This is a genomic window from Stappia sp. TSB10P1A, assembly GCF_900185725.1.
Classification (GTDB): Bacteria; Pseudomonadota; Alphaproteobacteria; order Rhizobiales; family Stappiaceae; genus Stappia.
This window is the reverse complement of the sequence record NZ_FYAU01000024.1, coordinates 1-223,102: the sequence shown is the minus strand read 5'-3', so window position 1 is coordinate 223,102 and position 223,102 is coordinate 1. Positions and strand designations below refer to the sequence as shown.

The window sequence follows — 223,102 nt, the reverse complement described above, 5'->3', positions numbered from 1 at the left end:
TGAAGGAACAGGCCCGCTCGCTCGGCCTCGAGACCCGCTGGCACGAGGTGGCGCAGGCCTATCACGACGTCAACATGATGTTTGGCGACATTGTCAAGGTGACCCCCTCGTCCAAGGTGGTCGGCGACATGGCGCTGATGATGGTGGCGCAGGGACTGACGGTCGCCGACGTGCTGTCGCCGACCAAGGAGGTCGCCTTTCCCGAAAGCGTCGTGCAGATGATGCGCGGCGATCTCGGCCAGTCTCCCGGCGGGTGGCCGACGGACATTCAGACAAAGGTGCTGAAGGGCGAGGCGCCGATCACCGTGCGTCCCGGCTCGCTGCTGGCGGCCGACGATCTCGCCGCCCGGCGCAAGGAACTGGAAGAAAAGACGGGCGACGTCTCCGACACGGACCTTGCCTCCTATCTCATGTATCCGAAGGTCTTCACCGACTTTGCCGTGGCGCGCGATCGCTACGGTCCGGTCGATGTGCTGCCGACGCCGGTCTATTTCTACGGGTTGCCGGCGGGCGAGGAGATGATGATCGACCTGGAGCCCGGCAAGACGCTGGTCGTGCGAACCCAGGCGGTCGGCGAGACCGACGAGACCGGCGAGCGCAAGGTGTTCTTCGAACTCAACGGCCAGCCCCGCATCATCAAGGTGCCGGATCGGGCGCATGGGGCCGCCGGCGCGGCGGTGCGGCGCAAGGTCGAGGCCGGCAATGCGGCGCATGTCGGCGCGCCGATGCCGGGCGTCATCTCCACCGTCGCGGTGAAGCCGGGTCAGAGCGTGTCGCCGGGCGATGTGCTTGTTTCCATCGAAGCCATGAAGATGGAAACGGCGCTGCACGCCGACCGCGCCGGTACGGTGGCGGAGGTGCTGGCGAGCCCCGGTCAGCAGGTGGATGCGAAGGACCTGCTGGTGGTCTTCGAGGCGGAGGGCTGACGGGTCGATGGTGCTGAGGATCGCCGCCGCCGACCTGCGCCGCGTGTTCCTGCACCTGCAGGGTCTGTCCGATGTGCCGTCGCGGCGCTTCGGGCAGGCGGAGCTGTGCGACATCATCGACCGCCTCGGCTTCGTCCAGGTCGACAGCATCAACACGGTGACGCGGGCCCATCATCAGATCCTGTTCTCGCGCAACCAGACCTATCGCGAGACGCAACTGACGGGTCTGCTGGAGCGCGACCGGGCGGTGTTCGAGAACTGGACCCATGACGCGGCGGTGATCCCCTCCAGCGCCTATCCCTACTGGCGCCATCGCTTCGCCCGCCAGAGGGACCGGCTCAAGGCGCGCTGGACGAACTGGCACGGGCACGACTTCCACGGCGAGATCGACCGGGTGCGCGAGCATGTGCGGGCCAATGGCCCGTCGCGCGGCCGCGATTTCGACGGCGAACGTGCCCGCAAGGAACCGGGCTGGTGGAACTGGCAGCCGGGCAAGACGGCGCTGGAGTATCTGTGGCGAACCGGCGAGATCGCCGTGACCGCGCGGGACAATTTCGCCAAGGTTTACGATCTCTCCGAGCGGGTGATCCCGCGCGAGCACTTCGAGCAGGACGTCAGCCACGAGGCCTTTGTCGACTGGACCTGCCGCGAGGCGTTGCAGCGGCTGGGCGTTGCGACATCGGGCGAGATCGCGGCCTTCTACGATCTTGTTTCGCCGGAGGAGGCGAAAGCCTGGTGCTCGGAGCAGGTGGGCGTGACCATCCTGCCGGTGGAGATCGACTTCGGGCCGGGTCAGCCGAAGCGCGCCAGCGTTGCGCGACCGGATATCGAGACCTTGTTGAGCGAGGCGCCTGAGGCGCCGGCGCGGGTGCGGACGTTGAGCCCGTTCGATCCGGTGCTGCGCGACCGCAAGCGGGCGGAGCGCCTGTTCGGTTTCTCCTATCGCATCGAGGTCTTCGTGCCAGCGGAGAAACGCAGCTACGGCTACTATGTCTATCCGATCATGGAAAAGGACCGGATGATCGGCCGGGCCGACATGATCTGCCGGCGGGCCGAGGGTGAGCTGCTCGTCACCGCCTTCTGGCCGGAGCGCGGCGTGCGGCTCGGCGAAGGCCGGTTGGCGCGACTGGAGGCCGAATTCGCCCGCATGGCCCGGTTCACCGGCATGGAACGGGTCGTGTTCGCGGAGGGCTGGCGGCGCGAGCCCGTCGGCTGACGCGCCGCGCCGGATAACCCGACGGACCTGCGAGAACGGATCGGCTTTCAGTCCTTCGTCGCGAGGATGCGTTCGATCTGGCTCGGCGGATGCCCGGTCAGCGTCTTGTCGACCTCGGCGACGATACGGCTCGCCACCTCCTTGTGAAAGGCCTTGCGCAGGTCGCCCAGCGTCATCGGCGGAGCGACGACGACGAGTTTCGAAAAACGGCCCTTGTGGGCTTCGCGGTAGAGCGTTTCGGCGATGAGCTTGGCAAAGCGATGCTTTTCGATCATGTGCCAGTCGGTCGGCTCCATGGCGCTGCGGTGCGGACCGGGGCCATCGTTGCGCCGACCGGGGGCGTCTGTGCCTTGTTGCGACGTCGGCGGATTGTCCTGTTGCAACACCTGCAGGACCTCGAAATTCGGGTAGTCGGCATCTCCCTGATTGCGGAAGAACAGCGCTTTCTCGCCGTCTCCGACCAGAATCCAGCTATCGTGCTCGATGCGCAGCCCGCTCATGTGAGGTCTCCCTTCTTACGTGCCGAGCCCGCTCGTGACCGGTTCCGCCGGCCTGGAGCAGGCATCCAGACCTGAAGGACACGTAGGTACGATCGCAGCCCGTTTGAATGGCCTGCGTCAGAGTTTCGCCGTCTCCCGGGCAATGAGGTCGTGGCATCCCTGGTCGAGCATGCGGAAGACCGCGTCGAAGCCGTTCGGACCGCCATAATAGGGATCGGGCACATCGTGAGGGAGAAAGCGCCGGATTTCGGCACGGCAGCCGGTCGGTGCGCGGGCCTGAAGATCGGCGAGATTGTCGGAATCCATCGCCAGGATGAGGTTGAATCGCGTGTAGTCCGCGTCACTCACCTGGCGGGCGCGCAGGCACGACAGATCGATGCCGTTGCGGGCGGCGACCGCCACCGAGCGCGGATCGGGTGCCTTGCCGACATGCCAAGAGGCGGTGCCGGCGCTGTCGACGGTGACGGAGCCGCCGAGACCGGCGGCTTCGATCCGCTGCCGCAGGATGCCCTCTGCCAGCGGCGAGCGGCAGATATTGCCAAGACAGACGAACAGGATTGCGGTCACGAAGCCCTCGCTGGTTGGTTGGTCTGGTCGCGCCCGGCCACGCCGAGGCCCGACATCGCGATGGGGTTGCAGCCCTTGTCAGGCCGCGCCTGTCGTGGTCCGCTTTCCGGGTTGGGTCGCCGCCGTCGGCGTCCGTTTCCAGGAGGAGGTCGCCATGACCGAAAAGCTGTCGCCCGCCGCCCGCTCCGACGCGCTTGCTTCCCTGCCCGGCTGGCGGGAGGTGGAGGGACGCGACGCGATCACCCGGACATTCACGTTCAAGGACTTCAACGCGGCCTTCGGTTTCATGACGCGGGTGGCGCTCGTTGCCGAGAAAATGAACCACCATCCCGAATGGTTCAATGTCTATCGGACCGTCGAGGTTGTTCTGACGACCCACGATGCCGGAGGGCTGAGCGAACTGGACATCCGGCTGGCCCAGAAAATGGATATGCTGGCGGACAACTGATGGCGCGCCGAGGTCAGCCTCGTTCGAGGAGGAAGATGTGGACGTCGTTCTCCCCGGTCTGTCGCGACACCAGCCTGTGTCCCGCCTCCTGGCAGAAATGCGGGATGTCGATCACCGACATCGGGTCGGTCGAAAGCACGCGGATCAGGGCTCCCGTCTCGAGGCGAGTCATGGCCTTGCGAGTCTTGAGAACCGGGAGAGGGCATTTCAGGCCCTTCAGATCCAGCTCCAGATCGACCTTGTCCACTGCGCGCTCTCCACCGATATGAGAGGCAGTCCGGCCCCTCGGATCGACCTCCGCCAGCCGTTCCGGCTGGGCACTCCCGACCCTGAAGACAAGACAGGAGAATATGTCCGTGACCAGCAGTGGCAAGCCCGATGCGTTCGACATACTGGATTTCTGGTGGACGGCCGGACCGCAGAGGTGGTTCGTCCGCAACGAGGCCTTCGATGCGCAGATCCAGGCGCGGTTTGGGGATCTTGTCGAGCCGGCGCGGGACGGGGCCCTGGATGCCTGGGCGGACACTCCGCATGGGGCGCTCGCCCTGCTGCTGCTGCTCGACCAGTTCCCGCGCAATCTGTTCCGCGGCAATGCGCTTGCCTTCGCTTCCGACGAGCGCGCGCGCCGTATTGCCGGAGGGGCTCTTGCCGCCGGGTTCGACCGGGCGTTTCCGAAGGAGGCGCGCCCCTTCTTCTATCTGCCCTTCGAACATTCCGAGGACATGGCGGATCAGGAGCGAAGCGTGGATCTGTTCCGCCGCCATGGCGATGAACAGGGATATCTCTATGCCCTGATCCATCTCGACGTGATCCGCCGGTTCGGCCGTTTCCCCCACCGCAATGCCGCGCTGGGAAGGGAGACGACGCCGGCTGAGGCGGCCTATCTTGCCGATGGTGGCTTCAGCGCCTGAGTGGAGCGCACAAAATTTGTGCACATAATTTAGCCGCATCCACCTGTCGGATGTGGCTATTTTTTGTGCAGACGAAGGTGCTTCGAGAGGGCGGCCCCGAAGCCGGAAAGGTGACCTGCAGACTTTTCATATCTTATTGTTTTACATTTGTTTTTCTTCACGATCTGCCCGTCTGTCCGGCCATATTTTGCGCCGCAGCACGAACTGGCACGCTCCTTGATAATTGAGAACCGGCGTCAAACGGATCGCCCGGCTACCAGGCTGTGGTGGCGGCCGCGATCCGCCAGATCAAGCCGAGACGCGCCTGCCGCAATGGGCCGGGGAAGCGAAGCAGGGAAAGGAACGGAAGCAAGCATGAAAATCGTGATGGCCATCATCAAGCCGTTCAAGCTCGACGAGGTGCGCGACGCCCTCACGAGCATCGGCGTTCAGGGACTGACGGTGACCGAGGTCAAGGGCTACGGACGGCAGAAGGGGCACACGGAGATCTATCGCGGTACGGAATATGCCGTGAGCTTCCTGCCCAAGCTGAAGATCGAGGTCGCGGTGACCTCCGAGCTTGCCGACAAGGTCGTCGAGGCAATCGCCAGCGCCGCCAAGACCGGCCAGATCGGCGACGGCAAGATCTTCGTCTACGCGCTCGACCAGGTTCAGCGCATCCGCACCGGCGAAACCGACGCCACCGCGCTTTGACCCATCCGAGCAGGGGAATTTCAATGAAAACAACCTTCAAGACCGCCGGGCTGGCTTCGCTTGCGCTTCTTGCGGCGACCGGCGCCGTTCTCGCCCAGGACGCGACCGTTGCCACCGAGGCAGTCGAGGCCGCAGCCGAGGCGCCGCAATACGCGCTCGCCAGCGAGACCGCGTATATCTTCAACACGCTGCTGTTCCTTCTCGGCGGCTTCCTGGTCATGTGGATGGCGGCCGGCTTCGCCATGCTCGAGGCCGGCATGGTGCGCGCCAAGAACGTCTCCATGCAGTGCCTGAAGAACATCACCCTCTATTCGATTGCCGGCCTGATGTTCTGGATCACCGGCTACAACCTCATGTATACGGGCGTCGATGGCGGCTATATCGGCTCCTTCGGTCCGTATGCCTTCGATCCGGTCGGCGGTAACGATCTCGGGACGGGCTATTCCGTCGCCTCCGACTGGTTCTTCCAGATGGTGTTCTGCGCCACCACCGCCTCGATCGTTTCCGGCACGCTGGCCGAGCGCATCAAGCTGTGGCCCTTCCTGGCCTTCACCGTGCTGCTGACCGGCTTCATCTATCCGATCGCCGGCTCGTGGCAGTGGGGTGCCGGCTGGCTCGACGGCATGGGCTTCTCGGACTTCGCCGGCTCGACGCTCGTCCACTCGGTCGGTGGCTGGGCCGCGCTCGCCGGCGCCCTGGTGCTCGGCGCCCGCACTGGCAAGTACACCGCCAACGGGGTGCACCCGATGCCGGGCTCGTCCATGCCGCTGGCAACGCTTGGCACCTTCATCCTGTGGCTCGGCTGGTTCGGCTTCAACGGCGCCTCGCAGCTTGCCATGGGCACGATCGCCGATGTCACCGACATCTCCCGGATCTTCGCCAACACCAACATGGCGGCGGCTGCCGGCGTGGTTGTGGCGGTGATCCTGACCCAGGTCCTGTACAAGAAGGTCGACGTCACCATGGCCCTGAACGGCGCGCTCGCCGGTCTGGTGTCGATCACCGCCGAGCCGCTGGCTCCGTCCGTTTGGCAGGCCGTGTTCATCGGCGGCGTCGGCGGCGTGATCGTCGTCTTCACCGTGCCGCTGCTCGACAAGCTGAAGATCGATGACGTGGTCGGCGCCATCCCGGTGCACCTCGTTGCCGGCATCTGGGGCACGCTGATCGTACCGCTGTCCAACGGCGATGCCTCCTACTCGGTCCAGCTCATCGGAATTGTCGCCTATGGCGTGTTCACCTTCGGCGCCAGCCTGATCATCTGGCTGGCTCTCAAGGGCACCATCGGCATCCGCGCCTCGGCCGAGGAAGAGGCGCTCGGTCTCGACAAGATCGAGGTCGGTGTCGAGGCCTATCCGGAATTCGGTCAGGGCAGCCAGCGCGTCTGAGCCCAGCCGGTTCTTCTCCCGAAGCAACCGGCGTGACCGGCGGTTGCACCTTGAAGCCCGGGGCTCCGTGCCCCGGGCTTTTTTCGTCTGGCTGCGGTTGCTGCGGGCCGGAAGGCCGATCATCCTGAGCCGTGCCGCGGCCTTGCGATTCGCAAGACACCGGTTTTGGCTGCAACGAGGACCCGCCATGCCGCTCCTGGCTTCCATCCCGCTTACCGTGGTGCCGCTGATTGTCTACAACCTGCTCGCCTTCGGCCTGCTCGGCGATGGCGGCGGCCCTTGGCTCTCCTCGGTTCTGACGCTCGATCTGGTTTCCGGTGCGAGCTTTTCGCTGCTGGTTGCGGATCTGACGATCCTGTGCGCGCTGGCGATGCTGTTCATCGAATTGCTCAAGGCCACCCGTACCGGTGCGGTGGCGCTTGTCGACCACATCCTCTCGACCCTGGTTCTGGTCGCCTATCTGGTCGAGTTCCTGACCGTCCGCGAAGCTGCAACGTCGGTGTTTTTCATTCTGACCTGCGTTGCGCTGGTCGATGTGCTGGCGGGGTTTTCCATCACCATAACCGGCGCTCGCCGCGATTTCGGAGTTCCCAGCGGCGACCAGTTCCGCTGAGCGGTCGCCGGAGTTTCGCCGCCGCTCTCATGCTCCGGAGCGCTGAAAAGCGGGGACAAGGCTTCGCCGACAGAAGCCGCTACGTCAAAAGTTAACAAAACATTATCGCCTGGCATGGCATTTGCGCTAAATTCCTCGGTAACAACGCCAATGTCTCAAATTGGCACGCCGGGGAGGCGGAAATGCGGATCGAGCAGGGCGGACGTCCAGCAACAGCACCAGGCGTGGGCCGGCGTGCCGCCGAGACGGCGGCGTCGACGTCCGTCGGCGGGGCTACGTTCGCCTCTGCGGCGCGCTCGGTCGTGCCGGTCGCGCCGGTCAGCGAGCCGCGTGGCGACCGCTTTTCCCGCCTCTATCGCCCCAGTGCGGCTTTCCTTGCCCAACTGATCGCCATGCGGGAGCATGTGCCGCAGATGCGGGCAAGGCGGAGGGCCGCTCCCGAACAGGCGGTCGAGGCCTACCGGTTGGCGGAGCGCCAGCCGCGCGTGTCTTCGCCCGGCCGGATTCTGGCCGTCAGCCGCTGACGGGCTGCGCCTCGGCAGCTCAGTAGCCCCGGTGTCTCAGTAGCCGATGGCGCAGCCGTCCTTGCGGGGATCGGAACCACCGACAAGCACGCCGCGCGCGCGGTCGATCAGGATCGCCTGGCCGCCGCCGATGGGCTCCGCGACGATCTCCACCTGGTGACCGAGGTCGCGCAGGCCGACGAGGGTCTCATGCGGCACATGGCGCTCGGCCTGCAGCACATGGGTCGTCTCGTCGAAGAACATGCGCGGGGCATCGATCGCCTCCTGCGGATCCATGCCGAAGTCGACGATGTTGCTCAGCACATGGGCATGGCCACAAGGCTGGTAGCCGCCCCCCATTACTCCGAAGGAGAGATACGGCCGGCCATCCTTCAGTGCCATTGCGGGAATGATCGTGTGCAGCGGGCGCTTGCCGCCATCGATGCAGTTCGGGTGCCCCGGCTCCAGCCGGAAACAGGCGCCGCGGTTCTGCAGCATGACGCCGCTCTTCGGGGCGCAGATGCCGGAGCCGAAGCTCTTGTAGACGGAGTTGATGAAGGAGACGGCCATGCCTTCGCGGTCGACCACCGTGAGGTAGATCGTGTCCGACGAGGGGCCGAGCAGGGCAGGGGGGATCTCCGAAATGCGGGTTGTCGGGGAGATCCGGGCCGCCAGCTTGTCGAGATAGTCGGATGACAGGAAGGCATCCGGCCCGTGCCGCATGTGGTCCGGATCGGCGAGGAACAGGTCGCGCACCGAATAGGCGAGGCGGCCGGCCTCGAGCTCAAGATGGAAGCGAGTGGTGCCGAGCGGATCGAGCGAGGCGAGATCGAAGCGCTCCAGCAGCCCGAGCATGACGAGGGCGATGAAGCCCTGGCCGTTGGGCGGAAGCTCTGCAACATCGATGCCGCGATAGGACCGGATCACCGGCGGCATCGGCAGAGTGGTCATGCCGGCGAGATCGTCGAGGCTCATCAGCCCGCCGCGCGCAGCCAGCGTATCGACGATGTCGCGGGCGACCTCGCCCTCATAGAAGCCGGACGGCCCCTCGGCGGCGATCTTCTGCAGCGTGCGTGCGAGCGCGGGATGGCGGACGACATCGCCCGCTTTCGGGGCCGCTCCACCGAAGAGATAGCTGTCGCGCGCGCCCGGATCGGCAGCAAGCTTGGGCACCGCCAGCGCCCAGTCATGGGCGACACGGGGTGCGACCGGATAGCCGTCCCTGGCGTAGGAAATAGCGCGCTTGAGCAGTTCGGCGAAGCCGCGGCGACCGTGGGCGGCCAGGAGATCGTGCCAGGCACGAACGGCACCGGGAGCGGTGACCGAATGAGGGCCCTGCGCGTCGATATTCGTTACGCCGAGTTCGGCAAGCCGTGCCGGCGTTGCCGCCTTCGGTGCCGGGCCGGACCCGTTGATGCCGTGGATCGAGCCATCGGGCCGGGCGACGATGGCGAAACAGTCACCGCCGATGCCGGTCATCTGCGGCTCGACGACGGCCAGCACGGCTGAGGCGGCCACTGCAGCATCGACCGCATTGCCTCCGGCCTGCAGGACTTCCAGTGCGGCCGCGCTCGCCAGCGGATGCGAGGTCGCCGCCATCGCGGTGGTGGCATGGACGCTCGAGCGTCCCGGGGCATGGAAATCGCGCATGACGATCCTTGTTCTGCTGTGTTTTGCTGGATCCGGAGCGGGGGCTGTCGCGCCCGCCGAGCCACCGGGGGAGGAGGGTATTTTCACCTTCAGGGAATGAGTGCTTGTCGTTCTTATCCGTTGGTGGCAGGCAGTTGCCCTGTTAGCCATGGATCGGTGAAGACTATCGGATGCCGGCACGGAGGCCATAGGAAATGAGCAAACTGACCCTTTCCAGTGCGGAAAAGATCATCGATACAGCCCTTGCCAAGGGAGCCGAACTCGGCTTGAAGCCGCTGACCGTTGCCGTTCTGGATGCAGGCGGCCATCTGGTTGCGCTCAAGCGGCAGGACGGCGCCTCGATCCTGCGGCCGCAAGTGGCCAGCGGCAAGGCCTACGGGGCGATCGCTGTAGGGGCCGGCTCGCGCTGGCTCGACGAGAACGCCCGGACGCGACCGCATTTCGTGCAGGCATTGAATGGGGTGGCGGGCGGCGCCATCGTGCCTGTGCCGGGCGGCGTGCTGATTCGCGATGGCAAGGGCGGGGCGATCCTTGGTGCGGTCGGCATCAGCGGCGATACATCGGACAACGACGAGATCTGTGCGGTCGCCGGGATTGAGGCGACCGCCTTCTCCGCAGACTGCGGCTGAAGCAGGCCGGACGGATCGTCCGGCCACATGTCTGCCAGGTGTGGTCGGGCGGCCGCGATCTACTCGCGGCTGCCCCCGGCGAGGGAATCGATCTTCTTCTGCATGTCGGAGAGCTGCTTCTTCAGCGCGTCGAGATCGTCGGCGCTGGCCGGGCTCCGGGGGGCCTCGGCTGGCCGGGTCGCCTGTCCTTCCGCCTCCTTGCCCGGACCGAAGGGCAGGAACATCCGCATGGCCCGGTCGAAGATCTCGGCATTGCGCTTCACCTGGTCCTCGATTGCGTCGAAAGCGGTGGAGCCGAAGGCATTCGCCATCTGCTCGCGCAACCGGTCCTGCTCCCTGGTGAGCGAGGACATGGAGAAGTCGAGATAGGACGGCACCACGTTCTGCATGCTGTCGCCGTAGAAGCGGATCAGTTGTCGCAGGAACGTGATGGGCAGCAGATTCTGGCCCTTGTTCTCCTGTTCGAAGATGATCTGGGTCAGAACGGAACGGGTGATGTCATCGCCCGTCTTGGCGTCGTAGACGACAAAATCCTCCTCGTCCTTCACCATCAGGGCGAGGTCTTCGAGCGTCACATAGGTGCTGGTGCCTGTGTTGTAGAGACGTCGGTTGGCGTATTTCTTGATGATTGTCGGATCGGTGGTCTTTGTAGCCATGTCGGTTTTCGGATCCCGGCTTCGCGCCCCGGCCCGCAAGCCGTTGCGGCATTCCTCCCTGGTCCACGGTCGTCGGATCACCCTGCACGTCCGCGACTTCGTCCTGACGCACGATAAGCCAATCGTGGGCGGGCGCACCACCGTTTTGTCATATCATGCGGATCGGCGCCGGTTGCGCCGAAAGGATGACGCGACGAAGGCGGAAATCGCCAACAGCTAAGGGGTGTTCCGGTTGACACTTGGCGGGCGGGCGTCTCTAGTTTGCGGGAAACGCGCAGGCAGCCGGACAACAACCAGGGGAATGCCCGCGCCATGGGAGGTCCGGTTTTCGGGAGATCATGAAATGAGTGCATCCACCGACGTCGTCATCGTCAGCGCCGCACGCACCGCCGTCGGCTCCTTTAACGGCGCCTTTGCCAACACGCCGGCCCATGAGCTCGGAGCGGTGGCGATCCGCTCGGCGCTTGAGCGCGCCTCCGTTGCGGCCGCCGATGTCGATGAGGTCGTGTTCGGCCAGGTTCTGACCGCGGGCCAGGGCCAGAACCCGGCGCGCCAGGCAGCCATCCTTGCCGGCATTCCCGACAGCGCGACGGCCTGGGTGCTCAACCAGGTCTGCGGCTCGGGCCTGCGCACCGTCGCCATCGCCATGCAGCAGATCGCGGCCGGCGATGCCTCCATCATCGTCGCCGGAGGCCAGGAGAACATGTCGCTGTCGCCGCACTGCGCCCATATGCGCGCCGGCTACAAGATGGGCGACTACAAGATGATCGATACGATGATCAAGGACGGCCTGTGGGATGCCTTCAACGGCTACCACATGGGCCAGACGGCCGAAAACGTCGCGCAGAAGTGGCAGATCTCCCGCGAACAGCAGGACGAGTTTGCCGTCGCCTCGCAGAACAAGGCGGAAGCGGCCCAGAAGGCCGGCCGGTTCAAGGACGAGATCACGCCGGTGACGATCAAGGAGCGCAAGGGCGACCGGATCGTCGAGGAGGACGAGTATATCCGCCACGGTGCCAGCCTCGACAGCATGACCAAGCTGCGTCCGGCCTTCACGAAGGATGGGTCGGTGACCGCGGGCAACGCCTCCGGCATCAACGATGGCGCCGCCGCTCTCGTGGTGATGAGCGCTGCCGAGGCGGCGCGCCGCGGCCTGACCCCGCTCGCCCGCGTGGCCTCCTGGGCGACCGCCGGCGTCGATCCGACGATCATGGGCTCCGGCCCGATCCCGGCTTCCCGCAAGGCGCTGGCCAAGGCCGGCTGGAAGGTCGAGGATCTCGACTTCGTCGAGGCCAACGAGGCCTTTGCCGCCCAGGCCTGCGCGGTGAACAAGGACATGGGCTGGAACCCGGACATCGTCAACGTCAATGGCGGGGCGATCGCCATCGGTCATCCGATCGGTGCTTCGGGTGCCCGTGTGCTGGTGACGCTGCTGCACGAGATGGCGCGCCGGGACGCGAAGAAGGGTCTGGCGACGCTGTGCATCGGCGGCGGCATGGGCGTGGCGCTCTGCGTGGAGCGTTGATCGAAGCTCGATGGCGGGCGCTTGATGCCGGTCAAGGCACGGGCGGCCGCCATCGGCTGGAATGCGGGTGAAAGCCGGATGGCCTTCTGCCCGCAACCGGCAGACCGGGCCAGTCAGCGGCGGCAGGCACGGCAGCGCAAGCTGAACGGGAGGACGTGAATGAGCAATGTGGCAATCGTGACGGGCGGGACGCGGGGCATCGGCGCCGCCATCTCCAAGGGACTTAAGGCGGCCGGCTACACGGTGGCGGCGACCTATGCCGGCAACACCGAAAAGGCGGAAGCCTTCAAGGCGGAGACCGGCATCCATGTCTACAAATGGGATGTGGCCGATGCCGAGGCCTGCAACGAGGGCGTCGGGCAGGTGGTCTCCGACCTGGGGGCGGTGGAAGTCCTCGTCAACAATGCCGGCATTACCCGTGACGGCTGGTTCCACAAGATGGATTTCGAGCAGTGGTCGGCGGTGATCCGCACCAATCTCGATTCCATGTTCACGATGACCCGCCCGGTCATCGACGGCATGCGCGAGCGCGGCCACGGCCGCATCATCAACATCTCGTCCATAAACGGACAGAAGGGTCAGCTCGGCCAGACCAACTACTCGGCCGCCAAGGCCGGCGTGATCGGGTTCACCAAGGCGCTCGCTGCGGAAAACGCCCGCAAGGGCATCACCGTCAACGCCATCTGCCCCGGCTATATCGACACCGACATGGTGGCGGCGGTGCCGGAAAAGGTTCTGGAAGGAATCATCGCCGGCATTCCGGTCGGCCGGCTCGGCCAGGCGGAGGAGATCGCCGCGGCGGTCGCCTATCTCGCTTCCAAGGAGGCGGCCTTCATGACCGGTGCCGTGCTGACCATCAACGGCGGCCAGTACTACGCCAACGGCTGACGCCGGCGCATGACAACCACGGCCGCACCGGTGCGGGCTTCGGGGCTTCCGGCATGCCGGAAGCCCTTTTCATGTGCCAGCGGTCACAGACAAAGTCGGCGTTCCGCCTTGAAAGCCCGCCGGCACGGGGCCCACGTTCTCAGGGAAGCGATTTTTCCCAGCGTTCGAGTTGCCGGGCCACGGGCAACGGTCCGAGCGTAAGCCGGTAGAAGTCAAAGAGGTCCGCTCGCTCGGAGGCGAGGAAATAGCAGAAATGCAGCTTGAAGAAGCGGAACCGAAGATGGCGATAGAGCTCGGCGGTCATCCGGTCCGGCACCCTCACGCTGAAACGTCTCGGCTCCTGGACATGTCGCGCCAGCCAAGGCGCATAGGTCGCTACCGGCGTGGTCTTTCCGCAGCAAAGGATATCGTGGGGGGCATAGACATCGGTCCAGTCGAGATGCCGTGCCTGGGCAAGGCTCGCGACAGCGGCGCCGAAGCCTCTCTGCGCGCCGAAGCCGCCGGCATAGGCGAATGCCGACCCCATCGTCAGAACGGTGAACCGGCCCTGCGCCGCGCCGAAATCCGGCACGCGCTTCAGCACCTCCCGCAGCGTGTAGAGCAGAACAAAGGTTCCGGAACTGTGGGCGACAAGGACAAACTCCTCGTCCGACTCGCATTCGGTGGCCATCCCGATGATCCGTTCGGCGAACTCGGCGATGCGCGCCGTCATCCGCGGGTCTTCATTGCGCGCCAGACGTCCGATGGAATACCAGTCATGGATCAGGTACCAGACATAGGTCCAGCGTTCCAAGAGACGGGTCACCTGGTAAAGCGAGATCATCCAGGCCAGGCCTGCCGCAACGCTCAAGGCCGCATGGACAGGACCGGTTCCGGGGAGAATGAAGGGAAAAAGCAGCGCCGGCACGATCGAGGCGACCAGAAACACGAGAATCGCAAGCATCGGGTAGAGAAAGAAAAGGCCGTTCATCCAGTTGGCACGCAGGCGCTCGCTGTAGCCGCCGGCCATCGCGAATAGGACGAATGTGCGCACAGCCCCCGCAATGACCGCCCAGAGGGGGCGTCGAAAGTCGCGTTTGCTCAGATCCCGCCAACCCAGCAGGGAGAATCGCGTCGTCACCACGCCTTCCGGCCAGGCGATTTCACCGGTCCAGTCGACAGAAGATCCCCCGGATCCGGCGCCTGGCCTCAAACCGGAGAACGACCCCGACACCGACCGGAGTCTCAGGAAATGGGCCAATTCTTCCGTGAGCTGGCTGAAGACTGTCTCGGGCCGGCGCAGGTCGTAGCCCGGTATGTAGATGACCCGTCGTTTCCGGACCTTAGACGTCCCGCTGTTGTCGTTCATGCGGCCCCGGCAAACTGCGCTGATCGTGCCTTTGCGCACCGCCCCTGCGCGTATAGCCGCCTTGGTAACCGGAGTTGCGTTTCTCCTGCAAGGTTGCCTCGCCACGGTCCTGGAACAACCCTGCACAGGGTTTCCATGTTACGGATGCGGGACCCGGCGGATCAGCCGGTGGAGACGGCCTCGCAAACCTGAGACGGCAGGCACAACGCAAAAAAGGATCGAAGCACGGGCTTCGATCCTTTTCTAAAACGCGCAAACCCCGGCCGGTTGGCCGGGGTGAAGGTCTTACCGATACGACGCGACGACGGACGCCGCGCCTGCCGGAAGCTCCGATCACACGTCTTCCTTCACCGCCAGGATCTGGCGGCCCCGGTACATGCCCGTCTTCAGGTCGACGTGATGCGGGCGGCGAAGTTCGCCCGAATCCTTGTCCTCGACATAGGTCGGCTGCTTCAGGGCGTCCGCGGAGCGACGCGCGCCGCGCTTCATGCGCGTGGTTTTTCTCTTCGGAACGGCCATTGTCGTACTCTCCGTCGTGCAATATCCCGCGAAACCCGGACCGGGTCAGCCCGGGGCGTGGGTCTACACGGTGTGCAGGAATGGCGGGCTTATACCGGACCTTTTGCCGCTTTGCCAGCCCGAATCTCGAGAATTTTCGCCCTGCGGCGATTCTTTGCGCAGCGCTCAGCGACCGAAGCCGAGTAGGCATTCCAGGTGCGGGTCGATCGCCGTTGCGCGGCGCTGATTGATGCGCGCCAGACGGTCGTGGCCGGGGCGCGGGCGGGCCGGATTTCGCGCCAGCGGATTGGGCAGTGCGGTGGCGAGCCGGGCCGCCTCGGTGCGACTGAGATCCGCCGCGGGTTTGCCGAACCACGCCTGGGCTGCCGCCTCGGCACCGAATACGCCTTCTCCCCATTCGGCGATGTTGAGATAAATCTCCAGGATCCTCCGCTTGCTCAGCATGGCATCGATCATGAGAGCGAGCGGCAGTTCCATCATCTTGCGGACATAGCTGCGGTCGTTCCAGAGGAACAGGTTCTTGGCGACCTGCATGGTGATGGTCGAGGCGCCGCGCGCCGAGCCTCCTTCGTTGAAGGTCGTGATCTGGCTCTGCAGCGCCTCCCAGTCGATGCCCCCATGCTGGCAGAACCGGGCATCCTCGGAGGCGACCACCGATCGCACAAGATGCGGAGAGATCTGATCGAGCGGGACATAGTCGCGGGCCACCCAAAGGCCCTGCACGTAGCGGCTCAGCATCAAGGTGCTGACGGGGGGCACGACGGCGTAGAGCAGCGTCAGGAACGGCGGCAGGAGCAGCAGCGCAATGAGCGTGCGCAGCAGGATGCGGCGCAAGCGCCACCGGCGCGGCTGTCGCGTCTGGCTGCTGACCTCTTCCTCGCTCATCCGTTCCGCTGCTCGCCCCGCCCGTCTCAACCGACCTATCGATCCGCACGGTGCCACACCGCGCTGCCGGAATACAGGCTGGCGGCGCTCCAGACAACAAACGCCTGCGCGGACCGGCATGGCGCCATGCAGGCTGTTGACCTCGGCCCGGATTTTCGACACTGAGGCAGGATGCTGGCGGTCGGTCGCCAGCCGCTGTCCCTCAAGGCCATCAGGAGCCGTTTCGTGACCGCCGATGCCGCAGATCAGCTTGCCGCCGACGCCGGGCGGTTCGAAGCCATGCTGGATCGTCTGCTCCTCGGCCAGACGGAAGAGGGAGAGTTGGCGCGCCCGCCGCGTCTCGTTGAAGCCATGCGCTATGCGGCGCTCAGCGGCGGCAAGCGGCTGCGCCCGGGTCTGATGCTTGCCGCCGCGCGGCTGTTCGGCCGCGATGACGATGGCGTCCTGGTCGCGGCCGCGGCCCTCGAATGCATCCACTGCTATTCGCTGGTCCATGACGACCTGCCGGCAATGGACGACGACGACCTGCGGCGCGGCCGGCCGACCGTGCATCGCGCCTTCGACGAGGCGACGGCGATTCTCGCCGGCGATGCGCTGCTGACGCTGGCCTTCGATCTCGTGGCGGATCCGCGCGTGCATGCGGAGGCGGGCGTGCGGCTCGCGGCCTCGCGCGAGCTGGCGCGCGCCGCCGGCATCGGCGGGATGGCAGGCGGGCAGATGCTGGATCTGGCGGCCGAGCACAGCAGCCTCGGCGAGACCGAGATTCGGCTGCTGCAGTCGATGAAGACGGGGGCGCTGATCCGCTATGCGGCCCGTACGGGTGCCCGGCTCGCCGATGCCTCAGTCGAGGATATCGAGCGGCTGACCCGGTTCGGAGAAGTGATCGGTCTGGCATTCCAACTCGCCGACGACCTGCTCGATGTCGAGGGTGATGCGGCGGCGCTCGGCAAGGCGGCCGGCAAGGACGCGGCGGCCGGCAAGGCCACTCTGGTCGCGCTGAAGGGGACGGCGTGGACGCGCGCGGAGCTCGGCCGGCTGGTGGCGGAAGCGGAAACGCTGCTTGCCGCTTTTGGCGAGCGGGCGGCATCGCTTGCCGCTCTTGCCCGGTTCGTTGCCGCCAGAGACCGCTGAAGCCGCTGCCTGCCGGATTTCACCCGACAAAGCTGCGCATGTGAAAGCTGCCTGCCTCGGCCGACTGTGCATGAGGCCGGCCGAAGGGGCAGGCATGCCGTGCCAGGCAGCCGTCATGGCAGGGTGCAGCAGGATCTGCCCGCAGATAGGCCAGACAGCGCGGCACGTCGTAGCCGGCCTGTGACAGGGCGCCGGCCGGGCAGGCGGAGAGACAGGGTTTTTCAAGACAGGTCGGGCAGGGGCCATCCGCTCCCGCATCCGAGGATGCGGTCAGTGGCTCTGCCGACAGCAGGGCCCCGCGCAGACCCGCCCAGGGGCCGAACGCGCGATGCGCCAGAACGCCCATCGGCGAGCGCGAGAAGCTGCCTGCCCTCAGCGTCCAGCGCTGGAACGGGTGGTAGGGAGGCCCCTCGAAGGGGAAGACGATGCCAAGACCCTCGCTCGCCGCCAAATCGCTCAGGATCCGGCGCGTGAAGCGGTCCAGCGGATCCGGCTGGTCGTCGGCCGCCTCAGGGCTCGTTGCGAAGATCTTAAAGAGCGCGTTGGAGAGACTACCGACGACAAGGACCGCGCGCGTCTCGCGGCCCGGCCGGATGTCCGGCACCGCGTCGTCGGAGACGGGTTCGAAGCGGCCGAGCAGGCAAAACCCGGCGCGAGCGAGCCTGTCGCCGACAAGGGCGATCCAGGCCGCATCCCGCGCCGGGTGCGAGTTCACTTCAGCCGGTCGCGCTTGGCCAGGGTGCGCAGGCGCAGGGCGTTCAGACGGATGAAGCCGGCTGCGTCCTTCTGGTCATAGGCGCCGCGATCGTCCTCGAAGGTCACCAGTTCCTCGGAATAGAGCGAGTAGGGCGACTGGCGGCCGACGACGATGACGTTGCCCTTGTAGAGTTTGAGGCGGACCTCGCCGGCGACCTTCTCCTGGCTCTTGTCGATGGCGGCCTGCAGCATTTCGCGCTCGGGCGAGAACCAGAAGCCGTTGTAGATGAGCTCCGCGTAACGCGGCATCAGCTCGTCCTTCAGGTGGCCGGCGCCGCGGTCGAGGGTGATCGACTCGATCGCCCGGTGGGCGGTGAGAAGGATGGTACCGCCCGGCGTCTCGTAGACACCGCGCGACTTCATGCCGACGAAGCGGTTCTCGACGAGGTCGATGCGGCCGATGCCGTTCTCGCGGCCGTACTCGTTCAGCTTGGCGAACAGCGTGGCCGGCGACAGCGTCTCACCGTTGAGCGACACGGCATCGCCCTTCTCGAAGCCGATGGTGATCTCGGTCGGGACGTCCGGCGCCTCCATCGGGTCGACGGTGCGCTGGTAGACATATGCCGGCGGCTCCTCCCACGGGTCCTCAAGGACCTTCCCCTCGGACGAGGAGTGCAGCATGTTGGCGTCGACCGAGAACGGCGCCTCGCCGCGCTTGTCCTTCGGCACCGGGATCTGGTGCTGTTCGGCGAATTCGATGAGATCGGTCCGGGACTTGAAGGTCCAGTCGCGCCAGGGGGCGATGACCTTGATATCCGGGTCGAGCGCATAGGCGGACAGCTCGAAGCGGACCTGGTCGTTGCCCTTGCCGGTGGCGCCGTGGGCGATCGCGTCGGCGCCGGTCTCGTGGGCGATCTCGATCAGCCGCTTGGAGATCAGCGGACGGGCGATGGAGGTGCCGAGCAGGTAGACACCCTCGTAGAGCGCATTGGCACGGAACATCGGGAAGACGAAGTCGCGGATGAACTCCTCGCGCAAATCGTCGATGTGGATTTCCTTGATGCCGAGCATCTCGGCTTTCTTGCGCGCCGGCTCCAGTTCCTCGCCCTGGCCGAGATCGGCGGTGAAGGTCACCACCTCGCAGCCATATTCGGTCTGCAGCCATTTCAGGATGATCGAGGTATCGAGGCCGCCGGAATAGGCGAGCACCACCTTCTTGATGTCTTTCTGTGCCATGGGGTCGGTAGTCCAGTCCTGGGCAGGTGAGGCGGGTTGCGGCGATCCGCGCGCCGGGTTGGTCCGGCGACGCACGCCGACCGGTGAAATTCGCGCGCACTGTAGCCTTTGGGCGCCGGAGCGCAAGCCGGGAAACCCGGCGGTCCCGCGGTTCCGCGCCGAAATTCAGCGGCGCGGAACGGGTCGCCAGCCGGGAGGTGCCATCTCGAAGCCGGCAAACTCGAAACCCGGCGCGACGGTGCAGCCGACCAGCGTCCAGCGACCGAGGCTTTCCGCCGTCTGCCAGGCGCCGGCCGGCACGATCCCCTGCGGTCGCTGACCTGCTGCGAGATCGTGGCCCAGATGCATGGCGCGGACGTCGTGGCCGTTCTCCGAGATGGTGAGGGCGAGCGGCCCGCCGGCATGCCAGTGCCAGATCTCGACCGCGTCGACCCGGTGCCAGGCCGACAGTTCGCCTGCCTCCAGCAGGTAGTAGATGGCGGTGGAGCGGGCCCGGCCGGCGGCATCCGTCCTGCTGTCGCGGAAGGTTTCGCAGTAGTGTCCGCCCTCGGGATGCGGCACCAGGTCGAGCATCGAAATGATCTCGGCGGCGGTCAGGTCGGCAGCGAACATCGAGCAGGCTCTCCGGCGGGGTCAGAATGTGTCCTTGCGGCGGCGGATCTCGGCGAAGACCTCAGCGTCGCTTGCATCCTCAAGATGGAGACGCGAGCGGATCGCGGCGTCGCCGGCGCGCAGGAACGGGTTGGTGGCGCGCTCCCTCGCCATCGTCGTCGGCAGCGTCGGCAACCCCTGCTCCCGCAGGCGCTCGACCTCGGCAACGCGTTCTTTCAGAGCGGCGTTGTCCGGGTCGACGGTCCGCGCGAAACGGGCATTGGACAGCGTGTATTCGTGGCCGCAATAGATGTCCGTTGCCGGTGGCAGCAGGCGCATGAGCTTTTCAAGCGAGGTCCACATCATGGTCGGGTCGCCCTCGAAGATGCGGCCGCAGCCGAGCGAGAACAGCGTGTCGCCGGTATGGGCGAAGGACAATTCCGGCGCCCACCACGAGATCTGGTCGAGCGTGTGGCCGGGTGTGCCGATCGCCTTGAACGGGATCCCCGCGGCGGTGACCTCGTCACCGTCCTCGACGACAGCGTCGAGCCCGGCGATCCTGTCGCGCGAGAGGGCGGGGCCGGTGACGCGGGCGCCGGTGTCGGCCTTGAGCTTTTCCAGCCCCTGGACGTGGTCCCAATGGTGATGCGTGATGAGGATGTCCGTCAGCGTCCAGCCGGTCTCCTTCAGCACCTGCCTGTAGGGATCCGCGTCGGGGACATCGAAGGCGATGGTTCCGCCGGGCCCGGATGTGCTTTCCGGCACATGGACAAGGACGCCGAAATTGTCGTCGAGACAGGGGAACTGGCGGATCACCGCCGGCCGTGTGTCAGCGCTCATGATGTCGTCCTCCGTATGGTGAAACATGCTTCCGCCGAGGCGTGGTCTCTGCAGGTAGCATCTTTCCGCCTTCGGCGGCAGACCCGGCCGGCCGGGACGGCGGGCTGACGGGTCAACGCGTCGGTGTCGTCGAGCGTTCCACGAAGATGGCGTCCAACCTCAGGGTAGAGGGCGGCGCCTCCGGGTCGGCCAGGCGGCGTTCCAGATGGCCGACGGCGCCCTCGGCCATCTTTTCGGGATCCTGCCGGAAGGTGCTGAGCCGGTAGGCGTCCCAGGAGGCTTCGGGAATATCGTCGAAGCCGATCACCGCCAGGTCGCGTGGGATGTCGAGACCGAAGCGACCGCGTGCCCGGTCCATCAGACCGATGGCGACGAGATCGTTGACGCAGAAGACCGCTTCGGGCCGCCCGTCCGGGCGATTTCCGGCAAACAGCGCGTCGGCTGCGTCCTGACCGCCGGCATAGTCCGCCTCCTGGCCATGCGCGCGGATAACGCTGGCGCCGAGGCTCCGTGCCTCGTTGGTGAAGGCGTTCTCGCGTTCCACCAGGCTTGGCGTGGCGGAGGTGACGCCAGCCAGCGCCAGCCGGGTGAAGCCGCGCTCGACGAAGAGCCGGGCAGCCGTGCAGGCGGCTCCGGAATTGTCGATGCGGACATGATCGCAGTCCGGCTCGGAGCGGCCGATCATGATCAGCGGCTGGCCGTTGCGCCGGGCAAGGTCGACGAAAGATGCGGGCGGCGAGCCCGACAGGATGATGGTCGCGGCCGCGCGATAGCCGAAGAGGGCGTTCTGGGCTGCCTGCAATTCCTGCTCCAGACTGCCGGTGTTGATGATCAACGGCACGCTGCCGCGCAGGATCAGCGCCCGGGTGAGGGCGGAAACGAGGTGGGCACGAAAGCCCACTTCGGGCCGGGTGACGATCAGCCCGACGAGGCGGCTGCGGTTGGCGAGCAGGCCGCGGGCCAGATCGTTGACCTGGTAGCCGAGTTCGGCCGCCGCCTGCATGACCTTTTCTCGGGTCTCGGGTGCGATGCTGGCGCCGGGCGTGAACGCGCGAGAGACGGCCGAGCGGGAGACGCCGGCCTTCTCTGCCACCTGCTGCGCGCTGATAAAGCGCCGCGCGGGGGTCTTGTCACCCTGATCCTGTTTCAATGGCCAACCTTCGACAGCACGTCGGATCTGAGGAATCGCTCGACGACGAGCATGAAAGCAATGGACGGGATCAGGAGCAACAGCGCCGTGATCGATGCCACCTGATAGTTGCCGCCGGCCCCGGCAGTGTACAGCAGCAGGGGCAGCAGATTGACGTCGGGAGCGCCGACGAAATAGCTGCCGGTGAACTCGTCGAGCGATTCCAGGAACACGAAGATCGCGCTGGCCAGCAGCCCGGGGGCGGCGAGCGGCAGGGTCACGTCCCGAAACGCGCGGAAGGCGCCGGCGCCGAGCGAGCGGGCCGCCTGTTCCAATTCCTGGTCTACGGCGGAGAAGGCGGCAGTGGCGATCCACACCGCATAGACCAGCCCATGGGTGACATGCACCAGCACAACGCCGGCGACCGTACCGTTGAGGCCGATCTGGTAGAAGAGCCGGGCGATGTTGACGTAGACCGGCAGGTTGGGAAAGGCCTGCGGAATCAGGAAGGCGAGCAGGATCAGGGCCCGGAAGGGCAGGCGCAGACGGGCCAGCGCATAACCGGCAGGCACTGCCAGCGCGAGGGCCAGCACCACGGTGAGGCTTGCCACCAGCACGCTGTTGGCGAGCGACTCCATGGCGTTGCCGCGCGGCGAGAACACCCGTTGCCAGTAGCTGAAGCCGTATTCCAGCGGCAGCGCATGCGGGAAGTACCAGCGTTCGGCGACGGTCCACAGGACGAGGTTGGTCAGCGGACCGAAGATGATGAAGGCCAGCAGGCCGAGCACGACGGCGCGCGGCACCCACCACAGATCGAGGCGGATACCCGCGGGGCGGAGCGGCGCACGGGGTGTGGTCGACGGGGCGGTCATCCGCGCTCCCTCATGCTCTGGCGCAGATAGAACCAGGCGACGCAGGCCGTCGCGGCGAGCGAGATCAGGCCGAGCGCATTGGCCACGCCATAGTCGCCATAGGCATTGATGCGGAAGGCAATGTCGGCGGTCAGCATGGTCGGCGACTGGGCGTTGATCATCAGCGGCACGGAGAGCACGGACATCATGGTGACGAAGGACAGGACCAGTCCGACCATCAAGGTGGTGGCGACCTGCGGCACGAGAATCTCGATCAGGATGCGGAGCCGCGATGCGCCGAGATTGCGAGCCGCCTCGATGGTGCCGCGGTCGACCGAGGCCATGGCCCCGGCGAGCAGCAGGGTCACGAAGGGCGTCTGCTTCCAGACGAAGGCGATGACGATGCCGCGCCAGTCGAGGAAGCTCACCGCCTGCAGCGGCGTGATGAGGCCAGCACCGACGAGAATATTGTTCATCAACCCGTTCTTGGCGAGGAAGGTGCGCAGCACCTGACCGACGACGATGAAAGGAATGAACAGCGGCCAGCGATACAGCCAGCGCAGGATCGCGACGGCGCGCGGATTCTCGCCGAGCGTCAGGTAGCCGCCAATGGCGATGGAGAAGAGCCCGATCAGACAGGTGGACAGGCTGACGATCACCACCGTGAAGAGGATGTCGGAACTGTAGAGCGCGAAGGACTTCGTGAAATTGCCCAGCCCGTAGCCTGCTTCGGTCTCGAAGGCGCCGACCACCGAGAGGGTGAGCGGCAGCACGAACAGGAACAGGATCACCGTCAGGGCGGGCAGGACGAGAAGCAGTCCGAGCAGGCGTCTTGGCATGGCGGCGTCGGTCCGGTGGCGGCCGTCCGGAGGGTCCGGACGGCCTTTGCGGTCAGGTCGGTATCAGTTCGCGGCCTTGGCCTCGTAGGCTTCCAGGATCGCGTTGTTGTAGGGCGCGATCGGGAAGGGCTTGCCATAGCTGGCGAGGTCTTCCGGCGTCACATCGGTGAACAGCTTGTTCCAGGTTTCGGCGTCGAGTTCGGCCTGCACATGCTGGGCGTCGATGCCCGGATACCAGTTGAAGCGCTTGACGATGCCTTCGGCCTGGACCTTGGGGCTGGTGGCGAGTTCGACGAACTTCTCCGCCAGTTCCTTGTTCGGGGCCTTGGCCGGGATCACGTAGTGCATCGGCTGGCCGGGCATGCCGGGCGCCGGCAGGAGCAGCTTGAACTCGGGCGGCAACTGGCCGTTGGCCTGCCAGGAGTAGAACATGTCGACCCAGACCGGACCGATGGCGATCTCGCCGCGCGACAGCAGGTCGAGAGTTCCGGCATTGCCCGGGGTCAGCGTGGCGTTCTGGGTGAACGCCTTCAGGCTGTCGAAGGCGGCATCCCACTTCTTGGTCTCCGCCTCCTCGAACGGGCCGTTCATCAGCTTGCTGGCATCGCCGTCGCCGAAGGCGTAGATCCAGCCCATGACGAAGCTGACGCCCGAGGCGCCGCCCTTGATGCCGTTATAGCCGAACTGCTTGGGATTCTCCTTCACCCAAGCCGCGAGTTCCTCGTAGCTCTTCGGCGGATTGGGCAGCAGCGCGGGGTTGTAGGCAAGCGCGGTCTGGCTGTTGAACATCGGCATGACATAGCCCTTGACGCTCGCGCCGAGCGCCATATCGGCGTTCGTCCGCGTCACCAGCTTGCCGGTGGAGATGGTGTCGCGATAGGCCTCGAGATAGCCGCCGGAGACCATCGGGCCCGCGAACTTCTCGTGCACGACGGCAACATCCGTGTCCCAGACCGTGCTGCCGGCCTGCTTCTGGGCTTCAAAGCGCTCCAGAATCTTCTGCGAGCCGGCGTCGCCGGGTCCGGTGCCGACGGCGCGTACGGTGTGGCCCGGGTTCTGCTCCTCGAAGAGCGGCCCGAGATACTCGTTGATGTAGTCGACCATGTTCTGGTCGCCGGCCGTGATCACGGTGAGCTCGGCCGCCGTCACCGGCGTGGACGCAAGGCCCAGCACCAGCGTCGCCGAAAGAAGTTTCCTCATGTCGCTACTCCGCTTTCTAGACATCATGGACGTTCAAGTCTCGGATGCTTCCAGGACGCGGCCCGTGGTGCCGTCGCTCAAGGAGCCTTCGGGGTCGGCAGGATTGCTCTGCCGGACGAAGAGGAAGAGCGCTTCGGCCGGGATGCGGATGCGCACCGCTGCGCCGAGCGCGAAGGGGGTCGGGCTGTCGACGAGCAGCACTTCGTCGCCGACCCGTACGGAGTGGCGCCAGGCGCCGCCGGGATAGCTTGCCGCCTCGATCCTGCCGGGCAGGTCCAGCGCGTCTCGGGCCGGGTTGCCGTCGCTCTCGCCCGCCACGATGGCTGCGGCTTCGGCGCGGAACCGCGCTTCCAGAGGGCCATCGGCGAGCGGGCGCCCATCCCGTGGCAGATCGGCTGGTGCATTGTTCGGGCCGGCCGCGATCTCCACCCGGTCGGCGATGATCCGCCCGGTCAGGTCGATCCGGTTTTCCGCGCCCATGAAGGCGGCGACGAAGGGTGAGGCGGGGCGGTTGTAGAGCGCCTGCGGGGTGCCCTGCTGGGCGATGCGGCCACGGTCGAGAATGACGATGCGGTCGGCCATCACCATGGCCTCCTCGCGGTCGTGGGTGACATGCACTGCGGTGATGCCGAGACGCTTCTGCAGCGCGCTGATGTCGTGGCGCACCTTGAGGCGGATGCGGGCGTCGAGATTGGACAGCGGCTCGTCGAGCAGCAGGATCTGCGGGTCGATCGCCAGCGCCCGGCCGAGCGCAACGCGCTGGCGCTGGCCGCCCGACAGGGCTCCGGGCTTGCGCTGGCCCAGGCCCGCCAGACCAAGAAGGTCTTCCAGCTCGCCGACCCGCCGGGCGATCTCGGCCTTCGACCGACCGCGCAGCTTGAGCCCATAGCCGATGTTCTGCGCCACGGTCATATGCGGCCACAAGGCATAGGACTGGAAGACCAGCGCCATGCCGCGCTTGTCCGGCGGCTGGCGCGTCACGTCCGTACCGTTGACGGAAATGCTGCCGGCGGAGGGCTTCACGAAGCCGGCGATGGCGCGCAGCAATGTGGTCTTGCCACATCCCGACGAGCCGAGCAGCGCGACGAACTCGCCCTTGACGATCGCCAGGTCGAGGCGGTCGAGCACGCGCGTGGTGCCATAGCCCGCGGAGAGGTCGGTGATGGTCAGAAACCCCTGCGGCGTCATTTTCTGCTCATTGCACAGGTGTGCAACGTAGGGCGCGAGCCGGGTGCTGTTGTCCGCTGGAACGGGTTTCGCATTTTCTAGCCTCGGGTCGTGGGCCGCGTGACGCTGCAACGCGCATCGGCGTTTGCAAGGCGACTGATACGGGGGCTGTGTAACGGCGAGATGACGCTCAGCGATCGATCGGGGTTGATCGCGGGCTCGACGGCACCAGGTTCGGATCTGCGCGGTCGCGATGTCAGTTGAGGCTTTGAGAATCCGCGACGTCATGCAACCTTCGAACGGGAGCGATTCGCAGCATGGGTTGCCGCGCCGGAACGGCTGGCGGGCCTTGGCGGTGGGGGTCGAGAGCGTGGTTGTGCCGGGGAGGGCTTTCCGCGAGGCCGGCCCGCAGGGTTGATCTGAGGCGAAGGCCCGTTTCGGTTGCCCTCGCTGGACGGAACGGGTGATGGATCGGAGCAGCTCCTCTTCCGATCCGGCCTCGTTGAGAGAGGCCGGGATCCTTGACAGCACGCGCGGTCTGACCGCCGTGCTCGACTGTCTTCCTCATCCGGCATGGATCTTCGATCGCAGCGGGCGTTACATCTTCCAGAACCGGATCGATCGGGAGACCCATGGGGTCGCCATCGGCCTGCTGCCGAGCGAGGCCGGGCTCGGCCCCGAAGAAGGCAAGGCCTGGACCGAACTCCACCTGAAGGTGATCGCCGGCGAACGCATCCATTACAGCCGCGAGATGCAGACCCCGTTGGGCCGCATCGCCTCCGAGACCTCCATCGAGCCGGTTCTGGTCGACGGGGTGATCGTCGGCGGTGTCGGCGTGTCGGTGGACCAGACCGCCCGCACGGATGCGGTGCGCCGGCTCAACGAGGCGCACGAACGGCTGGCGGAATTCGTTGCCGTGTCCTCGGACTGGGTCTGGGAGACCGATGAGGAGCATCGCTTCACCAGCGTGATGGGGGACGGCGGCAGGCTCGGCCTCGACTTCCAGGACTGGATCGGCCGCACCCGTTGGGAGGTCGCCGACGCGGATCCCGCCACCGATGCTCTCTGGCGCAGCTATGTCGAAACGGTCGCGCGCCGCGAACCGATCGCCAGTTTCGTGTTCCGCACCTTTCGTGGCGACGGGCGGCCTCTCTGGGCCGAGGTCAGCGGCCGGCCGAGATTTCTGCCCGACGGCCGGTTCCTCGGTTATCGCGGTGTCACGCGCGACGTCACCCGGCGCGAGCGGCTGGCGGAGCAGTTGCGGCGCTCGGACATCGTGATCAAGGCGACCAACAACGCCGTGGTGGTGTGTGACCGGTTCGGCCGGGTTCTGTGGGTCAATCCGGCCTTCGAGCGGCTCACTGGATATACCGAGGCGGAGGTTCTGGGGCGCAAGCCCGGAGAGCTTCTGCACTGCCCCGAGACCGACCCTGCGACCGTGCGCGAGATGGGCGCGGCGGTTCGAGAAGGGCGTGCCGTGCGCGTGCAGGTGCTCAACCAGGCGAAAACCGGGCGTCGCTACTGGCTCGACCTCGACATCCGCCCGATCAATGGGCAGGGAGCCGAGCCGGAGGGCTTTGTCGGGGTTCAGACGGATGTGACCGAACTGGTCGAGGCGCGGGCGCTGCTGCACGATGTCATCGAGACCATTCCCGACGCCATTGCCGCCTTCGATGCGGATGACCGGCTGATCCTGTTCAATCGGTCCTATCGCGACTACTACGCGATGTCGGCGAAGCTGATCCGGGAGGGGACGCGGTTCGAGGACATCCTGCGCCACGGCGTCATGGCCGGCCAGTATATGGATCCGGGGGCGACAGAGGAGCAGCGGGAAGCGTGGATCCGCAACCGCATCGCCCTGCATCGCGATCCGCCCAGCGAGCCGAGCATCCAGCTGCTGTCGGACGGGCGTTGGCTGCAGGTGAGCGAGCGGCGCTCGTCGAGCGGCGCCATCGTCGGGGTACGCACCGACATCACCGCCCTGAAGCAGGCGGAGCTGGCAATCCGTCGTACGGCCGAAACCGACGGGCTGACCCAGCTCGCCAATCGCTCGGTGATGATGCGCGAGCTCGACACGGCCCTGCAGGGCAATCGGCCGCGCGATCGGGTTGGTGCCTTCATCATCATCGATCTCGACCATTTCAAGTCGGTCAACGACACGCTCGGCCATGATGCGGGCGATGCCCTGCTGCGGGCGGTGGCGCAGCGGCTGCGGCGTCATGTGCGGCGCGGCGATGTTGTCGCGAGGCTTGGCGGCGACGAATTCGCCGTGTTGCTGACGGGGCTTGCGGACGAGCTTGCCGCCGAGCGCATGGCGCAGAAGCTGCACAAGGCGCTGACCGCTCGGGTCCGGCTCGGGGAGCGGATGATGCGGCCGGGCATCTCGATGGGCGTAACGCTGTTTCCGGCCGATGGCCGCACTCCGGCCGATATCGTCAAGAACGCGGATATCGCACTTTACCAATCCAAGGCACAGGGACGGAACGGCTGGACCTTGTTCAATCCGCAATTGCGCCGACGGCTGGAGCGGCGGCACGAGTTGGGCGAGGCGCTGCGCGGAGCCATTGCGGCGGATGAGATCGAGGTGGCGTTCCAGCCGCAGCTCGACCTTGGCAGCCGCAGCATCGTCGGCTTCGAAGTGCTGGCGCGCTGGCGGCATGCCGGCCAGGCGGTCAGCCCGCTGGAGTTCATCGGCATTGCCGAGGATTTCGGCCTCGGCGGCGTGCTTGGCCGGGCGATCATGGAGCGGGCCTTTGCCGTTTTCGCCGCGGTTGCCAGCACGCGACCGGAGCCGGGTCACCTCGCTGTCAACCTGGCGACATCCCAGCTCAAGGATCCGCATTTTCCGGACTATGTCGCCGAGGCGCTGACGCGTCACGGGCTAAGCCCGCACCAACTGGAATTCGAGGTGACGGAGACCGTCCTGCTCGACCGCTCGGTGGAGAGGATCGCCGAGACCCTGGCCGAGCTCAGGCGCGTCGGTGTCAGCCTGGCGCTCGATGATTTCGGGACCGGCTACGCCTCGCTCACGCATCTCAAGCGGTTTCCGGTATCGCGGCTCAAGATCGATCAGTCCTTCGTGCGAAATATCGGCCTGTCGGAGGACGATGCGACCATCGTGCGCACCATCGCCAGCCTTGCCCACAGCCTCGGAATGACCACTGTCGCGGAGGGCGTCGAGACACTGGCTCAATTGCAGTTTCTCGAGGATCTCGGCTGCGACATCGTGCAGGGCTATCTCATCGGTCGCCCTGCACCGCGTCCATCCTGGACGCTGGAACTCGCCGCGCCAGCACAACGGGGCAGCCAGTTGCCGTAAGCGGCGTTCTGGCGAAGGCCCGTCCGGCATGAGGTCGTGGCCGGGGTTCCAGGTCTGCCGGATGCTGCGACAGATCGCGCTGGGCCGAGGCGCCGGGAGATGAGCCGGCGCTGTCGTGTCGTGGGCTTTCTGCCCTCTCGGCGTCGCACCCGAAGTGCCGCAGTTCCTGGGAAAGGAACGAGCTGTCCGGCCCTGCGCTGCGCTGCAATCAGTTCTTCTTACGCAATGCCCCTGGACAAAAACTGAGCAGCCGGTCGCGCCAGGCGCAGAATTAAATGCCTGTCCTGTTCGGAACAACAGTTGATCGTGCTGTCGGATCATCGGGTTTCGGCAATTCTCCTGCTCGCGACAGGTCAGACTTACTGAAGCGGTGGCGTGGGCTGGGTTTCCTGGTCCACGCCGGAGGGGGATCCAACGACATGTGCACGGTTCGTGAACAGAAGGCAGCGACGGACATCAGCCCACTCGCCGCGCATTGCTGTTTGAGCTTCGACATTGCCGGCGGATCTGCCGCGCCCCGCACCGCTGCGCCAGAAACCGGGGCGAGCCGATGAGCGCACATATCCACGCCGTATCCGCGCCCGAGGTGGCGCTGTCGGTGCGCGGGCTGACGATCAGCCTGCCGAAGGGCATGGAACGTGCGCATGCGGTCGAGAACATCTCCTTCGATCTGCCCCGCGGTCAGATCCTGTGCGTCATCGGGGAATCCGGCTCCGGCAAGTCGGTAACGGCCAACACCATCATGGGGCTTCTGCCGAAAGCGATCGGAATCACCGCCGGGTCGATCCAGTTGGACGGACGAGAGATCGTCGGTATGGGGCCCGAGGCCTTGCGCAGTCTGCGCGGCCGGGTGGTGTCGATGATCTTTCAGGATCCGTTATCGGCGCTGAACCCGCTGATGACCGTCGGGGCGCAGATCGACGAGGCGATGCTGGCCCATGGCGTCGGCACCCCGACCTCCCGGCGCGAGCGTGCCATCGAGCTGCTGACCGAGGTCGGCCTGCCCGATCCGGAAGTGATGTATCACCAGTATCCGTTCCGGCTGTCGGGCGGCCAGCGGCAGCGGGTGATGATCGCCATGGCCCTGGCGCTCGAACCCGCCATGCTGATTGCCGACGAGCCGACAACGGCGCTCGACGTGACCACCCAGGCGCAGATCCTGAAACTGATCCGCGACATCCAGCATCGCAAGGGGATGAGCGTGATGTTCATCACCCATGATTTCGGTGTCGTCGCAGAGATCGCCGACAGCGTCGTGGTCATGGAGAAGGGACGGGTCGTCGAACAAGGCAGCGCCAGCAAGGTTCTGAGGACGCCGGAGCACCCCTATACCAAGCGGCTGATCGCCGCGGTCCCGCATTTGACCGGCGAGGACCGCAAGCCGATACCGGCCAAGGATGCCGGGCCGATCCTGAAGGTGGAAAATCTGGTCAAGACCTATCGCAGCGGCAGCGCATTGTTTCGAACATTGCGCGTTGTGCCCGCTGTGAAGGGTGTCTCCTTCGAGGTCGCGGCGGGCCGCACCCTGGGTGTCGTCGGCGAGAGCGGCTCCGGCAAGTCGTCCCTGGGCCGGCTGCTGATCAAGCTGATGGACTGCGACGGCGGGCGCATCCTGTTCGACGGGGTCGATATAGCACCCCTGTCGGAACCCGCGTTCCGCAGCTCGCGGCAGAAGATCCAGATGATCTTTCAGGATCCGTTTGCCTCGCTCAATCCCCGCACAACGATCGGCCGCATCCTGACGGTCGGACCGCTGGCGCATGGCATGGCCTATGCCAAGGCACGGGAAGAGGCGCGGGCGCTTCTCGATCATGTCGGGCTCGATGCCGGGGCGTTCGATCGCTACCCGCACGAGTTCTCGGGCGGCCAGCGGCAGCGCATCGGCATCGCGCGGGCGCTGATGTTCAAACCGAAGCTGTTGATCGCGGATGAAGCTGTCTCGGCGCTCGATGTGTCGATCCAGGCGCAGATCCTGCAACTGCTGGACCGGGTCCAGCGCGAGACCGGGGTCTCGATGATCTTCATCACCCACGACCTGCGCGTCGCCAGCCAGATCTGCGACGAGATCGCGGTGATGCAGAAGGGGGAGATCGTGGAGCAGGGGCCCCCCTCCCAGATCTTCCTCAACCCGCAGTCCGACTACACGCGCGAACTGGTTGCCGCCATTCCGGGCGAGCGCCCGCAAGGGCAGAAACCGGAAGCGGCCGAGAGTTAATCGCAAGGACCAACCGTCAAAAAGAGAGGGTGCCACATGACCAAGAACGAATTCCTCAAGTCCGGCTATTCACGGCGCGCCGCCCTTCGCCTGTTTGCGGCAGGTGGCGCGGCGGGGCTTTTTGCGCCCCATCTCCTGGGCAGGCCCGCCTTTGCCCAGACCCCGCCGGCTGCCCCGACCGGCCGGATCATCGTCGGCATCTCGCAGGAGCCGACGGTGTTCAATCCGCTGATGGCGCATATCGAGGTGGACGACGGCGTGCACTTCTCGATGTTCGATGCCTTGTTCCGCATTGATCCGCAGGGTGTCATCGTGCCCAATCTGGCGGCGGAGGTGCCGACCCAGGCCAATGGCGGGATCTCGGAAGACGGATTGAGCTGGCGTATCCGCCTGCGTGACGACGTCCGCTGGCATGACGGCGAAGCCTTCACCGCCGAAGACGTGAAATTCACCCTCGAGCTCATCACCAAGCCCGATTTCCGCGCCTGGCGCACCACCGGCCATGCGCTGCTCCGCGATATCGCCGTGGTGTCGCCGACCGAGATCACGTGGCGGATGGAACGGGCATTCGCTCCCTATCTGTCGTTCCTGACCGAGACCTTCATCGTGCCCAGGCACATTCTGGAGAAGGAGGCGGATCCCAATACGGCCGCCTTCAACCAGGCGCCCATCGGCACCGGCGCATTCAAATGGGGCAAGCGCATTGCCGGCGATCATCTGGAGCTTGTCGCGAATCCCGACTATTTCGGCGAGGGGCCCTACATCGAGCAGTTGATCTTCAAGTACATCCCGGACATGACCGTGCTGTACACCCAGTTCCGCAGCGGCGACATCGATCTGGTCGGCCAAGCCTACATCACCCCGGACAATTACGAGGAGGCCCGCAACCTTCCCGGCCGCGTCGTGACGCTGGTCCCCAAAGGGTCGGTGGAATCGATCTATCTCAATCTTGAGCGTCCGCAGTTCAAGGACCGGGCCGTTCGCGAGGCCCTCTATCTTGCGATCGACCGCCACGCGATCATCGATGGGCTGAACTACGGTGTTCCGGGCATGACCGAGACCTTCATGCCGCTGCAGTCCTACTATCACAATCCGGACCTTCCCAAGCACGAGTTCAATCTCGACCGCGCGCGTCAGCTTCTGGACGAGGCCGGCTGGGTTCCGGGGGCGGACGGCATCCGCGTCAAGGACGGCGTGCGGCTGTCGTTCAAGAATTCCACCACCTCGGGGGCCCATCTGCGGGAGCAGGCGCAGCAGTTCATCCAGCAGACCTTTGCCGAGATCGGCGTGGAAATGACGATCGAGAACCTTCCTTCGGCGGTGATGTGGGGAGACTTCTGGTCTCAGTCGCAATTCGACACCGCCATGGTGGGCATCACCTATCTGATCGGTGCCGATCCCGACGTGACCAACCGGTTCCATACCAAGGCCATCGTCGCCAAGGGTGGCAGCGGATCGAACAACGCGCAGTATTCCGACGCCGAGGTCGACGCCCTGCTCGAGGAGGGCAGCCGCACCTTCGATCCCGAAGCGCGCAGGAAGATCTATTTCCGGGTGCAGGAACTCATTCGCCGGGACCTGCCCTTCCTGCCGCTGTTCGCCAACACCCTGGTCTACGGACACAAGGAGGGCATCGAAGGCTACGTGCCCAATGGCAACACGCGCACGGAATCCTGGCATGCGGCAGGCTGGTTCCGAGCCTGAATGCACTTTCCGCCGCCCGCGATGAGGTCGTTGCGGGCGGCGGACATGCCGTGAGGCGCCTGTCTTGAAGGGAGGGGGCCATGCCCGCTTTTCTGCTCAAACGCCTGATGCAGAGCGTGATGCTGCTGGTGATCGTGTCGATCGTCGGTTTTGTCGTGCTGAACCTCATTCCCGGCGGGCCAATGGCGCAATATGCCCTCGACCCCGGCATGACCCAGGAGGACATGAACCGGCTGGCCGAGCAGCTTGGGCTGAACCGCCCGCTCTGGGTCCAGTATCTCGACTGGATCTGGCGGCTTGTGCAAGGCGACTGGGGGACATCGTTTCGCGACGGCAGCCCGGTGCTGGACGTGATCGGCCGGCATGTCTTCGCGACCTTGCTGCTGATGGGATCCTCGACGGTGATCGCCGTCGCCGTCGGCACGTGGATCGGCATACGCGGCGCCACGCATCGCTACTCTACTTTTGATTATCTGGCGACCGTCGGTGCGATGATCGCCCTCTCGATCCCGACCTTCTGGTTCGGGCTGATCGGAATCTATGTGTTCTCACTGAAGCTCGGATGGCTGCCTGCGGGCAACATGTATACGATCGGCGACGGCTCGGTCCTGAACTACCTGCACCACCTCATCATGCCTTCGACGGTTCTCGCGCTCGTCCACATTGCGATCTGGAGCCGTTTCATGCGTGCAGCGACGCTCGATGCCATCAGCCAGGAGTTCGTGAAGACCGCCCGGGCCAAGGGCGTCGGCGAGCGCCGGGTCATCCTGAAACATGTCGTCGGCAACGCCCTGCTGCCCATGATCACCCTGGCCGGAGTGCAGCTTCCTTCGCTCCTGACCGGGGCGCTGGTGACGGAAACCGTCTTCACCTGGCCGGGAATGGGACGGCTGTTCCTCGATAGCCTTGGCTATAGCGACTATCCGGTCGTGATGGGTCTGCTGATCTTCTCGGCCATTCTCACCATTGCCGGCAATCTCATCGCCGATATCGTCGTCGCGCTGGTCGATCCGCGCATTCGTCTGGCCTGATCCAGGTCCACAGGAACGGGATGATCGCGAAATGACTACGTTTTCCGCTGTTCACACGCCAAGCCGCTGGTGGCAAAGCCGCGTCATGCGCCGGTTCATGGAGCATCGGCTGGCGCTGCTGGGGCTGTCGATGATCACCTTGCTGACGCTTGCCTGCATCGTCGGCCCCTCTCTCCTGCCCTATGACTCGCTCTCCATCGACCTGCGGGCGCGTTTCGCTCCGCCCCTGTCCGGCGGCCATTATCTGGGCACCGATCCTCTTGGCCGAGACGTCGCGGCCAGGCTGCTGATGGCGGGGCGGATCTCGCTGCTCGTCGGGTTCACGGCCATGCTGCTCTCGATCGTGGTCGGCACGGTGGTTGGCGTGATTGCAGGGTACCAGGGCGGTTGGATCAACGCGGTGCTGATGCGCACGGTGGACGGTTTCCTGTCCTATCCGTCGATCTTCCTGCTGCTGGCGCTCGCGGCCGCCTTGAAGCCCAGCCCGGTCATGATCACGGTTATCATTGCCGTGACAAGCTGGATGGAGGTTGCCCGCATCGTCGAGGCCGAGGTGCGGTCGCTCAAGGAGCGCGAGTTCGTCCTCGCGGGGCGGATGCTGGGTCTGGGCCGGGCCCATATCATGTTCCGCGAGATCCTTCCGAACGCCATGGGGCCGATCATCGTCGCCGCCACGCTCACCGTGGCCCGGGCAATCCTGCTCGAAGCCTATGTCAGCTTCCTCGGCTTCGGAATCCAGCCGCCGCTGCCGAGCTGGGGCAACATGCTGAACGGTGCGCAGCAATATCTCGGCAGTGCGCCCTGGCTCGCCATCATACCCGGTGCCGCGATCACCATTGCCGTTACCAGTTTCAACTTCATCGGCGACGGGCTGCGGGACGCCCTCGATGTGCGCCATGACACCATCTGAAGAGGCGCCGATGCGCAATCACTCCAAACTGGCCGAAAAATCCACCCCCTATTGGTGGGAGGCCGCCCCCGTCCAACCCTTGCCCCGCCAGCCGCTGCACACACGTCAGGATGTGGTGATTGTCGGCGCGGGCTATACCGGGCTGGCCGCCGCACTCCCCCTGGCGCGAGCAGGACGCTCGGTCGCGGTCTTCGACGCGCTGAACCCGGGCGAGGGCGCCTCGTCGCGCAATGGCGGGATCACCAGCGGCTCGATCCGCCCGGGATTTGCGACGCTTGTCCGGCATTTTGGCGAGCAGACCGCGCTCGCCATCGAGGCAGAGGGCAAGACCGCCCGAGCGTTTTTCTACGACTTCATCCGCACCGAAGGGCTTGACTGCGATTTCGCGCTGACCGGTCTGTTCAAGGGCGCGCTGGGGTTTGACCAGTACGACGAGATGGCCCGCGGTGCCGAGGCGCTGGCGAAAAGGCTAGGTATCGAATCCTATGCCGTGCCGTATGCGGACCAGCGGGACTACATCGGTACCGGGTTCTATCGCGGGGGCACGGTCCGCATGGATATCGGCGGCCTTCACCCGGCCAAGTTTCATGCCGAACTCCTGCGCATCGCGCTGGCTGCGGGCGTGGTCGTTCATGCGCACACGCCGGTGACGGCGATGGAGCGGGACGGCCGGGTGTTCCGCATCGCAACCGCAGCCGGGACCGTCGAGGCGGGGCAGGTTCTTGTCTGCACCAACGGCTATACGGACGGAGCGGCGCCCTACCTGCGACGGCGCCTGGTTCCGGTGCGCAGCCGGATGATCGCCACCGAGGAGCTGCCGCCCGCCGTGATGGCGCATTTGATGCCGCGCCGGATGATGATGGGAGAGAACAGGCAACTGGGCTTTTATTACCGGCCTTCTCCCGATGGCAGGCGTATCCTGCTGGGCGGGCGCGACAGTTCGCGCGTCGGCGACCCGGCTGCGCCGACGCTGCGCCTGCGTGCCGGGTTGGTGGAGCTCTTCCCCGAACTGGAGGGAGTCCGCCTGACGCATAGCTGGTTCGGCAATGTGGCGATGAACCGCGACATGCTGCCCCGCCTGTTCGAGCGCGACGGCGTCGTCTACGCCACCGGGTTTTGCGGGTCTGGCGTCGTCTGGGCACCCTGGCTGGGGATGCGGGCGGCCCACAGGCTGCTGGGGCGAGAGGCGGAGGCTCGCACCGCTTTCGACTTCCGGCCGCCTGCCGCCGTGCCGTTCTACCGGGGCAATCCATGGTTCATGCCCGCGATCATCCGCGGTTACGCCCTGCAGGATCGACTTGCGATGTGGCGTGCGCACCGATAACGGCCCGTCCTTTCAAGAATGCGAGCGCCTTCGGCTCCAGAGTGCCGGCGCAGCCGTTCTCGCGCTCCGGAACAAGGTGTCTGCAATGAAAACGCTTCTTCTGAAGAAAGATGAAGTCAGAAGGCTGATTTCCACAAAGGATGTCATTGACGCAGTTGAGGAGGCCTACAGGGCCTTCAACAGCGGTCTGGTGGAGCAACCAGGCTACACGGGCATACACCTGCCGCCCCACGGCGAGATCGACTTCAAGATCGGCTATCACAAGGCCGGCAAACTGATCTCGATGAAGGCCTCGTCGGGCGGGTTCACCGAAAATCCCGCCCTCTACGGCGTGCCCAACGGCATGGGCACGATCCTGCTGTTCGATGCCAGAAGCTGTGCGCTGATCTGCATCATGGACGGCAGCTTGATCACCGGTCTCAGGACCGGGGCGGCGGGGGCGGTTTCGGTCAAGCTGCTTGCGCGGAAGGATGCCCGCCGCCTCGCCTCGATCGGGACGGGCAACCAGGCGCGGATGCAGATCCGGGCGATCAGCGAAGTCATGAAGATCGAGGCGGTCCATGCCGCGAATCGCAGCCCGGACGCGCTGGCCGCCTTCAAGGCGGATATCGAACGGGAGTTCGGCATCCCGGTGATGCCGGAGCAATCCGCTCGCGACGCCGTCGAGAAGGCCGACATCCTGATCACCACGACCCGCGGGAGCGGGCCGGTGGTCGAAGCCGACTGGGTCAGGCCCGGCACGCATATCATTGCGATCGGAACCGATCAGCGCGGCAAGCAGGAACTGGATCCGGAGATTTTCCGGGATGCCAAGGTGGTTGTCGATTCCCTGTCGCAATGCGTCGAGAAGGGCGAGACATGGCACCCGTTGAACCGGGGTATCATTGCCCGATCCGACATCCATGCCGAGATCGGGGAGATCTTGCTGGGGAGGAAGCCGGGCCGGGAAAGCGATGCGGAGGTGACCATCTTCGATTCCACCGGAATGGCCATCCAGGACAACACGACCGCCGCAGCGATCTACAGGAACGCATTGGCGGGAAACCTCGGGATGCCCTTCGATTTCCTCGAACCGGGGCCGCGTCTCAAGGACGGGAAGGACAAAGACAATGCACAACCATCCGACCATTGAGGATATTCTCGAGGCCCGCGAACGGCTGAAGCCCCATATCCGCCATACGCCATTGTTGCGGGCCGACAGGATCGAGAGCGCGGCCGGGTGTCAGGTGTACCTGAAGCCCGAAACACTCCAGATCACCGGCGCCTTCAAGATCCGCGGCGCCCTGAACAAGACCTTGTCGCTGTCGCGGGAAGAGATTGCCAACGGCCTGATATCGTCCTCCTCGGGAAATCACGCGCAAGGCCTGTCCTACGCAGCGCGGATGCTGGGCGTGAAAGTGGTGCTGGTGCTTCCGGTGACCACGCCAAGGATCAAGATTGCCAACACCAGGGCTTTGGGCGCGGAGGTCATTCTTTTCGACGGTGACAATGCCGCCAGGTGGAAGAAGGTCTACGAGATCGCCGAACAGAACGGCTATGCGGTCGTTCACGGCTTTGAAGATCCGCTGGTGATGGCCGGTCAGGGGACGATCGGCTGCGAAATCCTCGAAGATCTGGAAGATGTGGACACGGTTGTTGTGCCGCTGGGCGGCGGAGGCCTGATCTCGGGAATCGCTACCGCAATCAAGGAAACGAACCCTTCCGTCCGCGTCATCGGCGCGGAACCGTCCCTGACACCGAAATATCATCGCAGCCGGCTCAACAAGGAGCGCACGTCGCTGCCGCTGAAAGACACCATCGCCGATGGGTTGAGGATCAGCGTGCCAGGCCAGAACCCGTTTCCGATCATCGAGAAATACGTCGATGAGATCGTTCTGGTCGAGGATGAGCATATCGTCGCGGGCATGCGTGCTCTGGCGAGGGATGCGAAACTGATCGCGGAACCGGCGGCCGCGATCGGGATCGGCGCCCTGCTGGCGGGATCGCTTACGGTGAGGTCCGACGAGAAGGTCTGTGTCGTGCTCACCGGCGGCAACTGGGATTTGCGCGATCTCGCCGAAGTCTACGGAGCGGCCGAACAGGCCCTGGAAGATTAGCGGGGTCGCAGGATGGCACCTGCAAGGGGATGAGCTGGTGATGGGGCCGGGCCGCCTGCCGGGTGGCTTCCCTATGACCGCAGCAACACCTCCCGCTGCGACAGATTCTTCCGTTGCCTTGTCCGAAACGGAAGAATCTGTTGGCCGATTTGCCCTATATAGAGGGAGAGGTCGGTTCCGACCGCCATGTCGCTGACGGTTCACCTGGCGGCTTCGGAGGGGAGTTGCGGATGAACCAGGACATTGGAGATCGAGTTGCAGAGCCTCCGCGCGGTGCGCATTCGGCTGGCGGCGACGCGAGAGACGATCTGGACGCGACGCTGCGGGTCGATGCCTATTCCGCCAAGATCGTTCCCGTGACCCCGCAGCAGCGGGATCTCCTGTATGAGCTGACGGTCAGCGTGTTCTGGCCGCACCGCAACGACGACCTCGATCTGTTCATCTCTCTGGGTCACGGCTACATCGCCCTGGATGAAATCGGCCGCCCGCTCGGTTCCGCCATGTATTTCTCGATGGGCGACGATTTTGCCATGCTCGGCATGATGGTGACGCCGCCGCGTCTGCAGGCGCAGGGGGCGGGACGCTGGCTGTTGCGGCGGATCATGCGCGACTGCGGGACGCGCGACCTGCGGCTCAGTGCAACGCGCTCCGGTTATCGGCTCTACGAAAGCGCCGGGTTCATTCCGGTCGGGCCGATCCGGCAGCACCAGGGCATCGTCCGACCGGTTTCATCGCCGGACCCGGTCTCGGGCATCGCGTTGGCGGCGGTGTCGCAAGCTGACAGCGAGGCGATCAAGGCGCTCGACGCCCACGCCTTTGGGGCCGATCGCGGCGGGATGCTCGACGCCTTGCTCGACCTCTCCAGCGGCGTGATCGCCACCCGCGCGGGCAAGGCCTGCGGCTTTGCCCTGATGCGCCGCTTCGGCAAGGGGCAGGTGATCGGCCCGGTGGTCGCCGAGACCGAGCAGATGGCACTGCAGATCGTCGCTCCCCTGATCGCCAAGGCAGAGGGCACATTCGTGCGGATGGACGTCCCGGCACCGGGGCCCGCCTTGAGCAGCTTTCTGACGGCGTCCGGGATGGCGCTGTTCGACACGGTCACCGAGATGCGCATCGGTCCGCAACGCCGGGCGAGCGAGGGTGCCGTGACCTTCGGCCTCGCCGCCCATTCGCTGGGCTGAGCGTCAGGACAGGCGGTCCTTCACCTTGAACCACAGCCCCGCCAGGGGCAGGAACCAAGGCTTGCCGTCAAGAGCCGGAACGGGCGGCCAGTTCAGCCCGTCGAGCGGATTGGTGTCCTTGCGCCCCATGGCCAGATCGGCCAGCACCTGCCCCAGAAGCGTGGAAAGCTGGGCGCCGTGACCGGAATAGCCCATAGCATAGAGCATGCCGTCTGCTTCGCCCGCCCGGGGGAAGCGGTCCTTGGTCATGCCGACCAGTCCCCCCCAGCAATAGTCGATTTCGACATCGGCAAGCTGCGGGAAGATCTGCGCCATTGCCTGGCGCAGCATCTTGCCGGACTTGGCGTCCGAGCGCTGGTCCGAAACCGCCGAGAAACGGGCGCGGCCGCCGAAGATCAGGCGGTTGTCCGGCGAAAGGCGGAAATAGTTGCCGATGTTCATCGAGGTGACGCAAGTGCGGTTGCCCGGCATCGTTGCCGCGACCTCCTCGCTGGTGAGAGGGCGGGTGGCGATGAGGAACGAGCCCATCGAGATGATACGCCGGCGGAAATATCCCAGCGGGGCCTGTGGCACGTGGGCGGAATAGGCGCCGGTCGCCGCGATGACGGTGGTGGCCTGAAGCCGCCCGCGCGGCGTGACCAGTTCCCAGCCATCGCGCGTCCGGTCGCGACCGGTCACCGGTGCGGTTTCCCAGATGGTTGCACCGTGTCGAACCGAGGCCTCGGCAAGACCGGTCAGGTAACGCCCCATGTGCATCATGGCCGATTTCTCGAACAATGCGGCGCCGTGGAACGCGTCGGAGCCGATTTCGCCGGCCAGATCCGCCCGGTCCAGCCAGCGGGTCTCGGGATCGACTTCACGCGAGACCAGATCGTAATTCGTGCGCAAGGCCGCCACATGCGAGGGCTTCGAGGCCAGTTTCAGCTTGCCCGCCCGGCGGAAATCGCAGGCGATGCCCTCCTCGGCGATGAGGTCCTCGATCATGTCGATCGAGCGGTCATAGGCGCGGTACAAGGCGCGGGCACGGTCCGGGCCCAGATGCGCCTTGGCATCGGCATAGCCATGGGCGATGCCATTGTTCAGATGCCCGCCGTTGCGTCCCGACCCGCCGGCACCGACGGGCCCCGCGTCCAGGACAGCGACCCTCGCCCCCGCGCGCGCCAGCTTGCGGGCCGCGTTCAGTCCGGTGAAACCGGCGCCGATCACGGCCACGTCAAAGCGGCCGTCGACGGGACCTGTCTGCCCGCCGGCAAAGGCGGGGGCCGTATCGTGCCAGTAGGACAGGTATCTCATCGCCACCCTCGCTTCACAGTCCCAGGGCGGCCGGAAGCGCCGACACGGTGGGGACCTCGGTATAACCGTAATAGGGATTGGCGGGTTCGTGGCCGCGATTGACCCAGACCTTGTTGGTGATGCCGAGGTCATGGGCGGTCATCAGATCGTAGCGGAAACTGGACGAGACATGCACGATGTCCTGCGGTCCGCAGCCCAGGGTGTCGAACATGTATTCGAAAGCCTGCATCCGCGGCTTGTAGGCTCCCGCGCTTTCTGCGGTCAGGACATGGGTGATGGGCGCGCCCAGCCGGGCAATATTATGCGGGATCTGGGCATTCATCGAATTGGTCAACGCGACCAGCGGGATCTCCTTGGCGACCTTTGCGAGGCCCTCGGGCACGTCCGCATGCGGGCCCCAGGTGGGGACCCGGTTGTAGATCTCGACAGCCACCGCCGGGTCGAAGGCGATCCCGTGGCGCTTGCAGGTCCGCTCCACCGCGTTGTGAACCACGTCGGCATACGGCTTCCAGGGGCCCATCACCTCGTCCAGCCGATAGGCCGAGAAATCGCGGATGAAGGCCTCCATCTGCTCCGGCGACAGCAGATGCTGGAAGTGGTCGCGGGCGGCGCCAGCCATGTTGAAGAAGATCATGGTGCCATGGCAGTCGAAGGTGACGAACTTGGGACGGAAGGTCATGATGGTCTCCGATGAGGTGTGATGACCCAGCATCCTCGGTTTCTGGCGACAGACCTTGCCGCGTTTGCCGGTGCAAGCGCAGGAAATTGCGTTTGTTCGGTGAAGAGCGGCACAGCCTGCCGTGACGCCCGCGCATTCGGCGACGATGGCGGCCGGGGTCAGGGCAAAGTTGCCCGGTCAGATCGCGCCAGGAGCCAAAGACCATGACCACCATCGTTCCGATTGCCTCCATGCCCGGCTTTGCCCCGCGCACGAGCGTGCCGGCCGAGGACCGGCTGATCGCCGGCGCTCCGGCCTTCAGCACCTGGGAATTCGACAGCGCGCTGTCCGGGCCGGCCCGATGGGGACAGGTCCGTACCGGCATATGGCAGGCAACGCCCGGCGAGACGCGCTCGATCAAGGGCGACACGCTCGAGTTCTGTCACATCCTCGAGGGGCGGGTGGAGATCGTCTCGGACGATGGAGAGGCCTGGACCTTCGGGGCCGGCGACAGTTTCGTGATGAAGCCGGGCTTCGTCGGACGCTGGCGCACGGTCGAGACGGTCCGCAAGATCTATGTTTTCATCGAAGAGTGACGGCACAGATGGCAAAGGAGGCAATGTCAGCCGAAGACATGCTGGCCCGTCTGGTCGCGTTCCCGAGCGTGGCGGGCCGTCCGAACGGTCAAATCGTCGGGTTCATCCGGGATTGGCTGGGCGCGCAGGGCGTGGTCTGCCACGTCCTTCCCGGCCCCGAAGGCGACCGGGCGAACCTGTTCGCGACCATCGGCCCACCAGATCGACCGGGCTATGTCCTGTCCGGGCATCTCGATGTGGTGCCGGCCAGCGAACCGGGTTGGCAGGCAGACCCCTTCGTCCTGCGTGCAGATGGAGAGCGGCTGATCGGGCGGGGGGCTTGCGACATGAAGGGCTTTGTCGCAGCCGCCCTTGCCATGGTGCCCGATCTCGTCGATCTGCCGTTGACCGCTCCCATCCATCTGGCGCTGTCCTATGACGAGGAGATCGGCTGTCGCGGTGTGCCGCATCTTCTGGCGGCGATGCCGGGACTTTGCGCACCGCCCGCAGGGGCAATCATCGGGGAGCCGTCCGACCTGACACCCGTTCTGGCCCACAAGGGCAAGGCCGCGATCCGGTTGAGCGCGGAGGGCGTGGCCGGGCATTCCTCCCGCCCGGATCAGGGGATCAACGCGATCCACGCGTTGGTTCCGGTGCTGGACGCGGCGGTGCGGCAGGCGGCGGCACTGCAGAGCGGACCACAGGATCCGCGCTTCGAGCCACCCTGGTCCAGCCTGCAGATCGGTACCCTCGCCGGCGGACTGGCGGTGAACGTCATTCCCGATACGGCCGTGGCCGAGCTGGAAGCCAGGGCGATCGCGGGAGTGGATCCTGCCGGGCTGCTGGCACCGGTGACCGCCGCAGCCGAGGCCGCGGGGGTTGAGGTGGAGACGCTGTCAGCCTATCCCGCCCTTGCCCTGCCACCCGATCACCCGCTGGCCGGACTGATCGCGCGGCTTGCGGGACAGGCTCCGTTGGGGGCGGTCAGCTACGGCACCGAGGCCGGATTGTTTCAGGCAGCCGGCATACCGGCGGTGATCTGTGGCCCGGGCACTATCGCGCGTGCGCACAAGCCGGAGGAATATCTGACGCGGGACGAGTTGCAGGGCGCCAGCGCGATGATCCGCCGGCTTGGGGCGAGCTTGTGTGGTTGACGGCATTTTATGCGGCTCCGTGCGGTGGCGCTTGGCGCAAACTGCCGCCGGTGCGCGGGAACAGGACAATCATGCTGTGCAGGCCCGTCTAGTTTGGGAACCAAGGCTTGCATGGAAAAGACAGGTAACCCAACGATGATCCGACTTGACCGACCTGCACTGCCGGCTCTCGATTTCGTGCCGCTGACACCGGAGCACCTGCCTGCTGCTCTCCTGCTCTCGCAGGCCGCCGGCTGGCTGCACCGGACCGAGGACTGGGAGCTGACCCTGTCCGTCTCAAAAGGCGTGGCGGCGATGGACGGCGAGCGGCTCGTCGGCACGGCATTGTGTTCGGCCTTCGGGCCTGTCGCGACGCTGAACATGATCATCGTCGCCGAGAGCATGCGCGGCCGGGGGGTCGGCCGCCAGTTGATGCAGCGTGTCATGGCTTTGGCTGGCGACCGTGAGATGCGGCTTGTCGGCACACAGGAGGGCCTGCCGCTCTATCGCAAGCTCGGTTTCGTGGAGCGGGGACGGATCCTGCAGCACCAGGGGCTGGCCCGGGCCCTGCCGCCTGAGCGCCCTGTTCGGATCGGGCCCGAAAATCTCGAGACCCTGGCCGCGCTCGATACGGCAGCCAGCGGGATGGAGCGGACGGCCTTGCTTGCGCGTATCGCGGCTCTCGGGGAGACCCTGCGCACCGATGGCGGATTTGCCTTCTTGCGCAGCTTCGGCCGTGGTCATGTCGTCGGCCCGGTCGTGGCACGGGATGCTGGCGCGGCGCGCGCGTTGATCTCGGCGGCGGCGGAACGGATGGCGGGACGCCTCCTGCGGGTCGACCTGATCGAGGAGCACGGCCTTGCCCCGCATGTCGAGGCGCTTGGCCTTGCCTCTGTTGGCGACGGCACGGCGATGGTGCATTCGCCGCGTTCTCACCCCTCGTCGGACTATCAAACCTATGCCCTTGTCTCTCAGGCACTGGGCTGAGCCCACGGAGCGCACATGCCGTCCAAGCCCTCTCTAGCCAATTCGCTTGTCGAGCTGGATCGACAGCATCTGGTTCATCCTGTCTCGTCGTTTCATGGCCATGCGGCGCGCGGTGTGCGGGTCCTGGCTTCGGCCAAAGGGGCCACGGTCACCGACGCCGAAGGGCGCGAGTTGATCGACGGCTTCGCAGGCCTGTGGTGCGTCAACGCCGGCTACGGGCAGGAAAGCGTGGTCGCCGCGGCGATGCGTCAGATGCGCGAGCTGCCCTATGCGACCGGCTATTTCGATCTTGGCGCGGAAGCGCCGATCCGCTTGGCCGCGGCTCTGGCTGAGCGGGCGCCCGGCGATCTGAACCACGTCTATTTCACCCTTGGCGGATCGGACGCGGTGGACAGCACGATCCGTTTCATCCGCTATTACTGGCATGCAAAGGGGCAACCCGAGCGGGACCAGTTCATCTCGGTCGCGCAGGGCTATCACGGCTCCAGCAGCGCGGGAGCCGGGCTGACGGCGTTGCCGCTGTTCCATGACGGTTTCGGCATTCCCTACAGTTGGCAGCACAAGATCAGCTCGCATGACCTCTACCGCAATCCGCTCGCTCGTGATCCGCAAGCGGTGATTGAGGCTTCGGTCGCCGAACTGCGCGCCAAGGTCGAGGCGATCGGCCCGGATCGGGTCGCGGCTTTCTATGTGGAGCCGATCCAGGGCTCGGGCGGGGTGCTGGTGCCGCCGGACGGCTGGGTTCGGGCGCTGCGCGAGACCTGCGCCGAGCTTGGCATTCTGTTTGTCGCGGACGAGGTCATCACCGGCTTCGGCCGCACCGGTCCGCTGTTCGCCTGCGAGGACGAAGGCATCGTGCCCGACCTGATGACGGTCGCGAAGGGCCTGACCTCCGGCTATGTTCCCATGGGGGCGGTGCTGATGTCGGATCACGTCTATCAGACCATCGCCGACGGCGCGGGGGCCAAGGCCGTGGGCCATGGCTTCACCTATTCGGCGCATCCGGTTTCGGCTGCAGTGGGGGTTGAGGTGCTTGCCCTTTACGAGGGCGGGCTGCTGGAGAACGGCCGCCGGATGGGCGCGCGGCTGCAGGCGGGGCTGCGCGGACTGTCCGACCATCCGCTGGTCGGCGATGTGCGGGGCAGGGGAATGCTGGCGGCGGTGGAGCTCGTGACCGACAAGGCGGCGAAGACCCCGCTGCCCGCAGCGCTTCAGGCTGCCACCCGGCTTTTCGATCGGGCCTGGGAGCAGGGACTGATCGTTCGTTCCTTCGCGCAGGGCGTGTTCGGCTATGCGCCGCCGCTGTGTTGCACCGAAAGTGAGATCGACGCCATCGTCGAGCGGACCCGCAAGGTGCTGGACCTGACGCTGGACGATCCCGAGATCCGGAGCGTGCTGAGCTGATGGCGCTGCTGTTTCTCTCCACGCCCAATCGGGCGCCGGTCTGGCGGGCGATCCTGTCGGAGGCAGGCGAAACGATATTCGAAGGGGAAGAAGCCGTCACCGACCCGGCGCTCGTGACCGAGATCGCCTGCTGGGTGCCGCCCAAGGACCTCGGCCGCTACCCCAATCTGCGCGCCGTCATCTCGGTGGGCGCGGGGGTCGATCACCTGCCGCCGATGCCGCCGGGGGTCGCGCTGTCGCGCACTCTGGCGCCGGGCATCGAGGCGATGGTGCGCGACTGGGTGGTGATGGCGACGCTCTTGCTGCACCGGGATCTGCCGCTGTATATCGACCAGGCGCGGCAGGGGCTGTGGCGCCCCCATCCGGTGCAGCCCGCTACGGCGCGGCGGGTCGGCATCCTGGGCATGGGACGTATCGGCAGGCTGGCTGCGCACAGCCTTCAGGCTCTGGACTTCGACGTCGCGGGCCTGTCGCGCTCGGGGGGCGGACGTGATGCGGAACCGGGGAGCGTGCCGGTTTTCGCCGAGGGAGACGTCGAGGCGTTTCTGGCCCGCAGCGACCTGCTGGTCTGCCTCCTGCCGCTGACGAGCGAAACGCGGGGTGTTCTCGGTGCCGGCACTTTCGCGGCGCTTCCGGCAGGAGCGGGCCTGATCCATGCCGGGCGGGGAGGGCATCTGGACATGCCCGCCTTGCGCGAGGCTCTGGACACCGGCCGGCTGTCGGGCGCGGTGCTGGACGTGACCGATCCCGAGCCCCTGCCGGCCGATCATTGGCTGTGGCGCGATCCGCGGGTCATCGTCACTCCGCATGTCGCGGCGCAGACAGACCCGGCCGAGGGCGCGCGACATGCTTTGGCGGTCATCCGGGCGCTGCGTCTTGGTACCACTGTTCCGGGCCTTGTCGATCAGCAGAAAGGGTATTGAAACGACCCGGGCCGGCGTTCCTTTCCCGCAGCGGTGGTCATTCGCGGTCGACGAACAGGCGGGTGAGGGGGATCTGCTGTTTCACGAAAGGGGTCTTCAGAACGACGAAGCTGAAATATTTGTCGATCCCGATGTCCCGGTCGATCAGCCCTTCCAGGATCGTCTGGTAGTCGGCGATGCCCGACGTGACGAACTTGACCAGATAGTCGTAGCCGCCGGAGACAAGATGGCACTCGACGCAACTGTCGATCTTCTCCAGCGCCTCCTGAAAGCGGGCGAAGTCGATCTGGCGGTGGTTCTTGAGGGTGAATTCGGTGAAGACTGTCAGCGTCTCGCCAAGGCGGGCGAGATCGATCTGCGCCGTGTAGCCGGTGATATAGCCCGCCTGCTGCAGCTTCTTCACCCGCATCAGGCAAGGGGACGGTGACAGGTGCACCTCCTCGGCCAGTTCGACATTGGTGATTCTGCCGTTGCGTTGCAGCACGGCCAGAATCCTGATGTCGATCCTGTCGAGTTTATACGGTGTCGTCATACCCATGCCCCGCAAGCGCGCCGCTCCCAACTCCCTGCGGAGCGTAAGGCGCTATCCTGATCTAGAGCATTCTATTTCCTACGTCCGTTCAACAGGAAATGCCGTCCGGTCCGGATATTCCGGAACATTGCACTGTGTCGCCCCGGCTAGGGTGTGCGAGATCAAGGGAGCCCGACATGTCCGCGCCGCTGCTGCTCATCGACACGCCGAACATTCTGCCGCCGGTTGCGGATTGCGTGGTGATCGGTGGCGGCATCGTCGGGGTGTCGGCGGCGTATTGGCTTGCGAGGGCCGGGCAGACCGTCGTTCTCCTGGAAAAGGGGGCCGTGGGAGCCGAGCAGTCCAGCCGCAACTGGGGCTGGTGCCGCCAGCAGAACCGCGATGCTCGCGAACTGCCGCTGTCCACCCGCAGTCTCGACTTGTGGGAGGCTATGGCCGCGGACATCGGCGACAGTCTGGGTTTTTCCCGTTGCGGCCTTCTGTATCTGTCCAACGATCCGGTGGAGCTCGAGGGCTGGGCGAAGTGGAGCCGGTTCGCGCGCGGGGTCGGCGTGGACACGCGGATGTTGACCGCCGAGGAGGCGACGGCCCGCGGCGCAGCGACCGGGCGACCCTGGCTCGGGGGTGTCTGGTCGCCAACCGATGGCATCGCGGATCCGGCGCGCGCTGCGCCGATGATCGCGCGCGGCATCGAGAAACACGGCGGACATGTGGTTCAGGCCTGTGCGGCGCGAGGGATCGAACTGGCGGCCGGCCGCGTCTGCGGTGTGATCACCGAGGCTGGGAGGATCCGCACGGCGTCGGTCGTGGTGGCAGGTGGTGCCTGGTCGGCAAGTTTCCTGCACCAGTTGGGGATCGTCTTTCCTCAGGCTTCGGTGCGCAGCTCGATCCTTGCTCTGGCACCCGGAGTTGACGGACTGCCCGATGCCTTGCACACCGCTGCCGTCTCGGTAACGCGGCGCGGCGACGGCGGCCGTACGCTGGCCATTTCCGGGTATGCCAGCCTGGATCCGACTCCCGGGGCGCTCGCCGGGATGCGGCATTTCCTGCCGATGTTCGCCCGGCGCTGGCGGTCGCTGCGCCCCGGCGGCTGGCAAGGCTGGGCCGCCGGGTTCGAGACGCGCCGGAGATGGGCTCTGGACCGGCCGACGCCGATGGAGCGGACACGCATTCTCGATCCCCGGCCGTCCTCCCGGGTGATTGCGGAAACCCTGGGCCGGGCACAGGCGCTGTTGCCGGCCCTGCGCGCGGCTTCGGTCCAGGCCGCCTGGGCCGGCTATATCGACAGCACCCCGGACGGGGTCCCGGTGATCGACGCCGACATCGGAATTCCCGGTCTTGTTCTTGCGGCAGGATTGTCGGGCCACGGCTTCGGCATCGGGCCGGGAGTGGGCCATCTGATCGCCGACCTGATCCTGGGCCGGACCCCGATTACCGAGACGGCACAGTATCGGCTGGCCCGGTTCGGCCACAGCCAATGGGGCAGGGTCGCCGAGTTCTGACGCCGTCCATGCCGGCGGGGTCCGAACCGCGCCGGACACCCGGCCGCGCCCCGCGCAATCTTCTGTCGGACAGGAAGCGACAACGGCGGAATCTGCTGCGACTTGGACCCATACGACAGCATTCGCTGCTTTGCGGGCGGCACCTTCTTCCAGTCACGCTGCGTGCCCGAAGAGGTCCCGAAATGAGTCTCGCCTTCGACCCGTCCGACTTGTCCCTCACGTCCGCCCATTTCATCGATGGGCGGTATGTCGCGGGAGCAGAGGAGATCGGCGTGACGGCCCCCTCGGACGGCCGTCTTCTGCAGGGCGTGCCGCGCGGCGATGCCGATGTCGTCCACCATGCCGTGACTGCGGCCGGCGCCGCGCTGCGGCGCACAGGGTGGGGAAACTGTCCCCCGCGAGACCGGCTGCGCGCGCTGCACCGGTGGGCCGACCTGATCGAAGCCGAGGCGGTGACCCTCGCCCGGCTGGAGGCGATCTGTTCGTCGCGACCCTATGCGGACGTCATCGCCGGCGACATTCCCGTTTCGGCCGAGCAGATCCGCTTCTTCGCGGAGTTCGCCGACAAGGAAGGGGGCGACCTCGTGCCGACATCGGATCGGCAGGTCGGTTGGATCTCGGATGAGCCCTTTGGCGTAGTCGCGGCGATCACGCCTTGGAACTTTCCGATATCGATGGCGGCGTGGAAGCTGGCGCCGGCCCTGGCGGCGGGCAATGCGGTCGTCCTGAAGCCGTCGGAATTGACGAGCTGGTCCGCCCTCTACATGGCCGAGCTCTCGGTTCGGGCCGGGATCCCGCCGGGGCTTGTCAATGTGGTGCTGGGGGACGGAGAGGTCACGGGCAAGGCGCTGACCGTTCATCCCGAGGTTGCCAAGATCTCCTTTACCGGCTCGACGCGGGCCGGCGCCCTGATCATGCGGAACGTGGCGCAGGCGGGTATCCGGCCGATGACACTGGAACTGGGCGGCAAAAGCCCGATGGTCGTCTTCGACGATGCGGACCTCGATCTTGCGGCTGACTGTCTTGCGCGCGGCATCCTTCCCAATGCGGGGCAGTTCTGCGTCGCCGGATCGCGGATGATCGTGCACCGGTCGATTGCCGAAGATCTGGCGGCCCGGCTGGTCGCAAGGTTCGCGGCCGAGCGCCCGGCCGCCACCTGGCTCGAAACGCCTGGCTTCTCGCCCATTATCTCGCAGACCCAGCTCCAGCGTATCGACGGCATCGTGCAGGCGGCCTGCCGTGCCGGCGCGGACCTCGTTTGCGGCGGCGACAGGTTCGAGGGGGAGGGGAGCTACTACCGGCCCACGCTTCTGGCCGGCGTGGAGGTATCCAACCCGGCGGTGACGGAGGAGATCTTCGGTCCGGTGGCGACCTTCCAGACCTTCGAGACCGAGGACGAGGCGATGCAGTTGGCCGCGCATCCGACCTATGGCCTCTGTGCCGGCCTGTTCACCCGGGACCTGTCGCGCGGGTTGCGGCTGACGCGGCAACTCCAGGCCGGAACGGTCTGGGTCAATCGCTACAACCGCTCGCGCGACCACATCCTGCCCACAGGCGGATGGAAGGCCAGCGGGCTTGGCAAGGATCTGGGCCGCGAGGCCTATCGCGCGAACCGACGTTCGAAGTCCGTGCTGATCGCCCTGTGACGGCCCTGACACTGCACTGCGACTGCAGCGGCACTCCCTGCCGCGCTGGAGGAGACATGATGAAGCTGCAAGACCCTGACTTGTTCCGCAACGCCGCGCTGATCGACGGTCAGTGGCTGACCCGTCCCGAGATGGATGTGAACGATCCTGCCACCGGTGCGGTGCTGGGGCGATTGCCGGACTGCACGGCGGATGAAACCCATGCCGCCATCGCCGCCGCTGAACGGGCGATGGCTGACTGGCGCGCCCGGACCCATGAACAGCGCGCCGACATCCTGATGCGCTGGTATCACCTGATGCTGGAAAGCACGGAGGATCTGGCGCAGATCCTGACCGCCGAACAGGGCAAGCCGCTTTCGGAAGCCCGCACCGAGGTCGCTTATGGCGCCAGCTTCGTGCGCTGGTTCGCGGAAGAGGCGCGGCGGATCAACGGCAAGCTCATCCCTTCGCCAGTGGCCGGCAAGAAGATCCTGGCGCTGAAGGAGCCGGTCGGCGTCTGTGCCATTATCACGCCCTGGAACTTCCCGATCGCGATGATCACCCGCAAGGTGGCTCCCGGACTTGCGGCAGGTTGCACGATGGTGGTCAAGCCGTCCGACCTTACCCCCTATTCGGCGTTGGCACTGGCGGTTCTGGCCGACCGCGCGGGGGTCCCAGCGGGTGTGCTGAACATCCTGACCGGCAGACCCGAGGCGATTGGCGCGGCCCTGACCGGGAGCCCGGTCGTCCGCAAGCTGAGCTTTACGGGGTCAACCCGCGTCGGCGCGCTTCTGGCCGGGCAATGCGCCCCGACATTGAAGCGGCTGAGCCTGGAGCTGGGTGGAAATGCGCCCTTCGTCGTCTTCGACGACGCCGATCTGGAGGCGGCGGTCGAAGGCGCGATGGTGTCGAAGTTCCGAAACGGCGGGCAGACCTGCGTCTGCGCCAATCGGATCATGGTGCAGGCGGGCATCCATGATGCTTTTGCCGAAAGACTGGCCGCGCGCGTTGATGCCCTGCAGGTCGGGCCGGGAACAGAGACCGGTGTCGCCATCGGGCCGATGATCAACGTCGCAGCCATCGACAAGATCAACGCCCATGTGGCTGATGCGCTGGACAAGGGTGCCACGCGCCTCACGAGGGCCCGAAACCTGCCCTCGAACTATGCAGATCCGGTGGTTCTGGCCGGCGCGCGGCCCGATATGCGGCTGGCGGGCGAGGAGACGTTCGGGCCGGTCGCGCCGATCTTCCGCTTCGAGACCGAGGCCGAAGCGCTGGCGCTGGCCAACGGCACGCCCTTCGGCCTTGCCGCCTATTTCTACACCCGCGACATGGCGCGGGCGTTCCGGTTCGGCGAGGCGCTGGAATTCGGCATCGTCGGGCTGAACACCGGGGCGCTGAGCCATGAAGTCTCGCCCTTTGGCGGCGTGAAAGCCTCGGGCCTTGGACGCGAGGGTGCACAGGAGGGGATCGAGGAATATCTGGAGACGAAGGCGTTCCACTTCGGCGGGCTCTAGTCACCTGAATCTGAAGTTCGTCACATGTTTCGGCATGCTCTGAACGAACTTCAGATTCAAAAGGGTGACTAGCAAGTCTATGTTTCTAGTGTGGTTTTCGAATTTGAAATACGCTCACCGGCACGCTGCAAAAATGAGGCGTATTTCAAATTCACCACACTAGGCTGTAACCTCATAATTCCGGCGAGAAACGGTCTGCGCGAACCTCCTGGCATATAATTGCCGGGGCAGGCTCCGGTTTCGGCAAAAGCATGAGGCCACGACCTAAGTCAGGCCCGCTGCCGGCGGTGCTTTTGTGCTGGCGAAAGTTCATGGTATGTTCTAGTATCCTTGCATGATCGAACCTGTCGCGACCCTGCCTCCAGGCATCCCCGCAGATGTCGATGACAGCGGGACTGCCGGGACGGAACATTCCTTCACCGCTCCGCCGGCGGCGGGGCCGGTTGCGCATTGCGCACCTCCGGAGGCGGAGCGGATCGGGAGGCAGGTCGCAGCGCCGGCCGGGGCGGAGGCGGAACCGCGGGCCGAACAACCGGCAGGGGCTCAGGCCAGTTCTCCAAGGGCGGCCGAAGAACTCGGCCTTGGCGACCGCTATCGCTACCTTGCGGGGGCCTCCGGCCGGCGCTACCTGTTTTCCCGTCTGGGCCTCGATGCCCTAGAGGATTGCCGCAACGCTGTGGTGGTGGTCGGCCTTGGCGCGGCATCGGCCGTCGGCTCCGTGCGGCGCGTGTGGATCGGCGAGGTCGACCGCGAGGGCATCCGGCGCGGTCCGGCCCTGCCTCGCGCCCTTGCCCTTGCAGCAGAGGGGGATCGGGACGCTGTGCTGGTGCATCTGCTGGCGGGCGACGCGGCTGAGCGGCGCAAGGTCCTGGAGGATCTTGCTGCCGGTCTTGAGCGGGCCGGGCTGGAAACTCTGGTCGCCTGAAGCGACCGTAACGGAAGGACGGGTTCGGCTGATGATGTTCGACGGTATCGATCTCGTTGCCGTGTTGGCGGCAGCGGTTGCCTCTTTCGCCGCCGGGGCTGTGTGGTACGGCCTTTTCGGCAAACTCTGGGCCCGCGCCGCGCGCCTGACAGAGACCGAACTTCGCCTTCGACCCTTGCTTCTGGTCACCAGCTTCCTGTGCCAGTTGCTGATGGCACTGATCTTCGCCGGCATCATCTATCACGCCGGGCCGATGAGCGTCGGCAACGGAGTGCTCTCCGCCGTGCTGGTCTGGACAGGCTTCTTTGCCACCAGCCTGACCGTCAATCACCGTTTCCAGGGGGCCTCATGGGGATTGACCCTGATCGACGGCGGCCACTGGCTTGCGGTACTGCTGGTGCAGGGGGTGATCCTCGGGTTGATGAGCTGACGCAACGTCCTTCCCTGCCTACGAAAGAACGATTGCTGCGAAGTGGACGGCCCGAGCCGCGATCCTCATAATGCGCGGCGACAACGAGGGGGCGCTCCCTGTTGCGCGCGCACCTTGAGATACTGGGAGGTTCCGTATGTCCGAAAATCTCTATCCGGTTCCGTCGGCGATCGCCGCGTCGGCCCTGGTCGACGAGGCGAAGTACAACGAGATGTACGCCGCTTCGGTCGACGATCCGGAAGCGTTCTGGGGCGAGCATGGCAAGCGGATCGACTGGATCAAGCCCTATACGAAGGTCAAGAACACCTCCTACGACCCGCACAATGTCTCGATCAAGTGGTTCGAGGACGGCACGCTGAACGTCTCGGCCAACTGTGTCGACCGGCATCTTGCCACCCGTGCCGACAAGCCGGCGATCATCTGGGAGGGTGACGACCCGTCCGAGCACCGGGTGATCACCTATCGGGAGCTCGCCGGCGAGGTGAACCGCTTCGCCAACGTGCTGAAGGATCTCGGTGTTTCCAGGGGCGACCGGGTCACGATCTATCTGCCGATGATCCCCGAGGCCGCCTATGCGATGCTGGCCTGCGCCCGGCTGGGCGCCATCCATTCGATCGTCTTCGGCGGCTTCTCGCCCGACAGCCTGTCGCAGCGCATCTCGGGCTGCGAGAGCAAGGTCGTGATCACCGCCGACGAGGGATTGCGCGGCGGACGCAAGGTGCCGCTCAAGGCCAATGTCGACAAGGCGGTGGAGAAGGCTCCGGTCGACAAGGTGCTGGTGGTGCGGCGCACCGGCGGCAGTGTCGCCATGAAGGACGGCCGGGATGTCTGGTATCACGAGGCGCGCGAGGGCGTATCCGACGTCTGTCCGCCGGTCGAGATGAACGCCGAGGACCCGCTCTTCATCCTCTACACCTCCGGCTCGACCGGTCAGCCCAAGGGCGTGCTGCACACCTCCGGCGGCTACCTCGTCTATGCCTCGATGACTCACCAGTATGTCTTCGACTGCAAGGACGATGACATCTACTGGTGCACGGCGGATGTCGGCTGGGTGACCGGTCACAGCTACATCGTCTACGGTCCGCTGGCCAACGGCGCGACCACGCTGATGTTCGAAGGCATTCCGACCTATCCCTCGCCGGCGCGGTTCTGGGAGGTGGTCGACAAGCACAAGGTGACGATCTTCTACACCGCGCCGACGGCGATCCGCTCGCTCATGGGGGCCGGCACCGAGCATGTGACGAAGACCTCGCGCGCGTCGCTCAGGATTCTTGGCTCGGTCGGCGAGCCGATCAATCCGGAAGCCTGGATCTGGTATCACGAGAATGTCGGCGACGGCCGCTGCCCGATCGTCGACACCTGGTGGCAGACGGAGACGGGTGGCATCCTGATTACGCCGCTGCCGGGAGCTACCGCGTTGAAGCCGGGCTCCGCCACGCGGCCCTTCTTCGGCGTGCAGCCGGCGCTGGTGGATGCGGAAGGTTCGATCCTGGAAGGAGCGGCAGAAGGTAACCTGGTGATCATCGATAGCTGGCCGGGGCAGATGCGCACGGTCTATGGCGACCACGAGCGCTTCGTGCAGACCTATTTCTCGACCTACAAGGGAATGTACTTCACCGGCGATGGCTGCCGGCGGGACGCGGATGGCTACTACTGGATCACCGGCCGCGTCGACGACGTCATCAATGTCTCTGGTCATCGTATGGGTACCGCCGAGGTCGAATCGGCGCTGGTCGCTCATCCCAAGGTCTCGGAAGCTGCCGTCGTCGGCTACCCGCACGATCTCAAGGGCCAGGGCATCTATGTCTATGTGACGCTGATGGCCGGCGAGGAGCCGACCGAGGAGCTTGCCAAGGAACTGCGCGCCTGGGTGCGTCAGGAGATCGGCCCGATCGCCTCGCCGGACCTGATCCAGTTCGCTCCCGGCCTGCCGAAGACCCGATCTGGCAAGATCATGCGCCGCATCCTGCGCAAGATCGCCGAGGACAGTTTCGAGAATCTCGGCGACACCTCGACCCTGGCCGATCCGGCGGTGGTCGACGACCTGATCGAGAACCGCCAGAACCGCGGCGCCTGAAGCACGGTCACCGGGTACGGGACCTCCCGAACGACTTGGAAAATGCCAAAAGCAGAAAGGGGCGCGGGTGTTATCCGCGCCCCTTTCCGTTCTCGTCCTCGACCCCGTGGCCGGATGGACCTGCGCACGCGGCGGCGGGCAGGTCCGGGGATCGCCGTCAGTTGAAGAAGCGGTAGCCGGGCTTCTTTGCCGGCTCAACATCCTCGCCGGCATCCGGGCCGGGATCGTCGGGCATATGCTTCAACGGAAACTCGATCGGTCGCGCCAGATCCGGCTCCCTGCTCGCGGCGCCCTTCGCATCGGAGCCGCTTGTGTTGCTCGGCGGGGCGACGGTCGCCGCCGGCAGGGGCGCGGCGCTGCTGGTTGAAACAGCCGCTGCCTTGCCGCCGGGGGCCTCCGGCTTGGAAGCGCCCGGCTTGAGGGCATCCGGTTCAGGAGTGGGTGCGGCCGGTGCAGGCTCTGCGGAAACCGCGTCCGGCGCTAGCGCCGCCGGTTCGGCTGCGGCGGGCTTCGCCTCCTCTGCCGTGGACTTGGGTGCTTTCGGTTCACTGACCGACACGGAATCGGCCGGCAGGACCTCGACTGCCGGGCCGGCGTTCAGGGCGGCGACCTCCTCCGGTGTCGCGGGGATCGAGGCGACGACTGCAGGCAGCGCCTCGAACATCGCCTCATCCAGCGCTTCAAGCGAGGTGTCGTGATGGTCGAGCATGGCGGGGGGCGAGGTCCAGACAAAGGCGTCGAGCCGGCCATCTACCGGGGAGACCGGAGCCCAGGTCTCGCTGACCACGCCATCCGCGACCCAGGCCGGATCGGCGGGCGCGCGCACCGCGCGGGCGAGCCACTCGCGCACGCGGCCTCGGTCTCCGTGCTGGCTTTCCTCCAGTTCCGCCATCAGCAGGAACACGCGGCGGGTCGGCTCCAGCGTCATCGCCGCCTTGAGCTGGGCGCGGGCGAGGCCGTAGTCCGAGGCTTCCAGCGCGGCGCGCGCCAAGGCCAATGCGCCTTCCGCATTGTGGGCGCGCAGCGCCGCCAGCGCCTTGACGCGCTTCAGCCGGTCGAGCGCAGAATCGCCCGTGCGCGCATGGGCATAGGCATCGGCCAGGTCCGGATGCGGAGAGAGCTTCCAGGTGGCCTCGACCACCTTCATCGCCTTGCGAATGTCGCCGCGCCGGGTGGCAAGCCTTGCCGCGACGACGGAGGCTGGCACCAGGTCCGGCGCGAGCCCATGCGCCTCGGAGGCCAGCCCCTTGGCCTGGTCGGGATCGCGGTCCTCCAGTTCCAGCGCCTGGGCGGTGAGCAACACCGCCTTGTGGCGCCGGAAGGTCTTCTTGTCGACCAGTTTGGCGGCGTAGTTGCGCTCCAGCGAGCGGATTGCCTCGGCCCAGTCGCCGGCGACGGCCTGGTAGCCGAGCACCGCGCGGCCGGCCCAGGCAAGGCCCGGCACCAGCTTCGCCGCCTCTTCGGCATAGTGACGGGCGGCGACCGGCTCGCCGACGCGCTCCGCCTCGACATAGAGCCCGTGCAGTCCGACCGGTCTGAGGCTCGGGTCCTCCAGCATTGCCTCGAAGCGGCCGCGCGCCTCTTCGTGGCGGCCGGCGAGCTGGGCGCTCTGGGCGAGCAGCAACGCGGCTGCCGGCTCGTGGCCGAGCAGTTTTGCCGCCTCGCCGCCATGGCGTGAGGCGCTGGCAGCATCGCCGACGCCGAGTGCCAGCATGCCCTTCGACAGGGCATCATATCCGCGATCACGGCGGCGGCGGCGGAAGAAGCGGCCGACAAGGCCGGGGGAGCGCATCAGCAACAGCGCCAGGTTCCACAGGAAGATGCCGATGGCGAGCAAAGCCAGCAGCGCCACGGCCGCGGTCATCAGCCCGGTCTCGATCCGATAGCCCTGCCAGTCCAGTGTGACGAGGCCTGGCCGGTCGGCGATCCAGGCCATGCCAAGTGCGGCTGCGAAGATCAGGGCGATGAAAATCAGCAAGCGGATCATGTCGTCTCTACTCCCGGCGGCTCGTTGCCCGGCGGTTGGCGCGTACCTGTCGCGGCGCTTGTCAGTTCGATGCGGCGGGCGCGGCCGATCCGCCCATCGATTTCAGCACGTCGCCGGTTACCCGGTCCATCAACGCGTCGACGGCAAGCCGTGCCCGCGCATCTGCGACCCAGTCCGCGCCGGCGGCGCGCACCGTCTGCGGCAGTTCCTCGTAGGCAGTCAGCGCTCCGGCGAGATCACCGCTGTCGACGCGCGCCTCCATGCGGCCTAGTGCTGCCTGCGGCGTTGCCGCATCGCTCTCGCCCGGTTGGCGGATCGAGACGAGCGCCCGGGCATTGGCGAGCAGCCCGCCGACAAGGTCGCCATCGGCGGGGGCGTCGATCTCCGCGGCCATGGTGCGGGCAACGGCCGGGAAATTCGCTTTCAGCACTGAGCGCGTGGGAACGCCGCGGTCCGCCCGCGCCGTCAGTGCGGACAGGTCGGTGCCCTCGGGCAAGGCCGAGGCGACCGCGGCAAGCTCGGTGGCATAGGGTTCACCCCGGTCCATCGCCGCGCGCAAGGACGAGACGGCGACGGCCCGGGCTGCGGTCTCCCGCGCGCTGACATCGCCCATGCGGGCCTCCAACGGCGACAGCCGGTCGTCCAGCGCCGTCAGGCGTGCGGTCAGGCTGGCGACGCCTTCCTCCACCCGCGCGGCCAGCGAGGTCTGGCCGTTCGAGAGCGTGTCGAGCTCCTGCCTGAGACCGGTGAGCGACCCTTTCAAGTCCTCCAGGTCCTGGCCGAGGGTGGTGGCGCGATCGCGCAGCTCGGCAAGGCCGCCCGAGAGGTCCGACGTGTCGGGAAGCTTGGCGGCAAGTTCGCCGAGGCGGGCGGTCAGCGCCTGCTGATCGTCGGAGACCTGCTTGAGAGCGGCATCCAGCGTACCTTGGGCTTCCTGCAGGCTGGCCAGACCGGCGCTCTCGCCAGCCCCGCCGGAGGAGACGAAACGGCGCAACTCGGCGAGGCCCGTCTCGATCTCGGCAATGCGGGCCGTGGCTTCCTCGGGCAAGGCGCCCGTAACCGCGTCCGGGGCAGCACCGATGTCTCGCAACGCGGCCTCCAGGTCGGAGATGCGGCTTTCTGCGGCCTTCAGGCCCGCCTCGACCGCAGCCGATGGCGTTTCCCGCTCGGCCAGGCCGGCAAGTTGCGTCTCGAGGCCGGAAATGCGGCTCTGCGCTGCAGTCAATGCCGATTGAAACTCGGTCGAGATAGCGCCGGAGGACAGAAGCCCGGCCTGATTGGCGCCCCAGACGCCACCAAGGGCCACGGCCCCGCCGATCAACGAGGCGGCGAGCAGGCCGCCGAAGCCGGTCGAGGACTTTGCGTCACCGGCCGCCGCCGGCTTGTCGCGTGGAGGCTTCGACGCCGCGCTCGCAGCCGAGGGCGTTGCCGAGGAGGTCGGCCTTGCCGTCTCCGTGGTTGCGGTCCCGGCGCTTGCGGCAGGGCCACTCCCACCGGCAGATGCCGAGGATGCGGTCGGGGACGATGCAGAAGATGTGGCGGCCGCCGACTGCGAGGATCCGGAAGTTGTCGCCGCCGAGGCCGGCTTCGCGCCGGTGGTCGAGGAGGAGACGGAAGAGGGACCCGAAGACCCGGACGGGACCTGCGAACTGCCGGGGGGCGTGCTGCCCGAGCCGGATGCGGTCGAGGCTGTTGCCGGCGAGGGGGGGGCGCTCGAGGGCTTCGCGCTGCCGGCGGACGGGGAGGAGGTTGCGCCGCTTGCCGGCTTTGCGGAGGAACTGGCACCCGCTGAAGATGCGGATGGCGCGGCGGCGGCAGATGAAGCGGAAGAGCTGGCGGAGGACGCGGACGATGTCGAACCGGCCTTCGCTGCGCCGACCTCCTTTGCCTGCAGATCGATGGTCACCGGCTTGCGGCCCGCCCCAGTGGCCGCGGCCGCCTTGGTGTCGGTCGCCGGCTTCGGGTTGCCCGCTTTTGGATCAGCGGTCTTCGAAGCGGTGCTGCTGGGGTCCGGCTTCTTGCTGTCGGCAGCCATGAACGGTCTCTCCCTTCGATCCTTCACCGGGGCCGGTTCTCGGCACGTGGCCAGTATAGCGCGTCCGGCGGCGTCCTTGCCCCTCACCCCTTTGTCTATGTTCGCCGCTCTTGCGGTGCAAAACAAATTTGCCCCGAAGGGAGTTTCGCCGCAGCTTCGAAAGAGGCGTCAGCCGGGTGGCGTCACCCCGGCAGCAGCGCCAGCAGCCCCGCTTCGTCCGGGGTTTTCGCCACCTCCACCGGTCCGAGATCGGCCAGCGGTTCGCCCGCTTCCGTTGAAATGGCGAGAAAGCGGAACGGCGGTCGATCGGCCCATGCGGCAAGGGCCGTGGCCAGCGCCTGGGCGGAGCGGCGGGAATAGACGGGCGCGAGCACCGGCTCCGTTTGCGCTGACAGGGCCGTACGGATCTCCTGCGGCAAGCTGCCTATCGGTTCCATCGCATAGAGCTCGACCAGCCGACAGGCGAGTCCGGCTGGTGCGAGCAGCCCGGCAAGGTCGCCCGAACGGTCACGCCCGGCAAGATGCAGAACCACGCCGCCGGCCGGAATACCTGCCTTCAGCGCTGTGGCGAGCGCCGGAAGGTCGCCGTCCGCCGCGTGGGCCTCGGCAAAGCCGGCGACCCGCGCTGCCTGAGCGGTTGCCTCTCCCACCGCGTGAAGCGGCAGGGCATAGTGGGCAGGCGACAGAAGCGGCAGGGCCGCCTCGACGCCTCTCGCGCTGGTCGCTGCAATCGCTGCCAGCCCCTCTGCCGGCGGCAGGGCATCCGGCCCGGGATCGAGCAGGGCGAACGCCAGGAGCGGCGCCACATGCACCTGGTGACCGGCCGCGCGGTAGCGGGCGGCACTGCGGTCGGCGGCGGGCGCCGGGCGGGTCACCAGAACATGGGCCATGGCTCAATACGCGAAAAAGTCCGGGCCGCCGCGGCGCTTCAGCTCGGCGCCGGCATCGCGGCCCATCGCTTCGGCCTCGGCCGCCGTCCCCTCCCGCCGGGTCTCGTGCAGCGTGCGCCCGTCCGGCGTCAGGATCAGCCCTTCCAGCACCAGTCGGTCGCCGGAAAGGCGCGCCAGCCCGCCGATCGGCGTGCGGCAGGAGCCGTCGAGCTCGCGCAGGAAGGCGCGCTCGGCCACAAGGCAGGTCTCGGTCTCTCCGTCATGGATGGCGGCGATCATCTCGCGCGTCTTTGCGTCGTCGGCGCGCGCCTCGATGCAGATCGCCCCTTGGCCGACCGCCGGCAGGAATTCCTCCACCTCCAGCAAGGAGGTGATGACATGGGCAAGGCCGAGCCGGCGCAGGCCGGCATTGGCGAGCAGCGTCGCGTCGACGACGCCGTCGGCGAGCTTCTGCAACCGGCTCTGGACATTGCCGCGATAGGTCACCACTTCGATGTCCGGCCGCAGGCGCTTGATCATCGCCTGGCGGCGCAGGCTCGAGGAGCCGACCACTGCACCCTGCGGCAGGTCGGCCAGCCGCGCGGCCTTCGGTGAAATGAAAGCGTCGCGCACATCCTCGCGCGGCAGGAAGGCGATGATTTCGAGCCCGTCGGGCAGCACCGTCGGCATGTCTTTGGAGGAATGCACGGCGATGTCGATCTCCCCCTCCAGCATCGCCGTTTCCAGCTCCTTGGTGAAAAGGCCCTTGCCGCCGACCTCGGAGAGCGGCCGGTCGAGAATGCGGTCGCCGGAGGTCTTGATGACGAGGATCTCGAAGGCTTCCTGCGGCAGGCCGTGGGCAGCCATCAGCCGGTCGCGGGTCTCATGCGCCTGGGCGAGCGCCAGGGCGCTGCCGCGCGTGCCGATGCGCAAGGGGAGGCCGGAATGTTTTGTTTGCAAGAAACTTGTCCCTGGTGTTAGGCGGGGTGCGTCCGTTAGGCAGAACCGCGATGATAAGACCTGAAAGCGCATCGGCCAATGCGGCCGGCTCAAGTTTCCCCCTTGCTAGCGCTCCTGCGGGGCCGCTGACGGTGCTGGGCATCGAGACCAGTTGCGACGAGACCGCCGCCGCCGTGGTGCGCCTTGCGCCGGACGGCGGCCGCGAGATCCTGTCCGACGTGATCCGCTCGCAGACCGGCGAGCACGAGGCCTTCGGCGGCGTTGTACCCGAGATTGCCGCGCGCGCCCATATCCGCATCCTCGATGGGCTGGTGAGGGCGGCGCTGAAGGACGCCGGCGTCGGCTTCGACGATCTCGACGCGGTGGCGGCGACCGCCGGTCCCGGTCTGATCGGCGGCGTCATCGTCGGCCTGACGACGGCCAAGGCCATCGCCCTGGCCGCCGGCAAGCCGCTCGTCGCCATCAATCACCTGGAAGGCCATGCGCTAACGGCACGGCTGACCGACGGCCTGCCGTTTCCCTACCTCTTGCTGCTGGTCTCCGGCGGCCACACCCAGTTCCTGCTGGTGGAGGGTGTTGGCCGCTACCGGCGGCTCGGCTCGACCATCGACGACGCGCTGGGCGAGGCCTTCGACAAGACGGCGAAGCTCCTGCAGCTCGGCTTTCCCGGCGGGCCGGCGGTGGAACGGGCCGCAAGGAGTGGCGATCCGTCGCGTTTCCCCTTGCCCCGGCCGATGCTCGACCGGCCTGGCATCGATTTCTCCTTCGCGGGGCTGAAGACAGCTCTTCGAACCACCGCCGAGGCGAATGCGCCGCTGTCGCCGACCGATGTCGCGGACCTGTGCGCCTCGTTCCAGCAGGCGGTGACCGATGTGGTCGGCGAAAAGAGCCGGCGGGCGCTCGCCCTTTTCGCCGAGAGTCATCCGAATGCGGAGCCGGTGCTGGTGATCGCCGGTGGTGTTGCCGCCAATGCGGCGATCCGGACACGGTTGGAAGGTGAGGCGGCCAAGGCCGGCGCGCGTCTCGTCGCCCCGCCAGGCCGCCTGTGCACCGACAATGCCGCAATGATCGCCTGGGCCGGCATCGAAAGGCTTGCGCAGGCGCATGCCGCCGGCGAGGTTCTGGATGAACGTGATGCACCCGCACGGCCGCGCTGGCCGCTGGACGCGGAGGCCGCCGCCGTGATCGGATCGGGACGCAAGGGAGCCAAGGCGTGACCGCTGACCCCCGCTTTTTCGAGGGCGTCCTGTGCGACGCCGTGCCGGAGCGCTTCGATCGGCTGAAACACAAGGCCTATATCTACCTGACGGCCGGGCGCGAGGTGCTGGTCTTCCGCCAGCCCGACCAGCCGGAGGTCGGGCTGCAGGTGCCCGGCGGCACGGTCGATCCGGGCGAAAGCCATCTGGCCGCCGCCTGCCGCGAGTTTCGCGAGGAAACCGGGCTTGAGGTCGCCCGCGCCCTTGATGCGCTGTGCGAGCAGACCGTGCTGTTCGACAATGCCCAGGGCCGGGATATCCATGCGCGCCGGCTCTACCATGGCCGGCTGCGGGGCAACGAGACGCGCCAGGCTCGCTGGGAGCACTATGAGATGACGCCGTCGGCCGGCGGCGATCCGATCCGCTTCGAACTGTTCTGGATGGATGTCGGCGAGGCGCTGCGGCTGACCCCCGACCGCTTCTTTACCGGCTTTCATGCCCCGCTCGCCGAACTGGCGCGCCGGCTGGGGATCGCCCGGTGAGCGCGACGGCGGACAGGGCGCCGGAGATCCGCCGCATCGCGGTGCTCGGCGGCGGAGCCTGGGGCAGTGCGCTGGCGCTCACCGCCGCGCGGGCCGGACGCGAGGCTATTGTCTGGGCGCGGGATGCCGACATCGTGGCGGCAATCGCCGAAGGTCGGGGAAACCCGACCTATCTGCCGGGCATCGCTTTTGACGCGAAGGTGGCGGCGACCACCGACCTTGCTTTCGCGCTCGCGGACGTCGATGCGGCGCTGCTGGTAACCCCGGCCCAGACCACGCGCGCCATGGGGGCGGCGATCGCCCCGCTCGCCCAACCTGGCCTGCCGGTGGTGCTGTGCGCCAAGGGCATCGAGCGCGACACCGGGCTGCTGCCGACGCAGGTGCTGGCCGAGGCCGCCCCCCGCTGCCGGGCGGCGATCCTGTCGGGTCCGAGCTTTGCCGCCGACGTCGCCCGCGGCCTGCCGACGGCGGTGACGCTGGCCGCCGAAGACGGCGAGTTGGCCGATGCGCTGGCACTGGCGCTCGCCAGCCGCCAGTTCCGTCCCTATGCCTCGACTGATCCGCTCGGCGCGCAGATCGGCGGCGCCTTGAAGAACGTGCTGGCGATTGCCTGTGGCGCGGTGGCGGGCAAGGGCTGGGGCGCCAGCGCGCTGGCGGCACTAACCGCCCGCGGCTTTGCCGAACTCAGCCGGCTCGGCCTGACGCTGGGCGCAAGGCCGGAGACGCTGACGGGCCTGTCCGGCCTCGGCGATCTCGTCCTGACCTGCTCCTCCGCCCAGTCGCGCAACTTCGCCTTCGGCATGGCGCTCGGCGAGGGCCGCACGGTGGCCGAGCTCGCGGCGACTGGCAAGCTGGCGGAGGGCGTGCACTCCGCCGCCGTCTCTGTCGACCTGGCTGTCCGGCACGGCGTCGAGATGCCGATCGCGGCGGCGGTCGCGCAGGTGCTGGCCGGCCGCATCGGCGTCGATGACGCGCTCGAACAGTTGATGGCCCGGCCGCTGCGCCGGGAAAGCTGAGGCGGCAGCGCCGCCCACGCTTGCGGAGCTGTGCGAACCGGGTATCTATGCCGCATGACCCTCCGGCGCCCGTGCGGCGCCGGCTCACCGCGAACCGAACCGGGAGGCCCCGCCGATGCTCTATGCCCTAATCTGCACCGACAAGCCGGGCGCGCTGCAGACGCGCCTCGACAACCGCGCCGACCACCTCGCCTTCCTCAAGGCGATGGGCGACAAGCTGAAGGCGGCTGGCCCGTTCCTCAACGACGACGGCGGCATGACCGGCTCGCTGGTGGTGATCGAGGCCGCGAACCGGGACGAGGCGCTGGCTGTCGCCTCCGAGGACCCGTACGCCCGCGCGGGCCTCTTCGAGAGCGTCGAGATCCGGCCCTGGAACTGGGTCATCAAGAACCCGGAGGCGTGAAGCATGCGCTACTGGCTGTTCAAGTCCGAGCCGGACGCGTGGTCCTGGGAGATGCAGAAGGCGAAGGGCGACGCCGGTCAGCAGTGGGACGGCGTGCGCAATTACCAGGCCCGCAACAATATGCGTGAGATGAAGCTCGGCGATCGCGGCTTCTTCTACCATTCCAACATCGGCAAGGAGGTCGTCGGCATTGTCGAGGTCTGCGCGCTTGCCCATCCCGACAGCACTACCGACGATCCGCGCTGGGAGTGCGTCGATATCCGCGCGGTCCGCGACATGCCGAAGCCGGTGACGCTGGCCGACGTCAAGGCGGAGCCGCGGCTGGCCGGCATGGCGCTGGTCACGTCCATGCGCCTGTCGGTGCAGCCGGTGACGGAAGAGGAGTGGAAGATCGTCTGCGAGATGGGCGGCCTGACGGACGCATGAGCGCGACCGTCGATCCGCGCGCCTTCGTGCTGGCGAACACGCGGATCCATCCGGTCCCGCACGCGCCGGAGATCCGCCTGCACCTGGCCGACGAGGCGGTAGCGCTGTGGCAGAAGACCGAGGACGATCTCGGCGCCATCGGCCTGCCGCCGCCGTTCTGGGCCTTTGCCTGGGCCGGCGGCCAGGCGCTTGCGCGCCACATCCTCGACGAACCGGCGCTGGTCGCCGGCCGCAGCGTCTACGACTTCGCCACCGGCTCGGGACTGGCGGCGATCGCGGCGATGCGCTCGGGCGCGGCGCGGGCGACGGCCTGCGACATCGATCGTTTCGCGCTCGCCGCCGCGCAGTTGAACATGGAGTTGAACGGGGTCTGCTTCGCCCTTGAAGGCGAGGATCCGCTCGACCTTGCCCCGCCCGATGCCGAGGTGATCCTGACCGGCGACGTCTTCTACGAAAAGCCGATGGCAAGCCGGGTGCTGGCCTGGGCCGACCGGGCGCTTGCCCGTGGCTCCCGCGTCCTCGTCGGCGATCCGGGCCGCGCCTATCTGCCGAAGGACCGGATGCAGCATCTTGCCACCTTCGATGTGCCGGTGAACCGCTCGCTGGAGGATTACGAGGTCAAGCGCACCAGCGTCTACGAGCTGCTGCCGCCGGAAACCTGACGCAGCGGCGAGGCGGGATGGGGGAAAGTCGGCCGGCATAATGGCCCCGGGACTTGCGCAAGCCCCCGTTTTCGGCGTCAGATACGCGCCTCTTCGCGGCCGCGCCGCAGTCTCATATGCCTCCCGACAAGACCAGAGGACCATCATGCCGATCATCAACCGCTTCGCCGATCTCGCCGAGGAGATCACCGAGTGGCGCCGTGACATCCATGCCCATCCTGAGCTGCTCTACGACACGCATCGCACCTCCGAGCTGGTCGCCGACAAGCTGAAGGCCTTCGGGGTCGATGAGGTGGCGACCGGCATCGGTCGCACTGGCGTGGTCGGCGTCATCAAGGGCAGGTCGAACGGCTCCGGCAAGGTGATCGGCCTGCGCGCCGACATGGACGCGCTGCCGCTCGACGAGATCACCGGCAAGCCTTACGCCTCCACCGTTCCGGGCAAGATGCATGCCTGCGGCCATGACGGCCACACCGCCATGCTGCTCGGCGCCGCCAAGTATCTCTCCGAGACCCGTAATTTCGACGGCACCGTGGTGGTCATTTTCCAGCCGGCCGAAGAGGGCGGAGCCGGCGCCAAGGCGATGGTCGACGACGGGCTGATGGACCGGTTCGGCATCCAGGAAGTCTACGGCATGCACAACATGCCGGGCGAGCCGCTCGGCAGTTTCCACATTCGCCCGGGCGCGATGATGGCCGCCGCCGACCGCATCCAGATCGATATCGAGGGCGTCGGCGGCCACGCCGCCAAGCCGCACGAGGTGGTCGACACGCTGCTGGTCGGCGCTCACATCATCCAGGCGGTGCAGTCGATCGCCAGCCGCAATGTCGATCCGCTGAAGTCGGTCGTCGTGTCGATCACCGCCTTCAACGGCGGCTTCACCGACAACGTCATCCCGCAGACGGCACGCCTGCGCGGCACCGTGCGCACGCTCGATCCGGAAATCCGCGACCTTGCCGAGAGGCGGCTGAAGGAGATCGTGCCGACCATCGCCGCCGCCTTCGGCGCCAAGGCCGAGGTCAACTACAAGCGCGACTACCCGATCACCATCAACCACGCGAAGCAGACCGAGTTTGCTGCCGGCATTGCCCGCAAGATCTCCGGCGACGACAATGTGGTGACGGACGTTGCCCCGACCATGGGCGGCGAGGACTTCTCCTTCATGCTGCTGGAGCGTCCGGGCGCCTTCATCTTCGTCGGTAACGGCGACAGCGCCAACCTCCACCACCCGGCCTATGACTTCAACGACGAACTGATCCCGGTGGGCTGCTCCTACTGGGTCAAGCTGGTCGAGACGGCGATGCCGTCGACCTGACGCAGGAGCGGATGCGGGAAGGTGCCTTCCCGCATCCGCTTCCGGACCGCCCTTCGCCGCGCAGGAGCGCGCCGCACCGCAGATCGTCTCGACCGGGTTCATCTTCCGCGGGGTGAAGCGCGGCTGTTGCACGGCGCGCCGAAAGGTTGCTGGCAGGGGCCGCGCTGTGCCGCCGGCCTGCCCGACTTGCCCGCCCAATCATGTTCTCACGGAGCCATGTCATGACCGATCCGGCTGCAACGCGTCTTTCCGTCACCGCCGCCGACATTGAGGCCGCTGCCCTACGGATCGCCGGCCGGGTGCGCCGCACGCCGGTGGTCGAGAGCGGCGCCGGCAGCTTCGGTATCGACGCCTCGCTGTCGATGAAGCTGGAGCTTGTCCAGCACACCGGCTCCTTCAAGGCACGCGGCGCCTTCAACACGCTGCTGTCGTCCAAGGTTCCGCAGGCGGGCGTTGCCGCGGCGTCCGGCGGCAATCACGGCGCGGCCGTCGCCTATGCGGCCGGCGTCCTCGGCCACCCCGCCGACATCTTCGTCCCCGAGACCTCCGCGCCCGCCAAGATCGCCCGCATTCGCGCGTCCGGCGCAAGGCTGCATGTGGGCGGCATGCGCTATGCCGATGCGGCCGAAGCCTGCGCCCGCCACCGGGAAGAGACCGGCGCGATGGACATTCACGCCTATGATGCGCCCGGCACGATTGCCGGCCAGGGTACGGTGGCGCTGGAGTGGCTGGAGCAGGTGCCCGATCTCGACACGGTGCTGATCGCGGTCGGCGGCGGCGGGCTGATTTCCGGCTGCGCGCTGTGGCTGGCCGGCAAGGTGCGGGTCGTTGCGGTCGAGCCGGAAGGTTCGCGCGCGCTCAACGCTGCGCTGGAGGCGGGCCGGCCGGTCGACGTGCCGGTCGACAGCCTCGCCGCCGACAGTCTCGGTGCCCGGCGCTGCGGCGATCTGGTGCACAAGATCTGCTCGGGTCATGTGGATGAGAGCCTGCTGGTGACCGACGAGGCGATCCGCGAGGCGCAGACGCGGCTATGGGCCGAGTTGCAGGTGGCGGCCGAGCCTGGCGGGGCGACCGCGCTTGCGGCGCTGACCTCGGGCGCCTACCGGCCGGCGCCGGGAGAACGGGTCGGCGTGCTCGTCTGCGGCGGCAATGTCGAACTGGGCAGCATCGCTGCCTGGTGAGGCGCATGCTTGCCAAGCGGCGCGCGACGTTCTAGCAAAAACCTGAAAGATCATCTCTTCCGCCCTTCCCGGAAAATCCACGAGGATACGCTTTCCATGACGACCTACAAACTGCTGCTCCTGCCCGGCGATGGCATCGGCCCCGAGACCATGGGCGAGGTGAAGAAGGTGCTCGGCTGGTTCAACGCGCGCGGCACCGCCAGCTTCGAGACCGAGGAAGACCTCGTCGGCGGCTGCGCCTATGACGCGCATGGCAAGGCGATTTCGGAAGAGGCGATGGGCCGTGCCATGGCGTCGGACGCGGTGCTGTTCGGCGCGGTCGGCGGCCCGAAGTGGGACGGCGTTCCCTATGACGTGCGCCCGGAAGCCGGCCTGCTGCGGCTGCGCAAGGACATGGAGCTCTTCGCCAACCTGCGCCCGGCGATCTGCTATCCGGCGCTGGCCGATGCCTCGTCGCTGAAGCGCGAGGTGATCGAGGGCCTCGACATCCTGATCCTGCGCGAGCTGACCGGCGGCGTCTATTTCGGCGAGCCGAAGGAGATCACCGATCTCGGCAACGGCCAGAAGCGCGCCGTCGACACCCAGGTCTACGAGACCTACGAGATCGACCGCATCGCCCGCGCCGCTTTCGAGCTGGCCCGCACCCGCCGCGGCAAGGTCACCTCGATGGAAAAGCGCAACGTCATGAAGTCGGGCGTGTTGTGGAACGAGGTGGTGACCCAGGCCCACGCGGACGGCTACCAGGACGTTGAACTGGAGCACATGCTGGCCGATGCCGGCGGCATGCAACTGGTCCGCTGGCCGAAGCAGTTCGACGTCATCGTCACCGACAACCTGTTCGGCGACATGCTGTCCGACGTTGCGGCCATGCTGACCGGCTCGCTCGGCATGCTGCCCTCGGCCTCGCTCGGTGCGCCGGATCCGGAAACCGGCAAGCGCAAGGCGCTCTACGAGCCGGTGCACGGCTCGGCGCCGGACATTGCCGGCAAGGGCGCGGCCAATCCGATCGCGATGATCGCCAGCTTTGCCATGTGCCTGCGCTATTCCTTCGGCCTCGTCGAGGAAGCGGACCTGCTGGAGAAGGCCATCTCGGCGACGCTCGACAAGGGCCTGCGCACCCGCGACATCGCCGGCAAGGGCGACAGCGCCATCGGCACCGCGGCCATGGGCGATGCCATCGTCGCCGAACTGGATGCACTGAGCGCCTGACCAAGGCGGAATTCTGCAATACGACTGCGAAGGGCCGGCTCCTGCGGGAGACCGGCCCTTTGTCGTTTCAGCCTGCCGCGTGCGACCCGGTCAGGCCGTGTCGCTATCGTCAAGCGGGCGCGCCTCGTCCGGCAGCATGATCGGGATGCCGTCGCGGATCGGATAGGCGAGCTTTGCGACACGCGAGATCAACTCCTGTTTCTGCGCGTCGTATTCCAGCGTTGTCTTGGTCAGCGGACAGACCAGCAGCTCCAGGAGCTTGCGGTCGAGTGTGTGGACAGGTTCGCTCGCCATCTCGTCTTGTCTCCAGTGCGGGCCTTGCAGCCCGGCTGCTGCGCCGATTGCTGCCACGACACCCGCGGCAATGCAACAGGCTGGGGGAACCATCAGGCCAAGCGTAGCGAGCCAGGGGCGGCCCGCGCTATTGCAGCGTCACCCCGCCGTCGTCGCGGCTGCGGCGCGCCAGGTCGACCTCGGTCAGCGCCACCAGGGTCTCGGCACGGGTACGCAGGTCCGGCGCCTCCAGCAGCGCCTGCTTCTCCGCCGGGCCATAGGGGCTCATCATCGCGAGCGCGTTGACCAGCACCTCGGTGGAGGCGCGGTCGATGCTGTCCCAATCCGCTTCCAGATCGTTCGCGTCGAGATAGGCGCGCAGCGTCTTCACCAGCCCGTCGCGGTCGACCTTGTCCTCGCCGAGGCCGGTGGCGAAATCCTCGGCGAAGCCGGCGCTGGCGATGCGCCCGATCCGATAGGGCGTCAGCGTTGCCAGTTCCTCCGCCAGGCGGAAGCGGGCGATCCCGGTGAGTGTCACCAGGTAGCGGCCATCGCCGGTTTCCTGAAAGGCGATGACGCGCCCCAGGCAGCCGATGCCGACCAGCGGCGGCACGGCCTCCTCGCTCCGCCCGGAGGCGAAATCCGGCTGGATCATGCCGATCACCCGCTCGCCGCTCAGTGCCGCGTCGATCATCGCCACATAGCGCGGTTCGAAGATGTTGAGCGGCATCTGCGCCTTCGGCAGCAGGACCGCGCCGGCGAGCGGGAACAGCGGCACCGTCGCCGGGAGGTCGGAGAAATTGGAATAGATCGCGTTTCCGGCGCGCATGTCGGATCACCCGTTGGAAAGCGTTGCGGCGGGCAGCGGCCCGCCTTCTCTCTTCCTATATGGGCGCGCAGGCGCCTCGCGGCCAGTGACGGGGGTCGCGAGGCGGAAACGGGCGCCACGTTCCGGACGGTCGTATCGGCCGGAAGTCCGGGGCGCGGGGATCAGCGAAACAGCACGGCGGACAGGCGGCGCCGTCCATAGGCGGTGGCCGGATCCTTGGGGCCCCAGGCCTCGAAGAATTGCAGCAATTGCTTGCGCGCCCCGTCCTCGTTCCATTCCCGGTCACGGCGCACGATCTCGATCAACTGGTCCACCGCCTCCTGGCGCCGCGCGGCGCTGGAGCCGAGCGCCACGGCCAGATCGAAGCGGGCCTGGTGGTCGGACGGGTCTTCGGCGATGCGTGCCTCGAGACCGGCGAGATCGCCGAGGCTGCTGGCCTGTTCGGCCAGCTCCAGCGCCGCACGGGCGGCCGAAATCGCCGGATCGGACGCGGCCGCCTCCGGCGCCATCGCCAGCACCTCGCGCGCCTTGTCGAGCGCCTCGGCGGCAACATAGCATTGGGCCAGGCCGCCGATCGCCACAGTGTTTTCCGGCTCCATCGACAGGGCGGCGGCGTAGAGCTGTGCGGCCTGCGCCAGATCGCCGGCCGCGCGCGCGGCTTCGGCCTGGGTCAGCACCTGCTCCAGCTCGCTCGGCCCGATCGGGCCGGCGACCCGCTCGATGAACGCCTTCACCTGGCTTTCCTGCTGTGCGCCCATGAAGCCGTCGACCGGCTGGCCGTTCTTGAAGGTGATCACCGCCGGGATCGACTGAATGCCGAGCTGGCCAGCCACTTCCGGATGGTCGTCGATGTTCATCTTGGCAAGGATGACGGCGCCGCGCGCATCGCGCACCGCCTTTTCCAGCACCGGCGTCAACTGCTTGCAGGGACCGCACCACGGTGCCCAGAAATCGACGAGCACTGGCTGCTTGCGCGAGGCGTCGATGACGTCGGCCATGAAGGTCTGGGTGGTGACGTCGCGAATGACGTCGGCCGCCGGGGCGGGTGCCACGGGGCCGGCGCCGCCCGTCGGGGCGGGACGGGATCCGTAGCCGCCCCCGCCGAAGGAGCCGCCGAAGCTGCCTCCGACCGAAAAACCGTCGTTGCTCATACCCTGTCGTCCCCGGTTGCGCGGACGGCCTGCATGAGCCTGTCCGCGGCGTGATTCGTCTGGATCCCTTCGGCCCGCCGCGATGGGATCGGGGCGATCGGGAGGGCTCCCGCCTGTTGCGCCTAACATGGGCGCATCGGCGGCAAAATTCAAACCGCGCCTTGCTTGTCCGATACGGCGATGATCAGCGGCTCATGACCGCAGGCGCGCGCAAACGCCAGCAGCCCCTGGCGCGAGATCGTCGTGGTCGCGGTGTTCTCCAGCGGGTGGAAGTTGAGCGGCTCGACCTCCATCATTGTCGCATCGAAGATCGGCGTGACGCGCTGCGCGTCGCGGTCGTTGATCAGGGCGAGCGGCGTCACCGATCCGGGTGGTACGCCAAGCACCTCCATCAAGAGGTCGGGCTTGCCGAAGGAGACCCGTCCTTGCGCGCCGATGCGCTGGTGGATCGACTTCAGGTCGATCTCCGCGTCATGCAGCGCCACAACGAGGAAGATGCGGCCCTTCTTGTCCTTCAGGAACAGGTTCTTGGTATGGCCGCCGGGAATTTCGTCGTGGATTTCGGTGGATTCGGCGACCGTGAAGACGGCCGGATGATCGCGCGTCGTGACGTCGATGGCGAGGCCGTCGAGAAAGGCGAGAAGGTCCTGGCGGCTGGCCGGCATGGGCTCCTGTCCTGATCCTGGGAACCGGATTTCCGGCGGGAAGGCTCGATTTCGCCTCGCGAACCGAGGCTCCAACGATCTAGCCGAGGCGGCGGGTTCCGCACAAGCCGGGGCTCGCGCAAAGCTTGCAAGGGCCCGGAAATCCACTGATCATCCACAGCCCGCGACGCGCGAAAAACACTGTTGCAATCCGTAGCGCCTTGGTTCATATACAGCCCACCTCAGGCGCCGGTCGCGGCCGGCAGCCACAAACTGATGCGGGCGTAGCTCAGGGGTAGAGCACAACCTTGCCAAGGTTGGGGTCGTGGGTTCGAATCCCATCGCCCGCTCCAGTTTTCCAAAAGAAAGTAAGAGCTTAAAAGGCGCCTTGAGAGGCGCCTTTTGCTTGCACGCTCCTCAGCGCTCGGCATGTAAGCAGATGAAATCGCATTGCTGAATGCGGTAGCGCGCCATTGGAATTGGTATGGCGCAGCGCAGTCTCCTGCCTCCCGGAGCTTCCGGCGGCATCTGAAGCGCTGGATTGTCCCGACTCTAATTATACCCCCTGTAGTTGACCCGCCTCATGCTTATGGTGCGGGTAGCGGCTGGACACCCGCCAAAACCCTCGATATGGACCGGCGCTTCTTCGGAGTGGCGCACGCTCTTCCCTCGTCACCTAAAATGGAGAAGAGACGAGCACTAGCGGTTCATTCCTCTTCCGCAGGTCATTTGTTACTTAAGCCTCTTATAACAAAACGCGATGTAAGGCGTCCAACATCGCATAAACGTCCATGTCCTCATGCGCTACGGTTATGAGACGGGAGGAAGGACGGATGGATGGAAATCCATACGCTGAAGCGAAGTCACGTGCGCCATCGGTGGCCAGGGGGCAACCCGCGTTTCGACTCTCGCGATCGGTGCCGGCGTTGCGGATCAGGGCGGTGACGGTCGCCGCGCCAAGTTCCTTCACAACAAATATGCCTTTCGACAGCGCGTTCCATCCGGAGGAGGGCGGGCTGACGGCGGGCGTGCGTAACGTCGTTACGGTGCCAATGAGGGATTGTCCGGCCGGATTTTCGGCGTTGCGCAAGCCCGCATCCACCAAGTCGCATATCCAGGGAGGATTTCATTTTGGCTCAGATCAGCGGCTATCACCACCTGACGCTTTCCACGGACGGGGCACAAGAGGATTTCGATTTCTATACGAAGACGTTGGGTCTCTATTCCGTTAAGCGCACGGTGCTCTTCGACGGCGTGATCCCGGTCTATCACCTCTATTACGGGTCGCCCGATGGCGACGCTTCGACCATCATCACCACATTTCCCTTCCGCAAGCCGGGCGTATACGGGCGTCGGGGAACCAACCAATCCCGCGCAATCCTGCAGGCCATCCCCAAGGGAGCGGCCGACTTCTGGGTCGAGCGGCTGAACAGCCGGGGCGTCAAGGCGGACAAGATCACCCGTTTCGGGGTGGATCGCGTCATCTTTGCCCACCCGTGCGGCATCCCACACGAACTGGTCGAGAGCGACGGCGACAACCGAACTCCCATTGCCAACGAGGCACGGGGCATCAGCGCGGACCACGGTATCAAGGGCATCTACGGCGCGGTCGTCGCCTGTTTCGACCGAACCTCCATGGACGACTTCATGACCGTCGCGCTGCCGCTGGAAAAGGAGGCGGATTCGGACGAAGGCACCGTCTATCGTGTGCCCGACGCAAGTGGTGTCATCCAGCGCGTGGAGGTCATCACCGACCGCGAGAGCCCTCAAGGTACATGGACCCTTTCCGGCGGTACGATTCACCATCTGGCACTCAACACCGGCGACGAGGAAAACCAACTCAAGCTGCGCGCCCATATCGAGGGGCTCGGCTTTACCGATATCTCCGAGCAAAAGGACCGAAATTACTTCAAGTCCTGCTACGTCCGTTCGCCAGGCGGCGCACTCTTCGAGCTCGCCTGGACGACTCCGGAGGGCTGGGCGCGTGACGAACCTCCCGGGCAGATCGGCAAGACGCTGGTCTTCCCGCCCTGGTTCAAGGACCGTGAGGACGAATTGCGTCAGGGCCTGGAAGCGGCCGAGTTCACCTGATGAGGGCAGAGGCTCTGCACCTGCGGGCCCGCGGCCGAGCCAGGGGGCTTTGCGTTCTGGTTCACGGCCGCGGCCAGTCGCCCGAGGAAATGCAGTCGCATATCGTGGAAAGGCTCGACCTGCCGGACGTTACCTTCGTGCTGCCGCGCGCAGAGGGCGGGGTCTGGTACGCGGCCCGGGCGGTTGATCCGCTGACGGTGGGCGCCCGCGCGGCGCTCGCTGCGTCCTTGGACCACCTCGCGGAGGATATCGCAGACGCGCGGGCGATCCACGGGAAAGACCTGCCACTGGTTTTGGCGGGGTTTTCGCAGGGCGCCTGTCTCGCGCTTGAATATGCGTTTGCCGGCTATGCCGCCCCGGATGCGCTCGTGGCGTTCACAGGATGCCGGGTCGGCGTTGCGGCGGATGATCGTCCGCACAAGCTTCGCACCGGATTGCCAGTCTATCTGACCGGATCGGATGCCGATCCCTGGATTCCCATCGGCGCCTTTTGCGAGGCGGTACGCGAGCTTGGAGAAGGTGGCGCGCAACTCAGGACCGATACGATCCCAGGGCGCGCTCATGAAGTTTGTGATGCGGAAATCGCGATGCTGCAATCGATCCTGACAGAACTCGCCGCGGGCGGCCGGGTCACCATGGCGGCGCCGCGCTAAAAAGCTCCGAATCCTGGTGGTGAGGGAGCGGATGAACACCAAGACGACATACAAAGGGAGGGAGACATGATGCTCGACAGACGGACGTTTCTGAAAACCACCGTCGCCACCGGGCTGACGCTTGCTGCTTCGGGTCTTTCCGCGCCGGCGATCGCGCAGGGCAGGAAGATCAAGCTCGGTTACGTCTCGCCGCAGACCGGCCCGCTGGCCGGTTTCGCCGAAAGCGACGCATACAATATCGCCAAATTCCTTACTTCACCGCACGGCGGGAACTTCGAGGTCGTCGTCAAGGACAGCCAGTCCAATCCGAACCGCGCCGCCGATGTCGCCAAGGAGCTCATCCTCAGCGACAAGGTGAACATGATGCTGGTCGCATCGACGCCCGAGACGACAAATCCGGTCGCCGGCGTGTGCGAATCCGAAGGCGTGCCGGTCGTGTCCACCGTGGCGCCCTGGCAGCCCTGGTTCATCGGGCAGCAGGGCAATCCGCGTGATCCGTCGACCTGGCAGCCCTTCGACTACGCCTATCATTATTTCTGGGGCATGGAAGATGTGATCCGGGTCTTCACCGCCATGTGGAACCAGCTCGATACCAACAGGCAAGTCGGTGGACTGTTTCCCAACGATGCGGACGGCAATGCCTGGGGCGACCCCGTGAACGGTTTGAAGCCGGGGCTGGCGGAGCGCGGCTACGACCTGACCAATCCGGGCAGCTTCCAGAACCTGTCCGATGACTTCTCGGCGCAGATCAACGCCTTCAAGTCTGCCAGGACCGACATCATCACCGGCGTTCTCATCCCGCCGGATTTCACGACCTTCTGGAACCAGTTGCGCCAGCAGGGGATCACGCCGAAGGCAGTCACCGTCGCCAAGGCGCTGTTGTTCCCGCAGTCGGTGGAAGCGCTTGGCGACGCCGGGCACAACCTTTCGTCCGAGGTCTGGTGGACGCCGTCCCATCCGTTCAGGTCCTCGCTGACCGGACAGAGCTCTGCAGACTTGGCGGCGGACTTCACCTCGCAATCCAAGCGCCCCTGGACCCAGCCGATCGGCTTCGTTCATTCGCTGTTCGAGGTGGCGGCGGACGTGATGGGCCGCGTGGAAGATCCGACCGACGGCGACCTTGTCGCCGAAGCGCTGGCGACCACGCAGTTGGACACGGTCGTCGGAAAGGTCGCCTGGAATGGCGAGGGTGTCCCCGAGTTCGCGGCCAAGAACGTCTGCAAAACGCCGCTGACCGGTGGTCAATGGCGGATCAAGGAGGATGGCGGCTACGACCTCGTCGTCGTTGAGAATGGGGCTGCGCCCGAAATCCCGACTGGCGGACAGATGGAAGCGCTCACCTGAACTGGCGGTATGGCCTGTTTGCAGGATTGTTGAAGATCGCGAGATCGCGCCGGCATTCCTGGCGCGATCCTTGCCATTGTATCATTTTTCCAAGACTTTCGGGGTCTTATCATAACTCATAGCTATATTAATCGGCGTTTTGTGCATTTGACTTGAGCGGGGTAGAGGCCTCGTTATGGGGCGAGGAGACGCTCTTTGCCTATCGGGGGAGGTGGGCAAGGCATACTGACAAGTGGAGGATCCGGGCGAACCCACAGCGCCCGCAGCACCGGCTGCGACGCGGCCGGGCGTCCTTCCTGTCTGCCTGCATATGGGAGGGGAGGATAAGCCATGTCCCGGCTGGAACAGATGTTCGATGTGCGCGACCAGTCCGTGATTGTGACCGGGGGGGCGAGCGGGATTGGCCGGGCCTATGCGGAGATCATGGCCGCCGGGGGCGCGCGGGTCTGCATCTTCGATGTCGACGGCGAGGGAATTGCGCGGACCATCGACGAGATCTCCTCGACCGGCGGGGGTGTTTGGGGGATCGAGGTCGACGTGGCCGACCGCCCCGCGATGGCCGAAGCCTTCGACAAGGTGGCGGACAAACATGGCGGGATCGACACGGTCTACGCCAATGCGGGTATCGACCCGGGGCCGGGCTTCTTGACGCCGCTCGGCGAACGCAATCCCGATGGCGCGATCGAGAACATTCCCGATGCGCAATGGGACCGCGGAATCGAAATCAACCTGACCTCGGTCTACACGACCGTCAAGAACGCGGTGCGCCACATGAAGCCGCGGGGCGCGGGAAAGATCATCGTCACGTCCTCGATCGCGAGCGAGATCAACGAGAGCATCGTCGGCACGTCCTACATGCCTGCCAAGGCGGCGGTGAACCATTTCGTCCGCCACATGGCGATGGAACTGGGTGCCTACGGAATTCGCGTCAATGCGATCCTGCCCGGGCCTTTCATCACCAACATTGCCGGGGGACGTCTGCGCAACAAGGAAGACCGCGCCGCATTCGAGGCGCAGTCGCTGATCGGCCGCATCGGCGATGTGGAGGACATCAAGGGACTGGCACTGCTGCTGGCATCGCCAGCCGGATCCTACATGACCGGATCCCTGGTGGTGATCGATGGCGGTTCACTGATCCGCATGACCTGACAGGCGAAAGGACGGCGCGTTTGAGGAGGTGCCCGTAACAGGGCAAGCGCCGGCCGATTTGGAGAGGAGAAACCAAAAATGGCCTTTATCAACAAACTCATCCGCCCCAGCCGGCGAACCGTGCTCAAGGGGCTCGGAGCGTCGGTGGCGGCAAGTTCGCTCGCCATGCCGACGGTTCTGCGCGCACAGACCGCGGGCAGGATCAAGATGGGCTATATTTCGCCGGCCACCGGTCCGCTCGGGCTGTTTGGCGAGACCGACGGCTTCACCGTGCAGAAGATCCGCGAAGCGCTCGGAGGGCAGATCCGGTCAGCCAACGGAGATCTGTACGACATCGAAATTCTCGAGCGCGACAGCCAGTCCAATCCGAACAAGGCGGCGGAAATCGCCGGCAATCTGATCCTCAACGACGAGGTGAACATCCTCGTTCCCGCCTCGACCACGGACACGATCCTGCCGTCCATGGAGCAGGCTGAACTTTACGAGACGCCCTGCATCTCGGCCGGCGCTCCCTGGCAGGCGGTGATCATGCCTCGCGGCGGCGGCGAATTCGACTGGACCTACCACTTCTTCTGGGGTCTCGACGAAGCGTTGAACACTTTCGTGGGTCTTTGGAACGGACTGGATACCAACCGCAAGGTCGGTATGCTGTTTCCGCAGAACATCGACGGCGAGACCTGGGGCAATGAGGACTATGGTCTGCCCAGGCCGACGCGGGAAGCCGGATACGACGTCACGATACCTGGCTATTTCCAGCCCCGGACAAACGATTTTTCGGCGCAGATCTCCGCGTTCAAGGCGGCCGGTTGCGAGATCATCGGCGGCATTACCTATCCCGACGACCTGAAGACCTTCGTCACCCAGTGCAACCAGCAGGGCTACAAGCCCAAGGCCGTGACCGTTGCTGCGGCGCTGTTGTTCCCCAGCGGGGTCGAGGCCATGGGACCACTCGGCAACGGTATGACCAGCGAAGTCTGGTGGACGCCGGCTTTTCCGTTCAAGTCCTCCATCACCGCCCAGTCCGGCCAGCAGATCGCCGATCAGTGGGAAGCGGAACAGAAGCGGCAATGGACGCAGCCCCTCGGCTACTCCCACGCGGTTCTCGAGATCGCCATCGACGTTCTCAGGCGCTCCAGCAATCCCCTCGATCGCGAAGCCAACCGCGATGCGCTTGCCGCCACGGATCTGCAGACTGTCGTCGGGCAGATCCGCTTCTCCGGGCAGCCGCACAAGAACATCTGCACGACCCCGATCTTCGGCGGCCAGTGGGTCAAGGGCGAGACATGGCCTTATGACCTGAAGATCGTCGACAACACCGTCAACCAGTTGTTCCCGCCGGAGCAGAAGATCGTGGCGCTGACCTGGTAACATGTACGGGCAGCAGGAAAACAATCCGCGGGAATGTCTTCTCCAGGCCCGGAACGTGTCGAAGAGTTTCGGCGCTGTCCGGGTGCTGCACGACGTCGGATTCGATGTCTATCGCGGCGAGGTACTCGGCATTCTCGGCCCGAACGGCGCGGGGAAGACGACGCTTTTCAACCTGATCAGCGGCGATCTCAAGCCGTCAGGCGGCGAGATCCGGCTCGGCGAGGTCAGGCTCCGGGGCGAGCCGCCACATCGCCGCTGCCGGATGGGGATCGGGCGGACCTATCAGATACCGCGACCCTATTCAGGCATGACGACCTTCGAGAACCTGCTCGTCGCTTCCGTCTTCGGCGGCGGCCGCTCGGAGGCGGAAAGTTACGACTTCTGTGCGCAGGTGCTCCGTGACTGCGAGTTGTTCGAAAAGGCCAACACGCTGGCCGGGTCGTTGACGCTCCTCGACCGCAAGCGGCTCGAACTGGCACGCGCGCTTGCCTCCTCGCCGCAGCTTCTGCTGCTCGACGAGATCGCCGGCGGATTGACCGACGAGGAATCGAAAGACCTCGTGGCGCTGATTTCCCGCATCCGGGACCGCGGCGTCACCATCGTCTGGATCGAGCACGTCCTGCATGCGCTGATGGCGGTGGCCGACCGGCTGCTGGTCCTCAATTTTGGCGAGAAGATCGCAGAAGGCGAACCGAAGACGGTCATCGCCGATCCCGAAGTCATGCGTGTCTACATGGGGATCGAGGCATGACGGAAGTTCTCTCAACGCACGGTCTCGTGGCCGGTTACGGCGACTTCCAGGCGCTCTACGATGTCGATGTGGAGGTGCACGAGGGCGAAGCCGTGGCGCTCATCGGGGCAAACGGAGCGGGAAAGTCCACCTTCCTTCGCGCGGTCATGGGATTGTTGCCCGTCGCTCCGGACATGGTCCATTTCGATGGTGCGCCCGTCGGCGGTACGCCCACCGATCGGATGGTGCAGAAGGGCGTGGCGATCGTTCCCGAGGGGCGGCGCCTGTTCACCGGGATGTCGGTGAGCGACAACCTCCGCGTCGCGATCGATCAATCAAGCCGTTTCGAGCGCAAGGGTTGCTGGACGTTGTCGCGGCTCTACCAGCTCTTCCCGATCCTCGAGGAAAAGGCCAGAACCCCGGTGGAGAGCCTGTCCGGCGGGCAGCAGCAAATGGTCTCGATCGGCCGCGCGCTGCTGTGTCAGCCGCGCCTTCTGCTGTGCGATGAAATCAGCCTCGGCCTCGCCCCAAGGGTCGTTCGAGAGATCTATGCCGCGCTTCCGGAGGTCCGGGCGCAAGGCACCTCGGTCGTTCTGGTCGAGCAGGACGTCGGTCTGGCGAAGTCGGCGTCGGATCGCCTCTATTGCATGCTCGAGGGCCGGGTAACGCTGAGCGGCCGCTCCGAGGAGATCACCCGCGAACAGATCGGTGAAGCCTATTTCGGAGGTGGCCATGCAGTGGGTTGACGCATTGGTCCAGGGTATCCTCCTGGGCGGCATGTACGCGCAATATGCGCTCGGAATGGCCTTGATGTTCGGCGTGATGCGGATCGTCAATGTCAGCCACGGGGACCTGGTCATCCTTCTGTCCCTGATCGGCATATCGCTGGCATCATCGTTCGGATTAGGACCCTTTGCCGTCATGGCCGCGCTGGTGCCGCTGGCCCTGGCATTCGGCTGGATCCTGCAGCGCGCCGTACTCAACCGCGTTGTCGGCGAGGATCCTCTGCCGTCGCTGATTGCGACCTTCGGTCTTTCGCTGGCGTTGCAGAACCTGATGCTGCAGATCTGGTCGGCCAACAGCCGTTCGCTACCCGGCGGCGGACTGGAGAGCCGTTCGATCGAGATCGGCGGAATCTACATCGGCCTCCTGCCGGTGATCGTGCTTCTTGTCGCCGCCGGGCTGACCCTGGGGCTGGACCTCATGCTCAAGCGCATGCGTTTCGGCCGGGCGTTGCGCGCGGCCTCCGCGGATGTCGAGGCGGCCGCCATGACTGGCGTCAATCCGAAGTCCGTCTACGCCATGGCCACGGCCATCGCGGTCGGCATTCTCGGCTTTGCGGCCGTCTTCCAGTCCCTCCGTTCGACTGTCGCGCCGGCCGATGGCGGAGCGCAGCTCATCTATGCATTCGAGGCCGTGATCATCGGCGGCATGGGCTCCGTATGGGGCGCGTTCGCCGGCTCGATGGTGCTCGGTGTCGCACAGGCCGTCGGGTTCCGCATCGATCCCGGCTTCGGAGTGCTGTCCGGCCACATCGTCTTCCTGCTGGTGCTTGCCCTGCGCCCGCAAGGCCTCTTTGGGAGAGCGTGAACATGACCTCGATCTCGACCTCCGCCGATGCCGTTGCCGCACCGCCGGCGATCAGGGTGCGCCGTCAGACTGTTTCCGGTGTTATCGCGCTCAGCCTCTTCGTTCTCGTGATCGTCGCCCTTTCCACCATGCCGTGGTGGGCGAAAACCGGGACGATCCGGATGGTCCTCGAACTGTGCTGCTACATCGTGGCTGCGCAAATGTGGAACATGCTGGCCGGTTACGCAGGACTTGTCTCGGTGGGACAGCAGGCCTTCATCGGCGTGACCGGCTATGCGGTCTTCGTTCTGGCGCAGACGTTCGGCATAAACCCGTTCCTCGCCATCCCCTTGGCGCTGGTGGTGCCGGCTCTGGTCGCTGTTCCTTGCTATCTGCTGCTCCACAGGCTCGACGGACCCTATTTTGCCATCGGGACCTGGGTCGTGGCCGAAGTGTTCCGCCTGGTGGCGTCCAATCTCGGATGGGTCAATGCAGGGGCCGGCATGTCGCTCGCCGTGATGCGCGAGTATTCCGGCTTCGAGCGGAACGTCGCCATGTCGGTGCTTTGCGCGCTGATGATCCTCGTCTCCATCGGCGGCAGCTACCTGTTCCTGAGCTCGCGCTACGGTCTTGCTCTGATCGCCATGCGCGACAATCCGGTCGCCGCCTCCAGTCAGGGCATCAACGTGGGCCGTCTGCGCTTCATGATCTATGTCGCGGCCGCGGTCGGCTGCGGTTTTGCGGGTGCGGTTTATTTCATGGCGCAGTTGCGCATCAACCCGCCGTCCGCCTTCGATCCGATGTGGTCGAACGTGGCGATCTTCATCGTCATGATCGGCGGGATCGGCACGATCGAGGGCGTGCTGATCGGAGCCCTCATCTACTTCGTCGCCGACCGGTTCTTCGGCGAGTATGGCGCGAGCTATTTCGTCGTCCTCGGCGTGATGACTGTTCTCGTGGCGCTTTACGCGCGCACCGGCATCTGGGGGATGATTTCCAAATACTGGGATGCACCCTGGTTTCCGATCAGACGGCACCTCCTTGTCGAAAGGAAGGACAGGGCATGAAGGCGGCGATCTTCGACCAAGTCGGCCGACCCTTACGGATCGGCGAGGTGCCCGACCCGACGCCGGGAGGCGACGAGGTGGTGCTACGGGTGGAGGCCTGCGGCATCTGCGGCAGCGATCTTCATATCACGGAGGATCCGGCACCGTTCGGGATCGGTGAAGGGTTCGTCCTCGGTCACGAGATTGCCGGTGAGGTCGTGGCGGTTGGCAAATCGGTGACGACCCTGAAAGCCGGAGACATGGTGGCCGTCGTTCCGATGCGTGGCTGTGGTCATTGCGAACGTTGCAGGTCGGGCGACCCGGCGCGCTGCGTGGAGATGAGACTGATCGGCGGCGGATATGCCGAGTATGTGGCGGTCGCGGCGCGGCAGTGCCACATTCTTCCCGATGGCGTGAGGGTGAGCGATGCCGCCCTTGCGGAGCCGCTTGCCGTGGCACTTCACTGTGTCGTGCGCTCTGGGATGAAAGTCGGAGACAGGGTCGCTGTTCTCGGCGCGGGCCCGATCGGTCTTCTCATTGCCTTCTGGGCGCGGCGTCTGGGCGCTTCGCACGTTGTTATGGCCGATCTCCACGACCATCAGGCAGAACGCGCTTATGCCCTCGGCGCGACCGGCTTTGCCTTATCGAACGATAAGCTGGCAGACCATCTTGCCGATCTGTGTGGCGGGCCGCCCGACATCGTTTTTGAATGCGTGGGTAAGCCGGGGCTGCTGCAGGCGGCGACCGAGGCGGTCCGGTTGCAGGGCAAGGTGATCGGAGTTGGGCTTTGCGTCGGTGGGGATTCCTGGGATCCGTTTGTCGCGCTGTCCAAGGAGATCGATCTGATCTTCTCCGTCTTTTTCCATCAACACCACGAATTCGGCATCGCACTCGATGTCCTGGGCGAGGGCGCGAGGTTTGCGCCGCAGACCATTATCACCGACCGGATCGGTCTATCGCCGGTGCCTCAGATCTTCGAGGGCCTGCGCCGGCGGACCACACAATGCAAGGTGCTGATCCAGCCCGAGATCGCCTGAGGAGGCAAAAATGACTGTTCAGTTCGAGACATTGGAATACGACATTGGCGGGATCCGCACGGTGGTCAAGGCGGTCGGCAAGGGGAAGCCGGTTCTGTTCCTGCACGGCGCTGCGACACTCGAAGGCTTCGACTTCGCGGAAGGACTGGCTGACCGGTTCCGGGTCTATTGCCCGAGCCATCCGGGGATGGGGTATTCCGCCGACGCGCCGGCCGTTTCCGGAATGGCCGACGCCATCATTCACTATCTCGACCTTCTCGACGCGATGGACCTGCCCGAAAAGCCGCATCTGATGGGCTTTTCGATGGGCGGTTGGATGGCGACGGAACTCGCGGCCGTCGCTCGCGAGACGTTCGACCGCGTCGTCCTCGTCGCACCGGCCGGCCTGAACGATCCGGCCCATCCGGCGACCGATCTCGGCGCGATCGCGCCGCAGGACCTTCCGGGATACCTGGCCCACGATGCTTCGGTGGCGCTGCGCTACTTCCCGGACGGCTCCGATCCGGCCTTTGCGGAACAATTCGGCGCCGATCGGGCGCGGGAAGGGGAGGCGGTAGGCCGGCTTTGCGCGCCGTTTGGCATGGGGCACCCGAACCTGCGCCGGATGATGGCGCGGATTACCAATCCAACCCTGATCGTCTGGGGGGAGAAGGACACGCTCCTTCCCGCCAGTCAGGCGTCGCTCTGGGCGGCGGCGCTGCCGGACGCGCAGACCCTTCTGATCGCGGATGCCGGCCACCTGGTGCTCCAGGAGAAACCCGAGAGCCTGAAGACTATCGGCGATTTTCTCGCCGCCTGAATAAATCGAGAGGAGATGCCATGAACAAGCCCATGAAGCACAGATACTGGGGCGACAGTATCGATTATCGTGAGGTCCTGAAGAAGATCGAGGAGATCGGCCCGACCCTGGAAGCCAACGCCCCAGCGGACGAGGAGGCCGGGGAACTGACGAGAGACACTTTCGAGGCGCTGAAACCGCTGCGGTTCTCTCACCTTCTGGCGACGGAAAAACTCGGGGGCGCGCAGATGCGTCCGACCGAGGTTCTGCAACTGCTCGAGGCCGTGAGCTGGTGGTCCGGATCGGCTGGCTGGGTGTCGATGGTGCATTGCTGCATCGGGGCCATGTCGGCGGCTTTCCTCCCCGACAGCGCCGTAGAGCGTCTGTTTGCGCCGGGGACCGACAACCGTTTTTCAGGACAGGGCGCACCGCTTGGCATGCTCAAGAAGGTCGAGGGCGGCTATCGCCTGACCGGCAAATGGAGCTACGGCTCGGGTTTCAGCCACGCCACGTGGTCGCACTCTGCCTGCTTCATTGACGACGGGGAGGGGAAGCCGGCCAAGGATGAGGACGGCAACGTCATCGTGATGTGCGCGCATGCGCCCATCGGTGAGCACAAGCAGCTTGGCAACTGGGACGTGCTTGGGCTCAAGGGTACAGGCTCGATCGACTATTCCGCCGAAGATGTGTTCATTGCCGAGGATCTGGTCTTCCCGATCCTGACGGCGCCGCCGCAGCGTCTCGAGGAGCTCTTCAGCCTCGGGATCGTCGGCCTCGCCGCGATCGGCCATACCGGCTGGGCAATGGGTGCGGGTCGACGCATGCTCGATGAGATCGCGAAATTCGCGCGATCCAAGTCCGGCCGCGCCGGCATGCTGGGTGAAAGCGAGAAGTTCTGGCATGACTACGGTCGCGCCGAGGCCAGCTATCGCGCCGCTCGCGCCTTCGTGATGGAAGTCTGGGGCGATATCGAGGCGAGCGCCGAGGCGGGCAAGCAGATGACGACGCGTCAGATCAGTCTCGTGCATCTCGCCAAGGCGCAGGTTCACGAAGTCGGCGTCGACATATGCAACTTCGCCTATCGCGCTTCCGGCGGCGCCGGCCTGCGCGCCGGGGTCCTCCAGCGCACCTTCCGAGACATGATGGTGGCGGCGAACCACTTTACGATCGCGCCGTCGATCGTCACCTCCGCCGGCCGCGAGATCGGCGGGCTCTGGTCCGACCGGGTCTGGCAGTTCTACGACCTGATCGAGAAGTGACGCATATGCAGGGCGGCGCCATGTCCGCGCCGCTCTGCGACGGAAGCAGCCAAGGCATCCCATGATGAAGACAGACACCATCGCGGAAGCGTTCCGCGAAGCTTTCAGGTTCCATCCCGCCGGAGTCGCGGTGATTACCGCCGATCCCGGCGGGAGACCCGTCGCCATGACCGTGTCGTCGCTGATCTCGGTCAGCGCCACGCCTCCGACCGTGGCGTTCTCGTTGTCGGCGCGGTCCGGCTCGACCGCCACGGTCCTCCAGTCGGAAACGGTGATCATCCACCTGTTGCGCTATCCGGATCTGGAACTGGCGCGGCTTGGTGCGACCCCCGGCGTCGACCGTTTCGGAGGCGGCGTCGCATGGGAAAGGCTGCCGACCGGCGAGCCTCTCTATACCAGCGTGTCCACGTGGTTCCGCGCACGCATCACCGGCACATTGCCGGTCGAAGGGGCGACACTCGTGGCGGCTGAACTCCTTGAAGGCGCAGCCGCAGGTCTCGACGCGCCTGAGAGGGAATCGCTCGTCTACATGGACAGACGCTGGCATCGATTGCGTGAAAACAGCGAGGGCGTGGCGAGTATCGTTTCGCTCGAGGAGGAATACCGCGACGTCTTCCGCTGAGTGTCGTCCGAGGCGTGCGCCGACCGCGGGGACTTATGCCAAAGGGTGATATTTTCGCGCAGTCATCCGATCTTGCCGTCAGCGTGTCGGGGGTACGGTGATGATATCGAGGAGGTTGCAGCGACAGCGCGATCGGGTGATCGAGGGGGAGGGCCATGGCTATCCTGGCAGTACAGGGGATGTCGAAGAGTTTCGGCGCGCTCAAGGTCACCGATGATGTCAGTTTCGAGCTCGCCCCGGGCGAGGCGATGGGCATCATCGGTCCCAATGGAGCGGGGAAATCGACGCTCTTCAACCTGATCTCGGGCAACCTGCGACCCGACAGCGGCCGCGTTGTTCTCGACGGGCGCGACGTCACCTACGAGAGCGCGATGCAGCGCTGCAGCAGTGGCATCGGCCGGTCTTTCCAGATCCCGCAACCTTTCGATCATCTCTCGGTTTATGAAAATCTGCTGGTCGCGGCGCGCTTCGGCGGATCTGTGAGCGCCGCAGAGGCACCGGGTTTCTGCATGGATATTCTCGAGCGGGCAGGGCTTGCACATCTGGCGACCCACAAGGCCGGGGCTCTGCCGCTCCTCAATCGGAAGCGTCTGGAACTGGCGCGCGCGCTCGCCACCCGCCCGCGCGTCATCATGCTCGACGAGATCGCGGGCGGCCTGACCGACGCCGAGTGCGGCGAACTGATCTCGACCATACGCGCCATTCACGCCCAAGGCACCGCGATCCTGTGGATCGAGCATGTCCTGCACGCGCTCAATGCCGTCGTCAGCCGGCTCATGGTTCTGAACTTCGGGCGCATGCTGATGGTTGGCAAACCCGACGAGGTCATGGCTGCCCCGGCAGTGCGCGAAATCTATCTGGGGATCGAGGCATGAGCGTGCTTCTCGAGGTCAAGGATCTGACAGCTCACTATGGCGACTTCCAAGCGCTGTTCGGCGTCGACCTTGCGCTCAAGCAGCGCGAAACCCTCGCCATTATTGGCGCCAACGGTGCCGGTAAGACAACGCTGATGCGTGCCATCACTGGGATCGCGCGTGTCACCGCCGGAACCGTGACACTCGATGGCGGCCGCATCGATCAGTTGAACGCGCCCGACATTCTGAGGGCCGGAATCAGCATGGTTCCCGAGGGTCGGCGGTTGTTCCCCAGTCTGTCGGTCGAGGAGAACCTGCTGATCGGAGCACATGCCCGCAAGGGCAGTGGTTTCTGGAACAAGGGCCGCGTGTGCGAACTGTTCCCGGTCCTTTCGGAGCGCAGGCATCAGCCCTCCACCTCGCTCTCCGGCGGACAGCAACAGATGGTCGCGATCGGGCGGGCGCTGATGTCGAACCCCTCGGTCCTTTTATGCGACGAACTCAGCCTCGGCCTGGCCCCGGTCGTCATCCGCGAAATCTATGCGGCCTTTCCGACCATCCGTGAAAGCGGGACGGCGATCATCGTCGTCGAGCAGGACATCGGCCAGGCGTTGCAAGTCGCCGATACGGTCCACTGCATGATGGAGGGACGTATCACCCTGTCGGGACGGCCGGACGAGCTGTCGCGCGAGGCCATCCACGACGCCTATTTCGGGATAACGCATTCATGATCTGGCTGGACACGCTCATCCAGGGACTGCTGCTCGGCGGGCTCTATGCCCTTTTTGCCGCCGGCCTCAGCCTCGTGTTTGGCATTATGCGGCTGGTCAATCTCGCCCACGGCGACCTGATCGTGCTCGGCGCCTATCTTATACTGGGGATCGGTACCGCTCTTGGCCTCAATCCCTTCGTGGCGGCGCTGATCGCCTTGCCACTGATGTTCCTGCTGGGCTGGCTGTTGCAGACGGTTCTTCTGAACAGGGTGCTGGGCGACGACATCCTGCCACCGCTTCTCGTCACTTTCGGATTGTCGGTGGTCATCCAGAACGCATTGCTCGAACAGTTCACCGCCGACAGTCGCAGACTGCCTGTCGGCCCCATCGAGGCCAAGTCGCTTGCCTTCGGCTCGGTCAGCGTCGGGGTGATGCCGCTGATCACCTTCGCCTCGGCCATTCTCGTGATCCTGTGCCTTAACTGGATCTTCTATCGCACAGCGATCGGACGCGCCTTCCGGGCGACATCGGACGACTCCGTCACCGCGCAGCTCATGGGCATCCGTCCACGCCGGGTCTTTGCGCTCGCCACCGGCATTGCGCTGGTCGTCGCCACGATCGCGGCGCTCTATCTCGGCGCACGGGCGAATTTCGATCCATCGATCGGCCCGGCACGCCTCCTCTATGCATTCGAAGCGGTGATCATCGGCGGCCTTGGCAGCCTATGGGGGACGCTGATCGGTGGGCTCATCATCGGCGTGGCCCAGGCGTTCGGTGCGGCATTGAAGCTCGAATGGCAGATCCTGGCAGGCCACGTCGCCTTCGTTCTGATTCTGCTCGTGCGGCCGCGGGGGCTCTTTCCCCGCGCCCATGATTGAGGATCACAGATGAAGAACGCCCTAGGCCTCCTGTCGCTCCTCGTCATCGTCGCCGCTCTGGCCGTCGTCCCACTGTTCGGTCTGCGCGCGCTTGTCCAGGATCTCTTCATGGTCCTGTGCCTCCTGGTTCTGGCGCTCAATTGGAACATGCTGGCCGGCTTTGCCGGGCTTGTTTCCGTCGGCCAACAACTCTTCGTCGGCGTCGGCGCCTACGTGATGTTCGCCGCGGCCATTTTGTGGGGGCTCGACCCGCTCACCGGCGGTCTGATCGGTGGCCTCGTCGCCATGGTGCTTTCGGTGCCCGTCGCCTTCTTCGTTTTTCGCCTGAACGGCGCCTATTTCGCCATCGGCACCTGGGCGGTGGCGGATATCGCGCGTCTTTCCTTCAGCCAGTGGCAGGCGCTCGGCGGTGGCACGGGCACGGCGCTGCCACGTGGCGCTGCCCGTGACATGCCGGGTGTCCAGTTGCTGCGTGAGGTTCTCGGCGTTTCGCCTGCTGCTGCGGTCGACATGCTCACCTACTGGCTGGCACTCGGGCTGGTCGTCGCGATGCTGGTCGCCAGTTGGATCTTCCTGCGCTCGCGCATGGGGCTTGGGCTGCAGGCCGTGCGAGACAATCCCGTGGCGGCGCGCTCGGTCGGAGTCGATCCGGTCCGGCTGAAGGCGCTTGTTTTCCTGCTCACGGCGTTCGCCACAGGGCTTTGCGGTGCGCTCATCTTCATCCAGACGGGGCGCATTTCACCCGATGCCGCCTTTTCCGTCATCGATTGGACGGCCTTCGTCATCTTCATCGTCGTCATAGGCGGGATCGGCACACTGCCGGGACCGATCATCGGCGTGCTGGTGTTTTACGGATTGCAGCGCCTGCTGTCGGACTACGGCACGGTCTACCTCATCGTACTCGGCGTGATCGGCATCGTGGTCATGCTTTTCGCGCGTCGCGGTCTGTGGGGCGGCTTCACGCAATGGACAGGCGTCAACCTGCTTCCGCTCGAACATGCGCCCCCGAAACGCCCGGACACCGGCATCCGGCGCAACACGCGATCCGTTCATGGAGAATAAGCTCATGAGTTATTTCACCGAAACCAATTCCGTTGAGACAGTCAATGCCCGCATGGGGGCGCAGACCGATCCGCGTCTTGCCGAGATCATGTCCAGTCTGGTGAAGCACCTTCATGGCTTCGCGAAAGACGTGAGCCTGACCCAGGAAGAATGGGATTTCGCCATTGGCTTTCTGACAAGAACCGGCCAGATGTGCTCAGGCGAACGGCAGGAGTTCATTCTGCTCTCCGACGTTCTCGGTTTCTCGATGCTGGTCGATGCGATCAACAACCGCCGGCCGGAAGGGGCGACGGAGAACACGGTCTTCGGGCCATTCCATGTCGCCGACGCGCCGATCCGGCAGATGGGCGATTCGATCAATCTCGATGGCAAGGGCGAAAGCTGTCTGTTCGAGGGCCGAGTGCTGGACCTCGACGGCCATCCGATCGAAGGTGCGTCGGTGGACGTCTGGTCGGATAACGCCGACGGCTACTATGACGTCCAGCAGCCCGACATTCAGCCGAAGTGGAACAATCGCGGCCGCTTCATTACGGCGGCGGATGGACATTACAGTTTTGTCGGCATCAAGCCCGTGAGCTACCCGATCCCCGATGACGGACCTGTCGGCAAGATGCTGGGTCAACTCGGCCGGCATCCCTACCGCCCGGCGCACATGCACTATCTTATCACGGCGCCCGGCTATCAGAAGCTCGTTACCCATACGTTTGTCGGCGGTGACGAGTATCTGGAGTCAGATGCCGTTTTCGGCGTGAAGACCACCCTGATCGCGCCTTACGAGAAGGTCGACAACGGTGAGACGCTCTGGCGGTCCCCCTTCGATTTCGTGCTCGTTCCACGGTGAGGACAGGATGCCCAACATCAAGATCTTCGTCGACGAGACACAGTACAACGCGGTGAGGAGCGGGCTGGCTGCCTTGCTCCCGGATTTGCGGACCGCGCTGTGCTCCAGCCTCAGGGTCGATAATGCGGCCTTCCAGATTGCCGTTATCCCGGTTCTGGGAATGGCGGACCAGCCCCAGGTCAATGTCGAGATGCAGCTTATGCCGCGGCCCGAGCGCACCCGCGAGGTCGTATCCGAACTCGCAGGGCAGTTGCGCGCGAGTGTCGCCAAAGCAACCGGTCAGTGCGTGGCGGTGCGCGTCGCCATGCTCGACGCCGCGACCTATGTGGCGTTGAAATAGAGGGAAAACTGAGCCGGTCAGCTCCGTCGGTGGGTGACTTGTTCGGCGTGGTCCATCCGCGCCTGCAACCGTTCCGACTCCGCCTGAAGGAAGGTGATGAATTGCTGTGCCGCAGGCGGTCTCTGTCTGTCGCTCTTGGTCAGGATTCCCAGTTGCCGGTCCGGGTGGTCGATCTTCAGCGGCAACACCGCGAGGGGGATGGTACGCCGTGTCTGGAAGACCACTGAGTAGGGCAGCACCGTCAGAGAATCCGATCCGGTCAGCACCGACTGGATGGATGCCAGCGTGCCGCCGGAAAAATTCACCATGAAGTCTTCCTGGCCGATGGATTTCAGCGCCCGTTCGAGGTCGCGATAAAGCGGGCTGTCGGCCGGCGGAGCAATCCACGGGTAATTGGCGATGTGAGACAGCGAGATCGCCTTGATCCGCGTGAGGGGGTGATCGACGCGGCAGGTAATGACATTGCGACCGGAGAGAAGCGGCAGGAAATCCATGTCCGGCGGCACCTGGCGCGGATGAAGCGGCAGGATGGCAATGTCGAGGCCGCCGTTCTTGAGGCCGGCTTCCAGCGTATCGAGATAGCCGTAGGACTGGTCGATATGGACATCCGAATTGCGAGACTGGAATTCGGCGATCATGGTGGCGATGACGCCATCGGTGAAGATCGGCGAGCCGCCGACGCGGAGCCTCCCGGCCAGTCCCTGGCGAAACCGGCGCACCAGAAGGCTCGCGTCCTTATTGGCGATGCGGATCCTGTTGCCGAGGCGCGCGAGGCTTGCGCCCAGTTCGGTCGGTCGCAGCGGACGGCGGCCCGGCTCGAAAAGCGGCATTCCGATGCGCTTCTCCAGCAGGGCCATGCTCCGTGAAACCGAAGGCTGCGACTTTCCGAGTTCGTCGGCGCCTTCGGTCAGGCCGCCCTTTTCGACGATGACCGCCAGGATCTCTAGATGTTCGCTGTCAATCTTCATAACTCAATGCGATATTATATTCCGCACATCCGATCAATATTCCTGTGTGGCTGGGCTAGCATCCGAGCTGAAATACAGAGCAGCGGAAGCCTGCAGGGGGAGCCTGGTGTCGTTTTTCCGGGAGGAGTTTATCGCGCGTAGCGCAGCCGTGCGCGTTCGCTTCGGTCCCGGCGTGCGCCGGTCCGTCGCAGAGGAGATGGAAGCGCTCGGGGCCCGGCGCGCGTTGATCCTGACCACGCCGCAGCAGGCCGAACTCGCCGATGAGTTCTCCGCCTATTGCGGCGGGCTCGCTGTGGGCAGCTATACCGGCGCGACGATGCACACCCCCGTATCGGTGTCGGAGGATGCCACTAGGCTGGCGGGTGCACTCGGTGCGGACGTACTGCTTTCGGTCGGCGGAGGCTCGACGATCGGCCTCGGCAAGGCGATCGCGTTGAGGACGGATCTGCCCCAGATCGTTGTCCCCACCACTTACGCCGGTTCCGAGGCGACGCCCATCATCGGCCAGACGGAAAACGGCGTGAAGACCACGCAGTCGACTGCGAAGGTCCAGCCGGAGGTCATCCTCTATGATGCCGAACTGGTCACCACGCTGCCGGTGGAAATGACCGTCACTTCCGCCCTGAACGCAATGGCTCATGCCGCCGAAGGGCTCTATGCCCGTGACCGCTCGCCGATCTCCACACTGATGGCAGTCGAGGGGCTGTGCGCCTTCCGCGATGGTCTGCCACGGGTGCTCGCCAATCCGGAGGACACGTCGGCGCGTGGCGAAACCCTCTACGGGGCGTGGCTTTGCGGAACCGTTCTCGGGCAGGTGGGCATGGCGCTTCATCACAAGCTGTGCCACACGCTGGGTGGTAGCTTCGACCTGCCGCATGCGCAGACGCATGCAATTGTGCTGCCGCATGCCATCGCATACAACGCGCAAGCTGCCCTCGAACAGCTCGCGCCGCTGGCCGAGCTTTTCGGCGACAGCAATCCCGGTCGGGGTCTGCGCAGCTTCGCCAAGCAGGTCGGCTCGCCGATGGCGCTGAGAGATCTGGGGCTGGCGGAGGCCGATCTCGACCGTGCGGCAGATCTTGCTGTCGCCAATCCCTACTGGAATCCGCGGCCGGTCGAGCGCGATGCGATTCGCAAGCTATTGCAGGCCGCATGGGCGGGAGAGGAGCTCGCCGTCTGACACTCTTCGGCGGCCCGCGCAGCCCGCCCTTTCGTTCTCTTGGGAGGAGACTACATGCCCGACATCACAACGGATGTCCTGATTATCGGCACAGGGCCTGCGGGTTCGGCAACGGCCGCGCTGCTTTCGACCTACGGCGTCGCAAACATGGCGGTCAATCGCTATCGCTGGCTGGCCAACACGCCGCGCGCGCACATCACCAATCAGCGTGCCATGGAAGTGCTGCGCGATCTCGGGCGCGAGGTCGAGGACGAGGCCTATATGTTCGCCACGCATCAGGACCTGATGGGCGAGAATATCTTCTGCGAGAGCCTCGCCGGTGAGGAGATCGGGCGGATGAAGGCGTGGGGCAATCATCCCCTCTCCAAGGCCGAACATCTGATGTCGTCGCCGACCAAGATGAACGACCTGCCGCAGACCTTCATGGAGCCGCTGCTGTTCAAGACGGCCTGCTCGCGCGGTACCCAGGCGCGGATGTCGACGGAATACCTCCGTCACGTACAAGATGCCGAAGGCGTCACGACCACCTGCCTCGACCGTCTGACCGGCCGTGAGTTCACCATCCGCTCGAAATACCTCGTGGGAGCGGACGGCGGGAAATCGCTGGTGGCGGAGAACGAGAACCTGCCCTTCGAGGGCAAGATGGGCGTCGGCGGCTCGATGAACATCCTGTTCAGGGCAGACCTCTCCAAATACGTCGCTCATCGCCCGTCGGTGCTGTACTGGGTCATGCAGCCGGGTGCCGATGTCGGCGGCATCGGCATGGGGCTGGTCCGCATGGTCCGCCCGTGGAACGAATGGCTGATCGTCTGGGGCTACGACATCAACGCGCCCGAACCTGAGGTGACGCCCGAATTCGCCACCGGGGTCGCGCGTCAACTGATCGGCGACCCGGAGCTCGAAATCGAGCTGTTGTCGGCCAACACCTGGACCGTCAACAACTACTACGCCACCAAGACCTCCAACGGCCGCGTGTTCTGCATGGGCGACGCGATCCACCGCCATCCGCCGTCGAACGGTCTGGGCTCGAACACCTCCATCCAGGACGCCTTCAATCTCGCCTGGAAACTGTCGATGGTCCTGAAGGGACAGGCAGGCGAGCGGCTCCTTGACAGCTACGACGCCGAACGGGCGCCGATCGCCAAGCAGATCGTCACCCGTGCCAACCAGTCGATCGCCGAGACCGGCCCGATTTTCGCTGCGCTCGGCATGGCGGAGGGCGTCGACCCCGAGCAGATGCAGAAGAACCTCGAGGCCCGCACCGACGGGACCGCTGAGGCCGAAGCGCAGCGCGAGGCGATCCGCAAGGCGATCGCCTTCAAGAAATACGAGTTCGACGCCCACGGGGTGGAAATGAACCAGCGCTACCGTTCGAATGCGGTGGTGACAGACGGGCAGATCGAGCCGGCGTTCCAACTGGATGCGGATCTGCACTACCAGCCCACCACATGGCCGGGCGCGCGATTGCCGCATGTCTGGCTCTACCGACATAGCGACGGGGCCGAGATTTCCACGCTCGACATCTGCGGCCACGGCCGCTTCACCCTGCTGACCGGTCTGGGCGGAGAACCTTGGGTGGATGCTGTTCAAAAGGTGGCTGAGGGACTGGGAATCGAGATCGTGACCCACGTGATCGGTCCGCGTCAGAACTACATCGACCACAGTGGCGAATGGGCGCGGCTCGCCGAAATCAGCGACAATGGTTGCCTGCTGGTCCGTCCCGACCACCACGTCTGCTGGCGCGCCACATCGCTTTCAGAAGATCCGAAAGCCGATCTGAGCCGGGTTCTGAAATCCATTCTGGCGCGATAGTCGCCCCGCTGCGCCCAATCCGCCGTCGTCCGTGCCCGCGTTGCCCTCACGACGTTGACCCAGGCGCGGTCGTTTCGGGCGCGGCTGGTTCGGGTCGGCAGGTCTGGCGGTGCCGTCGAGGATGGATGCCGAAGCGGATTGTCCGATCTGTCCGGAGACGTGGTCGAAGCACGGCTGGACGATCCGGGGCAACGGCGTGATCGAATCCCGTCACCCGCTCCAGGTTTCCTGTACTGCAATATGTTACGCGAGGCCGCCGGGAGGCGGCCTTGCCGTTTTTGCCGCCGCTGGCAGGTCGTCTGCGGGAACTTTACCCCGTGCCTGGATCGCTACGGCCGGCGTCAGTCTCCGCGCGGCCGCTTGCTGGCGCCCGGCACGGCGAAGCGACGGCCGACAGCAGCGCGATGGCTGCGAGGGCCTTCTCGTCATGTCCCTGTCCGGACGCTGGCGACGTGAGAAGTGGTGCCGCTGAAGGGACTCGAACCCCCGACCCCATCATTACGAATGACGTGCTCTACCAACTGAGCTACAGCGGCGTACCAGACCGGGGCGGGAGCGCCCCGTATATGACGCGGCACCAGGCCGCGGTCCCGGCGGCGCGGAGCCGATCCGGTTGCTTGCCGATCCGGTTGGCCGTGCCTGCCTTGTGTGAAGGCCCCGATGGCCGGAACCCTGTCTGTTCCGACAGGACGCTGCCACGGGAAAGGCGATGCCGGACGACCGGTCCGTCAAGGTGGCCGTGTGATAGCGGACAAGCGGGCGGCGCGCAAGAGGCTTTGCGCCCGCCGTCCCCGCTTCGGGCCGGAGCCTGCGGATCGGTGTTTCGCGCGCCTCAGCGCGACAGGTAGGTCGACTTGATCTGGTTGGCGATGGCCTGGAAACGGCTGTTCAGCTCGGCGTCGTTCTCGGCCAGATAGTAGTCGCTCGGCGAGGAGGCGCAGTCGTTCATCACCTTCTTGGCCTGGGCATTGCTGCCGATCTGGAAGCCGACGGTGATGATCCTGATGCCGGACTTCTTGACGGCGTCGCACAGGGCGATGGCGCGGGTGGTGGAGGTCGTCGCCTGATCGAGCCGGGCGACCCAGTCATAGGTGGTCCTGGACACCGTCATCGGCCCGTCGAACCAGGTGTTGAAGTCGCCGTCCGTCATCAGCAGCATGTATTTCAGCACGCGCTCGTCGGAATAGGGGGCCGGCTTGCTGGCCGAAGGCCAAAGACCCGCCCATTTCTCCGACAGGGTGTACCAGCCCCAGGCGACGCCGGTCTGTCCGGCTGTGTTGCCGCTGGCCGCAAGATTGGCGATCGTGTGCAGCGGCGTGCCGGACTTGGAGGAGGAGCCGGGATCGAGGGTCAAGGGAACCAGTTCGGCCTTCGGACAGACGAAGCCGGCGTGGTTGTTCATGCTGCGGCCGTCGTAGTAGTAGCCCCTTCCGCTGCTGGCCTGCTGAGCGCCCGGCCCAATGGCGGCGATGGTGTAGCTCGCGTCCGTATAGGCCTGGGCGCCCGTGCGCTCGGAGACGCAGCCGGGATAGGAGGTGCGGCTGGCATTCGCCCCCTTGGTGGCGAGGTTCGCCCGCGTGGAGCCGATATTGACGCCGCTGGCATAGGGCACCACGGCGATGCGGACCTTCTCGTTGGTCGCGACCGTGTCCGGCGGGACCAGCGTGTTGATGAAATTCGCCGCTGCGTTGCGCAGAGCGACGATGCGGCTGCCGGCCATGGAGCCGGTGACGTCGAGCACCAGCGTCGCCTCGACGCTCTTCGGATAGACCGCCTCGGCGCTGACGCTGACATTCAGCGCATCCGGCCCGAAGCCGGCAAGATGGATGAAATAGGTCGGCACGCTGGAGCGGGCCGAGACCTCGATCACCCGTGTCTCGGTGTTGATCTTCGGCTCGTCGATGATGATCTCGCCGCCGCCGCTGGAGCCCTTGATGTTGGCGCCGAAATAGGCCTGGTAGTTGGCGTCGAGATAGGCCTTGATCTCGCTTTCCGTCATGTTGCGCACGGACAGTTCGCGGGCGACCGCCAGCATCGCGGCATCGAGACCGCGGGCGATGGCCTGGCGCTGGTTGATGGCCCGTGCAAAGTCGAGCCCGGCGCCGCCGGCGACGATGATGAAGATCGCCAGAATGGCGAAGAGCGGCAGGATCGCGCCGTTGCGGTCCCTGCCGAAGCGGCGCGCCTGGCGCCTGAGCGCCGGAAGTTTTCCGTCCGAGTTGCAACTTGCCATCTTTACCCACTCCCGCGCCGGTACGACGACACGGCATTGCTGGCGGGACACTGGCACGAAGGAACGACCGGTTGGTTAAACCGGGTGCCGAAAGTCGGGGGTTTCTGCGGATCGGTTGACGAAGCGTTAAGGCATGAAACCAGCGACGCAGCGGCAGGACCGGGAGGGCAGGCGGACGGTCAGGGTTCGAGCTCGGTGTCCCAGTAGAGGAAGTCGAGCCAGCTTTCGTGCAGGTAGTTCGGCGGGAACAGGCGACCGTTGTTGTGCAGGTCCTGGACGGTCGGGGGGAAGGGCATGTGCATCGGCCACATGCCGATGTCGGCGCAGGACTTGTTGGCTTTGCGGAGATTGCAGGGCGAGCAGGCCGTGATCACGTTGTCCCAGGTGGTCTGCCCGCCTCTCGAGCGTGGGACGAGGTGGTCGAAGGTCAGTTCCTCGCGGGAGCCGCAATACTGGCACTGGAACCGGTCGCGCAGGAAGACGTTGAAGCGGGTGAAGGCGGGATGTCGGCTCGGTTTGACGTAGCTTTTCAGCGAGACGACGCTGGGAAGTCGGAACTCGCTGCTCGGACTTCGGACCGTGATGTCATATTCGGAGACGATATTGACCCGGTCCAGGAAGACGGCCTTCACCGCATCCTGCCACGCCCACAGCGACAGCGGGTAATACGCAAGCGGGCGATAGTCAGCATTGAGCACCAGGGCCGGATGAGCACCTGGAGAGACGGCGAGTGTCACACCTTCGCTCCTCATGCCTGCTTCGCCGACCTCGCGAAGGCGCATCGCAACCGCGATTCGCTTTCGGGCCGGACGACCGAACGCGGCGATAGTGTAGAGCGACAGTGACAGTCTTGTGAAGCCCGGCAACGCGCATGGCTTCACCCTGGCGACGCAGCGTCGCAGGAGAAGCGATCGGGCGCGGCACAGCGGAAAAAGCGCGGGTCCTTGCGGCCCGCGCTTTGCTGTTCCTGTGGTCTTGCGGCGGGCGTCAGCCGTGCGGCCACTCGCGGATGTCGACGAAATGGCCGGCGATCGCGGCCGCCGCCGCCATGGTCGGCGACACCAGATGGGTGCGGCCCTTGAAGCCCTGGCGGCCCTCGAAATTGCGGTTCGAGGTGGAGGCGCAGCGCTCGCCCGGCGCCAGCTTGTCGGCGTTCATGGCCAGGCACATGGAGCAGCCCGGCTCGCGCCAGTCGAAGCCGGCCTCGCGGAACACCTTGTCGAGGCCTTCCGCCTCCGCCTGGGCCTTCACCAGGCCGGAGCCCGGCACCACCATGGCATTGACGCTCTCGCGCACCTTGTGGCCGCGGATGACGGAGGCCGCCGCTCGCAGGTCCTCGATGCGGCCATTGGTGCAGGAGCCGATGAACACCCGGTCGACGGCGATGTCGGTGATCGGGGTGCCGGCGGTCAGGCCCATATACTGCAGCGCGCGGCGCTTGGAGGCGCGGCGGTTCTCGTCCTCGATCGCCTCCGGATCCGGCACCCGGCCGGTCACCGAGACCACGTCCTCGGGGCTGGAGCCCCAGGTGACGATCGGCGGCAGGTTGGCGGCGTCGAGGCGGATCTCGGCGTCGAAATGGGCGCCCTCGTCGGTGAAGAGCTTCTGCCAGTAGGCGACCGCCTTCTCCCAGTCCGCGCCCTGCGGCGCCTTTGGCCGCCCCTTGATATAGTCGAAGGTCTTCTGGTCGGCGGCGATCAGGCCGGCACGGGCGCCGCCCTCGATCGACATGTTGCAGACCGTCATGCGGCCTTCCATCGACAGCGCGCGGATCGCCTCGCCGGCATATTCGATGACATGGCCGGTGCCGCCGGCCGTGCCGATCTCGCCGATGATCGCCAGGATGATGTCCTTGGCGGTGACGCCGTCCGGCAGGGTGCCGTCGACGGTCACCCGCATGTTCTTGGCCTTCTTCTGGATCAGCGTCTGGGTGGCGAGCACATGCTCGACCTCGGACGTGCCGATGCCATGGGCGAGCGCGCCGAAGGCGCCATGGGTCGAGGTATGGCTGTCGCCGCAGACGATGGTCATGCCCGGCAGGGTGAAGCCCTGCTCGGGACCGACGATGTGGACGATGCCCTGGCGCAGGTCCGTCTCGCTGTAATACTCGACGCCGAACTCGGCGGCGTTCTTCGCCAAGGTGTCGACCTGCAGCGCGGATTCGGGATCGTCGATGCCGTGGCTGCGGTCGGTGGTCGGCACGTTGTGGTCGACCACGGCCAGCGTCCGCTGCGGCTGGCGCACCTTGCGACCGGTCATGCGCAGACCCTCGAAGGCCTGCGGGCTGGTCACCTCATGCACCAGATGGCGGTCGATATAGAGCAGGGCGGTGCCGTCTTCCTGGGTCTCGACGACGTGGTCGTCCCAGATCTTGTCATAGAGCGTGCGCGGAGCGTTCATCTGTCTCTCCTGGGATATCGGGTCCGGCGCGGGCCTTTAAGGTCTCCGGCCGGGTGCCGCTCGTGGCGGCGGAATGCGGTCTTGGGGAAACGTTTCGGCCTCTACCCGGCAGCGGCGCTGTCAGGCGAAAGGCCGGCGGTAAGGCCGGGATCGCCGGGCGAGGCGAAAAGCGCGTGGAACCGCGCCGGCAGGCGGCGGCGGTCGCCGATCTCGATGCGTTGCCAGCGGCGGGTGCGGGTCGGGCGCGGACGCGTGCAGGCCTGCGCGACCCGGGCGAGGCCGGCGGGCTGCGATGTCCTGCCGCGCGGCGGCGCGGGCGTCCTGTCACACGGTGCGACCGGCATGGTCTCCAGCGGCTCCAGCTTCCGACGCTGCCGGTCCCTCGCCGCCTCGGCGGGCGGCCGGCATGTCGATCGACAACGGGCCACGTCCGACGGCGGCGTCCGGCCCCTGGAGACCGCGCCTGCCGATGTGATGCCCGTTCCCTTTCATTTGCGCTGATTGCCTTGCCGGGTCAAGGCCGCAGTTGCCTGCGCGGCCCGCCCGGGAGGAGCGCGCGGCGGACATCAGCGCATCAAGCCCGGCAGCAGCAGCACCAGCGAGGGCACGGCGACGATCAGCGCCAGTCGGGCGATGTCGACAAGGATGAAGGGAACGATGCCGCGGAAGATCCGCCCGAGCGGCACGTCCGGCAGTACCGTCTTCAGCACGAAGACGTTGAGGCCGACCGGCGGGGTGATCAGGCTGATCTCGGTGACCACGACGACGACAATGCCGAACCAGATCAGGTCGTAGCCGAGCGCGGCCATCATCGGCGCGAAGATCGGCACGGTGAGCAGCACCATCGAGAGGCTCTCCAGCACCATGCCGAGGCAGAGATAGACGCCGAGGACGGCGAGCAGGATGCCCCAGGGCGGCAGGTCGGACGCGGTCGCAAGGCCCGACAGGGCCGCCGGCAGGCCGGCGATATTGACGAAATTGGAGAAGATCAGCGCGCCGATCAGCACCATGAACATCATCGTCGTGGTGGCGGCGGTGTCGGCCAGCGTTTCCAGAAGCGTCGCGACGGTCAGCCGTCGGCGGGCGAGGGCAATGAGGAAGGCGCCGCTGGCGCCGATGCCGGCGGCCTCGGTGGCGGTGAAGACGCCGGCATAGATGCCGCCGATGACGAAGGCGAACAGGGCGGAGATGCCGGCGACGCCGGAGAGCGCGCGGAAGCGCTCGCGATAGGGCAGGCGTTCGGCCGGCGGGCCGGCTTCCGGGCGGAACCAGCACACCGCGCGGACGGCGGCCATATAGCCGAGGACGCCGAGAATGCCGGGAATGATGCCGGCGATGAACAGTTTGGCGATGTCCTGCTGGGCGGTGACGCCGTAGAGCACCAGGATCACGGAGGGCGGGATCAGGATGCCGAGCGTGCCGCCGGCGGCGATGACGCCGCTCGCCAGCCCGTCATCGTATTTGTAGCGGCGCATCTGCGGCAGGGCGACCTTGCCCATGGTCGCGGCGGTGGCGAGCGAGGAGCCGCAGACGGCGGAGAACCCGCCGCAGGCGACGGCGGTGGCCATGGCAAGGCCGCCGCGGCGATGGCCGAGCCAGGCGTGGCAGGCGGCGTAGAGCTCGTCGGAGAGCCCGGCGCGGGTGACCAGATTGCCCATCAGCACGAAGAGCGGCACCACCGACAGCGGATAGGACAGGCCGGTGTCGAAGGTGGTCTGCCCGACCATCGCCATGGCCGGGGCGAAGCCGAGGATCATCGTCAGGCCGAGACCGCCGACGGCGGCCATCGCGACGGCGATCGGCACGCCTGCGAACATCACGACAACGAGAATGACGAGGCCGGGAAGCCAGGTTTCCATGGTCTTGCGAGGTCCCTCGGGAGGTGGACGAGGCGGCCGTTCAGGGCTGCCGGCGCAGGATCAGCATGGCGGCGACGAGCGCGGAGACGCCGGTCAGGACCGCCATGACGAGGGCGACGGGTCCCAGCGGAATGCCGAGATAGACCGTGGCATCGCCATAGGAGGTGTAGTCGCGCCCGAGCAGGGCGAGCCGCCAGGTCAGCAGCGCCAGCACGGCGGCGGTGACGGCGAGCGACAGCCGCGCCAGAGAGCGCCGCGCCGCGCCCGGTAGCCGGCCGGTGAGAAGATCGACGGTGACATGCTCGCGCCGCGCGGTGACGATCGGCAGGCCGACGAAGACGACGAGCGCCAGCAGCACCTCGGTCAGCTCGAAGGCGCCGGGCAGCGGCCGGTTGAAGACATAGCGGCCGATGACGTCGACGAAGGTCACCGCCATCATCACCAGCAGCAGCAGCGCGGCGACGAGCTGGAGGAGGCGCGTCGCCGCGGCGAGCGGCCGGAAGGGGCTTGCGCCCCCGCCGGTCGCGCCGTCGCGGGGCTCGCCGGTCATTTCGCTGCGGCGATCTCGGCCTTGAGCATGTCGATGGCGGCCTGGCCATCGATGCCGACGGCGGCGGCTGCGTCGAGGAAGCCCTTCTCGACACCGGCGAGCTTGTCGGCGATGGCGGCGGTCATCGTCTCGTCGGCGGTGGTCTGGGCGACGCCCTTTTCCTCCATCACCTTGACGCCGGCCGCGTCGGCCGCGTCCCAGGCCTGGCCGGCCATGCGGGCCATGGCCTCGCCCGAGATGCCGTCGATGGCGGCCTTGTCCTCGTCCGAGAGCTTGTCCCAGGCGCTGCGGTTCATCACCACGAAGAAGGAGGTGTTGTAGAGGCCGCCGGGCACCGAGACGCCATGGCGGATCACCTCGTCGATGCGGAAGAAGGGCACGGACTCCGGCGGGAACAGGATGCCGTCGGCAACGCCGTTGGCGAGGATCTCGTAGACCTGCGGCGAGGGCGCCTGCACGCCGACCATGCCGAGCCGCGAGGCGATCTCGGCGACGATGCCGCCGCCGATGCGCATCTTCAGGCCCGCAAGGTCGTCGACCGAGGCGACCGGCTTGGCGGTGGTGTAGATGCCGCCCGGACCATGGGTGAAGACGGTGAGCAGCTTGACGCCCTCGTGCTCGTCGGCCTTCGACAGCATCGCCTCCTGCACCTTCCAGTAGGCGACGGACAGCGCCTCGGCGCTGTCGGACAGGAACGGTCCCTCGACCAGCGGCGTCAGCTTGAAGCGGCCGGGCGTGTAGCCGTGCACGCCGTAGCCGATGTCGGCGGCGCCGGAGCGGACCAGGTCGAACTGTGCCGGCGGCTTGCCGATCGGCGCGGCCATGATCTCGACCTTGACGCGCCCCTCGGTCGCCTTGGCGACCTCGTCGCCCCAGGGCGCCAGGATGTCCTTGACGATGGGGTGGGAGGGCGGCAGCCAGTTGGACACGCGCAAGGTGGTCTCGGCGGAGGCGGCAGTGGCGAGGCCAAGCGCCGCGACCGCGGTCAGCATCCCGATGAATTTCCGCATTTCAGTCCCCTCTGTCTGGTTCTTGCAATCCGGTCAGGCGCTTTGCTTCTTGCCGGATGCTTTGAGCGCATCCTCGGCTATTTTCCTGACCCTTTCCAGTTGGATCTTGCCGAGCGCATTGCGCGGCAATTCCTGCGCGAAAACGACGGATTTCGGGTGCTTGTAGCGCGCCAGACGCCCGTCGAAGCCTGCCAGCACCGCCTCCGCGGTGAGCTCTTCGTCCGGCTCGGAGACCACCACGGCGACCGGGCTTTCGCCCCAGCGCGGATCGACGACACCGACCACGGCGGCTTCCTTCAGACCCTCGATCTCACTGAGCACCCGTTCCAGCTCCGCCGGGTAGATGTTCTCGCCGCCGGAGATGATGACGTTCTTCAGCCGGTCCTTGAACCAGAAGACGCCGGCCTCGTCGCAAAGGGCAAGGTCGCCGGTGCGGAACCAGCCACCCCGGAACGTGTCGGCGGTCGCCGCTGCGTTGTTCCAGTAGCCTTGCGTGATGTTGCCACCCTTCAGCTCGATCTCGCCGATCTCGCCGGGACCGGCATTGCGCTCGCCGAGGCGGATGCGGGCCCTGGTGTGCAGGCCGGGGCGGCCGATGGCGCCGAATTCGGCCGCCGGATCGCCACGCCGCTGGTAGATCGCCACCGGCCCGGTCTCGGTTGCGCCATAGACCTGCAACACCGGCACGCCGCGCTCGACGAAGGCGCGCATCAAGGCGTGCGGCACGTCGGAGGAACCGGTCGCCACCAGCCGCAGCGAGGACAGGTCCGCAGTCTCCCAGCCGGGATGGGCGATCAGCGCGGCCAGCATCGCCGGCACCAGGACGGTCAGGTCGGGACGCTGGTCGCGGATCGCGGCGAGCGTCGCGCCGGGATGGAAGCGGTCGTGCAGGATCACCGTCGCGCCGGCATAGAGGGCCGGCGTCGTCTGGATGTTGAGCCCGCCGACATGGAACATCGGCAGGACGGTCAGCACCGTGTCGGTGGCGGTGATCTCCTGCATGTGCAGGGCGTTCAGCGCGTTGGCCTCGATGGCGGCCTGGGTCAGCACGGCGCCCTTCGGCCGGCCGGTGGTGCCGGAGGTGTAGACGATGAGAAGGGGATCCTGCGCGCTGCCGTCGCCCTCGCCATGGGCGAGCGGCGCGACCTCCGCCGTCAGGCGGGCGAGCCCGCCCGTCGCCGGGTCGGCGAGGAGTGCCTCGGGAAGCGGGGCGATGGTAGCCATCGCGGCAAGGGTTGCGGCGAAATCCGGCTGGTGCACCAAGAGCCTGGCGCCGCTGTCGGCCACCGCATGGGCGAGTTCCGGCGGGGCCAGGCGCCAGTTCAGCGGCACGACGATGGCGCCGAGCCGGGCGGCGGCGAAGGTCAGCAGAAGCTGGTCGGGCGAATTGGTGCCGAGATAGGCGATCCGCTCGCCGCGCGTGATGCTATGGCGGACGGCTAGCGCGCCGGCCAGCCGGCCGATGCGGGCGGCGAGTGCGGCGTAGTCGATCCGCTCGTCGCCGAAGACCAGGGCCGTCTTGTCCGGGGTGAAGCGCGCATGCGCCTCGATCCAGTGGTCGATCGACGTCACTCGTCGGTTTCTCCCGGCAGGTAGAGGCTTTCGCGGCCGATCCGGTCGAGGCAGATCTCGGCGGTCCAGGGCAGCATCAGGGCGCCGCAGCGGCTGTCGCGATACAGCCGCTCCAGCGGCAGTTCCTTCAGCATCGACTGGCCGCCGCAGGTGCGGATGGCGAGCTGGCAGATCTCGTTGGCGTTCTCCATCACCGTGTAATGGGCGGCCCAGGCGCGCAGCATCTGCTCGCGCGAGGGATCGGGGCCGGCCTCGGTGATCGCCTGGAACCACAGCGCCTTGGTCTGCTCCAGCATCAGGTGCATCTGGGCGACGCCCATCTGCTTGGTTGGGAACATGCGCCGCTTGACCGGCGGCAGGCCGGGCCACTCGCCGCGCAGGTATTTCACGGTGAAGTCGAAGGCCGCCTGGGCGATGCCCATATAGGTCGGCGACAGGGTCATGAACATGTGCGGCCAGCGGCTGGCGGCCTGGTAATAGACGCCGCGCGGCATCAATGCCTCGTCCTCGGAGACGAAGACGTCCTTGAACAGCAGGGTGCGCGAGACGGTGCCGCGCATGCCGAGCGGGTCCCAGGGGCCGACCACCTCGACGCCCTCGGCGGTTGCCGGAACGGCGATATACATCGTGTCGCGGCGCGAGGGCCGCTCGCCCTCCTTCATCTCGCCGCAGAGGATACCGTAATAGTCGGCATGGCCGGACAGGGAGGCGAAGATCTTCTTGCCGTTGATGATCCAGCCACCGTCGACCTTGCGGGCCGAGGTGGAAAAGGGCACGGCGCCGGCCGCGGCCGCGCCGCCTTCCGAGAAGGGCTGCGAGTAGATAGCCCCGCCTTCCAGGATGCGCCTATAGTGAACGGCACGGCGCTGGCGATGCAATTCGCGCTCGCCGGCCTCGATTTCCAGGTCGTCGGTCAGCGCGCCGGTCCACAGGCAGGAGCAGACATGCATGTTCCAGGTCAGCGCCGTCGCGCCGCAATAGCGGCCGATCTCGGCCGCCGTCATCATATAGGCGCGGAACGGGGCGCCGTGGCCGCCGTCCTCCTTCGGCACGCAGATGCCGAGCAGGCCGGCCTCGTGCATGTCGCGGTAGTTCTGCGTCGGAAACACCGCGTCGCGGTCGACGGCTTCTGCACGCGGGGCGAAGCGGGACTTGGCCACCCGGCGGGCAAGGTCGGTCAGCTCCTCCTCCTGCTCGGTCAGGCGGAAGGCCTTGGGATCGAAGATCGGCTTGTCCATGTCGAGCGTCTCGAGATCGGCGACGGTCATCGGCCTGTTCCCTCTTGCGGCGTCGTTGCGCCGGTGGTCGTTTTCAGGAAATCGCGCAGCGCCGCCTCGAAGGCCTGCGGGCATTCCAGCGGCGCCAGATGACCGGTGCCGGGCAGCTCCATGTAGCGGGCATCGCGCAGCTTCTCTGCCATCCGCCGCATGGTCGGGGCGGGCGCGTTGCGGTCGACCTCGCCGGCGACGAGCAGCACCGGCACGGCGATGTCGGCCAGCGTGGCGCGCGCATCGAAGGTGGCAAGGCAGCGGATCGCCTCGCGATAGGTCGCCTCGGGCACCCGGCTCATGGCGTTGGTCGCGGCGGGCACGGCAGCGGGGTCGGCGGCCGGTCCGACGAGGTCCGGCACGAATTCGCGGGCAAGCTCGGGGATCGTGCGGCCGGCATCGAGCGGGGCCAGCCGCTCGGCGACGAAGCGCTTCTGGAACTCGCCGTCGCGGCTGCCGAAGGCGGCGGTGGTGGCGGACAGCACCAGGGTGCGCACGCGGCCCGGATGGCGGGCGACGAAGTCCTGCGCCAGCATGCCGCCGATGGAATGACCGAGCAGGTCGACCTGGTCGAGTCCCAGCCGGTCGAGAAAGGCGAGCAGGGCCTCAGACAGGGCCGGGAAGGTCATCGGCGACAAGAGCGCAGTGCCGCCGTAGCCGGGCAGGTTCCAGCCGATGGCGTCGTGATCGCGGCCAAGCCCCTCGATCTGCGGCGCGAACATCTCCGCGCCGGCGCCAATGCCATGCAGCAGCACGACGGCGCGCTCGCCCCCGGTCCTGCGGATGTGGTCGGGGCGGCTCATCGCAGCGCCTCGATCAGCTCGCCGTCCACCACCACCGGCTCGCCGTCGAGGGCGATGGTGCAGCCGCGCACCGGGATGTCGAAATGGCCCTTGGTGAAGCGGCCGGCGAACTCGTTGGCGCCGGTCGAGAAGAGGAAATTGCCCGAATAGGCGCGCACTTCCGTGCCATTGGTCTCGCGCTGGTCGTACATGGCCAGCGCCTCGTAGCGGGCGCCGGCATTCATGCCGAAGCCGACATGAGCGACCGCATAGGCCTCGCGCTCGCCCCAGGCGGCAAGATAGCGGCGGGTCAGCTCGGCATCGGTGCCCTCGCCTTCGATCTGCGTCACATAATCGTCGACGATGGTGAGGCGGACGGGGCGCTCGAGATAGCGCTTGAAGGTCAGGTTGATGTCGCCGGCATCCAGCACCAAGGTGCCGTTGACGCTGTGGGCGGCGGGGAAGCTGACGACGAGGCCGGCGGGCCAGTGGGCGACGGAGCCCGGCCGGTCGCACCAGCCCCAGACGCCGACGGTCGAGGCGCCGGTCATGGCGACCTTGAGATCGGTGCCGGCGGCCGACGTGACGGTCATCTCGCGCGCCGCGCGGATGCGGGCGACCGCCTCGCGCACCCGGTCCTTGTCGCGCGGCTGCGGCAGCAGGCGCTCCAGCGCGTCCGGATGTTCGTTTGAAATCATCAACATACGGGCGCCGCCAGCAATGACGCGCGGCAGTTCGGGCGCGTGCAGCAGGCCCTCGACCGTCAGGTCGACGACAAGGCCGCTGGCGGCAAGGGCGGCAATCGCCGCGTCCTGTCCGGTGAGCGCTGCCGAGGCACCGGTCGAGCGCACCGGCACCGGCGCATCCTGCGGCGGCGTCGGCACGACCACATGGAAGGGGCGGGCGCCGAGGCGCTGCAAGGCGAGTTCGGCGATGTGGACGTTGAGGGCGCGCGATTGGGTTTCGGAGAGGATCGCGACACTCTCCCCCGGCGCCACCTTGCACAAGGCGAAGACGGCCGCGAAGGCGTCGATCCACTTTCCCTCGATCCTGTCGGCGAGCATCAGATCCTCCTCCCGATCCGTCCTGCCAATCGCTGTGCGCCGGTCGGGCCCGGCACGGCCCGACCCGTGCCATTCGGCGCTTTGTTGCGCCGATTGGGCATTTTCCGCAGCAAGCGAAAAGAACTTGGAGGAGCCTAGCAATTTCATTATTGTATGAAAAGGAATAATTTTGAGCATGAAGTTGTTGCCGGCCGGCAACGGCAGCCCGAAGCCCCGACGGCGCGAGGACAGGCCATGATCAGCGACCACCGCAGCTTCCGCAGCGCCCTCGGGCGGTTCGTCACCGGCGTCACCATCGTCACCACGCTGGACGAAGCCGGCCGGCCGGTCGGGCTGACGGCGAATTCCTTCAACTCGGTCTCGCTCGATCCGCCGATGGTGCTGTGGAGCCTGGCGCGAAAATCCCAGAATCTCGCCGTTTTCCAGCGGTCCCGGCACTATGCGGTGAACATTCTCGCCGCCGATCAGCGGGCGCTGTCCGAGCGGTTCGCGCGGCCGGTGGAGGACCGTTTCGCCGGGGTTTCGTGGCGGCCGGGCGCCTGCGGCGTGCCGGTGCTGGCGGGGGTAACCGCGGTGTTCGAGTGCCGCAACGAGACCCGGGTGGAGGGCGGCGACCACCTGGTTTTCCTCGGCCAGGTCGAGGCCTTCGACCATGCCGACCGTGCGCCGCTGATCTATCATTCCGGGCGCTACGCGACCGCGAGCTATGCCGATCCCTCGGCTGTCCCGCCCGAATGAGAGGCGTGCAATGACCGACATCGCGGCAGACGGCCCGTCCGGGCGCTTCGTCGACGGCTATCTGCTCTACCTGCTGGCGCGGGCGTCGAGCGTCGCCAGCGCCGAATTCCACGAGGAAGTGCGGGCGCGCGGCGTGCCGGTCGTGGTGTGGCGGGTCCTCGCCTCGCTGAAGGGGGCGGACGAGGGGCTGACCGTCGGCGATCTGGCGAAAAGCTGCCTCGCCAAGCAGCCGGCGATCTCCAAGACCGTCGACAAGCTGGTCGGCAAGGGGCTGGTCGACCGCCACGAGGACGCCGAGGACCGGCGCCGGGTGCGGGTGCGGCTGACGCCGGCGGGCGAGGCGCATGTCGACGAGCTTATCCTCGCCGCAAGGGCGCATCAGGCGCGGCTGGTCGAGGCGATCGGAAAGGGGGAAATCGAGACGCTGCGCCGCGCCCTGCTGCGGTTGATCGAGCGGGCGGGAGCGGGGGCCCCGCCCATCGACGCCGATGCGACCCCGGATGAATAGCTATTTAATTTCAGTGTGTTACCAATATTGAGAAAAATTGAGACGGATTTTGCAAAATTCCGTCTCGAAATCCCGAAAAGTTGCGCTGTTGCATCCAAACGCCGCAACGGGTTCAATCGGCCCGCACGCCCCGCCGGGGTCTGCCGCAGGCGGGTCAGCATGTATCTCGACGTCCAGCACCAGCGTACCTTCTACGACCTGCCGCTCGGGCGGATGATGCGGGTGCTGGTCGGCGCGCGGATCCGCGCCCGCTGGCCCGACCTGACAGGCCGGGCGCTGCTCGGGGTCGGCTATGCCGCCCCCTACATGCGGCCCTATCTGGAGGAGGCGGAGCGCTGCATCGCCGCGATGCCGGCGGCGCAGGGCGTGGTCGCCTGGCCGCGCGGCGGGCGCAACTCGGCGGTGCTGGTCGACGAGACCGAACTGCCGTTCCCCGATCACGTCTTCGACAATGTGCTGGTGGTCCACTGCCTCGACCATTGCGGGGATGCGGAAGCGCTGTTGCGCGAGATCTGGCGGGTGCTGGTGCCGGGCGGGCGGATGATCGTCGTCGTCGCCAACCGGCGGGGATTGTGGGCGCGCTCGGAGATATCCCCGTTCGGCTACGGCCGGCCGTTCTCGCGGGGGCAGATCGAGGGGCTGCTGCGCGCCTGCCAGTTCCGCCCGTCGGGAAGCGACGAGGCGCTGTGCCTGCCGCCGACCCGCTCGCGGCTGGTGCTGCGCAGCGCGCCGGCCTGGGACCGGATCGGCCGCCGGCTGTGGCCGGCCTTTGCCGGGCTCTTGGTGATCGAGGCGGAGAAGCAGTTGTTCCGCGGCGCGCCGGCCGGCGGCGAGACGCGGCTGCTGAAGGCGCTGCGCCCGGTCTTCGTGCCGGAGGGCGCCGCGCCCGGCATGAACGGGCGCGCCGGCTCCGGGTTCAGCAAGTCCGGCCTTACGAGCGTTTCAGCAGGAACAGCGCCTGTTCGCCGATCAGGTTCCAGACCCACCAAGGTGCGCTGAAGCCGACCGGACGGCCGCGCGCATCCAGCGCCATCGACTTGACGATCCGCGCATCGGCCTCCTGGCACAGGGCGACGAAGTCGCGGATCGTGCAGAAATGGATGTTCGGCGTGTCGTACCAGGAATAGGGCAGGTAGTCGGTGACCGGCATGCGGCCGCCGAGCAGCAATTGCAGCCGGTTGCGCCAGAAGCCGAAATTCGGGAAGGAGACGATGACGTTGGAGCCGATGCGCAGCAGCTCCTCCAGCACCCGGCGCGGCGCGTAGGTCGCCTGCAGGGTCTGGCTGAGGATGACGAAGTCGAAGGCATCGTCCGGATAGTCGGCAAGGTCGCGGTCGGCGTCGCCCTGGACGACGGAGAGGCCGCGCGCGACGCAAGCATTGACGCCGGCCTGCGACAGTTCCAGCCCCCGCCCGTCGACCTGTTTCTCGCGAATCAGAAGGTCGAGCAGCTCGCCCTCGCCGCAGCCGATGTCGAGCACCCGCGAGCCGGGCGCAACGAGATCGGCGACGAGGCGATGGTCGCCGCGCGCGCCGCCGCCCGCCGCCTGCGGCGCGGTGGTCGGAACCGGCGGCGCATCCACCGCCGCCTCGGGTGTGCTGATGGCCGTCACGCTCATGCGAACCCTCCCGCCGGCGGGGCGATCCCGCGCGCATGCGCCGCGCCGGTCAGGAAGCCGAGCACGGTGCGGAACATTTCCGGCTCGTCGAGCAGGAAGGCGTCATGGCCGCGGTCGCTCTCCACCTCGACGAAGGAGACGTTGGCGGCGGCCGCGTTCAGCGCCTTGACCACCGCCTTGCTCTCGGCCGTGGGAAACAGCCAGTCGGAGGTGAAGGACATGACGCAGAAGCGGGTCGGCGAATGCAGGAAGGCGCGCGGCAGCGAGCCGCCGAAATCCGCCGCCAGGTCGAAATAGTCCATCGCCCGGGTGACATAGAGATAGGAGTTGGGGTCGAACCGGTCGACGAAGGTCATGCCCTGGTGGCGCAGGTAGCTCTCGATCTGGAAATCGGCGTCGAAGCCGAAGGTGATCGCCTCGCGGTCCTGCAGGTTGCGGCCGAACTTGCGGTGCAGCGCCGGGTCGGAGAGATAGGTGATGTGGGCGGCCATGCGCGCCACCGCCAGCCCCTTGGAGGGGCGCACGCCGCGCTCGAAATAGCGCCCGCCGCACCAGTTGGGATCGGCCATCACCGCCTGGCGGCCGACCTCGTGGAAGGCGATGTTCTGCGAGGAGTGGCGGGCGGCGGCGGCGATCGGCACGGCGGAGAACACCCGCTCGGGATAGCTCACCGCCCATTGCAGCACCTGCATGCCGCCCATCGAGCCGCCGACCACGGAAAACAGCGTCTCGATGCCGAGATGGTCGAGCAGCACCGCCTGGGCGCGAACCATGTCGCGGATCGTCACCAGCGGCAGGTCGAGGCCCCAGCGCCGGCCGGTCGCCGGATTTGTCGAGGCCGGCCCGGTGGTGCCGAGGCAGCCGCCGAGCACATTGGCGCAGATGACGAAGAAGCGGTCGGTGTCGACCGGCCTGCCGGGGCCGACGAGCAGCGACCACCAGCCGGGCTTGCCGGTCAGCGGGTTGCGCGAGGCGACATATTGGTCGCCGGTCAGCGCGTGGCAGACGAGAATCGCGTTGCTGCGGTCCTCGTTCAGCGTGCCATAGGTCTCGTAGGCGATCTGCCAGGGATCGAGCACGGTGCCGCAATCGAGCTGCAAGGCCCTGTCGCCGCCGAACTTCTCGACGCGGCTCGACGGCGTGTCAGCCTCGCTGGCGGGCGCGGCCCGCAGCTCCGGCGGGCCCTGGTCCAGTGGGCTCTGTTCGGCGGTCGTGTCCTTGCTCATCTGCGCCGGACATCCTCCTGATGGCGTTCCTATAGCGGCGTTCCGTTGGCGGCGTGGCAGCGGCCCGAAACCCTTCGGCGCGCCGGCTGCAACGCGCCCGCAGGCCCGTTCCGGCTCCTTGCCGGTTCCTGGCCGGGCCCCGTCCTGGCTCCCGTCCGGGCTCCCGGCCTGCGGGACCACGAGACGTAGGAGCACGTCCCGACAAGGTCAATGTTTTCTTTTGCTTTCGCAAGGCGCACTGCCTATGAGTATGCGCTGGCCGGCGCCTGCTCGAAAGCGGGCGCCGGCCGGTGTTCTTGCAAGCGGCCGGCCTGCCCGCCGGCCGAGACAGCCCGCAGTCAGGAATTTCGGCCATGCTGACGACCGCCGATCCCCGTTCCCCGTCCCGTCCCGAGCCGCGTCCCGGCATTCTCGACATCGCCGCCTATGTGCCCGGCCGGACCAAGTCGACGGGGGGCGCCAAGCTCCACAAGCTGTCCTCCAACGAGACGCCGCTGGGCCCGAGCCCGCGCGCCGTGGAGGCGTTCAGCGCCTGTGCCGGCCATCTGGAGCTCTATCCGGACGGCGGCTCGACGGGCCTGCGCGAGGCGATCGCCGACGTCTATGGCCTCAACCCGGAGCGGATGATCTGCGGCAACGGCTCGGACGAGATCCTGGAGCTGGTGGCGCGCGCCTATATCGGCCCGGGCGACGAGGGGCTCTACAGCGAATACGGTTTCCTGGTCTACAAGATCGCCGTGCTGGCCGCCGGCGGCACGCCGGTGGTCGCGCCGGAGCGGGACCTGACGACGGATGTGGATGCGCTGCTGGCGCGGGTGACGCCGCGCACCAAGGTGGTGTTCCTCGCCAATCCGAACAATCCGACCGGCACCTATCTGCCCTTCGACGAGATCCGCCGCCTGCATGCCGGCCTGCCGCCGCATGTGCTGCTGGTGCTGGACGCGGCCTATGCGGAGTATGTCCGTCGCAACGACTACGAGGCCGGCGTCGAACTGGCGGCGACGGCGGAGAACGTGCTGATGACCCGCACCTTCTCCAAGATCTATGGCCTTGCGGCGCTGCGCATCGGCTGGGGCTATGGCCCGGCGCATGTGATCGACGCGCTGAACCGGGTGCGCGGGCCGTTCAACGTCTCCGCCGCGGCACAGGCCGCCGGCATCGCCGCGGTGCGCGACCGCGCCTTCCTGGAAACGGCGGTCGCCCATAACGACACCTGGCTCGCCTGGGTGAGCCGGGAAGTGGCGGCGCTGGGCCTTGCGGTCACGCCGAGCGTCGGCAATTTCGTGCTGATCCACTTCCCCGAGGAGCCCGGCCGCACGGCGGCGGAGGCCGATGCCTATCTGAGCGCGCGGGGATGCGTGCTGCGGGCCGTCGGCGCCTATGGGCTGCCGAATGCGCTGCGCATGTCGATCGGCAGCGAGGAGGCCAATCGCGAGGTCGTCTCGGTGCTGAAGGAGTTCCTCGCCGGGCGCTGAGGCGTCCCGGCGATGGCCGCCGCGCCCGGCGCCGGCGGCCGCAAGTGTCAGGCCTTTTCATGTCAGATCCGAAATTCCGCCGCCTTGCCCTGATCGGCATCGGTCTCATCGGCTCTTCGATCGCGCATGCGGCGCGGCGCGAGGGGCTGGCCGGAGAGATCGCCATTTCCACCCGCTCGGAGCAGACGCTGCGCCGGGCCGAGGAACTGGGGCTCGGCGACAGCTATCATCTCGATGCCGCCGAGGCGGTGAGCGGCGCCGATCTCGTCATCCTCTGCGTGCCGGTGGGCGCCAGCGAGGCGGTGGCGAAATGGATCGCCCCGGCACTGGCGCCGGGTGCCATCGTCACCGATGTCGGCTCGACCAAGGCCTCGGTGGTGCGGCAGATGGCGCCGCATCTGCCGGACGGGGTGCATTTCATCCCCGGCCATCCGATCGCCGGCACCGAGCATTCGGGTCCGGATGCGGGCTTTGCCGAGCTGTTCCGCAACCGCTGGTGCATCCTGACGCCGGTGCCGGGCACCGACCCTGCGGCGCTGGAGCGGCTCTCGGCCTTCTGGCGGGCTTGCGGCTCGATGGTCGACACGATGGATGCCGAGCATCACGACCTGGTGTTGGCCATCGTCTCGCATGTGCCGCATATCATCGCCTACAACATCGTCGGCACCGCCGACGACCTGGAGACGGTGACCAAGTCGGAAGTGATCAAGTATTCCGCCTCGGGCTTCCGCGATTTCACGCGGCTTGCCGCCTCCGATCCGACCATGTGGCGCGACGTCTGCCTGCACAACAAGGACGCGATCCTGGAGATGCTGGCGCGCTTTTCCGAGGACCTGTCGGCCCTGCAGCGGGCGGTGCGCTGGGGCGACGGCGAGGCGCTGTTCGAGCTGTTCACCCGCACCCGCGGCATCCGCCGCTCGATCGTCGAGGCGGGCCAGGAGACCGACGCGCCGAATTTTGGCCGCGACGCCAAGCGGTAAGCGGGTTTTCGGCGGACGGCGCGCGGCCCGGATCAGTCTCTGATGGGGTGGACCTCGTCGCGGCCCGGGCAGGTGGCGAGCGCCTGGCGCGCGGTGCGGCCGTCGCCGAGCGGCGCGTCCGGCCAGATCTCGGCCAGCGGCACCAGCACGAAGGCGCGCTCGCCCATGCGCGGATGCGGGATGGTCAGGCCGTCCTCCTCGATCCGCGTGTTGCCATAGATCAGCACGTCGATATCGATGACGCGCGGGCCCCAGCGGACATCGCGGACGCGGCCGAGGCCGCGCTCGATCTCCAGGCAGCGGTCGAGCAGGGCGCGCGGCGACAGCCGGGTCTCGATCACCACGCAGGCGTTGCGATAGTCGTCCTGCGGCACCGGCCCCCAGGGCGGGGTGCGGTAGTCGGAGGAGCGGGCGACGACGACGATGCCGGGCGTTGCGGCCAGCGCGGCGAGCGCCGCCTCCAGATGGCCGAGCGTGTCGCCGATGTTCGATCCGAGGCCGAGCGCGGCGCGCACCAGATCCTCGTGTTGGGCTGCGCTCATCCGGCGTGCTCGCTCATGGTGGCATGGGCGATGCGGGCGGCATCGACATGCGGCTGGACATTGTGGACGCGGACCATCGCCGCGCCCTTGATGAAGGCGATGGTGTGCAGGGCGAGGGAGCCGTAGAGCCGGTCCTCGGTGTCGACATCGAGCACGGCGCCGATCAGCCGCTTGCGCGAGGCGCCGACCAGCAGCGGCAACCCGTGGCGGGCGAAATGCTCCAGCCGGTTGATCGTCTTGTAGCTCTGGTCCGGCGTCTTGCCGAAGCCGATGCCGGGGTCGAGCATCTGCCGCTCCGGCGGAATGCCGGCGCGGGCGGCGATCTCCATCGAGCGCTCGAAGGAGCGGTCGATATCGGCGATGATGTCGAGGCCGGGATCGGTGGTCTCGCGGTTGTGCATCATGATCACGGCGGCGCCGGTCTCGGCGATGGTGGCGGCCATCGCCGGATCCTTCTGCAGGCCCCAGATGTCGTTGACGATGACCGCGCCGAGGGCGCAGGCCTTCGCGGCGACGTCGGCCTTGTAGGTGTCGATGGAGACGGGCGCGCCGAGGGCGATGATCGCCGCCAGCACCGGGGCGAGGCGGCGCCATTCCTCCTCGGCCGGCACCGGCAGGGCGTTCGGCCGGGTGCTCTCGGCGCCGACATCGATGACGTCGACGCCATGCGCGATCATCCGCCGGGCGCTGGCGAGCGCATCGTCGCGGGCAAGGAAGCGGCCGCCGTCGGAGAAGGAGTCCGGCGTGATGTTGAGGATGCCCATCACCCGCGGCCGGTCGAACGGCAGCACGCCGCGGCTATGGCGCAGGAGGCGCGGCGCCCGTGCCTGCGGGGCCGGCGAAGGGGACCCGTGCTCCCGGTGAGATGATGTCATGCGCGATGCCCCGGCTTGTGCGATGCCCCGGTCTGGCGCGGACCCGCTGCGGCGCGAGGTCCCGGCCCGGCACCACGGCCGGGGCGTTTCGCTCGCGGGTTTGCGACGTTCGCCCCGCCGCGTCAAGGCCCAATCGCATGACGCGGCATGCCGCAGCGTCAGGCCTTGCCCGGCGCCGCGTCGCGGCGGGCGTTGATCCGGCCGAGCAGCAGATAGGAGGCGACCGCGACGAACAGCATGGCCGGCGGCACCAGGGTGATGCCGAGCAGCGGATTGCCGAGCGCGGCGATCACCAGGCTGCCGAGGAGACCGGCGCCGAATTGCAGGAAGCCCATCAGCGCCGAGGCGGCGCCGGCCATGCGCGGGAAGCCCTGCAGCGCCGCGCTGGTGGTGGAGGGAAGCGACAGGGCGAGGGAGAAGGCGAAGGCCCCGACCGGCAGCATCACCCCGAGAAAGGTCGGCGGCAGCAGCAGCAGCGAGGCGAGCAGCGCCGTGGCGGCGGCGACCATGCCGGTCATGCCGAAGGGCAGCAGCCGCGCCGCGTCGACCCGGCGCATGGCGATGCCGGCGACGATGGTGCCGGAGATGAACGAGCCGGACTGCACCATCATGCCGAAGCCGAACTGGCTCGGCGTCAGGCCGACATGGTCGATCATCACGAAGGGCAGCACCGAGGCGAGGGTGTAGATGGTGCCGATGCCGAAGCCGACCAGCAGGCTGGGCTGCATGTAGCGCGGGTCGCTCAGCAGCGTCCAGTAATTGCGCAGCAGCACCCGCGGCCGCAGGTTGGCGCGGTCGATATAGGGATTGGTCTCGCGCAGGCAGGCGAGCACCGCAAGGCCGAGGACAAGGCCGTAGATCAGCATCGCCCAGAAGATCTCGCGCCAGCCGAACAGTTCCAGCGTGACGCCGCCGATGGTCGGCGCCAGCGCCGGGCCGACCGCCAGCATCATGGCGATGGTGTTCATGATCCGGGCCGAGGTCTGGCCGGTGAACTGGTCGCGGACGATGGCGCGGGCGACGGCGACGCCGACCGAGGCGCCGACGCCCTGCAGGGTGCGGGCGACGATCATCCATTCGATGGTGGGGGCGAAGGTCGCGAGCACCGTCGAGGCGAGATAGAGCGCCAGGAAGACGATTGTGACCGGCCGGCGGCCGAAAGCGTCCGACAGCGGGCCGCAGACGAGCTGGGTCAGCGCGAAACCGGCGAAATAGGCGGTCAGCGTCAGCTTGACCGCACCCTGCGTGGTGCCGAAGGCCTCGGCCAGCACCGGCATTGCCGGGGTGTAGAGGGCCATGGTGATCGGCCCGATGGCGACCAGCGCAGCGCCGAGCAGCGAGGTGTGCATCTCGCTCATGATCGGGCCGCCGTCCGGCGGGGCCGGCCGCCCGGTCTGCGCGCGCGGGGCGCCGGGGGCAAGGGCGGGGTCGAGCGGGGGAAGGCTGTCGATCGCCTGGGAAACGGGGGCGGTGCTGCTCATGCGCGGTCCGATTGGTCGGGCTTTTGGTCGGGTGCCTGGTCGGGTGCCTGGTCGGGCGTCTGGTCTGATATCTGGTCTGAAATCTGATCGGGGGAGGCGTGCAGGTTGGCGTGCATGCGCTCCAGCAGGGCATAGACCGCGTCCATCTCCGGCCGGCTCATGCCGGCCAGGGCGGCGCGGCGGATGGCAAGGCCCTCGGCATGAATGCGGTCCAGCACCGGTTCGGCCGCCGCCGTCAAGGCGACGAGCTTGGCCCGCCGGTCGGACGGGTCGGGGCGGCGGGCGACGAGGCCGGCCGCCTCCAGCCGGTCGAGAAAGCCGCACATGGTCATCGGCTCGACGCCGAAGCGCTCGGCCAGCGCGCCCTGGCGCTGGTCGGGATAGTGCTCGACAAAGGCGAGGGTGCGCGCCTCGCCGACGGTCAGGCCGGTGTCGGCCTCAGCCAGCGCCTTCTCGAAGCGGCGGCGCAGCAGCCGGGCGATGTCGCCGACGAGAAACCCGAGCGGCCGGGTCGGGAGATCGGGTTCCATAAGCTTCCCAGATAATATGGCTGCCTTATCAAATGCGCCCGTCCCGCGCACCTGTCAAGCCGGTGGCGCGTAATGCTGCGTTGCAAGAATCCGGCTCTGACTGTATAGAGGGCGCGAAAATCCGCGGGTCCCGGTGGGCCCGCGTTGTCATTTCCGGAGCAGCCAGAACATGGACTTGCGCAATATCGCCATCATCGCGCACGTCGATCATGGCAAGACCACCCTGATCGACGTGCTGCTGAAGCAGTCGGGCGCCTTCCGCGACAACCAGCGCACGGAAGAGCGGATGATGGATTCCAACGACCTGGAGCGGGAGCGGGGCATCACCATTCTCGCCAAGGTCACCTCGCTGACCCATGGCGACACGCGCATCAACATCGTTGATACGCCCGGCCACGCCGATTTCGGCGGCGAGGTCGAGCGCATCCTGCACATGGTCGACGGCGTGGTGCTCCTGGTCGACGCGGCCGAGGGGCCGATGCCGCAGACCAAGTTCGTGCTCGGCAAGGCCTTGAAGCTCGGCCTTCGCCCGATCGTCGCGATCAACAAGATCGACAAGCCGGACCAGCGCGCCGAGGAGGTGCTGGACGAGGTGTTCGACCTCTTTGCCGCGCTCGACGCCAACGAGGAGCAGCTCGACTTCCCGGTGCTCTACGGCTCGGCCAAGCAGGGCTGGATGGCGAGCGATCCGGAGGGTCCGAAGGACTCCATGGACCCGCTGTTCGATCTGGTGCGCGCCCATGTCAAGCCGCCGAAGGCGGAGCCGGGCGCCTTCCGCATGCTGGCGACGACGGTGCAGGCCAACCCGTTCCTCGGCCGCATCCTGACCGGGCGCATCGTCTCGGGCGAGGCGGTGCCGAACATGGCGGTCAAGGCGCTGTCGCGCGACGGCAAGCTGGTCGAGACCGGCCGCATCTCCAAGGTGCTGGCCTTCCGCGGGCTGGAGCGCCAGCCGATCGACAAGGGCGAGGCGGGCGACATTGTCTCGATCGCCGGCCTCAGCGAGGCGACCGTTTCCGACACGATCTGCGCGCCCGAGTTCAGCGAGCCGCTGCCGGCCCAGCCGATCGATCCGCCGACCCTGTCGATGACCTTCCGCGTCAATGACGGGCCGCTGGCCGGCACCGAGGGCGACAAGGTGCAGTCGCGCGTCATCCGCAAGCGGCTGATGGACGAGGCCGAGGGCAATGTCGCGCTGAAGATCGAGGACAGCACCGAGGCCGACGCCTTCATCGTCGCCGGCCGCGGCGAGCTGCAGCTCGCGATCCTGATCGAGAACATGCGCCGCGAGGGCTTCGAACTGTGCGTCGGCCGTCCGCGCGTGGTGTTCCGCACCGGCGAGAACGGCGAGCGGCTGGAGCCGATCGAGGAAGTGATCATCGACGTCGACGAGGAGCATTCCGGCGTCGTCGTGCAGAAGCTGTCAGAGCGCAAGGCCGACCTCCTGGAAATGCGCCCGTCTGGCGCCGGCCGCACCCGGCTGGTGTTCCACGCGCCGACGCGCGGCCTGATCGGCTACCAGTCGGAGCTCCTGTCGGACACGCGCGGCACGGCGATCTTCAACCGCCTGTTCCACGACTACGCGCCGTACAAGGGCGAGATCGCCGGCCGTCACACCGGCGTCTTGATCTCCAACGGCGACGGCGAGGCGGTGGCCTATGCGCTGTTCAACCTGGAAGAGCGCGGACCGATGCTGATCGATCCGGGCGTCAAGGTCTATCGCGGCATGCTGATCGGCGAGCACACGCGCGGCAACGACCTGGAAGTCAACGTGCTGAAGGGCAAGCAGCTCACCAACGTGCGCGCGTCCGGCAAGGACGAGGCGGTGCGGCTGACGACGCCGATCCGCCTGTCGCTGGAGGCGGCGCTGTCCTACATCAACGACGACGAGCTGGTCGAGGTGACGCCGAAGACCATCCGCCTGCGCAAGGCGCTGCTCGACCCGCATGACCGCAAGCGGGCGGAGCGGGCGGCGACCAAGCAGAGCGCCTGAGGCGCCTCGCAAAGCGCCATCGCCGGATTTGGCGCGGGGATTTGAAGCGGGCGGGGGGAAACCCCGCCCGTTCGCGTTTCGGGCCCGCTTTCGTTTGGGGAGTGATCAGTGCGGCCGGTCGGCAACCCGCGTCAGCAGGGCAAGGCCGGCGGCGAAGAACAGCAGGATCACCGCCATGCCGGCCGCCTGGCTGGCGGTGGCGGCGGTGACGAGGCCGACGAGGAGCGGTGCGAGGAAGCTCGTCACCTTGCCCGACAGGGCGAAGAGGCCGAAATAGCGGGTCATTGCGCCGGGCGGCGAGACATGCACCAGGAGCGTGCGCGAGGCGGCCTGCAGGGGACCGGCGGCGGCGCCGAGGAGGCCGCCGAGCACCAGGAACATCTGTTCCGGCAGGCTGGAGAAGAGGCCCGCGCCCGGCTGCGCCGGGCTTACCTCAACGACGAAGAACACCGTGTCGCGGTCGACCGAGACGAGGCCGAGGCCGCACAGGATCAGCACGAGAAGGGCGCCGGAGATCACCCGCTTCGGCCCGAGCCGGTCGTCGAGCCGGCCGCCGATCACCGCGCCGAACGTGCCGGTGATGGTCAGCAGGATGCCGAAGGTGCCGATCTCGATGGAGGACCAGCCGAGCACGCCGGCGGCATAGATGCCGCCGAAGGCGAAGAGCGCGACCAGCCCGTCCTTGTAGACCATGTTGGCGGCGAGGAAGAGCACCATGCGGCGGTCGGCGCGCGCCTCGCGCAAGGTGGCGGCGAGGTCGCCGAGGCCCTGGCGCACGGCGGCGCCCAGCGTCACCGGCCGGCGCGGCACGTCCGGCACCAGGAGGAACAGCGGCAGCACGAAGACGACATACCAGATCGCCGAGAACGGACCGGAGGCGCGGTCGCCGGCGCGCGTCGCCGGATCGAGCCCGAAGATCGGCTCCAGCCCCAGCATCGTCAGCCCGGTCTGCGGGCTGGCCGCCATCAGGCCGAGGGCGATGACCAGCGAGACGAGGCCGCCGGCATAGCCGAGCGCCCAGCCGTTGCCCGACAGCCGGCCGAGCCGGGCGCGGGGCACGAGGTCCGGCATCATGGCGTTGTTGAAGACGGTGGCGAATTCGACGCCGAGCGTCGCGACGGCGAAGCCGACAAGCGCGATGGCGATGGCCCATGGCTCGCCCGGCACGGCGAACCACAGGGCGGCGGAGCCGACGAGCAGCGGCACCGAGAAGCCGGCGATCCACGGCTTGCGGGCGCCGGTGCGGTCGGCGATGGCGCCGAGGACCGGCGCGAGCAGGGCGATGGAAAGGCCGGCGGCGGCGGTGGCATAGCCCCACAGCGCCTGGCCTTGCGCCGGCGTTGCGGCCAGCGCGGAGGCGAAATAGGGCGCGAAGACGAAGGTGGTGACCAGCGTGAAGAAGGGCTGGGCCGCCCAGTCGAAGAACAGCCAACTGACCACCGCGCCCCGGCGCGGCGGCAGCAGGCCCCCCTCGCCGGAGTGCGCGACATGCGCCTCCCCGGCGAGGTCGGCGGCGGCAGGCGATGCGCTCATCCGGCAAGCTCGGCGAGCAGGCCGGCGGCGACCGAGAATTTCGACACCGACAGGTCGCCCTCGATGATCTCGCCGGCTGCCCGCGCGGTGCGCGCGACGCGCGCCTCGTTGGCCGCCAGCCAGGCATCGAAGCCGCCGGCGGCCAGCGCCTCGGCGGTGACGTCGCGATGGGCGCCGGCCAGCGTCGCCCGCGCCCGGTCGAGCGCCAGCCCGTCATAATAGTCGGAGATCTTCAAGGCGCGCGCCTTGGCCTCCATCGCGCCGAGGCGGAAATGGCCGGCGACGCGGAAGAACACCTCGGCGACGTCGGTCAGCTCGCGCCCGGTCTGCTCGGCGATCAGCACGATGTCGGGCAGCGCCGCCTCGACCGGCAGGCGGGCGATGCGGGCGGCCAGCGGATCGGGGACGCCGGCGTCGCAAAGACGCTGGGTCTGCGCCTCGATCTCGGCCTTGAGCGCCGGCTGCACCAGCCCGGCCAGCGTCGGGGCGAGGGCGGCGATGCCGGTGCCGAAGCGCGAGACGACGGATTCAAGGCCGCCGGCGAAGGAGACGTTGCGCAGGAACCACACCGACTGCTCCAGCACCAGATCCTGCACCGCGCGGTAGAGGCCGAGCTGGACCTGGCCGTCGATCAGGGTGTCGAGCGCGTCGATCTCGCCGTTGAGGATGGTCAGGCCATAGGCGTCGCGCACGGCGGCGAAGGCCTGGGCGATCTGCGCCGGCTCGGCGCCGGTCTGGTCGGCGATGCGGGTGAGGAAGGTCGGACCGCCGCGGTTGATCATCGAGTTGGCGAGCATGGTCGAGATGATCTCGCGCCGCAGCCGGTGCCCCTCGATCTCCGCCGCATAGGCCTCCTGCATTTCCGGCGGGAAGTAGCGGAACAGCTCGCGCGCCAGATAGCTGTCGTCCGGCACCGAACTGTCGAGCAGCCGGTCGAACAGGGTGATCTTGGCATAGGCGAGCAGCACGCCGATCTCGGCGCGGGTGAGGCCGGTCTCGCTAGCGGCGAGCTCGTCGAGCGCCGCCTCGTCGGGCAGTTGCTCGACCGCGCGGTCGAGAAGGCCGGCCTGCTCCAACTGGCGCATCATCCGCCGCTGGTAGCCGAAATCCTCCATGCCGCGCGCTTCCGTCAGGCTGATCGCCAGCGTCTGCAGGTAGTTGTTGCGCAGCACCAGGTCGGCGACCTCGTCGGTCATCGCCGCCAGCAGCACGTTGCGGTCGGCGACGGTCAGCCGGTTGGCGCGCACGGCGGCGCCGAGCGCGATCTTGATGTTGACCTCCATGTCGGAGGAATTGACGCCGGCCGAATTGTCGATGGCGTCGGAATTGCTGCGCCCCCCGCGCCGGTTGAAGGCGATGCGGGCAAGCTGGGTCATGCCGAGATTGGCGCCCTCGCCGATGACCCTGGCCCCGACCTCGCCGGCGGTGACGCGGATCGCGTCGTTGGCGCGGTCGCCGACATCGGCGTCGCTCTCCTCGGCCGCGCGGACATAGGTGCCGATGCCGCCGAACCACAGCAGGTCGACCTGCATCTTCAGGATGGCGTTCATCACCTCCTGCGGCGTCGCCTTGGCCTTGGCAAGGCCGAGCATCTCCTGCGCCCGCGGCGACAGCGGGATCGACTTCGACTGGCGCGAGAAGACGCCGCCGCCCTCCGAGATCAGCGCGGTGTCATAGTCGTTCCACGAGGAGCGGCCGAGGTCGAAGACGCGCTTGCGCTCCTCCCAGCTCGTGGCCGGATCCGGATCGGGATCGAGGAAGATGTCGCGGTGGTCGAAGGCGGCGACCAGGCGGATCGCCTTCGACAGCAGCATGCCGTTGCCGAAGACGTCGCCCGACATGTCGCCGACGCCGGCGACGGTGAAGGGCTCGCGCTGGATGTCGCGGTTCATCTCGCGGAAATGCCGCTTGACCGCCTCCCAGGCGCCGCGCGCGGTGATCGCCATCTTCTTGTGGTCGTAGCCGGCCGAGCCGCCGGAGGCGAAGGCATCGCCGAGCCAGAAGTTGCGGCTCTCCGAAATGCCGTTGGCGGTGTCGGAGAAGGTCGCGGTGCCCTTGTCGGCGGCGACCACCAGATAGGGGTCGTCCTCGTCGTGGCGCACGACGCGCTCGGGCGGCCAGACCTTGTCGCCGGACAGGTTGTCGGTGACGTCGAGCAGCGAAGAGATGAAGATCTTGTAGGCCTTGGTGCCTTCGGCGAAGACCTCGTCGCGGCTGCCGCCCTCGGGGAGCAGCTTCGGCACGAAGCCGCCCTTGGCGCCGACCGGCACGATCACCGCGTTCTTCACCTGCTGCGCCTTGACGAGGCCGAGCACCTCGGTGCGGAAGTCCTGCGCCCGGTCGGACCAGCGCAGGCCGCCGCGCGCCACCTTGCCGAAGCGCAGGTGCACGCCCTCGACGCGCGGGCTGTAGACGAAGATCTCGCGGAAGGGTCGCGGCAGCGGCAGATCCTCGATGCGCTGCGGATCCAGCTTGAAGGCGAAGGTCGGCTTCGGCTGGCCATGGGCGTCGAGCTGGAAGAAATTGGTGCGCAGCATCGCCGCGATGATGTTGCCGAAGCGGCGCAGGATGCGGTCGTCGTCGAGACTGTCGACCTTGTCGAGCGCGTCGGTGATCTCCTGCTCGACCCGGGCCGCGCCGAGGGCGCGGTCGGCGCCGTCGAGGCCGGGATCGAAGCGCAGGTGGAACAGCTCGACCAGCCGGGCGGCGACGTCGCTGTAGCGGTTCAGCGTCCGCCACATGTAGTCCTCGGAGAAGCGGATGCCGGCCTGGCGCAGATAGCGCGACAGGGCGCGCAGCATGGCGATGTCGCGCCAGGCGAGCCCGGCATTGAGGACAAGGGCGTTGTAGCCGTCGGATTCCGCCTGGCCGCGCCACACCGCCAGGAAGATCGCCTCCAGCCGGCCGCGCAGGTCGTCGGTGAGGTCGATGTCGCCGCCGCCGGCCGGCTCCAGCGTCAGCTCGTGCAGATAGGCGAGCGGCCGGTCGGACGGGGTGATGCGATAGGTGCGCTCGTTGATCACCTTGAAGCCGATATTCTCCAGGATCGGCACGCGCGCCGACAGCGGGATCGGCCGCAGGTGGTGATAGACCTTGAGCACGACCCGGCTGGGCGCATCCTCCGGCCGGCGGGAGAAGGCAAGCGCGGTGTCGGAGGCTTCGCCCAGCTTCTCGACGATGCGGATGTCCGCGAGCGCCGTCTCGCCGCCATAGAGCTCGCGGTAGCCGGCCTGGAAGGCGTCGGCATAGCGCGTCGCCTGTTCGAGCGCCTTGTTGCCGCCATAGGCGGCGCGCAGCGCCTCGCGGAAGCCGTCGGCCCAGGTGCGGACGATGCCGGCGACGTCCTGCTCCAGATCCTCCTGGGCGGGGTCGGGCGTCTCGCCCCGGTCGCGGCCGACGATGAAGTGGACGCGGGCGAGCGGGCCTTCCGGATAGGTGACGTACCAGGCCGACAGGCGGCCGTCATAGACCCTGGCGAGATAGGCGCCGATCTTCAGCCGCACCTCGGTGGTGTAGCGGTCGCGCGGCACGTAGCACAGGATCGAGACGAACCGGTCGAAGCGGTCGCGCCGGGCCAGCACGCGGATGCGCGGGCGCTCGTCGAGCTGCAGGATGGCGAGGGCGAAATGATAGAGCAGGTCCGGGTCGATCTGGAACAGCTCGTCGCGCGGATAGCTCTCCAGCACGTTGGTCAGCGCCCGGCCCGAATGGCTGTCGGGATCGTAGCCGGCGCGCGCCAGCACGCTGTCGACCTTGCGCCGCAGGAAGGGAATGCTGCGGGTGGAGAGCGTGTAGGCGGTGGCGGTGAGCAGGCCGACGATGCGCAATTCGCCGGCGAGCTCGCCGGTCTCGTCGAACACCTTGACGCCGACATAGTCCATGTGGACGCGGCGATGCACCCGGCTCTTGACGTTGGCCTTGGAGACGATCAGCGGCTCCGGCTTCATCAGGAATTCGCGGATCTCCGGCGTGATGACGACGAATTCCGAGCCGCGGCGCAGCACGCGCACGTCCGGATCGGCGAGCAGGCCGAGGCCCGAGCCGCGCCGGTGCGACAGCTCGCCCTCGGCGACGCCGCCCTCGAAATAATATTCGCGCATGCCGAGCAGGGTGAAATTGTCGGCGGCGAGCCATTCGAGGAACTGGATCGCCTCGGCGAGCTCGTCGACCGGCACCGGCGGCGGGGCGGTCTTGTAGGTGGCGATGGCGGCGGCGAGGCGCTCGCGCATCGGCACCCAGTCGGTGACGGCGGCGCGCACGTCCTTCATCACCTGGTCGAGCCGTTCGGCGAGCTGCTCGCGCTCGATGCTGGCGTCGATCCGCCCGACATGGATGTGGATGACGCTCTCGCGGCGGCTGCCCTCGGCCTTCGCCTTGGCCGTGCCGTGGAAGGCGAGGAGCCGGCCGTCGGCGTCGCGCTCGACCGTCAGGATCGGATGCAGCACCAGGCGGGCCTCGAAGCCGCTCGCCTGCAGCTCGCCCATCACCGAATCGACGAGGAACGGCATGTTGTCGTTGAAGATCTCGACGAGGGTGACCTCGTCGAAGCGGCTGTCCTCGCCGGTCGGCGCGGGATTGTAGATGTGGACGCGGTGGGAGCCGAGCGGGTGGCTCGCCATCTCGGCCCAGGCGGTGCGGGCGATGGCGATCAGGTCGCCGGCCGGATAGCTGATGAGATCCTCCGCCGCGCCGCGCGCGAACAGGTCGCGCGCAAACCCTCCCACATCGGGTTCGAGCGCGCCCGCCACCGTGTCGATCAGTTGGGCTTTTGCTTGCTCACGTGCTTCGGGCATTGGTCCCCCACCATCCGGGTCATGTCTGAACGGGTGTCATCCCATCGCGCCCGGTTCTCGTGTTTGCACCGGGCTTGGCTGGCGCGGGGTGCATCCCGCGGTCGCCGCCGGTAGCACGGCATGCTAGAGCGAGTAGGGGCGCGAGGGAATCCTTTCCCGAACCGGATTCACCGCTATCGGTCAAAGGTGTCCGAATTCGGAAGGGCTTACCGATATCGCCGCAAGATCTAAGGGAGGAGCATGACATGGACGCAACGGACCGGCCGATCGCGCTGGCGATCGCGGACGAGGGCGAGCTCAGCGAGGCGACGCGCGCCTATTTCGACAAGTGCCGCGAGAAGCTCGGCATGGTGCCGAACGTGCTCGCCGCCTATGCGTTCAACGAGGCGAAGCTCTCCGCCTTCACCCAGATGTACAACGATCTGATGCTGGCCGACAGCGGCCTCAGCAAGCTGGAGCGCGAGATGATCGCCGTGGCGGTGTCGGCGGTGAACCGCTGCTTCTACTGCCTGACCGCGCATGGCGCGGCGGTGCGCCAGCTCTCGGGCGAGCCGGAACTCGGCGAACTGATGGTGATGAACTACCGCGTCGCCGAACTGTCGCCGCGCCACCGGGCGATGCTCGATTTCGCGGTGAAGCTGACCGAGCGGCCGGCGGAAATGCAGGAGGGCGACCGGCAGTCCCTGCGCGATGCCGGCTTTTCCGACCGGGACATCTGGGACATTTCGGCGGTGGCGGCCTTCTTCAACATGTCGAACCGGGTGGCGGCGGCGACCGACATGCGCCCCAATCCCGAGTATCACGCGATGGCGCGCCAGCCGGCGACCGCCTGAGACCGCGATCCGCCGCATCGTCTCGACCGGCGCACATGACAGGGGCCGCGCCCTGGTGTAGAACGCAAGCCGATGCCCGCGACCGGAGCCCCTTCGGCCGCCGGCAGAGCATTGGCTGCCCGGAACGCTGTCGCTCCGGAGGGGCCCCTTTCACGGAGACGAACCATGGTCGCGAAAGTGTTCATCGACGGCGAAGCCGGCACGACGGGTCTGCAGATCCGCGAGCGCCTGGCCCGTCGCCGCGACCTCGAACTCCTGTCCATCGCGCCGGAGCGGCGCAAGGACCTCGGCGCCCGCGCCGAGCTGCTCAACGCCTGCGACGTGACGATCCTGTGCCTGCCGGACGATGCGGCGCGCGAGAGCATCGCCCTGATCGAGAACGACACCACGCGGGTGATCGACGCCTCGACGGCGCACCGGATCACCGAGGGCTGGGACTATGGCTTTGCCGAGATGACGGCCGGGCAGGGCGCGGCGATCGCCGCCTCGAAGCGCGTCGCCAATCCGGGCTGCTATCCGCAAGGGGTGATCGCCTGCCTGCGGCCGCTGATCGATGCCGGGCTGCTGCCGGCCGACCATCCGGTGACGGTCAATGCCATCTCCGGCTATTCCGGCGGCGGGCGGCAGATGATCGAGGCCTATGAGGCGGAAGGGGCCGCCAAGCCGGCCTTCCTGCCCTACGCGCTGACGCTCAACCACAAGCACCTGCCGGAGATGACGCGCTTTGCCGGGCTTGCCGCAACGCCGATCTTCGTGCCGGCGGTCGGCAATTTCGCGCAAGGCATGGTGACGGCGGTGCCGCTGCGCCTCGAGAGCCTTGCCAAGGCGCCGACGGGGCCCGAGATCCACGCCGCGCTGGAGGCGCATTACGGCGCGCTGGAAGGCTCCTTCGTCGATGTCGCGCCGCTCAGCGGTTCCGACAAGGCGCCGGACCTCGATCCGGAGATCTTCAACGGCACCAACCGGATGCGCCTGCATGTCTTTGCCAATGACGCAAGGGCGCAGGTGGTGTTGATGGCCGTCTACGACAATCTCGGCAAGGGCGCCTCGGGGGCGGCCGTGCAGAACCTCAACCTGATGCTCGGTGTCGACGCCGCCACCAGCCTTGCCGCCTGATCGCGTCCGTTTTCGCAGGAGAAACGCCCATGGAGAAATTCACCACGCTGACCGGGGTCGCCGCGCCGCTGCCGATCATCAACATCGACACGGACATGATCATCCCGAAGCAGTTCCTCAAGACGATCAAGCGCACGGGCCTTGGCAGCGCGCTGTTCCACGAGATGCGGACGCTGGACGACGGCGCCGAGAACCCGGATTTCGTGCTGAACCAGCCGGCCTATCGCAAGGCGCAGATCCTGGTCGCCGGCGACAATTTCGGCTGCGGCTCGAGCCGCGAGCACGCGCCCTGGGCGCTGCTCGACTTCGGCATCCGCTGCGTGATCGCGACGAGCTTCGCCGACATTTTCTACAATAACTGCTTCAAGAACGGCATTCTGCCGATCGTCGTCAGCCCGGAAGACCTGGAGAAGCTGATGGACGACGCCAAGCGCGGCGCCAACGCGACGCTGACGGTCGACCTGGAAGCCCAGGAGATCCGCGGTCCGGACGGCGGCTCGATCGGCTTCGACATCGACCCGTTCCGCAAGCACTGCCTGCTCAACGGCCTCGACGACATCGGCCTGACCATGGAGAAGGCGCCGTCGATCGGCGCCTTCGAGAGCAAGGTCGACGGCGAGCGCCCCTGGATCTGAGGGCGGAGCGTTTTTCGTTGCCAGGGCCGGCGCTTGCGTCGGCCTTTTTGTTTTGGGGTGCGCCGGCCTTTGTGTTTTTGGGGGGTGCGTTGGGGGAGCGCTGTCGAGAGGCCCTCGGCTCCCCGGTCCCGGGTCGCGCTTCGCTTGCCCGGGAGGACGCCGGGAGAGGTGTGCGTCTGGGAGGAAGACGGGAGGGGGCGCGTCGTCGCCGCCGCTCTGGGAACGAATGGGCCCCGGCGCGCGGCTTCGCCTTGGCCGGGGTGACGGCCGAGGGGATGTGAGGTGCTGCCACCCTCTCGGAGGTCATCCCGGTCCAGCGCAGCGCAGAACCGGGAGCCATTGGCGCCCTTGGCGGGCATGAGACGGGAGCGCATCGCCACCTCCACGGCTGTCACGCCTGCGCAGGCAGGCGTCCAGTATCCGCTGGGGCGGATAGTGGCGCGAAGCTAGCCGCCACCGGCGTTCCGGCGGCCGTCGGCGACCCTGTGGCACCGTCACGGCTCGAGCCGCGCGACCTGGGGTTACTGGTTCCCGGTCTCCGGCAAGCCTGAACCGGGATGACATCCTGCGGGTGGGGCTCGCGCGGACGCGTCCTCGCCACCGCTCTGGGAACGAATGGGCCCCGGCGCGCGGCTTCGCCTTGGCCGGGGTGACGGCCGAGGGGATGCGAGGTGCTGCCACCCTCTCGGAGGTCATCCCGGTCCAGCGCAGCGCAGAACCGGGAGCCATTGGCACCCTTGGCGGATGTTTTTTGCTCCAACCCCTCCCCGCGTCCTCCCGGACGGCGCGCCAGCGCCGAGCCGGGATCGGAGAGCCGGCGGCGCTTGCGGGAGCGCTCAGGGAAGGGGCCGCAGGCCCGGTGCCTCTCCGGTTCCGGGTCGCGCTTCGCTTGCCCGGAATGACGAACGAAAGGGCGACGCGCGGGAGGGCGCAGGAGGGGCGTGCGGGTGGGAGGAAGGCGGGAGAGTGCGCGTCTGGGAGGACGAGGGGAGAGGTGGTGCGACAGGGGCTTTTCCTCACGGCGGTGCAGGGCGGCTTCACCAAAGCTTGAACAGGCGTGCCGCGACCGGCACCCTGCAAGGGGATATGTGTCCCGTGACAGGCTCGGGGCATGGGCCCCGGACACGGCCTGGGGTGGGGCTAGAGGCAAGCGGGTGGACGCGGCGCGAATGGACAGGCAGATGCAGGCTCCACACTCTGGCGACCGAGGCCAGCAGGTCCCACGGCCGGGGCGGCCGCGATACCAAGCCTATCTCCCGTGGCGGGAGCGCAACGGGCGGTTCTCGCCGCTGGGGCTTGCGGTGCTGCTGGCGATCCTGCTGCCGGGCGCGCATCTCGCCTATGGCCTGCTCGCCGGCACGCTCGGCGCCAAGCCGGTGACCGCGGCGCTGCACGGGGCCGGCGACTGGGCGATCCGCTTCCTGCTGCTGTCGCTGCTGGTGAGCCCGCTGCGGCGGGTGACCGGCTGGGGCAAACTGATCGGCATCCGCCGGATGCTGGGCCTTGCGGCGGCGGGATACGCGCTGGCGCATCTGACCCTTTATGCGGCCGACCAGTCCTTCGATCTTGCCAAGGTCGCAAGCGAGATCGTGCTGCGCATCTATCTGACCATCGGCTTCGTCGCGCTGGTTGGGCTGCTGCTGCTTGCCGCGACCTCGACCGACGGGGGGATCCGCCGGATGGGCCAGAACTGGCACCGGCTGCACCGGCTGACCTATGGGATCGCCGTGTTGGCGGTGATCCACTTCTTCCTGCAATCGAAGGCGGATGTGACCGAGGCGGTGCTGATGGCCGGCTTTCTGTCGGCGCTGTTCGCCTGCCGCATCGCCCACAAGCTGGGCCTGAAACTGACGTCGCCCTTGGTATTGGCGGGGATCGCGGTCTTTGCGGGGCTCGCCACCGCCGGCATCGAATACCTGTGGTACGCGCTGGCAACGGGAATTCCGGCGGAGCGGGTGCTCGCCGCCAATCTCGACTTCCGCTACTCGATCCGCCCGGCCTGGTGGGTGTTCGGCACGATGCTCACTGTTGCCGCCCTGCCCTTGGTGCTGAGGCTCGGGTCCTGGGCACGGCAGGCGGCCGCGCCAGGCGCGGCGGGGCGCGGCTGATCCTCCCGACCGGTAGATTTACGCCATTTTTACCCATGAGGCTGAACGGACCATAGGCGACTGAAAATAAATCGTACACAATTATATTGTGCACGATCTAATTTGCCCCTATATAGGGGCGGCACCGAGCCACACTCGGCGACGCAGCAACGCACACGCAAGGAGACCGATATGGCCATTCTCTACACCGCCCACGCTTCCGCCACCGGCGGGCGCACCGGCAATGCCAAGTCCGACGACGGCCGCCTGGAGGTGACCCTGTCGACGCCGAAGGAACTCGGCGGCGATGGCGGCGCCGGCACCAATCCGGAGCAGATGTTCGCGGCCGGCTATTCGGCCTGTTTCCTCGGCGCGATGAAATTCGTCGCCGGCCAGCAGAAGCTGAAACTGCCCGAAGAGACGCAGGTCGCCGCGGATGTGGGCATCGGCCCGCGCGACGACGGCACCGGTTTCGGCATCGCCGTGACGCTGACCGTCACCATCCCCGGCCTCGACAAGGCCGAAGCGCAGACCCTGGTGGAAAAGGCGCATGTGGTGTGCCCCTATTCGCACGCAACGCGGGGCAACATTCCGGTGACGCTCAACGTCGCCTGAGCGCGACCTCAGGTCCCGCCGTTGCCCTCGCCGTTCTGCGCGGCGCGGCGGGACTCGCGAAAGGCGCTGTGCTCGCGCTCCAACTGCTCCAGCACGGTGCCGACACGGGCCAGCGCCCCGGCGGTCGCGCGGAAGCGGCCCGCCCGCGCCTCGAACAGGCGGCGGGCGATCTCGGGAAATTCCTGCAGCATGCGCTTGAACAGCGCCCGGCGGATGCGGATCACCTCGGTCGGGCCGACGGCGACCGCGCGGGCCGGGCGGCGCGTCTCGACCAAGAGCGCCGTCTCGCCGATCAGGCTGCCGGGGCCGAAACTGCCGAGCTCCTGGCGGTCCTCGCCGTCGCCCTCCAGCAGCACCGCGCCGCTGGCGACGACCAGGCCGGCATCGGCGCGCTCGCCGGCGATGAACAGCACCTCGCCGTCGCGATAGGAGACATTCTCGGCCGAGAAGGCGAGCAGGCGCATCTGCTCGTCCGGGAATTCGGCGAGCAACGGCACCTGGCGCAGCAATTCCATATCCCGGGCGAGACTCATGTCTTGAGCATTACGCCGAAGCCGGCAGGCTGCACAAGCCCGGAAACCGCTTCGCCCGGCCGGCGGGCGGACTGCCGGTGGACAGTCGGCCCGGCTGGGCAAGGTGCCGCCGGGCGGCAAGACCTTCCGCGGGGATCAGGGAACCAGCTTGTAGCCGCCGGCCTCGGTCACCAGCAGTTCGGCATTGGAGGGATCGCGCTCGATCTTCTGCCGCAGCCGGTAGATGTGGGTTTCCAGCGTGTGGGTGGTGACGCCGGAATTGTAGCCCCAGACCTTGGTCAGCAGCACGTCGCGGGTCACCGGCTGTTCGCCGGCCCGGTAGAGGAACTTCAGGATCGAGGTTTCCTTCTCGGTCAGGCGGATCTTGCTGCCGGCCTCGTCGGTCATCAGTTTCTGCGCCGGGCGGAAGGCATAGCGGCCGATGGTGAAGACCGCGTCCTCGCTCTGCTCGTGGCTGCGCAGATGCGCCCTGAGGCGGGCGAGCAGCACGGCGAACTTGAACGGCTTGGCGACATAGTCGTTGGCGCCGGCCTCCAGCCCGAGGATCGTGTCGCTGTCGGTGTCGTGGCCGGTCAGCATGATGATCGGCGCCTTGAAGCCCTTCTTGCGCAGCAGCTTCACCGCCTCGCGGCCGTCGATATCGGGCAGGCCGACATCCATCAGCAGCAGGTCGGTATGACCGTCCTCGGCCAGCTTGATGCCGGTGGCGGCATTGGACGCCTCGCGCGTCTCGAACTCCTCGTAGAGCGAGAGCTGCTCGACCAGCGCCTCGCGCAGATCGTCGTCGTCGTCGACGATGAGGATTTTGCGTGCGGGCATGGACGTGTCCTTTCCTGAGCGAAGGGCATGGCGCGGAATCTGCACCGGTTTTCCTGACATAAGCAAGCGGACACGATTGCGCGAGGGCGGATTGACGCAAAGCCCGGCTTGCGCCAACACATCCTGCTCACGCAACCTTGAGACCCGTGTGAGGACGCATCCGCCATGACGCTGGACCTTGTCGCGCCGCGCCGCCGCCCCGCCCTGCCGCGGGAGGGAGAACGGGGCGAGACCTTGCGGGTCCGCACGCTTTCGGCGCTTGCCACGCGCGGGGTGCTGCAGTTCGGCGGGATCGTGGTGCCGTGTGCAATAGGGCGCGGCGGGATTTCCCGCTTCAAGCGCGAGGGCGACGGGGCCACGCCGGCCGGACGCTTCGAGCTGCTGCAGGTCTATTATCGCCGCGACCGGGGCGAGCGGCCGCGCTCGGCCCTGCCGGTTGCGCCGCTGCCGCGCGCCGGCTGGTGCGACGCGCCGGGCCATCCGCGCTACAACGCGCTGGTGCCGCTGCCCTGTGCCGCCTCGCACGAGGTGCTGTGGCGGGACGATCCGCTCTATGACATCCTCGTGGTGCTCGACTGCAACCTCCATCCGGCGGTGCCGGGACTCGGCAGCGCCATCTTCTTTCACCTGGCGCGGCCCGGCTACACGCCGACGGAAGGCTGCGTCGCGGTGGCGCGGCCGGACATGGAGATCCTGCTCGCCGCCTGCGGCCCGGGGGCGGCCATCGAGATCGGCTGAACGGCGGGGCGCGATTGGTCTTCCAGGGTTGAACACTGCGTCCAGCGGCCGGGCACTGTTACGATGGGGCAGGGCGCCTATCTTTGGCGAAACGATCCGCAACGCCCGCCTTGCAGAGGGCGGGAGAAAGGCGAAGTCCCATGTCCGTCAGACCCGTGACCCATCTGGAGACGGCAAAGCCGACGCTGGAAGGTGCCGGCGTCAAGCTGCACCGCGCCTTCGGCTTCGGCGATCCGACTGCGCTCGACCCGTTCCTGCTGTTCGACGATTTCCGCAACGAGCGGCCGCAGGACTACAAGGCCGGCTTTCCCTGGCATCCGCATCGCGGCATCGAGACCATTACTTATGTTCTGGCCGGCACCGTCGATCATGGCGACAGTCTCGGCAACCAGGGCATGCTGGGGGCGGGCGACATCCAGTGGATGACCGCCGGCAGCGGCATCATGCACCAGGAGATGCCGAAGGGCGACGCCAAGGGGCGGATGCACGGCTTCCAGCTCTGGGCCAACCTGCCCTCCGCGCTGAAGATGACCAGCCCACGCTACCAGGACGTGCCCTCGACCGAGATCCCGGAAATCACCGACGACGACGGCACCCATGTGCGCGTCATCTGCGGCGAGTTCTGGGGCCGGCGCGGCCCGGTCGACGGCATCGCCGCCGACCCGAACTATGCCGACATCTTCGTGCCGGCCGGGCGCACCAAGCGCTTCAAGGTCGACACCTATCGCAAGGCCTTCGCCTATATCTTCGAGGGCTCGGGCACGTTTCGCGATGCCTCGCAGCCCTTCGGCGTGCTGCTGGAGAAGGAGGTCGACGGCGAAGAGGTGCATGTGCGCGACGAGAGCGGCGACCGCACCCTGGTGCGCTTCGGCACCGGCGACGAGGTGACCGTGACCGCCGGGCCGAACGGCATCCGCTTCCTGCTGGTCTCCGGCGCGCCGATCCGCGAGCCGGTGGCCTGGCACGGGCCGATCGTCATGAACACCCGCCAGGAGCTGATCCAGGCGGTGAGCGAACTGCAGAACGGCACCTTCATCCGCGAGGGTGCCCGGCGCTGAATATGGGACTGTGCAATACCCTCTCCTCACGTCATCCCGCACGCAGCGAAGCGGAGATGCGGGACCGGCGAGCCGAGGGCGTCTGAGGCGGGTTCGCGAACGCGGCCACAACCGCCCCTGCCTCTCCGATCCCGGGTCGCGCGATGCTTGCCCGGGAGGACGCTGGGAGGGACAGGTGCAGACATAACAGCCGAGGGAAAATCGGGCGAAACACGCGAAGACTGGAACCGCGCGGCCTTTTCCGCCATATAGACGGGAACGGCCGGTCGCGCCTTGCCCGATATCGGGTGGCGCGCCGCAGATGGCCTGCCCCGCGCGACAGGCGGCGGGCGGCGAGATGGACGATTTTCGCGATGAGCGAGCGCAGGATTCCCTTTCTGAAGATGAACGGGCTCGGCAACGATTTCGTTGTCTGGGATGCCCGTGAGGCCCCCGTGCGCCTCGATCCGCAAGCGATCCGCCGGATCGGCGCGCGGGATGGCGGCATCGGCTTCGACCAGATGATCACGGTGGAGCGCAGCCCCGCCGGGGCGGATGCCTTCATGCGCATCCACAACCGCGACGGCGGCGAGGTCGACGCCTGCGGCAATGCCACGCGCTGCATCGGCCGGCTCTTGATGGAGGAGAGCGGCAATCCGGCCGCGACCATCGAGACCAATGCCGGGCTGCTGAAGGCCCTGGCGACGGACAGTCCGCGCCGGGTCACGGTGGACATGGGCCGGCCGCGCTTTGCCTGGAACGAGATCCCGCTGGCCGAAGAATTCCACGACACGCGGGCGATCGAGCTGCAGATCGGGCCGATCGACGCGCCGATCCTGCACACGCCCTCGGTGGTCAATGTCGGCAATCCGCATGCGATCTTCTGGGTGCGCGATCTGGATGCCTACGATCTTTCGCGCATCGGGCCGATGCTGGAAAACCATCCGATGTTTCCGGAGCGGGCGAACATCTCGCTCGCCCATGTCCTGTCGGACAAGGAGGTCGAGATCCGGGTGTGGGAGCGCGGCGTCGGGCTGACAAGGGCCTGCGGCACGGCGGCCTGCGCCGTCGGTGTTGCCGCCGCGCGCGACCTGCGCACCGGGCGCAAGGTGCGGGTGCTGCTGCCGGGCGGGCCGCTCGACATCGAGTGGCGCGAGAGCGATGACCACATCCTGATGACCGGCGACACCGAGGTGGAGTTCGAGGGGCTGCTCGACCCGGAGACGCTGACCTTCGAGAAGACCGCGCCCGGCGACCGGCCGATCCTCGAGGTGGTCCGGTGAGCATCGACGTCGTCACATTCGGCTGCCGCCTCAATGCCTACGAATCCGAGGTGATGAAGCGCGAGGCGGAGGCCGCCGGCCTCAAGGACGCGATCCTGATCAACACCTGCGCGGTGACGGCGGAGGCGGTGCGCCAGGCGCGCCAGTCGATCCGCAAGGCGCGGCGCGACAATCCGGGCGCGCGCATCATCGTCACCGGCTGCGCCGCCCAGACCGAGGCCGCGACCTTCGCCGGCATGGCGGAGGTCGACCTCGTCCTCGGCAATTCGGAGAAGCTGGAGCGCGCCTCCTACGGCCGCGTCGCGCAATTCGGCCTCGACGACAGCGAGAAGATCCGCGTCAACGACATCATGAGCGTGCGCGAGACGGCCGAGCACCTGATCGACGGGCTGGAAGGCCGGGCGCGCGCCTTCGTGCAGGTGCAGAACGGCTGCGACCATCGCTGCACCTTCTGCATCATCCCGTTCGGGCGCGGCAATTCGCGCTCTGTGCCGATGGGCGTCGTCGTCGACCAGATCGCACGGCTCGCGGACAACGGTTACCGGGAAGTGGTGCTGACCGGCGTCGACATCACCAGCTACGGCGCCGACCTGCCGGGGGCGCCGAAGCTCGGCGACCTCGTGACCAAGATCCTCAAGCTGGTGCCGGGGCTCGACCGGCTGCGGCTGTCCTCCATCGATTCCATCGAGGCGGACCCGGCGTTGATGCGGGCGATCGCCGAGGAAGAGCGGTTGATGCCGCATCTGCACCTGTCGCTGCAGGCCGGCGACGACATGATCCTCAAGCGGATGAAGCGGCGGCACCTGCGCGCCGACACGATCGGCTTTTGCGAGGAGGTGCGCCGGCTGCGCCCGGACGTGGTGTTCGGCGCCGACATCATCGCCGGCTTCCCGACCGAGACCGAGGCGATGTTCGCCAATTCGCTGGCCATCGTCGACGATTGCGGGCTGACGCATCTGCATGTCTTCCCGTTCTCGCCGCGCAAGGGCACGCCGGCGGCGCGCATGCCGCAGCTTCCGCGCCAGGTGGTGAAGGAGCGGGCCGCGCGGCTGCGCGACAAGGGCGAGGCGGCGCTGCTCGCGCATCTGGAAGCCGAGCAGGGGCGCGAGCGGCAGGTCCTGATCGAGCGCGAGGGGCTGGGGCGCAGCGAACAGTTCACCCAGGTGGAGTTCTCGCCCGAGGCCGCGGACGGCAAGGCGGCGGGCGACCTTGTCAGGCTGCGCATTGCCGGGCATACCGGGCGGCACTTACTCGGCGTAACCACCGGTCGACAGGCGGCATGACGGCATGAGCGAGCAGAAACGCGGGTTCCTCGGACGCCTGTTCGGCGGACGGGAGGCGCCACCGCGCCCCGAAACGCCGGAGACGGGCGCACCCCTGCCGGAGACCGGGGCTGGCGCCGAGGCGGCGCCCGAAGCAGTGCCTGAAGCCTTTCCCGAGGTCCGGCCGGACGGCCTGCCCGATGCTGCGGCCGACGAGCCGGCGGCCGACGCGGCTGTTGAAGAGCCTGTCGAGCCGCTCGCCGAGGCACCCGTCGAGGCGCTCGCCGAAGAGCCCGCCGAAGACCCCGAGACACAGCCGGAGCCCGAGGCCGGGTCCGAGCCGGCGCCGCGCCGCTCCTGGCTGTCGCGGCTGACGGCGGGCCTGTCGCGCTCCTCCGCCTCGCTGACCGGGGGCATCTCCTCGCTCTTCACGAAGCGCAAGCTCGACGCGGCGACGCTGGAGGAGCTGGAGGACCTGCTGATCCAGGCCGATCTCGGCGTCGAGACGGCGATGGCGATCACCGAGCGCATTGCCGAGGGCCGCTTCAACAAGCAGATTTCGCCGGACGAGGTGCGCCGGATCCTGGCCGAGGAAGTGACCAAGGTGCTGGCGCCGGTGGCCCGGCCGCTGGTCGTCGAGACCGGGCACAAGCCGCATGTGGTGCTGGTGGTCGGCGTCAACGGCACCGGCAAGACCACGACCATCGGCAAGCTGGCGGCGAAACTGACCGCCGAGGGCCGCAAGGTGATGCTGGCGGCCGGCGACACGTTCCGCGCCGCCGCCGTCGAACAGTTGAAGATCTGGGGCGCGCGCACCGGTGCGCCGGTGATTGCCCGCGACACCGGCGCCGATGCGGCCGGCCTCGTCTTCGACGCCATGCAGGCGGCGCGCGCGGCGGGCAGCGACGTGCTCCTGATCGACACCGCCGGGCGGCTGCAGAACCGCGCCGAGCTGATGGCGGAACTGGAGAAGGTGGTGCGGGTGATCCGCAAGCACGATCCGTCCGCCCCGCACAGCGTGCTGCTGACGCTGGACGCGACGACCGGCCAGAACGCCATGAACCAGGTCGAGATCTTCGGCCGCACGGCCGGCGTCACCGGCCTCGTGATGACCAAGCTCGACGGCACCGCACGCGGCGGCATCCTCGTCGCCATCGCCGCGAAACATGCCCTGCCGGTGCATTTCATCGGCGTCGGCGAGGGCATCGACGATCTCGAACCCTTTACCGCGGAGGAGTTTGCCTCCGCCATCGCCGGCAAGGAAACGGAGAGCTGATGGAATTCGAACAGGGACCCAACGCGCCGGGCCGCAAGGAGCTGTCGCCGCTCCTGAAGCTGGCGCTGGAACTGGGGCCGCTGGTCCTGTTCTTCCTCGCCAATGCGCGCGGAGACCTGCTCTACGAGCGGTATCCGGCCTTGTCCGTGCTGGGCGCGCCGATCTTTCTCGCCACCGCCGTGTTCATGGTGGCGATCACCGTGTCGCTGGCCGTTTCCTATGCGCTGACGCGGCGCCTGCCGGTGATGCCGGTGGTCTCCGGCATCGTCGTGCTGGTGTTCGGCGCGCTGACCCTGTGGCTGCATGACGAGCTGTTCATCAAGCTCAAGCCGACCATCGTCAACGCGCTGTTCGGCTCGGTGCTGCTCGGCGGGCTGCTGTTCGGCAAGGCGCTGCTCGGCTATGTCTTCGACAGCGTCTTCCGCCTCGACGATGACGGCTGGCGCAAGCTGACCTTCCGCTGGGGGCTCTTCTTCTTCTTCCTCGCCGTACTCAACGAGGTGGTCTGGCGGGCCTTCTCCACCGACTTCTGGGTGTCGTTCAAGGTGTTCGGCGTGATGCCGATCACCATCGCCTTCACCCTGTTCCAACTGCCGCTGATCCAGCGCCACGCGCTGGAGGACGAGACGGACCGCGCCGGCTGAAAGTGCCGGCGGCGGCCTCGTCCCGCCGTCAGTTCAGGCTGTCGAACCAGATCTTCCATTGCGGCACGGCGCTGGCGAAGGTGCCGCGATGCGAGGTGGGGCCGGTGGTGACCGCCTCGACATTCGGATTGCCGGCGCCCATCGCCTGCTGATAGGTCATCGCCAGCCGGCCGAGACCGGTGGCGATCGCCTCGTCCGCCTCGCCGTAATAGGTGCGCACCGGCGTCGCGTAGAGCCAGCGATAGACCTCCGTCCCCGCGACCAGGCGGCCATAGGCCGAGGCGGCGAAGAAGCGGGCGTCGAAATAGTCCGCATTGAGCAGCTCGTGCAGGTCGGTCGGGATCTTCGTCGGATCGACCGGCTCGCGGGCATAGGCCTTGCGCGCCATCTCGTAATGCTCGTCCTTGATCAGCGACCGGGCAAGGCCGGGCACGCCGTAATAGTTCTCGAAAGAGAAGGCGGAGAGGATGAACAGGCTGTTGACCCAGTCGGCATCGTTGGCGCGCGGATAGCTGAGAAAGCCGTTGAGCGCGGCGAAGACGTCGATCGGCGCGCTGGCGGTGGCGGTGGCCTTCACCACGGTGCCGGACTGCTCCAGCCGCTCCAGCATGGCGAGGGTGACGAAGCCGCCCTGCGACCAGCCGCCGAGATAGAGCCCGTCATCGGCAAGGCCGAGATGGGCGATCACCGCGCGGCCGGCGGTGAGCATGTCCTGCGTCGCCTGCTGGTGGCTGGCCTTGACCATGTAGCCCTCCGGCTCCGCCGAGGTGCCGAGGCCGAAATAATCCGCGCCGATCAGCAGATAGCCCTGGCCGGCGAACTGGGCGATCATCAACTGGGTTTCCGGCGACTGGTCGGCAAAGGAGGGCACCTGCTCCTTTCCGTAGACCGTGCCATGCTGGTAGGAGACCAGCGGCAGGCGCGTCGCCTCGACCTCCGGCACCGCCAGCAGGCCGCTGGCCACAGTCGGCCGGTTGCCCTGTTCGGGGATCACCGAGCCATAGGTGACCCGGTAGAGGCGCACGGCATTGGTCGCCGGCGTGTAGGCGACTTCGATGCCGAAGAATTTCGGCGTGTCGACGCTCAGGATCGTGTTGAGCGCGTCGACATCGAGCCGGCCGACCAGTTGATAGCTGACGGTGGAGCTGACCTCGACGGGGGGCTCAAGAGGCGCCGCGGCGGGTTGATCGGCGCTGACGCCGGGCGAGGCGACGGCACCGCCGAAGAGGAGCGCCAGGACGGCGACGGCGCGGCGGGGCAACAGGCGGGCAAGCTGCATGAGATCCGGTCTCCCGATAAGGCCCCAAGCGGGCGCCTCATCGGTACACCGGATATGCGAAGATATCGTTGCCGGCCGCGACGCGCTCAGTAGTCGCCGAGCTTCATCTCCGGCTCGTAGTCGACGCCGTCGACTTCCTTGATCACCGCCTGACCGCAGATCGTCAGCCCGCGCACCGCGTCGAAGGAGAGCTGCGGCGAGCCGTGCAGGTGCCAGCCCTTGTTGAGCGCGGCGGTGACCCGGTGGCAGAAGGCGCTGTCGTCGGGGCCGGTGATGAAGCGATAGAGTCTCATGGGGGGTGCTCCTTGCTGCTGGATCAGGCGTTGCGCGCGGCGATGGCGTCGGCGATGGCGACGAGGCGGGCGCCCATTTCGGCGTGAAGCCGCTCGACCATGCGGCCCTCGACCTGGATCGCGCCCTTGGCGGCGTTTTCCGGCCGCTCGAACTCGGCGATGATGCGGCGCGCCCAGGCGATGTCGGCCTCCGCCGGGCTGAAGGCGGCGTTGCAGGGGGCGGCCTGCTTCGGGTGGATCAGCGTCTTGCCGTCCATGCCCATTTCCGCGCCCTCGCGGCATTCGGCGGCAAAGCCGGCCTCGTCGTCGAGCGTGTTGTAGACGCCGTCGACAATGTCGATGCCATAGGCTCTGGCGGCGGCGAGACAGGTCATCAGCCAGGGCCGCATCGGCGCGCGCCCCGGCACCAGGGCGGCGCGGGTTTCCTTCGCCAAATCGTTGGTGCCCATGACGAAGCAGGCAAGCCGCGTTTCCGGATTTGCGGCGGAAGCGGCGATGGCGGCGGCGTTCAGCATGGCGAGCGGGGTTTCCATCATCGCCCAGAGCCGGACGTTTGCTGGCACGCGCGCCGCGTTGAGCTTGTGCGCGACGCGCTCCAGATCGGCCGGCGAGGAGACCTTGGGCAGCAGGATCGCATCCGGCCGGGCGGCCATCGCCATGTCGAGATCGGCCGGCCCCCAGGGCGTCGACAGGCCGTTGATGCGGATCACCACCTCGCGGTGGCCGTAGCCGCCCTGCGCCAACGCTTCGCGGATCTGTTCGCGGCCGGTCTCCTTGGCGTCAGGCGCGACCGCGTCCTCAAGGTCGAGGATCAGCGCGTCGACATCCAGCGTGCGGGCCTTGTCCAGCGCGCGGGCGTTGGAGCCGGGCATGTAGAGGACGCTGCGGCGGGGGCGGATCGTGGCGGGTGCGGTCATCGGGCCTCGTCTCCTCAAGGTGGCGCGGGTGAGCGTCTTCCTCTAGGCGCTGGTTTCCTCCTCCGCCAGCCGTCTTTTCGTCGGAGAGCGGAAGATCATGTCCTTTGCGGCGACCACCGCGCCGAGAGTGACGAGGGCGCAGGCGAGCGCCACCACGGTGGTGAAGGCGCCGAAGCCGAAGGCGATCAGCAGCAGGGTGGAGAGCACCGGCGCGGCATAGGCGCCGGCGCCGAGCACCTGGATGTCGCCGCGCTTGACGCCGATGTCCCAGACGAAGAAGGCAAGGCCGACCGGGAAGGCGGCGAGCGCCAGCACCGCGCCCCATTCGCCGACGCTTGCCGGCCAGACGGTCGTCTCGACGGCGAGATGGGCGGCGAGCGACAGGGCCGAGGTGCCGAGGCAGAAGCCGGCGACGGCCTCCGTCGGCACCTTGCCGAGCCGGCGCGAGAGCACCGAATAGCTCGACCAGAACAGCGCCGAGGCGCAGGCCGCGAGATAGCCCGGCACATGGGCGGGATCGAGCGCCAGGCCCTTGCCGCCGGTGACCAGCAGCGCGGCGCCGGCAAGGCCCAGCAGCGTGCCGAGGATGTGATGGGCCTTGAGCCTTTCGCCCGGCAGCAGCGCCGAGAACACGACGATCAGCAGCGGCCAGGTGTAGTTGATGAGGTTGGCATCGACCGGCGGGGCGTTGCGGATGGCGGTGAAGTAGAAGAAATGGAAGCCGAACAGGCCGAGCGTGCCGAAGGCCATCACCCCGAGCGACTGGCGCATCCGGGCAAGGCGGCCGGTCAGGCCGAGCCAGAGCGTCGCGGCAAGACCGGACAGGCCGAAGCACAGCGCGTTGAGCAGGAAGGGCGGCACCTTACCCGAGGCGGCGCCGAACAGGCCGAGGGTCGACCACATCAAGACGGCGGTGAGGCCGATCAGGGTGGCGCGCAGGCGGCCGGAGGCGGCAAGGCTGGGCTCGGACATCGGGGCGGGTTCCGGATGGAAGATGGCAGGTCGACGACTATTCGCAGCCAGCCGCGCCGGCGTCAATCGCGCGCCTACGCGCTGTTACCATGCAGACCATCTGGCAGTTGAAATCGCGGCGTCATTCGGGGCAAGGTGACGGCCCGGTCCGGCAAGGCCCGGCAAACCAATCCCTGTTTCGGAGTGTTCATGAGCACCATCGCCATCAAGCAGCTCGGCCCGGATGACGCACCGGCGCTGGCCCCGCTGATCGCCGAATATGCACAGGCGCTGAAGCGCGGTGCGCCGCGCCGGCCCGACCAGTTCTACGCCGAGCGCATCCTTGGCGACCGGACGGCGGAAGTGATCGGCGTCGAATACGAGGGGCGGCTGGTGGGCTTTGCCATCTATTTCGACCTGCCGGAGATCATTTCCGGCCTGCGCACCGGCCAGTTGGACGAGATCTACGTGCATCCGGACACCCGCAACAAGGGGCTGGCGCGGCGGATGATCGAATGGCTGGTCAGTGAGGGCGCGCGGCGCGGCTGGTACGAGCTGCGCTGGATCGTGCCGGGCAAGAACGTGCCGGCCGTGACGCTCTACGATCAGATCGCCGAGCCGGCGGACTGGAAGGGCTATATCCTGGCGATCGACCGCGGCGGCAACGACTGAGCGCCGGCCGCCGCGCCTCAGCGCAGCGGCGGCAGGGTGCCGAGCGGGATGAAGCCGACGCGGGCGGTGCCGCCGGCAAAGGCGAGCGGCACGGTGACCGCCGGGCCGCCGTCGAGGGTTGCCGGCTGGCCGAGGGCGGCCAGCGCCCCGGCAAGCGAGGCCGGCACCTTCGATCCTTCGGGAAAGAACGGGGCGAGCAGCGGCGGCAGGCCGGCGGCGCCGGCAACGGTGAGCGGCAGGGTGCCGTTGAGCCGTCCCGCCGCGTCCAGCCACAGGCTGCCGGTCGCCGACAGGGTGACCCCGCCGGAGGCAAGGCGCAGGTCGCGAACCGTCAGCGCGCCCTCGCTTTTCAGCAGTGCGAGCGGGTCGGCGCCGCCGGGCGCCAGCAGCGCCGCGCCGCCGGCGAGCCGCACATTCGCCAGGACATCGACAGGCGCGGCCGTTCCCGGCAGGGCAAGCGCGTCGAGCCGCAGGGCGGCCTCCGCATCCTCGGCCGTGTCCGGCGAGCGGCGCAGGTGCAGGTTCGCCAGCGCGGCCGACCCCGCCACGGTGTCGTCGGCGAGGCTGAGCACAGGCGCGACGATCTCCACGTCGCTGCGGTCGAGCGCGGAGGTGCCGAGGCGCAGGCTGGCCCGGGCGGTGGTCCAGCCGGCCTTGAGGCCGGCGGCAAGGCCGTTGCCCTCGACCGCGACGGGACTGTCGGCTTCCAGGATCACATGCCAGGGATTGTAGGCAAGGGCCACCGCGCGGAAGCCCTCGACCTGCGCCCGCTCGCCGCGCGCGCCGGCGACCGACAGCGGCTGGCAGGACAGTTCGAGGTGGAAGGGATAGCCGCCGAGGTTCTGCCCGGTGCAGGCGATCTCGCCGCCTTCCGCGCGCGCCGCCATGCGCACATTGGTAAAGAGATCGGCGACCACGCCGCGGGCGATCGACCAGTAGCCGCTCCACAGGGCGATGACCAGGACGACGAGCGTCGCCAGCAGGATGTAGCCGCGCCGCGAGGTCGGCTTGCGAGCGGGCGTGCCGGTTTCGGACGGGGGGCGGTCCGTGCTGTCGGTCATGTGATCTGTCCCGTGATGTGGCGCCCGGCCGGGCGTGGTGATGCCTGTAAGCATGCCGGCGCGGCGGATTCAAGGCCGTTCGCCACGGTTGCCAGCGGCGAGCGCTGTTGCTAGGCGTCTGACCCGGACGGGACGGGAAGGGTCGCATGCAAGACAGGCAGGATCTGTGGGTGTTCGGATACGGCTCGCTGATGTGGCGGCCGGGCTTCGAGTACGAGGAGGCGGTGCAGGGCGTGCTGCATGGCGCCCATCGCTCGCTCTGCATCTATTCCTGGGTCCATCGCGGCACCGAGACGCGGCCCGGCCTGGTGCTCGGCCTCGACCGGGGCGGCGCCTGCCGCGGCATGGCCTTTCGCGTTGCCGCCCGCCGGCGGGACGAGGTGGTTGCCTACCTGCGCGAACGCGAACAGGCGACCATGGTCTACCGGGAGGCGCATCGGCGGGTGCGGCTGGAGGGCCGCGCCGACCGGCAGGTCAGCGCGCTGACCTATGTGGTCGACCGGACCCACCCGCAATATGCCGGCGTGCTGTCGCTGGAGCGGCAGCTCGAACTGGTCAGCGGCGCCGTCGGCCAGTCCGGCGCCAATCCCGACTATGTGCTCAACACCGTCGACCACCTGTCGCAGATCGGCATCCGCGACCACGGGCTGGAGGCGCTGGGCAGGCATCTGCGCCAGTCGATGGCGCCACGGCTCTCCGCCGGCTGAGCGGCCGCGTCAGGCGACCGCCGAAGGCGCCAGCCCGCCGCGCGTGACGATGAAGTCGAGCACCGCGTCGACGCCCTTGCCGTCCTTGACATTGGTGAAGACGAAGGGCCGCTCCTTGCGCATCAGGCGGGAGTCCCGGTCCATCACCTCCAGCGAAGCACCGACCAGCGGGGCGAGGTCCGTCTTGTTGATGACCAGAAGGTCGGAACGGGTGATGCCGGGGCCGCCCTTGCGCGGGATCTTGTCGCCGGCGGAGACGTCGATGACATAGATCGTCAGGTCGGCAAGCTCCGGCGAGAAGGTGGCGGCGAGATTGTCGCCGCCAGACTCGATCAGGATCAGGTCGAGGGCGGGAAAGGCGGCCTCCAGCTCGGCGACGGCGGCAAGGTTGATCGAGGCATCCTCGCGGATCGCGGTGTGCGGGCAGCCGCCGGTCTCCACGCCGCGAATGCGCTCGGCCGCCAGCGCGCCGGAGCGGGTCAGGAACTCGGCGTCCTCGCGGGTGTAGATGTCGTTGGTGATGGCGGCGATGTCATAGGTGTCGCGCAGCCGCTTGCACAGGGCGTCCATCAGCGCCGTCTTGCCGGAGCCGACGGGGCCGCCGATGCCGATGCGCAGGGGGCCGTTGGGGGAGGGCATGGGGATCTCCTTCGAAAGGCCGCTCAGGAGCGGAACAGCCGGGTGTACTGGGTCTCGTGCTTCATGGAGGCGATGTCGGCGGCAAAGGCGCAGCCGCCGATCTCCTCGAGCGGCGCCTCCAGCGCGGCGACGGCAAGGGTGACGATCTCGTCCCCCAACCCGTTGACGACGCGCTGGCCGTCGGTCTGGCCGAGCGGCACGGCGCGCACCGCCGCCGAGACGAGGTTGGCGGCAAAGGCATGCAGGAAGGCGGTGGCGACCGGCCCTTCCGGCAGGCCCCAGGCCGCGGCGGCGGCGGAAAATGCCAGGGCATAGGTCCACTCCCCGCGCGCAAGCGCGGCCTCGCCTTGTGTCAGGCGGGCGAAAAGCCGCGTTGCCGCCGTGTCTCCGGAGGGAGGCCAGGCGCCGATGATGGCGGCGATGAAGGCGTCGCCCTGCGCGCTCGCCTCCAGCCGGCGCTCCGAACTCGGCTGCAGGGCGAGCGAGAGGTCGAGCAGCTCGCGGAACGCCGCCTCCTCGCCGAGGGCGGCCGCGCGCAGTCCGTGGACGAGCAGCAGCGTGTCGCTCCAGCCGGCGCCATGGCGCAGCACGCCGGTTACCCAGGCGCGCAGCGTCGCGGCATCGCGCACAGTGCCATCCTCGACCGCCCATTCCAGACCGTGGCTATAGGTATAGGCGCCGATCGGGAAGGACGGCGAGGTCCAGGCGAGCAGGGTGTGCAGCCCCGCGCCGGAAAGGCCGGCGCCGGACCCGGCGCTCGTCTCAGGAGCCATCCGCAGCGGGGCCGTCATGGGAGTGCGCGTGCGCGTGGGAGTGGGAATGGCCGTGAGGATGGTGGTGGCCGGCCTCATGGGAATGCGAATGGCCGTGGGAATGGGGATGGTCGTGCCCCTCGACCGTGCCATGGCCATAGGCGCCGCCTTCCGGATCGAAGGGGGCGACGAGCGGGGTGATCGTGCCGCCGAGCCGGGCCACCATGTCCTCGATCACGTGGTCGCGGCGGATGCGCAGGGCCCCACGCAGGAGCTGGGTCGGCAGATGGCGGTTGCCGAGATGCCAGGCGATGCGCAGCAGGTCGTCGGCGGTCGCCGCCTCGATCTCGACAAGCTCCTCGCCGGCCGCGAGAACGGCGACGATGCGGCCGTCCTCCAGCAGCAGTCCGTCGCCGTGATGCAGTTGCACCGGGCGCGGCAGGTCGAGCAGCACGCGGGTGCCGCCGGCACAGTCCAGCACCGCGCGGCGGCGGTGCCGGTCCTCCCGGTCGAGCACGATGCTGTCGGCCGGCGCGCCTTCCCAGCGGCCGGCGGCGAGGATCTCCTGTACCCGGATCATGCGATGGCCTCGGCTCCTCGTTTCATGGCGGCGGCCAGGGCCGGCCGCGAACCGGCCCGCTCGAGATAGTCGGCGAGGGGGCCGGCCGCCGGCAGGTCGAACTTCGCCAGCCTCGCCCAGTTGGCGCAATGGACGATCAGGATGTCGGGCACGGTGAATTCCGCCCCCATGACGAACGGGCCTTCGCCCAGAAGGTGCTCGAGATGGCGCAGGCCGGCGGCGAATTCGGCGGCGCAGACGCGCTTGACCTCCGGCACCCGCAGCTCCTCCGGATGGATGAAGCTGTTCTTGGCGGCGGTCCACAGGGCGCCTTCCAGCACGTCGACGGTGAACTGGGTGATCCCGTCCTGGCGCGCCCGCTCCAGCGTGCCGGCGGGACAGGTCAGCTTGCCGTGCTTGTCGGCGAGATACTGGCAGATGGCGACCGAATCGGTCAGCACTGCGTCGCCGTCCTTCAGCACCGGCACCTTGCCGGTCGGATTGAGCGCGGTGACCTCAGCGGCGTGCGGGGCTGCCGGGATGTAGTCGCAAGGTTCGCCCAGTTCCTCCAGCATCCACAGGACCCGCATGGCGCGGGTGCGCGGATAGCCGATCAGCGTGTACATGCAAGACTCCTCCGGTCGGTGACGGGTCCTCCGTCCTCGAACCTAGAACAGGAAATAGCGCTGGGCCATCGGCAGCACCTTTGCGGGTTCGCAGGTCAGCAGCTCGCCGTCGGCGCGCACCTCGTAGGTCTCCGGGTCGACCTCGATCACCGGGGTGGCGTCGTTCAGCACCATCGAGGCCTTGGAAATGCCTGAGCGGGTGTTGGAGACCGGCAGCACCAGCCGGTCGAGGCCGAGCCGCTCGCCAATGCCGTCGTCGAAGGCGGCCTGCGACACGAAGGTGACGCTGGAGGCGGTCATCGAGCGGCCATAGGCACCGAACATCGGCCGGTAGTGGACGGGCTGCGGCGTCGGGATCGAGGCGTTGGGATCGCCCATCGGCGCGGCGGCGATGGTGCCGAGCTTGAGCACCAGCTCCGGCTTGACGCCGAAGAAGGCGGGATCCCACAGCACCAGGTCGGCGAGCTTGCCGACCTCGACCGAGCCGACATGCTGCGAAATGCCATGGGCGATGGCCGGGTTGATCGTCACCTTGGCGATGTAGCGGCGGACGCGCAGGTTGTCGTTGTCGCCGCTCTCGCCGGCAAGGCGGCCGCGCTGGACCTTCATCTTGTGGGCGGTCTGGAAGGTGCGGATGATCACCTCGCCGACCCGACCCATCGCCTGGCTGTCGGAGGCGATGATCGAGAAGGCGCCCATGTCGTGCAGGATGTCCTCCGCCGCGATGGTCTCCTTGCGAATGCGGCTTTCGGCGAAGGCGACGTCCTCGGGGATCGAGCTGTCGAGGTGGTGGCACACCATCAGCATGTCGAGATGCTCGTCGATGGTGTTGACCGTGTAGGGCCGCGTCGGATTGGTCGAGGAGGGAATGACATTCGCCTCGCCGCACAGCTTGATGATGTCCGGCGCGTGGCCGCCGCCGGCGCCTTCCGTGTGGAAGGCGTGGATGGTGCGGCCCTTGAAGGCGGCGGTGGTGTTTTCCACGAAGCCGCTCTCGTTGAGCGTGTCGGTGTGGATCATCACCTGGATGTCGTAGGCGTCGGCGACCGCCAGGCAGCAGTCGATGGCCGCCGGCGTGGTGCCCCAGTCCTCGTGCAGCTTCAGCGCGCAGGCGCCGGCGAGGATCTGCTCCTCCAGCGCCGCCGGCAGCGCGGCATTGCCCTTGCCGGCGAAGGCGAGGTTCATCGGGAAGGCCTCGGCGGCCTGCAGCATCCGCTCCATGTGCCAGGGACCGGGGGTGCAGGTGGTGGCGTTGGTGCCGGTTGCCGGGCCGGTGCCGCCGCCCAGCATGGTGGTGACGCCGGACATCAGCGCCTCGTCGATCTGCTGCGGGCAGATGAAGTGGATATGCATGTCGAGGGCGCCGGCGGTGACGATCTTGCCCTCGCCGGCGATGGCCTCGGTGCCCGGGCCGATGACGATGTCGACGCCGGGCTGGATGTCCGGGTTGCCGGCCTTGCCGATGCCGGAGATGCGCCCGCCGGTCAGGCCGATATCGGCCTTGTAGATGCCGGTATGGTCGATGATCACCGCATTGGTGATGACCGTGTCGACGGCGCCTTGCGCCCGCGTGCGCTGGGACTGGCCCATGCCGTCGCGGATCACCTTGCCGCCGCCGAACTTCACCTCCTCGCCATAGACGGTGAAGTCCTTCTCGATCTCGATGACAAGGTCGGTGTCGGCAAGGCGGAGCCGGTCGCCGGTGGTCGGTCCGAACATGTCCGCATAGGCGGCGCGGCTGATCTTGAAGGGCATGGCCTTACCTCAATAGGTGACGATTTCCGAGTAGCTGGCGATGTCGGCCTCGACGCCGAGGCGGCGATAGAGCGCGCCGGGGTCGGAACCGCGGGCTTCGTAGAGCTTTCCAAGCGCCTCGCGTGCGGCGGCGAGATGGCCGGCGCTCTCCCAGCGGGCGAGGTTGACGAGATTGAACCGGCCGGGGCCGCCGGCCTTGCGGTAGAGGGCGCCGGACAGGAATCCCGGCTGGGCCGCCAGGAACGCCCGGTGCTCCGAGAACTCGTCGAGAAACGCCTCGACCGCCTCCTCGGGAACCACGAACTTGTTGATCACGGTGACGCCCATCGCTCAGTTCCCCAGACCCTCGGTCAGTTGTTCCAGTTCCTGGGTGCGCTGCTCGGTCAGTTCGGCAAGGCAGGAATAGATAAGCATCGGCTCCATCGAGCCGCCGCGGGCGAGGAAGCCGGCGGCGGCGCAGGCCTTGTCGCGATAGGGGACCCAGGCGCGCTGGGCCTCCTTCAGCGCCTCGGCGGCGCCCTTGAGGTCGGCGGAGAGATCGGCGTCCATCGCGCGCATCGCCTTCATCGCCGCCGCGTAGGCGGTGTTGAGCTCCTTGTCGGCGGCTTCCCAGTCCTTCTCGGCGCAGTAAGTGAGCTCCATCTGGACAGTGGCGTTCTCGCAATCGATGTCCGGATCCTGCTGGGCACTGGCGGGAGCGGCCGGCAGCCACAGGGCGAGCAGGGCGGCGGAGGCGGTCAGGAATGCTGGGCGGGTCACGTCGGGTGTCCTTCGGTTGGTCAGAGCGTGCCCATCACCTTGCCATTGAAACCGTAGACCGCGCGATCCCCCACATAGGGAACGAGGCTGATCTTCCGCGTCTGGCCCGGCTCGAAGCGGATCGCCGTGCCGGCGGGAATGTCCAGCCGGTGGCCGCGCGCCGCCGCCCGGTCGAAGGCGAGCGCCGGGTTGGTCTCGGCGAAATGATAGTGGGAGCCGACCTGCACCGGACGGTCGCCGGTGTTGGCGACCTCGATCTCCAGCACGCGGCGGCCGGCATTGAGCTCGATGTCGCCCTCGGCGGGCATCAGTTCACCCGGGATCATCCGGCGCTCCTTCTGTCAGCGAATCGGCTGGTGGACGGTGACGAGCTTGGTGCCGTCGGGAAAGGTCGCCTCCACCTGCACGTCGTGGATCATCTCGGCGATGCCGGGCATCACCTGGTCGCGGGTCAGCACCTCGCCGCCGGCGCTCATCAGCTCGGCGACGCTGCGCCCGTCGCGGGCGCCCTCGACGACGAAGTCGCTGATCAAGGCCACGGCCTCGGGATAGTTGAGCAGGACGCCGCGGGCGAGCCGCTTGCGGGCGACCTCGGCTGCCATGGCGATCAGCAGCTTGTCCTTTTCCCGCGGGGTCAGTTTCATGGCCTGGTCCTCATCTGCATCTGCGGTGCGTGCCTGTCCTCAGCAATACCATGTGCGCGGCAGGCGCGTGCCGCGCCAGGTCTCCAGGAAGGAGACGAGGCCGGCGCGCAGGTCCTGGCCGCTGTCGGCGAGAAAGCGGAAGACGAGAAGGTCGGGAAGGGCGCTGACGCCGCCGCGCAGCCGCTCGCCGAGCAGCGGGCCCATCGCCTCGCGCGCCCGCTCCAGCAGGCCGGAGACGCCCTCGCGGCAATCGACCAGCGTGGCGAAGGCGCGGCTGCCGGCCGCCGTCGCCGAGCCGGAGAGAATGTCGGTGGCATCGCCCTGGATGCGGGCCTCGTCGGCGAAGATCAGCCGGCCGTCGCGGCGGATGCGCCAGCGGTCGCGGAAGCCGAGGGCGTGCACATCCTCGCCCATCGCCTCGCGCCCGAGCACCAGGCTCTCCACCGCCAGCAGCCGGGCGCCGGGGGCAAGGTCGACGGTGAGCGAGCGCTGCAAGGAGGCGCGGTCGAACAGGATGGTCTCCTGCGGCAGCCATTCCAGCACCGCGTCCTCCTCCGCGCGCAGGGCGCTCGCCACCTCGGCCGGGCCGTCGATGCTGCGATAGACCCGCTCGGCCGCCTGGGTGGTCAGCACCGCATGGGCGCCGGGGCCGGCGGTGGCGTCGAACTCGATGCGGTCGCCGCCGGTCAGGCCGCCGGCGGTGTTGAGGAAGACGGCGACCGGCGGGGAGCCGTGGGTCTTCGGCAGGCGGATCTTGGCGGAGCCGCTCTGGCCGAGCTCCTTCAGCCGCGTCGCGTCGCCCTGCCGCGCGAAGGTGACATGGGCGTGCCCGTGCGCGCGCTGCATCGCGGGGGACGGGATCGCCGGGGCTGCGGGTTCGACGGTCATTCGGCTGTTTGGCCTCGCTCGAATAGTCATGGGAATCCGGAGCTTACGCCGGACGTTCGAGAGCCGCGAGAGGGTTGCGGCCGGTCGTCGCGCCCCTGTCGCAGGGGCGTCGGACGGTGCCAAGCAAGAGCGGGGCCAGTCGCGACCAGCCGCGGCCGGGCGGGCCGGCGGCGGCTTCCCGGCGCGGCGGACGGGAGCGACTGCCTCAATCTTCGGCAAATGCCGCTTGCGCGGGCAGGGGCGGTTGCCGCGCATAAGGACGGGCGGCGGACAGGGGCGGAAAACTTGCAGGTTTTGCATTCCGCCCGCAGGATCGGTTACATATATCCGGCATGGACATTCGGGCATGGACGGGGCCTCCCACGGGTGGCCCGTCCCGGCGCGGACAATTCGATGCGGCGGCTGGAGCTGTGGCGGCCGGACCTGCGGAGGCATTCTGACGTGCTGGCTGACGTGCTGGACTTTACCGGACGCCCCTTGCGCAAGCACCTGGGCAGGCATTTGCGCGGCCTCGCGATCGCGGCAGCGCTCGCGGTCGGCGCCCTGCTGCAGACCGGCGGGACCGCCCGCGCCGACATCGGCGCCTGGATCGTCATCGATGCGGAGACGGGGGCGGTGCTCGACCAGAAGGACGCGCTGCGCCAGTGGTATCCGGCTTCGGTGACCAAGCTGATGACCGCCTATCTCGCCTTCAAGGCGGTGCGCGAGGGGCGCGCGACGCTGGAAAGCGCCGTGGCGATCAGCACCAATGCCCATGCCCAGCCGCCCAGCAAGATGGGCTTCAAGCCCGGCACGCAACTGACGCTCGACAGCGCGCTGAAGATGCTGATCGTCAAGTCGGCGAACGACATCGCCGTGGCGATCGGCGAATCGATCGCCGGCTCCGAGCCCGCCTTCATCGACATGATGAACGCGGAGGCGCGGCGCCTCGGCATGAGCGCGACGACCTTCACCAATCCGCACGGGCTGCCGGACAACCGGCAGGTGTCCTCGGCCCGCGACCTGGCCGTGCTGGGACGGGCGGTGTGGCGGGAATTCCCGCAATATCAGGGCTATTTCAGCCTGCCGGCGATCCGGGTCGGCAAGCAGACGCTGCGCTCGGCGAACCGGGAATATCTCGCCCGCGTGCGCGGCGCCAACGGCATGAAGACCGGCTATATCTGCAATTCCGGACTGAACGTGGTGGCGACGGCGAGCCGTGGCGGACGCACCGTGCTGGTGGTGATCCTGGGCGCCTCGTCCGGCGTGGAACGGGCCGCCAAGGCCCGCGTGCTGGTCGATGCCGCGTTCAGCCAGCGGCCGGGGCGCTCCCTCGACAGCATGACCGGCATTGCCGGCGGGCCGCCGGCGGACGGCTATTGCAAGCGCAACCCCAGGCCGACCGCCGAGGAACTGCTCGCCGCCTACGGCACCGGCGGTCTGCGCGGCTCCAGGACGCTGTCCTATGCGCAGGCCGGCCCGGCGTCCGACGGCGTGCGCCAGTCGATCGTCGCCCAGGCGCCGCAACAGGTGGTCTCGGCGGATGACGACGCGCCGGCCGGGGACGACGGCAAGACCGACTGGGGCAAGGTGATGGACCAGATCATCGGCCCGCGCGCCCGCGCCGACCAGGCGCTGCAGGTCGGCCTCGGCGTGCCCAAGGGCGGCGCGGCGCCGGCCGAGGCGAAGGTCGCCGCGCTGACAACCGTGCCGATGCCGCGGGAAAAGCCGGCGACGGGCGCGGTCGCGGCGACGCCCGCCCTGCTGCCGACGGCCGCCGCCGCTGCGCCGGCGCCGCAGGGCGAAGCCAAGCCGGGCGCGATCTTCCGCGGCGAGCCGCTCTTGATCCTGCCGCGCCCGTCCCCAAATCCTCGCCCATAGACCGGTGCGTCGGCCGAGCGGCCGGCGTCCGCGAAAGGACCGTGACGTGACCGAGACCGACCAGACCGGCAAGCGCCCGCGCGGGCCGAAGCCGCCCATTCCGCTGACCGTCATCACCGGCTTTCTCGGCGCGGGCAAGACGACGCTGCTCAACACCCTGCTGAAGGATCCGGCGCTGGCCGACGCGGCGGTGATCATCAACGAGTTCGGCGAGGTCGGCCTCGACCACCTGTTCGTGGAAGGAGGCGAGGAGGGCATCGTCGAGCTGTCCTCCGGGTGCCTTTGCTGCACCATTCGCGGCGATCTGGTGACGACGCTGGAGGATCTGCTGCGCCGGCTCGACAACGGCCGCAGCGAGCGGCTGTCACGGGTGGTGATCGAGACGACGGGGCTCGCCGATCCGGCTCCCGTGCTGCACACGGTGATGCAGCATCCCTATCTGGTGATGCGCTACCAGCTCGACGGGGTGGTGACCCTGGTCGACGCGGTCAACGGGCTGGCGACGCTCGACGCGCAGGAGGAGGCGGTGAAGCAGGTGGCGGTGGCCGACCGCATCGTGCTGACCAAGACCGATCTTGCGGAGGGCGCGGCGGCGCTCGATCCGGCGAGCCCGCTGCGCCGGCGCATTGCCCGGCTCAACCCGGCCGCCCCGGTGATCCTGGCGGCCAGCGGCGAGGCGACGGCGGCCCGGCTGATCGGCACCGGGCTCTACGATCCGGCGACCAAGACGGCGGATGTGGCGCGCTGGCTGAACGAGGAAGCCTATCGCGACGGCCATTCCCATGGGCATCACCATCATGATCACCACGATCACGGGCATCACGATCACGGGCATCACGATCACGGGCATCACGATCACGGGCACCACGATCATGGGCACCACGATCATGGGCACGACGTGAACCGCCACGGCGATTCGATCCGTGCCTTCTCCCTGTCGACCGACCGGCCGATCCCGTCGGCGGCGCTGGAGATGTTCCTCGACCTGTTGCGCTCGGCGCATGGGCCGAAGCTGCTGCGGATGAAGGGGGTGGTGCAGCTCGCCGAGGATCCGGACCGGCCGGTGGTGCTGCACGGGGTGCAGCACGTGTTCCATCCACCGGCGACGCTGCCGGCCTGGCCGGACGCCGACCATCGCAGCCGGCTGGTGTTCATCACCCGCGACCTGCCGGAGACCTTCGTGCGCAAGCTGTTCGACGCCTTCACCGGGACGCCTTCGACCGACACGCCGGACGCGGCGGCGCTGTCCGACAATCCGCTGGCGATCCGCGGCTTCAGCGGCAGCTTCCGCTGATCAGGCCGGCGACCGGTCGGCGCGCACGCGGATGAGCCCTTCCTGCGCGACGGAGGCGACCAGCCGGCCGTCGCGCGAATAGAGCGAGCCGCGGGTGAAGCCGCGCCCGCCGGAGGCCGACGGGCTGTCCTCGGCATAGAGCAGCCACTCGTCGGCGCGGAACGGGCGATGGAACCACATGGCGTGGTCGAGACTTGCTACCTGGAGCCGCGGGTCGAACACGCTGGTGCCATGGGCGAAGAGCGAGGTGTCGAGCAGCGTCATGTCCGAGGCATAGGCAAGCACGCAGGAATGGACGCGCGGATCGTCGGGCAGGGCGGCGCTGGCCCGGACCCAGACATTCTGCGACGGGGTCAGCTTGCGGCGGCTGAAATAGTGGGTCATGTCGACGGGGCGCAGTTCGATCGGCCGGTCGCGCTCCCAGTAGCGGCGCACCGGCTCCGGCGCATGGGCGAGGAACTGTTCCTTCAGCTCCGCCTCGCCGGGCAGGTCCTCCGGCATCGGCACGTCGGGCATGGCGACCTGGTGGTCGAGGCCTTCTTCGAAGGTCTGGAAGGAGGCGGCCATGGAGAAGATCGGCTCGCCGTGCTGGATGGCGACGACGCGGCGGGTGGTGAAGCTGCCGCCGTCGCGGATGCGGTCGACCTCGTAGATGATCGGCACGGCCGGATCGCCGGGGCGCAGGAAATAGCCGTGCAGCGAATGGACGGCGCGGTCCTGCGGCACGGTGCGGGAGGCGGCGACCAGCGCCTGGCCGATCACCTGGCCGCCGAAAACCCGCTGCCAGCCGACCTGCGGGCTCATGCCGCGGAAGAGGTTGTGTTCCAGCGGCTCGAGATCGAGTATCGAGAGGAGGTCGTCGACGGCTGAGCGCATGCGGCACCTGTTCGCAGGGACGGAAAGGGTGCGTGAGCCTTCGGGGCGCCGGACGGCATTGTCAAGACTGACCCAGGGGCAGCCGTCCCGGGGCGTAGTAACGAGCGTGCAAACACGGGAGCGACAGGATGGGCATCCAGGCGGACGGGCTCGACGTGCTGGTCGGCGGCGGCGGTTATGTCGGCCTGTCGCTGGCGGTGGCGCTGAAGCAGGCCGATCCGGGCCTTCGCGTCGCCGTGGTCGATATGCGCCCGCGCGCGGCGCTGGAGCAGGATCCGCGCGCCTCGGCCGTCGCGGCGGCGGCGAGCCGCATGCTGGACCGGCTCGGCGTGTGGGAGCAGATCGTGCCGCATGCCCAGCCGATGATGGAGATGATCGTCACCGATTCGCGGCTGCGCGATGCGGTGCGGCCGGTGTTCCTGACCTTCGACGGCGAGGTGGAGCCGGGCGAGCCCTTTGCCCATATGGTGCCGAACGGGCGCATGGTCGCCGTGCTCGCCGAGCGGGCCGAGGCGCTCGGCGTCGAGCTGATCGCACCGGACACGGTCGCCGGCTTCGCGACCGGGCCGTCGGAGGTGGAGATCCGCCTTGCCTCGGGCGGGGTTCGCACGGCGAAACTGCTGGTCGCCGCCGACGGCGTGCGCTCGAAGCTGCGCGAGCTTGCCGGCATCGGCACGGTGCGCTGGGAGTACGACCAGTCCGGCATCGTCACCACCGTTGCCCATGAGCGGCCGCATGGCGGCCGCGCCGAGGAGCATTTCCTGCCCTCCGGCCCCTTCGCCATCCTGCCGCTGACCGGCAACCGCTCGTCGCTGGTGTGGACGGAGCGGCGCGTCGAGGCCGAGCGGCTGGTGAAGGGCGACGACTTCACCTTCGAGCTGGAGCTGGAGCGCCGCTTCGGCCATCACCTCGGCAAGCTGGAACTGGCCGGGCCGCGCCACGCCTTCCCGCTTGGTCTGACCCTGGCGCGCGACTTCGTGCGGCCCAGGCTGGCGCTGGCGGGCGATGCCGCCCACGGCATCCATCCGATCGCCGGCCAGGGGCTCAATCTCGGCTTCAAGGACGTGGCGGCGCTCGCCGAGGTGCTGGTCGAGGCGCGGCGGCTCGGCGAGGATATCGGCGCGCTCGACGTGCTGGAGCGCTACGAGCGCTGGCGGCGCTTCGACACGTTCCGCATGGGAGTGGTGACCGACGTCTTGAACCGACTGTTTTCCAACGATATGGATGTGGTGCGCGCGGCCCGCGATGTCGGCCTCGGCCTTGTCGACCGCATGCCGGGGCTGAAGCGCTTCTTCATCCGACAGGCGGCGGGGCTGGAGGGGCCGGCGCCGAGGCTGCTGGTCGGCGAAGCGATCTGACCGCATCGGAACGGGCTGGGACGGGACGGGAGAAGACCTGAGACATGGCCGGGTCACTGACAGCCGCATATGTCCGGCCGCAGCGCATCATTCTCATCACCGGCTGCTCCTCCGGGATCGGCGCCGCCGCCGCCCATACGCTGCGCGGCCGCGACTGGCGCGTCTTCGCCACCGCGCGGCGGGCGGAGGACGTGGACCGGCTGCGGGCGGAAGGCTTCGAGAGCTTCCGCCTCGACTATCAGGACGAGGCGAGCCTCATCGAGGGTGCGGCGGAGCTGTTCGAGCGCACCTCCGGCCGGCTCGACGCGCTGTTCAACAACGGCGCCTATGCCATTCCCGGCGCGCTGGAGGACATCCCCTCGGAGGCGCTGCGCGGGCTGTTCGAGGCGAACTTCCTCGGCTGGCACACGCTGACGCGGGCGGTGCTGCCGCATATGCGCCGGCAGGGGCACGGGCGCATCGTGCAGTGTTCGTCGATCCTCGGCTTCATGGGCATGCCCTATCGCGGGGCCTACAACGCCTCGAAATTCGCGCTGGAAGGCTATAGCGACACGCTGCGGCTGGAACTCGCCGGCGCCGGCATCCATGTCTCGCTGATCGAGCCGGGCCCGATCGCCACCCGCTTCACCCAGAACGCGATGGCGAATTTCGAAAGGGTGATCGGCGAAGAGGGGGCGGCCGCCTCGCCCCACCGGGAGATCTACGAGCGGCGCCTTGCCCGTATGCGGGCCGGCGAGCCGTCGCTGTTCAAGCTGCCGGCGCGGGCGGTGGTCAAGCGCCTGGTGCATGCGGTGGAGGCGCCGCGGCCGCGCCCGCGCTACCGGGTGACCGTGCCGACGACCGTGATGGCCGGCCTGAAACGCCTGCTGCCGACCCGGGGCTTCGACTGGGTGCTGTCGCGGGCGGCGCGATCCGAGGAATAGGACGCCGGCGCCTGCCGCGCCCCTGCTGAGAAAGGACTTCCGATGGCCGACTTCCTGCGCATGACCATACCCTTCGCCGTCGGGGCGGTGGCGGTCGTGCTGCTGCTGGGCTTGTGGAACATGATGCGCGGCGGCTCGTCCTCGCGCTCGCAGACCTTGATGCGCTGGCGCGTCGGACTGCAGTTCCTTGCCGTGGTCCTGGTGATGGTGGTGCTCTATCTCACCGGCGTGCGGCCGTAGGGCGCGGCCGGGAAACGAATTTCGCGGAAGGACATGCCATGGTGGTGCTGAACAAGATCTACACCAAGACGGGAGACGCCGGCACCACGGCGCTTGCCTCCGGCGAGCGGCGGCCGAAGCACGACCTCAGGGTCGAGGCCTATGGCACGGTCGACGAGACCAATGCGGTGGTCGGCCTGGCGCGGCTGGAGACGGCGCGCGGCCATCCCGAACTCGACGCGGTGCTGGCGCGGATCCAGAACGACCTGTTCGACCTCGGCGCCGATCTTGCCACACCGGAAAGCGACACGCCGCCGGCCTATCCGCCGCTGCGCGTCACCGAGGCGCAGGTCTCAGCCATCGAGGCGGCGATCGACCGGTTCAACGCCGACCTGTCGCCGCTGCGCTCCTTCGTGCTGCCGGGCGGTACGGCGGCGGCGGCGCAGCTCCATCTCGCCCGCACGGTGTCGCGCCGGGCCGAACGGCTGATGACCGAACTGGCGGCGCGCGAGACCGTCGGCCGGCCGGCGCTGGTCTACATGAACCGGCTCTCCGATTTCTTCTTCGTCGCCGCGCGCTGGGTCAACGACAAGGGCGCCGCCGACGTGCTGTGGGTGCCGGGCCAGAACCGCTAGGGTCAAGACCGCCCCTTGACGACGCACTTGACGACACACTTGACGCCGGGGCGCGCAGGCCGGAAAGCTGCGACGACGCAACAGGACGGCCGGCCGATGTTCATTCCGCTCTACGATCACAAGCCGCTCGTGCATGTGCGGCGACAATTTGTCACATGGGGGCTGATCCTCGCCAATGTGGCGATCTTCGTGCTGGTGCAGCAGGGCGGGCTGTCGGAGCCGGCGATGCAGGCCTCGAGCCTGTCCTACGGGCTGATCCCGGCCGTGCTGTTCGACCTGCGCGACCTGGCGCCCGATCTCGTGGTGTTTCCCGAGCCGGCGGCGCTGGTGACCTATGCCTTCCTGCATGGGAGCTGGATGCATCTGGGCGGCAACATGCTGTTCCTGTGGGTCTTCGGCGACAATGTCGAGGACGCGATGGGGCATTTTCGCTTCCTCCTGTTCTATCTGCTGTGCGCGGCCGCGGCCGGGCTCGGCCACGCCCTGATCGAGCCGGGGTCGATCGTGCCGCTGATCGGCGCCTCGGGCGCGGTGGCCGGCATCATCGGCGCCTATCTGGTGCTGCATCCCAAAGTGCGGGTCTGGGTGCTGGCCTTCGGCCGGCTGCCGCTGCGTCTGCCGGCCGCCTGGGTGCTGGGGGCGTGGATCGCCTTCCAGGTGGTGATGGTGCTGGGTCCGGCCGAGGACGGCGACACTGTCGCCTGGTGGGCGCATGTGGCCGGTGCCGCCGCCGGCGCCCTGCTGGTGGTGCCGATGCGCCGGCGCGGCGTGCCGCTGTTCGACAGGGGGGTGTAGGGGGCTTCGGGCGGGGTGGGGACGCGGGCGTCGCTCCTGCGACGGCAGGGTTCCCTTACGTGGCGTTGACAGCCACCAAGCGCGTCAGTACGGTCCCGGCCCGACGACACGGAACCTGCGGAAAGCTGCGGTTTCCGGCTGTCCTGAGGCGTTGCGGATACGAAAGGCGACCGGCGGCGGTAACTTGCGGTCGCGTCAGCGGGAGGTTGAAAAACCAATGAAAATCCTTGTGCCCGTGAAGCGGGTGATCGACTACAACGTCAAGGTGCGCGTGAAGGCCGACGGCTCGGGGGTCGATCTGGCCAACGTCAAGATGTCGATGAACCCGTTCGACGAGATCGCCGTCGAAGAGGCGATCCGTCTGCGCGAGGCCGGCAAGGCCACGGAGATCATCGTGGTCTCGGTCGGCCCGCAGCAGGCGCAGGAGACGCTGCGCACGGGCCTCGCCATGGGCGCCGACCGCGGCATCCTGGTCAAGACCGACGCCACCACCGAACCGCTCGCCGTCGCCAAGATCCTGAAGAAGGTGGTCGAGGACGAGCAGCCCGGCCTCGTCATCCTCGGCAAGCAGGCGATCGACGACGACTGCAACCAGACCGGACAGATGCTCGCCGCGCTGCTCGGCTGGAGCCAGGGCACCTTCGCCTCGAAGGTGGACCTCGGCGAGGGCACGGTCGACGTGACCCGCGAGGTCGACGGCGGCCTGCAGACCGTCAAGCTGAAGCTGCCGGCCATCGTCACGACGGACCTGCGCCTCAACGAGCCGCGCTACGCCTCGCTGCCGAACATCATGAAGGCGAAGAAGAAGCCGATCGACGAGAAGTCTCCGGAAGACTGCGGCGTCGACGTCACGCCGCGCCTGGAAGTGCTGAAGACCGTCGAACCGCCGGCACGCCAGGCCGGCGTCAAGGTGGCCGATGTCGCCGAGCTTGTCGCCAAGCTGAAGACCGAAGCCGGCGTGCTGTGATCGGACGGACAGGGAGACACTGACGATGACCATCCTTCTTGTTGCCGAACACAGCAACACCGCACTGAACGACGCCACCCACAAGGCGATGACCGCCGCCGCCGCGATGGGCGGCGACGTGCATGTGCTGGTCGCCGGCAAGGGCGCGCGCGCTGCCGCCGAGCAGGCCGCCAAGATCGCGGGTGCCGCCAAGGTGCTGCTCGCCGATGGCGACGGGCTTGCCCAGCAGCTCGCCGAGCCGATGTCGGAGCTGATCGTGTCGCTGGCCGGCGGCTATGACGCGATCGTCGCGCCGGCCACCGCCAACGGCAAGAACATCCTGCCGCGCGTCGCCGCGCTGCTCGACGTGATGCAGCTTTCCGACGTCACCGCCGTCATCGACGGGTCGACCTTCGAGCGGCCGATCTATGCCGGCAACGCCATCCAGACCGTCAAGTCGAACGATCCCAAGAAGGTGGTGACCGTGCGCACGGCGAGTTTCGCTGCCGCCGAGGAGACCGGTTCGGCCGCGATCGAGGAGATTTCGGCGACCCAGTCGGATCTGTCGACCTTCGTCGGCCAGGAACTGTCGAAGTCCGACCGTCCGGAGCTGACCTCGGCCAAGGTGATCATCTCCGGCGGCCGCGCGCTCGGCTCCAAGGAGAAGTTCGAGGAGGTGATGCTGCCGGTCGCCGACGCGTTGGGCGCGGCTGTCGGCGCCTCGCGCGCGGCGGTCGATGCGGGCTACGCGCCGAACGACTGGCAGGTCGGCCAGACCGGCAAGGTCGTCGCGCCGGATCTCTATATCGCCTGCGGCATCTCGGGCGCCATCCAGCACCTTGCCGGCATGAAGGACAGCAAGGTGATCGTGGCGATCAACAAGGACGAGGAAGCGCCGATCTTCCAGGTCGCCGACTATGGTCTCGTCGCGGACCTGTTCGAGGTGCTGCCGCAGTTCAAGGCCGCCGTCGAGGCCGCCAAGGGCTGACGGCACCGCGCCGCGGCGCGGGGGAGACGACTGCGAAGGGCCCGTCCTCGGCGGGCCCTTCCGCGTTGCCGGCGACGGTTGGCGCCATGGCGCTGCTGCCTTGCGAAAAAGCGCCGCCGGGTCCTTGCGGCGGGCTCGCGAAGTTGCCATGAATAGCCCTCACTTTCCCCAAGGGTGCGCCGCGCGGCGGCACCGAAACGAAATCGGGACGGACGATGGTGGTCGAGATCAAGAAAGTCGGCGTGATCGGCTCGGGCCAGATGGGCAGCGGCATTGCGCATGTCTGCGCCGTCGCCGGCTTCGAGGTGCAGCTCAACGACATTTCCCGGGATCGGATCCAGTCCGGTCTGGCCTCGATCAACGGCAACATGGCCCGCCAGGTGTCCAAGGGGCAGCTGACCGAGGACGAGCGCACGGCGGCCCTGTCGCGGATCGTGCCGGCCGAGAGCATGGACGAACTCGGCGATGTCGACCTCGTCATCGAATCGGCCGTCGAGAACGAACAGATCAAGCGCAAGATCTTCAGCCAGCTTTGTCCGCTGCTGAAGCCGGAGGCGATCCTCGCCACCAACACCTCGTCGATCTCGATCACCCGCCTGGCGGCGACCACCGACCGGCCGGAGCGCTTCATCGGCATTCATTTCATGAATCCGGTGCCGCTGATGGAGCTGGTGGAACTGGTGCGCGGCATCGCCACGGAGGACGAGACCTTCGAGGCGGCGCGGGTGTTCACCCGCAAGCTCGGCAAGACCATCGCGGTTGCCGAGGATTTCCCCGCCTTCATGGTCAACCGCATCCTGCTGCCGATGATCAACGAGGCGATCTACACGCTCTATGAGGGCGTCGGCTCGGTCGAGGCGATCGACACGGCGATGAAGCTCGGCGCCAACCATCCGATGGGCCCGCTGCAGCTCGCCGACTTCATCGGCCTCGACACCTGCCTGTCGATCATGCAGGTGCTCTACGAGGGCCTCGCCGACACCAAGTACCGCCCGTGCCCGCTGCTGGTGAAATATGTCGAGGCCGGCTGGCTCGGCCGCAAGACCCAGCGCGGCTTCTACGACTATCGCGGCGACGTGCCGGTTCCCACCCGCTGAGGCGGGCGGGTACCCGCGCAGGTTGCCCGGATTAACCCGTCGTTAATGCTGGTCGTGCGAGGGGTGGGAAGGCTCGAACCGGGAGGCTTTCATGTCCAGTGTTGCCGCCGCCATGGTCGGCATGTCGCAGGCGCAGACCCAGACGCAGCTTGCCGCGACCTTCATGAAGCAGAATGCCGATGCCACGGCCGCGCTCGCGGCCATGCTGGAGCAGAATGCCGACTATGCCGCCGCCGTGGCCAAGGCTCCGACGCCGGCGGGCGTCGGCGGCAGGCTCGACATCTCCGCCTGATCTTTTCCACGACCTGCCGGAAACCATCAAGCGCCGGACGCATCCGCCCGGCGCTTTTGTCGTTCGGTTTCCGTCGAGCCGGGCGTCTTAGCTGCCGGTCCCTTCAGGAGCTGCCTTGCGCTGGGCGTCGATGGCCGCGCGCACCAGGGCCTTGGCATCGTCCGAGGCCCATTCGGCCGGTCCCATCAGCGCGCCGATCTCGCAGCCCTCGCCATCGACCAGCAGCGTCGTCGGCAGGCCCGGCGCGCGGCCGCGCGAGCGCACGTCCTGGAAGATCTTCATGCTGGGATCGGCATAGAAGGCGAGGTTGCCGACGCCGATCTCCTGAAGGAAGGCACGCGGCTTTTCCTCGCCGGTCTGGTCGACGCTGACGGCGACCACTTCGAAATCCTCGCCGCCCAAGTCCGCCTGCAATTCGTCGAGCGCCGGCATCTCCTTGCGGCAGGGCGCGCACCAGGTGGCCCAGAGATTGACCAGGACCACCCTGTTGCGGAAATCGCCGAGGGTGATCGGCTCGCCCGCATCGTTGCGGAAGGCAAGGTCGGAGAGCGCGTTCGGGTTCTTCGCCGGCAGGAACGCAGCCACCTCGCCGCGGGCGAGCGGCGCGATCTCGGCGGCAAGGCTAGCTGCGGCGCTGCAGGCACCGGCCTGCTGCCGGTTGCCATCGGCCCCGCCGATCACGTATACCCCCGCCAGTCCCGCCATCAGGGCCACGGCGGCACCTCCGAGAAGGAGCGTGCGCCGGGGAGGCCTGGTTCCGTTGGTCATCGATCCATTACCCGTTCCTTAGGGGCGCCAGAAAGGCACGTTCATGAGCAATCGCATGTGGGGAGGCCGGTTCTCGGATGGGCCGGACGCCATCATGGAGGAGATCAACGCCTCCATCGACTACGATCGCAAGCTCTACCGGCAGGATATAGAGGGTTCGAAGGCTCATGTCCGCATGCTTGCAGCGCGCGAAATTGTCGCCGCCGAGGATGCCGAGAAGATCGCTCACGGTCTAGACACGATCCGGTCAGAGATCGAGGCGGGCGACTTCGCCTTCTCGCGGGCGCTCGAGGACATCCACATGAACATCGAGGCGCGGCTGGCCGAACTGATCGGCCCGGCCGCCGGCCGCCTGCACACGGCGCGCTCGCGAAACGACCAGGTCGCCACCGATTTCCGCATCTGGGTGCGCGACACGCTGGACACGCTCGACGAGCAGCTCACCGAGCTCCTGCAGGCGCTCAGCGAGCGGGCGCTCGCCCATGCCGGCGACGTGATGCCGGGCTTCACCCATCTGCAGTCGGCCCAGCCGGTGACTTTCGGCCACCACCTGATGGCCTATGTCGAGATGTTCGCCCGCGACCGCTCGCGCATGCGCGATGCCCGCAAGCGGATGAACGAATGCCCGCTCGGCTCCGCCGCGCTGGCCGGCACGTCCTTCCCGATCGACCGGGAGATGACGGCGGCGGCGCTCGGCTTCGACCGGCCGACGGCCAATTCGCTCGACGCGGTGTCCGACCGCGACTTCATCATCGAGGCGCTGGGGGCGGCCTCGATCTGCGCCATGCACCTGTCGCGTCTTGCCGAGGAAATCGTCATCTGGTGCTCGGCGCAGTTCGGCTTCGTCACCCTGTCCGACCGCTTCTCAACCGGCTCCTCGATCATGCCGCAGAAGAAGAACCCGGACGCGGCCGAGCTGGTGCGCGCCAAGACGGGCCGCATCTACGGCTCGCTGACGGCGCTGCTGGTGATGATGAAGGGCCTGCCGCTGGCCTATTCGAAGGACATGCAGGAAGACAAGGAACAGGCCTTCGACGGGCTGCCGAGCCTGTCGCTGGCGCTGGCCGCGATGACCGGCATGGTCCGCGACCTGACCGCCAACACCAGGACGATGAAGGCCGCCGCCGGCTCGGGCTACTCGACCGCGACGGATCTGGCCGACTGGCTGGTGCGGGTGATCGGCATGCCGTTCCGCGAGGCGCATCACGTCACCGGGCGCGCCGTCGGCCTTGCCGTGGAGCGCGGGGTGCCGCTGCACCGGCTGCCGCTGGAAGACCTGCAGGCGATCGAGCCGCGCATCACCGAGGACATCTTCACCGTGCTGTCGGTCGACAAGTCGGTGCGCTCGCGCACCAGCTATGGCGGCACGGCGCCGGCCAATGTCCGCAAGCAGGCCAAGCGCTGGCTGAAGGCGCTGGAGCGCGAGGCCGCGCGGCGCTAGAGACCTGCGGCAGCAAGGCGGCCCAAGGTCCCGACCCTGGGGACTTGCGGCAAACGCCGCCGCATGCGAGGAAACGGCAGGGGCCGGCCGGGCCGGCCCGCTTCGAACGGACGTCAACAGGAGCGACGCTCACCATGGCGAAAGCTGGCATGTCTCGGGTCCTGAGCGGCGGCGTGCTGATCGCGGCCGTGCTGGCGCTGACGCTGGCCGGCTGCGGCCGTCGCGGCGCCCTCGATCGTCCAGGTCAGGTGGATCCCGCCGTCTCCGCGCCCGGTCAGGCGGCTCCGGCGCAGGCGCCGGCGTCGGCGCGCCCGGACCGACCCTTCATCCTCGACGCCATCATCTGAGACGTCGCGTTTTCATGCCGGCAGCCGGCGGCGCCACCGCCACCGGTGCCCTCTGGTCAGGACAAGGCCTTGCATCACTTCCACTATGTCGATGGCCGGCTGTTTGCCGAGGACGTGCCGGTCGAGACCATCGCCGCCGAGGTCGGAACTCCGTTCTATTGCTATTCCACCGCCACGCTGGAGCGGCACTACCGGGTGTTCAGCGAGGCTTTCGCCGGCATCCCGACGCTCGTCTGCTACGCGATGAAGGCGAATTCCAACCAGGCGGTGCTGTCGACGCTGGCGCGGCTCGGCGCCGGCATGGACGTGGTTTCGGAAGGCGAATTGCGCCGGGCGCGGGCGGCCGGGGTGCCGGCCGACCGGATCATGTTCTCCGGCGTCGGCAAGACGGCGCAGGAACAGGCGCACGCGCTCGACGAGGACATTCTGTGCTTCAATGTTGAGAGCGAGCCGGAACTGGTGCAGCTTTCGCAGGTGGCGAGCCAGAAGGGCCGCACGGCGCGGGTCTCGATCCGCATCAACCCGGATGTCGACGCGCGCACCCATGCCAAGATCGCCACCGGCAAGGCGGAGAACAAGTTCGGCATTCCCTGGGGCCGGGCGCGCGAGGTCTATGCCCATGCGGCCGCCCTGCCGGGGCTGCAGGTGTCGGGCATCGACATGCATATCGGCTCGCAGATCACCGAGCTGGAGCCCTTCGACACGGCGTTCTCGCGGCTCGGCGGGTTGATCGCGGACCTGCGCGGCGACGGCCATGCCATCGATCATGTCGATCTCGGCGGCGGGCTCGGCATTCCCTACCGGGACAACAACGAGCCGCCGCCGCACCCGGAGGCCTATGCGGAGGTGGTGCGCCGGCATGTCGAGCATCTCGACTGCAAGGTGATCTTCGAGCCGGGGCGGATGATCGCCGGCAATGCCGGCATCCTCGTCACCCGCGTCCTCTATGTGAAGCAGGGCGCGGCGAAGACCTTCGTGGTCGTCGACGCGGCGATGAACGACCTGATCCGCCCGACGCTCTACGATGCCTATCACGAGATCCGCACGGTGGTCCTGCCGGCCCCCGACCATCCGCGGGTGATGGCCGACGTGGTCGGTCCGGTCTGCGAGACCGGCGACTATCTCGGCCATGATCGCGACATGCCGGCGGTTGTGCCGGGCGACCTGCTGGTCGTGCATTCGGCCGGCGCCTATGGCGCGGTGCAGGCCTGCAGCTACAACAGCCGGCTGCTCGTTCCGGAGGTTCTGGTGAAGGGCGACGCCCACGCGGTGGTGCGTCCCCGGCCGACCTACGAGGAGTTGATCGGCCTCGACAGGCTGCCGTCCTGGCTCGACGAGAGCTGAGCCGCGGGGCGCCTTTGCCCGGCGCGGCCTTGCCAAAGCGGACGAAACGCCCCACCCTAACGGAACGGGGGCGGGTGACCCAAGGGTCGGGCCGCGGAGGCAGACAGTGACAGACGCGACGACACCGGCCGGTTCCGGAGCGGAACCCGGCCCAGCCGTCCCGCCGCCGGGCGACGAGGCCCGGCGCGCGCGCGCGCGCCTCGAACGGGCGGTTCTGTGCACGCGCCTGTCGCTGCTTTGGGAGCGGGTCTGGCCGCCGCTGCACTCGGTCCTGATCGTTGTCGCCCTCTATGTCGGCCTGTCCTGGCTCGGCCTGTGGTCGATGCTGCCGTCCTGGCTGTCGGCGATCGCCGCGCTCGGCGTCCTGGCCGCTGCCGTGTACGCCGCCCTGCCGCTCGCCCGTGCCGGTTCTCCCTCCCGCGCCGAAGCGCTGGCTCGGATCGAGCGTGTCTCGGGCCTCAGCCACCGGCCGCTGGCGGCGCTGGACGACCGGCTGTTCGACGGCGGCGAGAGGGCCGAGACGCGGGCGTTGTGGGAGGTGCACCGCCGCCGCGCCAGCGCCGCTCTGGCCAGCGTGCGCACCGATCTGCCGAGCCCGCAGGCCTTCCGCCGCGATCCCTTTGCCCTGCGCGTGCTGGCGGCGATGCTGCTGGTGGTCGGCTATTTCGCGGCCGAGGGCAGCCATCTGTCGCGGCTGTCGCCGTTCGGCGGCGGCGCGCCGCAGGCGGCCCCCGTTGCCGCCCGGATCGATGCCTGGATCGCGCCACCGGTCTATACCGGCCGGGCGCCGGTGTTCCTGACCGGGGCGGCGGCCGAATTGCGCGACCCCGGCAAGGCGATCAGCGTGCCGCAGGGCAGCGAGGTGATCGTCCGCGCGCAAGGGGTCGGTGCGCTTGCCGTGCTGCTGGTCACGCCGCAGGAGACGGTGAACCTGGCCGAGGCCGGCGGGGGGAGCGGCGACGAGGGCGCGGCGCCGGCGGCTGTCGCAGGCGGTTTGCGCAGCCGGCTCGAGACGTCCGCGACGCTGGAGATCCGCGACGGCGAAGCGCTCGTGCATGCCTGGCAGGTGGCGGTGGAGCCGGACGAGCCGCCGACCATCCGCCTGCTCAACGATCCGGAAGAGCAGCTCAGCGGCGCGGTCAAATTCACCTATCTGGCGCAGGACGACTACGGCATCGTCGGCGCGCGCGCCGACATCCGCCCGGCGCAGCGCCGCAACCAGGACAGCGGCGCGGCGATCCGCCCCCTGGTCGAGGCGCCGAGCTTTCCGCTGTCGCTGGCCGCCGGCGAGCGGCGCACCGGGACCGGCGAAACGATTCGCGACCTGACCAGCCATCCCTGGGCCGGCTCCGAGGTGGACGTGGTGCTGAGCGCCAGCGACCATGCCGGACAGACCGGCTATTCCGAGCCGCACCGCTTCACCCTGCCGCAGCGGCGCTTCGCCAAGCCGCTGGCGCGTGCGGTGGTCGAGCAGCGCCGCAGCCTGGCGCTCGACGCCAATGCGCAGGTGCGCGTGCTCGACGCGTTCGACGGCCTGATGCTGGCGCCGGAAGTCTTCGGCGAGAAGCTGCGGACCCATCTCGGCATGCGCTTCGCCCGTGGCCAGCTCGTTGCCGCGCAGTCGGACGACGAGCTGCGCGATGTCGTCGACCTGCTGTGGGAACTGGCGCTGAACATCGAGGACGGCGACCTGTCGACCGCCGAGCGGGCCTTGCGCGACGCGCAGGAAGCGCTGCGCCGGGCGCTGGAGGGGGGAGCGTCCGACGAGGAGATCGCCCGGCTGACGGAAGAGCTGCGCCAGGCGCTGAACGAATACATGCAGGCGCTGGCCGAGCAGTTGCGGCAGAACCCGCAAGCGATGCAGCCGCTCGATCCGAATGCGCAGAACCTGCGGCCGCAGGACCTCAACGAGATGCTGTCGCGGATCGAGGAACTGGCGCGCAGCGGCTCGCGCGATGCCGCGCGCGAACTGCTCGCCCAGATGCAGCGGATGCTGGAGAACCTGCAGGCCGGCCGGCCGCAGCAGATGCCGGACAGCATGACGCAGGAGATGATGCAGGCGCTCAACGAGCTCGGCCGGATGATCCAGCGGCAGCAGGAGCTGATGGACCAGACCAACCGCTTCAACCAGCAGCAGGAGCAGGGTCGTCAGCAGGGCCAGCAGGGTCAGCAAGGCCAGCCGGGACAAATGACGCCGGAAGAGCTTGCCGAGGCCCTGAGGCAGCTTCAGGAAGGGCAGGGGCAACTGGGCGAGCGGCTGCAGCAGCTTCTCGACCAGATGGCCCGCAACGGCATGCCGTCGAACGACGACCTCGGCCGGGCCGGCGAGGAGATGGGCAATGCCCGCGACAGCCTCGGCCAGGGTCAGCCGGGCGATGCCGTCGGACAGCAGGGCAATGCGCTGGATGCGCTGCGGCGCGGGGCGCAGGGCATGGCGGAACAGATGTTCGGACAGCCGGGGCCGGGCGACGGGCCCGGCATGGCCGGACGCCAGGGCAGCCCGATGGACGAGGACCCGCTCGGGCGGCCGCGCCGCACGGAAGGGCCGGATTTCGGCGACCGGGTGCGGGTGCCGGACGAGATCGACGTGCAGCGGGCGCGCCGGATCCTGGAGGAGTTGCGCCGGCGCTTCTCGGACCCGACCCGGCCGATGATCGAACTCGATTATCTGGAGCGGCTGCTGCGGCGCAACTGAGCGGCGCCTTGCGGGCGTGCGCTGCGATTTCGGGCTCGCGCGGGACAAGCTCGGGCCCGTTGCGTTTCAACGGACGATTGGGGGAAGAAGGAAGCCGGCGACAGCGCCGGAGCGGGAGACGACGGCTCGCCTCCGTGAAGGAAGGGCTGCGGCCGAGGCGCAGGCCGCCACGCGGTCAGGCGTAGCGGCGGGTCTCTTCGCGGCAGATGCCGAGCAGGGCATCGCTGACGGCGCGGCGGATTTCCGCCAGCGAGAACGGCTTGGTGACGACGTCGTGGATCAGCGCGTCGAGCCCGTTCGCCCGCTCGCGCTGGTCGGCGAAGCCCGTCATCAGCAGGATCGGCACGGCGGGATAGTCGCGGGCGGCGATCAGGGCGAAGGCGATGCCGTCCATCACCGGCATCTTGATGTCCGAAAGGATGAGGTCGAAGGCGCCCTTTTCCTTCGCCAGCGTCTCGGCCGCCGCCGCACCGTCTTCCAGGGCGACCACGGCGTGACCGTCCAGCTCGAGGGCGCGCTTGACGAAGCTGCGAACGGCTTCGTCGTCTTCGGCGATCAGAATGCGGGCCATGTCCCCCTCCGTTGTTGAACCATCCGCGCGCTAGGCCGGTGCATCCTGGACGACGTAGCCGATGAACGGGAGCTGGCGCCACTTGTGGCCCATGTCCATCCCGTAGCCGACAACGAACTTGTCCGGACACTCGAACCCGACATAATCCGCGGAAATGGCGGTTTTGCGGCGCATCGGCTTGTCGAGCAAGGCGGCGATGCGCACAGAGCCTGCGCCGCGCTCGCTGAGTCGGTCTCGCGCAAAAGCCAGCGTGCGGCCGCTTTCCAGGATGTCATCCACGAGAATCACATCCCGGCCGGCAACATCGCTCTCCACATCGCGCAACACGCGGATTTCCCTTGACTCGGTGCCCGCGCCATAGCTCGACAGGTGGATGAACTCCATCTCCGGCGTCAGGCCGGCCCGATGCATGGCCCGCACCAGATCGGCGGCGAACATGAAGCTGCCCTTGAGCACGGCAACGACGAGCAGCCCCTGCGGCCGCGAGGCCGCGATCTCGCGAGCGACCTCCTCGACCCGGGCGGCGATCGCGGCTTCGTCGAAAAGGGTTCGGATGTCGACAGTGTCGTTCATTGCAGCCTGACCTGGCGTTCTTTGCGCTCCACGAAGCGCACCTGGATGTCCGCCGCCAGATCGGGCGGGGCCGACAGGCGGGTGCGAAACCGCGTCGTGCCACCGACATCGAGCCGGCGCAAGCGCGGTTCCATGGTCCAGGCGTAGATTTCCTGGGCATCCTCGCTGCGCAGGGCGAGGCGAATGGCCGGGATCGGCACCGCTTCCCGCTCGACATTGACGATCGTGCCTTCGATCACCAGCACGATGGCGCCGTCCTCGATCTCCCGGAAGGTGCGCAGGTCGCGGAATTCCAGCCCGCGCAGGTTGACCTCCAGCCCGGCGAGGGCGAACAGGCCGGCCAGATCCGGCATGCGGGCGACGATCGGCGTGCGGAAGGTGACCGCCAGCGCGCACAGGGCGATGGCGCCGAAGAACATCATCGTGCCGACCACCCGGCGGGGACGCAGCCGGCGGGCGCGCTGGCCGATCCTGGCGAGCAGGCGGCCCAGCACCGGCTCGCTGCTGCGCGGCTTGACATAGATCTTCGGCTTGCGGGCGAGGCTTTCGATGTCGACCGGCTTGGCGCTTGCCGCTGCCCCATCCGCCTCGGCCGCCGCCGCGGCTACCGGAAGGGCCGCGGGCTCGACCCGTTTGGCCGCTTCCCAGCCGTCCTCGGCCTGGTCGTCCTCATCCTCCAGGCCGTCGTCGCGCGGCTCCGACGCGGCGGAGAAGACGTCCTCGTCCCGATCCGCAGGGTCCTCCTCCCGGTCGTCGCCCCACTGCGCGCCGTCGCTGTCGTCCTCGTCGTCCTCGGCCGGGGAGGCGTCGTCACGGCCGGCCATCGCCGCTGCCGGTTTGCGCGCGGCCCGTGCCTCGGTATCGGCGTCTTCGGGCAGTTCGGTCTCGATGGAGGCGGTGTCCGGATCGGGAAGCGCGTGCCAGCGCGTGCCGCAGCGGGCGCATTTGACGTCGCGGCCCTCCGGCCCGAGGGCGGCGGGGCTGACCCGATAGGCGGTTGCGCAGTCCGGACAGGTGATCTTCATTGTGGACGCGGCCTCGTCTTGCCCGCAAATACCGGCCGGAAAGGCGTATCGACACCCGGAGAGCCGGTTCGCAAAGCGGGTAGTTTCCGGCGAAGACCGTAAACATGCCGCAAACGGCGAAACGATTGATCGTCGCGCCGGCCGCTTTCCGGGTGTTCTGGCTCCATCACGCCTGGATATCGTTAATGAAGCGTTAATGCCGAGGCGATACTGTCCGGCCAATGTCTTAACGAGAGGTTGCCGTGATCCGATTCGAAAATGTCGGTCTGCGCTACGGCATGGGGCCGGAAGTCCTGCGCGACCTGACCTTCGAGATCAGGCCGCAGTCATTCCAGTTCCTTACCGGTCCGTCCGGTGCGGGCAAGACCAGCCTGATGCGCCTGCTGTTCCTGTCGCTGAAGCCGACGCGCGGGCTGATCCGCGCCTTCGGCAAGGACACCTCGGCGCTGAACAAGAGCCAGATCCCGGCGCTGCGTCGGCGCATCGGCATCGTCTTCCAGGATTTCCGCCTGCTCGATCACCTGACGACCTACGAGAATGTCGCCCTGCCGCTGCGCGTCATCGGCCAGGAGGAAAGCCAATACCGCTCCGACGTGGTGGAACTGCTGAAATGGGTGGGGCTCGGCGAGCGCATGCATGTGCTGCCGCCGGTGCTCTCGGGCGGCGAGAAGCAGCGCGCGGCGATCGCCAGGGCGCTGATCACCCGGCCGGAGATGTTGCTGGCGGACGAGCCGACGGGCAATGTGGATCCGCCGCTGGCGCGGCGGCTGCTGCGGCTGTTCATCGAGCTGAACCGGCTCGGCACCTCGGTGGTGATCGCCACCCATGACCTCGCCCTGATGGACCAGGTCGACGCGCGGCGCATGGAACTGGGCGAAGGACGGTTGCAGATCCATGACTGACGACGACAGGACCCAGAGGGCCGGGCGCGGCCCCCGTCCGGCCGCTGGCCGGCCAGCCGCCCCGCGCCGGGCAAAGGCCGCACCCAAGGCACGCAAGCGCGGCGCCGCCGGCGAGCTGCGCCCCTCCGCCCCGATCGTGCCGCCGCAGGCGGTCGCGGGGCGCGCGCTGACGCTGGTGGTGGCGATCATGAGCTTCCTCGCCTGCCTGACCATCGGCGCGGTGACCGTCATTCACGAGGCGGCCAGCGCCTGGTCCAACGACCTGCTGCGCGAGGTGACGATCCAGATCCGCCCGGCGGAAGGCGTCGACATGCTGCGCGAGATCGAGAAGGCGACGGCGGCGGCACGGGCCCAGGCCGGCGTCGGCACGGTGCGGGCGCTGTCCGACCAGGAGACGCGAAACCTGTTGCAGCCCTGGCTCGGCGCCGGGCTCGACCTGGAGAGCCTGCCGGTGCCGCGGCTGATCCAGGTGCAGGTGGCGGCGCCGGCGGCGTTCGACCTCGGCGCGCTGCGCCTGGCCGTCAGCGCCGAGGTGCGCGGGGCGAGCGTCGACGATCACAGCCTGTGGACCAGCCGGCTTGCGGCCATGGCCAATGCGGTGGTGCTGGGCGGCATCGCCGTGCTGCTGCTGGTGCTCGGCTCGATGGTGCTGTCCGTCGTCTTCGCGACGCGGGCGGCGATGGCCGGCAATCGCGACGTGGTCGAGGTGCTGCATTTCGTCGGCGCGGAGGACAGTTTCGTCGCCCGCGAGTTCCAGCGCCACTTCCTGCTGCTCGGCCTGCAGGGCGGGCTGGCCGGCGGCGTCGCCGCCTGTCTGGTGTTCCTCGTCCTCGGCTTCCTGGCGGACGAGCGCAGCGGCCTGCAGGGCCTTGCCCGCTCGATGGACATGTTCGGCGGCGTGTCGGTCGGCGTCGGCGGCTATCTCGGCGTGCTGGCGATCATCTTCCTCGTCACCGTGCTGACGGCGGCGACCTCGCGCCTCGCGGTGCGCGCGCATCTGCGGCGGATCGAGTAGCGGAGCGGCGCCGCTCCGCAAGCGAAGTGCCACCAACGAGACGCCACAAATGAAAAACCCCGGAGCCTGAGGTTCCGGGGTTTTCGCATTGGGAAGATGCAGATCCGGGCGCGGGTGCCGGACCTTGAGTGTCTTATTCGGCGCTCTCGCTGGCAGCGGCGGCCTGCTCGGCTTCCTTCGCGGCCTTGGCGGCGGCGACGTCGGCCTTGACCTCGTCGTTCAGACGACGGGCGCGCACGTTGGTCGCCTCGACGATACGGGCCGACTTGCCGCGACGGCCGCGCAGGTAATAGAGCTTGGCGCGACGCACCTTGCCGCGGCGCACGACCTCGACGCCCTCGAGCATCGGCGAGAAGATCGGGAACACGCGCTCCACGCCTTCGCCATAAGAGATCTTGCGGACGGTGAAGTTCTCGTTGATGCCGCCGCCGGAACGGGCGATGCACACGCCCTCATAGGCCTGGGTACGGGTGCGGTTGCCTTCCGTCACGCGGACGTTGACGCGGATCGTGTCGCCGGGAGAGAAGCTCGGCAGCTTGCGCTGGGCTTCGACCTTCGCCATTTCCTCGGCGTTGAGCTGTTCGATGATGTTCATGGCACTGCCTTTTGGTTCGTCTCGGTCAGAGCGTCCGCTGACGGTCGAGCCGCAGGGGCGAATTCACCGGGTTTTGGCCAGGCCGGACAGATCCGGCCACGGAATTCGACCGGGACCGCCGCGCTCGCGAGATGCGGTGCCCCCGCGCCCGCGATCCGGGGCAAAGGCAAACGACAATCGTCACGGCTTGCGCCGGCAGGCGCCCGAGTGGCCGCTGTCTAGCGCAACTTACAGCGTTTGTCATGCCCTTTTGCGCCCGTTCGGCGCAGAAACCCGCGCCTCACTCACCCGTATGACGCTGCCACAGGTCGGGCCGGCGCTCGCGGGTCAGCCGCTCGGCCTCCTCCCGCCGCCAGCGGTCGATGCGGGCGTGATCGCCCGAGGTCAGCACCTCGGGAATGCCGGCGCCCTCGAATTCGCGCGGGCGGGTGTAGTGCGGATGCTCCAGCAGGCCGGTCTCGAAGCTCTCGAAGGCGCCGCTCTCGGCATTGCCCATGACGCCGGGCAGCAGGCGGATCACCGCGTCGAGCAGGACCATGGCGGCGAGTTCGCCGCCGGAGAGGATGTAGTCGCCGATCGACACCTCCTCCAGGTCCCGCGCCTCGATCACCCGCTGGTCCACCCCCTCGAAGCGGCCGCAGACGATCACCGCGCCGGGGCTCTGCGCCAACTCGCGGACCCGGCCCTGGTCGAGCGGCCGGCCGCGCGGGCTCATCAAGAGGCGCGGCCGCGGATCGCCGGCAGGGCTCGCCGCATCGATGGCCAGGGCGAGGATGTCGGCGCGCAGCACCATGCCGGCACCGCCGCCGGCAGGGGTGTCGTCGACGGAGCGGTGGCGGTCGGTGGCGTGATCACGGATCTGGTGCAGCTCCAGATCCCAGTCGCCGCGCTCCAGCGCCCGCCCGGCCAGCGAGGTGCCGAGCGGACCTGGAAACATCTCCGGATAGAGGCTGAGGATCGACGCCCGGAACGCCATCGTTTGCTCCTTAGATGTGGTGGACCTGGTTGCGCGGCCATATTGTTGGCCGGATTTGCGCCGATGCACGGAGCGTTGCCGTCACTGGATGCGTTGCCGCCGCTTGATGAGAGGGGCAACCCCCGCTTAAGGCTTTCCCGCGCAGCAAGGAAGGCGCAATCCCCGGAGATCTTCATGCCGCAGCCGGTTGCCCGCCTTGTCGATCTCGTTCGCTCCCTGGCGCGGCGGCACTATCTCGACCTGTCGCCGGCCCGGGTGTGGCCGCTGGCCCTGCTCGTCGCCTACGGGATCTTCGCCGGTTTCATCTCCAATCCGGGCATCGACCACCCTTTCGACAAGCTGCAGCACCTGGTTTTCTTCGGGCTTCTGACCCTGGCGGTGCATGCGGTCTTCTGTTGCCGGCTGCGGATTTCGGCCGCCGTCGCCACCGGGCTGGGGCTGGCCGGGGAATTGGTGCAGTCGCTGTTTCCCCACCGGGAATTCTCGCTGGGCGACATCGCCGCGAACCTGATCGGCGTTGCCCTGATTGTCGCCGCCATCGCGCTGCTGCGCTCGCAGAGGAGAGCCGCCCTTGCCGGCGGCAGGGCGTCCGCCGCGGAGCCGGCCGAGCCGGCTGAGGCCCCGCAGGCTCAGTCCACCGTGTCTTCGTCCGCGTCGCGCGCACCGTCGTCCCGAGCCTCGTCGTCTTCCGTGCTTTCGGGCACAACGACGGTCACCTTGCCGGCGGCCAGGTCGATCTCCGGCACCGCCTCGCGGGTGAAGGGCACGTAGAAGGACGCTGTCCCTTGCGGGCGGATCTCGACCAGCGTGCCGGCGCCGAAATCGGGCAGCGCGACAATCCTGCCGATGGTCTCCCCCTCCGGCGAGACCGCTTCGAGGCCGAGCAGGTCGGTGTGGTAGAACTCGTCGTCGTCCTGGAGTTCCGGCAGGGCGTCGCGCGGGATGTAGAGATCGAGGCCGTTCAGCGCCTCGGCGGCGGTGCGGTCGTCGATGCCTTCGAAGCGGGTCACCACCATCGCCTTTTGCAGGCGCGCGGATGTCACCACCAGCCGGCGCTTGCCGTCGGCGGTCTCCAGCGGTCCATAGTCGCAGAAGGACAGGGGGTCGTCGCCGAACGGCTTGACGCGAACCTCGCCGCGCACGCCATGGGCGGCGCCGATCCGGGCAATCAGAATGCGATCCTTGCTCACGCGGCCGTGCTCCTGACGGGGAGGGCGGGTGTGCAGTCCCCGGGTGGTATCCGGTTCAGGGTCGGGGCCTGAGGGCCCCGGCGGATCCGCGCCGGGAGGGCGCGGATCCTGAAGGTGCTCGAAGGGCCGTGCCGATTACTCGGCAGCGGCTTCCTCGCCGCCGCCGGCAGCCTCGGCAGCGGCCGCAGCGGCCTCTTCGGCGGCCTGGCGCTTGGCAGCGAGACGCTCCTTGGCCTTGGTGCCCGGCTCGGCCTTCTTCGGGTTGCTGCGGGCCTCGCGGCTCAGCACGCCGGCGGCATCGAGGAAGCGCAGGACGCGGTCGGTCGGCAGGGCGCCGTGGCTCATCCAGTGCTGGATGCGCTCGACGTCGAGGACGATGCGGTCGGCATTGTCCTTCGGCAGCATCGGGTTGTAGAGGCCGACCTTCTCGATGAAGCGGCCGTCGCGCGGCGAGCGGACGTCGGCAACGACGATGCGGTAGAACGGACGCTTCTTGGCGCCGCCGCGGGCAAGACGAATTTTCAGGGCCATGGTAGTCTCCTTTGGTACTTCAGTGCGACGCCGGGTTCAGCGGCGAATGGCTTCATGGTGTCGGATCACTTCCCTGACGATGAAGTTCAGGAATTTCTCCGCGAAATCGGGATCGAGATTGGCGTCCCGGGCAAGCGCGCGCAGCCGCGCGATCTGCCGTTCCTCGCGCGCCGGATCGGCGGGCGGAAGATTGTGCGTCGCCTTCAGCAGGCCGACCTTCTGCGTGCACTTGAAGCGCTCCGCAAGCATGTGAACCAGCGCGGCGTCGATGTTGTCGATGGAGCCGCGCAGGCGCAGCAGTTCGTCCATCGCGGTGGACGCCGGCTCGAGGATCTCCTCGGCGCTGTCGGTCATTTCTTCTTCCCCCGTCCCAGGCCCGGAAGGCCGCCGAGACCGCCGGGCAGCTTCGGCCCGCCCAGTCCACCGAGGCCACCGAGGCCGCCCAAACCACCAAGCCCGCCGGGCAGACCCGGCATCTGGCCCGGCATCTGGCCTGGAAGCCCGCCGGGAAGTTGACCGGGAAGTTGACCGGATTCGGCCATGCGCTCCAGTTCCTTCGGGTCGATGTTCGGCATGCCGCCGCCGGGCAGGCCCATGCCGCCCATCATCTTGCCGAGCAGGCCCTTGCCCTTGCCCATCTGCTTCATCATGTCGGCCATCTGCCGGTGCATCTTCAGCAGCTTGTTGACGTCGGCGACGTCGACGCCGGAGCCGGTGGCGATGCGCTTCTTGCGGCTGGCCTTGAGAATGTCGGGCTTGCGGCGCTCCTGCGGGGTCATCGACTGGATGATCGCGACCTGACGCTTGATCACGCGGTCGTCGATATTGGCCGCGTCGAGCTGCTTCTTGATCTTGCCGACGCCGGGCATCATGCCCATGATCCCGGACATGCCGCCGAGCTTCTCCATCTGGCGAAGCTGCTCGGCAAGGTCCTCCAGGTCGAAATTGCCCTTCTGCATGCGGGCGGCCATCTTGGCCGCCTTTTCCTGGTCGAGCTCGCGCGCCGCCTTCTCCACCAGCGAGACGATGTCGCCCATGCCGAGAATGCGGTCGGCGATCCGCGCCGGGTGGAATTCCTCCAGCGCATCGGCCTTCTCGCCGGTACCGACGAGCTTCACCGGCTTGCCGGTGACCGCGCGCATCGAGAGCGCCGCGCCGCCGCGGCCGTCGCCGTCCATGCGGGTCAGCACGATGCCGGTGATGCCGACGCGCTCGTCGAAGGAGGTGGCGAGATTGACGGCGTCCTGGCCGGTCAGGCTGTCGGCGACGAGCAGGATCTCGTGCGGATTGGTCGCCGCCTTGATCTCGGCCATCTCGACCATCAGCGGCTCGTCGATATGGGTGCGGCCGGCGGTGTCGAGCATGACGATGTCATAGCCGCCGAGCCGCGCCGCGGTCATGGCGCGCGAGGCGATCTGCACCGGTGTCTGGCCGGCGACGATCGGCAGCGTGTCGATGCCGGTCTGCTCGCCGAGCACCTTGAGCTGCTCCTGCGCCGCCGGGCGGCGGGTGTCGAGCGAGGCCATCAGCACCTTGCGGCGCTCGTTCCTGGTCAGCCGCAGGGCGATCTTGGCGGTCGAGGTGGTCTTGCCCGAGCCCTGCAGGCCGACCATCATGATGGCGAAGGGCGCGGCCGCGTTGAGGTCGATCGGCTCGCCGGCGCCGCCCAGCATCTCGACGAGCTGGTCGTGGACGATCTTGACGACCTGCTGGCCCGGCGTCACCGACTTGAGGACTTCCTGGCCGACGGCCCGGGTCCGCACCTTGTCGGTGAAGGACTTGACCACGGGCAGCGCGACATCGGCCTCGATCAGGGCGCGGCGGACCTCGCGCAGCGCCTCGGAGACATCGGCCTCCGACAGCGCACCGCGCCGCGTCAGCTTGTCGAGAATGCCGCTGAGGCGATCTGACAGACTTTCGAACATGCCGTCTCCTTAAACTCTCTCGAGGCAGCGGCTGTCGCTGCTTCCGTGTCCCCCGGGCGGGACGAAGCGCGATCCGCAAAGCGGTGTGACACCCGAGGGCGCATCGCGCTGTCGGGTGTGAACCTCCGGGATCTCTTTATACCTCTGCGGGTCCCGGGCGGCGGATCGTAGTGTCGTCACTCTTTCGGAGTTGACGGGCTGATACCCGCAAACGCCAGCGAAAGTCAAGGGAGCCGGCGCATTCCCTGCAAAACGCCCCCCTTTGCGAAACGCCCCCCCTTTGCAAAACGCCGAAGCCACGGCCTGCCGGCTCAGGGGTAGTCGCGCGTGCCGAAAATCGCCGAGCCGACGCGCACATGGGTGGCGCCGACGCGCACGGCGCTCTCGAAGTCCGAGGACATGCCCATCGACAGGCCGGCAAGGCCGTTGCGCTCGGCGATCTTGCGCAGCAGCGCGAAATGCGGGCCCGGCGTGTCGTCGACCGGGGGGATGCACATCAGGCCGAGCAGCGGCAGGCGCAGTTCGTCCCGGCAGAAGGCGACGAACTCGTCCGCCTCGCGTGGGGCGATGCCGGCCTTTTGCGGCTCCTCGCCGGTGTTCACCTGAATGAAGAAGCGCAAGGTCCGGCCCTGCTCCGCGCACTCCGCGGCGAGCGCGCGGGCGATCTTCTCCCGGTCGAGCGTGTGGATCACGTCGAACAGGGCGACGGCGTCCTTCGCCTTGTTCGACTGCAGCGGCCCGATCAGGTGCAGCTCGATGTCGGGAAACTCCCCGCGCAGCGCCGGCCACTTGCCCTGCGCCTCCTGCACCCGGTTCTCGCCGAAGACGCGCTGGCCGGCGGCGATCACCGGGCGGATGGCCTCGGCATCGAAGGTCTTGCTGACGGCGATCAGCGTGACCGAGCCGGGCGCGCGCGCGCCGTCCTGCTCGGCGGCGGCGATCCTGTCGCGGATGCCGGCGATCCGGCCGGCGGCGTCGGTCTTGGTCGGTTCGGCGGCGTGCGCGGACATCTTGCTGGCTCTTCGTGCTTGGGCGTTGCGGTCGCTGCCATGGACATGCGACGGGTGCGGCGCGAATGCAAGTCCTGGAGGGGAGAGGCGCGCGCCGCCGGCCTTGCCGGTTGACCGGGCCGGCGATTTCTGGTGACAGTCGCGCCACATCATTTCTTTTCACGGCAACGAGCGAAGCACACGACATCATGGCGACGGAGCGCTACAACGCCCGCGAAGCGGAAAGCCGCTGGCAGAAGGTCTGGGACGAGGCGAAGGTTTTCGCCACCCGCAACGAGGATCCCCGGCCGAAGTATTACGTGCTCGAGATGTTCCCCTATCCGTCGGGGCGCATCCACATGGGGCATGTGCGCAACTATGCCATGGGCGATGTCGTGGCGCGCTACAAGCGGGCGCGCGGCTTCAACGTGCTGCACCCGATGGGCTGGGACGCCTTCGGCATGCCGGCGGAAAACGCGGCGATGCAGAACAAGGTGCATCCGCGCGACTGGACCTATCAGAACATCGCGACGATGCGCGGCCAGTTGAAGATCATGGGCCTGTCGCTCGACTGGGAGCGCGAGTTTGCCACCTGCGACGTCGAGTATTATACCCAGCAGCAGCACCTGTTCCTGGATTTCCTGAAGGCCGGCCTTGCCTATCGCAAGAACTCCAAGGTCAACTGGGACCCGGTCGACATGACCGTGCTCGCCAACGAGCAGGTGATCGACGGGCGCGGCTGGCGCTCCGGCGCCTTGGTCGAGCAGCGCGAGCTGACCCAGTGGTTCTTCAAGATCTCCGACTGGTCGGAAGAGCTGTTGTCGGCGCTCGACACGCTCGATCGCTGGCCGGACAAGGTCCGCCTGATGCAGAAGAACTGGATCGGCCGGTCCGAGGGCCTGCGCGTGCGCTTCGCCTTCTCGACGCCCGCCCCGACCGGCGACACGTCGCTGGAGATCTTTACCACCCGCCCGGACACGCTGTTCGGCGCCTCCTTCATGGGCCTGTCGCCGGACCATCCGATCTCGCGCAGGCTCGCCGAGGGCGATCCGAAGATCGCCGCCTTCGTCGAGGAGTGCCGGCGCATCGGCACCTCGGCCGAGGCCATCGAGACGGCGGAGAAGATCGGCATCGACACCGGGCTGACGGTCGTCCATCCGCTCGACCCCTCGATCACGCTGCCGGTCTATATCGCCAACTTCATCCTGATGGACTACGGCACCGGCGCGATCTTCGCCTGCCCGGCGCATGACCAGCGCGACCTCGACTTCGCCCGCAAGTATCACCTGCCGGTGCGCCCGGTGGTGCTGCCGAACGGGGCGGATCCGGAGACCTTCGAGATCCGCGACGAGGCCTATACGGACGAGGGCACGATCTACAATTCCGCCTTCATGGACGGTCTGTCGATCGCGGATGCCAAGGAAGCGGTGGCCGTGCGGCTGGAGGCGGCGATGCTGGACGGGGCGCCGCAGGCGCAGCGCCAGGTCAATTACCGCCTGCGCGACTGGGGCATCTCGCGCCAGCGCTACTGGGGCTGCCCGATCCCGGTCATCCATTGCGACGATTGCGGCGTGGTGCCGGTGCCGGTGGCCGACCTGCCGGTGCAACTGCCCGACGACATCGACTTCGACAAGCCGGGCAATCCGCTCGACCGCCATCCGACCTGGCGCAACGTCGCCTGTCCGAATTGCGGCAAGCCGGCGCGGCGCGAGACCGACACGATGGACACGTTCGTCGATTCCTCGTGGTATTTCGCCCGCTTCACCGATCCGCGCGCCAAGACGCCGACCGACAAGGCGGTGGCGGATGCCTGGCTGCCGGTCGACCAGTATATCGGCGGCATCGAGCACGCGATCCTGCACCTGCTCTATTCGCGCTTCTTCGCCAGGGCGATGAGCGTCACCGGGCATCTGAGCGTCAAGGAGCCGTTCCGAGGCCTGTTCACGCAAGGCATGGTGACGCACGAGACCTACAAGGCGCCGGGCGGCGGCTGGGTCTCGCCGGCCGAAGTGCGCATCGAGGGCGACGGCGAGGTGCGCAAGGCCTTCCTGCTGGAGAGCGGCGAGGAAGTCGCCATCGGCTCCATCGAGAAGATGTCGAAGTCGAAGAAGAACACCGTCGACCCGACCGACATCATCGAGACTTACGGCGCCGACACGGCCCGCTGGTTCATGCTGTCCGACAGCCCGCCCGAGCGCGACGTGCAGTGGACCGAGGACGGGGTGCAGGGCGCCTGGCGCTTCATGCAGCGCGTCTGGCGGCTGATCTCCGAGATCGGCGAGAGCGTGCCGCAGACGGCGCGTCCCGACGCGTTCGGCGAGGCGGCGACCGCCCTGCGCCGGGCGACCCACAAGGCCTGCCAGGCGATCTCGGCCGATATCGAGGCGCTGTCCTTCAACCGCGCCGTCGCCCGGATCTACGAACTGGTCAACACGCTGTCCAAGGCCTTGCAGGGCGGCGCGGAGGGCGACGACATGCGCTTCGCCCAGCGCGAGGCGGCGGCCTTCCTGGTGCAGATGATGGCGCCGATGGCGCCGCACCTGGCCGAGGAATGCTGGCGGGCGCTCGGCCACGAGAGCCTGCTGGCAACGCAGGGCTGGCCGGAGATCGAGGCGGATCTCCTGGTCGAGGCGACCATCACCCTGCCGGTGCAGGTCAACGGCAAGAAGCGCGCGGACCTCGTCGTCTCACGCGAGGCTTCCAATGAGGAGGTCGAAGCGGCTACCTTGCTGCTCGAGGCCGTGCAGCGCGCGCTGGACGGCAAGCCCGCCCGCAAGATCATCGTGGTTCCGCAGAGGATCGTGAATGTCGTCGTGTGACCATCCGCAACCGCAGCAGCCCGCCCGCCGGCGGACGCTCGCCGTTCTCGTCATCGGTGCGGCGCTGCTTGCCGGCGCCTGCCAGGTGCGGCCGCTCTACGGCACCATCGGCGGAGTGTCGGGAGCCTCCCCCGCCGTCGCCAGCGAACTGGCGGCCATCGACATCGATCTGGTGGAGACCTCCTCCAGGGAGGATCTCGACCGGGTCGGCCAGGTGCTGCGCAACGAGCTGATCTTCGGCTTCCGCCGCGGCCGCGAGGCGGGCGAGCAGCGCTACCGGCTGCGGATCCTGATCGACCGGCCGCTCAACGAGGTCGGCGTCGAGCGGCTCGCCGACGTGCCGTCAGCCTATACGGTCACCGTCAACGCCACCTATGTGCTGAGCGAGCTCGGTACGGGCCGCACGGTGACCACGGGCCGCGCCTTCGGCTCCGCCTCCTTCGACTTCTCCAGCCAGCGCTTCGCCAACCTGCGCGCCCAGCGCGATGCCGAGGACCGGGCGGCGAAGATGGTGGCCGGCGACATCCAGACGCGGCTCGCCGGCTTCTTCGCGTCCCGCGGCTGATCCGCGATGGTCGCGCTCAAGGCCGGCGAGATCGACCGTTTCATCGCCGAACCGCCGGCCGACGTCTCCCTCGTCCTCGTCTTCGGGCCTGATACCGGGCTCGTCTCCGAGCGCGCCCAGGCGCTGGTGACGCGCGCTTCCGGCGGCGTCGACGATCCCTTCTCGCTCGTTCGCCTGGATGCCACCGAGGTGGTCTCCGACCCGGCGCGGCTGATCGACGAGGCCTCGACCGTGCCGCTGTTCGGCGGCCGGCGGGTGGTCTGGCTGCGCGACGGGGCGGGCAAGAACCTGTCGCCGGCGGTCGATCCGCTGTTCGGCGAACTGCGCGCGGAAAGCGCGCTGGTGGTGATCGAGGCGGGCGACCTGAAGAAGGGCACGGGCCTGCGCGGCAAGTTCGAGCGCGACCGCAAGGCGGTGGCGATCCCCTGCTATGGCGACGAGGCGCGCGATCTGGAGCGGGTGATCGACGGCGAATTGCGCGAGGCCGGCCTTGCGATCAGCCGCGAGGCGCGACAGGTGCTGATGGGGCTGCTCGGCGCCGACCGGCTGGCCAGCCGCGGCGAGGTGCGCAAGCTCTGCCTCTATGCCTATGGGCGCGAGCGCATCGATGTCGCCGATGTCGAGGCGGTGATCGGCGATGCCTCGGCCTTTGCCGTCGACGAGTTGATCGATGCGGCCGCGCTTGGTGATCTTGGCACGCTTGACCACGGGCTGGAGCGGTTGTCGGCCAGCGGCCAGCGCGCCGACATGATCGCCTCGGCAGCGCTGCGGCATTTCCAGTTCCTCGCCCGCGCCAGGGCGGAGGTCGACCGCGGCGTGCCGCCGGCCCGCGTCGTCGAGCAGGCGCGTCCGCCGATCTTCTACAAGCGCCGCGACCTTGTCGCGCGGGAGCTGTCGCTGTGGTCGGGAGACGACCTTGCCAAGGCGGGCGAGCGGCTGGCGGATGCGGTGGCGGCGGCGCGCAAGTCGCCGGCCCTGGCCGAGGCGCTGGTCGGCGATGTGCTGCTGACGCTCGGCCGGGTGGCCCGCTCGCGCGGCCGGCGCTGACCTCGCGCCGCCGATCCACCCTTGGGGCGCGCGTCTCCCGTTAGTCCGGCTGGCCGGGGATCTTGCGCCCGGTGCGCATGATCGGGCCGCCATGCCTGTGCTCCGGGCGCGGCGTCTTCGGGCCGCCGGCGGTCAGCGGGCGTGCGGCATATTGTCCATGCACCCGGTGGCGGTCATAGAGCACCACGGCCCCGGCAATCGCGATGTTCAGGCAGAACTTGGTCGGGATCTTGATGATGTGCTGGCAGGCCGCCTGCATGTCCGGCGAGAGCGAGCCGCGCTCGGGACCGAGGATATAGGCTGCCTGCAGCGGATGCATGAAGCTCGGCAGGTCGATCGCTTCGTCGGTCAGTTCGACGCCGACAAGCTGGCAGCCCTGCGGCAGGTCCATCTCGGCGATCGAGGGCCAGTGGAACAGCGGCAGATGACCGGTGCTCTTCGACGTGTCGGAGGCCGGCGCCCTGCGGATCCGCTTGTCGGCATCGACGGTGAAGAAGAAGCTCGCCCCGAAGGCATGCGCCGAGCGCATCAGGTTGCCGAGGTTCATCTGCTTGGAAATGCCTTCCGCTCCGACGGCGAAATAACCGCGCATGTCGCCTTGCGACCTCCTTGTCGTTGTGCCCGGCCGGTGCCGGGCAACCGCAGGTGCCCGGAGATAGCGGCTGGCCGCGGCCCTGGCAAGTTTGCGGGCCTTCGCTGCTTCCAGGACTTCGCAGGCCGTGCTAGGCGAGGCTTGGGGAAAACTTGGGGAACAGTTGGGGGAGTCATCCGTGAAAGCCATCTTGTGCGAACGCTTCGGCGCGCCCGAGGATCTCGTCCTGCGCGACATCGAGATGCCGACGCCCGGGCCGGGGGAGGTGCTGGTGGAGGTCCACGCCGCGGCGCTCAACTTCTTCGATACGCTGATCATTCAGGGCAAGTATCAGTTCCGTCCCGAGATGCCGTTCTCACCCGGCGCGGAGTTCGCCGGCCGGGTGCTGGAGACGGGCGAAGGGATCGAGGCGTTCGAGCCGGGCGACCGGGTGATGGGCTATGTGCGCTGGGGCGCGGTGCGCGGCGCGGTGATCGCCAGCGAGGACGATCTCATCGCCCTGCCGGACGAGGTTTCGGACGAGGCGGCGGCCGGCCTGTCGGTCACCTATGGCACAACGCTGCATGCCTTTCGTGATCGGGCGCGGCTGGAGCCGGGCGAGACCGTGGCCGTGCTCGGCGCCTCGGGCGGCGTCGGACTTGCCGCTGTCGAGATCGCCAAGGCGATGGGCGCGCGGGTGATCGCCTGTGCCTCCAGCGCGGACAAGCTGGAGCTCGCCCGCGCCCATGGCGCCGACGAACTGGTCAACTATGCCGAGGACGACCTCAAGCTCCGGCTGAAGCAGCTCACCAATGGCAGCGGCGTCGATGTGGTCTACGATCCGGTCGGCGGCGACTACGCCGAAGCGGCGCTGCGCGCCACCGCCTGGCGCGGCCGCTATCTGGTTGTCGGCTTTGCCGCCGGCGAGATCCCGAAGCTGCCGCTCAATCTGGTCATGCTGAAGGGCTGCGACGTGCTCGGCGTGTTCTGGAGCGATGCCATCGTGCGCGAGCCGGAGGCGCATCGCGACAATATGGAGCAGTTGCTCGCCTGGGTGCGCGAGGGGCGTATCGTGCCGCATCTGCACGCGGCCTATCCGATCGAGGAGACGGCGCGCGCCCTGCGCGAACTCGCGGACCGCAAGGCCCAGGGCAAGGTGATCATCCGCCCATAAGGGCGTTGGAGCAGGCTGCAGGCGGCTTTAAGCCTCCAGCCGCACCAGCACCGGGGCGTGGTCGGAGGGCTGGTCCCAGCCGCGGGCATCGCGCAGCACCTGCATGGAGACCGCCTGGCCGGCCAGCGCCGGGTTGGCCCAGACATGATCGAGGCGGCGGCCCTTGTCGGCCGCCGACCAGTCCGCGGCCCGGTAGCTCCACCAAGTGTAGAGCTTCTCCTCCATCGGCACGAAGGCGCGCATCACGTCGGTAAGGCCGGCGGCGGTGCGCACCGCCTCCAGCTTCTCGCATTCGATCGGCGTGTGGCTGACGATCTTCAAGAGCTGCTTGTGCGACCACACGTCATGCTCGTAGGGCGCCACATTGAGGTCGCCGACGACGATGGCATTGCCGGACATCGCGGCGAAGCGCTCGCCCATCTCGTCGAGAAAGGCGAGCTTGTGCGCGAACTTGTCGTTGAGCTCCGGATCGGGCAGGTCGCCGCCGGCCGGCACATAGAAGTTCTGCAGGGTGAAGCGGTCGCCGCCGAAGGGGATGCCGGTCGAAAGATGCCGGCTGTCGCCCTTGGTGCAGTAGTCGATCCGCTCCTCGTCGAGGAAGGGGCGGCGGGAGATCGTCGCGACGCCGTGATAGCCCTTCTGGCCCTTGATCGCGATATGCTCGTAGCCGAGCTTGCGGAAGGCGGAGAGCGGAAAATTGCCGTCCGCGCACTTGGTTTCCTGCAGGCAGATCACGTCCGGCGCATGGTCGAGGATCAGCTTCTCGACGATCGGCAGCCGCAGCCGCACCGAGTTGATGTTCCAGGTGGCGATGGTCAGGCGGTCGGTCATGGCGATCCGGGTCTGGCAGGGCGGGGCGGAGCCTGAGCGGCTTCCTGACTGATTGCCAGTTGCCGGCGCGCCTTGCAAGGCCGGCCTTTCTCCGGCCCGGCGGATTTCTGTGTTGCCTGTCACAGGAATCCGGCCCTGGCGGCTGTATTGACTGCGGCTGACACTGGTGTCGAACGGCGCGGGCAAGCCGCGCTGTTGCAGTGGGAGACGCGGCACCTGCCGCGTCAGATGGGACCGCGCGGCATCAGCCGCGATGGGGCAGGACCGAAGGGGAGCCGCGACATGGGCTTTTTTGATTTCGTGAAGGATGCAGGCAAATCGCTGTGGGGCAGCAAGGAGCCGGAGGCCGATGCGGCCGCGGCGATCGAGAAGGAAGTGGCGGCGCTCGGCCTCGACGGCGACGTCAAGGTGGAAGTGTCCGGCGACACGGTGAAGATCGCCGGTGCCGCCCCGACCCAGGAAGCCCGCGAGAAGCTGATCCTGGCCGCCGGCAACGTGCTCGGCGTTGCCAGGGTGGAAGAGGAGATCGCGGTCGCCGCCAGCGCGCCGGAAGCCAGCTTCCACACGGTGGCGAAGGGCGATACGCTGTGGGCGGTGGCCAAGAAGGCCTATGGCGACGGCTCCAAATACATGGTGATCTTCGAGGCCAACAAGCCGATGCTGGCCGAGCCGGACAAGATCTATCCGGGCCAGGTGCTGCGCATTCCGCCGCTCGGCTGAGGCCGGCGCTGCGATCACGATCATGTGAGGCCGAACCGAAAGGTTTGGCCTCATCTCATTTCCGCTTCGCTCGATTGCTAAGTGCTTCCTTAACGCTTTGGTCATAGTGTCCAGACCCGGTTGAAAGGGGGCTTTGGACCAAAGAGAGAGCGATGACTGCGCGCGTGCTGATCCTGTTTTGCACCCTTTTCGTGGCGTCCTGCGCGGCATTCGATTTCGAAGATCCGAAGCCGCAGGACTATCCCATCCACGGCATCGATGTGGCGCGCTACCAGGGCGACATCGATTGGCACCGGGTGAAGAAGGCCGGCACCGAGTTCGCCTGGATCAAGGCGACCGAGGGCGGCGACTATCTCGATCCGAAGTTCATGGAGAACTGGACGAACGCCAAGGCGGCCGGCGTGCGGCGCGGCGCCTATCACTTCTATTTCTTCTGCCGTCCGGTGGAGGACCAGATCGCCTGGTTCATCGAGAACGTTCCGGTCGACCCGGATGCGTTGCCGCCGGTGCTCGACATGGAATGGAACGGCCATTCCTGGTGCCGGGAGCGCCCGGGCCGCGAGAAGGTCCTGCATGACATGGACCTGTTCCTGCGGGCGATGGAGAGCCATTACGGCAAGCGGCCGGTGATCTATTCCTCCGTCGATTTCCACCGCGACCGGCTGGTCGGGGCGAAGCGCGGCTACGACTTCTGGCTGCGCTCTGTCGCGGCCCATCCCAACCGCCGCTACGAGGACCGCCGCGACTGGGTGTTCTGGCAGTACACGGCGAAGGGCCGCGTCGACGGCATCAAGGGCGATGTCGACCGCAACGCCTTCCACGGCTCGCGTCGGCAATGGCAGCGCTGGCTCCAGGGCCACCGCACGCGCTAGGTGTGGGGGGCTGCGCTGGTGCGGGGCGGGTAACTCCCCGCCAGTTCCTGAAGCTATCTGCTGACAAGAAACTCGCTGGACATCCAGCCGATCATGCCATTCTGCGTCTCGACATGACTCCAGCCTTCCTTTTGACCAAGACGCCTGACGGCTCCGCCCTTTGGCACGGTCATCAAAATACCGGTGAGGGTACTTGGACCCTCGCGAAGATTGACGGCTGTGCTGGTCACGAGGATGGGGTTGTCGGCCACTCGGTTGTCGGGTGGCCGACTGTCCGTGACTGAGGGCGGCCGGACAGTTTCCTCTTGCCTGGCGTTCGGCGCCGGTGCCGGCGCTGCGAGTTTCAGGCTGGCATCGGGCTTAACCGCTCTTTCCTGTACGAGTGTGACAATTATCGGCAGGCCGACGAGAAGAGCGAACACAGCGAGTATCAAGCGTCTTGTCGATCTTCGCTTTTCCGGCTGAGGTTGGGGGGAAGCCTCAGGAGTGGGGCCAGCGTCACTTCGTGGCGGGAGCGGAGTTTCACTTGTTTTGCCTTTGGGAAGGCCGGCGAGTTGCCGGCATCCGCTCTCGAGCCCGCTGCCCTTGCCCGCCTGCGAGAACTCCACGAGCTCGTTGAGGCCTGTTGCACTCCGCAGTTGGATGCTTTCGTACAGGCATATCGGGAGCTGGCGGTTGTCGCGAAATCGTCGGTCCGGTCCCCCGTTTTTGTTGGGATGTTTCCAAGTGTGCCCGACAACCTGGGCATCCGACGGCACCGCCCCGTCTTCGATAAATCGGCTGTTGCTCCTGTGGACCGTCAAGTCGCTGTACGAGACCGCCCCAAAGCGCGAACCATCCTGTACCAGTACGGTGTCGGGCATGAAAAACAGGGTCTGTTTTCCAACTCCGAGTGCCGGTGGGGTCAAATTGCTCTTGATCACATCGGGAAGCGAGTAGGAAAGGGGCGTTGTCTTCCGTTTCACCAGATGAGACGCACCAGCATTGCGTTTTCTCGTGACATCGCTCGTAACGGCTCCGCTTTCCTCAATGTGCCATTTGCCTTTGCAGGCCTGCAGGCTATCGAAGCCCTCGACCAGTTGCCGATAAGCAGCTTCTGCATCACCCTCGAGGTCATAGTAGAGGACCGAGCTTCGGCGATAGGAATCGAGCCACCGCCCAATCATCCAGCCCGGGATTGCGGCCAGGCCGAAGAGAAACCCGACGCCTCCAGATGCAAATCCGGCGACCAGCGTGACAATGATCGCGGTCCAACAGAATGCGGACGACATTTTAATTTGTCCGCTTTTGCGATTGATCTCGTCGAGCAGGTGCCCAAACGTTTCGTCGCGCATGCCAAGAACGTCGGCAGACTCGATCTCGATCATCTCGACGTCGTCCGAGCTGGTCGCCTCGGGTGCCATGTCCGGGCGGGGCGCCGGCGGCGGGGTCCGTTCCGCCGGGCCGGTCCCGGCCGGCTTGATGGAGGACCTGTAATAGAGGCCGCCCCGTCCGGCATGAATGTAGTGACCGCGCGGCCCGGTGCCGACGCGCAGACCTCGAACGCCAACGGATAGGCCCACGCCGCCCTTGGAAAAATTGAAACGAAACGGGCCCGCAGATACGGATTTGCGAATATAAAACGGCAATGTCTGTTTCCCTCCGGAAACGAGCGGCCAACGCCACTCCGGCGGGAAGTTTACAACCGCACTCGAACGCGGTTAAGCCCGGGAAAGGCCTTAGACGAACAGGTACGGCAAGGAAGCGCCTCTCGCCCCCGCGCCCTCACGCAGCCGCTTCCGCCCGCGAGCCGACGATCTCCACCACTTCCTTCATGATGTCGGTGAGCTGGAAGTTCTTCGGCGTGTAGACGGCGGCAACGCCCATTGCCCGCAGACTGGCGGCGTCTTCCTCGGGAATGATGCCGCCGACGACGACCGGGATATCGTCGATGCCGGCGGCGCGCAGCCGCTCCATCACGTCGCGCACCAGGGCAAGGTGCGAACCGGACAGGATCGACAGGCCGATGACATGGACGTCCTCCTCCAGCGCGGCATTGACGATCTGCGCAGGCGTCAGGCGGATGCCCTCGTAGACGACTTCCATGCCGCAGTCGCGGGCCCGCACGGCGATCTGCTCGGCGCCGTTGGAATGGCCGTCGAGGCCGGGCTTGCCGACCAGGAACTTCAGCCGCCGGCCGAGCTTGGCCGACACGCTCTCCACCGCCGCGCGCACCGGAGCAAGGTCCTGCGCATCGGCGCGTGCCGCCTTGCCGACACCCGTCGGCGCCCGGTATTCGCCGAACACCTCGCGCAGCGCCGCGCCCCATTCGCCGGTGGTGACGCCGGCCTTCGCCGCCGCGATCGACGGCTCCATGATGTTGGTGCCCTCGCTGGCCGCCTGCTTCAGCGCGGCGATGGCGCCCGCCACGGCGCCTTCGTCGCGCGCCTCGCGCCAGGCCGTCAGCGTGGCAATGGCTTCCGCCTCGACATGCTCGGGCACGGTCAGGATGCCGCCGTCCTCGCCGGTGGCGAGCGGCGAGGGCTCGCTCTCGGTGAAGCGGTTGACGCCGACCACCACCTGCTCGCCCGCCTCGATGGCGGCAAGGCGGGCGGCGTTCGAGGCGACCAGCGCCTGCTTCATGTAGCTCGTTTCCACCGCCGCGACGGCGCCGCCCATCTCCTCGATGCGGGCGAGCTCCGCGCGTGCCTCGTCCTTCAGCGCCTCGACCTTGCCGCCGATCACCGAGGAACCGTCGAAGATGTCCTCGAATTCCAGCAGGTCGGTCTCGTAGGCGAGGATCTGCTGCACGCGCAGCGACCATTGCTGGTCGAAGGGGCGCGGCAGGCCGAGCGCCTCGTTCCACGCCGGCAGTTGCACGGCGCGGGCGCGGGCGTTCTTCGACAGCACCACGGCCAGCGCCTCGATGAGGATGCGGTAGACGTTGTTTTCCGGCTGCTGCTCGGTGAGCCCGAGCGAGTTGACCTGCACGCCGTAGCGGAAGCGGCGGTAGCGCTCGTCCGCAACGCCGTAGCGGGTCTGGCAGATCTCGTCCCACAGTTCGGCGAAGGCGCGCATCTTGCAGATCTCGGTGATGAAGCGCATGCCGGCATTGACGAAGAAGGAGATGCGACCGACCGCCTCGGGAAAGTCGGCCGGGTCGATGGCGCCCGATGCCCTGACCTCGTCGAGGATGGCGATCGCCGTCGCCAGCGCGAAGGACAGTTCCTGCACCGGCGTCGCGCCGGCCTCCTGCAGGTGGTAGGAGCACACGTTCATCGGGTTCCACTTGGGCATCGCCCGGTAGGTCCAGGCGATGACGTCGCGGGTCAGCCGCAGCGAGGGCGCAGGCGGGAACACATAGGTGCCGCGCGACAGGTATTCCTTGATGATGTCGTTCTGCGTCGTGCCGGAAAGCTGCGCCCGGTCGGCGCCCTGTTCGTCGGCCGCCGCGACATAGAGCGCCAGCAGCCAGGGGGCGGTGGCGTTGATCGTCATCGACGTGTTCATCTGCTCAAGCGGGATGCCGTCGAACAGCGCCCGCATGTCGCCGAGATGGGCGATCGGAACGCCGACCTTGCCGACCTCGCCGCGCGCCAGCGGGTGATGGGGATCGTAGCCGGTCTGGGTCGGCAGGTCGAAGGCGACGGACAGGCCCGTCTGGCCCTTGGCGAGGTTGCGGCGATAGAGCGCATTGGAGGCGGCGGCCGTCGAATGGCCGGCATAGGTGCGGAAGATCCAGGGCTTGTCGCGCCGGATGCCGGCGGCGCCCGTCTGCGGGTTGGCGGGGGTCGCTCTGTCGCCCATGGAAACACTCCTCGCAAGCTTCGCGCCCGCGGCAGCGCCCAAGGGCCCCGCATGCCGGGCATCTTCCTGATTTTCCTCAGGCTCCCGACCTTGCGACCGGTCACCCTCCTCCCGAAATCGCGCGGCCTTGCGGCCTCGCACACGCACTATTTCTAGGTGCAATGCAAAAACACTCTTGGGCAAATGCGGCAATTAAGCAATAGTCCAATAGCGGGGCGCCCGTTTTTCGCACGATAGTTTCGCGAAGCGGGCATCTGAGCCGGCTTGCGATAATGCGCTGCAGCATTATCGTGTGGAGGACGGCGCCATAGCGGAGGCGGGGGGCGCTGTATCCGCGAAGGCTGACAAACGGGAGGATAACGGCAATATGGGCAGTGCTCAGCAGGCAAACGACAATCGCGAGGCGGAGGATCGCCCGGTGAAGGACCTTTACGAGATCGGTGAGATCCCGCCGCTCGGCCATGTGCCGAAGTCGATGTATGCCTGGGCGATCCGGCCGGATCGGCACGGGCCGCCGGAAGAGGCGATGAAGCTGGAAGTGGTTCCCACCTGGGAGCTCGACAGCAACGAGGTGCTGGTGCTGGTGATGGCCGCCGGCGTCAACTACAACGGCATCTGGGCCGGGCTCGGCGAGCCGATCTCGGTCTTCAAGGTGCACGACATGCCCTATCACATCGCCGGGTCGGATGCCTCGGGCATCGTCTGGGCGGTCGGATCCAAGGTGAAGCGCTGGAAGGTCGGCGACGAGGTCGTCGTCCATTGCAACCAGGACGACGGCGACGACGAGGAGTGCAACGGCGGCGACCCGATGTTCTCGCCAACCCAGCGGATCTGGGGCTACGAGACCCCGGACGGATCGTTCTCGCAGTTCTGCCGGGTGCAGTCGCAGCAGTTGATGCCGCGACCCCAGCACCTGACCTGGGAGGAGGCGGCCTGCTACACGCTGACGCTGGCGACCGCCTATCGCATGCTGTTCGGCCATGCACCGCACCAGTTGCGCCCCGGCCAGAACGTGCTGGTGTGGGGCGCCTCTGGCGGTCTCGGCGTCTTCGGCATCCAGCTTGCGGCGGCCGCCGACGCCAATGCCATCGGCATCATCTCCGACGAGGACAAGCGCGACTATGTGCTGTCGCTCGGCGCCAAGGGGGTGATCAACCGCAAGGACTTCAACTGTTGGGGCCAGATGCCCAAGGTCAACTCGCCCGAGTACAACGAGTGGCTGAAGGAGGCGCGACGCTTCGGCAAGGCGATCTGGGACATCACCGGCAAGGGCAACGATGTCGACATGGTGTTCGAGCATCCGGGCGAGGCGACCTTCCCGGTCTCCTGTCTGGTGGTCAAGCGCGGCGGCATGGTGGTGTTCTGCGCCGGCACGACCGGCTTCAACCTGACCTTCGACGCCCGCTATGTCTGGATGCGGCAGAAGCGCATCCAGGGGTCGCATTTCGCCCATCTCAAGCAGGCCTCGGAAGCCAACAAGGCGGTGATGGACCGGCGCATCGATCCCTGCATGAGCGAGGTCTTCCCCTGGGAGGACATCCCGCGCGCCCATACCAAGATGTGGAAGAACCAGCATGCTCCCGGCAACATGGCGGTGCTGGTCTGCGCGCCGACCACCGGTCTTCGCAGCTTCGAGGATGTGCTGGCGGCCAGCAAGGCCTGAACCGGCGGTCGCCTCCTGCCCCGCCGCGGAACGTCTCTCGCGGCGGGGCATCAACGCTTTCTCAAGGGGCCGGGCCTATCCTTGCGCGACAGACCATGTGCGTCATGGTCGGACGACGTGAGCAAAGCGGCGCCGCGCGGCCGCCGCCTTTCGTTTTTCCTCGCCCCGCGCCGCGCGGGACGTTATGAGGACTGCATGATCTCTTGGTTCCGTTTCGGGTGTGTCGCCCTTGTCGGGCTGCTCGCCGCCGCCTGCATGCCGGAGCGCGAAGGCGTCGTTCCGCCCTATTACCGGGATCTTGCCCGGGTCGACGCCTCCGTCGACGCGGCTTCGGCGCAGCAGATGATCTCCAGCTACCGCCAGTCGAACGGCGCCGGCCTGCTGATGGTCGATCCGGTCCTGATGCAGGCGGCGCAGAAGCAGGCGATCGCCATGGCGCGTGCCGAGGACGTGAGGGCGTCGCTGGAGCCGGGCAACAGCCTGGCCACGCGGCTTGCCGTCGCCGGCGAGGGCAAGACCTACGCGGTCGAAAATGTCAGCGCCGGCTACCGGACGATCGCCGAGGCGTTTTCCGGCTGGCGCGATTCGCCCAAGCACAATGCGGTGATGCTCGACGGCAAGGCCACCCGCATGGGCATCGCCACGGCCTATGCCGCCGGGTCCCGACACAAGGTGTACTGGTCGCTGGTGCTTGCCGGGCCGGCCGGCCAGCCCTAAGTCCGTCAACCGATGCTTGAGCGCGCCGACAGCTACGAGGCTCTCGTTTCCGGATTCCGCTGGCGGATCCCGGCGCGCTACAACATCGCCGACGCCGCCTGCAGTGCCTTCGCCGCCCGTGAGCCGGGGCGCGAGGCACTGTTGCATCTTCGCGAGGACGGCAGCCTCGAACGCTGGACCTATGGCTGGCTGGAGGAGATTTCCTCCAGGCTTGCCAATGGCTTGCGGGCACAGGGACTCGCGCGCGGTGACCGTGTGGCGCTGCTGCTGCCGCAGTCGCCACAGACGTTGCTCAGCCATCTTGCGGTCTACAAGCTCGGCGCCATCGCGGTGCCGCTGGCAAACCTCTTCGGCGTCGACGCGCTGCGCTACCGGCTCGCCGACAGCGGCGCGGCGGCGATCGTTACCGACAGCGCCGGCCTCGCCAAGATCGCGGAGATCCGGGACGAGCTAGGCGCGCTGAGGCTTCTCGTCTGCACCGATGGCGCGGCGCCTGGGGCCCTGTGCTTCGACACGCTGATCGAGAAGGGCTCGGCCTCCTTCGACGGCGCGGCGACCGGGCCGGACGATCCGGCGATGATGATCTACACCTCCGGTACGACGGGACAGCCGAAGGGTGCGCTGCATGGCCACCGGGTGCTGGCCGGGCATCTGCCGGGGATCCAGATGGCGCATGAATTCCTGCCGCAGCGGGGAGATCTGTTCTGGACGCCGGCCGACTGGGCCTGGGCGGGCGGGCTGCTCAATGCGCTGCTGCCGGCGCTGACGCTCGGCGTTCCGGTCGTTTCCTACCGCTTCGAGAAGTTCGATCCCGAGCGGGCTTTCGCGCTGCTGGCACGGTTTTCCGTCCGCAATGCCTTCATCCCGCCGACGGCGCTGAAGATGATGCGGGCGGTGGCCGATCCTCGCGCCCGCTTCGACTTGTCCTTGAGGACAATCGGCTCGGCCGGCGAGGCGCTGGGCCGCGAGACCTATGACTGGGCGCGCGAGGACCTCGGCCTCACCGTCAATGAATTCTATGGCCAGACCGAGTGCAACGCGGTGCTGGCCTCCTGCGCGGGGCTCGGTGTCAGCCGCGCGGGGGCGATCGGCAAGCCGGTGCCCGGCCACGAGGTCGCGGTGATAGGCGAGGACGGCCGCGCGCTGGCGCCGGGCGTGCAGGGCCAGATCGCCGTGCGCCGGCCCGACCCGGTGATGTTCCTGCGCTACTGGGGACAGGACGAGGCGACCGTTTCGAAATTCATCGGCGACTGGATGACCACCGGCGACCAGGGCGTCGCCGACGAGGACGGCTATGTCCATTTCGTCGGCCGCGACGACGACATCATCACCTCGGCCGGCTACCGCATCGGCCCGGGCGAGATCGAGGACTGCCTGCTGGCGCATCCGGCCGTGGCGCTCGCCGCCGCCGTCGGCAAGCCGGATCCGCTGCGCACCGAGATCGTCAAGGCCTTCATCGTGCCGGCCGCCGGGGTCACGCCCGACGCGGCGCTGGAGACGGAGATCCGCGACCATGTGCGCACGCGCCTGTCGGCGCACGAATATCCCCGCGAGATCGCCTTTGTCGACGCCTTGCCGCTGACCACCACCGGCAAGGTGATACGCCGGTTGCTGCGGGAGGATATTCCGACCGCGCTGGAGGCGGACGAATAGGCGGCGCCGGCTTTCATGATGCCCGCGCTGTAACGTCGCCGTCTCAGTCCCTGCCGATCTTGCCGTCTCGGGGGCGAATCCTGCGCAGGCGGGCGAGCGCGGCGCGCGCCAGCCGCCGCAGGTGGCTGTCGGCGGCGATGTCGAGACGGACAAGGGCGCCGCGCAGGGCGCCGGCCGGCCCCTTCGAGACCACCAGCGTGGCATAGGGAACCGTGCCGCGCCACAGCGGCGCGATCATCGGATGATCGGGAATGGCAAGGGAATCGGTGTCGGAGACCCCGGCCTCGTCGAGCGTGCGGCGCATGGTCCGGCGGGCGAGCTGCGCCCCCGGCGAAAAGCGCGCCAGACGCTCGTCATGAGCGATCTTCCAGGCAAACACCCGGTCGCGGTCGCGAACCGTCACCAGCATGGCGGCGGGCACCCCGTCCGCCTCCAGCGTGTCGATGCGGATCTGCCCGCGCGCGGCCATGGCCGAGACGAAGGCGCGGGCGAAGGCGGCGCGTTCGGGCCGGCAGGCCAGCGCCGTGCCTCGCCGCCCCTTCCAGCCGGAAGCCTCCAGGGCAAGGAACCGCTCGAAGGCGGCCTCGACCTCTTGCGCCGTCGACAGGCTTTCGAAGCGGCCGGGCGGATGCGCTTCCTGCAGCCGGCGCAATTGCCGCTCGAGCGTCTTGCGGCGGCGCGTGCCGATCAGGCGGAACTGCTCCTCGCCGGCCGGGCCGGCGGCATGTCCGGCGCGCATCCCGGGCGCCGTCCGGGCGACATGCCAGCCGCTTTCCCGCGCCAGGGCGTCGAACACGCCGGCGACCGGCCCGTCGGTGCGCAGCCAGGGAAACAGCAGGGTCGAGGCGCCGAAGGCGCGCGCCGCCGCGTCCAGCAGCAGCGCCAGGGCGGCGGGGCCGGCGGCAGGGGCCAGAAGCGGCGTGCCGAGCGGTCCGTAGTCGCCGGCGCAGGCGGAGGTCACCGGAACGGCGAGGCCGGCACGGCGGCGGTGGAACGGGACGAGGGCGAGAAAGGCACCGTCCGCCTCGTCGCGCACGGCGAGGAGGGCCGCCTCGCCGATTTTCATATGGGCGAGATAGGGCAGCAGGAAATCGGGGCCGAAAAACGGGTTGGGCTCCAGCGCGGTCTCGGCGAGCGCCCGCCATTGCGCCAGATGGGCGGCGGCCTCGGCGGGGGAAAAGAGGAGGGCGCTCATCGCCCGCTCCGGCCGGATCTCGGCAGGCGCACCAGGGGCGGGAGTGCGGGGATCCTTGCGGCGGCGCGCGGGGATTTCCAGGGCGCGCAGGGCCGGCCCGCCCGAGCGCGCGCTGCTTGCCCTGCTGTTCTCGGCGATCGCCATGCCGGTTCCTTCGGCCGCCGGCCCGGCGCGCCCGACCCATCGCGGGGGCAGTCGCCGGCAGCACGCCCGGAAGATGCCACAGGACGCGGGCAATTGAACCCGTTTCGTTGATAACTGGTTAACCTTGCGGGGATTTGGGCGAAGGCTCTGGCACGGCGGCCAGGCCATGCGGTGCGGCTCACGGTGCGGTCCGGCCCGGTCTGGCGCCGAGGATAAACGGATCGACGCCCAGATGCCGGCGGGCCTGATGACGCAGGGCGCCGGCCTCGAAGACCATGGCGGCGGCGGTGGCGATGGCCGCGCCATCGATCCCGAGCAGCGGGATCAGCGTGACGTTGAGCGCGATATTGATAGAAAAAGCAAGGACATAGGTCCGCGCGCAGCGGCCCTGCTGGTCGGCCATGGTCAGCAGGGCGTCGGCGGGGCCGACGGAGGCGCGGGCGAGGACGCCGGCGAGCAGGATGAGCATCGCGGGATAACCGGCGAGGAAGCCGGGGCCGAACAGCGACAGCAGCAGGGGCCCGGCCGGCACCAAGAGGGCGCACAGGGCCAGGGTCGGCCAGAAGGTCCAGCGGGCGGTGTCGTGGACAAAGCTGCCGAGCTCGTCGCGCGAGCCGCCGTGGTAGAGACGGGAATAGCGGTGGGCGCTGGCCGAGCGCACGGCGAAATAGACGAAATGGGCAAGCGCCGGCGTCTTGGAGGCGGCGAAATAGATCGCCACCTGCTGCGGGCTCTCCCACAGGCTGACCATGACCACATCGGCGCTGGTGATCAGTTGGAAGAAACCCTCGACCAGCAGGATCGGCAGCGAGAGGCGCAGCCAGTCGCGATAGGTCCAGTCGCCGCGCGCCGGGCGGGCGCCGGGCTCGCGCGGCAGGGCGCGGGACAGCACCAGCATCTGGGCGAGCGTTACTCCCCAAGTGGCGAGGATGGTGACGATGCAGGCATTGGTCGCGGTCGCCGGGATGCCGGCGAAGGCGGCGGCGGCGAGGCCGACGAGGATAGCCAGCGGCCGCCAGATGAAGGTCGGCAGCATTGCCAGCAGCGGCCAGTCATGGGCGCGGGCGATGCCGTCCTGGATGCTGCCGATGGTGAACAGCGGCAGGCAGACGGCGCCGAGCGCCAGCGGCAGCACGTAATGCGAGGCGATCAGGTCGCCGGCCAGCCACACCGCAAGGATGCCGGCAAGGGCGATGCCGGTGGCGGCGAGCCCGCCGGCGAGCCGGCTGCCGACCAGCAGGGCGCTGAGCCGGCCGTGCCGGCCCTGTGCCCGGTATTCGGGGATAAGCCGCAGCACGGAGGACGAGAAGCCGAGCGGGGCGAAGACGCCGAGCACCACCACCAGCGTCCAGACCACGACATAGATGCCGTATTCGTATCCCCCCATCAGCCGGGCCAGGATCACCTGCATGGCATAGGCGAGAACGGCGCCGAGAACGCGGATCGCGAACACGGTGAGCGCCATGCGCTGGGCGCGGGAGGCGTCCGGTTCGCCCTTCAGGATCTCCTCGCAACGGGCAAGCAGCGGCTGCGCGCGCGAAAACAGGGCGGCGGGCAAGATCCTTTCGGCCCATGTCACTGGCGACAGGCGCAACGCCGGGAACTCCTCTGCGGTCGACCGGGAAACCCTACCCGGTGAGGCTTAATATTCCGTACGGGTTGTTGCGGGGACAGCCAGGGGCCGGCCACGCGTCCGGGACGGTCGATCGGGAGGGGAGAAGATCAAAAGCTGGTGATCCCGACAGGATTCGAACCTGTGACCCTCAGATTAGGAATCTGATGCTCTATCCTGCTGAGCTACGGGACCATGCTTGCCGGTGCGGCGGGGAAAACCACGTTTCCCGCCGCGCTTGATAGCAAACTGACGTCAAAAATCAATTTGATTGCGCGCCGGGGACAGGACGAGGGCGCAGGAGCGCGCAGCCGCGGAACGCCGCGAAACAGCAGGGGGACCCGGCGGGGACAAGCGATCGCGGGATTTTGCGCGAATTTGCGCGGAATTTTGCAAAATTCCGTCTCAATCTCGCAGAATTTTGATTTTTCCGTCTCAATTCCGGCGCTCACCGCGCGCCCGCTGCATGGGGATACGCGCGTTCCGGCGCTCAGGCGCCGACCGGGGACAAGCTCCGCCGCGCGCTCGGCGAGTGACCGAAGCGCTGCTTGTAGTCGCGCGAGAAGCGCCCGAGATGGGAGAATCCGCAGGAGAAGGCTGCCTCGGTGACGCTGGGCGCGTCGCGATGGGCGATGAGCTGGTAATGGGCGGTGTCGAGGCGGGCATTGCGCAGCACCTGCATGGGGGACAGGCCGAAGACCCGCTGGAAGCCCTTCTGCAGGGTGCGGACATTGATGCCGGCGGCGCGGGCGATGTCGGCGAGCGTGATCGGCTCGGCGAGATTGGCATGGATGTAGTCGAGCGCCAGGCGGATCGCGCGGGGGCGCGCCTGGCCGTCGGCGCGCTCGATGATATGGCTGATGTTGCTGCGCTGGAGCATCAACAGCGCATGGGCGAGGTCGTGCTCGGCGCGCAGGTCGCGGCCGCCGAGCGGGCGCTGGAACAGGTGGCCTCCCTCCGCCGCCTCGAGGCAGGCGGCGACGACGCGGTGCAACTGGCGACCTTGCGGCGAGGCGAGGTCGACCGTCATGTCGAACCGCACCGGGCCGGGCAGCGGCGCCCCGACAAGGTCGCGCGCCACCTCCTCCAGATGCGCCCGGTTGATCTGCACCAGGATCTTGCTGGTGTCCTCGCCCCAGTGCAGCCGGGCGGGGCGGTCGGGATTGAGGACCGCCGCCGCCACCGCCGGCGTCGCCGTCATGTCCTCGCCGCGATGCTGGATGCGGGTGCGGCCCGACAGCGGGATGTGCAGGAGGTAGAAGGACTCCAGCAGGCCCGGCTCGACGGTGACCTCGGTGCCATAGGACAGATAGTTGAGCGACAGGTTGCGCCCCTGCACCGCGTTGTGGCGCACGCTGAGGCTGGCGCGGCGGTCGCCGAGCTCCAGCCGATGGTCGCAAAGCTTCTGGCTGACGCGGTGGCGCGCCTCGTCGAGGTCGCTGGTGCGCAGCAGCGGATGGCGCGCGAAATACTCCCGCGCCGGAAAAATGCGTTCGGCAGTCATGGTGTCCCCCGGGGGATCAGGGTCCCGACCGGGTGATCAACGCAAGTTCCCGGCGATATTTCAAGTCTAAAAGAGTTGCCGCAAGAGAGGTTCGTTTTCTGGATAAGGGTTTTTGCGGTTCCGGTGCAGGCTCGGCTGAACAAAACGCAAAAAAACCCTGTCCAGACGGAGCCTCGACAATGCAACCTGGCGTGACAAAGGCCGATACCGGTCTCAACGGACATTCCTGGACCGTGGTCGGGCACACTTATGTGCCCAAGCTGAAGAGCGAAGACGCCTTCATCTGGCACGCGACGATCCCGGACGGGACCTTCGTGCCGCCGCATATCCACCCGACCCAGGACGAATGGATCTACCTGATCGAGGGCAATCTGGAGGTCGAGTTCGGCGCGGAGGTGGTGCGGGCCGGGCCGGGCGACACGGTGCGCATGCCGATGGGCGTCGCCCACGGCATCTTCAACCGCTCGGGCAAAACGGCGCGCTGCGTCTTCGGCGTGTCGCCGACGCGCAAGCTCTACGAATTGTTCATGGTGCTGGACGGGGTCACCGATCCGGCCGAGCTGGTGCGCCTGTCGGCCCTGCATGAGGTGGACTTCCTGCCGCCGCCGGAGGCCGCCTGACCACAGGCCCGGCCGCAGGCATGCCGGGCGAGAGAGCGGGCGGCGTGCTGCGCCACCTGATCGCCCGCCTGAAAGCCCGCCTGAAAGCCCGGCTTATCCGCCCGTCGGCGGGACGCCTGATCGGCCCGCCGCAGGCGGAGCCGCCGCGCCCGCCGCAGTCTTCCCCCGAGATCCAAGACCCGAGACCGATGCCCCTGCTGCCCCCCGCCCGAGACTGGGACGACGCCTTCGCCAACATGGCCCATGTGGCAAACTCGCACGAACTGCCCGGCTTCTGGTCGGGGCGTGCGGCCGACTACCGCGCCGCCCTGCAGGCGGCCGGCCACCGGCTCGACCTCGACATTGCCTATGGCGCGCATTCGCGCGAGGCCCATGGCGCGCATCCGCGCGAGGTCTATGACATCGTCTGGCCGCAAGGGACGCCGCGCGGCCTCGCCGTCTTCGTGCATGGCGGCTACTGGATGCGGCTCGACAAGTCCTACTGGACCGACTTTGCCGAAGGGGCGCGGGCGCGCGGCTGGGCCGTGTGCCTGCCGAGCTACACCTTGACCCCCGAGGCGCGCATCTCGCAGATCACCGGCCAGATCGCCCTCGCCATCGCCCATGCGGCGGCGCGGGTGGAGGGGCCGATCCGCCTGTCGGGCCATTCGGCCGGCGGCCATCTGGTGACCCGCATGATCTGCGCCGACAGCCCGCTGGAGGCGGGGGTGCGCAACCGCATCGAGCACACGCTGTCGATCAGCGGCCTGCACGACCTGCGGCCGCTGCTGCACACGGGGATGAACGACACGCTGCATCTCGACCTTGCCGAGGCGCGGGCCGAAAGCGCCGTGCTCGCCGAGCCGGGGCTGGCGGCGCCCCTGACCTGCTGGGTCGGCGGCGGCGAGCGGCCCGAATTCATCCGCCAGGCGAAGCTGCTCGCCGACATCTGGGGCGGGCTCGACGTGCCGGCGCGGGCCCATGTCGACGGCAACCACAATCATTTCACGGTGCTGGAGGGGCTCAAGGACCCGGCATCGCCGATCACCGACGCCTTTGTCGGCTCCCCGGCGGGAGCAGCAAGCGCGCGCCAGACAGAACGGAGAACGAGTGCGATGGAGCCCGGTATCGTCAAGTCCCGCGAGAGCCTGGACCAGATCCGCTGGAACATCCTGGGCCAGACCTATGTGCCCAAGCAGATGACCGAGGAATGCTTCTCCTGGCACGCGACGCTGCCGCCCGGCACTTTCGTGCCGCCGCATATCCACCCGGACCAGGACGAGTTCCTCTATATCCTGGAAGGGCGCTTCACCTTCCTGCTGGACGGCAAGGAGGTGATCGGCGAGCCGGGCGACCTGGTCAAGCTGCCGCGCGGTATCCCGCACGGGATCTTCAACAAGTCGGACAGCACCATCAAGACGCTGTTCTGGGTGACGCCGACGCTGCAGCTCTACGATCTGTTCTGGGCGCTGCACACGATGGGCGAGGGCGCAGATCCGGCCGAGATCGTCGCGGTCTCCGCCGCCCATGCCATCGATTTCCTGCCGCCGGAAGACGCCGGAGCGGGACAATGACCGTCCTCATCGCGGGCGCCGGCATCGGCGGGCTGACCACCGCGTTGATGCTGCATCAGCGCGGCATCAAGGTGCAGGTGGTGGAACAGGCGCCGCAGGTGCGCGAGGTCGGCGTCGGTATCAACACGCTGCCGCATTCGATCGAGGAGCTGGCCGGGCTGGACCTGCTGGACCGGCTGGACGAGGTGGGGCTGAGGACCCGCGAGCTGCGCTACCTGACCCGGCAGGGGCAGGAAGTGTGGCGCGAGCTGCGCGGCCTGCATGCCGGCCACAAGTTCCCGCAATTCTCGATCCATCGCGGCCGGCTGCAGAAGGTGCTCTACGACGCGGCGTGCGAGCGGATGGGCGAGGGCGCGGTGCTGACCGGGCTGCGGCTCTCCGGCTTCGTGCAGGACGAGGCCGGCGTCACGGCGCATTTCACCGATGCGGCGGAGGGCCTCGCCTCGCGCACCCTGCGCGGCGAGGTGCTGATCTGCGCCGACGGCATCCACAGCGTCGGGCGCAAGCGCTTCTACCCCAACGAGGGGCCGCCGAGCTGGGCCGGTGTCGTGATGTGGCGCGGGGCGGCGGAATGGCCGGTGTGGGAAGACGGCGAGACCATGGCGATCGCCGGCGGCTTGGGGGCCAAGCTGGTGCTCTACCCGATCGCCCCGGCCAGCGACGGCCGGCAGTTGATGAACTGGGTGGTCAATGTGCGCGTTGCCGACGGCTCGGTGTCGCCGCCGCCGCCCGAAAGCTGGTCGCGCCAGGCGCCGCTGTCGCGGGTGCTGCCCTATGCAAGGCGCTTCACGGTCCCCGGCTTCGACGTCGAGGCCCTGGTGCGGGCCAGCGGCACGGTCTTCGAATATCCGATGGCGGACCGCGACCCGCTGCCGCGCTGGACCCATGGCCGGGTGACGCTGCTCGGCGATGCGGCGCACCCGATGTATCCGGTCGGCTCCAACGGGGCGGCGCAGGCGATCCTCGACGCCAGGTGCCTGGCCGACCACATGGCGGCGGCCGAGCATCCGCGCGAGGCGCTGTACCGCTACGAGGAAGAGCGGCTGCCGAAGACGGCGGAGGTGGTGCGCACCAACCGGCGCGGCGGGCCGGAGCGGGTGATCGACGAGGTGGAGCGGCTGAGCCCGCGCCGCTTCGACCATATCGACGATGTGCTGTCTTACGAGGACCGCAAGGCGATCGTCGAGGGTTACGCCAGGATGGCGGGCTTTGCCGCGCGCAAGGCCGGCTGAGGGCCGCGGCGCACAACAAGACCGGTGGACGGGAGACCGGCAGGACTGTCGGCGGGCAAGGGCGCTGCGCGCCCTGAGGCCGCCAGAGGCACATCGACCCCGACACGGGGCGAGAAGAGGGGAATGATCATGACTTGCACGTGGACACGCAAACTGACCGGACTTGCCGCCGGCGTCGCGCTGGGCGCCTTGACGAGCTCGGCGGCCTGGGCGCAGGACATCAAGATCGGCATGGTGGTGACGCTGTCGGGCCCGCCGGCCGCGCTCGGCCAGCAGATCGTCGACGGCTTCCGGCTGGCGCTGGAGCAGAACGGCGGCCAGCTCGGCGGCCAGCCGGTCAACCTGATCGTCGAGGACGACGAGCTGAAGCCGGACGTGGCGCTGCTGAAGGCACGCTCGCTGCTGGAGCGCGAGAAGGTCGACTTCGTCGTCGGCACCGTGTTCTCCAACATGCTGCAGGCGATCTTCAAGCCGGTGGTGGAGGCTGAGACCTTCCTGATCAGCCCGAATGCCGGTCCCTCGACCTTTGCCGGGCGCAACTGCAACCCGTATTTCTTCGTCACCTCCTACCAGAACAACCAGCCGGCCGAAGTCAGCGGCATGATCGCCGTCGAGGAGGGGTTCCAGAACGTCTTCGCCATGGTGCCGAACTACCAGGCCGGCAAGGACAATGTCGAAGGCTTCAAGCAGACCTTCTCGGGCACGCTGGCGGACGAGGTCTATACTCCGCTCGGCCATCAGGACTTCTCCGCCGAGATCGCCCGCATTTCCACCTCGGGCGCCGATGCGCTGTTCGCCTTCATGCCGGGCGGCATGGGCGTGCGGCTGGTCAAGCAGTTCGACGCGGCGGGCCTCTCCGACAAGATGAAGTTCCTCTCGGTCTTCACCACGGACGAGTCCACGCTGCCGGGCCAGCAGGACGCCGCGGTCGGCTTCCTGTCGGCCGGATCCTGGGCGCCGGATCTCGACAACGAGACCAACACGGCCTTCGTCGCCGCCTTCGAGGAGAAATACGGCTATGTGCCGGGCTCCTACGCTGCCCAGTCCTATGACGCGGCGCTGCTGATCGCCAGCGCGCTGGAGAAGACCGGCGGCAAGACGGACGACAAGGCGGCGATGCGCGCGGCGCTGGAGGCGGCCGAGTTTTCCTCGGTGCGCGGCAAGTTCTCCTTCAACACCAACCACTATCCGATCCAGGACTTCCACATGCTGACGGTGGTGAAGCGGGACGACGGCAAATACGCCACGTCCTTCGTGCGCAAGGTGGTGGAGGACTACAAGGACAGCCTGGCCCAGGACTGCAAGATGTAAGCAGCTTCCGCCGGCCCTTCCGGCGGGGATGGCGACTGGCGCGCGCGGGCTGTATGGTTCGCGCGCGTTTTTTTGGGGGGGCGGCTGAGGGAACTGCGCCGGCCAAACTCAGTCGAAGACGACCGGGCATCGGACGAGGTGCCAGTCCCTCGACAGGCGTTGCTGATCGAGGGCGCGCTTCAACCGGTCGCTTATGAAGAAGTGCTTGTAAATCGACTTGTCCCACCAGATGTCCGGCCCGTGGAGCGCGCTTTCCGAGAAGAACAGCAGTGGCGGCCGTGAATGAACGATATCAATGCGCCATCTCCCTTGCGACATCGCATCGATGCCCTCCTTGTCGGATCGCTCCTGCAGAAAGGCGTCCTTTCTGTTGCCCTGGCTCAGATAGAAGAACGCGCCCGGCATCAAGGTCTTGCCGTCCGGATGCCACAGGCGCACGGGATAGAGCGCGCCTTCGCCCATGTCGAAGCTTCGCACCACCTCGGCGCTTTCGCCCGCCAGGAAAATGAAACCATTGGAGAAGATCTGCGGTGCCGGCTGTTCGTGCGCCGGTGGATAGTGCTTGGGACGCGGATAGTTTTCGGTTGGGAAGCGGTCCTGCGGCAGGAACCATCCGACTTTTGTTTGCCTGATGGATATCAGGATCGGTTCGGGCACTCTGCCATCGTTTTCGAAACTTTCGGCGGGCAACCAAGCCCGAACATTTTCGCTGAGATCATGCCCCTGAACGAGCCAGATGCACGGCTCACTTGGGTGTCCGCCGTCCGCGCCCATTGGGCCTCCCCCGCTTCCGTTGCCTGCCAGTTTCCCGTCTTCATATACGAGGGGGTGTCGGTGCAACCAGCCGGAATTTTCCCGGTCGGGTTATATCGATGCGCCCGTGGCGGCTCGCCGGCTGCGCGGCGCCGATCGCCGGCGCCATCCTGCCGCCGGCCGCGTGGGGGCGGGAACTGCCGAAAGACCAAAGGGATAGGGCGGTGCGCTGAAGGGGCGGGCTGCGAAAAACATGCCCCGCCCCCTGACGAATCCCGAGCGTGTCATATATGATGTGCGGTGCCACCTGGGGGGCGGCGAGAATCAGGACGCCGATGGACGTATATCTCATCGCTCCATTGCCGGATTTCGGCAGTGAGGCGCTCGTGGCCGACAAGGTGCTGAACATCGACGAGCGCTATGCCCTGCTGGCCTCGGCGGGGATCACCACCGTCGCGGCGCTGCTGGACGGCGATTTCAACATCCGGCTGTGCGACGAGATGATCGAGGAGGTCGATTTCGACGACCCGTCCGGCGTCGTCGCCATCAGCATGAACGTCTCCCAGGCCGCCCGCGGCATCGAGATCGCCCGCCGGTTCCGCGCCATGGGGCGGCGCGTGATCATGGGCGGTCCGCATGTGTCGCTGGCCCCCGGCGAGTTCGACGGCGAGGCGGACAGCCTGATCATCGGCGAGTTCGAGACCGTAGCAAGCGAGGTGAGCCGCGACCTTCTCGCCGGCGCCCTGAAGCCGCGTTACCTGTGCGGCCAGGCCGATCTCGGACGCTCGCCGGTGCCGCGCTGGGATCTCTACCGCAACGACCGGGCGATCAGCGGCGTGATCCAGACCAGCCGCGGCTGCCCGTTCGAATGCAGCTTCTGCGACGTGATCCAGTATCTCGGCCGGGTGCAGCGGCACAAGCCGATCGAGAACGTGCTGGCCGAAGCGCAGGTGCTCTATGATCTCGGCTATCGCAGCATCAACCTGTCGGACGACAATTTCACCGTCCACCGCAAAAAATCCCGCGTCCTGCTGGAAGGGCTTGCCGGCTGGAACGGGCGCGACGGCCGCCAGCCGGTCCAGTTCGCCACCCAGGCCTCGATCGACCTGTCGCGCGATGCGGAACTGATCGAGCTGTGCAACAGGGCCGGGCTGCGCGACATCTTCGTCGGCATCGAGACCAGCAACGAGGAGGCGCTGAAGGAGGTCAAGAAGCGCCAGAACCTGCGCCGGGACCTCGTCGCCGAGATCAGCCGCATCGTCGCCGGCGGGCTGACGGTGACCGGCGGCATGATGGTCGGCTTCGACCACGACGACCTGGGGTGCTTCGAGCGCCAGTTCGAATTCGGCATGGCCCTGCCGGTCGTCAACCTGCGGGTGTCGGTGCTGGTCGCCCCGATCGCCACCCCGCTCTACGAGAAGATGGCGGCCGAAGGCCGGCTCTTCCGCGACAACACCAATTTTCCAGGCGGCGACCTGTGGACCAATATCGAGCCGCGGCAGATGACCCGCCGCCAACTGGCCGAGGGCGCCATCTGGCTGGTCGAGGCGCTGCACGAGCCGGACAACGCGATCAAGCGCTTCGAGCACCTTTCCGCGATCCTTGCCCCGCCGCCGGAGCATCTGCGCGCGAGCGATCACATCGTGACGCCCGGCAAGGGCGCCTCCGGCGTGCTGCGGCTGCTGCGGCAGGCGGCCAGGGACCCGCGGGCGCGCCGCGTCATCGACGCCGTCAACGACCTGTCGCACCAGCGCCCCGAGATTGCGCGCGACCTGTCGTCCGCGCTTGCCATCTTCCTCAATTCCTTCACCTCGCTTGGTCGGCTGTCGCAGCAGGACAGCCGGCGGATCCGGCTGGACCGCGAAGCGCCGCTCGCGCAGCCGGCCTGACCCCCACGACCAGATCAAGCAATCCGATGGACAGGCGCGTGAGCGAAACAGGCCTTCAACGCGAGATCGCGGCGGTGCTCGAGCAGCGCCACGACGCGCCGCTGGTCACCGTGCTGGGACGGCGCGGCCGGCACCGCACGCTGAGCGGGGCGGAGCTGGCGGCGCGCGCGGTGGAGATGCAGGCGCTCTGGGATCGCTGCCTCGGCGAAGGGCCGCATGTGCTGATGGTGGCGCTGCCGGCCGGCGAGGAGTTTCTGGTCGCGCTGGTGGCGACGCTGCTCGGCGGCGGCACCCTGGTGCCGGTCGCCCCGCCGCGCGCTGCCGACCCGCCGGGCCGGCTGGCGCGCATGGCGCGGACCTGCGGCGCGCGGGCGGTGCTGTGCACCACCAACAACCGCGCCATGGTGGAACAGCAACTGGCCGGCGGATCAGCAGAACGGAGCGGGGCGCCGGCCTGTCCGGTGCTGGCCGTCGACGATCCCGTCCCGGTCCGGGAGGTTTTTGCTGCCGGGGAGCCTTGCGTCTTCCCGGTGATCCAGCACACCTCCGGCTCGACGCGCTTTCCCAAGGCGGTGCCGGTGACGGCCGACCAGATCCGCCACAATTGCGGGCTGATCCGCTCGCTCTGGGGGATGAATGCCGACAGCGTCATGGTCAACTGGCTGCCGCACTATCACGACATGGGGCTGATGGGCTGCATCCTCTATCCGCTGCTGTCGGGCGCGCATTCGGTGCAGATGAGCCCGTTCGACATGATCCGCCGCCCGGCCGCCTGGCTGGAGGCGATCTCAGAGTGGCGCGGCACGATCAGCGGCGGCCCGACCTTCGCCTTTCTCGAATGCCTCAACCGGATCTCCGAGGAAGAGGCACACGGGCTCGACCTCAGCTCATGGGAGAGGGCGTTCTGCGGGGCCGAGCCGGTGCCGAGCGGCTTGCCGGCAAGGTTTCACCAGCGCTTTGCGGGGAACGGCCTTGCCCGCGAGGCGGTGTTCGCCTGCTACGGGATGGCGGAATGCACCCTGTTCGCGGCCGGCGAGGCGGGCCCCGTGCGCGGCCGGGACACGGTTCCCGAGCCCTGGGCGGGCTTCGAGGGCTGCCTTCTGTCCGGCGAGACGCGCGGGCATATCCGGATCGCCGATCCGCAGACGGGCCAGGCGCTGCCCGACGGCACGACCGGCGAGATCTGGCTGACAGGACCCTCGGTCTGCGAGCGGTATCTTGGCCGCGATGCCGGGGAGACCGAGGATTTCGCCACGGACCCCGACGGCACAAGGTGGCTGAGGACGGGTGACCTTGGCGGCATTTCCGGCGCCTATCTCCACATCACCGGGCGCGCCAAGGACGTCATCATCGTCAACGGCCGCAATGTCGCCTCGGCGGAAGTCGAATGGCTTGCCGCGCGCGAACACGGCGACCTCAGCCCGTCCGGGGCGGCGGCCTTCGCCGGGGCCGGCTCCAAGCCCGGCCATGCCGAACTGCTGATCGAATTGCGGGCCGGCGCCGCGCCGATGGACGAGCCTGCATCGCTCGCCGCGCGCATCCGCAAGGCGGTGGCGGCGAGCTGCGGCGTCCGGCTGGATCGCATCGCCCTGCTTCCCCGCGGCACGCTGCCGCGCACCAGCAGCGGCAAGATCCGGCGCCAGCAGGTGGCGCACGATCTGGCCTCCCTGCATGGCGCGGCTATCTGCCTCGACACGGCGCAGGTTGCGGAGGCCGTATCATGACACGGCATGTCTGGTCCGATCCCGACAGTTTCGTGAAGACGCCGGCGATGGCCGTCGCCGTGCTGCGCGACCTGGAACTGCCGCGCATCGACCGCTATCTCGACGAGATCGCCGAGCGCGGCGGCGTCGACCTCGATGCGTTGCGCCGGTTGTCGGCCAACACGCTGGTGGCGATGAGCGGCGAGGCCCATCTCAAGGTGCGCCGGGTCATCGCCCCGTTCTTCAGCCAGTCGGGCCTGGCGCCGTGGCGGCCCTTGATGAAAGAGGCGTGCCACAGCGTCTGCGAGGAGCTCAAAACCGCGCGCGACCCGGACCTCGTCCGGGATGCGACGATCCCCCTGTTTCTCAAAGTCATGCCGCGGATCCTCGGCCTCGACATGCCGCCGACGCGGGAGCATTTTCAAGCCGCCGAAACCGCGCAGCGGCTGACGGAACCCTATCTGTCGCTGCCGACGCTCAAGGCCTTGACCCGTGCCGCGAGCCTGCTGGTCTCGACCTGCGCGCAGACCGGGGAGGGCGAGGGTTCCGCGCCCGAAAGCCTGCTGGCCTATCTGCGCCGCCGCAAGGGCGACCTGCCGGACGGGCTGGAGCCGGACTATTTCGTCATCGGCCTGCTGGTCGGCTCCAACTCGGCAACGCAATCGCTGGCTTTCGCGCTCTACGGATTGCTCAGCGGCCCGGCGCAGCTTTGGGCCGATGCGGGAGGGCCCGGCTGGGGAGCGCAGGAGACCCAGAAGCTGCTCGGCCTCTACCAGTCCACCCGCACCCTGGTCCGGGTGGCGACCGAGGCGAGGGACGTCGCCGGTTGCCCGTATCACCAGGGGCAGTCCGCTGTCGTCGACATCGTGGCGGCAAATGCCTGCCTGCGCGCGGACAGCCTGCGCGCGGACAGGGGAACGCGCCAGAGCCATATGAGCTTCGGCAGCGGCGCGCACAGATGCCCCGGGGTGTTCCTCAGCGAAATGCTGATCGAGACGGCGATCCCGATCCTGGCGCGGACCTTTCCCGACATCACCCTCAAGACCGACGAATGCCGCTTCGTGGTGACGCCGATGATGCAGGCCCCCACGGCGCTGCCGTGCTCCATCGGCAAGACCTCGCGGCGGATGAGCGCGCGCCTTTGCGACATCCGCGACATGGGCAGCGCCCACCGGATCCTGCGGGACAACGACGCCTTCGCGCCGCCGCCGATGGAAAGCCATCTGACGCTGCTGTCGCAGGCGAGCGGCGAGGACATGGGCGAGGCGACACGGATCGCGCGAAACGCCCTGTTCTTCATGGACGGTGCGCGGCACGAGGCGCTCAAGCAGGTCCTGATGCGCTTCCTGGGCGCGGCGCAGCTCGCGCCCTGGCGCGGCGTCGTCGATGCGGCCCTGGACGCGGCGCTGCAGGCGCTTTCGGCGACGACGCGGCCGGACCTGGTGTCGGACTATGCCGATCCGCTCCGCAGGAGCATCATGACGCGCATTCTCGGGATCTCCTGCCAAGATCCGCAACGGTTCGATGCCATCGCGCCGCATCTGCAGGACGTGCTGGAGCCCTGGCTTTCGATGCGCAAGCTGCGGCGCGTGCAGGCGGTCTTCACCGAGGCGCTGTCCCTGATGCAGGTGCCTGCCGCATCCGACGGGCCGCCGTCGCTGCTGGAGCATCTGGTTGCCGATGCGCCGGCGGGCTTCGACGAGGCGGATCTCAAGGCGGTGGTGCTGGTGCTGTATGGGGCCAGCTTCAACCTGTCGCACACGCTGTCGAATGCCCTGCTGTCGATCCTGTCGCAGCCCGCCGAGGAGCGCAGTGCGGCGAGCGGGCAGGCGTGGGTCGAGGCGCATATCGACGAGCTGGTCGCGCGTTGCAGCGGCCCGAAATTCATCTACCGCGTCGCCCGCACCGACCTGTCCCTCGGGGATCTGGCGATGAAGGCCGGCGACACGGCGCGGCTGAACGTGCATGTGTTGAACCGGCAGGCTCCCGCCGGCAAGGGACATGTTTCCTTCGGCAAGGGTCTGCACCGCTGTGTCGGCGCAACGCTCTCCATGATGGTCCTCAAGCAGGCGATTCCCGCAATTTTCCGCCGCTTCCCGAACCTTGCGCTCGACGTCCAGGCGCACCGCTATCACCCCATGTCGGAAACCGTCGCCCTCAGCACGCTTCCATGCATCTTCAGCAGAACAGAGCCCAATCATGACTGACACCAGCGAATCGCGCCTGTTTTCCTTCCTTCGCGAACAGGTTGCCCAGCGGACCAAGACCTCGGCCGACCAGATCCGGATGGACATGTCCCTGTCGGATCTCGGCCTGCAATCGATCGATGCCGTTCTGGTGTGCGGCGAGGTCGAGGATCGTTTCGACGTGGAGGTCGATCCCGCCGAGATCTTCCAGTACGACACGCTCGGCGACTTCGCACGGTCGATAGCGGACCGCATGGCAGCCTGATGGCGCTGTTTCACCTCGGGCTTTCCACCTCCGGGCACGACCCGGCGCTGGCGATCGTTACTGCCGGCGGGGAGCTCGTCTTCGCCGAGGCGAGCGAGCGCTTCCTGCAGGACAAGCGGGCCTGGGGCATTGCCCCCGACCATGTGCCGCATCTTGCCTCCGCCTTGAGCCAGATCGGCTTCGACTTCGGCTCCGACACGCTGGCGGTCGCGACCTCGTGGAAGAAGGCCAAGGCGGAGCTGCCGGTCGAGCTGATGGGCGACCTGCTGCCCGTGACCGATGCCCTGTGGCTGCGGGAGCTGCAGGCCGGGATCAACACGCACGCGGGCGCCTCGCTGCTGCGGCTGGGCCTCGCGCAGCAGATGCCGGAGGTCCGCCGCTACGACCATCACCTGTGCCATGCGGTGACGGCCTGCGCCTTCGCCCCCGTCGACACCGCCTCCTGCCTCGTCATCGACGGGGAGGGCGAGGCCGGCGCCGTGTCGATGTTCGACCTGCGCGAGCGGGTGCTCAAGCGCCGCTGGCGCTCGTGGGGGCCCGGCAGCCTTGGAACGCTCTATGCCTGGCTGACGCAGCTCTGCGGCTTCGACTGGCGGCTCGGCGAAGAGTGGAAGGTGATGGGGCTTGCCGCCTATGGGACGGTCCGGCCGGAGATCCGCGATGCGCTGACGTCGCTGCTGGAGGTGGACCGGGGCCGCCTGCGCTTCGTCGAGCGGGAGGCGCTGCTGCCCCTTGCTGCCAGGATCAGGACCTTCGCCCGCGCGGCGGGCGAGCCCTTGATGAGCGCGGCGGACCTTGCGGCGAGCGGGCAGGCCGCCTATGCGATCCTCGCCGACCGGATCCTGTGCGAAAGCGCGGACGGGTCGGACGGAAACCTGATCCTTGGCGGCGGCTGCGCGCTCAACTCCTCCTATAATGGCACGATCGCCGGGCGCATGGGCTATGACCGGCTGTTCGTGCCGCCCGCGCCCGCCGACGACGGCAATGCGGTCGGCGCGGCGCTGCTGAGCTGGATGGAAACGACGAAGACACCCTGCGTGCCTGTGCTTGCGGCGACGCCGTATCTGGGGTCGGTCGCCGCCACGGCCGCGCTGTCGCGGCTGGACGCTCTCGGCGGCATCGCGCGGGTGAGCGATGCTTCGGCGGGCAGCGAGGACCGGGTCGCCGAGCTGCTGGCCGAGGGAAAGATCGTCGGCGTGATGCGCGGGCGGGCGGAGTTCGGTCCGCGTGCGCTCGGCAACCGCTCGATCCTGGCCGATCCGCGTCCGGCCGACATGAAGGACCGGATCAACCGGCTGGTAAAGGGGCGCGAGCCCTATCGCCCCTTCGCGCCGGTGGTCTGCGAGGAGGATGTCGCGGACTGGTTCGAGCGTGCCCAGCCTTCGCCCTATATGTCGATGACGCTGCGCTGGCGCGAGGCGAGGGCCCGGCAGGTGCCGGCGGTCGTCCATGCCGACGGCACCGGGCGGCTGCAGACCGTCTCGCCGGACAATGCGCCGTGGATGCATGGGGTGGTGCGATGCTTCGGCGAGCGGACCGGCGTTCCGATCGTCCTCAACACCAGCTTCAACATCATGGGCAAGCCGATCGTCCATTCGCCCGAGGATGCGCTGGCGGTGTTCATGACCTCGGGACTGTCCGCGGTGGTGATCGAGACCACCTTGATCGAGAAGTCGGCAGCGGCCTGAGCCGCTGCAGCCAAGGCAAGAAGTCGCTCAATGTCAGACACGCCAGACGCCGCAAGGTGCGAGCCCGACGACCCGGCGGCGGTCGCAAGGCAGGGGAATGTGCTGCGGCAGGGCCGGCGCGTCGACGAGAGCATCCGCCTCTTGCGCGAGGGGATGCGGCGGCATCCCGCCAGCCTTTTGATCAAGTACGAACTGGCGGTGTCGCTGCACTGGAACGGCGAGCACGCCGAGAGCCTGGCGCTGACCGAGGAGGTCCTGGCGGCCGAGCCGATGCACAAGCCGGCGCTCTATTTGAGGGTCGAACTCCTGACGCGGATGAAGGACTTCGCCGCGGCCGCCGCCGCCGGGGCCGTGCTTTCGCGGCGGCATCCGGACGAGTGGCAGGCGCAGTTGCGCCATGCGGTGGCGCTGCGCCGTGCCGGCGACCCGTCGGGCGCGCGGGACATCATCGAGCGGGTGCTGGGACAGTGGGAGGCTCTCCAGCCGCAGGCGCGGGCGAGCTTGCAGGTGGAGGCGTCGCGCTGTCTCGCTGATGCCGGCGAGATACGGGCCGCGCTCGCGGCCGTGCGGGCGGCGCTGAAGGAGGCGCCCGACAGCCGCGAGGCCGTGATGCAGGCGATCGGGCTGGAGCGGTTCGCCCTCGACCATACGGCGGCCTTGCGGCTGTGCGAGGCGACGCTGGACCGCTGGCCGGACGACGAGGGCTTCGTGCGGCAAAAGGCGGTGACGCTGACGCAGGCGGGCGACATGAGCGGCGTGGAGGCGGTGCTGTCCGCTTCGCGCCACCGACACGCCGACCTGTGGATCGGGCTGGACCTCGACCTGCGCCGCTTCGACCGCGCGCGGGGCCGCTTCGACGCGCAGATCGCGCAAGGGGAGGCACTCACTCCGGCGCTGCAGCGGCTGGAGATCCGCCTGTTGCGAAACGAGGGCCGGGCTGACGAGGCCCATGCGCGGATGCTCGCCTATTGGCACCAGGACACCGGCTCCCCGGAAGCCGCAGCGCTGGTCCTGAACGGGCTTGTCACCGCCGAGCGTATCGAGGAAGCGGAAGCCTTTGCCGCCGGGCTTTCGGACGCCTTGAGAGACCACACCGCGGTCAGGCGGGCGCTGGCCCATCTGCTGCTGATGCTGGGGGAGATCGAGAGGTTCACGGACCTCCTGATCGAGGATGCAAGGCACGCCCCCTCGATCCTCGACCATGTGACGCGGCTGGTGTCGGCCGCGGGGCGGTGGGGCTTCGGGACGGCGCCCTCGCGCGCTGTGATGGCAAGGCTCGAGCACCTGCTGGCCGGGGCCGAGAGCCGGTTTCCCGAGTTCACGATCGATGCGCTGCGGGCGCAGGTCGCCATGGGCACGAGCGCATGGGCGGAGATGGTGGAGCGCACCAGGCGCGCCTGCGTCCAGTCGCTCGGCGATGTGCTGCTGCTGGCGCTGAAGGCGCGGGCAGAGTTCGAGACGGAACGGTTCGACAGCGCGCTGGCGACGATCGAGACCGTGCTGGCGCATCACCCTGCTCATGCGCCGGCATTGAAGCTGCGTTATGCCCTGTTCCTCGCATTCGGCGATGCCGAAGGCGGGGCGGCGTTTCTCGTCGAGCGGGTCTGCTCCGGCGCGCTGACCCTCGAATCCTGGATGCTATGCGACTTGCGGATGATGGGCCGTCCGGAGGTGCTCCCCGCGTTGATCGCCAGCCAGGCGGACGGGCAGACGCCGAGCGCTTCCAACGCCATCAGGCTTTCGAGGCATTTCCTGGGCCATCACGATGACCTGGGCGAACTGACCATCCCGTCCTATCCCCGTTACCGACCGGTGAGCGGCGAGGACCTGCGCGACCTGTTCGTGGCCGCGGAAGAGGGGCAGGCCGAACCGGGCCTGCCCTCGGTCGCCGGGCTGATTGCATGGCAGCTTCAGGGTGAGGGCGGTGGCGTCGGGCAAGCGTGGCTGGCACGCGCGCAGCACGCGACCTATCTCCAACGGGTCATCGCCTCTCGCAATGTGCGCTCCGAGGCCAAACTCGCATTCGAGCGGAGCGAGGCCTTCGCCGAGCTGGAAGAGCGCATGCGGTCGCGTGTTCCCACGCTGATCGTTGGAACGCATCTTGGGCTCGGGAACCTGATTTTCCTCGAAAACCACTTCCGGAACACCGCGTTCCTGGTGAGCTCGAAGACCCGCCATTCGGACATAAACCGCAGCTACGAGATCATTCAAATGACAGACCGGCTGGCGGCAGCACGCATCGTCAAATGCCTGAAAGGCGGGATGAGCGTCTTCTCCACCCCCGACTTTCCCGCCGAGGCCAACGCCAGGGTCGGCTTCCGGAGCGAGGCGGTCGGCAGCCTGTTCGGCGTGAACTGCACGCTGCTCGACACGGTGCCGAAGGTCGCCCAGGCGCTGGGGGTGCCGATCTACTGGCTGCAGGCCCTGCGGTCGGGCACGGATGTGCGGGTCGACGTGCGGCGCATGGCGGGTGCCTTGCCGAACGAGGACACCGCAACCTGGGCCGCGCGCTGGGCGCAGGACTATCTCGACCTGCTTGCGGGCGTCATGACGTCGGGGGCGGACAATCAGAATTTCTCCTCGGTCATGTATCGCTATCTGATGCTGAAAAGGGGCGATCTGAGCGTCGCCCGACGCGAACCGGAGTGATCGCCCACGGTTAGCGGCGACACGGCCACCTTGCAGCGAATCGCCTGTGCGAGGGCCTCGGAAAGGGTGGTCTCGGGGAGCAGCAGGACGAATTCGTTGCCGCCGAGGCGCGTGACCAGATCGCCCGGCCTTGCCTGCCTGCCGTTTTCTGCACAGGTCATCATGCCCGCGCGGCGACCTTGCAGGTCAGCGCGAAGGGCCCTGGCCGGCGCTTCCGGCGCGTGATTTCAACGGAAGGGAAAATTGGTGGAGGTGGGCGGAGGAACCGCGCACCGGAACAAGGCCGCGACCGCGGCCCGGGCTTTGGCCCGCCCCCGCGGAGCAGGCGAGCGAAGCGAGTTTTGCGTGAGCGAAAAAGTGGTGGAGCCGAGGGGAATCGAACCCCTGACCTCTGCAGTGCGATTGCAGCGCTCTCCCATCTGAGCTACGGCCCCGCTCGTCGAGCGTGAGCGGCATTTAGGGGAGGGCGGGCGGTCCTGTCAAGCGTTTCCCCCACCGGCCGGGACGGCCGCCAACAGGCTACCGGGACGGCTGCCAACAGACTACCGGGACGGCCGCCAACAGACTGCCAGGAGGGCCGCCAACAGACTGCCAGGAGGGCTGGAGGCCTGCCCCGACAGCCCCCCGAGGCGCACGGGAGCGTTTCCGAGAGAGCCTCGGGGACTGTCTCGGGGAGCATCTCGGGGAGCATCTCGGGAAGCGTCTCGGGAAGCGTCTCGGGGAGCGCTCTCGACGCGCCGGCGAGGCGGCTGGCCCGAGGTTGGCGGGAGGTTGGCGCGAGTGGGGGCGGTTGGCGGGAGGCCGGCAAAGCGGAGGACGAAAGCCTGGCGATCTCCCCTGCGCGGCGCCCGGACGCGTGGGCCTGGAGCCTTGCGGCCGGCGCGCGTGGCGGCTACATGAGGGGAAACAGCCCTTTCGCTCCAGCCGGAGACCCGTTCCCGATGCGCGCCATCCTTGATGTCATCTTCCTCATCCTCAATCTCTACACATGGGTGATCATCGCCAGCGCGATCTTCTCCTGGCTCTATGCCTTCAACGTCATCAACTCGCGCAATCAGTTCGTCGCGATGATCGGACAGGTGCTCTACAACCTGACCGAACCCCTGCTGCGGCCGATCCGCCGCTATGTGCCGTCGATGGGCGGGCTCGACCTGTCGCCGATCGTGCTGCTGCTCGGCATCTTCCTGCTGCAGCGGCTGCTGGCCTATTACGTCTATCCCAACGTGTTCTGAGGCCGGCCGGGCCAGCCGCGATGACCGGCGACGCCGGGACGGCCTGGAGCGTGACGAAGGACGGGGTGCGCCTTGCGGTGCGGGCAACGCCGCGCGCCGCGCGCGACGGCATCGACGGGCTGACGCGGCTGTCCGACGGACGCGCCGTGCTCTGCGTGCGGGTGCGCGCCGTCGCCGACAAGGGCGCGGCCAATGCGGCCGTCGCCAGCGTGCTGGCTAGCGAACTCGGCCTTGCCAAGGGCGATGTGCGGCTGACCGCGGGCGCGACGGCCCGGCTCAAGACATTCGTGCTTGCCGCCCGCGATGACGCGGATGCGCAAGCGATTGCCGCTCGCCTTGCCGACATCGCCGGCGGCGGGCGGCTAAAGTAACCCGACTTTGCCCAACTCTGCCCAACTTTGACGGTGTCCCCGGAGGTTCCATGACTGCAAAGCTGATCGACGGCAAGGCGCGGGCGGCGCGCCTGCGGGCCGACGTGCGCGAGGCGGTGTCCGCGCTGAAGGCCGGCCCCGGCGTGAGGCCCGGCCTTGCGGTGGTGCTGGTCGGCGAGGACCCGGCGAGCCAGGTCTATGTCGCCAACAAGGTGCGCCAGACCGAGGAGTGCGGCATGCGCTCGATCGAGCACCGGTTGCCGGCGGAGACGCCGGAGGCGGAGCTGCTCGCCCTGGTGGCGCGGCTCAATGCCGACCCGGAGATCGACGGCATATTGGTGCAGATGCCGCTGCCGGCGCAGATCGATACGGACAAGGTGGTGCTGGCGATCGACCCGGCCAAGGATGTCGACGGGCTGCATCCGACCAATGCCGGGCGGATCGTGCTCGGCCGGCCGGGCCTGGTGCCCTGCACGCCGAAGGGCTGCGTGATGCTGGCGAGCGAGGCGCATGGCGGGGATCTCTCCGGCCTCGATGCGGTGGTGCTCGGCCGCTCGATCCTGGTCGGCAAGCCGGTCGCGCTGCTGCTGCAGAACGCCAATTGCACGGTGACCATGGCGCATTCGCGCAGCCGCGACATCGCCGGGCTGTGCCGGCGCGCCGACATCCTGGTGGCGGCCGTCGGCCGGCCGCAGATGGTGCGCGGCGACTGGGTGAAGCCGGGGGCGACGGTGATCGATGTCGGCATCAACCGGGTGCCGGCGCCCGAACGCGGCGAGGGCAAGACGCGGCTGGTCGGCGACGTCGCCTTCGACGAGGCGGTGAAGGTCGCCGGGGCGATCACGCCGGTGCCGGGCGGCGTCGGGCCGATGACCATCGCCTGCCTGCTCGCCAACACGGTGCAGGCGGCCTGCGCCCGCCGCGGGTTGCCGGCGCCGGCGCTGTAGGAGGCGCGTTGAGGATCTGCGCAAGCGGATGAGCGCTCGGGGGGCAGAAGCCCATCGGATGCGCGCCCCGACGTCCCCACGACCGCTTGTGGCTCGCCGGTTCCGGCTCGCGCTTCGCTTGGCCGGAATGACGCGGGGAGAGGCAGGAGCGAGGGGGCAGCGCACGCACCATCGCGCGCCTGCCGAGGGTGCCAATGGTTCCCGGTTCTGCGCTGCGCTTGACCGGGATGACATCCTGAGAGAGAGGCGCGGCCTTGCCCCACCCTCCGCCGTCACCCCGGCCGCAGGCAAAGCCGGAGAGCCGGGGGCCATTCATTTCCAGAGCGCTTGCCGCTCCTCTCCGGAGACGAAAAAGCGCGCCGGAGGGCGCGCTTTTGTGTCTCGAAGGCTGCGGCCGGATCAGGCGCGGTTGGCGCGCTCGCTGGCGGCGGCCGGGACCAGCACGGCGAGCAGCAGCCGGTAGGGCACGAGCAGGGCGGCGGCGACCAGCAGCTTCACCGTCAGGTCGCCGGCGGCCCAGGACAGCCAGCGCGGCAGCTCCAGGGAAAAGACGCCGAGGAACGGGGCGGCGGCGGTGGCGAACTCGTCGCCATGACCGAGCAGCGGGGTGGCCGCGAGCGAGAAGGCGAGGCCGAAGAACAGCACCGTGTCGAGCACCGAGGCCAGCGCCGAAGAGACGGCCGGGGCCAGCCACCAGGCGAAGCGGCGCAGCCGGTCGAAGACGGCAATGTCGAGCAGATGCGCCAGCAGGAAGGCGGAACCGGAGGCGACCGCGATGCGCGGGGTCGCCAGCCACACCGACAGCAGCACGGCCAGCGCGAAGCCGACCAGCACGACCTTGCGTGCAGCTACCGGGCCGAAGCGGCGGTTGGTGAGGTCGGTGACCAGGAAGGCGGCCGGATAGGTGAAGGCGCCCCAGGTCAGCAGGTCGGCAAGGTCGAGCCCGCCGAGGGTCGCGGCGACCGGATATTGCACGAGAATGTTGGAGGCGACGATGACCGCCGCCATGGCGATGACCGCCTGCACAGCCTGGGCGGCGGTGAAGGAGGCCGGCGTGAAGCGGGAGGGGGCTTGCGTCATGGCGAAAAGGTCCCGGTCTGGTGGCGTTCGGAACCGGCCGCGCCGATGCCGGAACGCGAAAAGAGGCGCGATGGCGCCTCTTGCAAGCTTGGTCGTCGGTGATCGCATCAGGCCCGGCAGGCGAGCCTGCCAGACGTGCGGATCCGGCGTGCGGATCAGGCCGCGGCGGCGGCCGAAGCGGCGAGGCGGCGCTTGATCTCGGTGCGCAGGATGCGGGCCTTCGGCGACAGGTCACTCTCGGCGGCCTTCAGCAGGAAGGCGTCGAGGCCGCCGCGATGCTCGACCGAGCGCAGGGCATGGGCGGAGATGCGCAGCTTGTAGGTCTCGCCGAGCGCGTCGGAGATCAGCGACACGTTGCACAGGTTCGGCAGGAACCGGCGGCGCGTCTTGTTGTTGGCGTGGCTGACGTTGTTACCGGTCATCACGTCCTTGCCGGTGAGTTCGCAACGGCGTGCCATGGGACACCTTTTTCTTTGTTTTCGGGACAGGCCCGAGCGTTTCAAGGGTCTCGGGGCGAGCCCCGATCGTTTCAAGACGGGGCGGATGCCCCTTTCGGAGATTGCCGGGGCGTTCGCGGACCGCACGGCCCGGCGCCCATTGACCGGCAATGGTTGAAAAGTCGGCCTGTGCTATACGGGGCGCGCGCCGCGCCGTCAAGGCATCTTGCACGGGAAAGCGCGAAAGCCGCCGGGCGCGGCGGTCCCATGCTCGCCCCGCCGTGGCAGCGCGGCAACGCGGGCGCGAAACGGCGAGCGATGCCGGCCGTGTCATTTGCACTGCGTTAACCATGCGGTTACCCTGTCTGGCGAGAATGCAGGCAGGAGCGGCGCGCCGTCCCGCATGGCAAGGTCCGGTTGTCCGGGCAGGCCGTCCGGTCCGTGCGGGGCTGATCTTCGTTGTTCCGGCCAGGTCCGGCCTGTGTCTCGACGGGGCAAGGGGCAGGTTCGGCAGGGTCGAGGTGTGTCAGGCCGGCCGTGGCCGCGCGGTGTCATGAGGTTCCGATGTCCAGGCTCTCTGTTTCCCTTGCAAGGTCCCGTCGCCTGCTCCCCGCAGGACTGGCCGCCGCCGCCCTGTTCGCCGCCCCGTTCGCCGCCTCCCCGGCGCTGGCGGAAACCGCGCGGCTCGGCGGCGTCTACGACATCTCCGTTTCCGGCTTCAAGATCGCCCGCGGCTCGCTGTCGCTGGTGCTGCAGGCCAATGCCTATTCGGCCAAGGTCGGCATGGAGCCGGCGGGCATCGGCACGCTGTTCTCCGCCGGCAAGGGCGGGGCCGAGGCCTCCGGCTGGGTGTCCGGCAAGAAGGTGGTGCCGTCCAGCTACAAGATGGCCTCGCGTGCCGCCGACCGCGATTTCTTCGTCGATCTGGCGCAGGGCTCGGGCGCGGTGCGCTCGATGCAGGTGACGCCGAAATTCAAGCCCAATCCGGAGCGGATCGAGGTCACCAAGCAGCACATTCGCGACGTGGTCGACCCGCTCAGCGCCATCCTGATGCCGGTGAAGGCGACCAAGGGCCAGCCCGACGCCTCGGTCTGCGACCGCCGCATCCCGGTGTTCGACGGCTGGACCCGCTTCGACATCCAGCTCGGCTACAAGGAGGTCCGCGAGGTCTCCGGCAAGGGCTATGACGGCAAGGTGGTGGTGTGCTCGGCCCGCTGGATCCCGGTCGCCGGCCATCGTCCCTCCACCCAGTCGGTGCAATACATGGCCGAGAACCGCCAGATGGAAGCCTGGCTGGCGCCGCTCGGCTCGGGCCGGGTCTTCGTGCCCTACCGGATCGAGATGGGCACCAAGAGCGGCACGCTGGTGGTTGAGCCGCGCCAGCTCGACTTCAAGCCCGGCAACGATCAGGCCGCCCGCTGAGACAAAACAGCTCCGAACTGACCTCCGATTTCGCAAGCGCCGGCGCGGACCATTCCCGCCGGCGCTTGCATTTTCGGCGCCGCGAGCCCATGTCGACGCGGCGGGCAACTTGACAGCGGCAGCCTCCCTCGCCAGTGTCGCGCCGCAACTGACCCGGCGCCGGCATGAGGCCGCGCCTCCGACTTTCTGGACCGGTATCCGATGCACAGCTTTCTCGAGTTCGAAAAACCCGTCGCCGACCTGCAGGGCAAGATCCACGAGTTGCGGTCGGTCGCGGGATCGGGCGAGACGGTGGAGGTATCGGGCGAGATCGAGCGGCTCGAGGCGAAGGCCGAGCAGACCCTGCGCGACCTCTATTCGCGGCTGACGCCCTGGCAGAAGACCCTGGTGGCGCGCCATCCGGACCGGCCGCACGCGGCCGACTACATCACCGGGCTGGTCGACGAGTTCACGCCGCTGGCCGGCGACCGCGGCTATGCCGAGGACGCGGCGATCATTGCCGGCATCGGCCGGTTCCGCGGCCGCTCGGTGGCGATCCTCGGCCAGGAGAAGGGCGCCGACACCCAGTCGCGGCTCAAGCACAATTTCGGCATGGCGCGGCCCGAGGGCTACCGCAAGTCGGTGCGCATCATGCAGATGGCCGAGCGCTTCGGCCTGCCGGTGGTCTCCTTCGTCGACACCGCCGGCGCCTATCCGGGCATCGGCGCCGAGGAGCGCGGCCAGGCCGAGGCGATCGCCCGCTCGACCGATGCGTGCCTCGCACTGGGAACCGCCAACATCGCCCTGATCATCGGCGAGGGCGGCTCGGGCGGGGCGATCGCCATCGCCACGGCCAATCACGTCGCCATGCTGGAGCATGCGATCTACAGTGTCATCTCGCCGGAGGCCGGCGCCTCGATCCTGTGGCGCGACAGCGCCAGGGCGCAGGACGCGGCCACCAACATGAAGATCACCGCGCAGGACCTGATCCAGCTCAAGGTGATCGACGAGATCGTCGAGGAGCCGCTCGGCGGCGCGCACCGGGCCAAGGCCATCGTCATCGACCGCGCCGGCTCGGTGCTCGACGCCGCGCTCGCCCGCTTCGACGGCATGAGCGCCGGGGAGATCCGCGCCCATCGCCGCGACAAGTTTCTCGCCATCGGCCGCTCGCTGTAAGGCCGGCGGCACCGCCCGTCGCTCCTCGCCGCGAAAACGCCGGAATCTTGCGTCAGCAAGGCGATACGGGGCGGGGGCCGTGCCTCAGGACCAGCAGCCGGGACCGGTGATCGGGCGCGGGCAGGTCGGTGGGGCTTCCGGCACTAACTCCCAAGTGATTGGCCTTGCGGGTCGGCGTGGCGCATATTTGCCGCAAGACGCGCAGGCTGGCGGTTTTGGGCGTGCGTTTTCGGACGGGTAGATTCGGGCGGGTAGATTCGTACGCGTAGTTTCGGACGGGCAGCTTCGAACGGGCAGAGACGATGGCGCTGGGTATCGCGCGGTTTGGCAGGAACACTCGCAGGGTGCTGATGACGCTGGCGCTGGCCGGCGCGCTCGCCGGCTGTCAGGCCGACGAGATGATGGGCACCGGCCCGAAGCACCTGCGGGACGTCAGGGCCAGCATCAAGACCAAGATGTCGGGGCTGGACATGACCATGTCGAGCCCGATCATGCTGCGCATCTTCAAGGAAGACTCGACGCTGGAAGTGTGGAAGCAGACCCGCTCGGGCCGCTACGCGCTGTTGCAGACGTTCGAGATCTGCAAGTGGTCGGGCGAACTCGGTCCGAAGGTCAAGGAGGGCGACCGGCAGGCGCCGGAGGGCTTCTACGAGATCACTCCGGCGCTGATGAACCCGAATTCCAGCTATCATCTTGCCTTCAATCTCGGATTTCCCAACCAGTTCGACCGCTCCCACAACCGCACCGGCTCGCATCTGATGGTGCATGGCGCCTGCTCCTCGCGCGGCTGCTACGCGATGACCGACGAGCAGGTGCAGGACATCTACGCGCTGGCACGCGAGAGCTTCAAGGGCGGCCAGCGCTCGTTCCAGGTGCAGGCCTTCCCCTTCCGCATGACCGCGGAAAACATGGCCAAGCACCGCAAGTCGGAGCATTACGACTTCTGGCAGATGCTGAAGCGCGGCTACGACCATTTCGAGGTGACCAAGCAGCCGCCGAAGATCGACGTCTGCGAGAAGCGCTATGTCTTCGACGCGGTGCCGCTGGTGGAGGGCGTGCCCTTCCGCGCCACCGCGAAATGCCCGGAATTCAGCGTGCCGCCGACCGTCGAGATGGCGGTGGCGCAGAAGCAGCGCAAGGACGAGCAGAAGATCATCGAGATCACCGAGGCGGAGGAGCGGGCCGAGCGGCGCCGCGCCCAGATCGCGGCGATCTTCGGCGGCGGCAGCAAGACCGAGAGCGCGCCGGACGGCGACACGCC

Annotated in this window: 212 protein-coding genes, 4 tRNA genes and 2 pseudogenes (1 of these 218 cut by a window edge); 125 read left to right on the top strand and 93 right to left on the bottom strand. The window is 67.7% G+C overall.

The window, feature by feature from the left end; genetic code table 11:
• Both pyc and TSB10P1A_RS09660 read left to right on the top strand, forming a co-directional pair.
• Nucleotides 1-926, top strand: partial view of a pyruvate carboxylase gene (pyc, locus tag TSB10P1A_RS09665; RefSeq protein ID WP_186387702.1) — the 3' portion only. 2,539 nt of this gene lie to the left of the window's left edge; the window shows 926 of its 3,465 coding nt (coding positions 2,540-3,465); its start codon lies beyond the left edge, outside the window; it ends in the stop codon at nt 924-926.
• A gap of 7 nt (nt 927-933) precedes the next feature.
• Nucleotides 934-2,142, top strand: a complete 1,209-nt coding sequence (locus TSB10P1A_RS09660) for a winged helix-turn-helix domain-containing protein (protein WP_186387701.1) — start codon at nt 934-936, stop codon at nt 2,140-2,142.
• A 47-nt stretch (nt 2,143-2,189) separates the two neighbouring features.
• On the opposite strand, the gene TSB10P1A_RS09655 is transcribed toward TSB10P1A_RS09660, so the two are convergent.
• Both TSB10P1A_RS09655 and TSB10P1A_RS09650 read right to left on the bottom strand, forming a co-directional pair.
• Nucleotides 2,190-2,642 (bottom strand): host attachment family protein, encoded by a 453-nt coding sequence (locus tag TSB10P1A_RS09655; RefSeq protein WP_186387700.1) that lies wholly within the window; start codon nt 2,640-2,642, stop codon nt 2,190-2,192.
• Between the two features lie 117 nt (nt 2,643-2,759).
• The gene (locus tag TSB10P1A_RS09650) at nt 2,760-3,209 is read right to left on the bottom strand and encodes a low molecular weight protein-tyrosine-phosphatase (protein WP_186387699.1); all 450 of its coding nucleotides are present in this window, start codon (nt 3,207-3,209) and stop codon (nt 2,760-2,762) included.
• A gap of 94 nt (nt 3,210-3,303) precedes the next feature.
• Here TSB10P1A_RS09650 and TSB10P1A_RS23875 point away from each other — a divergent pair, with 94 nt between their 5' ends.
• Nucleotides 3,304-3,657: a 4a-hydroxytetrahydrobiopterin dehydratase gene (locus TSB10P1A_RS23875; protein ID WP_371328846.1), complete on the top strand. Its 354-nt coding sequence runs from the start codon at nt 3,304-3,306 to the stop codon at nt 3,655-3,657.
• A 13-nt stretch (nt 3,658-3,670) separates the two neighbouring features.
• Here the strand turns inward: TSB10P1A_RS23875 and TSB10P1A_RS23715 are convergent, their stop codons facing one another.
• Complete coding sequence (locus TSB10P1A_RS23715; protein ID WP_244293060.1) at nt 3,671-3,904, bottom strand: sulfurtransferase TusA family protein; 234 nt, start codon at nt 3,902-3,904, stop codon at nt 3,671-3,673.
• Between the two features lie 103 nt (nt 3,905-4,007).
• Between TSB10P1A_RS23715 and TSB10P1A_RS09635 the strand changes: the two genes are divergently transcribed.
• The 5 genes from TSB10P1A_RS09635 (at nt 4,008) to TSB10P1A_RS09615 (ending at nt 7,783) form a co-directional block, all read left to right on the top strand.
• A complete protein-coding gene (locus tag TSB10P1A_RS09635) occupies nt 4,008-4,568 on the top strand; it encodes a DUF924 family protein (RefSeq protein ID WP_186387696.1) in 561 nt (186 codons plus the stop codon).
• A gap of 354 nt (nt 4,569-4,922) precedes the next feature.
• Nucleotides 4,923-5,261: a P-II family nitrogen regulator gene (locus tag TSB10P1A_RS09630; protein WP_067224442.1), complete on the top strand. Its 339-nt coding sequence runs from the start codon at nt 4,923-4,925 to the stop codon at nt 5,259-5,261.
• A gap of 23 nt (nt 5,262-5,284) precedes the next feature.
• Nucleotides 5,285-6,646: an ammonium transporter gene (locus TSB10P1A_RS09625; RefSeq protein ID WP_186387695.1), complete on the top strand. Its 1,362-nt coding sequence runs from the start codon at nt 5,285-5,287 to the stop codon at nt 6,644-6,646.
• 187 nt (nt 6,647-6,833) lie between these two features.
• A complete protein-coding gene (locus TSB10P1A_RS09620) occupies nt 6,834-7,259 on the top strand; it encodes a hypothetical protein (RefSeq protein ID WP_186387694.1) in 426 nt (141 codons plus the stop codon).
• A 182-nt stretch (nt 7,260-7,441) separates the two neighbouring features.
• Nucleotides 7,442-7,783, top strand: a complete 342-nt coding sequence (locus tag TSB10P1A_RS09615) for a hypothetical protein (RefSeq protein WP_186387693.1) — start codon at nt 7,442-7,444, stop codon at nt 7,781-7,783.
• A 36-nt stretch (nt 7,784-7,819) separates the two neighbouring features.
• Here TSB10P1A_RS09615 and ggt read toward each other — a convergent pair whose 3' ends face one another.
• Entirely contained in the window at nt 7,820-9,412 is a 1,593-nt protein-coding gene (gene ggt / locus TSB10P1A_RS09610; protein ID WP_186387692.1) for a gamma-glutamyltransferase, read from the bottom strand.
• A gap of 194 nt (nt 9,413-9,606) precedes the next feature.
• Between ggt and TSB10P1A_RS09605 the strand changes: the two genes are divergently transcribed.
• Nucleotides 9,607-10,041, top strand: a complete 435-nt coding sequence (locus TSB10P1A_RS09605) for a heme-binding protein (protein WP_186387691.1) — start codon at nt 9,607-9,609, stop codon at nt 10,039-10,041.
• Nucleotides 10,042-10,100: 59 nt separating this feature from the next.
• Here the strand turns inward: TSB10P1A_RS09605 and phaR are convergent, their stop codons facing one another.
• A complete protein-coding gene (phaR, locus tag TSB10P1A_RS09600) occupies nt 10,101-10,697 on the bottom strand; it encodes a polyhydroxyalkanoate synthesis repressor PhaR (RefSeq protein ID WP_186387690.1) in 597 nt (198 codons plus the stop codon).
• Between the two features lie 343 nt (nt 10,698-11,040).
• Here phaR and TSB10P1A_RS09595 point away from each other — a divergent pair, with 343 nt between their 5' ends.
• Together TSB10P1A_RS09595 and phbB are read left to right on the top strand one after the other, a co-directional pair.
• Nucleotides 11,041-12,222 (top strand): acetyl-CoA C-acetyltransferase, encoded by a 1,182-nt coding sequence (locus TSB10P1A_RS09595; RefSeq protein ID WP_186387689.1) that lies wholly within the window; start codon nt 11,041-11,043, stop codon nt 12,220-12,222.
• Between the two features lie 159 nt (nt 12,223-12,381).
• Nucleotides 12,382-13,110, top strand: coding sequence for an acetoacetyl-CoA reductase (gene phbB / locus TSB10P1A_RS09590; RefSeq protein WP_186387688.1), 729 nt, complete (start codon nt 12,382-12,384; stop codon nt 13,108-13,110).
• A 139-nt stretch (nt 13,111-13,249) separates the two neighbouring features.
• Here phbB and TSB10P1A_RS09585 read toward each other — a convergent pair whose 3' ends face one another.
• The 3 genes from TSB10P1A_RS09585 to mtgA all read right to left on the bottom strand — a co-directional run bounded on the left by TSB10P1A_RS09585 (nt 13,250) and on the right by mtgA (nt 15,862).
• Nucleotides 13,250-14,458: a hypothetical protein gene (locus TSB10P1A_RS09585; RefSeq protein WP_186387687.1), complete on the bottom strand. Its 1,209-nt coding sequence runs from the start codon at nt 14,456-14,458 to the stop codon at nt 13,250-13,252.
• A 333-nt stretch (nt 14,459-14,791) separates the two neighbouring features.
• A complete protein-coding gene (rpmF, locus tag TSB10P1A_RS09580; protein ID WP_097174322.1) occupies nt 14,792-14,977 on the bottom strand; it encodes a 50S ribosomal protein L32 in 186 nt (61 codons plus the stop codon).
• Nucleotides 14,978-15,142: 165 nt separating this feature from the next.
• Nucleotides 15,143-15,862 carry a monofunctional biosynthetic peptidoglycan transglycosylase gene (mtgA, locus tag TSB10P1A_RS09575; protein WP_186387910.1) on the bottom strand — a complete coding sequence of 240 codons (720 nt, stop codon included), beginning with the start codon at nt 15,860-15,862 and terminating at the stop codon, nt 15,143-15,145.
• Nucleotides 15,863-16,141: 279 nt separating this feature from the next.
• Here mtgA and TSB10P1A_RS09570 point away from each other — a divergent pair, with 279 nt between their 5' ends.
• Nucleotides 16,142-16,993, top strand: coding sequence for a polyprenyl synthetase family protein (locus TSB10P1A_RS09570; RefSeq protein ID WP_186387909.1), 852 nt, complete (start codon nt 16,142-16,144; stop codon nt 16,991-16,993).
• Between the two features lie 19 nt (nt 16,994-17,012).
• On the opposite strand, the gene TSB10P1A_RS09565 is transcribed toward TSB10P1A_RS09570, so the two are convergent.
• The 9 genes from TSB10P1A_RS09565 to TSB10P1A_RS09525 all read right to left on the bottom strand — a co-directional run bounded on the left by TSB10P1A_RS09565 (nt 17,013) and on the right by TSB10P1A_RS09525 (nt 25,563).
• Entirely contained in the window at nt 17,013-17,708 is a 696-nt protein-coding gene (locus tag TSB10P1A_RS09565; RefSeq protein WP_208987057.1) for a hypothetical protein, read from the bottom strand.
• Nucleotides 17,705-18,925 carry an argininosuccinate synthase gene (locus TSB10P1A_RS09560; RefSeq protein WP_186387686.1) on the bottom strand — a complete coding sequence of 407 codons (1,221 nt, stop codon included), beginning with the start codon at nt 18,923-18,925 and terminating at the stop codon, nt 17,705-17,707. Before TSB10P1A_RS09560 ends, TSB10P1A_RS09565 begins: the two co-directional genes overlap by 4 nt.
• 165 nt (nt 18,926-19,090) lie before the next feature.
• A complete protein-coding gene (locus TSB10P1A_RS09555; protein WP_186387685.1) occupies nt 19,091-19,537 on the bottom strand; it encodes a cupin domain-containing protein in 447 nt (148 codons plus the stop codon).
• Nucleotides 19,538-19,558: 21 nt separating this feature from the next.
• Nucleotides 19,559-20,356, bottom strand: a complete 798-nt coding sequence (gene gloB, locus TSB10P1A_RS09550; protein WP_186387684.1) for a hydroxyacylglutathione hydrolase — start codon at nt 20,354-20,356, stop codon at nt 19,559-19,561.
• 112 nt (nt 20,357-20,468) lie between these two features.
• The gene (locus tag TSB10P1A_RS09545) at nt 20,469-21,506 is read right to left on the bottom strand and encodes a LacI family DNA-binding transcriptional regulator (protein WP_186387683.1); all 1,038 of its coding nucleotides are present in this window, start codon (nt 21,504-21,506) and stop codon (nt 20,469-20,471) included.
• Entirely contained in the window at nt 21,503-22,357 is an 855-nt protein-coding gene (locus TSB10P1A_RS09540; protein WP_186387682.1) for an ABC transporter permease, read from the bottom strand. The genes TSB10P1A_RS09545 and TSB10P1A_RS09540 overlap by 4 nt, the downstream gene beginning before the upstream one ends.
• Nucleotides 22,354-23,175 (bottom strand): ABC transporter permease, encoded by an 822-nt coding sequence (locus TSB10P1A_RS09535; protein WP_186387681.1) that lies wholly within the window; start codon nt 23,173-23,175, stop codon nt 22,354-22,356. The genes TSB10P1A_RS09540 and TSB10P1A_RS09535 overlap by 4 nt, the downstream gene beginning before the upstream one ends.
• Nucleotides 23,176-23,238: 63 nt before the next feature.
• On the bottom strand, nt 23,239-24,375 hold the full coding sequence (locus TSB10P1A_RS09530; protein ID WP_186387680.1) for an extracellular solute-binding protein: 1,137 nt from the start codon (nt 24,373-24,375) through the stop codon (nt 23,239-23,241).
• Nucleotides 24,376-24,408: 33 nt separating this feature from the next.
• Nucleotides 24,409-25,563 (bottom strand): ABC transporter ATP-binding protein, encoded by a 1,155-nt coding sequence (locus TSB10P1A_RS09525; RefSeq protein WP_186387679.1) that lies wholly within the window; start codon nt 25,561-25,563, stop codon nt 24,409-24,411.
• Nucleotides 25,564-26,008: 445 nt separating this feature from the next.
• Between TSB10P1A_RS09525 and TSB10P1A_RS09520 the strand changes: the two genes are divergently transcribed.
• From TSB10P1A_RS09520 to TSB10P1A_RS09480, 9 genes are all read left to right on the top strand, one after another.
• Nucleotides 26,009-28,861 (top strand): EAL domain-containing protein, encoded by a 2,853-nt coding sequence (locus TSB10P1A_RS09520; protein WP_186387678.1) that lies wholly within the window; start codon nt 26,009-26,011, stop codon nt 28,859-28,861.
• Nucleotides 28,862-29,411: 550 nt separating this feature from the next.
• Nucleotides 29,412-31,076 (top strand): ABC transporter ATP-binding protein, encoded by a 1,665-nt coding sequence (locus TSB10P1A_RS09515; RefSeq protein ID WP_186387677.1) that lies wholly within the window; start codon nt 29,412-29,414, stop codon nt 31,074-31,076.
• Nucleotides 31,077-31,112: 36 nt separating this feature from the next.
• The gene (locus TSB10P1A_RS09510) at nt 31,113-32,780 is read left to right on the top strand and encodes a peptide ABC transporter substrate-binding protein (protein WP_186387676.1); all 1,668 of its coding nucleotides are present in this window, start codon (nt 31,113-31,115) and stop codon (nt 32,778-32,780) included.
• Nucleotides 32,781-32,860: 80 nt separating this feature from the next.
• On the top strand, nt 32,861-33,811 hold the full coding sequence (locus TSB10P1A_RS09505; protein WP_186387675.1) for an ABC transporter permease: 951 nt from the start codon (nt 32,861-32,863) through the stop codon (nt 33,809-33,811).
• Between the two features lie 31 nt (nt 33,812-33,842).
• Entirely contained in the window at nt 33,843-34,721 is an 879-nt protein-coding gene (locus tag TSB10P1A_RS09500) for an ABC transporter permease (RefSeq protein ID WP_186387674.1), read from the top strand.
• Nucleotides 34,699-36,045: an FAD-binding oxidoreductase gene (locus TSB10P1A_RS09495; RefSeq protein ID WP_244293059.1), complete on the top strand. Its 1,347-nt coding sequence runs from the start codon at nt 34,699-34,701 to the stop codon at nt 36,043-36,045. The genes TSB10P1A_RS09500 and TSB10P1A_RS09495 overlap by 23 nt, the downstream gene beginning before the upstream one ends.
• An 85-nt stretch (nt 36,046-36,130) precedes the next feature.
• Nucleotides 36,131-37,177 (top strand): ornithine cyclodeaminase family protein, encoded by a 1,047-nt coding sequence (locus TSB10P1A_RS09490; protein ID WP_186387673.1) that lies wholly within the window; start codon nt 36,131-36,133, stop codon nt 37,175-37,177.
• The gene (locus tag TSB10P1A_RS09485; protein WP_186387672.1) at nt 37,155-38,141 is read left to right on the top strand and encodes a threonine/serine dehydratase; all 987 of its coding nucleotides are present in this window, start codon (nt 37,155-37,157) and stop codon (nt 38,139-38,141) included. The genes TSB10P1A_RS09490 and TSB10P1A_RS09485 overlap by 23 nt, the downstream gene beginning before the upstream one ends.
• A 140-nt stretch (nt 38,142-38,281) precedes the next feature.
• Nucleotides 38,282-39,322 carry a GNAT family N-acetyltransferase gene (locus tag TSB10P1A_RS09480; protein WP_186387671.1) on the top strand — a complete coding sequence of 347 codons (1,041 nt, stop codon included), beginning with the start codon at nt 38,282-38,284 and terminating at the stop codon, nt 39,320-39,322.
• Nucleotides 39,323-39,325: 3 nt separating this feature from the next.
• Here the strand turns inward: TSB10P1A_RS09480 and TSB10P1A_RS09475 are convergent, their stop codons facing one another.
• Together TSB10P1A_RS09475 and TSB10P1A_RS09470 are read right to left on the bottom strand one after the other, a co-directional pair.
• On the bottom strand, nt 39,326-40,615 hold the full coding sequence (locus tag TSB10P1A_RS09475; protein ID WP_186387670.1) for an FAD-binding oxidoreductase: 1,290 nt from the start codon (nt 40,613-40,615) through the stop codon (nt 39,326-39,328).
• A gap of 13 nt (nt 40,616-40,628) precedes the next feature.
• Nucleotides 40,629-41,297 (bottom strand): haloacid dehalogenase type II, encoded by a 669-nt coding sequence (locus TSB10P1A_RS09470; RefSeq protein ID WP_186387906.1) that lies wholly within the window; start codon nt 41,295-41,297, stop codon nt 40,629-40,631.
• Nucleotides 41,298-41,497: 200 nt separating this feature from the next.
• Here TSB10P1A_RS09470 and TSB10P1A_RS09465 point away from each other — a divergent pair, with 200 nt between their 5' ends.
• The 5 genes from TSB10P1A_RS09465 (at nt 41,498) to TSB10P1A_RS09445 (ending at nt 46,295) form a co-directional block, all read left to right on the top strand.
• Nucleotides 41,498-41,869 (top strand): cupin domain-containing protein, encoded by a 372-nt coding sequence (locus TSB10P1A_RS09465; RefSeq protein ID WP_186387669.1) that lies wholly within the window; start codon nt 41,498-41,500, stop codon nt 41,867-41,869.
• Nucleotides 41,870-41,892: 23 nt separating this feature from the next.
• Nucleotides 41,893-43,002, top strand: coding sequence for an acetylornithine deacetylase (gene argE, locus TSB10P1A_RS09460; protein ID WP_186387668.1), 1,110 nt, complete (start codon nt 41,893-41,895; stop codon nt 43,000-43,002).
• 135 nt (nt 43,003-43,137) lie between these two features.
• The gene (locus TSB10P1A_RS09455; protein ID WP_186387667.1) at nt 43,138-43,968 is read left to right on the top strand and encodes a GNAT family N-acetyltransferase; all 831 of its coding nucleotides are present in this window, start codon (nt 43,138-43,140) and stop codon (nt 43,966-43,968) included.
• Nucleotides 43,969-43,983: 15 nt separating this feature from the next.
• Complete coding sequence (locus TSB10P1A_RS09450) at nt 43,984-45,372, top strand: aspartate aminotransferase family protein (RefSeq protein ID WP_186387666.1); 1,389 nt, start codon at nt 43,984-43,986, stop codon at nt 45,370-45,372.
• A complete protein-coding gene (locus TSB10P1A_RS09445; RefSeq protein WP_186387665.1) occupies nt 45,372-46,295 on the top strand; it encodes a glyoxylate/hydroxypyruvate reductase A in 924 nt (307 codons plus the stop codon). Before TSB10P1A_RS09450 ends, TSB10P1A_RS09445 begins: the two co-directional genes overlap by 1 nt.
• 37 nt (nt 46,296-46,332) lie before the next feature.
• On the opposite strand, the gene TSB10P1A_RS09440 is transcribed toward TSB10P1A_RS09445, so the two are convergent.
• Complete coding sequence (locus TSB10P1A_RS09440; protein WP_186387664.1) at nt 46,333-46,827, bottom strand: Lrp/AsnC family transcriptional regulator; 495 nt, start codon at nt 46,825-46,827, stop codon at nt 46,333-46,335.
• A 176-nt stretch (nt 46,828-47,003) separates the two neighbouring features.
• Here TSB10P1A_RS09440 and TSB10P1A_RS09435 point away from each other — a divergent pair, with 176 nt between their 5' ends.
• The 6 genes from TSB10P1A_RS09435 to acs all read left to right on the top strand — a co-directional run bounded on the left by TSB10P1A_RS09435 (nt 47,004) and on the right by acs (nt 54,903).
• On the top strand, nt 47,004-48,329 hold the full coding sequence (locus tag TSB10P1A_RS09435) for an FAD-binding oxidoreductase (protein WP_186387663.1): 1,326 nt from the start codon (nt 47,004-47,006) through the stop codon (nt 48,327-48,329).
• A gap of 182 nt (nt 48,330-48,511) precedes the next feature.
• A complete protein-coding gene (locus TSB10P1A_RS09430; RefSeq protein ID WP_186387662.1) occupies nt 48,512-49,975 on the top strand; it encodes an aldehyde dehydrogenase in 1,464 nt (487 codons plus the stop codon).
• Nucleotides 49,976-50,031: 56 nt separating this feature from the next.
• Nucleotides 50,032-51,471, top strand: a complete 1,440-nt coding sequence (locus tag TSB10P1A_RS09425) for an NAD-dependent succinate-semialdehyde dehydrogenase (protein WP_186387661.1) — start codon at nt 50,032-50,034, stop codon at nt 51,469-51,471.
• A gap of 334 nt (nt 51,472-51,805) precedes the next feature.
• Nucleotides 51,806-52,396 carry a hypothetical protein gene (locus TSB10P1A_RS09420; protein ID WP_186387660.1) on the top strand — a complete coding sequence of 197 codons (591 nt, stop codon included), beginning with the start codon at nt 51,806-51,808 and terminating at the stop codon, nt 52,394-52,396.
• Nucleotides 52,397-52,427: 31 nt separating this feature from the next.
• Nucleotides 52,428-52,826 (top strand): DUF1761 domain-containing protein, encoded by a 399-nt coding sequence (locus TSB10P1A_RS09415; RefSeq protein ID WP_186387659.1) that lies wholly within the window; start codon nt 52,428-52,430, stop codon nt 52,824-52,826.
• A 136-nt stretch (nt 52,827-52,962) separates the two neighbouring features.
• Nucleotides 52,963-54,903, top strand: a complete 1,941-nt coding sequence (gene acs, locus TSB10P1A_RS09410) for an acetate--CoA ligase (protein ID WP_186387658.1) — start codon at nt 52,963-52,965, stop codon at nt 54,901-54,903.
• A 157-nt stretch (nt 54,904-55,060) separates the two neighbouring features.
• On the opposite strand, the gene TSB10P1A_RS09405 is transcribed toward acs, so the two are convergent.
• From TSB10P1A_RS09405 to hemC, 4 genes are all read right to left on the bottom strand, one after another.
• Entirely contained in the window at nt 55,061-56,890 is a 1,830-nt protein-coding gene (locus tag TSB10P1A_RS09405; protein ID WP_186387657.1) for a heme biosynthesis protein HemY, read from the bottom strand.
• A 61-nt stretch (nt 56,891-56,951) separates the two neighbouring features.
• Complete coding sequence (locus tag TSB10P1A_RS09400) at nt 56,952-58,115, bottom strand: mitofilin family membrane protein (protein ID WP_186387656.1); 1,164 nt, start codon at nt 58,113-58,115, stop codon at nt 56,952-56,954.
• Nucleotides 58,116-59,107: 992 nt separating this feature from the next.
• Entirely contained in the window at nt 59,108-59,815 is a 708-nt protein-coding gene (locus TSB10P1A_RS09395) for a uroporphyrinogen-III synthase (RefSeq protein ID WP_186387655.1), read from the bottom strand.
• A gap of 3 nt (nt 59,816-59,818) precedes the next feature.
• Nucleotides 59,819-60,754 carry a hydroxymethylbilane synthase gene (gene hemC, locus TSB10P1A_RS09390; RefSeq protein ID WP_208987056.1) on the bottom strand — a complete coding sequence of 312 codons (936 nt, stop codon included), beginning with the start codon at nt 60,752-60,754 and terminating at the stop codon, nt 59,819-59,821.
• 50 nt (nt 60,755-60,804) lie between these two features.
• On the opposite strand from hemC, the gene tsaD reads away from it, so the two are divergent.
• From tsaD to leuB, 9 genes are all read left to right on the top strand, one after another.
• The gene (gene tsaD / locus TSB10P1A_RS09385; protein WP_186387653.1) at nt 60,805-61,971 is read left to right on the top strand and encodes a tRNA (adenosine(37)-N6)-threonylcarbamoyltransferase complex transferase subunit TsaD; all 1,167 of its coding nucleotides are present in this window, start codon (nt 60,805-60,807) and stop codon (nt 61,969-61,971) included.
• Complete coding sequence (locus TSB10P1A_RS09380) at nt 61,968-62,492, top strand: NUDIX domain-containing protein (protein ID WP_244293058.1); 525 nt, start codon at nt 61,968-61,970, stop codon at nt 62,490-62,492. Before tsaD ends, TSB10P1A_RS09380 begins: the two co-directional genes overlap by 4 nt.
• Complete coding sequence (locus tag TSB10P1A_RS09375) at nt 62,489-63,508, top strand: NAD(P)H-dependent glycerol-3-phosphate dehydrogenase (protein WP_244293057.1); 1,020 nt, start codon at nt 62,489-62,491, stop codon at nt 63,506-63,508. Before TSB10P1A_RS09380 ends, TSB10P1A_RS09375 begins: the two co-directional genes overlap by 4 nt.
• A gap of 115 nt (nt 63,509-63,623) precedes the next feature.
• Entirely contained in the window at nt 63,624-63,911 is a 288-nt protein-coding gene (locus TSB10P1A_RS09370; protein WP_186387652.1) for a YciI-like protein, read from the top strand.
• Between the two features lie 3 nt (nt 63,912-63,914).
• Complete coding sequence (locus TSB10P1A_RS09365; RefSeq protein ID WP_186387651.1) at nt 63,915-64,337, top strand: EVE domain-containing protein; 423 nt, start codon at nt 63,915-63,917, stop codon at nt 64,335-64,337.
• On the top strand, nt 64,334-64,999 hold the full coding sequence (locus tag TSB10P1A_RS09360; RefSeq protein WP_186387650.1) for a methyltransferase: 666 nt from the start codon (nt 64,334-64,336) through the stop codon (nt 64,997-64,999). The genes TSB10P1A_RS09365 and TSB10P1A_RS09360 overlap by 4 nt, the downstream gene beginning before the upstream one ends.
• A gap of 145 nt (nt 65,000-65,144) precedes the next feature.
• Nucleotides 65,145-66,314: a M20 aminoacylase family protein gene (locus TSB10P1A_RS09355; protein ID WP_186387649.1), complete on the top strand. Its 1,170-nt coding sequence runs from the start codon at nt 65,145-65,147 to the stop codon at nt 66,312-66,314.
• Nucleotides 66,315-66,535: 221 nt separating this feature from the next.
• The gene (locus tag TSB10P1A_RS09350; protein ID WP_186387648.1) at nt 66,536-67,495 is read left to right on the top strand and encodes a threonine/serine dehydratase; all 960 of its coding nucleotides are present in this window, start codon (nt 66,536-66,538) and stop codon (nt 67,493-67,495) included.
• Between the two features lie 96 nt (nt 67,496-67,591).
• Nucleotides 67,592-68,704 carry a 3-isopropylmalate dehydrogenase gene (leuB, locus tag TSB10P1A_RS09345; protein WP_186387647.1) on the top strand — a complete coding sequence of 371 codons (1,113 nt, stop codon included), beginning with the start codon at nt 67,592-67,594 and terminating at the stop codon, nt 68,702-68,704.
• A 90-nt stretch (nt 68,705-68,794) separates the two neighbouring features.
• Here the strand turns inward: leuB and TSB10P1A_RS09340 are convergent, their stop codons facing one another.
• The 4 genes from TSB10P1A_RS09340 to TSB10P1A_RS09325 all read right to left on the bottom strand — a co-directional run bounded on the left by TSB10P1A_RS09340 (nt 68,795) and on the right by TSB10P1A_RS09325 (nt 71,622).
• Nucleotides 68,795-68,998 (bottom strand): Trm112 family protein, encoded by a 204-nt coding sequence (locus tag TSB10P1A_RS09340; RefSeq protein WP_186387646.1) that lies wholly within the window; start codon nt 68,996-68,998, stop codon nt 68,795-68,797.
• 127 nt (nt 68,999-69,125) lie between these two features.
• Nucleotides 69,126-69,806: an LON peptidase substrate-binding domain-containing protein gene (locus tag TSB10P1A_RS09335; RefSeq protein WP_186387645.1), complete on the bottom strand. Its 681-nt coding sequence runs from the start codon at nt 69,804-69,806 to the stop codon at nt 69,126-69,128.
• A gap of 161 nt (nt 69,807-69,967) precedes the next feature.
• Nucleotides 69,968-70,957: a thioredoxin gene (gene trxA / locus TSB10P1A_RS09330; protein ID WP_186387644.1), complete on the bottom strand. Its 990-nt coding sequence runs from the start codon at nt 70,955-70,957 to the stop codon at nt 69,968-69,970.
• A gap of 149 nt (nt 70,958-71,106) precedes the next feature.
• Nucleotides 71,107-71,622, bottom strand: a complete 516-nt coding sequence (locus TSB10P1A_RS09325) for a prolyl-tRNA synthetase associated domain-containing protein (RefSeq protein WP_186387643.1) — start codon at nt 71,620-71,622, stop codon at nt 71,107-71,109.
• 257 nt (nt 71,623-71,879) lie between these two features.
• On the opposite strand from TSB10P1A_RS09325, the gene TSB10P1A_RS09320 reads away from it, so the two are divergent.
• Nucleotides 71,880-71,954: transfer RNA gene (locus tag TSB10P1A_RS09320), tRNA-Gly, on the top strand.
• 392 nt (nt 71,955-72,346) lie between these two features.
• On the opposite strand, the gene TSB10P1A_RS09315 is transcribed toward TSB10P1A_RS09320, so the two are convergent.
• Nucleotides 72,347-72,691: a hypothetical protein gene (locus tag TSB10P1A_RS09315; protein WP_186387642.1), complete on the bottom strand. Its 345-nt coding sequence runs from the start codon at nt 72,689-72,691 to the stop codon at nt 72,347-72,349.
• 41 nt (nt 72,692-72,732) lie between these two features.
• On the opposite strand from TSB10P1A_RS09315, the gene TSB10P1A_RS09310 reads away from it, so the two are divergent.
• From TSB10P1A_RS09310 to TSB10P1A_RS09220, 19 genes are all read left to right on the top strand, one after another.
• Nucleotides 72,733-73,692 carry a VOC family protein gene (locus TSB10P1A_RS09310; protein ID WP_186387641.1) on the top strand — a complete coding sequence of 320 codons (960 nt, stop codon included), beginning with the start codon at nt 72,733-72,735 and terminating at the stop codon, nt 73,690-73,692.
• Nucleotides 73,692-74,345, top strand: a complete 654-nt coding sequence (locus TSB10P1A_RS09305) for an alpha/beta hydrolase (protein WP_186387640.1) — start codon at nt 73,692-73,694, stop codon at nt 74,343-74,345. The genes TSB10P1A_RS09310 and TSB10P1A_RS09305 overlap by 1 nt, the downstream gene beginning before the upstream one ends.
• Before the next feature lie 69 nt (nt 74,346-74,414).
• A complete protein-coding gene (locus TSB10P1A_RS09300) occupies nt 74,415-75,689 on the top strand; it encodes an ABC transporter substrate-binding protein (RefSeq protein WP_186387903.1) in 1,275 nt (424 codons plus the stop codon).
• Nucleotides 75,690-76,019: 330 nt separating this feature from the next.
• Entirely contained in the window at nt 76,020-76,838 is an 819-nt protein-coding gene (locus tag TSB10P1A_RS09295) for an SDR family NAD(P)-dependent oxidoreductase (RefSeq protein WP_186387639.1), read from the top strand.
• Nucleotides 76,839-76,916: 78 nt separating this feature from the next.
• Nucleotides 76,917-78,206 carry an ABC transporter substrate-binding protein gene (locus tag TSB10P1A_RS09290; RefSeq protein WP_186387638.1) on the top strand — a complete coding sequence of 430 codons (1,290 nt, stop codon included), beginning with the start codon at nt 76,917-76,919 and terminating at the stop codon, nt 78,204-78,206.
• A gap of 1 nt (nt 78,207) precedes the next feature.
• Nucleotides 78,208-78,957, top strand: coding sequence for an ABC transporter ATP-binding protein (locus TSB10P1A_RS09285; protein WP_186387637.1), 750 nt, complete (start codon nt 78,208-78,210; stop codon nt 78,955-78,957).
• Nucleotides 78,954-79,682, top strand: coding sequence for an ABC transporter ATP-binding protein (locus TSB10P1A_RS09280; RefSeq protein WP_186387636.1), 729 nt, complete (start codon nt 78,954-78,956; stop codon nt 79,680-79,682). Before TSB10P1A_RS09285 ends, TSB10P1A_RS09280 begins: the two co-directional genes overlap by 4 nt.
• Complete coding sequence (locus TSB10P1A_RS09275) at nt 79,669-80,526, top strand: branched-chain amino acid ABC transporter permease (RefSeq protein ID WP_186387635.1); 858 nt, start codon at nt 79,669-79,671, stop codon at nt 80,524-80,526. The genes TSB10P1A_RS09280 and TSB10P1A_RS09275 overlap by 14 nt, the downstream gene beginning before the upstream one ends.
• Before the next feature lie 2 nt (nt 80,527-80,528).
• Nucleotides 80,529-81,572, top strand: a complete 1,044-nt coding sequence (locus TSB10P1A_RS09270; RefSeq protein ID WP_186387634.1) for a branched-chain amino acid ABC transporter permease — start codon at nt 80,529-80,531, stop codon at nt 81,570-81,572.
• Entirely contained in the window at nt 81,569-82,588 is a 1,020-nt protein-coding gene (locus TSB10P1A_RS09265) for a zinc-binding dehydrogenase (RefSeq protein WP_186387633.1), read from the top strand. The genes TSB10P1A_RS09270 and TSB10P1A_RS09265 overlap by 4 nt, the downstream gene beginning before the upstream one ends.
• Before the next feature lie 61 nt (nt 82,589-82,649).
• Nucleotides 82,650-83,387: an alpha/beta fold hydrolase gene (locus TSB10P1A_RS09260; protein WP_244293056.1), complete on the top strand. Its 738-nt coding sequence runs from the start codon at nt 82,650-82,652 to the stop codon at nt 83,385-83,387.
• A 20-nt stretch (nt 83,388-83,407) separates the two neighbouring features.
• Nucleotides 83,408-84,625, top strand: a complete 1,218-nt coding sequence (locus TSB10P1A_RS09255) for an acyl-CoA dehydrogenase family protein (protein ID WP_186387631.1) — start codon at nt 83,408-83,410, stop codon at nt 84,623-84,625.
• Between the two features lie 61 nt (nt 84,626-84,686).
• On the top strand, nt 84,687-85,247 hold the full coding sequence (locus TSB10P1A_RS09250) for a flavin reductase family protein (protein WP_186387630.1): 561 nt from the start codon (nt 84,687-84,689) through the stop codon (nt 85,245-85,247).
• A 155-nt stretch (nt 85,248-85,402) separates the two neighbouring features.
• The gene (locus tag TSB10P1A_RS09245) at nt 85,403-86,122 is read left to right on the top strand and encodes an ABC transporter ATP-binding protein (protein ID WP_186387629.1); all 720 of its coding nucleotides are present in this window, start codon (nt 85,403-85,405) and stop codon (nt 86,120-86,122) included.
• On the top strand, nt 86,119-86,832 hold the full coding sequence (locus TSB10P1A_RS09240; protein WP_186387628.1) for an ABC transporter ATP-binding protein: 714 nt from the start codon (nt 86,119-86,121) through the stop codon (nt 86,830-86,832). The genes TSB10P1A_RS09245 and TSB10P1A_RS09240 overlap by 4 nt, the downstream gene beginning before the upstream one ends.
• Nucleotides 86,829-87,692 (top strand): branched-chain amino acid ABC transporter permease, encoded by an 864-nt coding sequence (locus tag TSB10P1A_RS09235; RefSeq protein ID WP_186387627.1) that lies wholly within the window; start codon nt 86,829-86,831, stop codon nt 87,690-87,692. Before TSB10P1A_RS09240 ends, TSB10P1A_RS09235 begins: the two co-directional genes overlap by 4 nt.
• A 9-nt stretch (nt 87,693-87,701) precedes the next feature.
• A complete protein-coding gene (locus tag TSB10P1A_RS09230; RefSeq protein WP_186387626.1) occupies nt 87,702-88,754 on the top strand; it encodes a branched-chain amino acid ABC transporter permease in 1,053 nt (350 codons plus the stop codon).
• Nucleotides 88,755-88,758: 4 nt separating this feature from the next.
• Complete coding sequence (locus tag TSB10P1A_RS09225; RefSeq protein WP_186387625.1) at nt 88,759-89,595, top strand: intradiol ring-cleavage dioxygenase; 837 nt, start codon at nt 88,759-88,761, stop codon at nt 89,593-89,595.
• Nucleotides 89,596-89,602: 7 nt separating this feature from the next.
• The gene (locus TSB10P1A_RS09220) at nt 89,603-89,935 is read left to right on the top strand and encodes a hypothetical protein (protein WP_186387624.1); all 333 of its coding nucleotides are present in this window, start codon (nt 89,603-89,605) and stop codon (nt 89,933-89,935) included.
• Nucleotides 89,936-89,952: 17 nt separating this feature from the next.
• On the opposite strand, the gene TSB10P1A_RS09215 is transcribed toward TSB10P1A_RS09220, so the two are convergent.
• Nucleotides 89,953-90,903: a LysR family transcriptional regulator gene (locus tag TSB10P1A_RS09215; RefSeq protein ID WP_186387623.1), complete on the bottom strand. Its 951-nt coding sequence runs from the start codon at nt 90,901-90,903 to the stop codon at nt 89,953-89,955.
• A 106-nt stretch (nt 90,904-91,009) separates the two neighbouring features.
• Here TSB10P1A_RS09215 and TSB10P1A_RS09210 point away from each other — a divergent pair, with 106 nt between their 5' ends.
• Both TSB10P1A_RS09210 and TSB10P1A_RS09205 read left to right on the top strand, forming a co-directional pair.
• The gene (locus tag TSB10P1A_RS09210) at nt 91,010-92,083 is read left to right on the top strand and encodes a maleylacetate reductase (protein ID WP_186387622.1); all 1,074 of its coding nucleotides are present in this window, start codon (nt 91,010-91,012) and stop codon (nt 92,081-92,083) included.
• 54 nt (nt 92,084-92,137) lie between these two features.
• Nucleotides 92,138-93,895: an FAD-dependent monooxygenase gene (locus tag TSB10P1A_RS09205; RefSeq protein ID WP_186387621.1), complete on the top strand. Its 1,758-nt coding sequence runs from the start codon at nt 92,138-92,140 to the stop codon at nt 93,893-93,895.
• 108 nt (nt 93,896-94,003) lie between these two features.
• On the opposite strand, the pseudogene TSB10P1A_RS23710 reads toward TSB10P1A_RS09205, so the two are convergent.
• The 13 genes and pseudogenes from TSB10P1A_RS23710 to TSB10P1A_RS09145 all read right to left on the bottom strand — a co-directional run.
• A pseudogene (locus tag TSB10P1A_RS23710) lies at nt 94,004-94,093 on the bottom strand (IclR family transcriptional regulator); the annotation flags it as partial.
• 262 nt (nt 94,094-94,355) lie between these two features.
• Nucleotides 94,356-94,431 (bottom strand) — tRNA-Thr (locus TSB10P1A_RS09200).
• Nucleotides 94,432-94,727: 296 nt separating this feature from the next.
• The gene (locus TSB10P1A_RS09195) at nt 94,728-96,128 is read right to left on the bottom strand and encodes a pilus assembly protein (RefSeq protein ID WP_186387620.1); all 1,401 of its coding nucleotides are present in this window, start codon (nt 96,126-96,128) and stop codon (nt 94,728-94,730) included.
• 179 nt (nt 96,129-96,307) lie between these two features.
• On the bottom strand, nt 96,308-96,865 hold the full coding sequence (locus TSB10P1A_RS09190; RefSeq protein WP_208984908.1) for an HNH endonuclease: 558 nt from the start codon (nt 96,863-96,865) through the stop codon (nt 96,308-96,310).
• A gap of 250 nt (nt 96,866-97,115) precedes the next feature.
• Nucleotides 97,116-98,528, bottom strand: coding sequence for a 3-isopropylmalate dehydratase large subunit (leuC, locus tag TSB10P1A_RS09185; RefSeq protein ID WP_186387619.1), 1,413 nt, complete (start codon nt 98,526-98,528; stop codon nt 97,116-97,118).
• 101 nt (nt 98,529-98,629) lie between these two features.
• The gene (locus TSB10P1A_RS09180; protein ID WP_186387618.1) at nt 98,630-98,872 is read right to left on the bottom strand and encodes a hypothetical protein; all 243 of its coding nucleotides are present in this window, start codon (nt 98,870-98,872) and stop codon (nt 98,630-98,632) included.
• 222 nt (nt 98,873-99,094) lie between these two features.
• Nucleotides 99,095-100,387, bottom strand: a complete 1,293-nt coding sequence (locus tag TSB10P1A_RS09175) for a TRAP transporter large permease (protein ID WP_186387617.1) — start codon at nt 100,385-100,387, stop codon at nt 99,095-99,097.
• A 40-nt stretch (nt 100,388-100,427) separates the two neighbouring features.
• Nucleotides 100,428-100,937 (bottom strand): TRAP transporter small permease, encoded by a 510-nt coding sequence (locus TSB10P1A_RS09170; protein WP_186387616.1) that lies wholly within the window; start codon nt 100,935-100,937, stop codon nt 100,428-100,430.
• On the bottom strand, nt 100,934-101,947 hold the full coding sequence (locus tag TSB10P1A_RS09165) for a TRAP transporter substrate-binding protein (protein ID WP_186387615.1): 1,014 nt from the start codon (nt 101,945-101,947) through the stop codon (nt 100,934-100,936). The genes TSB10P1A_RS09170 and TSB10P1A_RS09165 overlap by 4 nt, the downstream gene beginning before the upstream one ends.
• Nucleotides 101,948-101,980: 33 nt before the next feature.
• Entirely contained in the window at nt 101,981-103,519 is a 1,539-nt protein-coding gene (locus TSB10P1A_RS09160) for a class I adenylate-forming enzyme family protein (protein ID WP_244293055.1), read from the bottom strand.
• Complete coding sequence (locus TSB10P1A_RS09155) at nt 103,516-104,787, bottom strand: acyl-CoA dehydrogenase family protein (RefSeq protein ID WP_186387614.1); 1,272 nt, start codon at nt 104,785-104,787, stop codon at nt 103,516-103,518. Before TSB10P1A_RS09155 ends, TSB10P1A_RS09160 begins: the two co-directional genes overlap by 4 nt.
• Complete coding sequence (locus TSB10P1A_RS09150) at nt 104,784-105,590, bottom strand: alpha/beta fold hydrolase (protein ID WP_186387613.1); 807 nt, start codon at nt 105,588-105,590, stop codon at nt 104,784-104,786. Before TSB10P1A_RS09150 ends, TSB10P1A_RS09155 begins: the two co-directional genes overlap by 4 nt.
• On the bottom strand, nt 105,587-106,633 hold the full coding sequence (locus tag TSB10P1A_RS09145; protein ID WP_186387612.1) for a peptidase M29: 1,047 nt from the start codon (nt 106,631-106,633) through the stop codon (nt 105,587-105,589). The genes TSB10P1A_RS09150 and TSB10P1A_RS09145 overlap by 4 nt, the downstream gene beginning before the upstream one ends.
• Nucleotides 106,634-106,867: 234 nt before the next feature.
• Between TSB10P1A_RS09145 and TSB10P1A_RS09140 the strand changes: the two genes are divergently transcribed.
• The 3 genes from TSB10P1A_RS09140 to TSB10P1A_RS09130 all read left to right on the top strand — a co-directional run bounded on the left by TSB10P1A_RS09140 (nt 106,868) and on the right by TSB10P1A_RS09130 (nt 108,878).
• Complete coding sequence (locus TSB10P1A_RS09140) at nt 106,868-107,371, top strand: flavin reductase family protein (RefSeq protein WP_186387611.1); 504 nt, start codon at nt 106,868-106,870, stop codon at nt 107,369-107,371.
• 10 nt (nt 107,372-107,381) lie between these two features.
• Nucleotides 107,382-107,879, top strand: coding sequence for a MarR family winged helix-turn-helix transcriptional regulator (locus TSB10P1A_RS09135; RefSeq protein ID WP_186387610.1), 498 nt, complete (start codon nt 107,382-107,384; stop codon nt 107,877-107,879).
• Nucleotides 107,880-108,038: 159 nt separating this feature from the next.
• Nucleotides 108,039-108,878, top strand: coding sequence for a class I SAM-dependent methyltransferase (locus TSB10P1A_RS09130; RefSeq protein ID WP_186387609.1), 840 nt, complete (start codon nt 108,039-108,041; stop codon nt 108,876-108,878).
• Here TSB10P1A_RS09130 and metW read toward each other — a convergent pair.
• Together metW and TSB10P1A_RS09120 are read right to left on the bottom strand one after the other, a co-directional pair.
• Nucleotides 108,811-109,497, bottom strand: a complete 687-nt coding sequence (gene metW, locus TSB10P1A_RS09125) for a methionine biosynthesis protein MetW (RefSeq protein ID WP_186387608.1) — start codon at nt 109,495-109,497, stop codon at nt 108,811-108,813. The two genes, TSB10P1A_RS09130 and metW, sit on opposite strands and share 68 nt — an antisense overlap.
• The gene (locus TSB10P1A_RS09120; RefSeq protein ID WP_186387607.1) at nt 109,494-110,723 is read right to left on the bottom strand and encodes a homoserine O-acetyltransferase; all 1,230 of its coding nucleotides are present in this window, start codon (nt 110,721-110,723) and stop codon (nt 109,494-109,496) included. Before TSB10P1A_RS09120 ends, metW begins: the two co-directional genes overlap by 4 nt.
• A 353-nt stretch (nt 110,724-111,076) precedes the next feature.
• Between TSB10P1A_RS09120 and hisC the strand changes: the two genes are divergently transcribed.
• Together hisC and TSB10P1A_RS09110 are read left to right on the top strand one after the other, a co-directional pair.
• A complete protein-coding gene (hisC, locus tag TSB10P1A_RS09115) occupies nt 111,077-112,198 on the top strand; it encodes a histidinol-phosphate transaminase (protein WP_186387606.1) in 1,122 nt (373 codons plus the stop codon).
• Nucleotides 112,199-112,257: 59 nt separating this feature from the next.
• Complete coding sequence (locus TSB10P1A_RS09110; RefSeq protein WP_186387605.1) at nt 112,258-113,178, top strand: prephenate/arogenate dehydrogenase family protein; 921 nt, start codon at nt 112,258-112,260, stop codon at nt 113,176-113,178.
• A gap of 32 nt (nt 113,179-113,210) precedes the next feature.
• Here TSB10P1A_RS09110 and folK read toward each other — a convergent pair whose 3' ends face one another.
• From folK to TSB10P1A_RS09090, 4 genes are all read right to left on the bottom strand, one after another.
• Nucleotides 113,211-113,720: a 2-amino-4-hydroxy-6-hydroxymethyldihydropteridine diphosphokinase gene (gene folK / locus TSB10P1A_RS09105; RefSeq protein WP_186387604.1), complete on the bottom strand. Its 510-nt coding sequence runs from the start codon at nt 113,718-113,720 to the stop codon at nt 113,211-113,213.
• Nucleotides 113,717-114,595 (bottom strand): dihydropteroate synthase, encoded by an 879-nt coding sequence (folP, locus tag TSB10P1A_RS09100; RefSeq protein WP_208987054.1) that lies wholly within the window; start codon nt 114,593-114,595, stop codon nt 113,717-113,719. Before folP ends, folK begins: the two co-directional genes overlap by 4 nt.
• A 158-nt stretch (nt 114,596-114,753) precedes the next feature.
• Nucleotides 114,754-116,076, bottom strand: coding sequence for a multidrug effflux MFS transporter (locus TSB10P1A_RS09095; RefSeq protein ID WP_208987053.1), 1,323 nt, complete (start codon nt 116,074-116,076; stop codon nt 114,754-114,756).
• The gene (locus TSB10P1A_RS09090; protein ID WP_186387603.1) at nt 116,073-116,606 is read right to left on the bottom strand and encodes a MarR family winged helix-turn-helix transcriptional regulator; all 534 of its coding nucleotides are present in this window, start codon (nt 116,604-116,606) and stop codon (nt 116,073-116,075) included. Before TSB10P1A_RS09090 ends, TSB10P1A_RS09095 begins: the two co-directional genes overlap by 4 nt.
• A gap of 169 nt (nt 116,607-116,775) precedes the next feature.
• Between TSB10P1A_RS09090 and typA the strand changes: the two genes are divergently transcribed.
• Nucleotides 116,776-118,599: a translational GTPase TypA gene (gene typA / locus TSB10P1A_RS09085; protein ID WP_186387602.1), complete on the top strand. Its 1,824-nt coding sequence runs from the start codon at nt 116,776-116,778 to the stop codon at nt 118,597-118,599.
• Nucleotides 118,600-118,704: 105 nt separating this feature from the next.
• Here the strand turns inward: typA and TSB10P1A_RS09080 are convergent, their stop codons facing one another.
• Both TSB10P1A_RS09080 and TSB10P1A_RS09075 read right to left on the bottom strand, forming a co-directional pair.
• A complete protein-coding gene (locus TSB10P1A_RS09080; RefSeq protein WP_186387601.1) occupies nt 118,705-120,132 on the bottom strand; it encodes an MFS transporter in 1,428 nt (475 codons plus the stop codon).
• Complete coding sequence (locus TSB10P1A_RS09075; RefSeq protein ID WP_186387600.1) at nt 120,129-124,925, bottom strand: NAD-glutamate dehydrogenase; 4,797 nt, start codon at nt 124,923-124,925, stop codon at nt 120,129-120,131. Before TSB10P1A_RS09075 ends, TSB10P1A_RS09080 begins: the two co-directional genes overlap by 4 nt.
• A 245-nt stretch (nt 124,926-125,170) precedes the next feature.
• Between TSB10P1A_RS09075 and TSB10P1A_RS09070 the strand changes: the two genes are divergently transcribed.
• The 5 genes from TSB10P1A_RS09070 (at nt 125,171) to TSB10P1A_RS09050 (ending at nt 130,211) form a co-directional block, all read left to right on the top strand.
• Nucleotides 125,171-125,758 carry a peroxidase-related enzyme gene (locus TSB10P1A_RS09070; RefSeq protein WP_186387599.1) on the top strand — a complete coding sequence of 196 codons (588 nt, stop codon included), beginning with the start codon at nt 125,171-125,173 and terminating at the stop codon, nt 125,756-125,758.
• Between the two features lie 165 nt (nt 125,759-125,923).
• Nucleotides 125,924-126,874: an N-acetyl-gamma-glutamyl-phosphate reductase gene (gene argC, locus TSB10P1A_RS09065; RefSeq protein ID WP_186387598.1), complete on the top strand. Its 951-nt coding sequence runs from the start codon at nt 125,924-125,926 to the stop codon at nt 126,872-126,874.
• Between the two features lie 29 nt (nt 126,875-126,903).
• The gene (leuD, locus tag TSB10P1A_RS09060; protein WP_186387597.1) at nt 126,904-127,509 is read left to right on the top strand and encodes a 3-isopropylmalate dehydratase small subunit; all 606 of its coding nucleotides are present in this window, start codon (nt 126,904-126,906) and stop codon (nt 127,507-127,509) included.
• Nucleotides 127,510-128,690: 1,181 nt separating this feature from the next.
• Nucleotides 128,691-129,617, top strand: a complete 927-nt coding sequence (locus tag TSB10P1A_RS09055; protein ID WP_186387596.1) for a sulfite oxidase heme-binding subunit YedZ — start codon at nt 128,691-128,693, stop codon at nt 129,615-129,617.
• 171 nt (nt 129,618-129,788) lie between these two features.
• Nucleotides 129,789-130,211 carry an organic hydroperoxide resistance protein gene (locus TSB10P1A_RS09050; RefSeq protein WP_186387595.1) on the top strand — a complete coding sequence of 141 codons (423 nt, stop codon included), beginning with the start codon at nt 129,789-129,791 and terminating at the stop codon, nt 130,209-130,211.
• Nucleotides 130,212-130,219: 8 nt separating this feature from the next.
• On the opposite strand, the gene TSB10P1A_RS09045 is transcribed toward TSB10P1A_RS09050, so the two are convergent.
• Nucleotides 130,220-130,744, bottom strand: coding sequence for a cyclic nucleotide-binding domain-containing protein (locus tag TSB10P1A_RS09045; protein ID WP_186387594.1), 525 nt, complete (start codon nt 130,742-130,744; stop codon nt 130,220-130,222).
• 135 nt (nt 130,745-130,879) lie between these two features.
• Entirely contained in the window at nt 130,880-131,563 is a 684-nt protein-coding gene (locus tag TSB10P1A_RS09040; RefSeq protein ID WP_186387593.1) for a response regulator transcription factor, read from the bottom strand.
• Between the two features lie 165 nt (nt 131,564-131,728).
• On the opposite strand from TSB10P1A_RS09040, the gene TSB10P1A_RS09035 reads away from it, so the two are divergent.
• From TSB10P1A_RS09035 to TSB10P1A_RS09010, 6 genes are all read left to right on the top strand, one after another.
• Complete coding sequence (locus TSB10P1A_RS09035; RefSeq protein WP_186387592.1) at nt 131,729-132,301, top strand: L,D-transpeptidase; 573 nt, start codon at nt 131,729-131,731, stop codon at nt 132,299-132,301.
• Between the two features lie 140 nt (nt 132,302-132,441).
• Complete coding sequence (locus TSB10P1A_RS09030) at nt 132,442-133,359, top strand: pirin family protein (protein WP_186387591.1); 918 nt, start codon at nt 132,442-132,444, stop codon at nt 133,357-133,359.
• A 353-nt stretch (nt 133,360-133,712) separates the two neighbouring features.
• Nucleotides 133,713-134,621 carry a diaminopimelate epimerase gene (gene dapF, locus TSB10P1A_RS09025; RefSeq protein WP_186387590.1) on the top strand — a complete coding sequence of 303 codons (909 nt, stop codon included), beginning with the start codon at nt 133,713-133,715 and terminating at the stop codon, nt 134,619-134,621.
• Nucleotides 134,618-135,904: a tRNA (N(6)-L-threonylcarbamoyladenosine(37)-C(2))-methylthiotransferase MtaB gene (mtaB, locus tag TSB10P1A_RS09020; RefSeq protein ID WP_186387589.1), complete on the top strand. Its 1,287-nt coding sequence runs from the start codon at nt 134,618-134,620 to the stop codon at nt 135,902-135,904. Before dapF ends, mtaB begins: the two co-directional genes overlap by 4 nt.
• A gap of 4 nt (nt 135,905-135,908) precedes the next feature.
• Nucleotides 135,909-137,159 carry a signal recognition particle-docking protein FtsY gene (gene ftsY / locus TSB10P1A_RS09015; protein WP_186387588.1) on the top strand — a complete coding sequence of 417 codons (1,251 nt, stop codon included), beginning with the start codon at nt 135,909-135,911 and terminating at the stop codon, nt 137,157-137,159.
• Entirely contained in the window at nt 137,159-137,803 is a 645-nt protein-coding gene (locus TSB10P1A_RS09010) for a septation protein A (protein WP_186387587.1), read from the top strand. Before ftsY ends, TSB10P1A_RS09010 begins: the two co-directional genes overlap by 1 nt.
• A 28-nt stretch (nt 137,804-137,831) precedes the next feature.
• Here the strand turns inward: TSB10P1A_RS09010 and TSB10P1A_RS09005 are convergent, their stop codons facing one another.
• The 4 genes from TSB10P1A_RS09005 to TSB10P1A_RS08990 all read right to left on the bottom strand — a co-directional run bounded on the left by TSB10P1A_RS09005 (nt 137,832) and on the right by TSB10P1A_RS08990 (nt 141,264).
• Nucleotides 137,832-139,082: a S9 family peptidase gene (locus TSB10P1A_RS09005; protein ID WP_186387586.1), complete on the bottom strand. Its 1,251-nt coding sequence runs from the start codon at nt 139,080-139,082 to the stop codon at nt 137,832-137,834.
• An 86-nt stretch (nt 139,083-139,168) separates the two neighbouring features.
• Complete coding sequence (locus TSB10P1A_RS09000) at nt 139,169-139,375, bottom strand: DUF1737 domain-containing protein (protein ID WP_186387585.1); 207 nt, start codon at nt 139,373-139,375, stop codon at nt 139,169-139,171.
• 23 nt (nt 139,376-139,398) lie between these two features.
• The gene (locus TSB10P1A_RS08995) at nt 139,399-140,292 is read right to left on the bottom strand and encodes a CoA ester lyase (protein ID WP_186387584.1); all 894 of its coding nucleotides are present in this window, start codon (nt 140,290-140,292) and stop codon (nt 139,399-139,401) included.
• 42 nt (nt 140,293-140,334) lie between these two features.
• A complete protein-coding gene (locus tag TSB10P1A_RS08990; protein ID WP_186387583.1) occupies nt 140,335-141,264 on the bottom strand; it encodes a DMT family transporter in 930 nt (309 codons plus the stop codon).
• Between the two features lie 189 nt (nt 141,265-141,453).
• Here TSB10P1A_RS08990 and TSB10P1A_RS08985 point away from each other — a divergent pair, with 189 nt between their 5' ends.
• A complete protein-coding gene (locus TSB10P1A_RS08985; RefSeq protein ID WP_186387582.1) occupies nt 141,454-141,915 on the top strand; it encodes a GNAT family N-acetyltransferase in 462 nt (153 codons plus the stop codon).
• 17 nt (nt 141,916-141,932) lie between these two features.
• On the opposite strand, the gene TSB10P1A_RS08980 is transcribed toward TSB10P1A_RS08985, so the two are convergent.
• Nucleotides 141,933-142,976 (bottom strand): DUF2125 domain-containing protein, encoded by a 1,044-nt coding sequence (locus TSB10P1A_RS08980; RefSeq protein ID WP_186387581.1) that lies wholly within the window; start codon nt 142,974-142,976, stop codon nt 141,933-141,935.
• A gap of 146 nt (nt 142,977-143,122) precedes the next feature.
• Between TSB10P1A_RS08980 and TSB10P1A_RS08975 the strand changes: the two genes are divergently transcribed.
• On the top strand, nt 143,123-143,683 hold the full coding sequence (locus TSB10P1A_RS08975; RefSeq protein ID WP_186387580.1) for a gamma-glutamylcyclotransferase: 561 nt from the start codon (nt 143,123-143,125) through the stop codon (nt 143,681-143,683).
• 9 nt (nt 143,684-143,692) lie between these two features.
• Here the strand turns inward: TSB10P1A_RS08975 and ureG are convergent, their stop codons facing one another.
• Genes ureG through TSB10P1A_RS08925 form a run of 10 tightly spaced genes read right to left on the bottom strand, consistent with a single transcriptional unit; the run spans nt 143,693 to nt 150,305 of the window.
• Entirely contained in the window at nt 143,693-144,322 is a 630-nt protein-coding gene (ureG, locus tag TSB10P1A_RS08970) for an urease accessory protein UreG (RefSeq protein WP_186387579.1), read from the bottom strand.
• 23 nt (nt 144,323-144,345) lie between these two features.
• A complete protein-coding gene (locus TSB10P1A_RS08965; RefSeq protein ID WP_186387578.1) occupies nt 144,346-145,095 on the bottom strand; it encodes an urease accessory protein UreF in 750 nt (249 codons plus the stop codon).
• Nucleotides 145,085-145,654 carry an urease accessory protein UreE gene (locus TSB10P1A_RS08960; RefSeq protein ID WP_186387577.1) on the bottom strand — a complete coding sequence of 190 codons (570 nt, stop codon included), beginning with the start codon at nt 145,652-145,654 and terminating at the stop codon, nt 145,085-145,087. The genes TSB10P1A_RS08965 and TSB10P1A_RS08960 overlap by 11 nt, the downstream gene beginning before the upstream one ends.
• The gene (locus tag TSB10P1A_RS08955) at nt 145,651-146,259 is read right to left on the bottom strand and encodes a glutathione S-transferase family protein (protein WP_186387576.1); all 609 of its coding nucleotides are present in this window, start codon (nt 146,257-146,259) and stop codon (nt 145,651-145,653) included. The genes TSB10P1A_RS08960 and TSB10P1A_RS08955 overlap by 4 nt, the downstream gene beginning before the upstream one ends.
• Before the next feature lie 42 nt (nt 146,260-146,301).
• Nucleotides 146,302-148,014 (bottom strand): urease subunit alpha, encoded by a 1,713-nt coding sequence (gene ureC / locus TSB10P1A_RS08950; protein WP_186387575.1) that lies wholly within the window; start codon nt 148,012-148,014, stop codon nt 146,302-146,304.
• A gap of 9 nt (nt 148,015-148,023) precedes the next feature.
• Nucleotides 148,024-148,341 carry an antibiotic biosynthesis monooxygenase gene (locus TSB10P1A_RS08945; protein WP_186387574.1) on the bottom strand — a complete coding sequence of 106 codons (318 nt, stop codon included), beginning with the start codon at nt 148,339-148,341 and terminating at the stop codon, nt 148,024-148,026.
• A gap of 3 nt (nt 148,342-148,344) precedes the next feature.
• Nucleotides 148,345-148,773: a lysozyme inhibitor LprI family protein gene (locus TSB10P1A_RS08940; RefSeq protein WP_244293054.1), complete on the bottom strand. Its 429-nt coding sequence runs from the start codon at nt 148,771-148,773 to the stop codon at nt 148,345-148,347.
• A gap of 20 nt (nt 148,774-148,793) precedes the next feature.
• On the bottom strand, nt 148,794-149,099 hold the full coding sequence (locus TSB10P1A_RS08935; RefSeq protein WP_186387573.1) for an urease subunit beta: 306 nt from the start codon (nt 149,097-149,099) through the stop codon (nt 148,794-148,796).
• A 15-nt stretch (nt 149,100-149,114) separates the two neighbouring features.
• The gene (locus TSB10P1A_RS08930) at nt 149,115-149,417 is read right to left on the bottom strand and encodes an urease subunit gamma (protein WP_186387572.1); all 303 of its coding nucleotides are present in this window, start codon (nt 149,415-149,417) and stop codon (nt 149,115-149,117) included.
• Between the two features lie 39 nt (nt 149,418-149,456).
• On the bottom strand, nt 149,457-150,305 hold the full coding sequence (locus TSB10P1A_RS08925) for an urease accessory protein UreD (protein WP_186387571.1): 849 nt from the start codon (nt 150,303-150,305) through the stop codon (nt 149,457-149,459).
• A 441-nt stretch (nt 150,306-150,746) separates the two neighbouring features.
• Between TSB10P1A_RS08925 and TSB10P1A_RS08920 the strand changes: the two genes are divergently transcribed.
• Entirely contained in the window at nt 150,747-152,165 is a 1,419-nt protein-coding gene (locus TSB10P1A_RS08920; RefSeq protein ID WP_186387570.1) for a D-alanyl-D-alanine carboxypeptidase family protein, read from the top strand.
• Nucleotides 152,166-152,211: 46 nt separating this feature from the next.
• Nucleotides 152,212-153,459: a GTP-binding protein gene (locus TSB10P1A_RS08915; protein WP_208987052.1), complete on the top strand. Its 1,248-nt coding sequence runs from the start codon at nt 152,212-152,214 to the stop codon at nt 153,457-153,459.
• On the opposite strand, the gene tesB is transcribed toward TSB10P1A_RS08915, so the two are convergent.
• Nucleotides 153,460-154,335: an acyl-CoA thioesterase II gene (gene tesB / locus TSB10P1A_RS08910; RefSeq protein WP_186387569.1), complete on the bottom strand. Its 876-nt coding sequence runs from the start codon at nt 154,333-154,335 to the stop codon at nt 153,460-153,462.
• Between the two features lie 128 nt (nt 154,336-154,463).
• Between tesB and TSB10P1A_RS08905 the strand changes: the two genes are divergently transcribed.
• The 9 genes from TSB10P1A_RS08905 to TSB10P1A_RS08865 all read left to right on the top strand — a co-directional run bounded on the left by TSB10P1A_RS08905 (nt 154,464) and on the right by TSB10P1A_RS08865 (nt 161,588).
• Nucleotides 154,464-155,693: a ubiquinone biosynthesis hydroxylase gene (locus tag TSB10P1A_RS08905; protein WP_186387568.1), complete on the top strand. Its 1,230-nt coding sequence runs from the start codon at nt 154,464-154,466 to the stop codon at nt 155,691-155,693.
• 44 nt (nt 155,694-155,737) lie between these two features.
• Nucleotides 155,738-156,616, top strand: a complete 879-nt coding sequence (locus TSB10P1A_RS08900) for an SDR family NAD(P)-dependent oxidoreductase (RefSeq protein WP_186387567.1) — start codon at nt 155,738-155,740, stop codon at nt 156,614-156,616.
• A gap of 42 nt (nt 156,617-156,658) precedes the next feature.
• Nucleotides 156,659-156,856 carry a twin transmembrane helix small protein gene (locus TSB10P1A_RS08895; protein WP_186387566.1) on the top strand — a complete coding sequence of 66 codons (198 nt, stop codon included), beginning with the start codon at nt 156,659-156,661 and terminating at the stop codon, nt 156,854-156,856.
• Nucleotides 156,857-156,894: 38 nt separating this feature from the next.
• Nucleotides 156,895-157,470 carry a cob(I)yrinic acid a,c-diamide adenosyltransferase gene (locus TSB10P1A_RS08890; RefSeq protein ID WP_186387565.1) on the top strand — a complete coding sequence of 192 codons (576 nt, stop codon included), beginning with the start codon at nt 156,895-156,897 and terminating at the stop codon, nt 157,468-157,470.
• Between the two features lie 96 nt (nt 157,471-157,566).
• Nucleotides 157,567-158,265, top strand: a complete 699-nt coding sequence (locus TSB10P1A_RS08885; RefSeq protein ID WP_186387564.1) for a rhomboid family intramembrane serine protease — start codon at nt 157,567-157,569, stop codon at nt 158,263-158,265.
• 217 nt (nt 158,266-158,482) lie between these two features.
• Complete coding sequence (locus TSB10P1A_RS08880) at nt 158,483-159,232, top strand: electron transfer flavoprotein subunit beta/FixA family protein (protein WP_186387563.1); 750 nt, start codon at nt 158,483-158,485, stop codon at nt 159,230-159,232.
• Between the two features lie 25 nt (nt 159,233-159,257).
• Complete coding sequence (locus TSB10P1A_RS08875) at nt 159,258-160,199, top strand: electron transfer flavoprotein subunit alpha/FixB family protein (RefSeq protein ID WP_186387562.1); 942 nt, start codon at nt 159,258-159,260, stop codon at nt 160,197-160,199.
• Nucleotides 160,200-160,414: 215 nt separating this feature from the next.
• Nucleotides 160,415-161,296 (top strand): 3-hydroxybutyryl-CoA dehydrogenase, encoded by an 882-nt coding sequence (locus TSB10P1A_RS08870; protein WP_186387561.1) that lies wholly within the window; start codon nt 160,415-160,417, stop codon nt 161,294-161,296.
• Nucleotides 161,297-161,387: 91 nt separating this feature from the next.
• On the top strand, nt 161,388-161,588 hold the full coding sequence (locus TSB10P1A_RS08865; RefSeq protein WP_186387560.1) for a hypothetical protein: 201 nt from the start codon (nt 161,388-161,390) through the stop codon (nt 161,586-161,588).
• An 87-nt stretch (nt 161,589-161,675) separates the two neighbouring features.
• Here TSB10P1A_RS08865 and TSB10P1A_RS08860 read toward each other — a convergent pair whose 3' ends face one another.
• Nucleotides 161,676-162,293, bottom strand: coding sequence for a TlpA disulfide reductase family protein (locus TSB10P1A_RS08860; RefSeq protein WP_244293067.1), 618 nt, complete (start codon nt 162,291-162,293; stop codon nt 161,676-161,678).
• A gap of 106 nt (nt 162,294-162,399) precedes the next feature.
• Between TSB10P1A_RS08860 and argH the strand changes: the two genes are divergently transcribed.
• From argH to TSB10P1A_RS08840, 4 genes are all read left to right on the top strand, one after another.
• Nucleotides 162,400-163,797 carry an argininosuccinate lyase gene (gene argH, locus TSB10P1A_RS08855; RefSeq protein ID WP_186387558.1) on the top strand — a complete coding sequence of 466 codons (1,398 nt, stop codon included), beginning with the start codon at nt 162,400-162,402 and terminating at the stop codon, nt 163,795-163,797.
• Between the two features lie 149 nt (nt 163,798-163,946).
• Complete coding sequence (locus TSB10P1A_RS08850; protein ID WP_186387557.1) at nt 163,947-164,144, top strand: lipoprotein; 198 nt, start codon at nt 163,947-163,949, stop codon at nt 164,142-164,144.
• 69 nt (nt 164,145-164,213) lie between these two features.
• A complete protein-coding gene (gene lysA / locus TSB10P1A_RS08845) occupies nt 164,214-165,488 on the top strand; it encodes a diaminopimelate decarboxylase (RefSeq protein WP_186387556.1) in 1,275 nt (424 codons plus the stop codon).
• Between the two features lie 106 nt (nt 165,489-165,594).
• The gene (locus TSB10P1A_RS08840; RefSeq protein ID WP_186387555.1) at nt 165,595-168,183 is read left to right on the top strand and encodes a TIGR02302 family protein; all 2,589 of its coding nucleotides are present in this window, start codon (nt 165,595-165,597) and stop codon (nt 168,181-168,183) included.
• Nucleotides 168,184-168,358: 175 nt separating this feature from the next.
• Here the strand turns inward: TSB10P1A_RS08840 and TSB10P1A_RS08835 are convergent, their stop codons facing one another.
• The 3 genes from TSB10P1A_RS08835 to TSB10P1A_RS08825 are packed head-to-tail and all read right to left on the bottom strand — an operon-like array spanning nt 168,359 to nt 170,352.
• Nucleotides 168,359-168,754: a response regulator gene (locus tag TSB10P1A_RS08835; protein ID WP_186387554.1), complete on the bottom strand. Its 396-nt coding sequence runs from the start codon at nt 168,752-168,754 to the stop codon at nt 168,359-168,361.
• A 30-nt stretch (nt 168,755-168,784) separates the two neighbouring features.
• Nucleotides 168,785-169,327 (bottom strand): hypoxanthine phosphoribosyltransferase, encoded by a 543-nt coding sequence (gene hpt / locus TSB10P1A_RS08830; RefSeq protein ID WP_186387553.1) that lies wholly within the window; start codon nt 169,325-169,327, stop codon nt 168,785-168,787.
• The gene (locus tag TSB10P1A_RS08825) at nt 169,324-170,352 is read right to left on the bottom strand and encodes an MJ0042-type zinc finger domain-containing protein (RefSeq protein ID WP_186387552.1); all 1,029 of its coding nucleotides are present in this window, start codon (nt 170,350-170,352) and stop codon (nt 169,324-169,326) included. The genes hpt and TSB10P1A_RS08825 overlap by 4 nt, the downstream gene beginning before the upstream one ends.
• A 242-nt stretch (nt 170,353-170,594) precedes the next feature.
• On the opposite strand from TSB10P1A_RS08825, the gene ftsE reads away from it, so the two are divergent.
• Together ftsE and TSB10P1A_RS08815 are read left to right on the top strand one after the other, a co-directional pair.
• Complete coding sequence (ftsE, locus tag TSB10P1A_RS08820) at nt 170,595-171,254, top strand: cell division ATP-binding protein FtsE (RefSeq protein WP_186387551.1); 660 nt, start codon at nt 170,595-170,597, stop codon at nt 171,252-171,254.
• Nucleotides 171,247-172,269: an ABC transporter permease gene (locus TSB10P1A_RS08815; RefSeq protein WP_186387550.1), complete on the top strand. Its 1,023-nt coding sequence runs from the start codon at nt 171,247-171,249 to the stop codon at nt 172,267-172,269. Before ftsE ends, TSB10P1A_RS08815 begins: the two co-directional genes overlap by 8 nt.
• Before the next feature lie 133 nt (nt 172,270-172,402).
• On the opposite strand, the gene rplS is transcribed toward TSB10P1A_RS08815, so the two are convergent.
• The 7 genes from rplS to TSB10P1A_RS08780 all read right to left on the bottom strand — a co-directional run bounded on the left by rplS (nt 172,403) and on the right by TSB10P1A_RS08780 (nt 178,496).
• On the bottom strand, nt 172,403-172,864 hold the full coding sequence (gene rplS / locus TSB10P1A_RS08810; RefSeq protein WP_208984349.1) for a 50S ribosomal protein L19: 462 nt from the start codon (nt 172,862-172,864) through the stop codon (nt 172,403-172,405).
• A gap of 280 nt (nt 172,865-173,144) precedes the next feature.
• The gene (trmD, locus tag TSB10P1A_RS08805; protein ID WP_186387549.1) at nt 173,145-173,840 is read right to left on the bottom strand and encodes a tRNA (guanosine(37)-N1)-methyltransferase TrmD; all 696 of its coding nucleotides are present in this window, start codon (nt 173,838-173,840) and stop codon (nt 173,145-173,147) included.
• A 629-nt stretch (nt 173,841-174,469) separates the two neighbouring features.
• A complete protein-coding gene (gene rimM / locus TSB10P1A_RS08800; RefSeq protein ID WP_186387548.1) occupies nt 174,470-175,030 on the bottom strand; it encodes a ribosome maturation factor RimM in 561 nt (186 codons plus the stop codon).
• 135 nt (nt 175,031-175,165) lie between these two features.
• Nucleotides 175,166-175,561: a 30S ribosomal protein S16 gene (gene rpsP / locus TSB10P1A_RS08795; protein WP_186387547.1), complete on the bottom strand. Its 396-nt coding sequence runs from the start codon at nt 175,559-175,561 to the stop codon at nt 175,166-175,168.
• 36 nt (nt 175,562-175,597) lie between these two features.
• Entirely contained in the window at nt 175,598-175,915 is a 318-nt protein-coding gene (locus TSB10P1A_RS08790; RefSeq protein ID WP_186387546.1) for a chorismate mutase, read from the bottom strand.
• On the bottom strand, nt 175,912-177,486 hold the full coding sequence (gene ffh, locus TSB10P1A_RS08785) for a signal recognition particle protein (protein WP_186387545.1): 1,575 nt from the start codon (nt 177,484-177,486) through the stop codon (nt 175,912-175,914). Before ffh ends, TSB10P1A_RS08790 begins: the two co-directional genes overlap by 4 nt.
• Before the next feature lie 311 nt (nt 177,487-177,797).
• Entirely contained in the window at nt 177,798-178,496 is a 699-nt protein-coding gene (locus tag TSB10P1A_RS08780; RefSeq protein WP_186387544.1) for a YggS family pyridoxal phosphate-dependent enzyme, read from the bottom strand.
• A 188-nt stretch (nt 178,497-178,684) separates the two neighbouring features.
• On the opposite strand from TSB10P1A_RS08780, the gene leuS reads away from it, so the two are divergent.
• The 3 genes from leuS to holA are packed head-to-tail and all read left to right on the top strand — an operon-like array spanning nt 178,685 to nt 182,906.
• Nucleotides 178,685-181,294 carry a leucine--tRNA ligase gene (gene leuS, locus TSB10P1A_RS08775; protein WP_186387543.1) on the top strand — a complete coding sequence of 870 codons (2,610 nt, stop codon included), beginning with the start codon at nt 178,685-178,687 and terminating at the stop codon, nt 181,292-181,294.
• Nucleotides 181,281-181,859: an LPS assembly lipoprotein LptE gene (gene lptE, locus TSB10P1A_RS08770; RefSeq protein WP_186387542.1), complete on the top strand. Its 579-nt coding sequence runs from the start codon at nt 181,281-181,283 to the stop codon at nt 181,857-181,859. Before leuS ends, lptE begins: the two co-directional genes overlap by 14 nt.
• A 6-nt stretch (nt 181,860-181,865) precedes the next feature.
• Complete coding sequence (holA, locus tag TSB10P1A_RS08765; protein ID WP_186387541.1) at nt 181,866-182,906, top strand: DNA polymerase III subunit delta; 1,041 nt, start codon at nt 181,866-181,868, stop codon at nt 182,904-182,906.
• 40 nt (nt 182,907-182,946) lie between these two features.
• On the opposite strand, the gene TSB10P1A_RS08760 is transcribed toward holA, so the two are convergent.
• Nucleotides 182,947-183,498 (bottom strand): RNA methyltransferase, encoded by a 552-nt coding sequence (locus TSB10P1A_RS08760; protein WP_186387540.1) that lies wholly within the window; start codon nt 183,496-183,498, stop codon nt 182,947-182,949.
• A 178-nt stretch (nt 183,499-183,676) separates the two neighbouring features.
• On the opposite strand from TSB10P1A_RS08760, the gene TSB10P1A_RS08755 reads away from it, so the two are divergent.
• Nucleotides 183,677-184,651, top strand: a complete 975-nt coding sequence (locus TSB10P1A_RS08755; protein ID WP_186387539.1) for an NADPH:quinone oxidoreductase family protein — start codon at nt 183,677-183,679, stop codon at nt 184,649-184,651.
• A gap of 27 nt (nt 184,652-184,678) precedes the next feature.
• Here the strand turns inward: TSB10P1A_RS08755 and TSB10P1A_RS08750 are convergent, their stop codons facing one another.
• Nucleotides 184,679-185,482 (bottom strand): exodeoxyribonuclease III, encoded by an 804-nt coding sequence (locus TSB10P1A_RS08750; protein WP_186387538.1) that lies wholly within the window; start codon nt 185,480-185,482, stop codon nt 184,679-184,681.
• Between the two features lie 282 nt (nt 185,483-185,764).
• Between TSB10P1A_RS08750 and lysM the strand changes: the two genes are divergently transcribed.
• Together lysM and TSB10P1A_RS08740 are read left to right on the top strand one after the other, a co-directional pair.
• On the top strand, nt 185,765-186,202 hold the full coding sequence (gene lysM / locus TSB10P1A_RS08745; RefSeq protein ID WP_186387537.1) for a peptidoglycan-binding protein LysM: 438 nt from the start codon (nt 185,765-185,767) through the stop codon (nt 186,200-186,202).
• Between the two features lie 152 nt (nt 186,203-186,354).
• On the top strand, nt 186,355-187,074 hold the full coding sequence (locus TSB10P1A_RS08740) for a GH25 family lysozyme (RefSeq protein ID WP_186387536.1): 720 nt from the start codon (nt 186,355-186,357) through the stop codon (nt 187,072-187,074).
• A 53-nt stretch (nt 187,075-187,127) separates the two neighbouring features.
• On the opposite strand, the gene TSB10P1A_RS08735 is transcribed toward TSB10P1A_RS08740, so the two are convergent.
• Nucleotides 187,128-188,702: a DUF4236 domain-containing protein gene (locus TSB10P1A_RS08735; protein WP_186387535.1), complete on the bottom strand. Its 1,575-nt coding sequence runs from the start codon at nt 188,700-188,702 to the stop codon at nt 187,128-187,130.
• Nucleotides 188,703-188,838: 136 nt separating this feature from the next.
• The gene (locus TSB10P1A_RS08730; RefSeq protein WP_186387534.1) at nt 188,839-190,860 is read right to left on the bottom strand and encodes a protein meaA; all 2,022 of its coding nucleotides are present in this window, start codon (nt 190,858-190,860) and stop codon (nt 188,839-188,841) included.
• Between the two features lie 367 nt (nt 190,861-191,227).
• On the opposite strand from TSB10P1A_RS08730, the gene ccrA reads away from it, so the two are divergent.
• The 3 genes from ccrA to TSB10P1A_RS08715 all read left to right on the top strand — a co-directional run bounded on the left by ccrA (nt 191,228) and on the right by TSB10P1A_RS08715 (nt 194,893).
• Nucleotides 191,228-192,523: a crotonyl-CoA carboxylase/reductase gene (ccrA, locus tag TSB10P1A_RS08725; RefSeq protein WP_186387533.1), complete on the top strand. Its 1,296-nt coding sequence runs from the start codon at nt 191,228-191,230 to the stop codon at nt 192,521-192,523.
• 195 nt (nt 192,524-192,718) lie between these two features.
• Nucleotides 192,719-193,240 (top strand): CAP domain-containing protein, encoded by a 522-nt coding sequence (locus TSB10P1A_RS08720; RefSeq protein WP_208984348.1) that lies wholly within the window; start codon nt 192,719-192,721, stop codon nt 193,238-193,240.
• A 12-nt stretch (nt 193,241-193,252) separates the two neighbouring features.
• On the top strand, nt 193,253-194,893 hold the full coding sequence (locus TSB10P1A_RS08715; protein WP_186387532.1) for an AMP-binding protein: 1,641 nt from the start codon (nt 193,253-193,255) through the stop codon (nt 194,891-194,893).
• A 43-nt stretch (nt 194,894-194,936) separates the two neighbouring features.
• Here TSB10P1A_RS08715 and TSB10P1A_RS08710 read toward each other — a convergent pair whose 3' ends face one another.
• The 4 genes from TSB10P1A_RS08710 to TSB10P1A_RS08695 all read right to left on the bottom strand — a co-directional run bounded on the left by TSB10P1A_RS08710 (nt 194,937) and on the right by TSB10P1A_RS08695 (nt 199,348).
• Nucleotides 194,937-196,232: a GNAT family N-acetyltransferase gene (locus TSB10P1A_RS08710; RefSeq protein ID WP_186387531.1), complete on the bottom strand. Its 1,296-nt coding sequence runs from the start codon at nt 196,230-196,232 to the stop codon at nt 194,937-194,939.
• 178 nt (nt 196,233-196,410) lie between these two features.
• On the bottom strand, nt 196,411-197,790 hold the full coding sequence (locus tag TSB10P1A_RS08705) for a lipopolysaccharide biosynthesis protein (protein ID WP_208987051.1): 1,380 nt from the start codon (nt 197,788-197,790) through the stop codon (nt 196,411-196,413).
• Nucleotides 197,791-197,962: 172 nt separating this feature from the next.
• Nucleotides 197,963-198,039: transfer RNA gene (locus tag TSB10P1A_RS08700), tRNA-Arg, on the bottom strand.
• 295 nt (nt 198,040-198,334) lie between these two features.
• Entirely contained in the window at nt 198,335-199,348 is a 1,014-nt protein-coding gene (locus TSB10P1A_RS08695; protein WP_186387530.1) for an AraC family transcriptional regulator, read from the bottom strand.
• 179 nt (nt 199,349-199,527) lie between these two features.
• Here TSB10P1A_RS08695 and TSB10P1A_RS08690 point away from each other — a divergent pair, with 179 nt between their 5' ends.
• The 5 genes and pseudogenes from TSB10P1A_RS08690 to TSB10P1A_RS08670 all read left to right on the top strand — a co-directional run bounded on the left by TSB10P1A_RS08690 (nt 199,528) and on the right by TSB10P1A_RS08670 (nt 204,064).
• Entirely contained in the window at nt 199,528-199,968 is a 441-nt protein-coding gene (locus tag TSB10P1A_RS08690; protein WP_186387529.1) for a cupin domain-containing protein, read from the top strand.
• Nucleotides 199,969-200,156: 188 nt separating this feature from the next.
• Nucleotides 200,157-201,011, top strand: a pseudogene (locus TSB10P1A_RS08685) (alpha/beta hydrolase); the annotation flags it as partial.
• Between the two features lie 51 nt (nt 201,012-201,062).
• Nucleotides 201,063-201,521 carry a cupin domain-containing protein gene (locus tag TSB10P1A_RS08680; RefSeq protein ID WP_186387893.1) on the top strand — a complete coding sequence of 153 codons (459 nt, stop codon included), beginning with the start codon at nt 201,063-201,065 and terminating at the stop codon, nt 201,519-201,521.
• On the top strand, nt 201,518-202,753 hold the full coding sequence (locus tag TSB10P1A_RS08675; RefSeq protein ID WP_186387528.1) for a flavin-dependent oxidoreductase: 1,236 nt from the start codon (nt 201,518-201,520) through the stop codon (nt 202,751-202,753). Before TSB10P1A_RS08680 ends, TSB10P1A_RS08675 begins: the two co-directional genes overlap by 4 nt.
• Nucleotides 202,754-202,876: 123 nt before the next feature.
• Nucleotides 202,877-204,064: an ABC transporter substrate-binding protein gene (locus tag TSB10P1A_RS08670; protein WP_244293052.1), complete on the top strand. Its 1,188-nt coding sequence runs from the start codon at nt 202,877-202,879 to the stop codon at nt 204,062-204,064.
• Nucleotides 204,065-204,172: 108 nt separating this feature from the next.
• Here the strand turns inward: TSB10P1A_RS08670 and TSB10P1A_RS08665 are convergent, their stop codons facing one another.
• Nucleotides 204,173-204,838, bottom strand: a complete 666-nt coding sequence (locus tag TSB10P1A_RS08665; RefSeq protein ID WP_186387527.1) for a hypothetical protein — start codon at nt 204,836-204,838, stop codon at nt 204,173-204,175.
• 314 nt (nt 204,839-205,152) lie between these two features.
• Here TSB10P1A_RS08665 and TSB10P1A_RS08660 point away from each other — a divergent pair, with 314 nt between their 5' ends.
• From TSB10P1A_RS08660 to TSB10P1A_RS08635, 6 genes are read left to right on the top strand one after another with little or no spacing between them, the layout of a single operon-like run.
• Nucleotides 205,153-206,706, top strand: a complete 1,554-nt coding sequence (locus tag TSB10P1A_RS08660) for a radical SAM protein (RefSeq protein WP_186387526.1) — start codon at nt 205,153-205,155, stop codon at nt 206,704-206,706.
• A 38-nt stretch (nt 206,707-206,744) separates the two neighbouring features.
• Entirely contained in the window at nt 206,745-208,430 is a 1,686-nt protein-coding gene (locus TSB10P1A_RS08655) for an AMP-binding protein (protein ID WP_186387525.1), read from the top strand.
• Nucleotides 208,427-210,616, top strand: a complete 2,190-nt coding sequence (locus tag TSB10P1A_RS08650; protein ID WP_186387524.1) for a cytochrome P450 — start codon at nt 208,427-208,429, stop codon at nt 210,614-210,616. The genes TSB10P1A_RS08655 and TSB10P1A_RS08650 overlap by 4 nt, the downstream gene beginning before the upstream one ends.
• Entirely contained in the window at nt 210,609-210,860 is a 252-nt protein-coding gene (locus tag TSB10P1A_RS08645) for an acyl carrier protein (protein WP_186387523.1), read from the top strand. Before TSB10P1A_RS08650 ends, TSB10P1A_RS08645 begins: the two co-directional genes overlap by 8 nt.
• Nucleotides 210,860-212,548, top strand: a complete 1,689-nt coding sequence (locus TSB10P1A_RS08640; RefSeq protein WP_186387522.1) for a carbamoyltransferase C-terminal domain-containing protein — start codon at nt 210,860-210,862, stop codon at nt 212,546-212,548. The genes TSB10P1A_RS08645 and TSB10P1A_RS08640 overlap by 1 nt, the downstream gene beginning before the upstream one ends.
• 30 nt (nt 212,549-212,578) lie before the next feature.
• Nucleotides 212,579-215,197, top strand: coding sequence for a tetratricopeptide repeat protein (locus TSB10P1A_RS08635; RefSeq protein WP_186387521.1), 2,619 nt, complete (start codon nt 212,579-212,581; stop codon nt 215,195-215,197).
• On the opposite strand, the gene TSB10P1A_RS23985 is transcribed toward TSB10P1A_RS08635, so the two are convergent.
• Both TSB10P1A_RS23985 and TSB10P1A_RS08625 read right to left on the bottom strand, forming a co-directional pair.
• Nucleotides 215,143-215,358: a diguanylate cyclase domain-containing protein gene (locus tag TSB10P1A_RS23985; RefSeq protein ID WP_371515082.1), complete on the bottom strand. Its 216-nt coding sequence runs from the start codon at nt 215,356-215,358 to the stop codon at nt 215,143-215,145. The two genes, TSB10P1A_RS08635 and TSB10P1A_RS23985, sit on opposite strands and share 55 nt — an antisense overlap.
• 197 nt (nt 215,359-215,555) lie before the next feature.
• Nucleotides 215,556-215,631, bottom strand: a tRNA-Ala gene (locus TSB10P1A_RS08625).
• Nucleotides 215,632-216,138: 507 nt separating this feature from the next.
• Here TSB10P1A_RS08625 and TSB10P1A_RS08620 point away from each other — a divergent pair.
• The 3 genes from TSB10P1A_RS08620 to folD are packed head-to-tail and all read left to right on the top strand — an operon-like array spanning nt 216,139 to nt 217,747.
• Nucleotides 216,139-216,429, top strand: coding sequence for a YggT family protein (locus TSB10P1A_RS08620; RefSeq protein ID WP_186387519.1), 291 nt, complete (start codon nt 216,139-216,141; stop codon nt 216,427-216,429).
• Between the two features lie 20 nt (nt 216,430-216,449).
• Nucleotides 216,450-216,800: a DUF167 family protein gene (locus tag TSB10P1A_RS08615; protein WP_186387518.1), complete on the top strand. Its 351-nt coding sequence runs from the start codon at nt 216,450-216,452 to the stop codon at nt 216,798-216,800.
• A 50-nt stretch (nt 216,801-216,850) separates the two neighbouring features.
• Complete coding sequence (gene folD, locus TSB10P1A_RS08610; RefSeq protein ID WP_186387517.1) at nt 216,851-217,747, top strand: bifunctional methylenetetrahydrofolate dehydrogenase/methenyltetrahydrofolate cyclohydrolase FolD; 897 nt, start codon at nt 216,851-216,853, stop codon at nt 217,745-217,747.
• Between the two features lie 399 nt (nt 217,748-218,146).
• Here folD and TSB10P1A_RS08605 read toward each other — a convergent pair whose 3' ends face one another.
• Complete coding sequence (locus tag TSB10P1A_RS08605) at nt 218,147-218,827, bottom strand: VUT family protein (protein WP_186387516.1); 681 nt, start codon at nt 218,825-218,827, stop codon at nt 218,147-218,149.
• A gap of 155 nt (nt 218,828-218,982) precedes the next feature.
• Nucleotides 218,983-219,285, bottom strand: a complete 303-nt coding sequence (gene rpmB, locus TSB10P1A_RS08600) for a 50S ribosomal protein L28 (protein ID WP_186387515.1) — start codon at nt 219,283-219,285, stop codon at nt 218,983-218,985.
• 543 nt (nt 219,286-219,828) lie between these two features.
• Between rpmB and TSB10P1A_RS08595 the strand changes: the two genes are divergently transcribed.
• The 3 genes from TSB10P1A_RS08595 to TSB10P1A_RS08585 form a co-directional block, all read left to right on the top strand.
• A complete protein-coding gene (locus TSB10P1A_RS08595) occupies nt 219,829-220,686 on the top strand; it encodes a DUF3108 domain-containing protein (RefSeq protein WP_186387514.1) in 858 nt (285 codons plus the stop codon).
• 201 nt (nt 220,687-220,887) lie between these two features.
• Nucleotides 220,888-221,841 (top strand): acetyl-CoA carboxylase carboxyltransferase subunit alpha, encoded by a 954-nt coding sequence (locus TSB10P1A_RS08590; protein WP_186387513.1) that lies wholly within the window; start codon nt 220,888-220,890, stop codon nt 221,839-221,841.
• A 302-nt stretch (nt 221,842-222,143) separates the two neighbouring features.
• Nucleotides 222,144-223,102: murein L,D-transpeptidase family protein (locus tag TSB10P1A_RS08585; protein WP_186387512.1), on the top strand; the 959-nt coding region annotated here is incomplete at its 3' end.

Bases quoted from the DNA above. Each gene is read 5' to 3' on its own strand.
- TSB10P1A_RS09660 (WP_186387701.1), top strand. From the start codon at position 934: ATGGTGCTGAGGATCGCCGCCGCCGACCTGCGCCGCGTGTTCCTGCAC.
- TSB10P1A_RS09655 (WP_186387700.1), bottom strand. From the start codon at position 2,642: ATGAGCGGGCTGCGCATCGAGCACGATAGCTGGATTCTGGTCGGAGAC.
- TSB10P1A_RS09635 (WP_186387696.1), top strand. From the start codon at position 4,008: ATGTCCGTGACCAGCAGTGGCAAGCCCGATGCGTTCGACATACTGGAT.
- TSB10P1A_RS09630 (WP_067224442.1), top strand. From the start codon at position 4,923: ATGAAAATCGTGATGGCCATCATCAAGCCGTTCAAGCTCGACGAGGTG.
- TSB10P1A_RS09625 (WP_186387695.1), top strand. From the start codon at position 5,285: ATGAAAACAACCTTCAAGACCGCCGGGCTGGCTTCGCTTGCGCTTCTT.
- TSB10P1A_RS09620 (WP_186387694.1), top strand. From the start codon at position 6,834: ATGCCGCTCCTGGCTTCCATCCCGCTTACCGTGGTGCCGCTGATTGTC.
- TSB10P1A_RS09615 (WP_186387693.1), top strand. From the start codon at position 7,442: ATGCGGATCGAGCAGGGCGGACGTCCAGCAACAGCACCAGGCGTGGGC.
- ggt (WP_186387692.1), bottom strand. From the start codon at position 9,412: ATGCGCGATTTCCATGCCCCGGGACGCTCGAGCGTCCATGCCACCACC.
- TSB10P1A_RS09605 (WP_186387691.1), top strand. From the start codon at position 9,607: ATGAGCAAACTGACCCTTTCCAGTGCGGAAAAGATCATCGATACAGCC.
- phaR (WP_186387690.1), bottom strand. From the start codon at position 10,697: ATGGCTACAAAGACCACCGATCCGACAATCATCAAGAAATACGCCAAC.
- TSB10P1A_RS09595 (WP_186387689.1), top strand. From the start codon at position 11,041: ATGAGTGCATCCACCGACGTCGTCATCGTCAGCGCCGCACGCACCGCC.
- phbB (WP_186387688.1), top strand. From the start codon at position 12,382: ATGAGCAATGTGGCAATCGTGACGGGCGGGACGCGGGGCATCGGCGCC.
- TSB10P1A_RS09585 (WP_186387687.1), bottom strand. From the start codon at position 14,458: ATGAACGACAACAGCGGGACGTCTAAGGTCCGGAAACGACGGGTCATC.
- rpmF (WP_097174322.1), bottom strand. From the start codon at position 14,977: ATGGCCGTTCCGAAGAGAAAAACCACGCGCATGAAGCGCGGCGCGCGT.
- mtgA (WP_186387910.1), bottom strand. From the start codon at position 15,862: ATGAGCGAGGAAGAGGTCAGCAGCCAGACGCGACAGCCGCGCCGGTGG.
- TSB10P1A_RS09570 (WP_186387909.1), top strand. From the start codon at position 16,142: ATGCTGGATCGTCTGCTCCTCGGCCAGACGGAAGAGGGAGAGTTGGCG.
- TSB10P1A_RS09560 (WP_186387686.1), bottom strand. From the start codon at position 18,925: ATGGCACAGAAAGACATCAAGAAGGTGGTGCTCGCCTATTCCGGCGGC.
- TSB10P1A_RS09555 (WP_186387685.1), bottom strand. From the start codon at position 19,537: ATGTTCGCTGCCGACCTGACCGCCGCCGAGATCATTTCGATGCTCGAC.
- gloB (WP_186387684.1), bottom strand. From the start codon at position 20,356: ATGAGCGCTGACACACGGCCGGCGGTGATCCGCCAGTTCCCCTGTCTC.
- TSB10P1A_RS09540 (WP_186387682.1), bottom strand. From the start codon at position 22,357: ATGACCGCCCCGTCGACCACACCCCGTGCGCCGCTCCGCCCCGCGGGT.
- TSB10P1A_RS09535 (WP_186387681.1), bottom strand. From the start codon at position 23,175: ATGCCAAGACGCCTGCTCGGACTGCTTCTCGTCCTGCCCGCCCTGACG.
- TSB10P1A_RS09530 (WP_186387680.1), bottom strand. From the start codon at position 24,375: ATGAGGAAACTTCTTTCGGCGACGCTGGTGCTGGGCCTTGCGTCCACG.
- TSB10P1A_RS09525 (WP_186387679.1), bottom strand. From the start codon at position 25,563: ATGACGCCGCAGGGGTTTCTGACCATCACCGACCTCTCCGCGGGCTAT.
- TSB10P1A_RS09520 (WP_186387678.1), top strand. From the start codon at position 26,009: ATGGATCGGAGCAGCTCCTCTTCCGATCCGGCCTCGTTGAGAGAGGCC.
- TSB10P1A_RS09515 (WP_186387677.1), top strand. From the start codon at position 29,412: ATGAGCGCACATATCCACGCCGTATCCGCGCCCGAGGTGGCGCTGTCG.
- TSB10P1A_RS09510 (WP_186387676.1), top strand. From the start codon at position 31,113: ATGACCAAGAACGAATTCCTCAAGTCCGGCTATTCACGGCGCGCCGCC.
- TSB10P1A_RS09505 (WP_186387675.1), top strand. From the start codon at position 32,861: ATGCCCGCTTTTCTGCTCAAACGCCTGATGCAGAGCGTGATGCTGCTG.
- TSB10P1A_RS09500 (WP_186387674.1), top strand. From the start codon at position 33,843: ATGACTACGTTTTCCGCTGTTCACACGCCAAGCCGCTGGTGGCAAAGC.
- TSB10P1A_RS09495 (WP_244293059.1), top strand. From the start codon at position 34,699: ATGTGCGCCATGACACCATCTGAAGAGGCGCCGATGCGCAATCACTCC.
- TSB10P1A_RS09490 (WP_186387673.1), top strand. From the start codon at position 36,131: ATGAAAACGCTTCTTCTGAAGAAAGATGAAGTCAGAAGGCTGATTTCC.
- TSB10P1A_RS09485 (WP_186387672.1), top strand. From the start codon at position 37,155: ATGCACAACCATCCGACCATTGAGGATATTCTCGAGGCCCGCGAACGG.
- TSB10P1A_RS09475 (WP_186387670.1), bottom strand. From the start codon at position 40,615: ATGAGATACCTGTCCTACTGGCACGATACGGCCCCCGCCTTTGCCGGC.
- TSB10P1A_RS09465 (WP_186387669.1), top strand. From the start codon at position 41,498: ATGACCACCATCGTTCCGATTGCCTCCATGCCCGGCTTTGCCCCGCGC.
- argE (WP_186387668.1), top strand. From the start codon at position 41,893: ATGTCAGCCGAAGACATGCTGGCCCGTCTGGTCGCGTTCCCGAGCGTG.
- TSB10P1A_RS09455 (WP_186387667.1), top strand. From the start codon at position 43,138: ATGATCCGACTTGACCGACCTGCACTGCCGGCTCTCGATTTCGTGCCG.
- TSB10P1A_RS09450 (WP_186387666.1), top strand. From the start codon at position 43,984: ATGCCGTCCAAGCCCTCTCTAGCCAATTCGCTTGTCGAGCTGGATCGA.
- TSB10P1A_RS09445 (WP_186387665.1), top strand. From the start codon at position 45,372: ATGGCGCTGCTGTTTCTCTCCACGCCCAATCGGGCGCCGGTCTGGCGG.
- TSB10P1A_RS09440 (WP_186387664.1), bottom strand. From the start codon at position 46,827: ATGACGACACCGTATAAACTCGACAGGATCGACATCAGGATTCTGGCC.
- TSB10P1A_RS09435 (WP_186387663.1), top strand. From the start codon at position 47,004: ATGTCCGCGCCGCTGCTGCTCATCGACACGCCGAACATTCTGCCGCCG.
- TSB10P1A_RS09430 (WP_186387662.1), top strand. From the start codon at position 48,512: ATGAGTCTCGCCTTCGACCCGTCCGACTTGTCCCTCACGTCCGCCCAT.
- TSB10P1A_RS09425 (WP_186387661.1), top strand. From the start codon at position 50,032: ATGATGAAGCTGCAAGACCCTGACTTGTTCCGCAACGCCGCGCTGATC.
- TSB10P1A_RS09420 (WP_186387660.1), top strand. From the start codon at position 51,806: ATGATCGAACCTGTCGCGACCCTGCCTCCAGGCATCCCCGCAGATGTC.
- TSB10P1A_RS09415 (WP_186387659.1), top strand. From the start codon at position 52,428: ATGATGTTCGACGGTATCGATCTCGTTGCCGTGTTGGCGGCAGCGGTT.
- acs (WP_186387658.1), top strand. From the start codon at position 52,963: ATGTCCGAAAATCTCTATCCGGTTCCGTCGGCGATCGCCGCGTCGGCC.
- TSB10P1A_RS09405 (WP_186387657.1), bottom strand. From the start codon at position 56,890: ATGATCCGCTTGCTGATTTTCATCGCCCTGATCTTCGCAGCCGCACTT.
- TSB10P1A_RS09395 (WP_186387655.1), bottom strand. From the start codon at position 59,815: ATGGCCCATGTTCTGGTGACCCGCCCGGCGCCCGCCGCCGACCGCAGT.
- tsaD (WP_186387653.1), top strand. From the start codon at position 60,805: ATGATAAGACCTGAAAGCGCATCGGCCAATGCGGCCGGCTCAAGTTTC.
- TSB10P1A_RS09370 (WP_186387652.1), top strand. From the start codon at position 63,624: ATGCTCTATGCCCTAATCTGCACCGACAAGCCGGGCGCGCTGCAGACG.
- TSB10P1A_RS09365 (WP_186387651.1), top strand. From the start codon at position 63,915: ATGCGCTACTGGCTGTTCAAGTCCGAGCCGGACGCGTGGTCCTGGGAG.
- TSB10P1A_RS09360 (WP_186387650.1), top strand. From the start codon at position 64,334: ATGAGCGCGACCGTCGATCCGCGCGCCTTCGTGCTGGCGAACACGCGG.
- TSB10P1A_RS09355 (WP_186387649.1), top strand. From the start codon at position 65,145: ATGCCGATCATCAACCGCTTCGCCGATCTCGCCGAGGAGATCACCGAG.
- TSB10P1A_RS09350 (WP_186387648.1), top strand. From the start codon at position 66,536: ATGACCGATCCGGCTGCAACGCGTCTTTCCGTCACCGCCGCCGACATT.
- leuB (WP_186387647.1), top strand. From the start codon at position 67,592: ATGACGACCTACAAACTGCTGCTCCTGCCCGGCGATGGCATCGGCCCC.
- TSB10P1A_RS09340 (WP_186387646.1), bottom strand. From the start codon at position 68,998: ATGGCGAGCGAACCTGTCCACACACTCGACCGCAAGCTCCTGGAGCTG.
- TSB10P1A_RS09335 (WP_186387645.1), bottom strand. From the start codon at position 69,806: ATGCGCGCCGGAAACGCGATCTATTCCAATTTCTCCGACCTCCCGGCG.
- trxA (WP_186387644.1), bottom strand. From the start codon at position 70,957: ATGAGCAACGACGGTTTTTCGGTCGGAGGCAGCTTCGGCGGCTCCTTC.
- TSB10P1A_RS09325 (WP_186387643.1), bottom strand. From the start codon at position 71,622: ATGCCGGCCAGCCGCCAGGACCTTCTCGCCTTTCTCGACGGCCTCGCC.
- TSB10P1A_RS09305 (WP_186387640.1), top strand. From the start codon at position 73,692: ATGAGGGCAGAGGCTCTGCACCTGCGGGCCCGCGGCCGAGCCAGGGGG.
- TSB10P1A_RS09300 (WP_186387903.1), top strand. From the start codon at position 74,415: ATGCTCGACAGACGGACGTTTCTGAAAACCACCGTCGCCACCGGGCTG.
- TSB10P1A_RS09295 (WP_186387639.1), top strand. From the start codon at position 76,020: ATGTCCCGGCTGGAACAGATGTTCGATGTGCGCGACCAGTCCGTGATT.
- TSB10P1A_RS09290 (WP_186387638.1), top strand. From the start codon at position 76,917: ATGGCCTTTATCAACAAACTCATCCGCCCCAGCCGGCGAACCGTGCTC.
- TSB10P1A_RS09285 (WP_186387637.1), top strand. From the start codon at position 78,208: ATGTACGGGCAGCAGGAAAACAATCCGCGGGAATGTCTTCTCCAGGCC.
- TSB10P1A_RS09280 (WP_186387636.1), top strand. From the start codon at position 78,954: ATGACGGAAGTTCTCTCAACGCACGGTCTCGTGGCCGGTTACGGCGAC.
- TSB10P1A_RS09275 (WP_186387635.1), top strand. From the start codon at position 79,669: ATGCAGTGGGTTGACGCATTGGTCCAGGGTATCCTCCTGGGCGGCATG.
- TSB10P1A_RS09270 (WP_186387634.1), top strand. From the start codon at position 80,529: ATGACCTCGATCTCGACCTCCGCCGATGCCGTTGCCGCACCGCCGGCG.
- TSB10P1A_RS09265 (WP_186387633.1), top strand. From the start codon at position 81,569: ATGAAGGCGGCGATCTTCGACCAAGTCGGCCGACCCTTACGGATCGGC.
- TSB10P1A_RS09255 (WP_186387631.1), top strand. From the start codon at position 83,408: ATGAACAAGCCCATGAAGCACAGATACTGGGGCGACAGTATCGATTAT.
- TSB10P1A_RS09250 (WP_186387630.1), top strand. From the start codon at position 84,687: ATGATGAAGACAGACACCATCGCGGAAGCGTTCCGCGAAGCTTTCAGG.
- TSB10P1A_RS09245 (WP_186387629.1), top strand. From the start codon at position 85,403: ATGGCTATCCTGGCAGTACAGGGGATGTCGAAGAGTTTCGGCGCGCTC.
- TSB10P1A_RS09240 (WP_186387628.1), top strand. From the start codon at position 86,119: ATGAGCGTGCTTCTCGAGGTCAAGGATCTGACAGCTCACTATGGCGAC.
- TSB10P1A_RS09235 (WP_186387627.1), top strand. From the start codon at position 86,829: ATGATCTGGCTGGACACGCTCATCCAGGGACTGCTGCTCGGCGGGCTC.
- TSB10P1A_RS09230 (WP_186387626.1), top strand. From the start codon at position 87,702: ATGAAGAACGCCCTAGGCCTCCTGTCGCTCCTCGTCATCGTCGCCGCT.
- TSB10P1A_RS09225 (WP_186387625.1), top strand. From the start codon at position 88,759: ATGAGTTATTTCACCGAAACCAATTCCGTTGAGACAGTCAATGCCCGC.
- TSB10P1A_RS09220 (WP_186387624.1), top strand. From the start codon at position 89,603: ATGCCCAACATCAAGATCTTCGTCGACGAGACACAGTACAACGCGGTG.
- TSB10P1A_RS09215 (WP_186387623.1), bottom strand. From the start codon at position 90,903: ATGAAGATTGACAGCGAACATCTAGAGATCCTGGCGGTCATCGTCGAA.
- TSB10P1A_RS09205 (WP_186387621.1), top strand. From the start codon at position 92,138: ATGCCCGACATCACAACGGATGTCCTGATTATCGGCACAGGGCCTGCG.
- TSB10P1A_RS09195 (WP_186387620.1), bottom strand. From the start codon at position 96,128: ATGGCAAGTTGCAACTCGGACGGAAAACTTCCGGCGCTCAGGCGCCAG.
- leuC (WP_186387619.1), bottom strand. From the start codon at position 98,528: ATGAACGCTCCGCGCACGCTCTATGACAAGATCTGGGACGACCACGTC.
- TSB10P1A_RS09180 (WP_186387618.1), bottom strand. From the start codon at position 98,872: ATGCCGGTCGCACCGTGTGACAGGACGCCCGCGCCGCCGCGCGGCAGG.
- TSB10P1A_RS09175 (WP_186387617.1), bottom strand. From the start codon at position 100,387: ATGGAAACCTGGCTTCCCGGCCTCGTCATTCTCGTTGTCGTGATGTTC.
- TSB10P1A_RS09170 (WP_186387616.1), bottom strand. From the start codon at position 100,937: ATGACCGGCGAGCCCCGCGACGGCGCGACCGGCGGGGGCGCAAGCCCC.
- TSB10P1A_RS09165 (WP_186387615.1), bottom strand. From the start codon at position 101,947: ATGCGGAAATTCATCGGGATGCTGACCGCGGTCGCGGCGCTTGGCCTC.
- TSB10P1A_RS09155 (WP_186387614.1), bottom strand. From the start codon at position 104,787: ATGACCGTCGCCGATCTCGAGACGCTCGACATGGACAAGCCGATCTTC.
- TSB10P1A_RS09150 (WP_186387613.1), bottom strand. From the start codon at position 105,590: ATGAGCCGCCCCGACCACATCCGCAGGACCGGGGGCGAGCGCGCCGTC.
- TSB10P1A_RS09145 (WP_186387612.1), bottom strand. From the start codon at position 106,633: ATGCTCGCCGACAGGATCGAGGGAAAGTGGATCGACGCCTTCGCGGCC.
- TSB10P1A_RS09140 (WP_186387611.1), top strand. From the start codon at position 106,868: ATGATCAGCGACCACCGCAGCTTCCGCAGCGCCCTCGGGCGGTTCGTC.
- TSB10P1A_RS09135 (WP_186387610.1), top strand. From the start codon at position 107,382: ATGACCGACATCGCGGCAGACGGCCCGTCCGGGCGCTTCGTCGACGGC.
- TSB10P1A_RS09130 (WP_186387609.1), top strand. From the start codon at position 108,039: ATGTATCTCGACGTCCAGCACCAGCGTACCTTCTACGACCTGCCGCTC.
- metW (WP_186387608.1), bottom strand. From the start codon at position 109,497: ATGAGCGTGACGGCCATCAGCACACCCGAGGCGGCGGTGGATGCGCCG.
- TSB10P1A_RS09120 (WP_186387607.1), bottom strand. From the start codon at position 110,723: ATGAGCAAGGACACGACCGCCGAACAGAGCCCACTGGACCAGGGCCCG.
- hisC (WP_186387606.1), top strand. From the start codon at position 111,077: ATGCTGACGACCGCCGATCCCCGTTCCCCGTCCCGTCCCGAGCCGCGT.
- TSB10P1A_RS09110 (WP_186387605.1), top strand. From the start codon at position 112,258: ATGTCAGATCCGAAATTCCGCCGCCTTGCCCTGATCGGCATCGGTCTC.
- folK (WP_186387604.1), bottom strand. From the start codon at position 113,720: ATGAGCGCAGCCCAACACGAGGATCTGGTGCGCGCCGCGCTCGGCCTC.
- folP (WP_208987054.1), bottom strand. From the start codon at position 114,595: ATGACATCATCTCACCGGGAGCACGGGTCCCCTTCGCCGGCCCCGCAG.
- TSB10P1A_RS09095 (WP_208987053.1), bottom strand. From the start codon at position 116,076: ATGAGCAGCACCGCCCCCGTTTCCCAGGCGATCGACAGCCTTCCCCCG.
- TSB10P1A_RS09090 (WP_186387603.1), bottom strand. From the start codon at position 116,606: ATGGAACCCGATCTCCCGACCCGGCCGCTCGGGTTTCTCGTCGGCGAC.
- typA (WP_186387602.1), top strand. From the start codon at position 116,776: ATGGACTTGCGCAATATCGCCATCATCGCGCACGTCGATCATGGCAAG.
- TSB10P1A_RS09080 (WP_186387601.1), bottom strand. From the start codon at position 120,132: ATGAGCGCATCGCCTGCCGCCGCCGACCTCGCCGGGGAGGCGCATGTC.
- TSB10P1A_RS09075 (WP_186387600.1), bottom strand. From the start codon at position 124,925: ATGCCCGAAGCACGTGAGCAAGCAAAAGCCCAACTGATCGACACGGTG.
- TSB10P1A_RS09070 (WP_186387599.1), top strand. From the start codon at position 125,171: ATGGACGCAACGGACCGGCCGATCGCGCTGGCGATCGCGGACGAGGGC.
- argC (WP_186387598.1), top strand. From the start codon at position 125,924: ATGGTCGCGAAAGTGTTCATCGACGGCGAAGCCGGCACGACGGGTCTG.
- leuD (WP_186387597.1), top strand. From the start codon at position 126,904: ATGGAGAAATTCACCACGCTGACCGGGGTCGCCGCGCCGCTGCCGATC.
- TSB10P1A_RS09055 (WP_186387596.1), top strand. From the start codon at position 128,691: ATGCAGGCTCCACACTCTGGCGACCGAGGCCAGCAGGTCCCACGGCCG.
- TSB10P1A_RS09050 (WP_186387595.1), top strand. From the start codon at position 129,789: ATGGCCATTCTCTACACCGCCCACGCTTCCGCCACCGGCGGGCGCACC.
- TSB10P1A_RS09045 (WP_186387594.1), bottom strand. From the start codon at position 130,744: ATGAGTCTCGCCCGGGATATGGAATTGCTGCGCCAGGTGCCGTTGCTC.
- TSB10P1A_RS09040 (WP_186387593.1), bottom strand. From the start codon at position 131,563: ATGCCCGCACGCAAAATCCTCATCGTCGACGACGACGACGATCTGCGC.
- TSB10P1A_RS09035 (WP_186387592.1), top strand. From the start codon at position 131,729: ATGACGCTGGACCTTGTCGCGCCGCGCCGCCGCCCCGCCCTGCCGCGG.
- TSB10P1A_RS09030 (WP_186387591.1), top strand. From the start codon at position 132,442: ATGTCCGTCAGACCCGTGACCCATCTGGAGACGGCAAAGCCGACGCTG.
- dapF (WP_186387590.1), top strand. From the start codon at position 133,713: ATGAGCGAGCGCAGGATTCCCTTTCTGAAGATGAACGGGCTCGGCAAC.
- ftsY (WP_186387588.1), top strand. From the start codon at position 135,909: ATGAGCGAGCAGAAACGCGGGTTCCTCGGACGCCTGTTCGGCGGACGG.
- TSB10P1A_RS09010 (WP_186387587.1), top strand. From the start codon at position 137,159: ATGGAATTCGAACAGGGACCCAACGCGCCGGGCCGCAAGGAGCTGTCG.
- TSB10P1A_RS09005 (WP_186387586.1), bottom strand. From the start codon at position 139,082: ATGCAGCTTGCCCGCCTGTTGCCCCGCCGCGCCGTCGCCGTCCTGGCG.
- TSB10P1A_RS09000 (WP_186387585.1), bottom strand. From the start codon at position 139,375: ATGAGACTCTATCGCTTCATCACCGGCCCCGACGACAGCGCCTTCTGC.
- TSB10P1A_RS08995 (WP_186387584.1), bottom strand. From the start codon at position 140,292: ATGACCGCACCCGCCACGATCCGCCCCCGCCGCAGCGTCCTCTACATG.
- TSB10P1A_RS08990 (WP_186387583.1), bottom strand. From the start codon at position 141,264: ATGTCCGAGCCCAGCCTTGCCGCCTCCGGCCGCCTGCGCGCCACCCTG.
- TSB10P1A_RS08985 (WP_186387582.1), top strand. From the start codon at position 141,454: ATGAGCACCATCGCCATCAAGCAGCTCGGCCCGGATGACGCACCGGCG.
- TSB10P1A_RS08980 (WP_186387581.1), bottom strand. From the start codon at position 142,976: ATGACCGACAGCACGGACCGCCCCCCGTCCGAAACCGGCACGCCCGCT.
- TSB10P1A_RS08975 (WP_186387580.1), top strand. From the start codon at position 143,123: ATGCAAGACAGGCAGGATCTGTGGGTGTTCGGATACGGCTCGCTGATG.
- ureG (WP_186387579.1), bottom strand. From the start codon at position 144,322: ATGCCCTCCCCCAACGGCCCCCTGCGCATCGGCATCGGCGGCCCCGTC.
- TSB10P1A_RS08965 (WP_186387578.1), bottom strand. From the start codon at position 145,095: ATGGCTCCTGAGACGAGCGCCGGGTCCGGCGCCGGCCTTTCCGGCGCG.
- TSB10P1A_RS08960 (WP_186387577.1), bottom strand. From the start codon at position 145,654: ATGATCCGGGTACAGGAGATCCTCGCCGCCGGCCGCTGGGAAGGCGCG.
- TSB10P1A_RS08955 (WP_186387576.1), bottom strand. From the start codon at position 146,259: ATGTACACGCTGATCGGCTATCCGCGCACCCGCGCCATGCGGGTCCTG.
- ureC (WP_186387575.1), bottom strand. From the start codon at position 148,014: ATGCCCTTCAAGATCAGCCGCGCCGCCTATGCGGACATGTTCGGACCG.
- TSB10P1A_RS08945 (WP_186387574.1), bottom strand. From the start codon at position 148,341: ATGGGCGTCACCGTGATCAACAAGTTCGTGGTTCCCGAGGAGGCGGTC.
- TSB10P1A_RS08935 (WP_186387573.1), bottom strand. From the start codon at position 149,099: ATGATCCCGGGTGAACTGATGCCCGCCGAGGGCGACATCGAGCTCAAT.
- TSB10P1A_RS08930 (WP_186387572.1), bottom strand. From the start codon at position 149,417: ATGAAACTGACCCCGCGGGAAAAGGACAAGCTGCTGATCGCCATGGCA.
- TSB10P1A_RS08925 (WP_186387571.1), bottom strand. From the start codon at position 150,305: ATGACCGTCGAACCCGCAGCCCCGGCGATCCCGTCCCCCGCGATGCAG.
- tesB (WP_186387569.1), bottom strand. From the start codon at position 154,335: ATGCGCTCAGCCGTCGACGACCTCCTCTCGATACTCGATCTCGAGCCG.
- TSB10P1A_RS08905 (WP_186387568.1), top strand. From the start codon at position 154,464: ATGGGCATCCAGGCGGACGGGCTCGACGTGCTGGTCGGCGGCGGCGGT.
- TSB10P1A_RS08900 (WP_186387567.1), top strand. From the start codon at position 155,738: ATGGCCGGGTCACTGACAGCCGCATATGTCCGGCCGCAGCGCATCATT.
- TSB10P1A_RS08895 (WP_186387566.1), top strand. From the start codon at position 156,659: ATGGCCGACTTCCTGCGCATGACCATACCCTTCGCCGTCGGGGCGGTG.
- TSB10P1A_RS08890 (WP_186387565.1), top strand. From the start codon at position 156,895: ATGGTGGTGCTGAACAAGATCTACACCAAGACGGGAGACGCCGGCACC.
- TSB10P1A_RS08885 (WP_186387564.1), top strand. From the start codon at position 157,567: ATGTTCATTCCGCTCTACGATCACAAGCCGCTCGTGCATGTGCGGCGA.
- TSB10P1A_RS08880 (WP_186387563.1), top strand. From the start codon at position 158,483: ATGAAAATCCTTGTGCCCGTGAAGCGGGTGATCGACTACAACGTCAAG.
- TSB10P1A_RS08875 (WP_186387562.1), top strand. From the start codon at position 159,258: ATGACCATCCTTCTTGTTGCCGAACACAGCAACACCGCACTGAACGAC.
- TSB10P1A_RS08870 (WP_186387561.1), top strand. From the start codon at position 160,415: ATGGTGGTCGAGATCAAGAAAGTCGGCGTGATCGGCTCGGGCCAGATG.
- TSB10P1A_RS08865 (WP_186387560.1), top strand. From the start codon at position 161,388: ATGTCCAGTGTTGCCGCCGCCATGGTCGGCATGTCGCAGGCGCAGACC.
- TSB10P1A_RS08860 (WP_244293067.1), bottom strand. From the start codon at position 162,293: ATGGCGGGACTGGCGGGGGTATACGTGATCGGCGGGGCCGATGGCAAC.
- argH (WP_186387558.1), top strand. From the start codon at position 162,400: ATGAGCAATCGCATGTGGGGAGGCCGGTTCTCGGATGGGCCGGACGCC.
- TSB10P1A_RS08850 (WP_186387557.1), top strand. From the start codon at position 163,947: ATGTCTCGGGTCCTGAGCGGCGGCGTGCTGATCGCGGCCGTGCTGGCG.
- TSB10P1A_RS08835 (WP_186387554.1), bottom strand. From the start codon at position 168,754: ATGGCCCGCATTCTGATCGCCGAAGACGACGAAGCCGTTCGCAGCTTC.
- hpt (WP_186387553.1), bottom strand. From the start codon at position 169,327: ATGAACGACACTGTCGACATCCGAACCCTTTTCGACGAAGCCGCGATC.
- TSB10P1A_RS08825 (WP_186387552.1), bottom strand. From the start codon at position 170,352: ATGAAGATCACCTGTCCGGACTGCGCAACCGCCTATCGGGTCAGCCCC.
- TSB10P1A_RS08815 (WP_186387550.1), top strand. From the start codon at position 171,247: ATGACTGACGACGACAGGACCCAGAGGGCCGGGCGCGGCCCCCGTCCG.
- rplS (WP_208984349.1), bottom strand. From the start codon at position 172,864: ATGAACATCATCGAACAGCTCAACGCCGAGGAAATGGCGAAGGTCGAA.
- trmD (WP_186387549.1), bottom strand. From the start codon at position 173,840: ATGGCGTTCCGGGCGTCGATCCTCAGCCTCTATCCGGAGATGTTTCCA.
- rpsP (WP_186387547.1), bottom strand. From the start codon at position 175,561: ATGGCCCTGAAAATTCGTCTTGCCCGCGGCGGCGCCAAGAAGCGTCCG.
- TSB10P1A_RS08790 (WP_186387546.1), bottom strand. From the start codon at position 175,915: ATGACCGACAGCGCCGAGGAGATCCTCGAGCCGGCGTCCACCGCGATG.
- ffh (WP_186387545.1), bottom strand. From the start codon at position 177,486: ATGTTCGAAAGTCTGTCAGATCGCCTCAGCGGCATTCTCGACAAGCTG.
- TSB10P1A_RS08780 (WP_186387544.1), bottom strand. From the start codon at position 178,496: ATGTCCGCGCACGCCGCCGAACCGACCAAGACCGACGCCGCCGGCCGG.
- leuS (WP_186387543.1), top strand. From the start codon at position 178,685: ATGGCGACGGAGCGCTACAACGCCCGCGAAGCGGAAAGCCGCTGGCAG.
- lptE (WP_186387542.1), top strand. From the start codon at position 181,281: ATGTCGTCGTGTGACCATCCGCAACCGCAGCAGCCCGCCCGCCGGCGG.
- holA (WP_186387541.1), top strand. From the start codon at position 181,866: ATGGTCGCGCTCAAGGCCGGCGAGATCGACCGTTTCATCGCCGAACCG.
- TSB10P1A_RS08760 (WP_186387540.1), bottom strand. From the start codon at position 183,498: ATGCGCGGTTATTTCGCCGTCGGAGCGGAAGGCATTTCCAAGCAGATG.
- TSB10P1A_RS08750 (WP_186387538.1), bottom strand. From the start codon at position 185,482: ATGACCGACCGCCTGACCATCGCCACCTGGAACATCAACTCGGTGCGG.
- lysM (WP_186387537.1), top strand. From the start codon at position 185,765: ATGGGCTTTTTTGATTTCGTGAAGGATGCAGGCAAATCGCTGTGGGGC.
- TSB10P1A_RS08740 (WP_186387536.1), top strand. From the start codon at position 186,355: ATGACTGCGCGCGTGCTGATCCTGTTTTGCACCCTTTTCGTGGCGTCC.
- TSB10P1A_RS08730 (WP_186387534.1), bottom strand. From the start codon at position 190,860: ATGGGCGACAGAGCGACCCCCGCCAACCCGCAGACGGGCGCCGCCGGC.
- ccrA (WP_186387533.1), top strand. From the start codon at position 191,228: ATGGGCAGTGCTCAGCAGGCAAACGACAATCGCGAGGCGGAGGATCGC.
- TSB10P1A_RS08720 (WP_208984348.1), top strand. From the start codon at position 192,719: ATGATCTCTTGGTTCCGTTTCGGGTGTGTCGCCCTTGTCGGGCTGCTC.
- TSB10P1A_RS08715 (WP_186387532.1), top strand. From the start codon at position 193,253: ATGCTTGAGCGCGCCGACAGCTACGAGGCTCTCGTTTCCGGATTCCGC.
- TSB10P1A_RS08710 (WP_186387531.1), bottom strand. From the start codon at position 196,232: ATGGCGATCGCCGAGAACAGCAGGGCAAGCAGCGCGCGCTCGGGCGGG.
- TSB10P1A_RS08695 (WP_186387530.1), bottom strand. From the start codon at position 199,348: ATGACTGCCGAACGCATTTTTCCGGCGCGGGAGTATTTCGCGCGCCAT.
- TSB10P1A_RS08690 (WP_186387529.1), top strand. From the start codon at position 199,528: ATGCAACCTGGCGTGACAAAGGCCGATACCGGTCTCAACGGACATTCC.
- TSB10P1A_RS08680 (WP_186387893.1), top strand. From the start codon at position 201,063: ATGGAGCCCGGTATCGTCAAGTCCCGCGAGAGCCTGGACCAGATCCGC.
- TSB10P1A_RS08675 (WP_186387528.1), top strand. From the start codon at position 201,518: ATGACCGTCCTCATCGCGGGCGCCGGCATCGGCGGGCTGACCACCGCG.
- TSB10P1A_RS08670 (WP_244293052.1), top strand. From the start codon at position 202,877: ATGATCATGACTTGCACGTGGACACGCAAACTGACCGGACTTGCCGCC.
- TSB10P1A_RS08665 (WP_186387527.1), bottom strand. From the start codon at position 204,838: ATGGGCGCGGACGGCGGACACCCAAGTGAGCCGTGCATCTGGCTCGTT.
- TSB10P1A_RS08660 (WP_186387526.1), top strand. From the start codon at position 205,153: ATGGACGTATATCTCATCGCTCCATTGCCGGATTTCGGCAGTGAGGCG.
- TSB10P1A_RS08650 (WP_186387524.1), top strand. From the start codon at position 208,427: ATGACACGGCATGTCTGGTCCGATCCCGACAGTTTCGTGAAGACGCCG.
- TSB10P1A_RS08645 (WP_186387523.1), top strand. From the start codon at position 210,609: ATGACTGACACCAGCGAATCGCGCCTGTTTTCCTTCCTTCGCGAACAG.
- TSB10P1A_RS08640 (WP_186387522.1), top strand. From the start codon at position 210,860: ATGGCGCTGTTTCACCTCGGGCTTTCCACCTCCGGGCACGACCCGGCG.
- TSB10P1A_RS08635 (WP_186387521.1), top strand. From the start codon at position 212,579: ATGTCAGACACGCCAGACGCCGCAAGGTGCGAGCCCGACGACCCGGCG.
- TSB10P1A_RS23985 (WP_371515082.1), bottom strand. From the start codon at position 215,358: ATGACCTGTGCAGAAAACGGCAGGCAGGCAAGGCCGGGCGATCTGGTC.
- TSB10P1A_RS08620 (WP_186387519.1), top strand. From the start codon at position 216,139: ATGCGCGCCATCCTTGATGTCATCTTCCTCATCCTCAATCTCTACACA.
- TSB10P1A_RS08615 (WP_186387518.1), top strand. From the start codon at position 216,450: ATGACCGGCGACGCCGGGACGGCCTGGAGCGTGACGAAGGACGGGGTG.
- folD (WP_186387517.1), top strand. From the start codon at position 216,851: ATGACTGCAAAGCTGATCGACGGCAAGGCGCGGGCGGCGCGCCTGCGG.
- TSB10P1A_RS08605 (WP_186387516.1), bottom strand. From the start codon at position 218,827: ATGACGCAAGCCCCCTCCCGCTTCACGCCGGCCTCCTTCACCGCCGCC.
- rpmB (WP_186387515.1), bottom strand. From the start codon at position 219,285: ATGGCACGCCGTTGCGAACTCACCGGCAAGGACGTGATGACCGGTAAC.
- TSB10P1A_RS08595 (WP_186387514.1), top strand. From the start codon at position 219,829: ATGTCCAGGCTCTCTGTTTCCCTTGCAAGGTCCCGTCGCCTGCTCCCC.
- TSB10P1A_RS08590 (WP_186387513.1), top strand. From the start codon at position 220,888: ATGCACAGCTTTCTCGAGTTCGAAAAACCCGTCGCCGACCTGCAGGGC.